The organism is Haloarcula litorea, from assembly GCF_029338195.1.
In the GTDB taxonomy this organism is placed as follows: domain Archaea; phylum Halobacteriota; class Halobacteria; order Halobacteriales; family Haloarculaceae; genus Haloarcula; species Haloarcula litorea.
Genome location: NZ_CP119779.1, coordinates 2965215 through 3184004 on the forward strand (window position 1 = coordinate 2965215; position 218790 = coordinate 3184004).

The window sequence follows — 218790 nt, forward strand, 5'->3', positions numbered from 1 at the left end:
TTCCACCACAGGCCGGTGTCGACGAGGGTCAGTCCGTCGCCCCCGTAGGCGGACTCGTCGACGAGGTAGGCGTTCGAGGCAAGCGGCGTCACGAGGCCCAGCTCCAGCAGCCACACCCCGTCGGCCAGTCGTCGCACCATACGCCTCGAAGGGGCCGAGGCAGCAAAACGTCGCCGGCCGACGGCGATCCTCAAGGCCTTTCGCAGCGGCGACCCAACTCCGGCTCGGTGAACCGTCCGAACCTCCTCGCCGGCGTGCTCTGCCTCGGCGGCGTCGGCCTGCTCGCGGCCGCCTTCGGCCCCGGCGTGCTGACCGCCGGCGTCGGGAGCGCGGCGTTCGCCGCCCTCCTCGGACTCGCCGGGGTGCTGTTCCTCGCCGCCGCCACCGGTGGGACCGTCGATGTGGGTGGCCGCACCGTCGACGTCCACGACTGCAGCGGCCTCGGCGACGTCACCGTCGGCCTCGCGCTGCTGGGCGGGCTGGCGAGTCCGCCGGCCGGCGTCGAAGGGGTGGTCTACGCGGCGCTGGTCGTCACCGGTGCGACGAGCGCGGTCCTGTTCGGCGTCGTCGGGCTCGCCGAGAAGTACGGGTGGCTCTGAGGAGGCTGCGTCCGACGCTTCTCAGGCCAGCCGCTTGGAGACGTACGGCCCGTCCTGCTCGTACCCGAGCTTCTCCCGGTAGTACTGCCGGACGCCGACCCCCGAGATGACCGCGAGCTTCGAGAAGCCGGCGTCGCGGGCCAGTTCCTCCGCCTTCGCGAGCAGGCGCTTCCCGTAGCCGCGGTGCTGGTGGTCGTCCTCGCCGGCGGCCTGGCCGACGCCGACGGAGCTCCCGTAGACGTGGAGCTCCCGGACCAGCGCGGCGTCGTCGAGTTCCGCCCGCACGGGGTCGTTCGGGAACCGGAGCCGGCAGAAGCCCACGAGCACGTCGTTGTCGAAGTCCTCGAAGGAGACGAAGTGTTCCGTGCCGCCGCAGGCCTCGTAGGTCAGCACGTCCAGTCCGACGTCCTCGGCGACCTCGTCGCTGTGGCCGGCCTCCCGACAGCGGATGCAGTCGCAGGTCCAGCCGTGTTTCTCCATCTCCTTCCAGGCGAGCTGGCGGAGGTTCGACTTCCAGACGCCGCCCTCGATGAAGTCCGCCGGGATGTCCCGCTGGACCCGCTGGAGCCGGGTGTACCGGGGGATCATGTCCTTGATCTCGGCGACGAGTTCGGCGGCCTCGTCGTTGTCCAGCGGCTCGAACTCGTCGCGCTCCCACCAGTCGTAGGTGACCGTGCCGGGGACCACGAGCGTCGGGTAGATCTTGAGGTAGTCGGGCTTCCACCGGGTCTCCGAGAAGATGCGCCGGAAGTCCTCCAGCACCATCTCCTTGGACATCCCGGGCTGGCCCGGCATCATGTGGAAGCCGACTTTGAACGCGGCGTCCCGGAGCCGCCGGTTGGCGTCGATGGAGGCCTGGACGCCGTGACCGCGGTGCATCTCGCGGTTGATGCGCTCGAAGGTGGTCTGGACGCCCACCTCGACCTTCGTCCCGCCGAGCCTGAGCATCCGGTCGATCTGCTCGGGGTCGCACCAGTCGGGCTTTGTCTCGAAGGTGGTGGCGACGTTGCGCACGTCGGCCGTCTCGTTCTCCGCGATCACGTCCTCCAGGTAGCGGAACTCGTACTCTTCCGGGGACTGGGCGAAGCTCTCGCCCTCCGCCGGGCTGGGGTCGGCCTCGGGGTCGAAGTCGTTCATCGCCTCCAAGCAGCGCTTGACGAACCACTCCTGGTAGTCGTGGCTGCGGGCGGTCATCGTCCCGCCCATCACGATGAGCTCGGCCTTGTCGACGGGGTGGCCGATCTCCCGCAGTTGGTTCAGCCGCAGCGTCACCTGCCCGTACGGGTCGTAGTCGTTCTGCTCGCCGCGGGCCGCGGCGGGCTCGTGGCCAGTGTAGGACTGGGCCGAGGAGAACTCCGAGTCCGGGCCGCCCGGGCAGTAGAGGCACTTCCCGTGGGGACAGCGGTGGGGCGAAGTCATCACGGCGATGGGCGAGACGCCCGAGGCCGTCCGGACGGGCTTGCGCTGGAGCACCTCCTCCAGGACCTCCCGGTGCTCCTGTGGCGCGTAGTCCAGCAGCTCGGAGTTCTTGGGCACCTTCGGAGCCGAGAACTCCCGGCAGACCTCCATCTTCGCCTGCTCGACGTCGTCGCGCTCGACCTCGCCGGCGAGGATGCGGTCGACCAGCTCCGCACACACCTGCTGGAAGGCCTCCGTCTCCTCGGGGTCGGGCGTCTCGGTGCTCATCGGGGTTGCTCGGGTGTCGTCGTCTCGCGCGAATAAGCGTGTCGCTCGCCGCGGGGATCAGTCGTCGCTCGCGCTGCCCTCGCCCAGCGACTGGACGTCCAGCCCGTACTCCTCGGCCCGGTTGCGCCAGAACTCCTCGTATCCCTCCTCGGTCTCCGAGACGGTGCGCTGTCCGTCCTGCACGCGGTCGATCTTGATGTCGACCTCCTCGATGAGCCGCTCCGCGACGTCGTTCGAGAGGACGCCGTTGCGCATCGCGTCCATCAGCACGCTCTTCTCCCGTTGCAGGACCTGGCGCTCGCCGGAGAGGATCTGCTCCTGGCGGAGCTCGGGGTTGTTCTCCATCAGCGTCGCGATGGCCTCGCTCAGCTGCTCTTTCTCCCGGCTGTACTCGGACTCGAACTCGTCGTAGACGCCCTGCGGGATCGCGCCGTCGGCGTGGAGTTCCTCCGCGGCCTCCAGCGCGGCGTCGACGGCCCGCGCCCGCCCGACCAGCAGCTCGAACAGCTCCTTGGAGTCGCTCCGGGTGACGATGTCCAGCCGGTCGAGGAGGTTCGACATCGTGAGCCCCTGGACGACCAGCGAGAACGCGGCGACGCCGAACACCATCGCGCGCAGTTCGGTCCGCAGCGGCGTCTCCGGCGGCAGGCCCAGCACCAGCGCGATCGGGATCGACGCGTGGAGGCCACCCCAGACCATCACGTGCTGGTACGTGAACGGGACCGCCGGCTCGGTGAGGCGGTTCGCGACGGCCGAGAGCGGGTAGACGACGGCGGCCCGACCGGCCAGCACCAGCGGGATCGCGACGGCGATGAGGTGGGCGTTCCCGACCAGCTGCGCCAGCGGCGTCGTCACGCCGATCATCAGGAAGATGAACGTGTTGACGATGAACGCGGCCGTCTCCCAGGTGTTGAACACCGCGATCTTCGTCTGCGGGCTCATCGCGTACTCCGCGCCCTGATTGCCGATGAACAGGCCCGCGACGACGCAGGCGATGACGCCCGAGAGGTGAAAGCCCAGCACGTCCGCGGCGTAGTGTTCCGCCAGCAGGAACGACCCGTACGCGAGGATGATCGTCAGCACGATCTCGGTCATCTGGTCGTCCAGTTCGTTCATCACCGAGTAGGTGAGGACGCCGAGGGCGAGGCCGACGAGCAGGCCGCCCCCCGAGACAAGCGCGATGTCGACGAGCAGGCCCCCGATGCCGGCGACGGTGAACAGCTCCTCGGTCCCGGACCCGCTGACGACGTAGCCCAGCAGCGCCGAGAACAGCACGACTCCGACCCCGTCGTTGACGAGGCTCTCGCCCTCGACCAGCACGGAGAGGCGGTCGGGCGCGCCCAGTTCCTCGAACAGCGCCAGCACGGAGACGGGGTCGGTCGGCAGGATCATCGCGGCGAACAGCAGCGCGAGCAGGAGCGAGAAGCCGGGGAACAGCTGCGCCCCGACGAAGCCGACCAGCGAGACCGAGGTCAGGAGGCCGACGATCGCCAGCAGCAGTATCGGCAGGAGGTTCCGGCGCAGTCGCTCCAGGTCCGTCGTCGCCGCGCCCTCGAACAGCAGCGGCGGGAGCAAGACGAGCAGGATGAGATCGTGAGAGAGCTGGATCTCGACGGTGACGCCGATCACGGAGGCGACGAACCCGGCGATGAGCAGGGCGATCGTGTAGGGGAACCGACCCACCTTCGCGACGAACACGCCGACCCCGGCCGCGATGATGAAGACGGCCAAGAGGTCGGCCAACAGATCGACTGGGATGCCTCCCTGTGCCATTGTCCGCGTTCCGGCGGTGAGTCAGTTAAGTCTGCTCACCGCGTGTGCAACCCCGCACTCTCGTGGGCGGGCGAGCCACGCGGTCAGCGACGAGCGATCGCGGTCCCGGGCGGACGGTAGCGTCGGACTACCGCGCTCGGCGGCGACGACCATCCGCGTTGCCGGCGGCTAACTTTGCGCACGTACCGTGAACCTCCGCGGGATGTACGAGCGACTGCTGCTGCCCTACGACGGGAGCAACGAGGGTCGACGCGGCGTCGAGCACGGGATCGAGCTGGCGGCGGCGCTGGGCGCGACGGTCCACGCGCTGTACGTCGCAAAACTGCCGGACGCGCCACGGGCGCTGTACTACGACGAGGACGAGGACGAACTGATCGAGCGGTTCCGTGACCACGGCGAGGAACTCACCGCCGAGGTCGCCGAGATGGCCGAGGCGGCCGGCGTCGACTGCGTCACCGCGGTGACGTTCGACAGTCCCGCGGCGGGTATCGTCGAGTACGCCGAGGAGGAGGGGATGGACGCAATCGTGATGGGGAGCGCATACACCGGGGCGCTCCGGGCGCTGCTGGGCAACACGACGGACAAGGTCGTCCGCAGCGCCACCGTCCCGGTCATCACCCACCGGATACGGCAACACGAGCCGGACGGCGACTGACCGGGGCGCGTCTCCCCCGCTACTCGTCCCAGTACTCCATCTCCGCGTCGCGGTCCAGATACGTCGACAGCGACCGCTCGGCGCTGTCGCCGCCCGGTGCGGCCCCGGCGTACAGCCCGACCATCCCCCGGTCCGGGTACACCGTGACGTCCGGCTCGTCCATCGTCGACACCATCAGCAAGGAGAGCCCGTCGTCGCCGGCGGCCAGTTCGTGGGCGCTCTCCTCGCCGGCCGGCAGCGCGACGTAGTCGCCCGGTTCGAGGGCGTGTTCCTCGGCGTCGGGACCGAGCCAGAGCGTGCCGCCGCCCTCGCGGACGAAGAGCGCCTCCTCGTTGCCCTCGTGGTAGTGCCGGAGCCAGAGCTTCTTGCCGGGCGGGACCTCGTAGAGGCTCGCGCCGAGTTCCTCGCCGCCGGCGGCGGCCCCGATCTGCTTGCGCTCGAACGTCCGGTCGCCGTGCTCGTAGTCGGTCGCCTCCAGATCGCCCTCGTTGACGGGGCCGTCGCTCATACCCGAACGCAGGGCTGGACCGCTGAAAAAGCCCGCTCCTCTACAGGTCCTCGCCCAGCGCCGACAGCGTCGCGTCGAGGACGGCGTCGCGCTCGCCCGCCAGGAAGCGGACGGAGCCGTTCCGGACGCTCCGGGTCGCGACGCCGCCCTCTGGGACGGCGTCGGCGACCGCCTCGGTCAGCTCGTGGAGGTCCACGTCCGCGTCGGTCCGGACGTACAGCGTGTCCGTCGCGACGCCGACTACGGCGTCGACCTCGTCGCGGATCGAGCGGTGGAGCTCGTCCAGCAGGAGCGCCTCCGGCGGGAACTCGTACTGGTGGGTGTAGGCGTCGGTGTCCAGCACGGCGATCTCGTGGTCAGCGACGGTCTCGTGGTCGAGGTTGGCCTCCGCCGTCGCCACCTCCGTGTCGGTCTTCTCTCGGAACTGCTCGGCGACGTGGCCGGCCAGCCCGCCCACGTCCTCCTCGTCGTCGCCGAACACGAGGTCGGTGATGAGCTCGCGCTTGTCCTCGTAGGACTGGTAGTGGGCCTCCAGCGCGACGGCCTCGCGCAGTTGCGTGACCGCCTCGTCGTCGTAGCCGGCCTCGCTCGCGGCCTCGCCGTAGGCCTCGGGCGTGTCCTCCCAGAAGCTCACCGCCGGCAGGTGGCCCAGGTCGGCGCGCACGTCGTCGTTGACGTGTGCGGCGACGTTGGCGGCCAGCGCCGTCGCGGTGGTGTCGGGGGCCTCGGCGACGCTCGGGGAGACGACGGCGTCGACCGCGTCGACGACCTCGTCGTCCACGTCCACGTCGTCGACGACGACCGTCGGCGCGCCGTAGACGTCCAGCAGGTCGAAGCCGTCGAGGCTCTCGCGAGTGCCGCCCGCGGCGACGAAGACGAACAGGGGGAGCTGTTCGTCGTGGCGCGCGCGGTTGTCCAGCATCGTCGTCGTGTCGTTGGTGGCGTCGTCCATGTCGTAGACGCCGCCCTCCAGGGGCCGCCGGTCGAAGTAGTGGTACTGCGCGTCCGAGCGGCGGTGCTGATCGGTCACGAGCGGGAGCGTCGCCCGCTCCAGCGCGGCCCCGGCGAGGTAGCCGTCGGCCGTGTTGGCGTGCCGGACGATGACGGGGCGGTCGGTGAGGACCGCCTTCCGGATCTGGGTGGCGGCCTCGACCAGTTCGTCGGAGAGCGCCTCGACGGCCGGGTCCTCGGCCAGCGGCTCGACGGCGTCGGGCCGGGCCTCGTCGTCGAGTGCGTCTGCGAGGCGCTGTTCGACCTCGTCGGCCTCCTCGTCGTCGAGGACGTCGAGGGCCTCCGTCTCGATCTGGAGTTCGCCGCGGCGGCGGCGCACCTCGCCGTCGAGGCGGACGAAGTCGCCCTCCTCGACGTCTGGGTAGGCGCGGACGCCCGCCTCGACGAACGCGGCACAGTCGACGCTCCCCGTCTCGTCTTTGAGTTCGAACACCGTCGGCCCGGAGGTCTGTCGGACGCCGACGACCTCGCCCTCGAGGCGGACGTCCGCCTCCTCGCGGTCGGCCAGCGAGGCGATCGTGACGCGCTCGGGGGCGTCCGTCTCCGCCTCTTCGGCCGCGTCCGCGTCGGGGGACGGCTCGTCGCTGGACTGCTCGACGACCGCCGCACCGCCGTCGGTCGTGGAGCCGGCCCCCGTCGTGGTGCCGACGCTCCCGCCCGCACCGTCGACCCGGTCCGCGTCGCCGGCCTGACTCACCGCGCCGGCGGTGGTCCCGCTCTCGTCGGTCGCGTCGGTGGCCTGCGCGTCGGGGTCGGCGGCCGTCCTGCTGGCGTCGTCGTCCGCGGCGGCTTCCTCGCGGCCGGCGGTGTCGTCCTGCTGGCCGGCGGCGCTGACCGCGCCCTCGTCGCCGCTCGGGTCCGCCGCGACCTCGGCGTCGGGGTCGGCGGCCGTCCTGCTCTCGGAGCCGGCGTCGGCCGCCGACTCGTCGGGGGACCCGGTGGACTCCCGGCCCCCGTCAGCGTTTCCCGAGGCGTCGGCCTCGGCGGCCGCCTCCTCGTCGTCCCGCAGCGTCGAGTGACCCACGTCGGGGTCGTCGATCAGGACGCCGCGGAACTCGTCTTCGGACTGGCGGATCGACCAGCCGAGGTCGATGTTGCCGTTGTCGCGGACGTTCTTCACCTGGACGTAGACGGTGTCGCCGGAGTCCCAGTCCAGGGAGTCGAGTCGCTGGTCCAGTTCGCTCCGGTGGAGGAGCCCCGTGACCGAGTCGCCGATGTCGACGAAGACGCCGAACTCGGCGAAGCCGTCGACGCTGCCCTCGTAGTAGCGGTCGACCGTCAGTTGATTCGGATTGTCGCCTCGGAACTCGAACACGGCGTCCTCCTCGTGGAGGTCACAGATCCGCCCCTCGACGGACGTGCCGCAGATGATACACGAACCCATTACGCGGCAAGAGCGGTTCGCGCCTAAAACTGTTGTCGAATTACGCGCGCCGGTCGGGACGTGTCCGACGCCCCTTCACTCGAACACGCCGCTCTCCGACTCCAGCGCTTCGAGGCCGCTCGCGACCGCCCGCGCCTGTTCGGGGAACAGCGCGACCTCCACCTCGCTGCCGTCCTCGTCCTCGAAGGCGAGTTTCACGCGCTTGTCGCCGTACTCGCGCACGTCGACGCCCTCGACGTCGTACAGCTTCACCGTCGCCGTCTTGTTCGAGGGGCCGACGTGTTTGAACGCGCCGTCTTTCAGTTCCAGCATCAGGTCGTCGATGTCGAGACTGAGCATACGGGCGAGTCGACGGGCCGAGGGGGCAAAAGCGTCGGCGGCCGTGTCAGCCGGCGAGGGTCAGCAGCGCGTCGACCCCGCGGAAGCCGTAGCCGAAGACGATCGCGACCGGGAGCGCGGCGACCGCGGCCGCGACGCCGAGCCTGAGTTCGTGTATCACGGCGGTCCCGACGACGTACAGCGCCGCGCCCCACGCGGTGACGACGACGCGCAGCTCTGGCGATGGCAGGCCCGCCAGCACGCAGGGAGCCATCGCGTAACAGAGGACCTGGACCGTCTCGCTGATGCCGCCGCGGTCGGGCGCGACGGGAATCAGCAGGACCGTCTGGAGCGCCGCCGAGAGGTGGACCGTCGCCGGCGTGACGAAGACGACGATGCCCAGGAGCGCGAGAGCGGCGATCCCCGGCGAGAACCCCCCGATGGCCGGGTAGGCGAACGGGCCCGTCGAGACCAGCCCCCGCTCTGCGAGTTCGACGACGGCGAACCGGCCCAGCTCCTCGACGAGGACGACCAGCGCCGCGAAGACGAGCCCGGGAGCCTGGTCGCCCGGCGCGACGCCGGTCCGGAAGAACCGCCGGGGTCGGACGAGCACCTCCGCCCACGCGCGGAGGACGGCGACCGGTCCCCTGTCGCGCCCGCCAGTCGGGTTCTCGACCCACTGAGTCACGGTGGGGTGTCGGGGCGCGGCAGGTAAGTCGGTTGCGAGTTCGGGTCCGGCGACGGGGCGGGACCGCTCCCGTCAGTCGTCGGCACCGACGTTCTGCGCGGCCTCGAAGCACTGCGGGTCGGGTTCGATGTTGGCGTACTTCACCGCCTCCTCGCCCAGCGTCGCCACGCGCTCCTCTGTGCCCTCGTCGACGAAGGCACCGTCCTCGATCTCGTTTCTGGCCTTCGGGATCGCGGCCTGGTGGGGGATGACCCAAGAGCCGAGCGCCCGACAGACCGCCCGGAGGTGGTCCAACGCGGTGATCGGGAAGCTCCCCCCGGCGACGGCAAGCAGCCCGACGGTCTTGTCCTCGAACTCGTCGAACCCGCAGTAGTCCAGCGCGTTCTTCAGCGGCGAGGCGTACGAACCGTGGTACATCGGCGTCCCCAGCAGGATCGAGTCGGCGTCCCGGACGGCCGCAGTGAACGCCGGTGCGTCGCCCGCGTCCCGGTGGTCCGCGTCGAAGACCGGCAGGTCGTACTCACGGAGGTCGAGCAGTTCGGAACTCGCGCCGTGGGATTCCGCCTCGTCGAGTGCCCGTCGGACGCCCACGCGGGTATAGCTCCCGTCCCGCAGACTCCCGACGATCCCGACGACGTGTGGTGGTGCCATACGCCCTCGAAGGCGTGCCGACCGTTTAGACCCGGCGGAACGGGCCGCACTCGGGGCCCGTCGGCTCTCGGGCCGCTACCGCGCCAGCGCGACCACCGTCTCCCCCTCGCGCTCCTCGACGGCGACCAGTCCGTCGTCTCGGAGATCGCCGACGAGGTCCCGGAGCCACTCGCGGCCGTGGTCGCCGTCGGGGGCGTAGTCGACGCGCACGCGCGGACCGAGGTCGTCGAGGGACAGCTCGTCGTACTCGCCGAGGACGTTGACGACGCGACCCCGCATCTGTCGTCGGCTCCCCTCGAAGTCGGGCTGTTCGGGCACGTCCGGCGCGGTGAAGTCGCCCGTCTCGTAGGCGTGACACCACTCCCGCCACGGGCACCCCGCGCCGTCACAGGCCGGCGTCTTCGTGCAGGCGACGCCGCCCAGTTCCATGACGGCGTTGTTCCAGACGCGGGACTCGCCGTCGGGCATAAGTCGCTGTGCGGCCGCCTCGAAGGCAGCGTCGTTGTCGGGCACGTCGAAGGCGCGGTGCAGCACCCGCTTGACGTTGGTGTCGACGACGGCGTCGCCGTTGTCGAACGCGAACGAGGCGACGGCGTTGGCGGTGTAGGGGCCGACCCCCATCAGCTCCGAGAGGCCGTCCGGGTCCCGGGGCCACTCGCCGTCGCGCTCGTGGACCACCTGGGTCGCGGCCTCGTGGAGGTACTTCGCGCGGTTGTTGTACCCCAGCGAGTGTGCGGTCCAGAACCCGACCACGTCGGCGCGGTCGGCGGCCGCGAGGTCCGCGGCGGTCGGCCAGCGGTCGAGGAAGTCCACCCAGGCGTCGACGACCCGTTCCAGCTGTGTCTGCTGGCTCATCACCTCGGAGACGAGGATCTCGTAGGGGTCCTCGGTCCGTCGCCACGGGAACTCCCGGTGGTCGCTCTCGTACCACTCGATCAGCGCCCGCTGGACCGCGCTCGGGTCCTCGGGGATCGCACCGTCGCCGTCGGTCGTACCCGCCTCGTCGCTCATCGGAACTGCGTTCGGCCCGGGTGCGCTTGTGGGTGGCGGTCCCGGTCAGGCGTCGTCGGCCCGTCCCCACTCGAACGCGTCCGTCTCCGTGTCCGCGTCCCCGGACTCGCTCACGTCCGCGAAGACGAACATCGCACCGCCCTCGTAGGTCGCGTCGAGGTAGCACCGCCAGCCGTGGGCCTCGGCGACGGAGTCGACGATAGAGAGCCCGAGGCCGGTCCCGTCGTCGCTGGTCGTGTGCCCGTAGTCGAAGACCTCGTCGATCTCCTCCGTCGGGACGCCGGGGCCGTCGTCGGCGACGTAGAAGCCGTCGGCCAGCGTCCCGACCTCGACGGTGACGCCGCCGGCGTGGTCGACGGCGTCGTCGGAGGCTGCCCGCTCCTCCGTGGAGCCGTGTTCGACGCTGTTGCGAAAGAGGTTCTCGAAGGCCCGGAGCAGGCGGGAGCGGTCGGCCTCGACGGTCCGGTCCCCCGTGACCGCGAGCGTGGCGTCGCCGCTGTCGACGTGGTCCCAGGCCTCGCGGGCGACGGACTCGACGGAGACCCGTTCGGTCTCCCGGGCGGCCTCGGCCTCCCGCGTCAGGGTGAGGACGTCGTCGATGATCGCCTCGATGCGGTCGTGAGCCCGTGCGAGTTTCTGGACGTGGTCCCGGAGATCGGCGTCGTCGTCGAGCCCGTCCAGACGGGCCGCGAGCAGTTCCGTGTGGCCGCGAGCGACCGCCAGGGGGTTCCTGATGTCGTGGGAGAGCGTCGACGCGAACTGGTCGAGCCGGCGGTTCTGTCGCTCCAGTTCCGCCTTGGACCGTTCGGCCACCTCGCGCGCCTCGTGTGCGCCCTCCACCTGTGCGCGCAGCGCGTCCCGCGTCTCGGCCAGCGCCGCCGCCAGCCGGCCGAACTCGTCTGTCCGGTCCGTCGAGAGGTCGGTCTCGAACGCCCCCGACCCCAGGTCGGTCACCCGGTCCCGGAGGTGAGCAGCGGGACGAACCGCGGCCCGATGGACGGCGACGCCGGCGACGGTCAGCGAACACAGCGTCACGGCGACGACGAGCCCGAGCGTCAGTCCGAAGACGCCGGCGGGCCGGGCGACGCCTCCGCGATCGGTGGCGGTGACGACGGTCCAGTCCGTTCCGTCGACCGGCGCGTACGCGACGCGTCGGCCGCCGTCGGTCCGGACCGTCCCGGGGCCGTCCGCGTCGAGGCGGTTCGCACCGACGAGTCGGCCGACGCCCCCGCGTGCCGGATCGAAGACCGGATCGCCCGACGATCCGACGACGGCCGTCGTCGTCCCCGGCCCGCCGAGCCGGGTCGGGTCGAACTGCCCGACCAGGACGACGACACCTCCGCCGTCCGGGACCGGACTGGCGAACACCAGCGTCTCGTTCCCGGCGTGGTCGTAGCCGCTCCGCGTGGTCACGACGGACTGTGCGGGGCCGTCGCTGGCGGCTCCGACGGCGCGCTGCCAGGCGGAACGAGCGGTCGCGAGCGACGACCCCCGAACGGGCTCGTCCGTGCTCGCCGCGACGGTCCCGCCGCCGTCGTCCGTCCGGACGTAGTAGACGCCGGCGACGCTGTCCGTCGCCCGCGTCGAGACGCCGGTCAGGTACCGCTGTGCGCTCGTGGCGTTGCCGTCGGCGATCGGTCCCGCGGCCGAGAGCAGTCGGGTCTGTGCGGCCAGGCCGGCGCGCCAGTCGCCGACGCTCTCGGCCCGGACGGACGCCGCGGTGTCGAGGGACCCGTCGGAGGCGACCGCGCCGACCCCGTAGACGTACCCGCCGGCCGCGGTGAGAACCGTCAACAGCGCGACCGCGGCCAGTGTGACGGCGACGGTCCGCGGGAAGTCGCGACTGATAACGCGGGGCAGCACCGATCGCGGACGACCGGGGGGCTCGCCGTCGGCGGACGACGCCCCCCGCGCGGCCCGACGGCTCGAACTACGGTCCTCGTCGCCCCGTTCGCTCATACGCCTCCCGTCACGGATCGACCACCTGTCGCGCGCTCCTGCGGTAGTGATTCGTTATCAATCTTAAAATTTGTCATACGAGTGTCCGGTGAACCGATCGACAGGTGTCGCGCGACCCCGCTGTGGGCCTCACCGACCCCGAGTCGGAACACGTTTCCCCGTCCTCGGCCTCGGGTCGGACATGAGTCTCGACGACCTCCAATCGGCTGTCGAGGAGGAGTACGCCGCGCTGGGCGACGAACAGGCGGTCGCGCTCGACCGCGAGACCCGCAACGAACTGGCGATGCTGTCGGTGGCCCTGGACCCGGAGGACACCGACGAACTCGTCCGTCGGGCCGTCCACGCGTTCTTCCAGTCGGTCGTCGACCGCGGGACGCTTGACTTCCACCTCCGGTCGGGGTACGACTGTACCTACGACGAGTACCTCTCAGGGATGACCTTCGACGAGATGACCGGTGGCGACCAGTTCCCCCAGCAGCAGGGCGACCCCGACGACCGCCGCTACCAGTTCTAGAGCAGGAGCGCGGCCGTGACGAGGGTCGCGCCGGCCAGCACCACGCCGCTCCACAGCGCCACCCGCGAGGCGAACCGTCGGTCCGGGCCGGGGGCGGTCAGGGCCGCCTTCACGAGGATGCTCGCGGCCGTCGCGACCAGCACCGCGACCGTCGCCGTCTCGCCGTCGATGGCTCCGCCCCGGTACAGCAGGACCGCCGAGGTGGTCGCGCCCGCGCTGGAGACCAGCCCGCTGAGTGCGGCCGTGACGTAGAGCCCCGCCGTCCCGAAGCGTCCGCTGGCGACGGCACCGAGGACGACCACCAGCAGGAACACGCCCCCGAAGGTCAGCGCGTTCCGCAGCGAGAACGGACTGTCGAGGTCCATCTCGACCTGTTCGTCCCAGTCGGCCGCGTACGCGGCGACCGCGATCGCCCCGACGATGACGACGCCGAGCGGCAGAACGGCCGTGGTCAGCGGGCCGGTCTCCAGCGTGAACACGAGCGTGATGAGCAGGTTCCGGAGTGCCATCGCGGCATCGGCGAGCAGGATCGCCGCCAGCGCGTACGACGACGCCGCGGGGCGCTGCCGGACGTGGTCGAGCATCGTCCCCACCACCGCCGTCGAGGACGCCAGGCCGCCGAAAAAGCCCGTGACTGCGACGCCGCGGCCGCCGTAGCTCTGGACGACGGCGTAGTTGACGATCCCGATCCCGGCCACGAACACGACCATCAGCCAGATGACGCGCAACTCGACGGTGACGGAGACGAAGTCGCCCGGGATCGCGACCGGCTCGGCCGGCAGGAGGGGGTAGACGACGAACGCGAGGATGGCGAACTCCGTCGCCGCACGGACCTCCTCGCGACTCAGCCCCCACGCGAAGCTGTGGAGTTCGCGCTTGAGCACGAGCAGCAGCGACGACAGCACTGCGACGGTGACCCCTTCGAGGACGAAGCCGCCGGCGACCAGCGCGCCGACCCCGTAGGCCACGAGCATCGAGACGGAGGTCGTCAGCGAGAGCCCCGACCGCTCGTCCGCGAGGAGCCCCTGGACCGCGAGCAGGACGCCCTGCACGATGACGAGCACCCCGCCGACGACCAGCAGCACCTCGCTCTCGACGACGGTGAACACCGCAGCCAACAGGCTGATGAGCGCGAACGTCCGGATCCCCGCGGCCTTCTCCGACCACTCTCGCTCCAGACCGAGGAACATCCCGAGCGCGCCGGCCAGCAGGATGCGTATCACCGTCGCGTCCGTCGCCGCCGCGCCGAGCTGGGCCGGGAACTGCATGGTGGCACGTCCCCGCGGCCGGACAAAAACGTGTGGCCCGCCGTCGCGGCTCTCCGCGAGTCGAGCCGGTTCGACGCCATAGCTTTTTGCGGACCGCTGTGGAAACGCTACGCATGGCCGTAGGCGACGACGTCGACTGGCCCCGGGCGTTCTGGGTGGGGTTCGGGGTGGTGCTGGCAGCGGTGTTGCTGTTCGTCCTCTACTCGTTCGTCGGGACGTTCGTCTTCGGGGTGTTCCTCTACTACGCCACCCGACCGCTGTACCGACGCCTGTACCGCCGGATCAGGCAGCGCACGCTGGCGGCGCTGGCCGCACTGGCGCTGCTGGCGCTCCCGGTGCTGGTGTTGCTGTACTACACCATCGCCATCGCCCTCCAGGAGTTCGAGCGGTTCTCACAGACGGCCGACCTCGGTCCCTACGCGAACGTGGTCGACCCGTACCTCAACGTCTCGGACGTCGTCCAGAACCCGCAGGCGCTGCTGTCGGACGCGGGCGGCACCAGCATTATCGTCGACTCGCTGTCGCAGTTCCTCGACTACCTCGGCCTGGTCGGGACGGGCCTGGTCCACGCCTTCGTGATGTTCGCCGTCGCCTTCTACCTCCTCCGTGACGGCCCCCGCCTGGCCGAGTGGGGGAAGGGGTTCCTCGACCACCGGGGGGCGCTCGACCACTACTTCCGCGAGGTGGACCGCAGTTTCCACAAGGTGTTCTACGGCAACATCCTCAACGCCATCGTCACGGGAGCCATCGGCGCGATCACGTTCAACCTCGTCGACTTCGTCGCACCGGCCGGGATCGGCGTTCCCTACCCCGCGCTGACGGGCCTGCTGGCCGGTGCCGCCAGCCTCATCCCCATCATCGGGATGAAGATCGTCTACGTGCCGATGGCGGGGTACCTGGCCGTGCAGACCGCGTTCGGCGGCGAGCAGTGGTGGTTCGTCGGCCTGTTCGTCGGCGTCGCGTTCGTCGTCGTCGACACGATCCCCGACCTGCTCGTCCGGCCGTACGTCTCCAGCGGCGGCGGGTTCTCGTTCGGCCCGTTCGGCAGGGCGACCGCGGGCGAGCCGGCCCGAAACGGCATCCACACCGGCACGCTGATGTTCGCGTACATCTTCGGGCCGTTCCTCTTCGGGTGGTACGGGATCTTCCTCGCGCCGATGATCCTCGTCCTGATCCTCCACTTCGGGCGGTTCGTCCTCCCGGAACTCGTCGAGGGTGCACAGATACGACCGCAGGCGGTGGACCCCACGAACCTCGTGGGCGAGGACGTCGGCGACCGGCCGGTCGACGGGGAACTCGACGGCGTCGACGAGGAGTCGACGGCCGTCCCACCGGGGCCGACCGGGTCCTCTGAGGAGGCGGGCGACGACTGAGGCCGGCTAGAGGTCGACGTACTGGTCTTCCCAGTCACGCCGGGCGTCGATCTCGCGACGGCCACGCCGTGTGAGCGTGTAGAAGTTCGTCCGTCGGTCGCGCTGGCCCTTCTCGACGAGGCCCTTGTCGACGAGGGTGTCGAGGTTCGGGTAGAGCCGGCCGTGGTGGATCTCCTTCTCGTAGTACTCCTCGAGTTCCTCCTTGATCGCGAGCCCGTGTGGCTCCTCCTGCCCGGCGATGACGTAGAGGAGGTCGCGCTGGAAGCCTGTGAGGTCGTGCATCGCTACGGTCTACGTTACAATTATTGTCTAAATCGTTTAAATATTTCGTACCGGAGGGGTTCCGATCTGTCTCCGTGTCTCCGTGGAAAATCAGACAGACATCGCTCTGCTACGTCGGAACGAATCATCTCCGGTTCGAGTCAACTTTCAATCATACCGACGGAGGTGACGGCGACGGTATTATCTAGTCGTATCACCAACAGGAGGTATGCCCGAAGAGACGCTCTTCGAGACCGAACAGCGAATGGATCGCACCGGCGTCGCCGACTACCTCCGCTCGCTCGCGGACTCGCTCGACGGCGACGGCCCGGTGACGCTGCGCGCCGGCGACTCGTCGATCTCGCTCGACCCGCCGGCGGAAGTCGAGTTCGAGGTCAAAGCCGAACGCGAGGGGCCGGCCGACGGCGACGGCGAACTCAGTATCGAGGTCGAACTCGAGTGGCCGGAGAACGCGCCGCGCGACGGTACCGACGACTCGCTCAGCATCGAGTGATAGACCGGCCGCCGTCGAGTCGTACCAAGCGAAGTAAGTGGAAGGCGGTCGCGGAAAAACGCGACCGCCTGCCGCCCTGAATTGGTCCCCGCTGACGCTTCGGCCCTCCAAGCGAAGCGTCACTTGGTCCGATGGGTGTGAGAAACTTAAATGTACCGGCACCCGCTCGTTGGTGTTAGTTTCCGAACCGAAACGGCGTGAAATCCCTCAGATGTGCTCTTCCTCCAGAACCCAGCCCAGCGCGCGCTTGTAGTGGGTGAACAGCATCCGGACGCGCTCGTGGTCCATCTCCTCGCTCTCCAGTTGCTCGGTCAGGAACTCGTACTGCTCTCTGATCTCGGCCTCGTCGCGCATACCGGCGGTTGGGTCCCCTCGCGGAACAAACTTCAGGCCGGACGGCCCACGATCACGTATGAAGATACGGGGCGACCGCGAGTGCCAGGACTGCGGGACCCGGTGGTCGTACTACGACACCGGCAGCATCGCCTGCCCGGACTGTGGGAGCGTCCACAGCGTGGGAGTCGACGACCGGACGGAACACACCGACGCGCCGGTCGAGTTCGATCTGACGGCCGTCCGGAACCGCGTCGACGCCGACCCGCTCGAAGACGTGGCCCGCGCGGCGGCCGAGGAGTGTCGCGAGTACACGCGCAAGCGCGGATTCATCGACGCCGGGACGCTCCAGCCGCTCGACGAGACGTTCGTGGCGGCGACCGAACTCCAGCACGTCGCCGACCACGTCGCTCGCGAGATGCGTCCCGACGACGCGATACAGCGCCACTTCTACGACCTGCTGGGGGGTGCCGACGACGGGGAGCGGCCGGCCGCCGACGAGGTGCCGACGGCGCTGCGGTCCCCGTACGGCCTCGCGATGGCGGCGGCCGTCGAGGCCTACCAGCGCGACGTGCGGACGTACCTCGACGCCCACCCGGACGAGCAGGCCCGGCAGCTCTCGGGCCGCGTCCGCGACCACCGCAAGCGAATCGAAGCGCTGGACGGCGACGTCGATCCGGGCGACGCGAACCGACTGCTGCACGCGGCCCGTGATCTGGGTCGGTTCGCCGCCGGCGAGGAGAGCGCATACGTCACCGCGGACAACTGGCTGAGCGGGCTGGAGTCGTCGGAGTGACTACCTGACACGCCGGAGCAGGTCGCCGTCGAGACAGTTCTCCGGGAGGTCCCGTTTCCACGCCACGCGCTCGATGTCCTCGTCGGCGAGCCCGGGGTTCGAGGCCAGGTCGGTGCTCTCCGGCGTCGCGCGGTAGGTGCCGAAGTGGAACTCCGTCTCGCGGGCACCGTCCACGAGGGTCACTTCGCTCACGGCGAGCAGCTCGTCGACGCCGACTTCGACGCCCGTCTCCTCGCGGACCTCTCGGACCAGCGCCGCCTCGCGCGTCTCGGCGGGCTCGACGCCGCCGCCCGGGAGCTTCCAGATGTCGTCCTCGTACACGAGCAGCGCCCGGCCGTCGTCGTCCTCCGCCAGCGCGCCGACGCCCCACTCCAGCCCCGCCTCGACGCGCGTCCGGACGGCGTCGAACGTGGTCGCGTCGACCGCCCTGGTGACCCGCCGGGTGTAGACTCCGTCCCCGAAGGCGTTCAGCGACGGCATCTCAGGGCAGGTCGACGTCGACACCGTGTTGCAGGCCCGCGGCCTTGACGGTGTTGTACAGCAGCATCGCGCGGGTCATCGGCCCGACGCCGCCGGGGACGGGCGTGATCGCGCCGGCCTTCTCCTTGGCGCTGTCGAACTCGACGTCGCCGACGAGTTCGTACCCCTTCTCGGTGTCCGCGTCCACGCGGTTGATGCCGACGTCGATCACGGTCGCGCCCTCCTTGATCATCCCGCCGTCGATCATCTCGGGGACGCCGGCGGCGGCCACGAGGATGTCCGCCTGACGGGTCTTGGCGGCCAGGTCCTTCGTCCGGGAGTGACACACCGTCGTCGTCGCGTTGCCGCCCGGGGCCTTCTGGACGAGGAGGTTCGCCATCGGCTTGCCGACGATGTCCGACCGGCCGACGACGACGGCGTCCGCGCCCTCCGTCTCGACGCCGGCGGCCTCGATGAGCTTCTGGACGCCGTGGGGCGTACAGGGCTTGTAGCGGGCGTTCCCGGCGACGAGGCGGCCGACGTTCTCCGGGTGGAAGCCGTCGACGTCCTTCACGGGGTCGACGGCCCGCAGGACCTCGCGGTCGGAGACGTGGTCGGGGACCGGCATCTGGACGAGGATCCCGTTCACGTTCTCGTCGCCGTTCAGGTCGTCGATGGCGTCGTACAGTTCGCTCGCGTCCGCGTCGGGGTCGATCTCGATGTCGATTGCCTCGATGCCCACCTCGGCGCAGTCGTCCTGCTTCATCGAGACGTACGTCTCGCTGGCGGGGTCGTCGCTCATCAGGACCGTCGCCAGCGACGGCTGGACGCCTTCCTCGGCCAGCTGGTCGATGGCTGTCGCGAGGTCGTCCCGGATCGACTGTGCGACGGCGTTCCCGTCGATGATCTCCGTCATCGGCTAGAGCGGGACCCGCGGGATAGAAAAGCGTCACCATAACACAGCAGCCACGGACTCCGGGGCCGCTTTCCCCCGCACCGCGGTCGCTCAGTCGTAGAGGGTGTACTCGTCGGTCAGTTCGTCGACGCGGTCGCTGACCTCGGCGACGACACTCTCCTCGCCCGGCGCGTCGACGACCTCGTAGATCAGGTCCGCCACCTCCCGGCAGGCCTCCTCGTCGAAGCCCCGCGTCGTCAGCCCGGGCGTCCCCGCTCGGATCCCCGACGGGTTGAACGCCGACCGCGTCTCCCCCGGTACCGTGTTCGCGTTCAGCACGATCCCCGCCTCCTCTAATGCCTCCTCGACTTCCTTGCCGGTGGTGTCGGGATGGGAGGGCCGCAGGTCGATCAGCACCAGGTGGTTGTCCGTCCCGCCCGAAACCAGGTCCAGGCCGTGCTCTTGCAGGCGATCGCCCAGCGCCTTCGCGTTTGCCACGGTCTGTTCGGCGTACTCGTCGAAGGCTGGGGTCAGCGCCTCGCCGAAGCCAACCGCCTTGCCCGCCACGTTGTGCATCAGCGGCCCGCCCTGTGCGCCCGGGAACACCGCCGCGTCGACGTCGTCGGCGTACTCCTCGTCGCACATGATGATCCCGCCCCGACCCGCCCGGATCGTCTTGTGCGTCGAGCCGGTCACGAAGTCCGCCACCCCGACCGGCGACTCGTGGACGCCCGCGGCGACCAGGCCCGTGATGTGGGCGATGTCCGCGAGGTGGTAGGCGTCGGCGGCGTCGGCCGCCTCTTGAATCCGCTCGAAGTCCACTTCCCGCGGATAGGCGGAGTACCCGGAGACGATGATGTCGGGTTCGAACTCCTCGGCGTGCTCGCGGAGCCCCTCGTAGTCGATGTAGCCGGTCTCGGGGTCGACCTCGTACTGCTCGACGTCGTAGACCTGGCCGGCGAAGTTCGCGGGATGGCCGTGTGAGAGGTGGCCGCCGTGGGTCAAGTCCAGCGAGAGGATCTTGTCGCCCGGCTCCAGCATCGCCAGGTAGACGCCCATGTTCGCCTGCGAGCCCGAGTGCGGCTGGACGTTGACGTGTTCGGCACCCCACAACTCCTTGGCGCGTTCGATGGCGAGGTTTTCGACCGCGTCGGCGTACTCACAGCCGCCGTAGTAGCGCTCGCCGGGATACCCCTCGGCGTACTTGTTGGTCAGTTCGGAGCGCTGGGCCTCCATCACCGCTTCGGAGACGTGGTTCTCGCTGGCGATCATCGCCAGGGTGTCGTTCTGGCGGGCCCGCTCGCCCTCGAGGGCGTCGGCGACGGCCGGATCGACCTCGCGAACCGTGTCGTAGGTCATGTCTCTCCCTCGGGAAGCAGCCGTCAATAAACTACCCTTTGGCCCCGCTGTGTGTGAATCGTTCGCAGCCGATCGGTCGTCCGACCCGAGGCGAAAAGAATTGACTCGGTTTCCAGTATATATTTATCCGATAGGGACAGAGAGCCGAGCGAATGGTTCGCACGGGGGTACCGGGCGTGGTGGCCGACGGGTGGGCCGCCGCGTCCGGCGGGTCGGCACACGCCGACTACCGCGATCGGGTGGTCGAACAGCTCACCGAGGTGCGTGACGACGGCGGTGACCGGGTCCCACGGCCGGTCTCGGAATGTGTCACCGGCGAGGCCGACCGGCTCGTACTGCCCGGAATGGACGTGACGGTGACGGCGCTGGACTGTGACGCGCAGTACCAGCTCGCCACCGCGTCCGAACTGCCGGCTGGTCCGTTTCTCCTCACCGGGACCGTCGAGACCGGCACGGGAGAGGACCCACTGTCGAGCGACCGCCTCGAGGTCGTCGTTCGGTTCGACGGGCCGGCGTCGTTGCGGCCGACCTGCGACGGGACCGTCCTGTCGATGTGGGAACCGACGCGGGTCACGGTCGGGTTCCGACCCGTCGCCAGCGGGCCACCGCGGGTGCAGGTACCCCGGTCGCCGGCGGGGCTCGCACGCGGCATCTCCGCGATGAGCGCCGCCCACCGCACTGCCGGCCCGTCCCGGTCACACCCCGACCGGCGGGACCACCCGCCGGTCCTCACACTCGGGGAGTCCGTGGCCGTCCCGGACGCGGTCGCCGACAGACGCCACGAGACCGGCATCGAACTCCGGCTCCCCCGGGACGTGGACGCGCTGTTCGTCGGCGCGCCGCTGGCGTACTACCTCGGCGCGACGGTCACCGTCGGGGACCGGGTGCGACCGCTGCTGACCGCCGGGGACGCCGACGTCCGCCACGAGTTCGACCCGCTCCCGCGGTTCCAGGAGCAGGCCGCCGACCTGCTCAGGCGGGTGTTCTACCTGGACTGCCTCGTCAGGTCGCTGAAGCCCGAGCGGGACCCCGACCTGCTGACGGCCTGTTCGCTGACCCCGGACGCGGTCCGCTCGCTCTCCCCCGGCGGTCGGCTGGCCCGCTACCTGCGGACGCCGGCGGAGACGGTCCGGGCGGCGCTCCCGGAGTGGCACCTCACGACGCACGCCCGGCCGTCGCTGGAGCGCGCTCGCTGTCTCCCCTTCCTGCTGGACAAGCTCAGCCTGGTCTACCGCTCCGACGGGGTCGAACTCGACCACGCCGACCTCCTCGACCGGACGCTGACCGACGCCTTCCCCACCCGGGGGAGCGCGCCGGCCTCGACGAGGGTGGAGCCCGAGGTCGGGAACGGCCGGGTCAGCGCGTGGCTGGCACCGGGCACTCCGGTCGACGCGTACAAGACGATGCCGACGGCCTACGAGAACCAGTACCGGTACGACGGCCGGGACGCCGAACACCTGCAGGTGTCTGTCGTCCTCAACGACTCGTCGATGAGCGACGAACACGGCGACGTGAGCGACATCTACCAGTCCGCGTCGCTCCCGCTCGACGTCGACGTCGCCGAGCGGCTGACGACGGCGGAACTGGCCGCCACGTTCGAGGCCGACACCGACTTCGTCCACTTCATCGGCCACTGTGACGACGACGGGCTCCGCTGTCCGGACGGCGGGCTCGCGGCAGCGCAGCTCTCGCGGTCCCGCACGCGGACGTTCTTCCTCAACGCCTGTGGCTCCTACGAGGTTGGGCTGGGCCTCGTCGAGCGGGGATCGGTCGCCGGTGCGGTGACGTTCGCCGACGTGCTGGACCGCCACGCCGCGACGGTGGGGACGGCCTTCGCCCGGCTGTTGAGCGCGGGGTTCAGCATCCAGCGCGCCCTCCAGCTCGCCCGGCGGCGAATCGTGATGGGGAAAGACTACGCCGTCGTCGGTGACGGGACCTACGCGTTGTTGCCCAGCCCGGCGGAGCCGACTGTCGTCTGGGTCCGGGAGACGGCCGACGGGTTCGACATCGCCTGCGAGGCGGTGACGCCGGAGGCCGGAGAGCGACACCGGCTCCCGTTCGAGGGCGAGGTCGCGCTGAACGGCCGCCGGCGGGAGCTGTCGGTCTCCCGCGAGGCGGCCGTCGAGGCCCTCGGCTCGGTCTCGGTCCCGGTCATCTACGACGGGGAGTTTCACTGGTCCGACGACCTCGTCTCCCGGCTCGACGGCCGGCCGTAACCCGCGGTCGGTCGACGGCGATCCGGTGGTCACTCGTATCGAGCTGCTTGCCACCTATTTTCCCGTCGTGTTCGAGTGGGTGTGACCGATCGGTTCAAGAATTCAACCCGAGACGGCCGATGAAAATAAATGTCTCAAGACACAACGGACGACATAGAACAATGAGTGCCACTCTGCTGCAGGACGACGTCGGGGGCGTCCTGTCGACGGTGTTCGAGACGGCCGACGACACGGTGTACGTCGTCAACCCGGCGCGGGCGACGATCGCCGAACTCGTCACGACGCTCGACGCCGAAGACGACCGACCCGACGTCCGGCTGCTCGCCGACGAACGCGCGCTGAAGGACGTGATGGACGACTTCCTCGTCGCGAGTACGGCGGCAGACCTCGTCGAGGGCGGCGTCCTCCAGATGCGGGTCCTCGGGGACGTGCCGAACCACTCGCTGGTCGTGACCGACGACTCGGTGTACTCGCTGGTCTCGGTCGGCGACGCCGTCGGGGGACTGAGCAGCGACGACGGGGACTTCGTCGACGACGCGAAGGCCTACTACGGGACGACGTGGGAGAGCGCGGACGCCTACAGCCTCCGCACGCCGGCCATCTCCCGGGTGCGGTCGACGCTTGCAGAGGACATCGGCGAGGAGACGGCCGAGGACTTCGACGACGTGCTCGGGTCGCTGGCGACCGCCCGCGGCGACGGCGACGGCCTCGACGAGGTGACGATCAGCCTGCTGGTGGCCGCGAAGAACGGCGAACTCCTCTACGACATCAGCAAGTGGGGCGAGGACGTCGGCCTCGCGAGCAAGGCGACGTTCTCCCGGACGAAGACGAAGCTCGAAGACATGGGTCTCATCGACACGGAGAAGGTGCCCATCGACGTGGGTCGCCCGCGGCTGCGGCTGAAGCTCGGCGACGAGCGCCTCGAAGGCGCGGAGACCGACGAACTGGCGACGGTCGCACAGAGCCTGCTGGCGGCGTAGCGAGGCCGACCGCGGGGGGTTTTTCACCGCGCCACGCGTCCGCCGACGTATGACGACAGTCGAACTCGTGGGGACCGGGCCGGCCGCCGACGCCGTGCGGGCCGCGCTCGCGGAGACGTCGGCAGAGACAGTCGAGCGGGGCGAGCCGCTGCCGGACGACCGGCCGGACCTGAGCGTCGTCGTCGACGGGACGGGGTCCGAGGTGTTCCGGAGAGCCGACCGCAGAGCGGCGGCGACGGCCACGCCGTGGGTCGCGGTCGAACTCGGCGGAGTCGGGGGCGTCCCGGTCACCGAGGCGGCCGTCGCGGGGTTCGCGCCGGGGACGGCCTGCTACGACTGTCTCCGAACGCGGGTCCGAGCGAACGTCGACGAGACGGCGAACCGACCCGAGACGCCCGACGCCGGGACACGGCGGTTCGCCGGTGCGGTCGCGGGCCGGCGGATCGAGCAGGCGCTCACGGGCGAGGGGGCGCTCGCCGGCAGCGTCGTCGAACTGCCCTACACCGAGCGCCGCGTCCTGCCGGTCCCGGGGTGTGACTGCGACGACGGCGGACGCGGCTGGCGACTCCAGGGACGGGCGGCCGATCACGAAGCGGACGCGCTGGCGCGTGCGGAGGGCGGCCTCGACGAGCGGGTCGGGGTCGTCGGCGAGGTCGGCGAGGCGGAGTCGTTCCCGGCTCCGTACTACCTCGCGTCGCTGTCGGACACCGGCGGGTTCAGCGACGCGACGGCGTCCCCGCAGGCTGCCGGCGTCGCCGTCGACTGGGACACCGCGTTTATGAAGGCGCTCGGGGAGAGCTACGAGCGGTACGCCGCCGGCGTCTACCGGACGGCCGACCTGCGGCGAGGGACGGCCGACGACGTCGACGGTGCGGTCTCACCCTCGGCGTTCGTCGCGCCGGACGGGGCCGCCGACGCGGGCGAGCCACTCCACTGGGCTCCGGCGGAACGACTGGAGAAGGGCGAGCAGCGGTGGCTCCCAGCCTCGGTGATCCTCTATCCGCCGCCCGAGCGAGCCGTCAGACCCCCTGTGACGACGGGGCTGGGGCTCGGGAGCACCGAACGCGAGGCCCTGCTGTCCGGGCTGACGGAGGTGATCGAGCGGGACGCCGCGATGCTGTCGTGGTACTCGACGGTCGATCCGCTCGGGATCGCCGTCGAGGACAGCGAGCGGTTCGACACGCTCCGGCGGCGCGCCCGGTCGGAGGACCTCGACGTGACGACGCTGTTACTGACACAGGACGTGGACGTGCCGGTCGTGGCCGTCGCCCTCGAACGCGACGAGTGGCCGCGGTTCGCGCTCGGGTCGGCGGCCGACCTCGACCCCGAGGCGGCGGCCGTCGGCGCGCTCGAAGAGGCCCTCCAGAACTGGATGGAACTGCGCGGGATGGGGCGGGAGGAGGCGGCCGAGGCCGACGGGGCGATCGGCCGCTACGCCCGGGAGCCCGGTCCGGCGACGGCCCTGACCGAGCCAGAGACCACGGTCCCGCTGTCGAGCGTCGGACCCGACTCGGTCCCCGAGGGGGCGGCAGCGCTGTCGGCGCTCGTCGACCGCGCCGTCGAGGCGGGGTTGTCACCGTACGCGACGCGGCTCACGACCCGTGACCTCGAACAGATGGGGTTCGAGGCGGTCCGGGTCTGCTGTCCGACCGCGCAGCCGCTGTTCTTCGGCGACGCCTACTTCGGGGAGCGAGCGCGGCGAGTGCCCGCGGACCTCGGGTACGAGGCGCGTCTCGACCGGCCTCACCACCCCTTCCCCTGAGTGCGGGCGGCTCAGATCCCGAACGTCGCCCGGAGCATATCGCGGGTCCCGGGACCGAGGCCGACCGCCGTGACCGCGACCAGCAGGAGCAACGCGTAGCGCGGACTCTCCTCGATGAACTTCCCGTTGAACAACCAGACGACCAGCGAGGCGACGACGAGCTTCACGAAGAGGAACGGCCAGGAGGTCCCGACAGCCGCGCTGATCCCCGCCGGTTGGAGGCTCTCCGTCACCGCGATGATGAAGGCGTTGGCTGGGTGTTTGGGGTAGTACTGGAGCGGGACGCCCAGCAGGTCGAGCCAGTCGGCGAGGACGACGTTGGCGACGCCGTCGATGGCGTGGCCCCAGATGACCAGCAGGCCGATGTAGCCGGTCCCGTCGTTGACCTCGGGGGCGTACGCCTCGAAGGCCCGGTAGAGCCCGTAGGAGAGCACGGACGCGAGAACCACAGTGGTGACGAGCACCGACGGGTACAGCGTCGAGTACGCCGTCGTCGTGGCGACGAACGTGAGGTACGCGAGCGTTCCGAGGACGAGCGCGCTCCCGATACCGGCCGTCGTCCGGTAGTAGCTGTCGACCACGCCCTCGCGGTCCAGGCGGAGGCAGGCGACGAGCGTCCCCAGCGTCAGGAGGAAGACGGTCCCGTAGATGACGGGGCTGATGATGAGCGAGCTCAGCGGGTACTCGACCAGCGGCGTCGTGCCGGCGTCGATAGCCCGGTCCGTCGCGTCCTCGACGACCCGGAGCGCGCCGCCGAGCAGCATGAACGGGACGAAGGCGTAGTAGAGCTCCGGATCGTCTGCGATCTCGAGTTCGTCCAGCAGGATGTAGACGCCCACCAGCATGTAGACCAGGATGAGCATATAGCCGACCTCCGAGACGATGGTGTAGCCGGGTTCGGCGACGATCGCGCCGCGCTCGACGGCCGCGGCACAGCCCTCGTAGAGCGGCTCGGGGCCGCTGTCCGTCATCACCGCGCAGCTCGCGGACTTCGCGTCGGCGAACACCGGTCCCCAGAAGTAGTGCCAGAGGAACCGATCCCAGGCGAGCCGGGGCACGGCCAGGACGGCCGCCCAGCCCGCGAGGAGGACCCCGACGAAGGAGGCGACCCAGAGCCGACCGGCTCCGTACTCGTCGACCGCCCGCTCGAACGCGTTCATAGCCGCAAGACCGGCGGGCGACGGTTTCAGCGTTCCGGTCGCGTGCGTGAGTGCGGCGGCGGCGGGCGAGCGCCCGCCTCACTCGGTCGCGTCGCGGTCGACCGCGTCGCGTGCGGCTGCCAGCAGCTCGTCGTGGGCCCCGCCGTTGGAGGCGACGAGACTGTCGTCGTCGTGGTGCCAGCGGTCGCCGTCGAGGGACGTGACGGTCCCGCCGGCGGCGCGGACGAGGTGGACGCCGGCGATCGTGTCCCACGGGTCCATCGGGTTCGTACAGATCCCCGCGTCGAGGCCGCCGTCGGCGATCAGCGCCAGCGTCAGCTGGAAGCTCCCGAAGCGGCGGACGTCGCCGAATCGCTCGGTGATGCGGTCGTTGAGGCGGCCGAACTCCGCGCTCTGGTCGCGGAACCACTTGCCGACGGGCGCGACGGCGAACGTCTCGGGGTCGGTCCGATCGCTGACCCGGAGTTCGCTCCCGTCGCGGGTCGCGCTCTCCGGGCCGGCGGCGTAGAGGTCGCCGGCGGCCGGGACGTACGTCGCCGAGCCGACCGGCTCGCCGTCCTGTAGCGCGGTGACGGCGGTCGCCCACGACCTGATGCCCCGGACGTAGTTCGAGGTGCCGTCGATGGGATCGACAACCCACGCGGGCCCGTGGTCCGGCACCGCGTCGACGACCGACGGGTCGCTGTCCCCCGTCTCCGGTCCTCGAAGGGTGTCGGCGTCCTCCTCGAGGACGAACGCGTCGTCGGGAAACTCCGCCCGGATCGTCGAGACGACCTGCCGCTGTGCGTCCCTGTCGGCCTCGGTCACGAGGTCGTTCTTGTCGGCCTTGGTCTCGACGTCGACGTCGCTGCGGAAGTGCTGTCGTGCGACTCCCCCGCCCGCTCTCGCGGCGCGCTCGGCGAGGGCGGCCCGGTGGTGTTCATCGGTCATACACCGGGTTCCTCGCCCCGCCCTCTTACCACCTCGGACTGCGGCGCAGAACTACGGTTGGTCGGTCGCCTCCTCGACGGCGTCGAGGATGGCGTCGGCGATGTCCCGTGCCTCTTCGGGGGTGTACAGTACCTGATTCCCCAGGGACTGCTCGATACGGACGTACTCGTCGTCCGACTCGATGGAGAAGAACGCGGTGTTCTCCAGCGGCGGCACACGGACCCCAGCACCCTCTGATTGCTCGGTCGCCATGTGTGTCATTATCTATCGCTCCGATATAAATGTACGCATAGGCCATAGAACCGCTGTTTCCTCCGAAATGTGAGGAAATTTCTACACGGCGACTGACGGCGGCGAGCGGCCGACCCGGTGACATCGGTGTCAGCACGGAGTGAAGTAGCTCCGGCGCGTAGTCGTCCGTGATGACCGACCACGAACCCACACCCGGTATCCACCACGTCACCTGCATCGCCGGCGACCCGCAGCAGAACCTCGACTTCTGGGTCGAGACCCTGGGCCTCCGGCTGGTCAAGCGCTCGGTCAATCAGGACGACCCCGGGACGTACCACTTCTTCTTCGCCGACGCGGAGGGGACACCCGGGACCAGTATGACCTTCTTCCCGTGGGAGGGAATGTCCCGCGGGAAGGTCGGCTCCGGGCAGGTCTCCCGGACGGCCTTCCGGGTCCCCGAGGGGAGCCTCGACTACTGGACGGACCGCTTCGACGACCACGGGGTCGACTACGACGACCGGATCGAGCGGTTCGGCGAGACCGTCCTGCCGTTCCGGGACCCCGACGGCCTCCCCGTCGAACTGGTCGAGAGCGAGATCCCCGACGACGACCCGACCGTCCCCTGGACGGAGTTCGTCCCCGCGGAACACGCCATCCGCGGGTTCCACTCCGTGACGCTGTGGCTCGCCGACCCCGAACCGACCGAGGACCTCCTGGAGACGATGGGCCTCGAACGAGTCGGTACCGAGCAGTCGCCGGGCGACACTCCCGGCGACGAGCGGACCCGGTTCGGGGCCCCGGGTCCCGTCGGCAAGTACGTCGACGTCCTCCCCACCGTCGAGGGCGGCCGACAGGGCCACGGCACGGTCCACCACGTCGCCTTCCAGACGCCGACCGACGAGGCCCAGGCGGCGATGCGACAGGCCGTCCAGTCGGCCGGCCTGCGCCCCACCCAGCAGATCGACCGCCACTGGTTCCGCTCGGTCTACTTCCGGGAGTTCGGCGGCGTCCTGTTCGAACTCGCCACCAACGGGCCGGGGTACGACAGCGACGAGCAGCTCGACGAACTCGGCGAGCGGCTGGTCCTCCCCGGCGAGTTCGAGGCCCGCCGCGAGGAGATCGAGGCACAGCTCACCGACGTGACCGTGCCCCGATCCGAGACGGCCGAGGCGGACGACTGAGCGCCGCGGCTGTTCGGCGTCCGTCGGTAGGAGTTTGCGAGGGAAGGCCGCTCCACGCACGGCGCTCGCGCGCCGTTCGTTTTCGAGGTCGATGGGCGTCGACCTCGCTATTCGCGGACTTCCGCACTGTTTACGAGGGACCGCTCGGGTCCACAGTGCGAGGGAGGGGATTCGAACCCCTGGACCACCGGAAGGCTCGCTCCGCTCGCCTTCCGAGCCCTCGTTCGCTTCGCTCACGAGGACCCTCCGGGAGCGGATCTTGAGTCCGCCGTCGAGAGATATCTGTCAGAACAATTCGTCGGTAGAAGTTTGCGAGGGAAGGCCGCTCCACGCGGACTTCCGCACTGTTGCGAGGGACCGCTCGGGTCCACAGTGCGAGGGAGGGGATTCGAACCCCTGGACCCCTACGGGAGCGGATCTTGAGTCCGCCGCCGTTTCCAGGCTTGGCTACCCTCGCACGCGTGCTCGCAGGCCGTACCGAGGAGGCTTCGGTACTTAGGTCGTACGGAACCGCCCGGGGGAACGCCTTTGCCGACGGGTGCCGACCTACGGCTATGTCCATCGTCGTTGCGGTCCTGCAGTTCGGGGGTGCGATGCCGCTCATCGCGGGACTGCTCGTGCTGTTCGCCGCCGCCATCGGCGTCTACGCCGTCCGTGACGGGGCCGAGTACCACGACACCGCGTCGCTCGGTGACGACGAGGTGGTGTGTCCGCGCTGCCGGCACGCGACGGACGCGACGGACGCCGTCTGTCCGGAGTGCGGAAAGGAGCTGTAGGGACCGGTGGATTGACCCCCCGGCGGGCCGAACGGTCCCTATGGACGAGCACACGCGGGACGCCTCCGTCGAGGCCCCACCGGGGGACCCGACCGGGTGGCGGGCAGACGGCCAGTGGGAGCACGCCACGCTGCGGCGGGCCGTCGTCCACGGCGTCCGACTGTACAACAGCGGGGCCTTCCACGAGTCACACGACTGCTTCGAGGACGAGTGGTACAACTACGGCCGCGGCTCCACCGAGAGCAAGTTCCTCCACGGGATGGTCCAGGTGGCCGCCGGCGCGTACAAGCACTTCGACTTCGAGGACGACGAGGGGATGCGGTCGCTGTTCCGGACCTCGCTGCAGTACTTCCAGGGCGTGCCCAACGACTACTACGGCGTGGACCTCCTGGACGTGCGCACGAGGGTCGACAACGCGCTGGAGGACCCGACGGCGCTGGAGGGGTGGCAGATCCGACTCGACGGCGGCTACCCGACCGCCGAGGAGGCGGACTTCGCGTTCGCCGAGGAGTTGGACTGACGACCGTCGCCGAATCAAAACCGTTCTTACCCACGAATACGCAAGCTCTGGTAGATGCGAGTCGAGCAACTGGGTGACGGAGAGCCGGAGGTGGCCGTCGTCGGCGCGATCCACGGCGACGAGCCGTGTGGCCGCGACGGTATCGAGGCCGTCCTCGCGGACCCGCCCGATGTCGGGCGGCCGGTCAAGTTCGTCGTCGCCAACGAGGCGGCACTGGCGGCCGGCGAGCGCTACGTCGACGCCGACCTCAACCGCGTGTTCCCCGGCGACGCGAACGGCGAGGCCCACGAGGAGCGGCTGGCGGCCGACCTCGCCGCCGAACTCGCTGGCTGTACCGTGCTGGCGCTGCACTCGACGCAGTCCTACGACGGGCTGTTCGCCCTCGTCGACGAGGTGACGCCGCTGGTCCGGGACGTCTGCCCGCACCTCTCCGTCGACGCCGTCGTGGTCACGAAGGGGGCCAACGAGGGGCGCATCTTCAGCGCCGTCCCGTCGACCGTCGAGGTCGAGTGTGGCTACCAGGGATCGCCGGAGGCGGCGGCGAACGCCGAGCGCGTGATCCGCGAGTTCCTCGCCGTCACCGGCGTCACCGACGACCCGCCGGCGGAGCGGTCGTCGTCGCTCCCGGTGTTCCGGCTCGGCGACCCCATCCCGAAGGCCGCGGCCGACGAGTACGAGGTGTACGCCCGGAACTTCCAGGCGCTGGAGGCGGGCGACCCCATCGCGGCGGCCGACGGGGAGCGGATCTTCGCCGAGACGGACTTCCACCCGATCCTGCTGTCGGCCGAGGGGTACGAGGACGTGTTCGGCTACACCGCCGACCGGATCGGCGTGCTGGAGTAGGGGCTGCCGTCGCGAGCGTGGTGGCGGCCGTCGTCGCGCTATCGGTACTCCGGGTAGTCGTTCCGGTAGCCGACGGCCCGGCCGAGGACGGCCGTCAGCCGGATGCCCGCCAGCTGGAGCCACAGGGGAAGGGACGCGAGGAGTAGCATGTCGTCGTACTCGTCGAGCAACACGGCCAGCCGGAGCGCGTTCAGCGGCATCCCCGAGGGCGTGACGGGGGCCCCGTCCCTGGCGAGCCCGTACGTGACGCGCATAAACTGTTCCGTTCGGAGCCCCGGCGTCACGGACCCCCGGAGGTGGAGAACCGACTCGCCGGCGTTCCAGAAGCGGTGTCGCTCACCGGGGGGAATCACGGCCTCCTCGCCGTCCGTGAGGGTCCGCCGGGTCCCCTCGTGGACCACACCCAGTACCCCCGACGCGACGGCGAGTCGTTCGGTCTGCTCCGGGTGGACGTGTAGCATCGGCCCGTGTGATCCCTCGGCGGCCAGCCACATCTCGAAGACGAGAGGGTCGGTCTCCGGATCGTCCGGTCGCTCGCGGAATCGGACGACCTTGCCGGCCGGCGGACTCGACACGGTGTCGGCGTCAGTCGGGTACGTGCGGCCGAACGGCGGTGCCGCGTCGCTCACGACTCGTCGGGGGCCTCGAACTCGACGAGCGTCAGGTCGCGGTCGAGGAAACAGTAGTCGTGTGGCGGGTCGCCGACGATGCGCTCGATGCGGTACTCCTCGCCGAACTCCGCGCCCTTGGGTTCGCAGTAGGGGTGGCTCGGGCACTCGGTGTGGGGACAGGGGCCGGCGAGCGACGTCTTGCTGCCCGCGTAGGCACCTTTCGTCGGGACGTTGGCGCGGACCGGGGCCGGTTCGACCTCGACAGCCCGGACCCCGCTGTCGTGCATCGCGCAGTCGAGGGTCTGCCCGCTCTCGCGGACGCTCGTGACGCGGTAGCGCCGGCCTTCGGTCAGGTTGAGACACTGGTCGCGGTAGGGGCAGCCGGCACAGCCGCTTGCCTCCCCGTTGTAGACGAACTCCTCGCCCACCTCCGCGAGGCGGGTGCCGACGAGGGTGACGGTGGTCATAGACGACCGTAGGGCGGGGCGGGATGAAAAGGCTCAGGCTCGCCCGGTCAGCCGGTCCAGTTCGTCGAGGTACGCCTCGCGGGGCACCTGGTACAGCGAGCGGTAGTCGACCTCGCCCGCGGCGAAGGCGTTGGCGAGGTCGACCGCACCCCGGACAGCGGCCGCACGGTCGCCGTAGGTCTCCGCGTCCCGCGTCACCTCGGGCTCGACGGACAGCGTCACGTACCAGTCCTCGCCGAGCCGCTCTGCGCCCGGTCGGCGCGTCCGCTTCCCCCGGGTGAGGTAGATCGTCGGGAGGCAGGGTGCCGGGAACTGCTCGCTGTCGAACACGTCGGGGCGGTAGACGAGGACGAGCTTGTCCTCGCTCTCCGACCACACGTCCCAGTCGTCGACGAGGCCGTCGAGCTCCATACCCGCCCGTCGGAACTCCCGGGCCAATACTCCACCGACACGCGCCGCGCTCGGCGGCCGTATATAAATGGACAGCAACTGCCGTGCCGCGTGCTGACACACCTACGCCTCGCCGTGTCCGTGTTCGCTCACCAGATCGGGGTGCGAAGAGCCGGTGGTATATGCCTGTCGGAACAAGATTCATATTGGTGAAGCACTCAACTAATAAATAGTATCGGAAACAGTCACGCACTGTCACCCGTTACCAACAGGGTGGGGGGAGTCCCCGTAGCACCCGCCCGAGAGACATGGTATGTGACGACGACCGGCCCGCTTCGGCGGGTCCCGCGGCCGCCCGCAGGCGTACACGGAGCGACTGTGACGGGAGCCGGCGGACTGGGTCCGACGCGCGGTTCGCGACACGTCGATCGCGTGGACAACTCACCGAGATAGCATGAGCAAGAACAAGGAGACACTCGAAGCGCTGAGCAAGGAGTACCAAGACACCATCCCCGCGGACCTCCGGACGACCCGGAGCTTCGACTGGTACCTCGACCGACTGTACGAGGAGCCACGCGTCGCCCGTAACGCCCACCAGCGGGTCGCGGACATGTTCGACTACTACGGGACGGAGTACGACGAGGACGCCGGCGTCGTCGAGTACAAGATCGCCAGCGAGGACCCGTTACAGGACGGGGAGAACACCTTCTACGGCCGGGAGGTCCACGAGGCGATCCACGAGTTCGTCAACAAGGTCAAGTCGGGCGCTCGCGGCCTCGGACCCGAGAAACGCATCAAGCTCCTGCTGGGGCCGGTCGGCTCGGGGAAGTCCGACTTCGACCGGCAGGTCCGGACCTACTTCGAGGACTACACCCGGCGGGACGAGGGGCGGATGTACACCTTCCGCTGGACGAACCTCTGTGACGTCATCGGCGACCAGGACCCCGCGGACGACGTGGTCCGGTCGCCGATGAACCAGGACCCGATCGTGTTGCTCCCCCAGGACCAGCGCGACCGGGTCATCGAGGACGTCAACGAGGAACTGGACGCCCCCTACACCATCCGCAACGAGCAGGACCTCGATCCGGCCAGCGAGTTCTACATGGACCAGCTGCTGGCCCACTACGACGACGACCTGCAGGCGGTGCTGGAGAACCACGTCGAGGTGATGCGGTTCGTCGCCGACGAGAACCAGCGCCAGGGGATCGAGACCTTCGAACCCAAGGACAAGAAGAACCAGGACGAGACCGAGCTGACGGGCGACGTCAACTACTCGAAGATCGCCGTCTACGGCGAGAGCGACCCGCGGGCGTTCGACTACTCCGGGGCGTTCTGTAACGCCAACCGCGGCATCTTCTCCGGCGAGGAGCTGCTGAAGCTCCAGCGGGAGTTCCTCTACGACTTCCTGCACGCCTCCCAGGAGCAGACGATCAAGCCCAAGAACAACCCCCGGATCGACATCGACCAGGTCATCGTCGGCCGGACGAACATGCCGGAGTACCGGGACAAGAAGGGCGACGAGAAGATGGAGGCGTTCAACGACCGGACCAAGCGCATCGACTTCCCGTACGTCCTCCAGTACGAGGAGGAGGCCCACATCTACGAGAAGATGCTGCGCAACGCCGACCTGCCGGACATCCACGTCGAGCCCCACACGCTGGAGATGGCCGGACTGTTCGGCGTCCTGACCCGCATCGAGGAGCCCGACGAGAAGTCGATCGACCTCGTCCAGAAGGCAAAGGCCTACAACGGCGAGATCGACGAGGCTGACGACGTAGACGTCAAGAAGCTCCGCGACGAGGCCGCGGAGACGGCCGAGATCGGCGAGGGGATGGAGGGGGTCTCCCCGCGGTTCATCGGCGACGAGATCGCCGAGACGATCATGGACTCGATGCACCGCGACCGGCAGTTCCTCTCGCCGCTGACGACGTTCAACCACCTGGAAGGCAATCTGGAGAACCACGGCTCCATCGACGCGGAGTCGTTCGACGAGTACTACCGCTTCCTCGAACTGGTCCGCGAGGAGTACAAGCAGCGGGCCATCGAGGACGTGCGCCACGCGCTGGCCTACGACATGGACGAGATCCAGCGCCAGGGCGAGAAGTACATGGACCACGTGATGGCCTACATCGACGACGACACCGTCGAAGACGAGCTCACCGGCCGCGAGCAGGAGCCCGACGAGCAGTTCCTCCGCTCGGTCGAGGAGAAGCTCGACCTCCCCGAGGACCGGAAAGACGACTTCCGCCAGGAGGTCTCGAACTGGGTCTCCCGGCGTGCCCGCGAGGGCGACACGTTCAACCCCCAGGACAACGACCGGCTGCGCCGGGCCCTGGAGCGGAAGCTCTGGGAGGACAAGAAACACAACATCAACTTCTCGGCGCTGGTGTCCTCGGGCGAGCTGGACGACGACGAGCGAAACCAGTGGATCGACGCCCTGATCGAGCAGGGCTACTCCGAGGAGGGGGCCAAGGAAGTGCTCGAGTTCGCCGGCGCGGAGGTCGCCAAGAGCGAGATGGAAGACTGATGACGGGCGAGGAGTACATCGACCGGGCGGACGAGTCGCTGGACGCGACCTACGAGGCCCCGATGAGCCTCGCGGAGTACGTCGACACGGTGCTGGAGACGCCCGAGATAGCCGCCCACGCCTCGAAGTACCTGCTGGCCGCCATCGAGACGGCGGGCACCCGGACCGTCATCGAGGAGGGCGAGGAGCGCCAGCGCTACCGCTTCTTCGACGACCCGCACAACGACGGCGAACACGCCATCCTCGGCAACACGGAGGTTCTGAACGCCTTCGTCGACGACCTCCGGTCGATCGCCGCCGGCCGCGGGAAAGACGAGAAGATCGTCTGGCTGGAGGGGCCGACGGCGACCGGCAAGTCCGAGCTCAAGCGCTGCCTCATCAACGGGCTCCGCGAGTACTCCAAGACGCCCGAGGGCCGCCGGTACACCGTCGAGTGGAACGTCGCGGGCGCTGGCGATGCCGACAGCGCGTTGACGTACGGCGACACGCCGATCGAGGACGAGGACGACTGGTACGCCAGCCCGGTCCAGGTCCATCCCCTGACGGTGTTCCCGCAGGACGTGCGCCGGGAGCTGCTGACCGAACTCAACGCACGGCTCGACGACCACGCCGAGATCCGGGTCGAGGGCGAGCTCGATCCGTTCTCCCGGGAGGCCTACGACTACCTGGAGGAGCAGTACCGCCGACAGGGCGTCGAGGACCTGTTCTCGGCGGTGACCGACCCCGGCCACCTCCGGGTGAAGAACTTCGTCGTCGACGTGGGCCAGGGCATCGGCGTCCTCCACTCCGAGGACGAGGGGACGCCGAAGGAGCGGCTGGTCGGCTCCTGGATGCACGGGATGCTCCGGGAACTGGACTCCCGGGGTCGGAAGAACCCGCAGGCGTTCTCTTACGACGGCGTCCTCTCGCAGGGCAACGGGCTGTTGACCGTCGTCGAGGACGCCGCCCAGCACGCCGACCTGCTCCAGAAGCTGCTGAACGTCCCCGACGAGGGACGCGTGAAGCTGGACAAGGGCATCGGGATGGACGTCGACACCCAGATGGTCATCATCTCGAACCCGGACCTGGAGGCCCAGCTCAATCAGCACGCCGACCGGGAGGGCCAGGACCCGCTGAAGGCGCTGAAGCGCCGGCTGGACAAACACGAGTTCACCTACCTGACGAACCTCTCGCTGGAGGCCCAGCTGTTGCGCCGGGAGCTGACCAACGAGACCACGGTCTGGGACCCCGACTCGTGGGAGGAGCTGGAGGAGCGGATCCAGGAGCCACTGACCGTCTCCGTCCGCGACGAACAGGCGTCCGTGACGGAGAAGGAACTCGCGCCCCACACGGTCGAGGCGGCGGCGCTGTACGCCGTCGTCTCGCGGCTGGACGCCGCCTCGCTGCCCAACGGGCTGGACCTCGTCGACAAGGCGCTGCTGTTCGACCGGGGCTACCTGATGGAGGGCGACGAGCGGGTCGACATCGAGGACTACGACCTCGAGACCACCGAACACGACGGCGACCACGGCATCCCCGTCACCTACGTCCGTGACGTGGTCGCCGACCTCCTCCACGAGGAGCGGGACCGCCACCACCCCGACCTGCCCGTCGAGCACGTCATCATGCCCCGCGACGTGCTCAACGCCGTCGCAGAGGGGATGATCGACGCGCCGGTCTTCTCGACGACGGAGGCCAGCGAGTACGAGGAGCGGGTCGTCCCGGTCAAGAACCACGTCTTCGGCGAGCAGGAGCAGGACGTGCTCGACGCGATGATGCGGGACAAGCGCGTCGACGAGGACACCGTCGAGGAGTACATCGAGCACGTCTACGCGTGGGCCGCCGACGAGCAGATCGAGAACCCCCGCGGCGAACTGGTCGACCCGGACCCGCTGAAGATGAAGGTGTTCGAGATCGAGCACCTCGGCCGCTTCGACGAGAGCAACTACGCGGGCGACGACCCGGACGACGCCGTCGAGGAGTTCCGCACCGACAAGATCATCACGGCGCTGAACCGCCACGCGTGGCAGCGCCGCGACGAGGAGTTCCGGGTCGGCGACGTCGCGCCCAAGGAGATCCCGGTGATCAAGACCGTGCTGGGCAGCCACGACTGGGACGACGTCGAACGGACCTACGAGGACTTCGACCCCCGGCAGTGGGACGAACCGCCGTCGAACACGGAGACGGCCCGGCTGAAGGAGAAGACGATCGAGAACATGGTCGAGATGCACGGTTACAGCGAGGCCGCGGCGGAACTGACCAGCCGCCACGTCATGAGCCAGGTGAGTTACCGATGGGACTGAGAGACGACCTCGAACGGTACCGCGAAGTTGGCGAGGAGCGCCGGCAGGACCTCGCCGAGTTCATCCAGTACGGCGATCTGGGTCAGTCCCGGGACGACGAGGTCCGGGTCCCGATCAAGATCGTCGACCTCCCGGAGTTCGCCTACGACCAGCGCGACCAGGGCGGCGTCGGACAGGGGGAAGGAGCCGAGCCCGGCGATCCGGTCGGCCAGCCTCAGCCCCAGCCCGGCGACGGTGACGGCGACGAGGACGGCGAGCCCGGCGAGGAGGGCGGCGAACACGAGTACTACGAGATGGACCCCGAGGAGTTCGCCGAGGAACTCGACGAGCAGCTCGGGCTGGACCTCGATCCGAAGGGCAAGAAGGTCGTCGAGGAGACCGAGGGGGACTTCACCGACATCACCCGGACGGGGCCGTCCTCGACGCTGGACTTCGAGCGCCTGTTCAAGAAGGGGCTGAAGCGCAAGCTCGCGATGGACTTCGACGAGGACTACGTCCGCGAGGCCCTGAAGATCGACGGCTGGGGACCGGCGACGGTCTTCGAGTGGGCCCGCGAGCAGAACATCCCCGTCTCGAAATCGTGGATCGCCGACGCCTACGAGGACGTCCCGGACGAGGAGAAGACGACGTGGGCGAGCGTCGAGGAGATGGAGGCCAACGTCGAGCAGGTCGACACGCCCACGCGCATCCGCCGGGACGGCGTCGACGAGATCCCCTTCCGTCGGGAGGACGAGCGCTACCGCTACCCGGAGATCGTCGAGGAGCGCGAGAAGAACGTCGTCGTCGTGAACATCCGCGACGTCTCGGGGTCGATGCGACAGAAGAAGCGGGAACTCGTCGAGCGGACGTTCACGCCGCTGGACTGGTACCTCCAGGGCAAGTACGACAACGCGGAGTTCGTCTACATCGCCCACGACGCCGACGCCTGGGAGGTCGACCGCGACGAGTTCTTCGGCATCCGCTCGGGCGGCGGGACCCGCATCTCCAGCGCGTACGAACTCGCCGCCGCCGTGTTAGAGGAGGATTACCCCTGGAGCGAGTGGAACCGCTACGTGTTCGCGGCCGGCGACTCGGAGAACTCCAGCAACGACACCGAGGAGAAGGTCGTCCCGCTGATGGAGCAGATCCCGGCGAACCTCCACGCCTACGTGGAGACCCAGCCCAGCGGCAACGCCATCAACGCGACCCACGCCGAGGAGGTCGAGCGGGCGTTCCGCGACAGCGACGACGTGGCGGTGGCGTACGTCTCCTCGCCGGAGGACGTCGTCGACGCCATCTACGAGATACTCAGCACGGAGGAAGAGGGATGACCACTCACGACAGATTCGCCAAGCAACGGATCGCCGACGACCTGGCGGAACCGGTCACCGAGGCCGGCAACCTCGCCCGCAAACTCGGGCTGACGCCCTACCCGGTCAACTACTGGATCGTCGACTACGACGAGATGAACGAGCTCATCGCCTACGGCGGGTTCCAGAAGCGCTACCCGCACTGGCGGTGGGGGATGCAGTACGACCGCCAGCAGAAGCAGGGGCAGTTCCTCGGCGGGAAGGCCTTCGAGATCGTCAACAACGACGACCCCGCCCACGCGTTCCTCCAGGAGTCCAACACCCTGGCCGACCAGAAGGCGGTCATCACCCACGTCGAGGCCCACGCCGACTTCTTCGCCAACAACGAGTGGTTCGGGCTGTTCACCGACGGGACGCCGCTGGCCGCCGAGAGCGGCGACGAGAGCGGCCGTTCACGGGGTCCCGACGCCGCCGGGATGCTCGCGCGCCACAGCGACGTCGTCAGGGAGTACATGCAAGACCCGGACATCGAGCGCGAGGACGTCGAGCGGTTCATCGACCACGTCCTCTGTCTGGAGGACAACATCGACCAGCACGAGCCGTACAGCCCGGTGGAGACGGTCGAGGACCACCTCGACGACATCGAGGGCGCGGACGTCGCCGAACAGCTGGACGAACTGGAGCTCTCGGACGAGGTCAAGCGGCAGGTGTTCGACGACGAGTGGCTCGACGCCCAGGCCGACGACGAGGACGGCGTCTCCTTCCCCGCCGACCCGGAGAAGGACGTGCTGGGGTTCCTCCGGAAACACGGGATGGCCTACGACGAGGACGCCGGGAAGGCCGTCGAGATGACCGACTGGCAGAAGGACGTGCTCGAACTGCTGCGCCGGGAGGCGTACTACTTCGCCCCCCAGAAGATGACGAAGGTGATGAACGAGGGGTGGGCCGCCTACTGGGAGTCGCTGATGATGACCCGCGAGAACTTCGCGGGCGACGACGAGTTCGTCCTCTACGCCGACCACATGGCCCGCGTCCTCGGTGCGCCCGGCCTCAATCCGTACAAGCTCGGCCTCGAGCTCTGGGAGTACGTCGAGAACACGGAGAACCGCCGGGAGGTCGTCGAGCGCCTGCTGCGCGTCGAGGGGGTCTCGTGGCGGAACTTCCACGAGGTGGTCGACTTCGAGGCCGTGCAGGAGCACCTCGAACCGCCGGCGTGGCTCGCCGACGTGGCCGGTTACCTCGACGAACTCGATCCCGAGGACTCGCGGGTCGACGCCGACGCGCTCGCGGCCGCCCGGGACGGCGAGTTCGACGCCGGCACGTACCCCTGGAAGGTCCTGACCTACGAGGGGCTCTGTGAGCGCCACTACTCGCTGGTCCAGCCACAGAACCGCGGGTTCGTCTCACGGATCAGCCAGTCGGAACTCGAGCGCGTGTCGCGGTACATGTTCGACCACGACCGCTACGACAGCGTGGCCGAGGCGCTGGCGGACGTCGACCACACCCGCGGCTGGGATCGGATGCGCGAGATCCGCGAGAGCCACAACGACGTCACCTTCCTCGACGAGTTCCTCACCCAGGAGTTCGTCGACGACAACGACTACTTCACCTACGAGTACACCCACGCCTCCGGCGACTACCGCGTGACCTCGACGGACCACGAAGACGTCAAGAAGAAGCTGATGTTGCAGTTCACGAACTTCGGCAAACCCACCGTCGTCGTCGAGGACGGGAACTACGACAACCGCAACGAACTGCTGCTGGCCCACCAGTACAACGGCGTGATGCTGGACGTCGAGCAGGCCGCCGACGTGCTGGAGCGGGTGTTCGAGCTCTGGGGCCGGCCGGTGAATCTGCTGACCATCGTCAAGGAGTTCGACGACCACGACGTCGAGGTCGCGAAGCGCCGCGACAGCGAGCCCGAACCCGAGGAGGTGGGCAAGCGCCTGCGCTACGACGGCGAGGAGATCACTGTCGAGGACGTCCCCTGGAGCGAGGTCGAACACCTCGCGGCGACGGACGTCGACTACAACACCAAGCCAGACGAGTGGCTGGCCTGACGGCGACCGCCGGGCACTCGGCCGGGTGACCGGTCGCTCAAACCGCCGTCGAACCCTCCAGAAGGTATGTGTCCGAGCGAGTGCCACGTCTCGCTATGCCCTCCAGACGCGCGTTCCTCGCGGCCGCGGCGACGGCGGCGGTCGCGGGCTGTACCGAGTCCGGTGACGGGGGTGGCGGGACGGCCACTCCCGACGGAGCCACGCCACCGACGGAGCGGACCGACTCTTCGACGCCCGCGACAGACACGGACACCGGCGGTAGAGCGGACGCCGAACACCTCGCGTGGGCGCGGTCGCTGTCGGGGCCGGTGACCGACCGGCCGACGGTCGCCGACGGGAGCGTCTACGCCGGCACGGAGGCCGGTACCCTCGTCGGCGTCGACGCGGCGACGGGCGACCGACGGTGGCAGTACGACACCGGGGAAGCGGTCCGCGGGTCGCCGACGGTCGCGGACGGCGCGGTCGTCGCCGTCGCCGGGAGCCAGGAACTCCACGCCAGCCAGTCCGTCCACGCGGTCGAGGCCGACAGCGGCCGGCGGCGCTGGCGGTTCGCACCGCAGTCCTGGTGGCTCGATATTCTGGGCGTCCACGACGGGACCGCCTACGTCGCCACGACGGACGACCACCTCCAGGCGTCCGGACAGACGCTGTACGCGGTCGCGCTGGCCGACGGATCGACGGAGTGGTCCGTCGAGATCGGCGACAACAGCGGGGGGCTGGTCACCGACGACCGGGTCTACGTCCCGACCCACGGTGCCGTCGACGCGGTCGGCCACGACGGCACCCGCGACTGGCGCTACGAGGTCCCGGAGTACCAGTTCCGCACGCTGTCTGTCCTCGGCGACACCGTCGCGCTCGTGAGCGCGAGCGACCCGCGGGAGCCCGTCGTCCACGGCCTGGACCGGACCACCGGCGAGCAGCGCTGGACCTTCGACGACTGGCGTGCGCTGACGACCCAGGCCGTCGGCGACCAGTTGCTGGTCGGCGGGGAGCGGATCGCCAGCCTCGACCCCGCGACAGGCGAGCCCCGCTGGACCGCCGACGTGCAGGCGACGCTGTACGACGCGCCGGTCGCCGACGGGACGCTGTACGTCGGCAGTCGGACTGCCGCTGCGATCTCGCTCTCGGACGGCGGCGTCGAGTGGACGACGCCCGTCGACGCCTACGTCGCCCGCCCGACCGGCCTCCTCGACGACCAGGTCGTGTTCCGGCGCTCGGAGAGCCAGGAGGACCGGAACCGCCACGTCCTCGCGCTCGACGCCGCCTCCGGAGAGCGGGCGTGGTCCTACGCCGGCGAGGCCGAACTGACGCGGTTCGCGATGGGGGCCGAGCGCGTCTACGCGGGCGAGGCGTCGACCCTGCTCTCGGTGACGCCCTGACGCTCCCGAAGGGAAACCCGTTTCTCCGCCGGTCACGAACGGCGCGTATGAACGTCCGCACTGTCGCCGACCTCGGCCCCGACGAGCGCGCGGCCCTGTTCGACCGCGACGCGGGTGTCGAGGCGGTCCGCGAGGACGCCCGCGACATCGTCGCACAGGTCCGCGACGAGGGCGACGCCGCGCTCCGCCGGTTCGCCAGCGAGTTCGACGACGTCGAGGTGGGCAACGTCGAGATCACCGACGCGGCCGAACGCGCGTACGAGGAGATCGACGACGACGTCCGGACGGCGATCGAGGACGCCGCCGAGAACGTCCGCGCGTTCCACGAGCGCCAGGTCCCCGAGGACTGGCGCGCTGACTTCGAGGGCCGGGAGCTGGGGCGGCGCTACCGACCGCTCTCCAGCGCCGGCGTCTACGCGCCCGGCGGCACGGCCGCCTACCCCTCCAGCGCGCTGATGGGCGTGCTCCCGGCGAAGGTGGCCGGCGTCGACCACGTCGCCGTCGCCACGCCGCCCGCCGAAGAGGTCAACCCCGTGACGCTGGCGGCGATCCACGTCGCCGGGGCCGACGCCGTCTACCAGGTCGGCGGCGCACAGGCCGTCGCCGCGCTGGCGTACGGCACCGAGACGGTGACGGCGACGGACATCGTCGTCGGGCCGGGGAACCGGTGGGTCACGGCGGCGAAGGCCGAGGTCCGGGGCGACGTGGCGATCGACTTCCTCGCCGGCCCGTCTGAGGTGCTGGTCGTCGCCGACGGCGCGGCCGACCCCGACCTCGTCGCGGCCGACCTCGTCGCACAGGCCGAACACGACGAGAACGCCTCCGTCGTGGCCGTGACCGACGACGAGGCGACGGCCGAGGCCGTCGCGGCGGCGGTCGAGGAGCAGGCAGAGGGCCGCGAGCGCGAGGCGATCGTCCGCGCGGCGCTGGACAACGACGCCTCCGGCGTCTTCCACGCCCGGTCGATGAGCGAGGCGGTGCTGTTCGCCGAGGAGTACGCCGCCGAACACCTCTCGATCCAGGCCGCGGACGACGAGGCCCTGCTGGACCGCATCGACTCCGCGGGTTCGGTGTTCCTCGGTCCGTACAGTCCCGTCGCGGCCGGCGACTACGCCGCGGGGCCGAACCACGTCCTCCCCACCGGCGGGAGCGCCCGCGTCACCGGCGGCCTGTCGGTGGACACGTTCCTCCGCTCGACGACGGTCCAGCGGCTCTCCGAGGAGTCCCTGGCGGACATCGGGGAGACGATCACGACGCTCGCCGAGGCCGAGGGCCTGGAGGCCCACGCGGAGAGCGTGCGCAAGCGGTTCGACTAGAGGGGCGACGAGCGAACGGAGTGAGCGGGTCGCCCCGCGAAAGCGACGCGGCGACCGAGTGACACCGCCCGCCAGCGTAGCTTTATGGCCGAGGCATTCTCAGGGAGAGGTATGCCATCTGTCACTGTCTCGCCGGCGACCGCCCTCCACGCCGACCGCTACCGATGACGGACCGCGCGGTCGTCCAGGGGACGCTGCTGGCGCTGTTGGCCGGCGGCCTCCTGGTGCTGTGGCTCCGCTCCCGGCGGGCCGTCCGGGCGGAGAGCGACGGCGGGTACACCACTCGCGAGGAGATCGCCTTCGAGGTCGACAGACTCCAGTCACAGCTCTATCGGTGGCTGACGACCACGAACCACCGTGACATCGGCGTCCTCTACATCGTCTTCGGGACCGCGGCCGGGCTGTGGGGCGGCACGGACGCGATGATGCTGCGGACGGAGCTGCTGACGCCGCCGGCCGACATCTGGACGCCGGAGACGTACAACGCCCTGTTCACGACCCACGGGCTGACGATGCTCATCTTCTTCGTGCTGCCGGTCTTCTTCGGCATCGGGAACTACTTCGTCCCGCTGCTGATCGGAGCCGACGACATGGCCTTCCCGCGGGTCAACGCCATCGGCTTCTGGCTGCTGCCGCCGGCGCTCCTGTTGGCCCGGATGGGACTCCTCGTCCAGGTGGGCGGCCAGGTGCTGAGCCTGTTCCTGCCCGAGGACGCCATCCGGTTCTTCCTGACCGTCCGCGAGGTCAGCGTCGGGTGGACGCTGTACGCGCCCCTGTCGGTCCAGCAGCCCAACCCACAGATCGACCTGCTCCTGCTGGGACTGCACCTCAGCGGCATCGCGACCACCGTCGGCGCGATCAACTTCATCGTCACCATCGCCTACGAGCGGGCCGACGCCGTCTCCTGGGGCGACCTCGACATCTTCTCGTGGAACATGCTGGTGACGAGCGGGCTGGCGCTGTTCGCGTTCCCGCTGCTCGGGAGCGCGCTGGTGATGCTGCTGCTCGACCGGAACCTCGGCACCGCGTTCTTCGCGACGGGCGGGGGCGGTCCCATCCTCTGGCAGCACCTGTTCTGGTTCTGGGGCCACCCGGAGGTGTACATCCTGTTCCTGCCGGCGACGGGACTGATGAGCACCGTGCTGCCGAAGTTCGTCGGCCGCAAGCTGTTCGGCTACAAGTTCATCGTCTACTCGACGCTGGGACTGGGGGTCCTCTCCTTTGGCGTCTGGGCACACCACATGTTCACGAGCGGCGTCGACCCGCGCCTGAAGGCGTCGTTCATGGCGATCTCCATCGCCATCGCGGTGCCGAGCGCGATCAAGGTGTTCAACTGGCTGACGACGATGTGGGACGGCGAGATCGACACCTCCGCGCCCTTCATCCTCTGTGCTGGCAGCATCGGGACGTTCATCGTCGGCGGCGTCACCGGCGTCTTCCTCGCGGTCGTCCCCATCGACATCCTCTACCACGGTACCTACTACGTCGTCGGCCACTTCCACCTCATCGTCGTCGGCATCATCCCGTTTATGATGATGGCCGCCGGGTACTACTGGTACCCGCTGATGACCGGCCGGTGGTACGACCGGCGGCTGGCGAAGTTCCAGTCGGGACTCGTCATCTTCGGCTCGACGGTGACCTTTATGACGCTGCTCGTCATCGGCGGCCTCGGGCTCCCGCGGCGGCAGGCTATCTACCCGCCGGAGTACCAGGTCGCGAACCAGATCGCCACCGTCGGGGCCTACGTCATCGGTCTGAGCGCGCTGCTGTGGCTCTACAACATGGTCGCGTCGTACTGGCGCGGCGACGTGGTCCGGACGACCGATCCCTGGGACCTCAAGGCGACGAACCAGTTCACCCGCGAGTGGCAGTGGTTCGAGGAGCGGATGATCGAGAAGTACGACCTCGAACCGGCGACGCCGGAGTCGACCCGACGGGCCTACGCGCCGGAACTGGAGCCCATCGGGATGCTGGGCGGCGTCGGCAGCGTCGTCGAGAACGTCTACCGGAACGCCGGCCGTGCGGCCGTCGGCGGCTTCGTCGGGACGGTGCTGATGGCCGGCGGGCTCGGCACCGCGGTCGTCGTCGACGTCCTCGATCCCGCCTCCTTCGGCGAGATCGCGGAGCTGGTCGGTCTCGGCCCGGACCCGCTGCTCGGCACGCTGCTGTTCCTCGTCGGCGGCACCGTGACCTGGCCGCTGCTGTTCCTCGCGTTCTCGGACTACCTCCCCGGGCAGCTGATGTTCGAGACGGGGCTGGTGTTCGCGACGCTCATCTCGACGGGGTTCGCCGTCGCCTTCTACACCGGGCAGGCCGGTCTCGCGCTGGTGGGCTACCTCGGGTTCGTCCTCGTGGCTCACTGGGCGTACGGGCTCGGACTGACGGTGACGTTCCAGTACCTCCGCTCGCGGGGACCACGGGAGGGGCGGCGCTGACCGATGGCGGCCGACAGCGCCGTCTTCACGTACGTCGCGCCGTTCGTCGGCGTCCTGCTGGTCGCGGTCGGCATCGGCGCGGCCGTCCCCGGCGGCTACGCCATCATCCAGCAGGACATCTCCGAGTGTGGCGACCCGACGATCGCCGTCGAGGACCCGGCAGCGACCGAGCGGCGGTTCGGACAGGCCGCGCCGACTCTCGCGCGGTTCCAGTTCGAGGCACTCTCCGAGGCCGAACGAGCGGCGTTCACCGAAGCCCTCGACGACCCGGTAGGCGAGGCCCACGTGGAGGGCGCGTTCCCCAACGCGGCGGCGTTTCGCAACGGCTCGATCGTCGTCTACGAGGGACAGCGCCACTACGTCACCGTCGTCTCGGAGAACCCCTGCTTCGACGCCGCGCCGCTGCAGTTCCCGCTGGGCGTGTTCGCGATCGCCTTCGGCGGGCTGGCCATCCTGACGCCGCCGATCTACCGGAAACTGGTCGCACTGGAGGAGCGTGCACGGGGTTAGCTCGCGCCCAGCGTCGCGCCGACGTACAGCACCACGACGAGGAAGAGCCAGACCCCGTCGACGAAGTGCCAGTACAGCGACGCCGTCCGGATGCCGGTGTCGCGCTCCGGAGCGTACTCGCCCCGCAGCGCCCGCCCGAACGCGAGCCCGAGCAGGACGACGCCCAGCGCGACGTGCAGGCCGTGCAGTCCCGTCAGCCCGAAGAAGGCGCTCCCGTACACGCCGCTTGCGAGGGTGAACTCCTCGGCGACCAGCAGTTCGTAGTACTCGAACATCTGGCCGCCGAGGAAGACGACGCCGAGCGCGACCGTCGCGCCGAGGAGGCCGAGGAAGCGCCGGCGGTTCCCCGCCTCCAGCGCCTCGTGACCGTAGTGCAGCGTGATGCTGCTGGCGACCAGCAGGGCGGTGTTGACGACGACGAGCGAGCCCAGCACCGGCGGCAGGTGCTCGGGCGGCCACGCGCCGACGCGGACGAACGCGTAGTAGACGAACCCCGCGGAGAACGTCGCCACGTCGGAGACGAGAAAGAGGACCATCCCGGCGGCGTAGACGTCGTCGCGCGCGGTCCCGCGGGATTCGAGGGCGTCGGCGACGAACGCCTCGTAGGTCCAGCCGGCCAGCCCGCCGACGAGTCCGAAGACGCCGACGCCGACGAGCACGGCCGGGAGCAGCGCGGGGACGAGGTCCAGCCCGACGAAGTAGAGCCCCGCGCCGAGGTACAGCGCTCCGGCCCCGAGCGCGGCGGGCAGCGGCCAGCGACTCTCGTGCGCGTGCTCCTCGCCGCCGTGGTCGGCCGCCTCCGGGGGCGTGTCCGTCTCCGTCACCTCTGCCATAGGCGTGGTGTCCGGCCGCCTGCGTTAAATAACTGCGCCGAGGGGGATCGACACCGAAAGAATTAGCTGTGGTACTGTGTAACATACGTCTAATGACCCGGCCGCCGGTTCTCGCCGTCACCGAAGACAGTCCCGAGGAGCTGGGGACCGCCGACCGTCCCGACCTGGTCGTCGACGATTCCCCGGGCCACGCCCTCCTCCGCCTCTGTCGGGACCCGTTCGCGGGACTGCTGGTCGACGACGAGATCCGCGACGGGCGCGGTGTCGACATCGCCCGGGCGGCGCGACAGCTGTTTCCGGAGCTCCCGGTCGTCGTCCGCGACCGGACGACCGAGCCGGCCTCGCTGTCGGAGCCGCTCGCCGTCGCGCCGTCGGACGAGACGCTCGCGGAGCGGCTGAGCGCCGTCCTCGGCGACGGCGAGACGGACGCCGCCCGGAGCGCGACGCCGGTCGAGTCGGTCTTCCTCTCGCTGTTCGAGCAGTTCCCCGTCCACCTGTTCGTCAAGGACGACGAGGCCAGGCACGTCCTCACCAATCACCAGCACATCGACCCGACGCCGGTGCTGGGCCGGCGCGACGACCGCGTCGAGGACGACGAGTCGGACGTGTTCCGACAGGCCATCGCGGAGGACGACGAACGCGTCGTCGAGTCGGGCGAGCCGCTGACCGGCATCGAGGAGTACTCCCGGAAACTCGACAGCCACCTCGTCTCGGCGAAGGTACCGTGGTTCGGTCCCGACGGCGAGATCGCCGGCCTCGTCGGAATGACCAGAGACGTCACCGAGTGGCGGCACCAGGAACAGCGACTCCGGCGGTCCAACGAACGGCTGCGGAAGGTCGCGCTGAAGGCCGCCCACGAGATGCGAAACGAACTGCAGGTCGCGACGGGTCGGCTGGACTGTCTCGACGCCGAGCACCCCTACCTGGACGACGTCGCAGCGTCGCACGACCGTCTCAGTGCCATCGTCGACGACGTGGTCGACCTGACCACCGGCGTGACCGACGAGTGTGACGCGTCGGAACTGCGCCTGTCCGCGATCGCCCGGGACGCCTGGCGGACGACGGCGACGAGCGCGGCCTCGCTGACGATCGCGGGCGACGCCGTGCTCGTCGGCGATCCCGACAGCACGCGGCTGCTGTTCGAGACGCTGTACGAGAACGCGCTCGAACACGGCGGCCCGACCGTCGGCGTCACCGTCGGTGACACGGCCGACGGGTTCTACGTCGCCGACGACGGTTCGGGGATCGACGCCGATCCGGTCTCCCAGGTCGTGGAGGCGGGGTTCACGACGGTCCCGGAGAACGCGGGGCTCGGGCTGTACGTCGCGCGGAGCATCGCCGACGACCACGGCTGGACGCTGTCCGTCGGTGACGGAGAGGCCGGCGGCGCTCGGGTCGAACTGACCGGCGTCGAGGTCGTCCTCAACTGAGTTGGGGACGGTGCGGCCGCAGTGAAGCACACCGCGCCGAAGGCGCGGTCTCACTTCGCGCGAGCGGCGAGGTCGCAGAGCGTTCTCGCGAGCGAGCGTGGCGGAGTTTTTAACGTAGACTTTTGCGACCCCGTTCCCGGCAACGCGCTCGGAGAGCGCACGAGGAGAACGGGGGACGTAAAAAGGTACTACTGGAACGTCCGACCGAACTTGTCGTCCTCGTCGCTCACGCCGGGTTCGGCGGTGTCGAACCGCTCCTCGATCTCGTCGTAGCGTTCCCGGGTCTTCTCCGTGACGCTGGGGCCGACCTCGTCGAGTGCCGTCTCGAAGTGGTCCATCGTCACCCGGACGTTACTGACGGAGTCGCCGATCTCCTCGGGGTCCACGCTGTTGATGAACTCCCGGGTCGCGGCCATCGACGCCTCGCGCGCCACGGCCTCGATGTCGGCACCGACGTACCCCTCGGTCCGCCGGGCGAGACTGTCGAGGTCCACGTCGTCGGCCAGGGGCTTGTCGCGGGTGTGGACGTCGAAGATGGCGCGCCGTGCGTCCTCGTCGGGGACGGGGACGTGGACGTGCCGGTCGAGCCGCCCCGGACGCAGGAGCGCGCTGTCGATGAGGTCCGGGCGGTTGGTGGTCGCGACCACGACGACGTCCTCCATCTCCTCGATGCCGTCCAGTTCCGTCAGCAGTTGCGAGACGACGCGCTCGCCGACGCCGGAGTCGGTCTGCCCGCCGCCGCGTTCGGTCGCGATGGAGTCGATCTCGTCGAAGAACACCACCGTCGGGGCGTTCTCCCGGGCCTTGCTGAACACCTCGCGGACGCCCTTCTCGGACTCGCCGACGAACTTGTTCAGCAGTTCCGGCCCCTTCACCGAGATGAAGTTCGACTGGGCCTCGTTGGCGACGGCCTTCGCCAGCAGCGTCTTCCCGGTGCCGGGCGGGCCGTACAGCAGGACCCCCTTGGCGGCTTCGAGGTCCATCGACTCGAAGACGTCGGGGTACTCCAGGGGCCACTGGATGGTCTCGCGGAGCCGCTCTTTGGTGTCGCCGAGTCCGCCGACGGAGTCCCAAGTCACGTCGGGGACCTCGACGAACACCTCCCGGAGCGCCGAGGGCTCGATGCCCTTCTTGGCCTCGCGGACGTCGTCGTCGGTGATCTCCAGCTTCTCCAGGACCTCGGCGTCGATCTCGTCGGACTCGAGGTCCAGTTCCGGCCGGATGCGCCGGAGCGCGTTCATCGCCGACTCCTTGGTCAGGGAGGCGAGGTCCGCGCCGACGAAGCCGTGGGTGTTCTCGGCGTACTCGTCGAGATCGATGTCCTCGGCCAGGGGCATCCCGCGGGTGTGGACCTGCAGGATCTCCTTGCGGCCCTCCTTGTCGGGGACGCCGATCTCGATCTCTCGGTCGAACCGGCCGCCGCGGCGCAGCGCGGGGTCGATGGCGTCGACGCGGTTGGTCGCGCCGATGACGATGACCTGCCCGCGCTCCTCCAGTCCGTCCATCAGCGAGAGGAGCTGGGCGACGACGCGGCGTTCCACGTCGCCCTGGGTCTCGCCGCGCTTGGGCGCGATGGAGTCGATCTCGTCGATGAAGACGATGGCCGGCGACTGCTCGGAGGCCTCCTCGAAGACCTCGCGGAGCTGCTCCTCGCTCTCGCCGTAGTACTTCGACATAATCTCCGGCCCGGAGATGGTCGTGAAGTGGGCGTCGATCTCGTTGGCGACGGCCTTCGCCATCAGGGTCTTGCCGGTGCCCGGCGGGCCGTGCAGCAGGACGCCCTTCGGCGGCTCGATGCCGAGCTGCTGGAACAGCTCGGGGTGGCGCATCGGCAGCTCGATCATCTCACGGACCTGTTCGAGCTCGTCGTCGAGGCCGCCGATGTCCTCGTAGGTCACGTCCGGCGAGCCGGTCTCACCCTCCGTGTCCTCGCCGCCACGGATCTGCTCGGCCGGCTTCTCGCTGACCTGGATCTCCGTCTGGTCGGTGACGACGACGGTCCCGGCGGGGTCGGTCTCGGCGATCTTGAGCGGGATCTTCTGACCCGACATCGACGACAGCGGGCCGAGGCCGAAGCTCACGGGGACGGTCTGTCCCTGCGTGACGGCCTGGCCGCTGAGGTTGTTGCGGATCATCGGGCCGACGTTGCCACGGACCCGGAGGTTCTGGGGGAGCGCGACCGTGACGGCGGTGGCCGGCTTCACGTCGGCCTTCTCGACGGTGACGCCGTCGTCGATGCCGACGCCGGCCTCCTGTCGGAGCTGGCCGTCGATCCGGACGATCCCCTTGCCCTCGTCCTCGGGGTAGCCCGGCCAGACGCGCGCGACGGCACGGCTCCCGCCGTCGAGAACGATGTAGTCGCCGTTCTCGAGGTCCATCTCGTCCATCGCCGCGCGGTCGATGGCCGCGAGCCCGCGCCCCGCGTCCTTCTGCTTGAGGGGTTTGACAGTGAGTTTCATTAGATGTCCTCCTCGTCCGACAGTTCGATAGTGAGGACGCCGTTGTTGATAAACGCTCGTGCGCCCTCGGGGACGTCCTGTTCGCGTTGCTCGTCGTCCGCCACGACGATGACCGTCCCGTCGACGACGTCCACGCTGGCGTCCGTCTCGGGACCCACGTCCGCCGCGAGCACGACGCTGTCGTCGTACTCGAACCGGCGGAGCGGCGTCTCGTCGAACAGCTGCTGTTCTGTATTCATCCTAACTACAAGTAACCGCCATAAGTATATAAATCTATCGCTCAAAACCGCAATACGGCGTCGTTTGCCGGTTAGTTGCTTGATTGCGGTTCACACCGATCGGACGACGGCGGTCCGGCTCGACCGTCGTTTTATCGGGGCCGCGAGCGTCTCCCGCGGTATGGAGACCGTCACACACGACGGACGGGCGACCGCGTATCGGGTCGTCGAGGGCGACGGGACGGGTCCCACGGCCCTGTACGTCCACGGCAGCGGCGCGACACACCGAGCGTGGGTGCGACAGTACGGACCGGACGGACCGTCCCACCCTGCCGTCGCGCTCGACCTCAGCGGCCACGGGGACTCAGAGGACGTGGCGACGGCGGCGGGGCCGGCCACGCTGGACGCGTACGTCGAGGACACCGTCGCCGTCGCGGCGGCCACCGACGCGGACGTGCTCGTCGGGAACTCCCTGGGCGGTGCGGTCGCACAGCGGGTCGCCATCGAGAGTGACTGGTCGCCCGAAGCGCTCGTCCTCGTCGGCACCGGCCCGTCGCTGCCGGTGTACGACGGTCTGCGAGAGTGGCTGACCGACGACTTCGAGCGCGCCGTCGAGTTCCTCCACGGCCGGGACCGCCTGTTCCACGACGCGGACGAGGCGCTGCTTGACCGGTCCCGCAGCGAGATGCGCGAGACGGGTCAGGCGGTGACCCGCCGCGACTTCCTCACCTGCCATCGGTTCGACGTGACGGACCGGCTCTCGGCGATCGACGTCCCGACGCTGGCCGTCTGTGGCGAACACGACCAGCTCACCCCCCGGGCGTACCACGAGCGGCTGGCCCGGGAGATCCCCGACGGGGAGTTCGCGTTCGTCCCCGACGCCGCCCACCTGACGATGCTGGAGGCTCCCGACGCGTTCAACGACGTCGTCGCGGAGTTCCTCGCGGCGCGCGCCGACGGGTGAGCGGCACCGTCAGTCAGGCCAGTAGTACCGCGGCCCGAGCGCGAAAAAGAGGAGGGCGACGACGAGCATAATCCGGGGGGCCACACGGCCCAGCGCCCTCGGGGCGACGACGGACCCGAACAGCACGACCCCCATCGGACCGACCGCCTTCACCCCGGGCTTGGGGTAGTCGAACGGCGCGATCTGCGCCACGGCGAGGACGGTCATCCCGCCCGCGACGACGAACGGGGTCTGGACGCCGGCGAGGTAGGCGGTCGCGAGGACAATCGCACCCAGGGCGTTCGGCATCCCCGGTCGCTCGTCGGCCCCGTCGACGTACGTCGAGTAGAACGCGGTCCGGACGACCGAGAGGACGGCGTACAGCGACGCGACGAGGAGAGTCCCGGTGAGGGCGAGGACGCCGACGGAGCCCGCGCCGCCGACGGCGTCGGTCAGCAGGACGTAGACGAACAGGCTGGGCGTCACGCCGAACGAGACGACGTCGGTGATGGAGTCCAGCAGCGGCCCGACCTCGGAACTGTCGCTCGTCCGGGCGACGATCCCGTCCAGCGCGTCGACGATGACGGCCACGAGGAGGAGGCGAGCGGCGAGGTGGAGGTCGGCGAACGCCACCGCGCCGGCCGCGAACCCGACGACGGCGTTGACCAGCGTGACCGCGTCGGCGACACTGAGTCTGCGAGTGACCTCGAAGCCCATGCCGGTCCGGTGGGGGACCGCCCATATCAAACGGTCGGAACGCGGCCTACTCCTCGGACAGGTCGTGGCCGACGACGAGCCGGGCCGCCGTCGCGAGCGTCCCCGTGACGAGCAGGTACAGCTGCCAGCCGCCGCGGACGACGGGGAAGATCCGGTCGACGTTCTCCGGCTCCGCCTGCCCGGGGTTGGGGTCGACGCCGGTGTCCATCTGGACGGTGCTCGTGTTGCCGATGGACTTCAGGGAGGGGCCGCCACCGCCGCCACCGCTCCCTGATCCGCCGCCCCCGGTGTTCCACTCGACGAACGTCTGGACGATGCCCCGCTGGCTGGACAGCTCCAGTCTCCCCCGGAAGACGTAGAACTCGTCGTGGATGGGCCACAGCAGGTTCGCGCCGCCGGTCACCGCGTCGAAGAGGACGTGGCCGACCGCGTAGGTGAACACACAGAACCACGCCACACGCACGCCGTAGGCACCCCAGCGCGACCGAACGTACGACTCCTCGCGGCCGTACAGGTCGACCGCGAGGACGACGGCGAGGACGGCGGGGATGACGAGGTTCGTCGTCGCCGTGCGGTGGCCGGCCTGCGAGACGAGGCCGATGAACGCGTCCACGTCGGGGAACGTGACGACGGCCAGCGAGAGCAACAGCGAGCGGCGGTCGAACGCAGCACCGAGCAGCGTCGCCGCCAGCAGACCCACCAGCGCGTAGTGGACGACCAGCGATGGCATACTCCGTCAATTCGACAGGAGGAGAATGAGTGTTGTGGTGGGGTACCACACCATCGCCCGGCCGCGGACGGCGACACCGACCGCGCTACGCCTCGTGCTCGGCGATCAGGTCCCGCAGTGTCGCCTCGTCCTGGACGCCGACGAGCCGCTCGACGACCTCGCCGTCGACGTAGAGGAAAAGCGCCGGGATCCCGCGGACGCCGTGTCGCTGTGCGACGTCCTGGTGTTCGTCCACGTCGACCTTCGCGACGACGGCGGCGGTCTCTGCGGCGATTGCCTCGACGGTCGGCGCGAGCATCTTGCAGGGGCCACACCAGTCGGCGTAACAGTCCACGAGCACGAGGCGGTTGTCGCTCACGAGTTCCTCGAAGTGGGCCGTGCTCTCGACGTGGACCGGTTCGTCCGGGCTCGTCGCCCGATCGCGGAGCCGCTCTCGCTTTGCCTCTCGGATCGCCTCCCGCTCTGTATCGTCGGCAGCGTCGCTCATACGCCATCGTACGTGCCGACTCCGTTTAACCGCTCCGAGCGTGTGCCGGCCACGCACAGCCTCAGGCGAGTTCCGTCGCGCGCCGCCGGAGCCCGACGTTCATCTGCTCGAACCCGCGACGGAGCCGGCGGTCCAGCCGGCCGACGACCCGGCCGGCCAGCGGGCCGTCGACGGTCTCGGTCTGGACGAACCGGGTCCCCCCGTCGTCGGTCGGTTCGAGGCGAAAGACGTGTTCGGCGTCGAACCCCAGCAGAGACGACTCCCAGCGCAGTTCCCGTTCCGGCTCGACGGCCGTGATCGTCGGCGAGAACGAGACCGTCGGCAGACCGGGGACCGACAGCCGTGCGGCGACCGTCTCGCCGGCCTCGAGGTCCCCGCTGACCGTCAGCAGGGTGTTCCACCGAGGGTAGGCGTCGGTGTCCGTCAGGACCTCCCAGACGACCGCTGGCGGCGCGGGCACCTCGACGCTCGCCGATATCTCCGGCATCGGCCGGGCGTTGGGAGTCGCCCGGCAAAAATCCTCGTCTGCGGCGGGCGCTCGTGCCGGACTTATGCGGCTACGGCACGTACGGTCCCGTATGGCCCGCTTCGGGAGCGTCCTGATCTACGACGGCGAGTGTCCGTACTGCTCCGTGGCCGCCCGCGCGCTGCGGGAACTCGACGAGGTGGGGGCGATCTCGTGGTACGACGACCGCGCGCAGTCGTTCCTCGACGCCCAGTTCGGCGACACGCCGTTCGCGATGGTCCTCGTCGACGCCGACGAGGGGCGCGTCCACGCCGGCCGCGCCGCGGCCGAGGAACTGGCCGGTCGCGCGGGGATGCCCGGCATCGTCGGGTCGCTCGTCCGGGACAACTACGAGCGCATCGCGACGGCCGTCGGGCTGGCCAGCGGGCGGGGCCGGGACCCCGACGACTACCACGAGACGTATCCGCTCTCCGAGGGCGGACGCGACGCCTTCGACGCGCTCGCCGGGGCCGCCGAACGCCGGGACGGCTCGTCGGGGACCATCGCCTGAGACGCCCGCTCCCGGTCCGACTGCCGACGCCCGGGCGACGACGCTCCGTTCGGTTAGCTCACGCTGCAGCGGTCCGTCTGACGCCTGCCCGACGGCACTGAAAGTTTAAGACCCGCCCGACCCAGCAGTTCGGTATGGACAAGGAGCGCGTCCCACAGGAGATCACGACGCTGGTCGGCCGCGAGGTGTACTCCAACAACGGGGTCTTCGTCGGCGAGGTGGAGGACCTCCGGCTGAACCTCGACCGCGAGTCGGTGACCGGGCTGGCGCTACACCAGCTCAACAACGAACTGTTCAGCGCGGAGACACGGAGCTCCCGGGGCGTCATCCTCCCGTACCGGTGGGTCCAGGCCGTCGGCGACGTCGTCATCGTCAACGACATCGTCGAGCGGCTCGGGCAACCGGAGTCCGACGACGACGAGGAAGAGGTCCCCGCCTAGTTCCCGTTCGGGCTCTCGCCGCCCGAACTGTCGACGCCCATCGCCTCGAACAGTTTCCGCTTGACGGCTTCTTCGGTCAGTTCCAGCAGCGTGTCCCGGTTGTCGTCGCTGGTGTCCAGCCCGGTGAAGATCCCCAGCGGGATCTCCACGCTGGCGTCGGTGGAGTGGCCCGCCGTCTCGCCCATATCGCCGAAGGCGTCCGAGAGCACCTTCCCGATGTTCATCCGGATGTCCTTCGAGCGGGCCGCGAGATAGATGGTGTCGTCGGCGATGGCGAACACGGCCGTCGTCGTGATCCCCTCCAGGTTCAGGAGGTGCTGTGCGGCCTGTGAGAGCGCGTCACGGTCGCGGATGAAGCCGGCGTTCGAGACGAGGTGGCTCCCCTGGACCTCGCGGTTGCGGATGGCCTCGGCGAGCACGTCCAGCGTCTCCGGGCTCATCGACGGCGACTCGACCTGTTCCAGCGTGTCGTGGTCGGCGAAGGGATAGAGGTAGGCCGCGGCCGTCAGGTCCGCCGGCGTGGTGTCGCGCTTGAAGTCCAGCGTCTCCGCCCGGATGCCGTACAGCAGCGCGGTGGCGACGGTCTGGTCCAGCGAGAGGTCAAGCTCCTGGATGTACTTCGTCAGGATGGTCGAGGTGGCCGAGACGTTCGGCCGGATGTCCGAGAACGCCACGTCGTGGTCGTGATCGTGCTCGTAGTGGTCGACGATGATGTCGATGTCGTCGATGTCGGGTTCGCCGCCCTTGGCCACGTCGACCAGGGCGAAGGTGTCGTAGTCGGCGAGGTCGACGGCCTCGCGAGCGGACAGTTCGATCCCGAGCAGATTGACGAACGCGCGGTTCTCCTGGTGCCCGATCTCCCCCTCGTAGATGATGTCGGCCGCCACGTCGCGACTCTCGGCGATGGCTCGGAGCGCCGCGGCCGACGCGATCGAGTCGGGGTCCGGCGAGCGGTGGATGAGAATCGCCATCCGCTCGCCCGTCCCGTCGATGACGTCAGCCAGCTGCGTGGCGCGGTACTCCAGTTCGCCGGTCTCCAGCGCCCGGAGCGCCGAGTCCGCGATGACCGACGAGGGGTTGATGACGACGTCGGCACCCAGGTCCGTCAGTTCGTCGGCGGAGACCGGGTCGTCGGCCCGGGCGACGATGAACTGCTCGCCGTCACCCGCCCGGATGGCACGGACCGCCTCGGCGTTGGCGTTGACGTCGGAGGACATGATGAGGATCACGTCGCGGTCCGCGACGGTGTCGACGATGTCGTCCTCGGCGATGTCGGCCTGCTTGGCGTTCAGGTCCTGATCCCGCAGCGCTTCCACTCGCCCCTCGTCGGCGTCGAGGATGAGCACGTCCTTCCCCTCGTTGACGAGCTCCTCCGCCACGGCGTGGCCTACGCTCCCACACCCCAGGATCGCGTACGTGGACATCGAGGCCATCGTGATGCCGCTGGCTGCACTCATTAGGCTCTCGTGGGGTCGGGACCCACTTATATCACAGTGTCTCCCGGTCAGTCCGGCGGTGGGGGTCGGTCGGCGGCCGTCACCGCCGTTGGGACCACATCGCCCACGTCGGGCGGTTCGAAAGGAAACGTATTTACAAACCCCTGCGTAACACTGGGACGCAGGGCCGATAGCTCAGTCTGGCAGAGCGACGGCCTCTTAAGCCGTCGGTCGAGGGTTCAAATCCCTTTCGGCCCGCTTCTGCGACGAACGGACGTGAGGAGCGAGGCGTTTATAAAGGGATTCGAATCAGGGAGGAGCTTTGCTCCGACCGTGGTTCAAATCCCTTTCGGCCCGCTTCTGCGACCCGACCGCCGGCCAGCCACGGGACGATCCAGTGACGCAGGCGGCAACCGATCCGACGAGCAGAGCGACTAGCCGAGCCGTTTCTCCATCGCGACGTGGGGGATGCCCGCCTCCTCGAACTCCTCGCCGTGTGCCTCGTAGCCGAGTTGTTCGTAGAACCCGCGCACGTGGGTCTGGGCGTGCAGCTGTGCCTCGACCGCACCGGCGTCGGCCGCGACCCGCTCGGCGACGCGCATCACTCCCTGTCCGAGGCCCTCGCCGCGGTAGTCGTCGAGGACCGCCACGCGCTCGACCTTGACCGTCGCGTCGTCGACGAACCGGAGCCGGGTCGTCGCGACGGGGCTCCCGTCGACAGCTCCGAGCACGTGGGTCGCGTCAGTGTCCTTGCCGTCCATCTCCTCGGCCTCGCTGACGCCCTGCTCCTCGATGAAGACGGCGCGACGGACCGTCTTCGCGCGGTCGACGAGGGCGGGGTCGTCACCGACGAACCACTCCGGGGACGTCATATCGGCACCTCGCGTCCCCGGGGGGAGTAGCTTGCGTTCTCGAACGTGACACCGATCGTAAACGACTCCAGGGGAGAGGTCCAACGACGCACGTATGGCTCCCGAGTACGCCTCCGACCACGAGCACGATCTGTCGGCCGAGTACCTCTACCCCGCCGACGCCGACGTTCTGGACATCGAGACGGAGATGGGTCGCATCTACGTCGAGGTGGCGGTCGACTGCCCGGAGTGTAGCGAGACGCTCGCGCTCCGTTCGCCCGTCGAGTCCGTCACCGAAGTCGACGTCGACCTCCCCCTCGACGACGACTACTACGACTGACCGACCGGGCCGCGTGGGAAACGCATTTTTGTGAGCCGGCTGTACGGCCGGCCGCTATGTCCGACTTCGAGACCATCGAGTGTACGAACTGCGGTGACAGCTTCGTCGTGCACCCGAGCGCCAACGCAGCCGAAAACGGGTTCTGCAGCCCCGCCTGCCAGACCGCCGACAGTTAGCTGTCTGGGCTGTAGTTGGGCGCTTCGTCGGTGATCATCACGTCGTGCGGGTGGCTCTCCTGCTGGCCGGCCGCGGAGACCCGCACGAACTCCGAGCGGTCCTTGAACTCCGGGATGGTCTCCGCGCCGACGTACCCCATCCCGGACTGCATCCCGCCGACGAGCTGGTGCAGTTCCGACTCCAGCGAGCCCTTGTACGGCGTGGCGGCCTCGACGCCCTCGGGGACGTACTCCTCGTTCTCTTCCTCCTCCTTGAGGTAGCGCTCGCCGCCGCCCTCGTTCATCGCGCCGACGCTGCCCATCCCGCGGTACTGTTTGTACTTCTTGCCGTTCATCGTGATGACCCGGCCCGGTGCCTCGTCGGTGCCGGCGAAGTACGAGCCCAGCATCACGGCGTCGGCACCCGCGGCGATGGCCTTGATGGCGTCGCCGGAGTAGCGGATGCCGCCGTCGGCGATGACGGGCACGTCGTGCCGGCTCGCCACGTCGGCGACCTGCGCCACGGCGGTGATCTGGGGCATCCCGGCCCCGGTGACGACCCGCGTGGTGCAGATCGAGCCCGGCCCGATACCGACCTTCACGCCGTCGGCGAAGTCGACGACGGCCTCCGCGGCCTCTCGGGTACCGATGTTGCCGACGACGACGTCCGCGTCGACCTCGCCCTTGATCTCGCGGGCGCTCTCGATGACGTTCGCGTTGTGCGCGTGGGCGCAGTCGATGAACAACACGTCCGCGCCGGCGTCGTCGGCCGTCCGGGCGCGGTCGAGTTCGAACGGCCCGACCGCAGCGCCGACCCGGAGCCCGCCGTCCGCGTCTCTGGCGGCGTCGTCGTACTCGCGGCGCTGGAGGACGCCCTTCATCGTCACGAGACCGACGAGGCGGTTCTCGCCGTCGACGATGGGGACCCGCTCGATCTTGTGGTCGTACATCAGCTCCAGCGCCTCGCGGGGCGTCACGTCCTCCGGGGCCGTGATGACCTCGTCGGTCATCGCCTCGGTGACGGCGTCGGAATCGCCGACCTCGAGGTAGGGGCGGATGTCCGTCCCGGAGATGACCCCCAGCACTTCGCCGGTGTCGTCGTCGACGACCGGCGCGCCGGAGACGCCCTCCCGCTCCATCATCTCGTCGACCTCCCGGACCGTCTGGCCGGGGCTGGCGGTCACGACGTCCCGGATGATGAGCTCGTCGGCACGCTTGACCCGCTCGATCTCGGCGGCCATCTCGTCGTCGTCCATATTACGGTGGAGGACGCCCAGACCGCCCTCGCGAGCCATCGCGATGGCCATATCGCTCTCGGTGACGGTGTCCATCGCGGCCGTCAGGACCGGCACGTTCAGCTCGACGGAGCGGGAGACGCGCGTACTCACGTCGGCCTCGTCGGGCTCGACGCGGGACTCCTTGGGTCGGAGCAGTACGTCGTCGAAGGTCAACGCCTCTGGAACCCGGAGTTTCTCGGAGAACCGCTCGGAATCCTTCGCCATGTAAGCCGTCCACGACGCCCCGGCAAAAGCGTTGCGAGACTCGCCGGTCCGCGGTGGTCCGTCACACGGAGTGTTCGTCACAGTCACTCACAACTGGACGCGTGTCCCGTGGTGTGGCGTCGTTTCACACGTTTCGTGAGGTGTGCGGCCGTTACTCACACAACGTTTATACTCCGGTGAAAGATAGTTACAGATATGCGCCTGACCGAACCCAGGGTTGTCGACGCGGACCGACGAGCGACGTCCTCGACGGAGTCGACGCTGACATTCTGGAAGGGGTTCGGTAAGCACGCGTGGTGGTCGCAGTGCGTCCGCGCCGGCGCGGAAACCACCCGTCGGGTACCGGGGTATCCCCGTCCGTAGCCCGTATGAGTAGCTCCAGACACCCGGTCGCACTCGACTTCGAGCGGCAGTTCGGTCGCGGTGGCCGCCTGCTCGCGACCGTGATGGGCCTCCCGCTGGTCGACGGCATCTTCCCGGTGCTCGTCCTGGCCGGCGCGCTGTCGACCTGGACCGGGATGCTCGAGGTCGGCCTGCTGGTCTTCGGCGGGTCGGCGATGGTCGCGGTCGTCCTCGCGGAGCTCGACGGCGGCCCCCGCGAGCAGGCCACGACGGTCCTGCTCATCGGCGCGATACTGATCCCCGTCGCCGTCCTGGAGGCGGCGCTGGCCCCGACCATCGAGGCGCTGGTCCGGCCGGACGTCCTCAAACGGTTCGCGGGCATCGTCATCGTCACCATCGCCGCCCAGACTGCCAGTGCCCGCATCGGGGAGATCCTCCCCAGGCCGGCGATCGTCGTCGCGCTGGGCCTGCTGGCGAGCCTCGACCCGGCGGGCGCGACGCTGGTGTTCGAAGCCAACGTCGCGACGCTGCTCCGCGCGGCGGCCACGGCCGGCATCGGCGTCGCGTTCGCGCTCGCGGTGGCGCTGGCCAGTCCGTGGCTCCGCAACGCCGTCGACATCGACCGGTTCCGGTTCGGCAGCGCCGTCGCGCTGGGGATCCTCGCGTTCTCCGTCCTCGGCCTGATGCCGACCGACGCCCCCGTCGCGCTGGTGGCCCTGATCGTGACGGCGCTGCTGTCGTTCGACCCCGACGAGGCCCGCGAGCGCCACACGGAGTACCACCCCGACGCCGTCGACCTCACCGCCGCCTTCGCCGACGGCGGGGCCTCACAGGGCGTCGCCGCCGACGAGGAGACCGACGACGGGGCAGCCGTGGAGTACGACCCCGATCAGGAACGGGCCCCGTGGCTCTGATGGGGAAGGTTTAGGCCGCTGACGCTCCGGTCTCCGGTATGGCCGAGAACCGCGTCGTACAGGGTCGGATGCAGACCCCCGAGAGCCTCGCCGAACTCATCGAGGGCGAGAGCGTGATGGACGCCGAACAGATCGAGGACGCCGACCGGGAGTGTCCGGAGTGTGGCGGCAACGTCGTCACGGTCGGGTACATGCCCTCCGCGCTGGAGTTCGTCACCGGCTACAAGTGTCAGGACTGCGACTGGGCGGAGACCGACCGGGACTGACAGTGATCGTCGTGACGAGTCACGGCTCCGAGCGCCAGTCGTCGGACGGTCGGTGCGGGACAGACGTCCGACGATCACTCCGACCCGTCCGGGTATCGAAATCCATTTAATGGGAATCGGCGTACGACGGAGTGCGGGGTCGTGGCCTAGTCCGGGAAGGCGGCTGACTCCAGAGGCCACGCGCCTGGGACGAGACTTCGAGGGCTGATATACTGAGCGGGCGGCTGATCACCGCCGGCGACGATGACCCTCTGGAGTTCCGAGGCGCAGGACGGAGATATCAGCCGATCGGGGGTTCAAATCCCTCCGACCCCATTCACTACAAAAGTAAAGCGGTGTTTTTCTCCGCTTTCGTTTCGGGGCCCAGAACTGGCTGTCGCGGTCGCGGGAGGTGGCCGCTGTGAGCCTCAACCGGTCCTCCACAGAGGAACTTCCCCTCATCTGTGAGTTCTGTGGGAGCCAATCAGGGAGGCCGACCGGCGCTGTCCAGCGACTGACGACGGTCGGAGGTGTCGCGCGTGACGATCACGCTGGCGACGCCGTGCAACTCCACCGTGGCAGACTACCCCGACCGACTCTGATCGCGCCCAGCGATGGGACCTCTGCGGGCAGTGTCTCCCCGACGGCCGCGAGAGTGTCGTCGAGTTCGCGGTCGCGACGAACCCCGAGATGCGGTGCGACGGCGGCCGGTCAAAGGGTGGTGCCGGCTTTGCAATCCCGGAGACCCAGTCGACGCTCCGGCGACCGACTGCAATCAGTCCTACGAGAGCCAGTACACCAACCGAAATTTCGGGGGCGTAGTTGAATCCGAATGCGAGCAGTAGCAGAAAGTTCGCTCCCAAGAGGAGGAGAGCAACGTCGAGACGCTGCTGGAGGGCATCCTCGTCCACAAGCGCTCAAACTAAGGCGGCTATCATACGTTTGCTGGTCGGATTCCCTCAGCACCGCAGACAGGCCACCGGCGCTAATCCGGAGGGGTCGCAGTGACGGATACCTTCGAGTGCGACGAGTGTGGCGACGAGATGCCCACCGCGAAGCGCTGGCGGGACCTCCTGCCGAATCAGCCCGAGGACGCCGACGAGGTCGCGGTCGACGATCTCTGCCCGCGCTGTTCGACCCGGAAGGACGGCTCGCGGCTGTTCCGTGCCGGCGACGATCTGCCCGGAGGTGAGTCGGATGCGTAGCTACGTCGCCCGCGAGCACCTGCTGGGGCGACCGTCCGGGCCTACGGCGACGGTGGGCCCACGTCCGGCCCTAGAATCCGACCGAGAAGATCAGCCGTCTCAGGAGGGTTGGGGCGTGAGCCGCACGCTCGCTCAGCCGAAGGCGATCGGGACCGACGTGGAGACGCTGGTCGTCGACGCCGTCGCGACCGGGCCGTTGGACCCGTCGACGCTGACTGCCAGCGTGCCCGTCCGGTGGGCGACCCCGCTGGTCGAGGCCGGCGACGAGCTGGAGGTCAACGCCTGCGTCCGCGAGCGGTCGAAAGGGTCCCGAGACGCCCACGGCTCCTGGTGTTTCAAATGCCGCGACGGCTGCCAGCACGGGTCTGGTCGACAACGCCGCGACGTACCTGCTGGCCGTCTACGACGAGAGCGCGGCGAAGGAACTCGTCGGGCTGGTCGTCGTCCCGGCGAGTATCGTCGACGAGCATCTGCGTGGCTCGTGGTACGAGGTAGACCGTCGCGAGGGCGAGTGTGCCCAACTGCGGTGGTCTCGGGTGCTGGACCCGGCCGTCGTCGGGGGTAGGCGATCGATACTCGCCCCCGAGCGACTTGTTCCAGAAGTCGGAGGCGCGGTCGAGAGAGGCTGTTGCCTCAATCCGTCTTCACAGACTCGCCGCAGGCGGGGCAGACAGGCGGAGAGTTTGCGTTGTTCAGATCGGACTGTTCACCCGTCCATCCACAGATTGCACACTGGACTGGATTGGAGTCGGACACAGAACACCAGCACCGTCAGTCGCCGGATGGAAAAACGTGGTGCAGCGGGCCGGAAGGACGATATCGGCGAACGCCACGAACGGGCTGACGACCAGCCCGATAAAGGACGCCGAGAGAATCGTCCCGGCGCTGCCACCGCCCTGGAGGTAGCTGGTGATGCCGGTCAGCGTGTCCGTCCCGCTGCCGCTTCCGAGGTCCAGATCAGCGGATGAGGACATCCGCTATCATCCCGTTATCTTCCGTTTGACCGGGTCGAACGCTCCCAGCAGGAACAGCACACCGATCAGGGCGTTCATCGGCGTCAGGATGTTCCCGCCGCCGCCGAAGATCGCCCCGCCACCGTCAGCAGACTGCTCGACGACGACGGCGAGCCCCAGGACGCGCACCTCACGGTCGACCGGCTCGGCGAGCGGGTGTGGGCCGTGCGGGTGTGCGACGGCGATGTACCCGAGCTGCACGAGTGCGAGGTGATCCAGCGTATCGCCGCCGAGCGGACGCTCGACGAGAACGTGTTCGGACGGCGGCAGGGTGAGTACGCTTTCTACGAACAGACAACGAAATCAGTCACTTATTTTGGCATACTGGCGTCTGGCCTTACGATTCGAATCGCGAACTGAATTGACAAAGAGATACACTGCTATCCAGAATCCGAGTGCATAGGCTATATGAGATAAGACGAACGTCGTCAGTTCCAGCTCTAACTGTAAATTGAATATTTCCGCTCCAGTGATGAGGAAAATCCCTCCGAACATTATTTGCGGAGGGAATCCACTCTGCATAAACCAAAAGCGTGTGGATAGTCCCACAACACTAATGATAACGGTAGCGACGGTCCAGTATAGTCGCACAGTATCCTGTATACCGAGGTCCAAGCCACCCCAGATTGTGAGATAAATGACCCCCCACAGTGACACAAGTAACAGGAACAGTATCAGGAGCTGACCAGCGATCTTCCGCTTGAATCCACCGCCTGAAGGGAGCGAGCCGTTCGTAACGAAATTATAGACTTTCCGGTAGAAATTGACCGCGACCGCTCCCTGCATAAACGAACCCAAGAGGATGATTCCCACGACGACAGTGTTGAATGAGGCTGTCCCTCGTGCGCCCCAGATCGTAAGTCCAGTTCCAATACCGAGTACAAGCGCACCGAAAACACCTTTCGGAGCCTCTACGGCGAACTCACTATCGGGGTCGACGAACGGCAGACCCCAGGTAACAAGGACAGATCCGACAGTTACGAGAACTATCGCCAGCCACGGGGGGAAGTAATCAAAGAACCAGGAGACGACCATCACGCGACCTCCTGAAACCGGTCCTGTAGCGATTGAACGAGGATGTAGGCGACCGGCAACATCAACACTATTGGTAGTGCAACAGTGCTATCTGCGAGTGAATATCCGAGGATGATCTCACGGGTCATGTCCATATTGTTTATTTGCCAGACCAATACCGGTGGGTAGATGACAGTCATCACCAACCAGAGTCCGACAAAATTGTCCAGATCGTCGGCAGCTATCAGATACGCACCTGTTGCCGCGAGATAGGTTCCCAACAGCACGAGTGGTGGATAGATCTCGAAAACTGATTCTAGCGTACCGAGATCTCCAACGACGATCACGGCACCGTCCAGTAGCTCACCTATTAGCATACTTTTCATTCGTGGACATACCAGTCAATAAACTTTGATTACTGGATTAGACATCACCACCTCAATCGCTCCATCGCATAGCGATACAATCGTGAGGGGATCGTTTCAACGGCCGTCGAGATGAATCACGCTCTCAGTAGGTGTGCATATCTATCAGCCACGACTGGGCGATGTGGATCAGTGTCAGTTCTGTCGATGCACGTGACAAGCCGACCCAGTGCCCAATCCTATCCTCCGAGCCCTATACCTGCCATTTATTGTGCGTTATTTGGTATCAATACACATGTACGACACGATTCTGCTCCCAACGGATGGAAGCGATGGGATGGATACCGTGACCGAGCACGGATTGACACTGGCGGATCGGTTCGATGCTGAGATCCACGTTCTCCACGTCGTCGATGACCGAGCCTACGCATCTGTGCCTGATGACGCCCGAGATCGCATCCGTGAGACGCTCGAAGCGGACGCAGAGGACGCAACGAAAGCGGTCGCGGAACGCAGCCTCGAAGCCGAGATCCCTGTCGTCCGAGAGATTCGCTGGGGTAATCCACCCGCGAGTATCATCGCTTACACACGGGAAAACGAGGTGGATCTCATCGTTATGGGAACGCACGGTCGGTCAGGCTATGAACGCTACCTTCTCGGGAGTGTTGCAGAAAAAGTCGTTCGTGCGGCCTCTGTCCCAGTCCTTACCGTCAATATCTTCGATCAACCAGCCGAGACTGGCGAGGAGTCCGGAGTAGCCGCCCCTGAAACCGACCTCCGATAAGTGGGATATGCGCGCTCTGTACTGACCGGCTCACGGCTTGTGGAACAAGTCGTTAGTGAAGAACAGTTCGTTCCAGCGTGATCTGGGTGAATGCATCACTCGGTACAGAAAGCTATGTGGTACGTTATGCGCCATCCGACTTCGTGAATTTTACAAATCGTCCTCAGTTCGCACCCGCTGAGAGGGAGGCTGCTATGACTGACAGCTCCAGCTTCAGCGTTGATGGCCCAGACACGCTTCGCGGTGCTTTGATACTCCTTATCTTGGGTCTCGGGATAACCGGGTACGGTGCGTACGACTATGTTCAGCAGTCGGATGCAATACGGAATGCCGTTGAAGTTGATGCCACCATCACCGAGGTCGATGTTGTAACTGAAAGCTCCGTGAGCGGGCAATCGGGAGGGAAGAGTAGTTATGAACCCCGGGTCGAGTTCACCTACGAATATCAAGACACGACATACACCGGAACAAACGTCTTCCCCGCCCATATCGCTCCCGAATACGACCAGCGGTCGAACGCCGAATCGATCATCGACGAGTACGAAGAAGGGGAATCCGTCACCGCGTATGTCGACTCGACAGACCCGAATCACGCGTTCTTGAAGAACAAAACGTCGAAGACGCCACTGATAATGGCCGGAATCGGTGCTGTGGCTTCACTATTCGGAGCGGTATCGTCCCTGAAGAAGTACCAGAATAACTGAATTCGCTACGACCTCATTCGAGCCCTCGACTTCTGAATATGCGTGCATACCAACGGGCGTATACTCGATCCTGTAAATATATCAATACAAATAAACACTCATACGGGATTGGTGGGACACACTCAGACGTCGCAAATAGACAAGAGAGCGTATGAATAAGAGAATTCCTTCGATCGAGCCGGATTGTGCCAAACACTTATTATATTCTTTGAAAATTGTACAGCTACCTAATTAGCTATGACACCACCGGGCGAATCGATCCGCGTTCTGCACGTCGATGATGAACCCGATTTTGCAGAGATGTCTGCGACGTTTATGGAACGTGAGAATGATCGAATCGATGTCGACACCACGACGAGCCCAGAGAAGGGGCTTGACTACATTCGCAGCGATGACATCGATTGTGTGGTGTCAGACTACGATATGCCGGGTCTGAACGGCATCGAGTTTCTCAAGCAGGTTCGCACACACCATCCCGACCTTCCATTTATTCTATTCACTGGCAAGGGAAGTGAACAAGTCGCCAGCGAGGCGATCTCAGCTGGTGTCACTGACTACCTTCAGAAAGGAGCAGGGACCGAACAGTACCAACTCCTCACCAATCGCGTTCTGAACGCCGTCGAACAGTACCGCTCGAAACAGCGCGCTGCTGCACTTGACCGTATCCAAACCCTGGCCAGGAACATCACTCAGGCGCTCGTACGTGCTGAATCGCGCGCCGAGGCCGAATCCCGCGTCTGTGAGATTATCAGCGACGCTGAGCCCTATCTGTTCGCTTGGATTGGCGATGTCGATCAGGAGACGAATCGTATCGAGCCCCGGGCTTGGGCCGGCATCGATGACAGCTATTTGGACAACATTACCATCACAGTTGATTCGTCACCGACTGGGCAGGGTCCAGGTGGTACAGCGATCCGCGAACGGCGCGTCGCCGTCTCCCAGAACGTCGCCGAAGATTCTGAGTTCGAACCGTGGCGTGAGGACGCACTCGAACGGGGATATCAGGCTGCAGCTGCCGTGCCACTGACGTACGAAAACACGCTTTACGGCGAACTCGTCGTCTACGCCGAGCGTCCGGACGCCTTTGACGAGAACGAACGAAAACTGCTCGCTGAATTAGGTACCGATATCGCCCGTACCTTCCACTCGCTGGAGCTCCGGGATGATCTGCGTGTGGAACGTTGTTTTGTTGACCAAGCACTCGATACGCTTCCGGAAATCTTCTACGTGATCGGGACCGACGGTAGATTCCGGCGGTGGAACGACCGACTCCTAGAAGTCACCGGGTACACGGATCAAGAGATTGCCGATATACAAGTAATCGATCTCTTCCCAGAAGACGAACACGAGCAGATAGCTGAAGCGATCGAAGGGGCTCTGTCAACGGGACGTAACACTGTTAAGACGCGTTTGCTCACGGCATCTGGTGACCAGATCCCGTACGCAATAACTGGTGCACGTCTCACCGATCCCGAGAACGATCCGGTCGGTATCGTCGGTATTGGCCGAGAAATCGCCGAGAGTTAGGGACGGGTCAGCCAGATCGATACCTACCCTGTACGGGCCGATTCGCGACTTGATGTAGAAGTCGAAATAGTTCCTGTTGACGATCTAAAGCGCGGGATTACGGCTAAGTGGATAAGATTAGAGGTCGAAGCTGAAACGGGTCAGTTGTAGACAGAGGGCTGATAGACGATCCCAGCAATTTCGAATCTGGCACCACCGTCGTCACTTTCGGTGACTGTGATATCCCAACCGTGACCGATAATGATCTCCCTCACGATATTCAAGCCGAACCCGGTCTTCTCGGGATCGGTCGTGTAGCCGGATTCGAAGATTTCGTCCCGCTCGTCTTCGGGAATCCCCGGACCAGTATCTTCGAAATACAATCCTTCGTCGGTCGTCCCAACTCTGACAACCGTCGATTCGTCGCAGTGCTCGACGGCATTTCGAATCAGGTTCTCGAAAACTCGCTTCAGCCGGCTGGCGTCTGCTTCAAACTCTTTCGAACTCTCGATATGCAGTTCTGCGTTTGGTGTCTCGACTGTTTTCCAGGCTGAACTGACGATATCTCGGAGTTCAACCGTCTCAGTATCGGTAATATCGGTCTCACCCACTGGATGGTCCGATACCTGGTCCAGGAGTTCGTCGATCCGATCGACTGCGTTCTCCACTTTTTCCAGCCACCGCTCGTTACCAGTGTCTTGGTAGAGAACCAGCGAATCGGCCGCTACGCTTACGGGATTTTGGAGATCGTGAGACATCATCTGCCGCATATTACGGAGTTGTTCGTTTTGCTGTTTTAGTTCCTGTTCCCGCTCTTTTTGCTCGGTGATGTCACGGGCATTAACGACGAAGCCGTTGATGTATTCGTCGTCAAAGAGGTTCTTCCCACGTGCTTCGACGAGCGTCCACCCGCCCTCAGGGTCTTCGAATCGGAATTCGATGGTGGGTTCCTTATCTGGATATTCGATCGCTGTAAAGAATTCGTCCATCGCTTCCTGCCGATCTTCCGGTGGCATATAGTCGAATGCACATTCCCCAATCAGCTCCTCCTGTTCGTACCCCAACTCGCTCTCACAGGCCGGTGAGATATACTTGAAATGTCCATTCTTGTCGACAATCCCGAGGACATCGGTCGAGTTCTTTACCACCTTGCTGAACTTCGCCTCAGAGCGCTTGAGCGCTTCCGAGGCTCGGTACTGCTCGACGGCGTTACAGATACGATTCGCGAGGAGCGAGTACTGCTCCGGGCCGGTCCGTTTCTCCAGATAGTCTGTGACACCCTTTGATATCGCCTCGCTGGCGATCTCCTCGCTCCCTTTGCCGGTGAACAGGATGAACGGGATGTCCTCATAGTCCTCGCGGACAGCTTCGAGGAATTCGAGCCCATCCAGTGTCGGCATTTCGTAGTCGCATACGATCGCATCGCAATTTACCTCGGCAACGGTATCGATAGCTTCGGTCGGGTCTGACTCTGTATGCGTCTCGAAGCCTTCCTGCTCGCGTTCCAAGAATGTAGCAGTAAGATCTAGGAGGTCGGGATCGTCATCGACGACGAGGACGGTAATCTCCGAGTCGTCGTCAGGGAGAGCGAAGACCGCTGATTCGGCCTCACCGCTGGTCTGGATTGCCATATCAGTCACCTCCGTCATCGTGGTGGGCGAGTATCTTCAGGAAATACGGTGTCATCACGCGAACACCCTGTAACCAGTGCCGTTCGGTGTGCATATCGTGGAGTTCGAAAGCGAGAGCATAGCGCATCGCTTCAGGACCCGGTCCGGATTGACCGGCACGTGGCTTGTGTGGGTAGTCAGGGTCGTTCAGTGCGGCCCGGAGTTCGTATACCTGCGATTGCTGGAACGGTGTCCAGTAATCGCCACCCAGTTTGTGCTGTTTCCAGGCTTCGGTCTTTTTAATAGCGTACTTCTGATCGGCGTCGATGATCGTCGCTCGCTGTCGGAGTTTCTGAATAACGGGTGAGTAATCTGCCTCTCGCAGGCCGTCGTGATCGACAGACCCGTTCCTGAGATGCTGGAACTCGATCCGATCTTTCTCCCAGAGCGCGTCGACGAACGCCTCCGAAGCCAATTTGATAGCGGTAGCATCCACATCTGGAAACTGATGCTTGTCGACTTCGTACAGAGATTCGATGGCTGTCTCTCGGTTTGAGTTGTCGTGTGCTCTGAACACTTTGGCGAGTTCTTCAGCCATCTCTCTAGCCTTCATTCGAAGCTCTGATCCCCTACCATCCGACTGATCCACCCCTACATGAATCATTTTGGCAACTAGTCTGACATTCTACTTCCACTTATAATTTGTTCCAATCTTGGTTACAAGCTTGGTTAGAACCGACAATACGGCGGGACTGAGAGGGGTTTGAAGAAGCTATTGATACTCGGAATACGTAACTGTATAATTGTATTATGAGACCGTGTAGTGTTATTAAGTGGAATGTTGGCGAATCACTTCCGCTGCGGACGAGGTCGTCTTTCAAGCGGGTATCTGGTAATCGTCTGGAACGCGATGATAACAGACGCCCGAAGTGGTCGACGCAGTCGAGGAAGATGCCCAGAAAGCCGTGATAAAGGAGACGATTCATTCGCTGGGGACTCACCAGCGTCACCTGTTCCGCATCATCCGCGAGGCCGGGGAGATCGACTTGGCGCGCTCCGGTCGCTCGATGTCGAGGACTACCAGCCCGACGACCAGCTTGTGTGGTTCCGGCACCACCCCGAGTCGACACCGCTGAAGAAGAAGGTCGACGGCGAGCGTCCGGTCGGCCTACCGCCAGAAGCCTGCGAAGTTCTGGACGTCTGGATTGAGTCTGTCCGGCCTGAGAAGCGCGATGACGACGGGCGGCGGCCGCTGTTGACCGGACGACGGGTCGGCCTGCGACATCGACGCTTCAGGACTTGATCTATCAGGCGACGATTCCCTGCGTGGCTGGCTCCTGTCCACACTCCACCCCCGCGGGGAGCGCCGACTGGACCGCTCCGATCCTGGATCGGAGCAACCGTCGGAGGCAGGCGGCCCCACTAACTGTTAGATGGGCCGAACGAACGAGTGTAGCTTTATCTCGAATCATCGAGACCGGCACGGAGGGACGGCCGACGACCGATCCCACCGCAGGCCGTGGCGATCGGCGACCGAGGTCGCCCTGTCGACAGGCGTTACGCGAGGACCGATCCACCGGCGTCACCGGCTGACCGGCCGCCCGATCGCCGCCCCGGCTCCTCGACACCGCTCGTCACTTGTATCCCAGCGCCGCCAGCTTCTCGTCGAGACTGACGTCGTCTTCGCCACCGACTCCGCGGGGAAGTCCGGTGTGTAGGTGTCGTCGTCCGTCGCGGAGGTCACACACCACGGGACCCTGGCCAGGACGTCGATGTACGTGCCGCCCGGGTGACGCCAGACCCCCTGTTCGCCGAACGCCTGTCCGTGGTCGGCCGAGATCACGACCCGGTCCGCGTCGACGTTGGAGAGCAGGAGTTCGACGTCGTCGAGGACGTACCGGAGATTGTCGACGGACGCCTCCCACAGCTCGTCGGTCGAGTACCCTTCCTCCTTGTGGAGGGCTTCGAGCCCCGGGCCGGAGCCGGTGGTTCCGTGGGGCGTCACGGCCCGGGAATCGATCTCGCTGTCGACGAACGGGAGGTGTGGCTGCATGTAGTGAGCGATGATGCGGTCGGTGTCGTGCTGGCGTGCGAAGTGGATCACCCGGTCGGTCACCGCACGGGCGGGGATGGTCTCCAACTCCGTGTCCCACCCGTCGCGCCAGACCTCCTCCAGGTGGTAGAACTGCTCCTCGCTCAGGAACTGGTCCGACGAGGTGTTGGAAGTCACGTGGAGCGTCTCCGCCATCTCGTCGCTGTAGTCGCCGGTGAACGTTCGGAACATCCACTCGCTCGACGTCGTCCCGGGGCTGACGTGCTCGCCGACCTCGTCGATGAAGTCGTACTCGTCGGCCACCTCGTTCATCATATCCACCCGCGCGGAGTCGAGGAGGACGAGGAGGTCCCAGTCCCGCTCGTAGACGTTCGTCGCCTCGTCCCGATGGAAGGCCCGATAGCGGGCTTCCCGCGATGCGAACTCCGCGGTCGCCGTCGCGGTCTTCGCCAGTCCACGAACCCCGTGTTCGTCGACGTTCTCCTTCGTCATCCGGACGAACCTGTCGAGTAAACCCATATCCGAGCGGTCGGCGGAGATCGTAATAGGTGTTTGGCAAGTCCTCCGGGGGCGCGACGGCACGTACGCGGGCCGACCCGCTGGGAGCGATACGCTGCGGGTCGTCCACGTGGTCGGTTCGTCGATCGCGGCCCGGCCGAGCCGTGTGTCGCCCTGTTCCCGTGGTGTGGACCACAAGATTGATTTCGACAGTCGAGAGTGAGGGGAATGGGGCTGGTTGTGGCATAGTACACTTCGGCCGGCCCCGTTCTCTCGTCGGTGTCGGAGCCAAACTGGTAAGGACAGCCGTCGGTGTGGGTCGACGAGGGACCGGTAGTGTGAACGAGATCGAGGCCAACCACGCCGTCTGGGCCGACCGGCGGACGAGCACGCTGTACGTGGTCCGCTGGGGCCGACAGACCGAAGAGGTTCGCATCAGGGTGGCGGCGGCGGTAGTCACCTCGGCGCGGTCGCTCTCGGCCGGGTTTTCGATCGTCGACGACAGCGCGCGGACGACCGGGCCCGCACCGGACCCGGAGTGTCCGGTCCAGCAGGCGTACGACGGATCAACCGGGACGCGTTCGGGAATCCACGTGAGCGAGCGGACGGACCACGGAGCGATGAGAGACGCCGAGGACTCGCTGCCGGACCGGCCACTGTCCGCGACGGAGGTCACGACCCTCGAAGCAGAACACGGGGAGTACGGCGTCGCGCCAGTCGGGTTCCCCCGGAAATCGGCGTCGTGCTCCGTCCACGGTCATCGGCGACGACTGGACGGACGCCGACGGGAGGCTGTTCCGAGAGTCGTATCACTGGAGCTACAAAACCTTGAAGTGTGTCAACCCGTAACGTGGTAACGGAGCCACCGAGCTCCCGGCGGGAACCACCGTCGCAGATCTCGGGATTGGCATCGGCGGCCAACCAGTCGCCGGCGGGACGTGGCCGACCCGCCGGCCGCTGTTCGTTCTGTGCGGTAGTTTCACACCGGAGCGGCGTCTCTGTGTAGTCGTGAGTTCACTCGCCGCGGTCCTCCGCGTCGGCGAGCGGCCGACGGTCGGTCTCGGGTTACGGCCCCGGGTGGAGGCACACCTCTACACCGGTGGCGTCCCGCGCCTCGTCGCGTTCCGCGTGACCGACGGGCCGGAGCTGACCCGGGTCCCGGGGGCGTACGCGCCGGACTTCGGCGCGGAGCCGCCGTCCCCGGTGACGGACCTGCTGCTCGCGGTCCCCGAACTCAGGGAGCCGTCCGCCGTCGCTCAGCGACTGGACACGCTCTCGACGAAGGCCGAGGCGAACTACGGGCGGGACTTCGCGGGGATGGTGTTCACCTCCGACGTCGAGTGGGGCAGCGACGGCTACGGGCGGCTGTTCGAGGCCAGGAGCCAGCTTGAGGCCCACGAGTACGCGGGGGTCGTCACCGCGACCCTGACGCCGGCGGCCGCCGGCGAACAGGCGAGCGCGATCCGGACTAACCTCGATCGGCTCGACGCGGCCACCCGCGTCTACACGCCCGAACGGGACTGACTCGCCGTCGGCCGGAGACGTTTTGCCGCTGGCCGCGGAGGCTCGGGTATGGACGCGGGCCGGCTCCCGGGCGCGAGCAGGCGCGAGCAGGTGGTGGCACACGTCGACATGGACTGCTTCTACGCCGCCTGCGAGCGACGCCGCGATCCCGAACTGGTCGGCGAACCGCTCGTCGTCGGGATGGGCTACGAGGGCGGCGAGACACACGGAGCCGTCGCCACCGCCAGCTACGAGGCCCGCGAGTTCGGCGTCGAGTCGGCGATGGCGATCTCGGAGGCGCTGGAGCGGCTCCCACGGCGGGCCGACCACGACGAGGACTCGGATCGAGAGCTCGCGGAGACCGGCTACTACCGGCCGGTCGATATGGACCACTACGAGCGCGTCGGCGACGAGGTCAAGTCGGTCCTGCACGACGCCGCCGAGACGGTCCGGGAGGTGAGCATCGACGAGGCGTACCTGGACGTGACCGACCGCGTCGACTGGGACGACGCCCAGCGGTGGGCCGCCGATCTGAAGGACCGCATCCGGTCCGAGGTCGGCGTCGTCGCCAGCGTCGGCGTCGCACCGACGATGAGCGCCGCGAAGGTGGCCAGCGACCGCGACAAGCCGGACGGCCTGGTCGTCGTCCGCCCGGGCGAGGTCCGCGAGTTCTTCGCCGACCTCCCGGTCGAGGAGGTCCACGGCGTCGGGCCGGTGACGGCCCGACAGCTCCGGGAGATGAGCGTCGAGACGGCGGGCGACCTCGCGGCGGCGGACCCGGAGGCGCTCGCACGGCGGTTCGGCGAGCGCGGCCGCGAGATCAGGCGGTACGCCCGCGGCGAGGACGAGCGGGCCGTCACGCCGAAGGGCGACCCCAAGAGCCTCTCGCGGGAGTCGGCGTTCACCGAACCCGTGGAGGAGCCCGCCGAGAAGCGCCGGAAGGTCGAGACCCTGGCGGCGGCGGTCGCCGACCGAGCACACCGGAAGGACGCCCGCTACCGCACCATCGGCATCAAGGTGGTCGAGCCGCCCTTCGAGGTCAACACGCGCGCCCGCTCGCTGCCGGGTCCCGTCGCCGACGCCGACCTCGTCGAGTCGACGGCGCTGGACCTCCTCGAGGAGTTCGCGGACGCCCCGGTCAGGAAGGTCGGCGTCCGCGTCTCGAACCTCGACTTCACCGCGGGCGAGCAGGCGAGCCTCGGCGGGTTCGACGGTGCCGGCGACGCGGCGGCAGGGACACCGGCGGACGACGACGGGGACCCTACCCGCGACCCCGAGGCCGACGACGGGCAGGCGGAACTGACGGCGTTCGTCGAGGACGGTGCGGACCGCGCGGACGGGGCGGCTGCCGACGACGATCCCGACGGACAGGCGTCGCTCGGCCGGTTCGACTAGTCGACGCCGTGTTCGAGGTTCTCCAGCAGCTTCCCGACGAACAGGCCCGCCCGCGGCGAGATGGTGTCCTCCTCGGGGACCGTCGCGGGCTGGGCGGCCAGCGCCTCGACGAACTGCTCGCTGTGGGTCATCGCGTTGCAGATGTCGACCACGTCGACGACCAGCCCCTCGTCGTCGGTCCGCATCTCCGGGTACCGCTCCTTCTCGGCGGCCGTGTAGGTGATCGTCCAGGCCGGGCCGCCGACGGCGTCGAGGACGTCCGAGAGCGGCGCGACCTCCACCCGTCCGTCGTCGCTCGCGACGGCGACGGTGCCGTCCTCGACGATGGTCTCGTAGCGGGCCATACGGAGTGCCTGGGAGGACACACGACGCCGACGACAATAGCCCTTGCTCACGTCTCGGCGTCCCGAGTGGTCCGCCGAGTGACAGTCGTCTGACGGAGAGTTATGGGGCGTGGCCCGCTCTGTGTGGGCAAGAACGTATGGCAGAGACCGAACAGATCACCGTCGCAGACACGAGCGCGGGACCCGGCGGGAGCGAGGAGGCCGGTCGGTCCGTCGACATCCCCGTCGTCGAGCTGCTGACCGGCCGCGGCTTCATCACGGGCAAGAGCGGGAGCGGGAAGTCCAACACCGCCAGCGTCGTCGCCGAGAAACTGCTGGACAACGGGTTCGGCCTGCTGATCGTCGACATCGACGGCGAGTACTACGGGCTGAAAGAGGAGTACGAGATCCTCCACGTCGGCGGCGACGAGGAGTGCGACATCCAGGTGACCGAGGAGCACGCCGGCAAGATCGCCTCGCTGGCGCTGGAGCAGAACGTCCCCATCATCCTCGACGTCTCCTCGTTCCTCGACGAGGAGGAGGCCGAGGCGCTGCTGACCGCCGTCGCCAGACAGCTGTTCGCGAAGGCCAAGAAGCAGAAACAGCCCTTCCTGATGCTCGTCGAGGAGTGCCACGAGTGGATCCCCGAGAAGGGGTCGATGGGTGAGGTGGGCAAGATGCTCATCAAGATCGGCAAACGGGGCCGCAAGCACGGCCTCGGCATCGTCGGCATCAGCCAGCGCCCCGCCGACGTCAAGAAGGACTACATCACCCAGTGCGACTGGCTCGTCTGGCACCGGCTGACCTGGAACAACGACACGAAGGTGGTCGGGCGCATCCTCGACAGCGAGTACGAGAACGCCGTGGAGGACTTAGACGACGGCGAGGCGTTCATGATGACCGACTGGTCGGAGTCGGTCCGGCGGGTCCAGTTCCACCGCAAGCAGACCTTCGACGCCGGCGCGACGCCGGGCCTGGACGACTTCGAGCGCCCGGAGCTGAAGTCGGTCAGCGACGACCTCGTCTCGGAACTGGAGACCATCAGCGAGGAGGAACAGGCCCGCGAGGACCGCATCGCCGAACTCCGGGAGGAACTGGACAGGAAGAACTCCCGCATCGCGGAACTGGAGAAGGAGCTCCAGGACGCCCGCGACCTCGAACGGATGGCCGAGCAGTTCACGGACGCCCTCGTCGGCCACGTCGAGGGGTACAACCCCGGTCGGACGGCCAAGGAGGAGATGCGCCGGGACCGCTTCGCCGAGCCCGAAGACGACGGGTCGAGCGGGAACGGGTCGGGAGACGACGCGGCGGAGCGCGAGTCTGCCGACGGCGGTGACGAGGGAGAACCGGCCGACGCCACCTCCGGCGGCGGGTTCGGCGACGCCTTCAGCGCGTTCGAGTCGGCCGGCGCAGCGATGAACGGGGGCAGCCCGGACGACGCGACCACCGACGGCGGTGCCGCGACTGCGAGCGCCGGCTCGGGGCCGTCGGCGAGCGGTGAGACCCCGGACGACGCGAGCGCCGACGACGCGCTGGCGGCAGCCGTCGCAGCCGTCGACGGTGAGACGGGCGACGACAACGGGACGACCGCCGAGGGCGACGCCGACGAGGGGACCGCCGGGACGGCCGACGACGGCCCGCCGGAACAGCCACCCGTCGTCAGGGAGATCGTCGCCGACGTGGCGGCGATGGACGACAAGACCCGGCGGATGCTCCACTACTACCGCGAGCAGGGACCGGGGACGCCGCTGAACGCCCACTTCTCGGCGGGCGGGTCCGGCGACCGGACGGCGGCGTACGCCCGCAACCGGACGCTCCGGCTGCGCGGCCTCGTCGAGCACGTCGGCCGCGGCCAGTACGACTACCGGCTCCGGGACCTGCTCCGCGAGGAGAGCGACGAGACGCTCGACGACGAGACCGTCGAGACGTACGCCGCGCGCGTCGAGGCGGCCGTCGTCGACGGGCAGTCGCCGGACTAGGTGGCGAGGTCGGCCAGGCTCGCCGCCAGCACCTCCGTCGCCGCCGCGCAGTCCGCCCAGTCGGTCCACTCTCGGGGGGTGTGCGAGACGCCGCCCTCGGAGGGGGCGAACAGCATTCCGGCGTCTGTCTCCCGGGCGACGTGGGTGGTGTCGTGGAACGCGCCGGAGTGGCAGTCGATCGCCGTCACCCCCACTCGGTCCGCCGCGTCGCTGGCGGCCCGGCGGACCCGGTCGCTCGTCGGCATCGGAGCCACGTCGAACGGCCGCTCGATGTGGGTGGACACGCCACGCTCCGATTCGAGTCGGTCGAGCGTCTCGCGGGCGTGCCCGACCAGTTCCTCGATCCGGTCCTGTGTCACGTCCCGGACGTCCAGCCCCAGCGTCGCCGATCCCGGCACGACGTTGGTCGCGTTCGGCGAGACGCCGAGGCTGCCGACGGTGCCGACGGGCGTCTCGTGCTCGTCGGCCAGCCGCTTTGCCGCCCGCTCGACGGCGAGGACGAACTCGCTCGCGGCGGCGAGGGCGTCGGTCCGTGCGTCCATCGGCGTCGACCCGGCGTGGTTCGCCTCGCCGACGATCTCGACCTCGCAGTGAGTGATGCCGGTCACGTCCGTCACGACGCCGACGGCCGCGCCGGCGTCGGTCAGGCGGGTCGACTGCTCGATATGGAGCTCCAGCCAGGCGTCCCAGTCGGCGGCGTCGAGGCGACCGTCGCCGCGGAAACCGATCTCGTCGAGGGCTGCGCCGAGGGTCGTTCCGTCGTCGGCTTCGAGCGCCAGCGCGTCCGCGACCGGCCGGACGCCCGCGGCGACTGACGATCCCAGCACCCCCGAGGCGAACCGCTGGCCCTCCTCCTCGGTGAACGAGACCACCTCGATCGGGCGCGCCGGCTCGACGCCGCCGTCCTGCATCGCCCGGACCGCTTCGAGCGCGCCGTAGACCCCCAGCGGGCCGTCGAAGATGCCGCCCTCGGGTACCGAGTCGAGGTGACTCCCCGAGGCGACCGGGGCGGCGTCCGGGTCGGCGCTGGGCGGCGTCCACCGGCCGACGACGTTCCCGACGGCGTCGACCCGCACGTCCAGCCCGGCGTCGTCGAGCCGCTCGACGAGGTACTCGCGGGCCGCGCGGTTCGGCTCCGTCCCTGTCAGGACGGTCCGACCGCGGCCCTCCTCGGCGTCGACCGCGCCGAACTCGGCCGTCCGCTCGATGTCCGTGCGAAGCCGCGCCTCGCTGACGGAGACGTTCATACGCCCTCTCGGCGCGAGCCCGCAAAGAAGGTTCGCGTGCCCCCGTCCGCGTTCCGCGCACCGGACGCCGCTCGCCGTCAGCGACCGGAGAGCAACCCCTCGACGCGACCGACGAGCGGCGAGAGTTCCGCCGCCAGCGCACGGCGCTTGAGGAGGGCGAACCCGACGAAGATGACGAGAAAGCCGGCGACGTCGAGCGGTGCGAGCGTCTCGTCCCGGACGAGCCAGCCCGCGGCCGCCGCGAACACCGGGGCCGCGTAGGAGACGAGGTTGATCTCGATGGCACCCAGTCGGGCCAGCAGGTCGAAGTAGACGACGTACCCGACGGCGCTCGCGAACACCGCGAGGTAGACGACGGCGACGATCCCCTCGAGGGTGACGGTCACGTCGGCGAGTGACTCGCCGGGGAGCGCGAGGCTGATGCCGTGCAGCAGGACCGCCCCGAGCGCGGTCGCCCAGGCGACCATCCCCTCGGAGGAGATCCCGGCGTCGAACCGCTGGACGAGGACGCTCCCAAGCGCCACCGAGGCGGCCGCGAGCAGCACCAGCGCCGGTGCGGCGGCCGACTCGGCGAGACTCGTCAGGTCCGGCCGGGCGACGAGACCGACGCCGGCGAAGCCAAGCAGGAGGCCGACGGTGCCCACGACGGTCAGTCGCTCGTCGGGCAGGAACACCCTGGAGAACACCGTCGAGAGGACCGGGCTCATCCCGACGAGGATGGCCGCGACCCCGCCGGAGACGCCCTGCTCGCCGACGAACAGGAAGGCGTTGTACAGCGCGATGATCAGCGTCGTCTCGACGGCGACGGTGAGCCAGTCGGCGCGGTCCCGGGGGACCCAGTAGTCGCTGGTCGCCGCCGCGTACGTGACCATCAGGACGCCAGCGAGGTCGTACCGGATTGCCGCGAACAGCACCGGCGGGAAGGCGTCAAGCCCCGCCTTGATGGCGGCGAAAGAGGTCCCCCACAGCGCGGCCAGGAGAACGAACAGCAGTGCGGACCGGCGGTCTGCCATACGCGCCGCTCGGTCGGGGACACTCAAAAACGGTCGCTATTCCGCTCGGCCCCGAGGAGTCAATCCAGCGCGTGCCAGACCGTCGTCGAGAGGTACAGCGACGCGGCCCCGCCGACGGCGACGATCAGCCAGTAGGTCGCCAGCCGGTAGACGACGACGCCGGCGGCCGCGAGTTCCGGCGACGCCGCGCTGGCGAGGGTCACGACGGCGGTGAGGCCCAGCTCCGTCGTGCCCAGTCCGCCGGGCGTCGGGACCAGCGTCGCGACCCCCGCGGCCGGGACGAGAAACAGCGCGAGTCCCGTCGCGAGCGGGACGTCGACGGCACCCAGCGAGGCGACCAGCGACAGCGAGAAGGCGACCCAGCCGACCACCGAGAGCGCCGCGGCGACCGCGAGCCGTCGGGTGTCACCCGTCGCCGCCCCGAACCCGTCGAAGAACGTCTCGACGGCGGCCGAGACTCGGTCCGGGCGCAGCGACCGGGCGACCCGCACCGAGACGCGGCCGACCGTCGCCCGGACGAGGCCAGCGGCCAGTTCGACGACCCGACGCAGGGCGGTCCGGCGGTACGCCAGCGCCGCGCCGCCGGCCACCAGCGCCGCGACGACGAGCGCCAGGACGCCGAGGACGGCAGCCCCGTCCAGTCCCGGCAGCGGGTCGACGACCAGCGACGCCATCCCCAGCGCCGCCACGCCGAGCGAGCCCGCGAACACGAGCAGTTCGCTGGCGGTCACGGCCCCGAAGACGTCGGTGAACCGGCGGTCGAGATCGTCGGCCAGGACGTAGGCGATGATCGCCGAGCCGCCGGCGGCCCCCAGCGGGAGGACCTGCTTGCCGAACGTCCCAGCGAAGTAACACAGCGAGACGCGGCCACGGGGCGCGGTCCGGTCGACGCCGCCGACGATGGTCACCATCGTCAGGCTCCAACAGCCCTGTGCGAACAGCCCCAGGCCGACGGCGAGCGCGACCGCCCCGGGTTCTGCGGCTCGGAGCGTCGCCAGCGTCACCTCGACGTCGAGCGACAGCGCGAGGACGGCGAGCAGGAGGGCGGCGACCAGCCCGCCGAGGAGGAGCCTGACAGTCCCGCGCCGTTCGTCGGTGGCCGTCGCCATTACCGTACCGTCGGCCGCCGGGGAGCATCAAACCTACTCCTCGACGGGGTAGGTCTCGGCGAGCGCGTCGAGGGCTTCGTGGTGTTCCGTCGTGTGCGGAGCGGTCAGCGGCGAGACGCTGACCTTCCCGTCGACGACGGCACGCCGGTCGGTCCCCGCCGGGTCCGGGATGGTCCCGTCGGCCATGTGTTCCCAGATGCGGTCGTGCAGCGTCACCGCCTCGCCGTCCCGGACGGCGTCCATCTCGTAGACCTCCGAGGGGCGGGTGATCGCCAGCGGAGCCTCGCCCCACTCCGCGACCGGGGCGTTGACGTTCAGGTAGTCACACTGCTCGAAGACGCCGGCCCCCAGCGCGTGGTCCGCGAGGTACCGGGTCGCCCGCACCGCCTCGTCGTAGCTCTCGCCGTTGGCCTCGATCTCCGAGAACGCGGCGTCCTCGCGGACGGGGATGTACATCGAGACGGCGATCGCCGGCACGTCGAAGAACGTCGCCTCGACGGCGGCGCTGACGGTGCCCGAGCGGCCCAGGACGTAGGTCCCGAGGTTCGCGCCGCGGTTACAGCCCGCGACGACGAGGTCCGCGTCGGTCACCAGCGCCTCCAGCCCCGCGACGACGCAGTCCGTCGGCGTCCCCTCGACGACGTAGCCGAGTTCGTGATCGCGGACCTCGACCTCGCCCGAGATGGCGCGGCCGACGGCGCTCTGGTCCTCGGCGGGCGCGACGGCGACGACGTCGCCGACCTCGGCCAGCCCGTCGTACACAGCCCGGAGGCCGGCGCTGTCGATCCCGTCGTCGTTCGTCAGCAGGATGGTCGGCTCGTCCATACGCCGTGTCGGGACGACGGCGACAAAAGCCTACGCGTTACGGCGACAGCGCCCACGCCCTCACACCCGCGTCCTCACCGCGCGCGGTCGACCGTGGTCTCCCCGTCGACGACGACGTTGTAGGCCGCCTCGTCGTCGTTCCAGAGGACCAGCGCGTTCCGCAGCGACAGCAGGTCGCCGTAGTCGGCCTCGCGCAGGTCCTCGTTCAGCAGCGACGACTCGGTGACGACGGCGAAGACGTCCGTCGACTGGCTCCCGTCGCCGAGCAGGTAGAGCGGGTTCGCGTCCCCCTCCGAGAGGTCGTGGCTGAGTTTCACGGCGAGGAGGTTCACCCGGTCGGTGACGAACGACTCGGCGTCGCCCAGCGGCGCGTGGTTCCCCCGGTCGGGCGTGATGTCGATCGCTCGCCGCCCGTCGGTCCGGAGGACGGTGTATGCGTACTGGACGTCGACGTTGACGAACTCGCCGGTGCCGCCGCCGGCGTCGTCGAGTCGGCGCTGGGTCTCCGGCACCGCCAGATCGGGCTTGCGGTCGAACGACCACGACTCGCTCTCGGGGGCACGGTGGGGCCAGAGCCGCACCGTCGGCGCGTACACCGTCGCGGGGCCGCCGTCGGCGACGGCCCGCTCGATCTCGCGCAGCCCCGTCGCCGTGTTTCGGTCGGCCGGTTCGAGCGCGACGACGCTGCCGTCGTCGGCCAGCGCGCCGAGCGCCCGTTCGAGGACCGCTTCGGGGTCCGCGAGTTCGTTCAGGACGCTCCCGAACAGGATCAGGTCGAACTGACCGTCGTCGGCGACCGCCGCGTCGAGGTCGAACGCCTCGATCCGCTCGCGGTGGACGGTCGGGTGGACGTTCGGCCCGGCGTCATCGACGAGGCGTTCGAGCACGTCGGCGGCGGCGCTGGGCTCGACGGCGTGGTAGTCCACCAGCGCGTCGTCGGGCACGAGGTCGAACAGGCCAAGCGCCGGCCCGCCGACGCCCGCACCGACGTCCAAGACGCGGAGGCGCGAGGGGAGCAGGCCGGCGGCCGCGAGGTCCGCGAGGACGTACTGGGCGGCGGCGTAGTAGTCCGGCAGGTGGTAGACGGCGTAGCCGTGGGCGGTCAGCTCGTCGTAGGTCACGTCCTCGCGCTGGAGGTAGCGCTCCTTCACGTCCCGGACCCGCTCGCGGAGGCGGTCGCCGCTGTCGCCCCGCGCCCACTGGTGGCCGTAGGCGTCGACCAGCAGGTCCTCGACGCGCTCCTCGTGTTCCTCGGGGAACCGCTCGACGCCGTGGAAGGGGGTCGAGACGGGGGACTCCGGCGCGGGGACGAACGTCCCGTCGTCCCGCTCGACGAGGCCCAGGTCCAGCGCCTCCTCGCGGAGGACCTGCCGGACGACCGCCGGATGGGGGTCGCCCGCGACGTACTCGTGGATCTCCTCGGGGTCGATCGGGCGGACGTGCTGGAGGTACTGGGCGTTCTCTCGGACGCCCTGTCGTGTCTCGTCGTTCATAGCGAGTCGTAGAGGTCGGTGAACTCCGCGCGGTCGGCGTCGGCGATGCGGGCGGCGGCGTCGGCGACCCGGTCGGCCCCGTCGAAGGTCGCCTGGATGTCGGCGTACACGCGGGCGTCGCCGCCCCGGACCTGCTCGACGAGATCTGCCAGTGCCCCGGAGACCGGCGTGTGGAACCGCTCGGACACGTCGGCGGCCGCGAGGCCGTAGGCCAGGACCGCGGCGTGGGCGGCCGCCTGGACCGTCTCCATCGCCGCGTCGTGTTCCTGGGCGGTCGTCTCGAAGGTCCGGTTGCCGGCCGCCGCCAGCGCGCCAAGCAGGGTCTCGACCACCTGCCCGTCGGCGTCGGTCACGACCGCGACGTTCCCCGGGGCGTTGTCTGGGGCGAAGAGCGGGTGGAGGCTCGCACGCTGGCTGTCGGGGGCGTGCTCCCGCATCGCCGCGAGCGGTTCGGTCATCACTCCGGTCACGTCGAGGAGCGCCGTCGCGCGGTCGGCGTACGACTCGATGGCCGCCTCGGCGACCGGCATCGGGACGGCGACGCAGACGGCGTCGAACCGCTCTTCGGTCGCCGTCGAGACGGCCCGGCCCCCCACCGCCTCGGCGGCGGCGGTAGCGGCCTCGGCGTCGGTGTCGGCGAACGCGACCGACACCTCGGCGTGGTCCCGTACCGTCCGCGCGAACCACTGTCCCATCGACCCGGCACCGACGACGAGGACGTTCATGCGCCGAGCGTAGCCCGGCACCGCTCAAAAGCCGTTCGGTCAGCCGCGTCCGCCCCGAGTTCAACGGACGACGAAGCGTCGATAGCTCTCCGTCGTATCCCGGAGAGGAGAACGTCTCGGCCCGTCCTAAACGCTTATCCGTCGTCCCCGAGTCGTCCGGGGTATGAAGCGCGTTCGATTCCGGGACACCGCCGGGAACGTCCGTGGCGGCCGCTGGACCGTCGAGGACGGCGAACCGGTCGTCACTGCCGCCGCCGGCCCGTACGGCCGCATCGCGTTCGGCGACGAGACGTACGACCCGGACGAGGTGGACATCCTCCCGCCGTGTGAGCCGACCAAGATCGTCTGCATCGGGCGGAACTACGCCGAACACGCCGAGGAGATGGACGAGGAGCTCCCGGACCGGCCGATGCTGTTCCTGAAGGCACCGAACGCCGTCGCCTCCCACGGCAAGCGGCTCACCCTGCCCGCGGGCAAGGAGCGCATCGACTTCGAGGCGGAACTGGGCGTCGTCATCGGCGAGCAGTGCCGCAACGTCAGCGAGTCCGGGGCGATGGACGTCGTCGCCGGCTACACCTGCGTCAACGACATCTCCAACCGCGACGACCAGAACGTCGAGCAGAACTGGGTCCGGGGCAAGGCCTTCGACAACGCCTGTCCCATCGGGCCGCTGGTCGCGACGCCGGAACACGTCCCGGACGACGCCCACATCGAGTCCCGCGTCAACGGCGAGGTCAGGCAGTCCTCGTCCATCGAGCACCTCATCTTCTCCGTCGAGGAGCTCATCGCGGAGATCACCGAGTACATGACTCTCGAACCGGGCGACGTCATCGCCACCGGGACGCCGGAGGGCGTCGGCCCGCTCGAGGACGGCGACGAGGTCGAGATCGAGGTCGAGGGCGTCGGCACGCTGAAACACTCCGTCAAGATCCCCTGAGATCGGCCGTTCGTTCCTTTCCGCCTCTCCGTTCTCGCCGACCACCGGCGGGACCGTCTCGCGACGGATGACAACCCATAAGTTTAGGCTTGCCAAAACACCGGCGAGATGGACCGAACGCCGAGCGAGCGGGCCGACGTCTGCGTCGTCGGCGCGGGGCCGGCGGGGGCGCTCGTCGCCAGTCGCCTCGCCGGCGACGGCCGCGACGTCGTGGTTCTGGAGGCGGGGCCGCGGTTCGACTTCGAGAGCCGGCAGCGGCGGATGGAGGAGTCCATCCGGCCGGCCCACGAGGGCTCGGTCTGGGGGATGGGCGGGCCGCGCGACGCCTACAGCGCCAGCGGCGACCGGTACTATCCGCTGAACGTCGCCCGCGTGAAAGGCGTCGGGGGGACGACGCTGCACTGGCAGGGGATGGTGATGCGGTACCACCCGTCGGACTTCGACGGGGGCCACGACAACGACGATCCGGCCTGGCCCATCGGCTACGACGACCTCCGGCCGTACTACGCCGAGGCCGAGCGCGCCCTCGGAGTGGCCGGCGACGACGACAACCCCTTCGCCCCGGCGCGCGAGGAGCCGTTCCCGATGCCTGGGTTCCCGCCGTCCTACAGCGACTCGCTGTTCGCCGACGCCTGTGAGGAACTCGGCATCACGATGCACTCGGTCCCCAACGCCCGCAACTCGGAGGGGTACGACGACCGCAGCGCCTGTGTCGGCTACGGCACCTGTCAGCCGGTCTGCCCGTCGGGCGCGAAGTACGACGCCAGCGCGACGATCGAGGACGCCGAGGCGGCGGGCGCTCGCGTGATCGACCGGGTCCCGGTCCAGCGGGTCGAGACCGACGGCCAGGGGCGGGCGACCGCGGCCGTGTACGCGACCCCCGACGGCGAGGAACACCGACAGACCGCTCGGGAGTTCGTCCTCGCCGCCGGCGGCGTCGAGATCCCGCGGCTCCTCCTGCTGTCGCGCTCAGAGGCCCACCCCGACGGGCTCGCGAACTCTTCTGGGCTGGTGGGACACTACTTCATGGACCACCTGTTCGCCGGCGCAGGCGGGAGCCTCGGCCGGCGCACGCGGCAGAACCACGTCGGCTTCATCACCAGCGAGTGCCACCAGTTCTACGACGACCCCGGACAGGCCGTCGAGCGGGTCGACGACGGCGAGACGGTCGTGCCGGCCAGCGACGCCGCGCTCTCCCCGATCAAGCTGGAGTTCCTGAACTACGCCGGCCCCTCGCCCGTCGAACTGGCGCTGTCCGCCGAGCGGTGGGGCGACGACCTGCTCGGCGACCTGCGCGAGGCCTACGGTAACCGGATCGCGATGGGCGGTCTGGTCGGCCAGCCGCCGCGAAAGGAGAACCGAGTGACGCTGGACACCTCGACGACCGACGACCACGGCAACCCCGTACCCGACATCAAGTGGTCGTGGGGCGAACGCCTCGGTCGTACGATGTCCCGCGCCAACGAGATCCAACACGCCGTGCTGGCGGAACTGGGCGCGGACGTCGACTGGACCGTCGGCCCCGAGAACACTGGCCCCGCCTACCACCACATGGGGACGACGCGGATGGGGACCGACCCCGACGAGAGCGTCGTCGATCCAGAGCTGCGGACCCACGACGTGGGGAACCTCTCGATCGCCTCCTCGTCGGTGTTCGTCACTGCGGGGTCGCTGAACCCGACCCTGACGATCGCCGCACTGGCGTTGAAGTGCGCCGACCACGTCGACGAGCGCCTCTGAGGGTCACTCGGACCGCCCGCCGTCCGCGAGGTGCTGCCGGTCGGCCCCCGCCGTGCCGGCACCGCCCGCCGCGCCGGTGTCGAACTTCTCGATCATCGCTTCGAGGCGGCCGACCTGTTCGTCCAGTTGCTCCGCGTTGCGGCTGATCTGCGAGACCGAGGCCGCCTGCTCCTCGGCGGCGGCGGACGCGCGTTCGGTCTCCTCGGCGGTGGAGCGACTGATGTCGGCCGCCTCCTCGATCATCGACACCGTCTCCTCCGTGCTGGCGGCCTGGTCGTCCGTCGCGTCGCGGATCTCCTGGATGCCGGCGTCGGTCTCCTCGGCGTTCGTCCTGACCTCGCCGAAGGCCGACACGACCTCCTCGACGCCGTCGACGCTCTCCTCGATGTACCCCTCGGCGTCGCGGACCTCGGCGACGGTCGCCTCCGTCTGCGCTTGGGTCTCGGCGATCAGCTCCTCGATCTCAGAGGCGGAGTCGCGGGTCTCCTCGGCCAGTTGCTTGACCTCGTCGGCGACGACGGCGAACCCCTCGCCGCCACCGCCGTCGCCCGCCCGGGCCGCCTCGATGTTGGCGTTCAGCGCCAGCATATTCGTCTGCTCGGCGATCTCGCCGATGAGGCCGACGATCTCGCCGATCTCCGCCATCTGGTCGTCGAGGGCCTCGACGTGGTCGACGGTGGCGTCGATGGCCTGCTGGACGTCGCGGGCGTCCTCGATGGCCGCCTCGGCGGTCGCCTCGCCGTCGGCGGCGATCTCGGTCGTCTCGTGGGACCGCTGAGCGACGGTCTCGGCGGAGGCTGCCACCTCCTCGACCGTCGCCGACAGGTCCGTCATCTCACCGGAGACCCGTTCGAGCATCTCCCGCTGTTCGTCCGCGCCGGCGGCGATCTCCTGGATGGCCTCGCTGACCTCGGTGCTGGCCTGTTTGGCCTCCGCAGTCCCCGCGTTGGCCTCCTCGCTCGCCGTGGCGACGGTCTCGGCGAAGTCGTCGATCGCCCCCATCGCCTCGGCGGTCTCGTCCAGCATCTCGTTGCACGACTCGGCGATCTGTGTCATCGCTTCGCTCTCGCTGTCGGGGTCGAGCCTGACCGTGAAGTCCCCGTCCGCGGCGCGGGCCATCGCCGCGCTGTAGTCGTCCGCCTTCTCCTCCAGGTGCGCGACCAGCTCTTCGACCTCCGCCTTCTCGGCTTCGGCCTCGGCCTTGAGCTGCTGGGCCTCGGCCTTCTCCCGTTCGATCTCCTCGCGGCGCGCCTCGAGGTTCTCGATCTCCTCCGTCTGTGACTGGACCTGTTCGAGCCGCTGCCGGACCTCCTCGCGGGAGCGCTCGGTCGAGTACCAGTGTGCCATCAGCGCCGACGCGAGGCCGGTGACGAACAGGCCGTGGATGAGCCCCCAGACCCAGGGGTTGTTGATCGCCGCCGCGTGGTTGTACACCCGCTCGGGGTTTATCATCCCGAAGACGCCGTGGGTGAACACGACGTAGCCGATCCCCAGGGCGAACGGAGCCCAGTCCTCGTAGACGGCGACGACCGCCATCGCGACGAAGAAGTGGAAGTGGGCCTCGATGTACCCGCCCGAGAACTGGACCAGGACGACGGAGGAGGCCAGCAGGCCGGTCGAGGCCAGCGCCGTCCGCACACGACGCGAGAGCTGTGGGACGCTCGCCGCGGCCGAGAACGCCAGCAGGACCCCCAGTTCGAGCCCGATCAGCCACAGCGGCGTCTCGGGGATCGTCGCGCCCGTCACCAGCGTCTCCGTCCCGTCGTAGAGGCCAAGCACGAGCAGGAACGGGACGTGAGCCAGGACGCTCCCGATGATGATCCGGTGACGGCTCCGCCACGTCTCCTCGGGGATCGTATCGCCCGCGGGGATGTACCGGACGAACTCCCGGAGCTTGCTGTTCAGAATCTCGACAAGACCAGACCCGGTCCGACTGGTCGTTGCTTGGCCCATACACGAGAAGCGCAGTAACTCCTAAAAACGGTTCTCCCCCGAGTATCACATCCTGTAACCGAAGTTCGCTATCTCTAACAGTTGCCCGTGTTCCCGCCGTTCAAGCCGTGTAGAAGAGTCCCAGAATCGCGCCGGCGTCGAGCAGCAACAGGCCGGCGACGACGGCCGCACCGAGCAGGAACGGGCGAGCCTCACGCGCGGGTTCGCGGACCTTCTGCTGGGCGAAGCCGTCGGAGAGCTTCGAGGCTCCGACCTCGACCAGCCCCGCGAGCAGGAACCAGAGGACGACCATCGCGACGACGAGGTAGCCCCGCGTCGTCCCGAACAGCGACCCGGCCGTGTACTTCGTCGCCGCGAGGTGGCCGCCGGTCAGCAACAGGAGGAGGGCGCTGGCCCGCGAGACGGTGGTGAGCTTCCCCGTCACCGTCGACAGCGGGGCGGCGTTGGCGTCCCCGTCCATCGCCGTCGGGAGGACGGCGTAGGCGACGAACATCACACTGCCCGACCAGAGGCCGGCGAACAGGAGGTGGATCCCGTAGATCGCGGCGTCGACTGCGCTCATGGTCGGGCCTTAGCCGGCAGCGTCTTGAACGTCGCGGAGTCGGCAGGCGCGTCGCCTACCCGTCCCCGAACGCGTCCTCGAAGGTCTCGACCTCGCCGGACATATCGAGTTCCCGGACCTCGCCCGCTCGGTCCCGCGTCGGCTCGCCCGTCTCGACGTCGCGGTCCAGCTGGTCGATGAGGTGGACGAACGAACCGGGGTCCGGAACGAGGAAGATGCGCAGGGAGAACGCCGCGTCGGTGTCTTCCACGTCGACCAGCGAGTCGAGGACGATGGTCAGGGAGTCCCGCCGGACGTGCGAGAGGGCGTCGTCGGCGACGTCCGTCGCCGCCGCCTGCTCGACGGTGGGCGTCGCCATGTCGATCGTCGTCTCCAGCGTGTCGGCGATACCGTCGATGAACCCCGAGGTGAGGATGTTACACATCTCCTGGACGGCCGACTCCTGTAGCTGCGTGAACTCGCCGTCGACGGCGGACCCCGTCATCAGCGCCGCGATCTCGGCGGCGGTCGCGGGCGAGAATGTCATCAGGAAGACGCCGTACGGCGGCTCGGTGAGGCGGACGCGGGCGCTGTAGACCTCCCCGCCGCCCATCTCGGTCGGGATGTCGCCGGGCTGGACGAACGAGAGGCTCTTGATGTCGACGGTGGCCTCGACGCCCGCCAGCGTCGTCAGCGACCCCGCCACCGCTTCGGCCCCCTCCTCGATGAGCTCCGTGATGAGGGAGAGCTTCCGGACGTCGATGAGAAGCGGCATACGCCGGCTGGTCGCGTCGTCGGCTGTTATCCCTTTCGGTGTGTGGGACCAGCACACGACGGCTGTCCGGAGGTGAGCACGCTTAAGCCGCCCGCCCCGCTTGGCACGCCTATGAACCCACGGGACCTCTCCGCGCACACGGTCTATCGAGCGGGACGAGGTATCGAGGAGGTCGCCCGAGAGGTCGGGCTGGACCCCGACGAGATGGTGAAACTGGCGTCGAACGAGAACATGTACGGTCCCAGTCCGGCGGCGGTCGACGCGATCCGGGCGTCGGCCGAGCGGATGCACTCCTACCCCAAGGCCTCCCACGCCGATCTCGCGGACCGGCTCGCCGAGGAGTGGGACGTGTCGTCCGAGCAGGTGTGGCTCGGCAACGGCGGCGACGGCGCGCTCGACTGCCTGGCGCGGGCGATGCTCGAACCGGGCGACCGGGTGCTCGTCCCCACGCCGGGGTTCGCCTACTACGCGATGAGCGCGCGCTACCACCACGGCGAGGTCGCGGAGTTCACGCTCTCGAAGGCCGACGATTTCGCCCAGACCGCCGACACCGTGCTGGCGGACTACGACGGCGAGCGGATCGTCTACCTCACCAGTCCGAACAACCCCACCGGCAAGGAGTTCTCGACCGACGCGGTCCGCGAGATCGCCGCGGAGACCGACGAGGAGACGCTCGTCCTGGTCGACGAGGCCTACGAGGAGTTCACGGACACGCCCAGCAAGCGCCCGCTGCTCTCCGAGCGCGACGACGTGGCGCTCCTCCGGACGTTCTCGAAGGCATACGGCCTGGCCGGCGTCCGCCTGGGGTACGCGCTGGTCCCCGAGGCGTGGGCCGACGCCTACGCCCGCGTGAACACGCCCTTCTCGGCGAGCGAACTGGCCTGCCGGGCCGGACTGGCCGCCCTGGACGACGACGAGCACGTCGAGAAGTCCGTCGAGACGGCCGCGTGGGCGCGCGACTACATCGCCGACGAACTCGCCGCGCCGACCTGGGAGAGCGCCGGCAACTTCGTGCTGGCCGAGGTCGGCGACGCCGCGGCCGTCGCGAACGCGGCACGGGAGCGCGGCGTCATCGTCCGCGACTGCTCCTCGTTCGGTCTCCCGGAGTGTATCCGGATCACCTGCGGGACCCGCGAGGACACCCGCCACGCGATCTCGGTCCTGAACGACGTCCTGGAGGTGGCCGAAGCGTGAGGGTCGCCGTCACGGGCACACCGGGGACGGGCAAGACGACGGCGACCGACCTGCTGGAGGGCGACCTCGACGTGCTCCACCTGAACGACGTGATCGCGGCCGAGGACCTGTCGACCGGCGTCGACGAGGAGCGCGGGAGCGTCGTCGCCGACCTCGACGCCGTGGCGGAGTGGCTCGACGGCCGCGACGACGTGGTCTTCGAGTCCCACCTCGCACACCACTTCGACGCCGACCGCGTGGCGGTCCTGCGAGCCCACCCCGACGCCGTCGTCGAGCGACTGCGCGAGCGGGGCGACGAGGACGCGAAGGCCTACGAAAATGCGGAGTCCGAGGCGCTGGACGTGGTCCTCTCGGAGGCCGTCGACCGACACGGGACGGACAGCGTCTACGAGGTCGACACGACCGACCGCTCCCCCGACGAGGTCGCGGCGGCGATCGACGCCGTCGTCGCCGGCGAGCGGGACCCGTCGGCCGGGACCGTCGACTACATCGACTGGCTATGACGCTGGACCGCTACCGCTCGCTGGCCGACCGGGCGCTGGAGCCGTTCGTCGCCGCGGCCAAGGCCGTCGGCCTCTCGCCCAACGGCGTCAGCGTGCTGGCCTTCCTGCTGGCCGTGGCCGCCGGCGGCGTCTACGCCGTCGCCGCGCGGGACCCGCTGTTGTACCTGCTCGGTGCCGTGCTCGTCTTCCTGAACGGCTGGCTCGACGTCGTCGACGGGGCGCTCGCCCGCGAACTCGACGTGGCCTCCGAGGCCGGCGACCTGCTCGACCACGTGCTGGACCGCTACGCCGACATCGCCATCATCGTCGGCCTGGCGGCGGGCGTCGGCCAGTTCGCGCTCGGCATCGCCGCGGTCACCGGCGTCCTGATGACCTCCTACCTGGGGACCCAGGCCCAGGCGGTCGGTCTCGACCGGGTCTACGGCGGCCTGCTGGGCCGGGCCGACCGTCTCGCACTGGTCGGGCTGACCACCGGCGTCGCGGCGTTCGTCCGTCCGACCCTGCTGAGTCTGTCGCCTGTCGGCTGGCTGCTGGTCGTCTTCGCCGCCGTCGGCCACCTCACCGCCGCACAGCGGTTCTACCACTCGATGCGGGCGCTGTGACCACCAGCGCACCATTTATACCGCGGCCTCTCCAATCGCCGCGTATGGTTCAGTGCGAAATGTGCGGGAAGGACGTCTCCTCGCCCAACCGCGTGAAGGTCGAGGGCGCGGAACTCGACGTCTGCGACGACTGCACCGACTTCGGGACCGAAGTCAAGACCGAGGAGTCCTCTTCGACGTCGACGAAGTACTCGACCTCCAGCGGTTCGAGCGGGTCGTCCTCCTCGTCGTCCTCGTCCTCGTCGTCCGGGGGGTCGGGTCGCCGCCGGGACATGTTCGACGAGATGGACGAGATCGCACAGGACTACGACGACCGGATCCGGCAGGCCCGCGAGTCGAAGGGGCTGAGCCAGGAGGACCTGGCGAACCAGCTCAACGAGAAGGCCAGCCTCATCCGAAAGCTCGAACGCGGGAACTCGCTGCCCAGCGACGACGTGCGCGAGAAGCTCGAACGCGCGCTCGGTATCGACCTGAGCGCGGGCGGCAGCACGGACGAGACCGAGTGGTCCGGCGGCAGTTCCAGCGGCGAGTACACGCTGGGCGACGTCGTCGAGCGGAAAGACTAGAGCCGGAGGTCCCGTTCGTCGACGTCGAGTTCGGCGGCGAGGGCGTCGACACGTTGCTCGATCTCCTCGATCTCGCGCTGGAGTTCCCGGTAGCGCTCGCTGTCCTGGAGTTCCGACCGGGGCTTCTCGACCTGGAGGACGTTGCGCTTCAGCTTCCGGGTGGTGAGCCGCTGGAGCTGTTCGTTGTACGTCGTGATCTGCCGGAGCCGGTCGACGACGTCGAGCAGCTCCGCTCGGGTGACCGGCTTGACGAGGTAGTCGTCGACGCCCATGTCGAGGATGTCGAAGTCGGGATCGACCGCGGTCACCATCGCGACTCGGCAGGAGAGGCCGCGGTCCTCGATCTCGGCCAGCACCTCGTTGCCGGAGACGACCGGCATCCGACGGTCCAACAGCACCACGTCCACGTCCTCGGCGAGGGACTCGACGCCGTCCGCGCCGCCGTAGGCGGTCCGGACCTCGTAGTCGTCCGCGAGGTAGTCCGCGTAGAGGTCCGCGAGGTGCTGTTCGTCCTCGACGACGAGTACGGTGGCTTGGTCCGCGCCTGGTGTCACGGGTCGGTCTATCGTCCGTATCCCACCCACCGTCTTAACAGTCACTCTCTCCGGGACTGTCAACTGTTGGCGCGCAACCTATTTGACCGTGCCCGCCGCCGTGACGTGTATGTTCGTTCTGGTCAACCTCAAGGCGTACCCGTGTGATCCCGTCGAAGTCGCGACCGCCGCCGCGGACGTGGCAGACGACGCGGACGTCCGCGTCGCCGTCGCACCGCAGGCAGCACACCTCTCGGCCGTCGCCGAGACCGGCGTCGAGACGTGGGCCCAGCACGTCAGCCCCGTCAAGCACGGCAGCCACACCGGCAGCACGCTCGCCGAGGCCGCCGCCGACGCCGGGGCGGAGGGGACGCTGCTCAACCACTCCGAGAACCGCCTGAAACTGGCCGACATCGACGCGTCACTAGACGCCGCCGACCGTGCCGACCTGGAGACGATCGTCTGTGCGAACAACCCCGACCAGATCGGGGCCGCAGCGGCGCTGGGCCCGGACGCGGTGGCCGTCGAACCGCCGGAACTCATCGGGACCGGCACGCCGGTCAGCCAGGCCGACCCCGACGTGGTGACGGGGGCCGTCGACGCCGCCGCCCGCGTCAGCGGCGACGTGGACGTGCTCTGTGGGGCCGGCATCTCGACCGGCGACGACATCGTGGCCGCCAGCGATCTCGGCGCGAGCGGCGTCCTGCTCGCCAGCGGCGTGGCGAAGGCCGACGATCCGCGGGCGGCCCTGGAGGACCTCGTCGAACCGCTCGCGTAGGTGACGCTCGCGGCGGGCCCCGGTCGGCGGTGGTGCGGAACGGCCGCGACACCGACGGCCACGACTCACGAACGGGCCACCGCCGGGCCGGCCCCGAAGAACTTTGCTGACGGGTCGTGTCACTCCTGGTATGGACGCCGTCCGGATCGCCCGCCTCGTCGCGTCGTTCCTGATCGCCGGCGCGCTCCTCGGCGGTGGGGTGTTGGCCTACTGGCAGTTGGGACTGGTCGTCGGGCTCGCCGGTGTCGCCGTGAGCGTGATCGTGGCCGCCGTGGCCGGCTACGACACCTACCGGTTCGCCAGTGCGGCGTAGTCCGACGGCTCCGACGGGAAGCCCCGTCGTCCCACGACCGGCGTGGTTCCGAGACCGAACCGTGGCGAATCGAGAACGAATATGGTAGTTGCGTCCGCCTGAGCAGACATGAACGAAACACTCATCGATCTACTGGGGGGAAACAGGACCCACGCCGACGCGTTCGACGGGCGGTTCGACGAGGTCCAGGACGGGCAGGCACCCGACGCCGTCACCGTCTGCTGTTCGGACTCGCGGGTCCTGCAGGATCACGCCTTCGACAACGACGAGCCGGGCCACGTCTTCACCTGTGGCAACATCGGGAACCGCGTCGTCCAGCGCGCCGACGGGGAGGTGTTCGTCTCCGGCGACGTGCTGTACCCGCTCGTCCACACCGGCACCGAGACGGCCGTCGTGATGGGACACACCGGGTGTGGGGCAGTGACCGCCACCTACGACGCCCTCACGGGCGGGCTCTCGGACCGCCGGGGGATCGAACACTGTATCGACCTCCTGAAGCCGCTCCTCGAGGAGGGCGTCGAGGCGCTGCCCGACGACCTCGACCGGGCCGGCGCGATCAACCGACTGGTCGAGTGCAACGTAGACGGACAGGTCCGGCACCTCCGAGAGAGCCCCGACGTGCCCACCGGCGTCGACGTCGTCGGCGTCGTCTACGACTTCCAGGACGTCTACGGCGGGCGGCGCGGCGAGGTCCACGTCGTCAACGTCGACGGCGAGACGAGCGTCGAGACGCTCCGCGACGAGTACCCCGACATCGCGGACCGCGTCCATCGGCTCTGGGAGTACTGACGGCGGTCCTCAGGCGTCCTCTCGGTTCGCCCTGACCGCGAGGACGGGGACCTCCGAGCGGCGGATCAGCCGCTCCGTCGTGCTCCCGAGGAGCACGCGGCGGAGCCCGGTCCTTCCCTGTGTCCCCATCGCGACCAGATCCACCTCGTTGTCCTCGGCGTACTCGAGGAGGTCCCGGGTCGGGTAGCCCTGTCTGACCTCGGCGACCGCGTCGGCTCCGGCCTCGCGCGCCCGATCGACGATCTCCCCGGTCGCCTCCTCGGCCTCCGACTGGAGCTGGTCGAGGAGTCCCGTCGGCATCGTGTAGTCGGGGCTCGCGACGACGTCGTCCAGATTGATCACGCTGACCGCGTGGAGGCGCGCCCCGGCGGCCGCCGCGACGGCGACGGCGTGGTCGACGGCCGCGTCGGCCGCCTCGCTCCCGTCGGTCGGGAGCAACACCTCGTCGTAGCCGTCGTCCAGGACGCTCGCGTCCGTGACGCGTCCCGTCAAGACCGGTACGTCTGCGTGTCTGACGACGTGTTCGGCGACGCTTCCGGCCACGTACCGGCGGACGCCGGTCCGTCCGTGGGTCCCCATCGCCACGAGGTCGACGCCGTGGTCGTCGACGTAGTCCAGGATCGCCTCGCCCGGCGAGCCACGGACCGTCGCCGTCTCCGTGACGACGTCTCCCAAGAGATCCTCGACTGCCTCGATGGCTTCCAGACCGGCCGATTCCAGGCGCTCGACGAACGCCTCGTCGACGCCGCCGGCGCTGAACGGTCCGGCGGCGTCGCTGACGGCGACGACGCTGACGACGTGGACCGTCGCGTCGAACAGGTCCGCGAGGTACGCGCCGTGTTCGGCGGCCCGGACCGCGTGCTCGCTGCCGTCGGTCGGGACGAGTATCGTGTCGTACATACGGGACGCTTCACCGACGAGTGACATAAATCGCGTCACCGTTCCCGGCGAGGGATTATATACAGCCTGTTTGAAATGTCTGTATGAACCGACGCGACGCGATCCGTACCGGCCTCGCACTGGGGACGGCCGCCGTCTGTGGGTGTCTCGGCGACGGCGGCGACCCGGCGTTCCGCGAGGGGTTCGAGGACGGGATGGGCGACTGGGCGACCGACGCCGCCATCGGGCCGGAGGTAGACCTCGCCGAGTTCGAGTGGGAGGTGGGGGTCTCCGGCGAGCAGGCCGCCGCCGGCGATCGGTCGCTCCGCATCTGGAACGAGGGGGACTACGACGACGGTGTCTCGTGGGCCGTCCATCCAGTGTCGGTCGAGGCCGGGCAGCCCTACACCGCCACCGTGTCCGCACAGCTCTGGAGCGAGTCGGAGTCGTTCAACACGCTCCGGGACGCCGTGATGCGTCTGGGTCCCGAGCGGCCCGAGACGGAAGAGGAGTTCCCGCAGCCGGGTGTGAACACGACCGCGCTGGGACAGACGCCCTACGGCGGACTTCGCGAGCCGCTGTGGCTCGCCGACGGGTGGCGCGAGTACACGTTCGAGTGGACGACACCCGAACTCTCCTCGGAGACGCTGTACGTCGCGGTGGGGACAGCCGTCATCTGGGAGGGCGACGCGACCCACTACGTCGACGAACTGTCGGTCGAACTCGAACCGCGATGACGACGCTCGTCAACGGTCTGCTCGGCGGGCTGGCCGCGGGGCTGCTCGCCAGTGCGGTCGCGGTGTGGGTCGGGCCGGCGAGCCGGTCGTCCCGGGCCCGGACCGTCGCGGGCGCGGGCGGGTACGGCGCGGTCGCGGGCGCGGTGCTGGTGGCGCTGGAACTGTTCGTCCTCGGCCTCCTCGGAGTCCCGCCCACGCGGGGCGAGGCGCTGGCGGTCGCCGTCGGTTGGAGCGCGCTGCTCCTCGCACTGACCGCAGCCGTTCGGGCGACACGGTCCGACGGATCGGGCTGGCCGCCCCTCCGCGCACTGGTCGCTTTCCACGTCGTCTACGGACTGCTGCTCGGGGCCTGGATACGCCTGACGTGGATCACCTGACCTACGGCGCGACCGAGTAGCCGGCGTCCTCGATGGCCGTGTGGAGGTCCGTGTCGTCCGTACCCTCCGCTGTCACCTCGACGCTGTCGGTCTCGTGGTCGGCCTCGACCCGACTCACCCCGTCGATGGCGCGTAATGCGTCCTCGACCTTCTCCTCGCAGCCGGTGCAGGACATCCCGGTGACGGTGAACGATCGCTGGGACATACTCGGTTGTGAGGGGCTCGGCCGAAAAACGGTTTGGGGGCGTCGGTCGGTCACCGACTCTCGCGCTGCTCGACCTTGTTCAAGTCGATAAAATCCATTTGCAGTCTCGCTAAAATGACGCCCGGTAACAATCTCACCCTGTCGAATACGGGCGACAGCACCCTTCAGTAAATAACATTAATAAACAAACCTGCTGGCCTCCAATCGGTCTCTCGGTCGATTAGCGTGTGTCGAACGAGTCAACCACGTCGGTCGTCGAATAGGTCTCGACGACGGCTTGTTCACGGAAGTCGCTGTCGTCGCTCCAGATACCCGCATCATTGGCAAGGGCACACGCGACGTACAGCACGTCACCGGGATCAGTCTCGCCGATGGCCGCCTCGGCCTCCTCGATATATGGATGAAACTTGCCGGCTGGGACGACCTCGATATACTGGAACAGAAGGTCGATGAACTGTCCGACTCGCTCTGGACTCATCCCGGACTTCTCGACGATTAACTCCGTGTAGTTCTCTATGTCGTCGTGGACGAACTCGGGTGTCAGGAGATCCGGTTCGAGCGTCACGATGAGTTCGCGGGTCTTCGAGTCGGCGATGAGCGCGGAGATGACGACGTTGGCGTCGACGACCAGCTTCATACAAGCACTACTCCGACTGCTTCTCGACGCGTCCGCGTCCGGCTTCGTTGATTCTGTCGGCGATATCGGCGACGTCGCTCTCGGTGAGTTCGCTACCGGACGTGAGTTCGTCCATGACCTCGAGGGTCTCGACTTTCTCCTGGATGGCCTGTCGGGTGACCTCGCTCCAGTTGATCTCCGGGTGTTCCTCCATCCGGTCTTTGAGGTCGTCGTCGACGTTGACGGTGATACTGGGCATACAGGAAACTACGTGTACACAGAATACTGTGTCTTTCGGTGCGATGGGTGTTCGAGAAGTGCTGCGGACTCCAGGGCGGTCGGGTACCAGCGTCGCCGATCAGCGACTCTCGCTGCCCCACCGGTGAGAGATAGCGCAGCTAACTGAAGAGGATTGTCGGAATCGTTCCGACCGAAACGCCCTGAGATGGCCGATTTCGGCTACCGGTTCTCGCGCTGTTCGACCTTGTTCAGTTCGATGAGCAGCCGGAACGTGGCCTTCACGAGGTTTGCGTCGACGTCGAACCGCTCGGCGTTCTCGCCGGCCCGCTCCATCACGGCCTGCTCCTGCTCCTCGTCGGTCGTCGGCAGGCCCCGCTCCGCCTTGACCTGGGCGATGGTGTCGGCCACGTACGTCCGCTGGGCGATCTTCTCGACGATCTCGCGGTCGATGGTGCGTATCTCGTCGCGCAGTTCGTCCAGCGACATCTCCTCGGGGTTGGGTTCCTGACTCATGGTGTGTGTGTGCCCTCCGTCTGTGTCGTGGTCAGCAGCGTCTCGCCGGGCCGGTCGTCCCAGCGCTCGCGGACCCGCTCTAGGGCGTCGCGGTCCCCGACGGCGGTGAAGGAGGGGCCGGTGCCCGACAGGGAGACGCCGCCGACCTCCGGCATCGTCTCGACGATGGGGTCGCTGTCGAAGCCCAGCGCCGCACAGAACGCCAGTCCGTTGACCGTCATCGCGCGCTGGTAGTCGCCGTCGAGCGCGAGGTCCTCGACGAGGCGGGCCATCGGCGCGACCTGCCGGCACCGCTCGACGTCGGCGTCGGCCGAGAACGACTGCTCGGGCGGCGTCCACACCAGCACGTCCCAGTCCACCTCGTCGCGGGCCAACAGGTCGTCGCTGTCGTTGTCGGTGACGGTGACGCCGCCCAGCATCGAGGCCGAGGCGTCGTCGAACGCACCGGTGACGGTGACGCCCACGTCGCGGGCGGCCATCACGCCCAACCGGGCCATGTCCTCGCGGGTCATCCGCTCGGTGGCGTCCAGCGCGTCCAGCGTGGCCATCACCGTCGCGTTCGCGGCGGCGCTGGAGCTCTTGAGCCCGGAGGCCATCGGCACCTCGCTCTCGGTCCGGACGTGCCCGCCGACGACCGGGGGCTGGCCGACCACCTCGGGGCCGCCGTGTGCGTCGACGACGTACTCGACGCAGCGCTCGACGAGCCGGGTGTCGGCGTCCTCGGCCTCCGCGACCTCGCCGGTGAACCCTGCCTCGTCGGTCGAGAGCGTCACCGTGGCGGTCGTGTACTCGTCGATGGCGAACGCCGACCCGCGGCCGGTCGCGAGCGCGTTCAGGACCGTCCCGGCGGCGGGTGCTACTGCCTGACCTTCCATCGCTCGTGTCTCCCGGCCGTGACTATTTACCATCTGCGGTCGCGGGCACTCGCGGCCCGACAGCGGGGCGCTTTTGGCCCGCCGGGCGGAACCGGGGGGTATGAGCAGCAACCGTTCGGACATCGCCCCGGACACGCTCTCGGTCGAACTGACCGAGGACGGCGTCGCCGTCGAGTACCTCGACGGCCGGACCGCGTTCTACCGCGGCGTCCCCCGGAAGGCCGAGGGGAGCGTCACGACGGCCCCCGGCAAGGACACGCACGTCCTCATCACCGACGGGACCGAGACCTCCGGCATCCTGGTCTACGTCAACGACCTGCGGACCCACGACGACATCATCGAGTCCTCCGGGGTCGGGCGGGTCGTCCTCGACGACGGCGAGGAGGACGAACTGTTCCCCGGCGTGACGGTCCGGGACCACGCGATGCGGGTCGAGGTCGAGGTCGACTTCGACGTGACCGACGGCCGCGTGTTCGTCTTCGAGGAGGACGAGATGGGCGAGCGGAGCCACGAGATCGTCCCGGAAGGGGAGTCGGACGCGAACGAGCGGAGCGAGTGAGCGGTTTTCGCCCACGTTTTTCGAGTCGGGTCGCGCAGCGGCCCGACGCTGAAAAAGGTGGTCGGCAGATGGGCGAGCGGAGCCACGAGATCGTCCCGTCGACGGAGTAGTCCCTCTCCTCGGATCACTCCCCGGAGTCGCACACGTTCTCGTTGGTGGTGTGGAGGACGGCGAGGTGCCCGCTTGGGTCCACGTTCACCTGAACGCCGAGACAGGCGGGGTAGTCGAGCTCGGCGGGATCGACCGTCCGCCAGTCGCCCCCCGACAGTCGGGCGCTGACGGTGAACTGCCCCGGCGTGTCGGGCCACGTCCGCTCCGGTTCGACACCGGGGGCGGTGTCGTCGTCCGGGTCGTCCGGGGCGACCTCGTAGGCCCGCTCGTGGACGGTCTCGCCGTCCCAGCGGACCCGGAACTCGACCGTGTGGCGCTCGTCGTCCCGGTTCACGATCCCCACGTCGCCGAGGCGGGTCGTCCCGTCCTCGGTGACGGCGGAGAGGCAGCCGGCGGTGCCGGCGAGGAGGGCGGTCGTGGAGAGCAATCGGCGGCGGCGCATCCGTCTGCGGGCCTGCGCGCGCTGCCGGCAAGTGCTTTGTCCGTGCGAGTGACCCGGCGGTTCCGTCGTCGGGCTACCGGCCTCGGAAACGCGGGGTCACTGGATGTACGACGGGTCCTCGTCGTCGCAGTTGGACTCGTGCTGCCGTGCGTCGCTCTCGTCGTCGAACATGAGGCCACAGGTCTCGCACTTGTACCAGGTCATCTCGTCGCGCTCTGTGGTGACCACCATACGTGACGGTCGGACGGCCGAGCCTATATTGTTTTCCCGCGACAGGACGGGAACCCTCAAGAGGGCCGGACGGCTAGCGGGCGGTATGAGCGGGGCCAGCGACGACGGGATCGAACTGACGGTCGAGGGCGCGCACAAGCGCGACGCGGGGCGGGGCATCGCGCGCCTGCCCGAGTCCGCCCGCAGCGAGCTGGGGGTGCTCTCGGGCTCGCCGGTCATCGTCGAGGGCGACCGGATGACCGTGGTGAAGGTCTGGCCGGGCGACGACGATCCCGGCGTCGTCCGCATCGACTCGGACACGCGGGCCAACGCGGGCGTCAACATCGGCGACACGGTGCGGGTGCGAGCGGGCTCGGTCGACGGGGCGGCGTCGGTGACGCTCCGGCCGGCGGAGCAACTGCCCGGCACCGAGGACTACGAGCACCTGGTCCGGACCCGGCTGGTCGACCAGCTCGTCCAGCCCGGCGAGCGGACCCACATCGACGGGCTGGGGACGTTCCTCGTGGAGGCGACCGACCCCGACGGCCCGGTCCGGATCTCGAGCGACACCGACGTGACCGTCCGGCCGCGGCGTGAGGGCGGGTCGGGAACGGGGTCGGAGAGCGCTGCCGGCGGCGGCAGCGTTTCGACGAACCCACAGACCGGCGAGACCGAAACCGGCGTCAGCTACGAGGACATCGGCGGGCTGGACGAGGAACTGGACCGCATCCGCGAGATGATCGAGCTGCCGCTGGCCGAGCCCGAGGAGTTCCGCCGGCTGGGGATCGACCCGCCCAGCGGCGTCCTCCTCTTCGGCCCGCCGGGCACCGGCAAGACGCTCATCGCCCGCGCCGTCGCCAACGAGGTCGACGCCCACTTCGACACCATCTCCGGGCCGGAGATCATGTCGAAGTACAAGGGCGAGAGCGAGGAGCGCCTGCGGGAGGCGTTCGACGAGGCCGAGCGGAACGCCCCGGCGATCCTGTTCGTCGACGAGATCGACTCCATCGCCGGGTCCCGCGACGAGGACGCCGACATGGAGAACCGCGTCGTCGCCCAGCTCCTGACGCTGATGGACGGCCTCGAGGACAGGGGCCGGGTGGTCGTCATCGGCGCGACCAACCGCGTCGACGCCGTCGACCCCGCGTTGCGCCGGGGCGGTCGCTTCGATCGCGAGATCGAGATCGGGGTCCCCGACGAGGGCGGCCGGCGGGAGATCCTCGACGTCCACACGCGGGACATGCCGATCGCCGACGACGTGGACCTGGACCGGCTCGCCGCACAGACCCACGGCTTCGTCGGGGCGGACCTGGCGTCGCTGACGACGGAGGCGGCGATGTCGGCGCTCCGGGCCGACCGCGAGGACGCCGAGGTCGCCGGGTCGGACTTCGACACGGCGCTGGCGACGGTCGAACCCAGCGCGATGCGGGAGTACGTCGCCGAGTCGCCGACGGTCACGTTCGACGACGTGGGCGGGCTCGGCGAGGTCAAGCAGACGCTGACCGAGAGCATCGAGTGGCCGCTGGCCTACGGCGACCTGTTCGCGGCGACGAACACCGACCCACCCAGCGGCATCCTGCTGTACGGTCCCCCGGGGACCGGGAAGACGCTGCTGGCGCGGGCCGTCGCCGGCGAGAGCGACGTGAACTTCATCCACGTCGCCGGCCCCGAGATCATGGACCGCTACGTCGGCGAGAGCGAGGAGGCCGTCAGGGAGCTGTTCGAGCGCGCCCGACAGACCGCGCCGAGCATCATCTTCCTCGACGAGATCGACGCCATCGCCGGCCAGCGCGGCGCGGGCGGCAACGAGGTGACAGAGCGGGTCGTCTCCCAGCTGCTCGCGGAGCTGGACGGGATCACGGAGAACCCGAACGTGATCGTGCTGGCGGCGACGAACCGCCGTGGTGCCATCGACGACGCCTTGTTGCGCCCGGGCCGCCTCGAACAGCATGTCGAGGTGCCGGACCCCGACGAGGACGCTCGCGCGGAGATCATCGCGGTCCACAGCGAGGGCAAGCCCCTCGACGACGACGTCGACCTCGACGCGCTCGCGGCGGAGACGGAGGGCCTCTCGGGGGCGGAGATCGAGGCCGTGGTCCGCGAGGCGTCGATGCTGGCCATCCGCGAGGCCGCCGACGAGATGGGTCCCGAGGAGGCCAGCGAGCGGGCCGACGAAGTGACCATCGGAGCCGAGCAGTTCGAGCGCGCACTCCGCCGGGAGCGCGAGCGCTGACGGTCGGTGGGCGCGGGGGGTCCTCTGGTACCGAGTGACGCACGACTTTTGTCCGTGGATGGCGAACGTCGACTATGGCGCTCCAACAGCCCGACGTGTTCGGACACTACATCGGCGGCGAGTGGACCGACGGCGACGGGACGGCGACGTTCGAGTCGGTCGACCCCGCGACCGGCGAGACCCTCGCCACGGTCAGTCGCGGCACACCCGAGGACGTACAGCGGGCGGTCTCGGCCGCCGAGGCGGCACAGGAGGAGTGGCAGGCCCTCTCGTACATCGACCGCGCGGAGTACCTCTGGGACGTCTACCACGAGCTCCGCGATCGGACCGACGAGCTCGGCGAGGTCGTCACCCGCGAGTGCGGCAAGGAGATCTCCGAGGGGCGGGCCGACGTGGTCGAGGCCTACCACATGGTCGAACTCGCGGCGAGCAACGCCCGCCGGCCACACGGCGACGTGGTCCCCTCCGAGGTGGCAAGCAAGGACGCCTACATGCGGCGCAGCCCCAGCGGCGTCGTCGGCTGTATCACGCCCTGGAACTTCCCGGTGGCCATCCCCTACTGGCACATGGCGATCTCGCTGGTCGAGGGCAACACCGTCGTCTGGAAGCCCGCCGAGCAGACGCCGTGGTGCGGGCAGATCGTCGCGGAGATGTTCGCGGACGCCGGGATCCCCGACGGCGTGTTCAACCTCGTGCAGGGGTACGGCGACGCCGGCAACGCCGTCGTCGAGGACGACCGAGTCGACACGGTGCTGTTCACCGGCAGCGCCGAGGTCGGCCACCGCGTCGACGAGAAGATCGGCGGCCGCCCCGGCCGGAACGCCTGCTGTGAGATGGGCGGGAAGAACAGCGTCGTCGTCACGGGCGAGGCCGATATGGATATTGCCCTCCACTCGGCGGTGATGTCGAGCTTCAAGACGACCGGCCAGCGGTGCGTCTCCTCCGAGCGGCTGATCGTCCACACGGACGTCTACGAGGAGTTCAAGTCGGAGTTCGTCGACCTCGCCGAACGCGTCGCGGTCGGGGACCCGCTCTCCGAGGAGACGTTTATGGGGCCGCTGGCCGACGCCGACCAGGTCGAGAAGTTCGGCCGCTACAACGAGATGGTCCGGGGGTCCGACGACGCGACGGTCCTGGTCGACCGGGAGGACCTCGACGCCGAGGAGATCCCCGACGGGGCCGACGACGGCTACTGGGTCGGCCCGTTCGTCTACGAGGTCGACGCCGACACCGACCTCGCGCCGTTCTACGAGGAGGTGTTCGGGCCACACGTCGCGCTGGTCGAGTACGAGGGCGACGTCGAGCGCGCCGTCGAGATCCAGAACGACACGGACTACGGCCTCGCGGGCGCGATCGTCTCCGACGACTACCGGGAGCTGAACTACTACCGCGACCACGCCGAACTGGGCCTGGCCTACGCGAACCTCCCGTGTATCGGGGCCGAGGTCCAACTGCCGTTCGGCGGCGTCAAGCAGTCCGGCAGCGGCCCGCCCCACGCCCGCGAGGTCATCGAGGCGGTGACGGAGCGGACAGCGTGGACGCTCAACAACAGTCGCGACATCGAGATGGCCCAGGGGCTCTCTGCGGACATCAAGACCGGCGACGACTGAGTCGCCGAAAGGCGAGAGGCGGGCCGAGGTGGTGGGAGGCTGTCCGGACAGCCTCCGGCGGACGAGCGACGCCGTGTGGCCGAGCAGCGAGACGGGCTGTGTCACCGGCGTCGACGTGAAAAGCGTCTCTGCCGGTAGTCACCAGTGAGTGTTCCACGAACAAAAAAGACCCGGTCAGGTGTCGCCGTCGACCGGCTCGTCGTCCACCTCGGCGTCCTCGCTCTCCGCGTCGGCGTCGGTCGCCGCCTCCGCCTGTGCGTCGTTCACCTCGGCGTCGCCGTCGCTACCGACCAGCGGAAGCGAGCGACCCGAGAGGAGTCGCCGGAGCCCGTAGGCCGGGACGGCGAGCACGCCGAGCCACGGCGCGGCGGCGACCAGCGTCACCAGCGCCGACCGCCCGAAGATGTACACGTCGGTGACCGAGCCCAGGAACACCGCCGTCAGCGACTGCTCGTGGTACTGGGTGCGGATCTGATCGGGTCCGGGGTCCGGTTCCCGAAGCTCCACGCGCAGCGTCGAGTACGCCACCTTCCGTTCGAGCGAGCGTTTCTGGGCCTGCAGTCGCTCGATCTGTCCCTGGACCTCCGAGAGCTCCTCCTCGATCCGGAGCAGTTCCTCGGTCCCGTTGGCCTCCTCGTAGAAGGTCCGGAGCCTGCTCCGGCGCTCCCGGAGGTTCTCCAGGCGGGCCTCCAGGTCGACGAGTTGGTCGGTCACGTCCTCGGTCTCGGTCTCCTCGCTCAGGACGGTGCCCTCGTCGGCCACGTCGTCCTGGAGTTCGCCGTAGTCCTCGCTGGGCACCCGGAGGACGACGTAGCCGGTGGTCCAGGTCGTGTTCCCGGTGCGGTGGAGCCGCTGGCTCGACCCGGCGACGAAGCCGCCGTACTGCCGCGTCTGCCCCGCCAGCGCGGCCCGGCTGTCCGAGAAGTTCTCGACTTCGACGACCATGTGACCCCGCTTGATGATCGACCGCTGCTGTGCGGCGACGTCGGCCTGGGCCGTGCCGCCCCCGTCCCCGCCGTCACCCGCCTGATCGGCCGACTGCTGTCGCGCCCCGCCGCCGTCGGCCGCGCCGGCCGACAACTGTGCGCCGTCGCCGCCACCGCCCGCGTTGCTTCCCATCCCGGCACACCCAGCCAGCAACAGCAACGTCGCGACCGCCAGGACTCTGGTCGTGGTGGACATGAACACCAGTCGATTTCGGACGCGATGGTATAGCCGCGACGGACGCTCAAAACGATTTTTGTGTGAAAGAGCGGCTGAACTTATCGGGTTCGACGGTCCTCCAGCGCGGGGAACTCCTCGCGGACCGAGGCGACCCGGGCGGGGTCGACTTCGGCCGTCACCAGCGCCGGTTCGTCGCCCGAGCTGGCCAGCGCCGTCCCCCAGGGATCGTACACCGTCGACCGGCCCAGCAGTTCGTCGTCCTCGAACGTCCCGACGCCGTTGGCCGCGGCGACGTAGAGGAGGTTCTCGACCGCCCGCGTCCGCGGGAACAGCCGCCAGTGCTCGACGCGGGGGTAGGGCCACGCGCTGGGCACGAGCGCCAGCGTCACCCCGCGGTCGACCAGACCGCGGTACAGCTCCGGGAAGCGAAGGTCGTAGCAGGTGGTGATCCCGATCGTGAACCCTTCGAACTCGACGGTGGGGACGCGCTCGCCCGGCACGAGGAGCTCGGACTCGGCGGAGCCGTAGCCGAACAGGTGGTGTTTGCGGTAGACCGCCCGGCGCTCGCCGTCGCGGTCGAAGAACACCGCGGTGTTGGCCAGGCCGTCCTCGGCCGGGACCGGCTCGCCCGCGTCGGCGCTGGCGGCCAGGTCCTCGACGATACTGCCGGCGAGCACGCCCACGCCCTCGGCGGCGGCCGTCTCCCGCAGACCGGTCAGCGACTCGCCGTCCAGCGGCTCGGCGTTGCGCGCGTAGCTCTCGAACGCGAAGTAGCCGACGGTGAACAGCTCCGGGAGGACGACGAGGTCCGCCCCGTCGGCGCTCGCCCGCTCGACGGCGTCGACGGCCCGGTCGACGTTGCCCGCCACGTCGGCGGGCCGGACCTCGATCTGTGCGAGCGAGAGCCTCATGCTTCGACTTCGAGGTGATCCCGGAGAGCTGCTTCGAGGTTGTCCATCTCGTCGTCGAGGTTCCGCTTGAAGAACCGCTCGACGCCGGGGAGCTTCCCGTCGACGACGAAGCGGTTGACCAGTCGAGTCCCGCCGCCATCGGTCGGTTCGAGTTCGTGTTCCCCCTGGACCTGCATCACCTTCGACCGGCCGACGAACCGGACGTACTCCGGCTCCCGGCGCTCGACGTCTCTGGTCTCGACGGTGATGGTCCGGTCGACGATGGGGATGGGCAGCGAGAGCTGCCAGGTCCCCTCGTGGTCGTCGTTCGTCTCCCAGTCCTCGACGACGCTGATGGGACGGGCGCGGTTGTCGGGGTCGGCGATGAACTCCCAGACTCGCTCGGGCGGTGCCGACACGGTCATCGTCCGCTCGACCCGTACAGTCATACCAGTGGTTGGGGTCCCCGCTCGAATGAATCCACCGACTAGCTGGTGGTCACGCGCCAGGTCGTCGACCGAGCGCGGCCCCACTTCTCGATCTCCACCTCGTCGGCCTCCTCGGCGAGTCGGGGGAGTCGGGCACCGACCTGCTTCGACGAGAGGCCGATCTGGGAGGCGATGTTCTTCGCGCGGAAGTAGCTCTCCCCACGGGACACCTGGTCGCGGAGGAACTCCAGGATGCGCCGGTCCTCCTCACTGAACTCGCCCATATCCGAGCTACGTGTTCTGTGTTATTAACGGTTCGTCTTGCGCGCGCCTCAGGCGTCGTAGGCGTGGACGGCGACGATCGCGAGACACGCGCCGAAGACGGCGACGCCGAACGCGATCCCGCTGTTGGCGAGCAGGCCCGTCGTCTCCAGTTCCTGTGCGTGCCGTATCGCGTAGGTGTAGCTCGTGATCCCGGTCACGGCGGCACCGGCGACGGCGACGAGCCCGAACAGCAGTCCCAGTCCGAGCCCCATATCGGTGTGCGACTCCGTAGCCATACCCCGATCTATCGGAGTCGCGCACTTAGTTCATTCGGGCTGGCTCGCCGCCCTCGGCCGAGCCACAGGGCATTTACCACATACTGAGAAACGGGCAACCGATGCTAGGACTCGGCCGGCTGAAGATCGTCGGCGTCGTCGTTCTGGTCCTCGGGCTGGCCGCCGGCGGGGCGTTCGCCCTCGGCGTGCTCGGCGTCCCGAGCGTCGAAGGCGTCCAGAACCACTTCGCCGGCGTCTCCGACGAGACGACGACGGTCCACACGAACCTCACGGTCAACAACCCCAATCCCGTCGGGGTCTCGCTGGGCGGGACGGCGGTCAACTACACGGTGTCGATGAACGACGTCCCCATCGCCAGCGGCGACAAGCAGGGACTCAGTCTCTCGACGGGCAACACCACCATCCCGTTCTCGACGCGGATGCGCAACGAACAGATCCCGGCGTGGTGGCACACCCACATCGAGAACGGCGAGACGACGCGGGTCCTGATCGACGCGCAAGTGACCTCGTCGCTGGCCGGCGGCCGGTCCGTGTCGCTGACGCAGGACGAGACCATCGAGACGGACATCGTCGGTCAGTTCAACTCCTCGGAGACGCGACCGGTCGACGCGAACCAGCCGCTGATCTCCGACCCGGTGCTGTACATCAACGAGACCAGCGGGTCGTGGGACCGGGCGAACCTCACCGAGTCCGAGACGCCGATGGACCTCGACTTCACGGTGTACAACCCCAAGTCCTACCCCTACACGGTCTCGAAGATCGGCTACACGGTCTCGATGAACGACGTCACCGTCGGCGACGGCGAGACTGAGAAAGGGTACACGATCGGACCGGGCGAGACCGAGACCATCGAAGCCGACACCGTCATCCGGAACGACCGCCTCGACGAGTGGTGGGTCACCCACCTGGAGCGCAATCAGGTAACCGACCTCTACATCGACTTCTACTTCGTGCTGGAGGGCGGCGGCGAGTCGTTCCGGATCGACTCCGACGCCATCGACTATCAGAAGACCATCGAGACGGACATCTTCGGCAACAAGGCCGAGTACCCGACCGGGACGAACGGCAGTGACGGGTCCGGGAGCGGGGACGACGCCGAGGACGGGTCCGGGAGCGAGTCGACAGCGACGGAGACGGAGACGGCGACCGAGACCGACGACGGTGGCCTCCTCGGTGGCGACGACGGGACGGCGACCGACGGCGACGGGTCGGCCGAGACGGCCACGGCGACGAGCACCGAGACCGCGACGGCCACGGAGACCGCGACCCCGACGGACGACGGCGGATCGACGGCGACCGAGACCGACGACGGGATCCTCTCGCTGGCGGTCTGACCGGCTCCGCTACTCGACCCGGATCGCGACCAGCGACATCCCGCCTCCGATCGCGTCGTCGAGCGCCGTCCGGAGTTCGCCGGCGGTCGTCGGCTCGTACCCCTCGATCCCGAAGCTCTCGGCGAAGGTCACGAGGTCCGGGTTCGTGAGCGCGGTGCCGGTCGACTCGCCGCGGTGGGACTCCTGTTTCTCGGAGATGAGCCCGTAGTCGTCGTCGACGAAGACGACGACCGTGAACGCACAGTCCAGCCGCGTGGCGGTCTCGATCTCCGCGGCGTTCATCAGGAACCCGCCGTCGCCGGTCGCCACGACGACCTCGCCGTCGACGGCGAGGTCCGCCGCCAGGCCGCCGGGAACGGCGATGCCCATCGACGCCAGCCCGTTCGAGACGATGCAGGTGTTGGGCTCGTAGGTCGGGAAGTTCTGGGCGATGGCCATCTTGTGGCTGCCCACGTCGGAGACGAGGACGTCCGCGGGGGCCATCAGCTCCCGGAGCACCGGCACCACGTCGCGGACCGTGAACGGGGCCTCGCCGGACGGTTCGCGGTCCACGTCCGCGACGATGTGGTCCCGGAGGTCCGCGTACCAGTCAGTGTCGAACGAGGGGCGCGTGTCCTCGTACCAGTCGGTCAGCGCGGCCAGCGTCTCCCCGATGTCGGCGACGACCTCCACCTCGGGGTTGTACGCCTCGTAGACCTCCGCCGGCTGGCTGTCGACGTGGACGATGGCGGCGTCGCCGTGGCCCCAGTCGGCGGGGTCGTGCTCGGCGATGTCGTAGCCGACGGTCACCACGAGGTCGGCCTCGTCGATGGCGTCGGCGGCCTCGCCGTGGGCCCCGGAGTCCAGCGTCATCAGGGAGTGCTCGTCGGCGTCGGAGACCGCGCCCTTGCCCATGTACGTCGAGGCGACCGGGAGGTCCGTCGCCGAGACGAACGCCCGGAGTTGCTCGGCGGCGTCGGTCCGGACGGCCCCGTTGCCGGCGATGACTAGCGGCCGCTCGGCGGCGGCCAGCAGGGACTGCACCCGCTCCAGGGTCTCGTCGTCGGGCGCGCCCACCCGGACCCGCTCGCGGGTCGGGAGCGGTTCGACCTCGGTCTCCTCGGCGGCCACGTCCTCGGGGAGCTCGAGGTGGGTCGCGCCGGGCTTCTCGAGTTCGGCCAGCTTGAACGCCTTGCGGACGGACTCGTGGACGATGTCCGGGTCGTTGAGCTGGGTGTTCCACTTCGTGATGGGCTCGAAGAGGCCGATGACGTCGATCGCCTGGTGGCTCTCCTTGTGGAGCCGTTCGAGCCCGCCCTGGGCGGTGATGGCGACCAGCGGGCTCTTGTCGAGGTGGGCGTCGGCGATGCCGGTCAGGAGGTTCGTCGCGCCGGGGCCGAGCGTCGAGAGACAGACCCCCGCGTCGCCGGTCAGGCGGCCGTGGACGTCGGCCATGAACGCCGCGCCCTGTTCGTGGCGGACCGGGACGAACGTCACGTCCGAGTCCCGCATCGAGAACAGGACGTCCTCCGTCTCCTCGCCGGGGAGCCCGAAGACGTGGTCGACCCCCTCGCGTTCGAGGCAGGCCACCAGCAGGTCCGACGCCCGCATCTACTCCACCCACACCGTCTTCCGGTTGACGAACTCGCGGATGCCCGCCCCCGACAGCTCGCGGCCGTAGCCGGAGTCCTTGACGCCGCCGAAGGGGACCCGCGGGTCGGACTTGACGAGCTGATTGACGTACGTGCAGCCGGCGTCGATCCGTCTCGCCACGCGCTCCCCGCGGTCCCGGTCCTCGGTCCAGACGCTCGCGCCGAGGCCGAACTCCGTGTCGTTGGCCTTCTCGATCGCGGCGGCCTCGTCGTCGACCTCGTAGACGGCCGCGGCGGGGCCGAACACCTCCTCGCTGTCGGCCGGACAGCCTTCCGGCACGTCCACCAGTACCGTCGGCGGGTAGAACGCGCCCTCGCGGTCCATCGGCTCGCCGCCGGTCAGGACCTCCGCACCGGCGTCGACGCTCTCGCTGACCTGCTCGTGGAGGTCCTCGAGCAGTCCCTCGCGGGCCTGCGGGCCGACGTCGGTGTCCTCGTCCATCGGGTCGCCGACGGTCAGGGACTCCACCTCCTCGACGAACCGGTCGAGGAACTCGTCGTAGACGTCGGTGTGGACGACGAACCGCTTGGCGGCGATACAGGACTGGCCGCTGTTGAGGTTGCGCGCCCACGCACCGGTCTCCGCGGCGGCCGCGACGTCGGCGTCGTCGAGCACCACGAACGGGTCGCTGCCGCCGAGTTCCAGCACCGTCTTCTTCAGTTGCTCGCCGGCGGTCGAGGCCACCGACCGGCCGGCCGGGCCGCTGCCGGTCAGCGTCGCCGCCCGCACCCGGTCGTCCTCGAGAATCCCGTCGACGAGGTCCGAACCGACGAGCAGCGACTGGAACACGTCGTCCGGGTAGCCCGCCTCCTCGAACACCTCCTCGATGGCTATCGCACACTCGGGGACGTTCGAGGCGTGTTTCAGCAGGCCGACGTTGCCGGCGGTGAGGTAGGGCGCGGCGAAGCGGAACACCTGCCAGAACGGGAAGTTCCAGGGCATCACCGCCAGTACCGGGCCGAGCGGCTCGTAGACCGTCCGGACCTCGGCCTCGGGGGGACTGGGGTGGCCCTCCGGAGCGAGGTACTCGCTGGCGTGTTCGGCGTAGTGGTCACACGCCCACGCGCACTTCTCGACCTCGTCGCGGGCCTGGGAGATGGGCTTGCCCATCTCCCTCGTCATCGTCTCCGCGTAGTCGTCCCGGTTCTCCCGGAGGACCTCTGCGGCGTCGGCGAGCAACCCCGTCCGCTCCCGGAGCGGTCGGTCCCGCCAGTCCTCGAAGGCGTCGGCGGCCCCGTCGAGCGCGTCGTCGACGTCGCTCGCCGAGTGCTCCTCGTAGCTTTCGATCTGCTCGCCCGTGGCCGGGTTCGTCGCGTCCATAGTGACCGGTTCGACTGCGATCGGGATAAGCGCGGGCCTGGCAGTCACCGCGGGTCGAGAACGGGCCCCGTCGAGACTACTGGATCGTCGTGTGCTCGGACTCCTCGTCCAGGGCGAGGTTGGTCGCGATCTCGGCGTTCCGCACCGCGTACTCGGCGGTCTGCTGGAGACTGACCAGCACCTCGCGGACTTCGAGCAGGCTCTGGTTGTCCATCTCCGGGAGGTCGTCGAGGATGTCGTGTTCCTTGTCGCCGATGTCGTCGTACCGCTCCTTGACCGTGATGGCGGTGTCGTAGTCCCGGTCGACGGCGGCCTGGACCGCCAGCGCGGTGATCTCGTTGACCTCGTCGGTGAAGTCCCGGATGCGACGCATCGTCGAGCTGTCGACGTCCAGCGAGTGGTCGGTCGCCTCCAGCGCGATCTCCGCGATGTCCTCGGCGTTGTCGGCGGTGAGTTCGAGGTTCTTGGCGATGGAGCGGTAGCCGATGAGCGGGAACCCGTCCTGGAGGCCGACGGCGCGTGCGAGGTTGGGGTTCTGGTAGGCCGTGAAGATGAGGCGAAGCAGGAGCACGAAGATCTTGTTGGCCTGGCGCTCACGGTTCAGCGCCCGCTGTGCGAGGTCGGGGTTGCCGTGGGCCAGTGCCTTCACGGCCTCGTTTCGCATCGTCGACCCGGTCGACTCCAGCCGTTCCAGGAGATTGTCGAGCGTGAAGTCCTCCGGGTCGACGGAACACCGGATTGTGATGGTGTCGGGCGTCTCCTCGATGACGCCCAGCCCCATCAGCTGGGTCTCGGCGTTGTAGACCGCGTTGATGTGGTCGGACTCGAGGGTGCCGCCCTCCGGGGCTTCCACGTGGATGATCCGCCGGCCGAGGACGTACTGTGCGACGATGGCCCGCTCGACGGCGTCGGCGCTGAGGTCTTCGGCGTGGATGATTGCCTCGGACTCCTCGGTCTGGACGGACTCGGGCATCACCGTCAGCGTCCCCTTGCTCCCCATCCGCAGGGACACCTCGTCGCCCTTCTCGACGTCGTGTTCGCTGGCCCACTCCGCCGGCAGCGTCATCGCCAGCGTCGACGGCCCCAGTCGCTGGACTTTCCGCGTTTCCATACACCCTTTGTCGGACGGGACCGACCTTAATCTTGACTATACACCAATTATTACTCGAACGCGAATACAATCACGCGATCGGTCGGACGGTCCCTCGACGGGCGGTCACGCGACCACCTCGACCAGGCGGCGCTCGTAGCGGCCCACGCGGACCTTCGTCCAGCCCGCGAGTTCGGCGTCGAGGTCGGGATCGCCGGTGTCGACCCGCAGCGTTCCGACGTCGTCCAGTTTCGAGCGGGAGGCGACCACCTCGACCGTCGACCGGCGGATGACCGCCGGCGAGATCTGCTGATTGCCGCGGCCGAAGACGAACCCCTGGCCGCCGATCGGCGAGACGACGACGACGTTCTCCTCGCCCAGCGCGTCGAGGATCTCGGACTCGCCCGCGTCCCGGACCAACGGCTCGCCGTCGCGCCACACGTCGACGCCCAGCGCGGTGCCGTCGAACCCCAGTCGTTCTTTCACCGCTCCGACGGTGCTGCCCGGCCCGAGGACGTAGGTGACGCCCTCCCGGACGCTCTCGGCGACCCCCTCGGCGAGCGTCTCGACGGTGCCGCCGCCGAGCTGCTTCGCGGACTGGCGCTGGTCGGCGACGGGGACCGTGGCGACGGCCCGGAGTTCGGTGACGACCTCCCCGCCGCGGAAGGCGTCCTCGTCGACGTCGTTGACCTCCGCGGGCTCCGTCTCGGAGAACGTCGCGACGATGCGGCCGGCGGCCCGCGGCGAGACGCCGAACACGGAGGAGTACACCTTGACGCCCGCGGGGACGCCCAGCATCGGCGTCTCCGCGTCGAGGTCGTCCAGCGTCTCGGCCACGTCCGCGGCGGTGCCGTCGCCGCCGACGAACAGCACGACGTCGACGCCCCGGTCCACGAACGCGCGCACGGCCTCGCGGGTGTCCGCGCTCGTCGTCGCGTCGCGGTCCCCCGGCGCTCCCACCACCTCGGGGTCGAAGCCGGCGTCCCGGGCGACCGACTCGCCCATCGGATCGCCGTAGGTGACGATCGACACGTCCTCTCCGCTGTCGGCGACGGCACGGAGGGCCTCCCCGGCCCGGTCCGGTGCGCGCGGCTCCGCGCCCCGCTCGCGCGCCTCCGCGACCTTCCCGTCGGTCCCCTTCAGCCCCACGCGACCCCCCATCCCGGCGATGGGGTTGACGACGACACCGATCCGGCGCATAGCCGCCGTTGGACGGCCGGCGGCAAAAGCCACCCGGGAACGTGCCTTTCAAGCCACCGGCCACAGAAGCCCGGGGTATGTACCAACTACTCCAGGCCGGCGTCCAGACCGGGATCATCAACCTCGCCGGCGCGGTCCTGACCGTCGGAGGACTCGCGCTGACCGCGGCGTGGCTGCTCTACCTCTACCGCTGAGCGCCCGACGGCGGCCCGCGCCTCCGCTCACTCCTCGTCCGGCTGTTCGACCCGCTCGCGGAGCCACGCGGCCGCGTCCTCGGCCACCGTCTCGTCGGGGCTCTCGAACCGGACGGTGACGTGGTCGCCGGGGTAGCTCCCCACCTTCACCGGGAACCGCTCCTGGACGTCCGCGAGCCGGTCCAGCAGTGCGCTCTCCGGTTCGTCGGCGTCGACGGTGACGACGTGGGTCTGTTCGCCGCTGAACTCCTCGGCCACCGCCGCGAACATCCGCTTCATCTCCGCGGGGACGCCCGGTAGGACGTAGCAGTTCTCGACGACACAGCCGGGGGCGACCCCCTCGTGGTTCGGCAGGACGCGGCTCCCCTCGGGCACGTCGCCGGTGCCGTCGGTCAGGTCCTCGCGGGCGTAGCCGCCCTCCTCTTCGAGCCACGCCAGCGCCTCCTCGCTCTCGACGACCTCGCGCCCGAACGCCGCGGCCACGCCGTCGACGGTCACGTCGTCGTGAGTCGGACCGAGGCCGCCGGTGACGATCACGGCGTCGTAGTCGGCGTGGTACTCGTTGACGACCCGAGCGATGTCGGCGATCCGGTCGGGGACGACGGTGACCCGCTCGACGGTGACGCCGCGCTCGGCCAACTGGTCGCCCAGCCAGGCGGCGTTGGTGTTGACCGTCTCGCCGGCGAGCAGTTCGTCCCCGACCGTGACCACCGCGACACGCATAGCGCGGGCTACGGGGGCGGAACTGAAATACTGTCGGTCCGGAGTGGGTTCGAGCGCGCCCCCGCTACCGCATCCCCGGCGGCGGGCCGTCGTCGCCGAAGTCGTCGTCATAGTCCTCCTCCTCCAGGTCGACGCCGGCCTCCTTCCGACGCCGTTTGACCGCCTGGAGCTGTCGGTAGTAGTACAGCGTCCCGACGGTGCCGACGACGACGGCGACGGCGGCCAGCCCGCCGAAGATGAGCAGGTCCCGTTCGAGGTAGTACCGGACCTGGAGGCCGCGGCTGTCGATCCCCTCCGGCCAGCGGACGGTCATCCGGTCGGTCGCCTCGTCGACGTCGGTCTCGTACCCGCCGGGACTGACCTGCGAGAGCAGCGGGATGCCGACCCGGGCCCCGGGCGGCAGCGTCACGGCGTAGGTCGCGCCGTCGAGGTGGGTCGGCGTCGCGAACGTCTTGCCGTTGCGCGGCGCGCTGTAGGCGATCTGCCCGGAGACGTTGCCGTCGCCGGGGAGCCGGATCGTCGTCCGCTGGCGCGTCCGGTTGGCACCCAGCGAGGAGTTGCTCGGGCCGACGACGGTGCCGTTCTCGAAGCGGAACCGGAGCGCGCTGATCGGGACGGACCGCTCCCGGCCGAGGCCGTCACGGTCGTACACCTCGAGTGTCGCGTTGCTGTCGACTGCGTAGATCGCCTGGTACGACGAGCGGTTGACGAGGACGGTCACGTCCGCGTCGGTGTCCCAGTCGTACGTGGCCGACTGATTGAGCTGCTCCTGGTCGACGGGATCGGGGCCGGTGATGGCGCTGCAGCCCCCGAGCGCGACGAGAGCGAGGACGGCGACGAGAGCGAGGTGGCGGCGGTGCATACTAGGGAACGACGGCGAGCAGTTCCGCGGGCATGTACTGACCGATGTCGGACAGCAGGCCCGGCGCGTCGGTGTCGGGGTTGCAGACGATGCTCTGTTCGAGGAGCCCCAGCCGCTCGACGGTGACGATGTCCTGGGCGTGGCCGGCGCGGTTGACCGTCGCGCGGGCCTCCGAGCGGGTGACGCTGTTGGCGTTCACGCGGCCGTTGCCGCGCGACCAGTCGTAGAGGCGGTCGACCTCCTCGTCGGCCAGGCGCGGGTCGTCGCCGGCGACGAACCGCAGCGGGAGGTGCTGGACCAGGCCGAACCGGGTCCGGATCTGCGCGGGCGTCCCCTGCCCGAGGTCCAGGTTCTCGGCGGGGACGCGGACCGTCTCGCCGTGGCCGACGTCGAGCTCGAACCCGTCGTCGTCCCAGTGTTCGAGCGTGCCGACGTACACCTCGCCGTCTTCGCGGTGGGGCGTGATCTCGCCGAACTCCTCCCGGAGGAGGTTCCGAGCCACCGTCGCGTCGGGGCCGTCGACGGTCACGCTGGGGAACTCGTCGTCGCGGACGCCGACGTCGAAGGTGACGTCGAGGTCGCCGAGTCGGTCGGTGACCAGGCCGCGGAGGCCGTCGAGTGTTCGCTCCCGGGCGTCGCCCGAGACGTACACTTTGGATGCGAGGACGACCATCAGGCCTCGGCGTCCACGTCGACGTTCAGTTCGTCGCGCAGCGCCTCGATGCGGTCCTCCATCGCGGTGACGAGGCGGGTGTTCTCCATCGCTTCGACCTGGTTGCCACACTCGGGGCACTCGAAACCGTACTCCATCGCCTCGCCGAACTCGAAGCGGATGCCACAGTGCTCACAGAGGTAGAACTCGTGGTTGCGCTCGTACTCGCGGCGCTCTTCGAGGCCGTCGAGCAGGCGCTGCATCTCGCCTTCGAGCTGCTCGGGGATCTCGTCGTACTCGAAGGTCCAGAGGTAGGTGAGCCAGCCCGAGTCCTCGTCCCGCAACCGGCGGTAGGAGGCCAGGTCGTTCTCGTAGAGGATAAAGAGCGCACGGCGGACGTCGTTGAGTTCCAGGCCCAACTCCTCGGCGAGTTCCTCGTCGGTCACTTCGCCGTCCGGCGGCGCGGCGGCGACCGGCATCCCCTTCGGTCCGACCAGCTCGTGGAGGTACTTCTGTATCACGGGGTCCTCCAGGAGTTCCTCGAAAGCCATTAGCGGGCACTCGGGGGGTGACGCGGTTAAAACCATCGGGTCGTTCGCTGACGCTCACGACCCGTGGATCGCAGACGCGGGGCGTTCGCTCACCCCCGGCTCACTCGCCGACGTCCTCGTCGTCCGGATCGACGACGCGCTTGCCGGTCTCCATCGGGACCACGACGCGGTCGGGGTCCTCCCACTCCCGGTCGAGCTCTCGGCCCTCGAACAGGCGGTCCAGCGTGACCGCCAGCGAGGCCACCTCGGAGTGGGGCTGGTTCGTGACGCCGACGTTGTAGTCGGCCCGCTCGTACACCTCGAAGGGCACCTTCTCCGCGCCGACGACGAGCAGGAGCGGCCCCGCCTCGTGGGCCGCTCGCAGGTCGTCCTCCACGTCCTGGATCGGCTCGCCGTACATCGTCAGGTGGGCGACGGTGCCCTCGAAGTTCCGGATGAACCCCTTCGGTTCGTCGGTGGTCTCGACGGCGAAGGGGCCGCCGAACCGCTCGGTGATGTCGACGATGGTGTCGGTCCGGTCCCGTGCCGACCCGGCCATCACGACGCGGTCGGCACCCAGTGCACGCGCCGTCAGCCCGACGTGAGTGGTCATCCGCTCGTCGCGGCCGGGCCGGTGCCCGAGGCGCAACACCACGACCGCCTCGCCGTCTCTCATCCGTCCCTCGCGGCTTCGATAGCGTCCCGGACCGGTGGGTACGCGACCTCGCTCCACTCGACGCTCTCGCCGTCGACGAGCACCGTCGGAGTCGCCTGGATACCGCGGTCCATCGCTGCCTGTCGATCCGCCTCGATGGTCGGGTCGTAGATGCGACCCGTCGCGGCCCGCCGGACCTCGTCGCCCTCGGCGTCCAGACCGTCGGTCAGGTCGGCGTAGGCGTCCGGCCCGAGGCCGTCCTGGTTCTCGAACAGCCGCTTGGAGTAGGTGAAGTAGGCCTCGTCGCCGGCCTGGGCCTGGACCGACCGGGCGGCGTTGGCGGCCTGCCAGGAGGCGGTGGCGTCGACGGGGATCGGGAGGTCGTGGAACTCGTAGCGGACGAGTCCGTCCGCGAGGAAGTCCGCCGCCACCTCCGGGTAGACCTGCAGCGAGTACGTTGCACAGTGGGGACAGGCGTAGTCCTCGAAGACGGCGACGGTCACGTCGGCGTCGGGGTCGCCGGCGACGGGCGCGGGGAGGGGTTGTCCCTCCGCCGTCGGCACCGCGCTCCCGCCGGCGTCGGAGGACGGCCCGCCGAGACAGCCGGCGGTGGCCGCGACGGCGGCCAGTCCGCTCGTCAGAAACGCACGACGGCTGTGACTGCTCATAGCCGTACCGTGGCCACGGGAGCTATAAAACCCCGTTGGCATCCCGGGACCGGAACCATATTGCCGCCGCGTCCGACAGTCCGGATATGCACCTCGAAGGGAAACGGATCGTCGTCGCCGGTGGCGCGGGGTTCATCGGCTCGCACCTCGTCGAGGAACTGGTCGCCGACAACGACGTCGTGGTCGTCGACGACTTCTCGAACGGCCGCGCGGAGTGGGTCCACGACGACGCCGAGCTCCGCGACGGCGACCTGACCGACGAGGCCGTCGTCGCGGACGCGGTCACGGAGTCGGTCGACCTCGTGGTCCACCTCGCGGCCTCGAAGCTCGTCGACACCGACACGCCGCGCCGGCAGTTCGAGGCCAACAGCGACATCACCTACAACCTCCTCGAACGGATGGACGCGGTCGGGGTCGACAACGTCGTGTTTACGTCGTCATCGACCGTATACGGCGAGGCCCCCCGGCCGACCCCCGAGGACTACGCGCCGCTGGAACCCATCAGCGTGTACGGGGCCACGAAACTGGCCGAGGAGTCGCTGCTCTCGACGTACGCCCACAGCCACGACGTCCAGTCGTGGGTGTTCCGGTTCGCCAACATCGTCGGGCCGCGCCTCCGCGGGGCCGTGATCCCGGACTTCGTCGAGAAGCTCCGGGACGATCCGACGTCGCTGACCATCCTCGGCGACGGCCGCCAGCAGAAGTCGTACATGCACGTCTCCGAGTGCGTCGCGGCGATGCAGTACGCCGTGGAACACGCCGACGGTGCACACAACGTCTTCAACCTCGGGACGCGGACGACCACCTCGGTCGACCGCATCGCCGACATCGTCGCCGACGAGCTCGGCGTCGACCCCGAGTACGAGTACACGGGCGGGGACCGCGGCTGGACCGGCGACGTCCCCCGGATGCGGCTCTCGATCGACAAGCTGGCGGCGCTGGGCTGGGAGCCCGAACAGTCCAGCGACGACGCGGTCCGACAGTCCGCCCGGGAACTGATCGCCGAACTCTAGGGCGCGAACGTCCCGGTCAGTTTCGCCTTGCCGAGGAGGTGGCCCTCCGCGGCGTCGTAGAGGTCGTCCTTGGTCGCGCTCGGGTCCAGACCGAGCGTCGTGTCCAGCGCGTACAGCAGGAACCGGTAGGTGTGTTCGCTGTCCGGTGGGTTCGGGCCGCCCCACCCCGTCTCGCCGAAGTCGTTCTGCCCCTCGACAGCGCCCTCGGGGGTCGTCCCCGCGGAGAGCTCCCCCACGTCCGGCGGGATGTTCCAGAGCAGCCAGTGGTCCCAGACCTTCCCGGCCGGCTCCCTCGCGTCGGGGTCGTCGACGATGAGGAGGAGAGACGCCGTCCCGTCGGGGACGTTCTCGACGGTCAGCGGCGGGCTGACGTTGGCGTCGGCGTAGCCGTGTTCCTCGGGGATCCGGCCGCCCGCTTCGAACGCCGGACTTGTGAGTTCGAGTCCGCCCATAGCCAACGGTTCACGCCCCACGGACAAAAACGTCGTCCCGGCATCCATTTGGTCGTCCGCCGCCAACCGCGTCGCGTGCAGGTCGTCGGGTACCGCCCACGCGTCGAGGACCACGCCGCGCTCCTGCTGGCCAGCGACGGCGCGGTCACGGTCGAGCGACTGACCCCGGGGACCGCCCTCTCGTACGGACTGGGCGACCGGCGCTGCGCCGGGGCCGTCGACGGCGACCGCCACTACGGCTGTGACGACCCCGACGCGCCGTACTGTCCGGAACACACCTCCCGGTGGCCCTGTGCCAGGTGTACCGGCGACTGCGACAAACCGATCGACGCCTGCGACGAGGAACACGCCGTCTACCTCGCCGCCTTCGCCCCCGACACGGTGAAGGTCGGCGTCACCCGATCCTGGCGGCTGGAGACGCGGCTGCGCGAGCAGGGAGCCGACCGGGCCGCCCACCTGCGGACCGTCGCCGACGGCCGCATCGCCCGGCAGGTCGAGGCCGACATCGCGACCGAACTGGGCGACCGGGTGCGCGTCCCGACGAAGATCGCTGGCCTCGACGAGCGGGTCGACGACGCGTTCTGGTCGGACCTCTGTGCGGAGTACGATCCGTTGTCGACCCGCGAGTTCGACTACGGGCTCGCCCTCCCCGAGCGGCCGATAGCCGAGACGCTGGCGACCGGGACGGTCCGGGGGACCAAGGGACGGGTCGCCGTCCTCGACAACAACGGCAGCACCTACGCCGTCGACCTCCGGGACCTCGTCGGCTACGAACTGACCGACGGCGACACCGACCGCGACCTCCAGTCGAGTCTCGGCGCGTTCGGCTGACCCCCCGTCGTCGCCGCCCGGCCCACACAAGACATATACTGCCGGCCCGTGGGCGTTCGCTCGTGCGACGCGAAGCCCTCCTCGCCGGCGGCATCGCCCTGCTCGCCCTGACGATGGCCGTCGCCGCGGCGGCGGTCCCCGGCGTCCTCTCGGAACCCACCGAGGACGTGCGCCCGAGCCACCTCGACGTGGGCGAACAGTACCTCGACGCCCACGACGTGTCGGGACAGACGGTGACGCTCTCGCTGTCGTCGCGGCTGACTCACCGCGGCGGCCCCGCGGAGAACGTCACGGTCGTCACGCGCGCGATCGACGCGCAGTCGGGCCTCGTCGAGACGACGGCGACACGGTCGCTGGGGACCGTCGAGGGGTCCCGCGACGTGCCGTTCACCACCAACGTCACCGTCGAGCGGGAGGGCGACTACGACATCGAGACCGTCGTCTACGCCGACGGCCGGCGCGTCACGCAGCGCGTGCGGAGCGTCCGGAACGTCGGCGCGCTGACGCCGGCCTACGCCCGGTCCAGCGTCACCTTCCACCGGTTCGAGAACACCGCGACGCCCCTGCGTGCGATCTCGTACCGCATCGACACGGTGGCGAACAACCGGACGACGCTGAACGTGACGGCCTACCTGACCAACACCGGCGACGATCCCGAGGGCGGCCTGACGCTCCGCCTGCGCGCCCGGCAGGCGGACTCGAACGTGATCGCCGACAGCGCGGCGCTGTCCGTCGGGCAGATCCGGCCGGGCCGGACGCGGACCGTCTCGACGACGCTGACGGTGCCCGACGGCTACAACTACTGGCTCGACGGCATCCTCCAGTCCGACGGCGTCATCGTCGGAACGGAGAGCGCGCCGGCGAACCTCGACCCGACCGAGACTTTGACGGCCAACGAGACCCGCCGCGACGTCGGATTCCAGTCGGGCGACTTCGCGGAGCGCGAGACGGAGATCGAGCGCGACCGGCCAGAGGCGACGACCGCCGGCGGCAGCGGCCCGGGCTTCACCGTCCTCGCGGCCCTCGTCGCCGTGCTCGTCGCCGTCGCGGCCCTCACACGGAGAGACCTATGAGCACCGACCAGTCCCCCGACACGACGGAACAGCACGGCGAACAGGCTCCCGACCCGCCGGACCCGGACGACGGGGCCGCCGAAGACGACGCGACCGGTGGGGCGGACGACGACCGCTCTGTCGCCGAGTACGTCCAGTGGGTCGCGCTGGGCGTCCTCGTCCTCGTCGCCGTGGTGGCGACGTTCCAGCTCTACTTCGCGGCGTCGGCAGCGATCGAGACGTTCGTGACGCGCCGCTACCGGCCGCTGTTCGTGGCGGGGTTCAACCTCGCGGTCCTGCTGGCCTGCGGGATCGGCGTCTCGGCGCTCGTGCGCCGGCTGACCTGACACGACAATCCTTTTCCCCGGGCCAGTCGAACCCCGGGGTATGGCAGACGACGAACCCGAGAACGCCGACGAGGCGGCCGAATCGAACGGCGACGACGGCGAGGAGAAGTCCTTCCGAGAGCGGGTCGAGGAGATCCGTCAGCAGCGCGCCGAGGAGCGCGAGGAGGGCGAAGAGGGCGAGATGAGCCGCGAGGAGCGGATGGAAGAGATGATGGGCGGCGGTGGCGGCCCCGGCGGGATGGGCGGCGGCAACCCCTTCGCGCAGATGATGGGCGGGATGATGGGCGGCGGCGGTCCCGGCGGCCCCGGCGGGATGGGCGGCGGGCCGCCCGGCCGCGGCCAGGAAGAAGCCGAGAGCGGGAGCGACAACGAGGAGCTCACCCGCGAGATCCGCAAGCTCCGCGACGAGGTCCACGACGTGCGGCGGTCGCTGGACCGCATCGCCGACGCGCTCGAGGACTGAGCCGGCGGCTGCTTCTCCGTCGCTTCGTCGACGACCGCGAGTTCGAACAGCCGCGGGTGCGGTACCGCCGGCGGTCGCCCAGTCCGTACCGTCGCGAGTGCCTCGGGGTCGGGACGGTGCCAGTCGGGGCCAGCGGGTGCTGTCACCCGGGCGAGAACGGGAGCGCGTCAGTCCTGGTACGCGAGGTTCATGATCCACTGCGAGAAGGTGTCGTCGTGGGGGTCGACCTCCTCGTCGCCGATGAACGGCGAGAGCTGGTCGCCCGCCATCAGCAGCGAGAAGTCCAGGTCACGCGGCGCGGGCGTGAGGTAGTAGGTGTTGTGACCGTCGTAGACGGTCTCCTCGCGCTGGATGAGTCCCTTCTCGAACAGCGACTCGACGATGCGACTCCCCTTCCGGGAGGTGACGTCCAGTTCCTTCCAGAAGTCGCTCTGGTGGACGCCGCCGGACTCTCGGATCAGCTCCAACCCCGCACGCTCGTCCTCGGTGAGGTCGGCCTCCGACGCTGCAGAACTCATATATCACCAACACGGACGGTCGGCCGCTTAAATCTGACCTTCGACCGGTCGGTAGGCCGTCTCGCAGGGCGGGCCGTCGGCGAACTCGTAGCGGCGCTCGTCGCCGAGCGCGATCACCGACGAGGAGCGGGTCCCGAAGCCGTCGCCGTGGACGCAGACGCCGTAGTCGTGGTCGGCGATGGTCTCGGCCGCCCGGTCCAGCCACGCGTCGGCCGACTCCCCGGGCTCGACCTGCATCGCCTCGCGCAGCCGGTCGGCGTTGTGGGCCTGCTGTTCCCCGACGTCGGGTCGGTGACTCGGGACCCGGTAGTCGCCGTCGGCACCGACGTTGACCACGACGTGGACGCCGGGGTCGAGGTTCCGGGCCGCGAACAGGCCGTCCCACTCCAGCAGGACGGCGGCGTCCGCGTCGGCCAGCAGGAGGTTGAACCCCTCGTACTCGGCCTCGCGGACGGCCTGCTCGACGGCGCGGGCCGCGTCCTCGGCGGACTCGTGGCCCAGGCAGTCCCGGACGAGCAGACCCCGCGAGCGCTCGCCGGCGAGGTCGGCGTCGACCCAGCGGTTCGTGACGGCGGCGAGGACGCCGTGTTCGTTGTAGCCGACCCAGGTCCCGTGGGCCTCCTCGTCGGAGGGGGCGACGACGTCTGCCCCCCAGTGGCGGACGGCCGGGGGCTGGGACGGGCGGTCGACTCGTTCGTCACGGTTGGCCGCGAAGGCGACGGGCGCGTCCGGGAACACCTGCCACGCGAGGACGATGGTACACACGGGTCGCGGTACGCGACAGGGGGAGAAAACGGCTACGGCGGGGCGACGATGCCGGCGCGGTCACGCCCGCAGTCGCTCGCGGACCGCCTCGCGGTCGACGGTCCCCGACGGCGTCCGGGGGAGCGCGTCGACCACCCGGAGCGTCTTCGGGACCTCGTAGGCGGCCAGCTCCCGGCGTGCGTGGGCGAGGACGGCCTCGTCGGTCGCGTCGCCGGCGACCAGTGCGGCGACGCGCTCGCCCCACTCCTCGTCGGGGAGGCCGACCACGGCCGCGTCCTCGACGCCGTCGCAGGCCCGAAGCGTCGCGGCCACGTCGCCCGCTCTGACCGTCTCGCCCCCGGTGACGACGCGGTCGTCCGCGCGTCCGACGACCCAGAGCCGCCCGTCCTCGTCCCGGTAGCCGAGGTCGCCGGTGTGGAAGCCGTGCGGGCCGAACGCCTCGTCCGTCGCCGCCTCGTCGAGGTAGCCCGGCGTCACCGTCGGCCCGTCGACGACGAGGTCGCCCTGCTCGCCCGGGCCGACGGGGTCCCCGGCGGCGTCCGTGACCGTGACCTCGGTGAACAGCAGCGGCTGTCCGACGGTCCCCTCGTGGTCGAGAGCCGTCGCCGGCAGCGCCGTCGCGATCTGTGAGGCCGTCTCGGTCATCCCGTAGGTCGGACAGACCGGCACGTCACGCTCGCGACACCGCTCCAGCAGGTCGGCCGTCGCGGGCCCACCGCCGAGCAGGACGAACCGCAGGTCCTCGCCGGGCTCCCACCCGCCGTCGAGCAGGCGCGACAGCATCGTCGGGACGAGCGAGACCCCGGTGATCCCCCGGGCGTTCAGCACGTCGGCGGTCCGCTCCGGCTCGAACTCGCGCTGGACGACCACCGTCGCGCCGTACAGCACGCACCTGACGAACGGCGCGAGCCCGCCCATGTGGTAGGTCGGCAGGCAGGCCAGCCAGCGGTCGCCCGGCGAGACGCCCAGCCGGAACGCCGACGCCGTCGCGCTGGCGACGAGGTTCCCCACCGTGAGTCGGACTCCCTTCGGGTCGCCGGTCGTCCCGGAGGTGAACAGGACGAGCGCGGTGTCCTCGCGGGTCAACGGGACGGGCTCGACCCGCTCGCCGTCCGCCTCGGCGGCGACGCCCTCGGCCGTCGGCTCGTCCACGGAGACCACCGGACAGTCGGCGACGGTCGTCGCGAGGCCCTCCGTGTCACGCTCGCAGACGAGGAGGGAGGGGTCGAGTCGGTCGAGCTGTGCACCGATCGCGTCTGCCCCGAGGTCCACGTTCAGCGGCGCGAGCGTCACGCCACGGCGCATCCCCCCGAACAGTAGCGTCGCCACCGCCATTCGGGTGTCGACGAGCGCGGCGACGGTCCCGCCGTCGGCCGGGGCGTGCGCGTCGAACAGGGCGGCCGCCTCGTCGACCCTGTCGTCGAGGTCGCGGTAGCTCCAGCGACGCTGGCCGTCGGCCGACTCCACGGCCGTCCGCTCGGGCGTCGCCGCGGCCCGGTGGGCGACGAGGTCCCGCGTGGGCCAGTCGACCGGCTCACGCATCCGGGCTCACCTCCGCCGCGTCGACGCCGAGCCCGGGCGTCTCCGGGACCGACATCCGCCCGTCCGCGACCGGCGCGGGGTCCTCGGCGAGGTCGCCGGCGAGGCGGTCGCCGGTCGCGAGCCCGCAGGCCCGCACGTCGGGGATCGCCGCCGCGACGTGGAGCGCGGCGAGCCGAGCGACGACGGCGTCGACCGTCGTCGTCACCACCGGTTCGACGCCGCGCTCGCGGGCACGGATCGCCAGCGTGTGGGCGTTCCCGGGGCCGCCCAGTACCATCGGCTTGAGGACCAGCACGTCCGCGGCGTCGGCAGCGAGCACCGCGTCGACGCGGCGCTCGGCGAGGGACTCGTCGAGCGCGATCCCGACCGGACCGCCCCGGAGCGCGGCGTGACCCGCGACATCGTCGGCCGGAAGCGGCTGTTCGACGTAGTCGACGCCGAGGGCGGCCAGGCCGTCGAGTGCACGCTCGGCGTCGGTGCGCGACCACGCGCCGTTGGCGTCGGCCCGCAGCGTCAGGTCGTCGCCGACCCGCTCTCTGACGGCCCGGAGACGGTCGAGGTCCGCCTCGACCGAGCGCGCGCCGACCTTCAGCTTGCAGCAGTCGAAGCCCGCGCCGACCGCCTCGGCGACGGCGTCGGCCGTCTCCGCCGGGGGCGCGTCGCCGACCGTGGCGTTGACCGGGACCGACTCGCAGGTCCGGTCGGCGTCGAACCACCGGTACAGCGGGACGCCGTCGGCGCGGGCGTCGGCGTCCAGCAGCGCCGTCGCGAACCCGTGCCGGGCGGCCGGCACCGCCGCGGCGTCGAGTTCGAGCATCGCGGCGGTGTGGCCGCCCTCGGGGTCGGCCGCCGCCGCGGCCGCCAGTCCGGCCTCGCAGTCGGTAAGCGACTCGGTCCAGCCGGGGAGTGGCGTGGCCTCGCCGACGCCGACCTCGCCGCGGTGGTCGTAGCGGACGACGAACCCCTCGCGGGCTTCGATGGTGCCGGCGGCCGTCGACAGCGGCGTGGCAAGCGGCAGCGAGAAGGGCGTGGTCCGCAGCGTCATAGCAGCCCCGGGAGCGCGAGGCCGATCGCGAACAGGACGGAGTGGGCGAACAGCGTCTGTCCGACCCGCTCCAGCGCGGGGTTCAGCGCCTCGCCCTCGGTGTTTTCCAGCACCGTCCGCGCCACCGACGCCGCCAGCGGCAGCGTCAGCAGCGGCGCGAGCGCCGGGGGTCCGTACGCCGGGTCCAGCGCGAAGACGACGGGGACGACGTAGGCCATCCCCGTCAGCGCCAGGAACTCGACGCGGCTCCAGCGGTAGCCCAGGTAGACCGCCAGCGTCTTCTTGCCCGCGGCGCGGTCCGTCTCCCGGTCGCGGATGTTGTTGACGACCAGGATCGCCGTCGACAGGCCGGCGGCGGGGAGGCTGGCGACGACGGCGGAGAGCGGGAGCGAGCCGGCCGGTAGCGCCGTCGGGAACGTCCCCACGGCGGGGTCGCTGGCCACCGCCTGCACGTAGTAGGTCCCGGTGACGGCGACGAGCCCGAAGTAGACGAAGACGAACAGGTCACCCAGCCCGCGGTAGCCGTACGGGAAGGGGCCGCCGGTGTAGAGGACGCCCGCGGCGATCCCCGAGAGGCCGACCACGACGATGGGGAGCCCGCCGACGGCGACGAGGTAGATCCCGACGACGACGGCCAGTCCGTACGTGGCGATCATCGCCCGCTTGACCGACTCGGGTTCGATGAGACCGCCGGCCGTGACGCGGGTGAACCCCTCGCGCTCGTCGGTGTCCGCGCCCTTGACGGCGTCGTAGTAGTCGTTCGCGAAGTTGGTCCCCACCTGGATGAGGAGCGCGCCGACGAGCGCCGCGAGCGCCGTGACCGGCGCGAACACGTCCGCGTGGACGGCGAGGCCGGCCCCGACGACGACCGGCGCGGCACCGGCCGGCAACGTCTGCGGGCGGGCGGCCATCACCCAGGCCTTCCGCTTCGACACGTCCGCCGTCGCCGTACTCATTACTCCGGTGTCGGGGTGGCAGGCCCAAAGCGACTGTGGTTCCGTCGGTGCGGCGGGAAGTGACAAAAGTATTTTATCACCTTTATTCGAACGGGAAAGTGATGCAGAAACCACTGCTCGTGACGGACTTCCTGGACAGGGCACGGCGGTACTACGGCGACCACGAGGCCGTCGTCGCGACCACCGGTGAGCGGTTCACCTACGACGAGTTCGGTGAGCGGGCCGACGGGTTCGCGGCCGCGCTGGCCGAACGCGGGATCGAGAAGGGCGACCGCGTCGGCGTGCTGGACCCGAACACGCACTACCACCTCGAGGCCGCCTACGGCGCGATGCAGCTGGGGGCGGTCCACACGCCGCTGAACTACCGGCTCACCCCCGACGACTTCGAGTACATCCTCTCGGACGCCGGCGTCGACGCCGTCTTCGCCGACTACGAGTACGCCGAGAAGATCGAGGCCGTCCGCGACGACGTGCCGACCGAGGTGTTCGTCACCAACGACGCCGACGCGGTCGAGGGCGACTGGGAGTCCTTCGACGAGGCCATCGAGACCGACGCCGGCTTCGAGCGCCCCGAGATGGCCGAGGACGACGTCATCACCATCAACTACACGTCGGGGACGACCGGCGACCCGAAGGGCGTCTGCCGGACCCACCGGACCGAGACGCTCCACGCCTACCTGGTGGCGCTCCACCTGGACATCTCCGACGACGACGTCTACCTCTGGACGCTGCCGATGTTCCACGTCAACGGCTGGGGCCACATCTACGCGGTGACCGGGATGGGCGCGAAACACGTCTGTACCCGCGGGATCGACGCCGGCGGGATCTTCGAGGCCGTCGCGGCGGAGGACGTCTCCTACCTCTGTGGCGCGCCGACGGTGCTGAACCTGCTGGTCGACTACTACGGGGACCACGGCGACGTGCCGACGACCGGCGACAACGACGTCCGGGTCGCGACCGCCGGCAGCGCCCCGCCCGAGGCGGTCATCCGCGCCGTCGAGGACGACTTCGGCTGGTACCTGTCGCACGTCTACGGGGCGACGGAGACGGGGCCGCTCATCACCACCTCCGACGCCCGGCGGTTCTTCGACGACGGGAGCAGCGCCCGGTTCGGGGTGAAGAAGCGACAGGGCATCGGCTTCCTCGGGACCGAGGTCCGGGTCGTCGACGAGGACGGCAACGACGTGCCACAGGACGACGCGACGCTCGGGGAGATCGTCGTCCGCGGGAACCAGGTGATGGACCGCTACTGGAACAAGCCCGAGGAGACCGAGATCGCCTTCTCCGACCGCATCGAGGGGTACTACCACACCGGCGACCTCGCGACGGTCGACTCCGACGGGATGATCGCCATCCGGGACCGCAAGAAGGACATCATCATCTCCGGGGGCGAGAACATCTCCACCATCGAACTGGAGGACACGCTGTACGAACACGACGCCGTCGCCGACGCGGCCGTCATCCCCGCGCCCAGCGACGAGTGGGGCGAGACGCCGAAGGCGTTCATCGTCCCCGCGTCCGGCGACCCGGAGGCCCCGGGGACGACCGAGGAAGAGATCGTGGATTTCACCCGCGAGCACCTCGCCAGCTACAAGGTCGTCCGCCGGGTCGAGTTCGTCGAGTCCCTGCCCACCACGGCGACCGGGAAGGTCCAGAAGTACGAACTCCGGCAGGAGGAGTGGGACGACGAGGACCGGATGGTCGGCGAGGGGTAGGCCGCGAGGGACCGGGCTCGCTCGGGTCGACCCTCCAGTCTCAGAACTGATACCGGATCACAAACAATTATCAGTTGATAGGTCCTCGTGACGACAGATGCGCGGAGACGAGGAATCGACGCTCCGGGCGCTCCACGAGGTGGCCACCGACATCCGCGACCTCGACAGTCGAGCGGCCGTCTGTCGGCGCGCCGTCGAGGCCGCCGAGCAGGTCCTGGCGTTCGACCACTGCGCGGTCTCGCTCGAACGCGACGGGCGACTGCCCATCGTCGCGTCGTCGAGCGGCTTCGACACGGACACCGTGGCGACGCTCTCGGCCGACGAGGGGTTGGCGGGGCGTGCCTACCAGACCGGCGAGTCGCTGCTGATGAACGACGCCGCCGCCTCGGACATCGTCGAGGAGGACGACCGATTCGACGTCGCGCTGACGGTCCCGCTCGGGGACCACGGCGTCTTTCAGGCGGTCAGGGCGTCCGCCGACCCCTTCGAGGAAGCGGACCGCGACCTCGGGGAGCTGCTCTGCAGCCACGTCGCCCAGGCGCTCGACCGCCTGGATCGGGAGCGGCGGCTCGAAGCGCGAAACGAGACCCTCGCCGACAGCGAACGCCGGACCCGAAAGGTCCAGTCAGTGACGGAGGACCTCATCGACGCCGACAATCGCCGCGGCGTGGCCACCCGCATCGTCGATGCGGCCCGCGACGTGTTCACGCTCCCGCTGAGCGGCGTCCACCTGTACGACGAGTCCAGGGACGTTCTGGCGGGCGTCGCGGCCACCAGCGCGGTCGCACGGGAACTCGGAGAGGTCCCGGACTACGCGTGCGACGGCGGGACCACACAGCAGACCGTCTGGGACATCTACGAGTCGGGCGAGCCGCTAGTCGTCGCCGACGTCCGGTCGGACGACCGCGTCCGCGCCGAGGGGTCCCCGGTGCGGAGCCTCATCGTCCACCCGCTGGGCGACCACGGCGTGTACATCCTCTCTTCGACCGACCCGAAGGACTTCGACCGGACGGACGTGGCCCTGGCGGACCTGCTGGCCTCCACGGCGACGGCGGCGATGGACCAGATCGCGCACCGTCGGGACCTCGAACGGTACCGGACGGTCGTCGAGACGGTCCCGGACGGCGTGTTCCTCCTCGACGAGGCGGGAACGATGCGCCAGGTCAACGACGCCTGGGCGGACATCGTCGGCTACGACCACGACGACCTCGCCGGCGAGCCGTTCCAGCTGCTCGTCGAGGACGGCGTCATCGACGAGCACATCGTCGAGACGTACCTGGACACGATCCGGCAGTTGCTCTCCTCCGAGACGGACCGACGGAGCGCGGCGTTCGTCACGGAACTGCGGCCAGCCGACGGCACGGGTGCCCACACCTACGAGGTCCATCTCCGACTGCTGCCCTACGACGACTCGTTCCAGGGCGTCGCGGGCGTCGTTCGGGACGTGACCGAGCGCGTCGAACAGCAACGCGAGCTCGAACGCGAGAACGAACGCCTCGACGAGTTCGCCTCCATCGTCAGCCACGACCTCCGGAACCCCCTCGGGGTCGCAAGGGGGTCGCTCGAACTCGCCGCGGAGACCGGCGAGCAGGCTCACTTCGACCGGTGTGAGCGATCGCTCGACAGGATGGAGACGCTCATCGACGACCTGCTCACGCTCTCGCGGGCCGGCGAGACGGTCGGGTCGGTGGGAACGGTCGCTCTCGACGAGATCGCGTTCCGGGGCTGGGCGGTCGTCGAGACGGACGGAGCCGACCTCGCGGTCGAGACGGCGGCCTCGCTGCGTGCCGACGAGGGGCGGCTCCGGCAACTCCTGGAGAACCTGTTCCGGAACGCTGTGGAACACGGTTCCACAGGCAGTCGGACGGGGTCCGACGACGCCGTCGAGCACGGCTCGACGGACCCTCTGTCGCAGGCTGCCGAGGACGCCGCGGAACACGGCGGGGGGACTGTTCAGGTGACCGTCGGAGCGCTCGACGACGGCTTCTACGTGGCCGACGACGGTCCCGGGATCCCCGAAGACGAGCGAGAGAACCTGTTCGAGAGCGGGTACACGACCAGCGATTCCGGGACCGGGTTCGGGCTCGCGATCGTCCAGCAGATCGCCGACGCCCACGGCTGGTCGGTCCGCGCCACGGAGAGCGCGGCCGGCGGTGCGCGGTTCGAGGTGAGCGGCGTCGAGTTCGCCGACGACGCTCAGTAGTGCCAGGGCACGTCGTCGAAGTCGGGGTCCCGCTTCTCGTTGAACGCGTCCCGGCCCTCCTGGGCCTCGTCGGTCATATACGCCAGCCTGGTCGCTTCCCCGGCGAAGACCTGCTGGCCGACCATCCCGTCGGAGTCGAGGTTGAACGCGTACTTCAGCATCCGCATCGCCGTCGGTGACTTGGCGTTGATCTCCTCGGCCCACTCGATCGCCGTCGCCTCCAGCTCCTCGTGGGGGACGGCCTCGTTGACCATCCCCATCTCGGCGGCCTCCTCGGCGTCGTAGGTCTTCCCGAGGAAGAACACCTCGCGGGCCTTCTTCTGCCCGACCTGCCGGGCGAGGTACGCCGACCCGAACCCGCCGTCGAAACTGCCCACGTCGGGGTCGGTCTGGAGGAACTTCGCGTGATCCGCGCTTGCCAGCGTGAGGTCACAGACCACGTGCAGCGAGTGGCCGCCGCCGACTGCCCACCCGGGGACGACGGCGACGACGACCTTCGGGATGTGACGGATCTGCCGCTGGACCTCCAGGATGTGGAGGCGGCCGACGTTGTCGGGGGCGTCCTCGCTCCCCACATCGTCTTCGGCCCGATACTCGTACCCGCTCTCGCCCCGGATCGACTGGTCGCCGCCGGCACAGAACGCCCACCCGCCGTCCGTCTCGGAGGGGCCGTTGCCGGTGATGAGGACACAGCCGACGTCAGTCAACCGTTTCGCGTGGTCCAGCGCCGCCGAGAGCTCGTCGACCGTCTCCGGCCGGAAGGCGTTTCGCTTCTCCGGCCGGTCGAAGGCGATGCGGACCGCGCCCGTCTCCGTCGAGCGGTGGTACGTGATGTCGGTGAAGTCGAACCGCTCGACCGGTTCCCAGCGGCTGTCGTCGAACAACGCAGAGACCATACCGGACACGCAGGGGAGCGGCGGGCAAAAAGCCTTAGCGAACGCCGAAACGCTTTCGGGACGGTCGGACGACTGTCCACACGTATGCCCTCCAGTCGCAGTCGACAAGTGGAGATCGCGCTCGGCGTCGTCTCCACCCTCGTCGTCCTGTACAGCCTCGTCATCGTCCAGCAGATACTCCTCGGGTTCGTCGTCGTCGCACTGCTGTGGGCCGTCTACCTGTTCTACCTGTTCGTGACGGTGTTGGCCCGCATCGCCGGGTCCCTGGAGACCATCGCCCACGAGCGGGCCGCGGAGGTCACCGACGGCGGCGAGTCGGCGTCCGAGGACGTGCCGACCGGCGAGAACAGCGAGTGAGAACCGGGCGGAAGGATTTATATCACGGTACGTCCGACTGTCCGTAACCGCCGCCCTCCTATGACACGGACCTTCTACGACGTGCTCGGCGTCTCGGAGGACGCGACGACCGAGGAGATCGAGGCGGCCTACCGGGAGCGACTGAAGGAGTCCCACCCGGACGTCAGCGACGCGGCGGACGCACGGGAGTCGACCAAGCGGATCGTGGCGGCCCGCGACGTCCTCGTCGACGAGGCCGAACGCGAGCGGTACGACCGCATCGGCCACGCGGCTTACGTCGGCGACACGTCCGCGGGCGCTCGTGACGGCGAGACGAACAGCAACCCGGCCGAGGCCGCGCGCCGGGCCGGCTACGGCCGCGAGAGCGACGAGCGGACCGGCGGCGAGAACGGCGGCACGCGGGAGCGTGACGGGCGAGGGCGCGCCCGGGAGCGCCGCCGGCGGGAGCGCCGCGCCAGCGAGCGCGTTCGCGACGCGGACACCGGCGGCGAGGGGACGAGCGAGCCGACGGGACCGGACTCCACCGGGGAGGCTGCGACCGACGCCGGTGCCGCGGCGACGAGCGGCCCGCGCGGCGACACGTCGACGGTCGGCGGCTACGCGTCCGGCGGGGAGTCACCGGCCTGGGCCGCCTCCGCGACGTACTCGGTCCGCGACTCCGCCGGCCCCGACCGGGACATCCGTCGTCTCGTCCCGACGGGGCGCGAACTGACGCTGCTCGGCATCACGTTCGCGCTGTACCCCGTGTTGTTGCTCTCCGCCGTGTTGCCCGCGTTCCCGGTCGTCGTCAACGCGATCGTCGCCGGGTGTGCCCTGCTCGTCGTCGGCTACCTCCAGTCGATGCCGCGCATCGCCATCCTCGCGTTCGGCGGGTGGAGCGTGCTGACGCCGCTCGTCTTGCTGTGGCTGAACGTCGGGCTGCTGTCGCTGGTCGGCGTGATCGCGCTGTGTGGCACGTGGCTCCCGTTCGGGTTCTCCCTGCTGACCGCCGCCGTCCTCGCCCGGTAGCGGGACCGCCCACTCAGCGGTCGCCGACGGCGTCCCTGCTGTCGGCGGTCACGGCGTCGCGCCGGTCGTGGCTCGCGCCGGCGTCGAACGGCACCTCGACGACCTGGGTGCCCTCGCCGCTCACAGACGCCGTGAACGCCTCGGTGAACGCCTCGCGGTCCGTCGCGCGCCGGAACGCGAGGTCGTAGATGTCGCCCGTCGGCGCGAAGTCGAGGCCGTGTGGCGTCCGGAACTGCTCCTCGAAGGTCGGGTGGTCCTCGATGGGGAGGCGGTGGAAGATGCCGCCGCCGTCGTTGTTCACCAGCACCACCGTCGCGTCGACGCCGCACCGCTCCAGCGCCAGCAGGCCGTTCATGTCGTGGTAGTACGCCAGGTCGCCGGTCACGAGGACGAGCGGGTCGTCCGTCGCGCTGCCGGCCCCCAGCGCCGTCGAGGTGATGCCGTCGATGCCGCTGGCCCCGCGGTTCCCGAGCACCGTCAGGTCGGCCGTGCGCGGCCGCCCGAAGCGGTCGAGGTCGCGGACCGCCATACTGTTGGCGACGAACGCCGTCGCCGGGTCGGGCGCGAGCGCGGCCACGTCCGCGAGGACGCCGCCCTCCCAGTACGGGCCGTCGAGCGCCGATTCGACGGTCGACCAGTGTGCTCGCTCGGCGGCCTCGAACCGCTCTCGCCAGGCGGTCGAGCCGGGAGCCGTGACGCGCTCGGCGACCGCCCGCGCGGTGGCGTCCTCGTCGGCGACCAGCAGGTCCGTCGCCGTGAACTCCGCCTCCGGCCAGCCGCCGCGAGGGTCGACGACGAACTGCCGGCCGGCGGCGTCACGCAGGTAGTGTCGGAGCGGCTTCGAGGTGGGCGACGCGCCGAACCGGAGCACGACCTCGGGGTCCGGCCAGGGTTCGGTCGCCGAACTCCCGAGGTACGCGTCGTAGCCGCCACACACCGGCGGGTCGACAGCCTCGACGTGGCGGCCGAACCGCAGGTCCGAGAGCGGGTCCGCCAGCACCGGGAAGCCGGTGGCGTCGGCGAGCGTCGCGAGCGCGTCGGCCGAGAGACCGTCGTGTGCGGGGCCGGCGACGACGAGGCCCCGGTCGGCGCGCTCGACGGCGCGGGCCACCCGCGCCACGTCGCCGGCAGCGAGTTCGCTCCGCCCCCGTGCCGTCCGGACGAACGGCCCGTCCCGGCCCTCGGCGGCCGGCGCGTCGCCGTCGGCCCAGTCGTCGGGGACCCCCTCCGGTTCGTCGCCGTCCACCTCGACCGTCGGCTCCAGCGGCTTGCGGAACCGGCAGTTGAGGTGGACCGGTCCGGGGTCGGCCCCGGTGGCGGCGGCGAGCCCGCGCGCCGCCGTCGTCCGGAGCATCCGCACCTTCCGCGGCTCTGCCTCCGGTTCCGGCAGGTCGCGGTACCACCGGACGGCGTCGCCGTACAGCTTCTCCTGGTCGACGGTCTGGTTCGCACCGCTGTCGGTCAGCTCCGGCGGTCGGTCGGCCGTCAGCAGGAGCATCGGCACGCCCGCCTGGCTCGCCTCGATCACGGCGGGGTGGAAGTTCGCCGCCGCCGTCCCGGAGGTACAGATCAGCGGCGTCGGCTCGCCGGTCCGGCGCGCCCGGCCCAGCGCGAAGAAGGCCGACGAGCGCTCGTCGAGGTGGGAGTAGACCGTCACGGCCGGGTGTTCGGCGACGGCGACGGTCAGCGGCGTCGACCGACTCCCGGGCGAGACGCAGACGGCGTCGACGCCGCCGGCGACCAGCTCCGCGACGAGCGTCTCGGCCCAGAGCGTGTTCGCGTTCGGGTACCCCATCTATTCGAGCTCGTCGAGCATCGGCCGGTACTTGAGCTGGATCTCGTCCCACTCGCGGTCGGGGTCGCTGTCGGCGACGATGCCCGCCCCGGCGAACAGCGTCGCGGTCGCACCGCGGGCCAACGCCGAGCGGATGCCGACGGCGAACGTGCCGTTGCCGGCGGCGTCGACCCACCCGACGGGGGCGGCGTACCAGCCGCGGTCGAACGCCTCGGTCTCGCGGATCGTCCGCAGCGCCTCGTCCGGCGGGAGCCCGCCCACGGCCGGCGTCGGGTGGAGCGCCTCGACGAGGTTCAGGACGTGTTCGTCGCGGTCGAGCTCCGCGGTGATCGAGGTCCGGATGTGCTGGACCGTCGCCAGCCGGCGGACCGACCGGTCGCCGATGCGCACCGACGACGCGAACGGCTCCAGCTGGTCGCGGATCGTCTCCGCGACGAGTTCGTGTTCGTGGGCGTCCTTCTCGCTGTCCAGCAGGTCGGCGGCGAGCCACTCGTCCTCGGCGGGAGTGTCGCCCCGACCGGTCGATCCGGCCAGCGCCTCGGTCCTGACGGTCCGGCCCCGCAGCGAGACCAGCCGCTCGGGCGTCGCGCCGAAGAACGTCCCGCCGTCCTCGGGCGAGAACAGGAAGCGATAGCAGTCGGGATACGTCTCCGCGAGGCGCGCGAGCGCGTCGGGCACGGACAGCTCCGAGCGCAGGTGGGTGCGCAGCGCCTGCGCGAGCACGACCTTCCGAAGGCGGCCGCTGTCGACCTGCTCCAGTGCGCTCCCGACCTGTTCGTGCCAGACGGCCTTCGAGGGCGTCCGTTCCCGACGCTCGACCCCGGGTGGGGCGGCCGTCGACTGCGGGTCGGCGTCTTCGAGGCGAGCGTACCACTCGTCGAGCAGTTCCTCGGCCTCCTCGGCGGCCGACGGACCGACCCCAGTCGTCGTGAGCCAGGCTCCGCCCTCCGCCGCGGCGACCTGTACCGACGGCAGGAAGAACATCGCGCTCGGGAAGCCGTCCCACGTCGCGTCGCCGTCCTCGCCGTCGTGGAAGGCGAAGCCGCCGAACAGGCGGGGCCGAGCCACGTTCGGGAGCGTGGTCGGGAGCTCGAAGGCGTCGAACAGGGCCGTCGCGGCCTCGCGGACGTCGTCGAACCGAGTCGGACCGGCGGCGGTGATCGTCGTGGCCGCGCCGCTGGCCGCCATCGACTCGGACGGCGTCGCCCACGCGAACCGCGGCCGGGTCTCGGCGTCGAGGACGGGCCGGAGCGACCCGGCGTCCAGCCGCCGGCCCCGCGCGACGACCGTCGTCTCGGAGACAGCCGACACACCGTCACCCAGAGGTTCCATCACTCCGACGTTAGGATTCCGCCCCTTTGAGCCTGACTATCGCCGCGACCGACGGCGTTCGGCCGCGCTGTCGACAGCCGGTAGTTTTCGAAACCGAAAACGGACGTTCGTGAGCCACAACTTCAGGTCGTAGTGAGAGAATAACGTTTGTGGAATCGTGTGAACACCCCCGCCACATTTAAATAGGCCTTGGGCAAAGACCCCTACGTTGCGATGCCAAAGGTAGAGATCAACATCCCTGAACACTTGGAGATGCAGATCGCCCAGATGGTCGAGAAGGGTGAGTTCCTCAACCGCGAGGAAGCCATCGAAGACCTCCTCTCGACGGGACTGAAGGCCTACAAGACCTCCGGTCCGCAGGACGAAGACGACGAGCCCGGTTTCGAGGAAGACGGTATGATGGGTCACGACGACGAGTACGTCTTCTGATGGCGACGGATCGTCTGGTAGCTCTTCTCAAGTAATTCTTATACGAATTGCGGCGCATAGAGCAGACAACAATGCACAAGGACGAACTTCTGGAGCTACACGAGCAGATGGTGACCATCATGGAGTTCTTCCGGGACGAGATGGACAGCACTGACCCGGAGCTGTTCGATCCGTACCAGGAACTCGACGTGCGCCCCTCCGACGTCCACAAGTCCAAGAGCGAGCACAAACACGCCGTCTTCGTGCTGGGGAACGCGCTGGCGACGGCGATGAGCGAGGACGAGTTCTCCGACGCGGGCCGGGTCGGCAAGCGGATGGCCGAACTCGCCGAGGACGCCGAGAACAAGCTGTAAGCGGTCGCTACTCGTCGTGCAGGTCGGTGAACATCTCCGGGTCCGTCCGGAACTTCAGGACGTTGTGGACCACGGAGTTGCGCACGTTCTGGACCAGCTCGCCGTGTTCCTTGTAGAACTCGTGAATCCAGCGTGACTCGGCCTGCCGCGTCGGGAACATCATCACGGACTTCCACTGGTACTCCCCGTCCGAGAGGAAGTAAAAGAGCGTGTGCCGGTCGTCGCGGATCTCGACCATCGCGTCGTGCCACGCGTCCGCGAAGTGCTCGGGGTTGAACTTGAACTCGAACAGCGCGAAGTTGAACAGCGCCTCGTTCGGGACGATCGCCTCCCGGAAGACGTTCTCCTCGCGCATCTTCCGGAGGGAGTCGTTGACCGTGACGTGGGAGACGTCGATGTCGTACTTCTCCGCGAGGATGTCCGCCAGCTCCCGGGAAGACCGGTGCGGGTCGGCGGCCAGCTCTCGGAGGAGGTAGACGTCGCGGGCGCGGAACTCCCAGTCCGGTCCGTCGCGTACCATACCGACACTCCCGTTGCAGCCCGTATGACAGTTTCGGGGATCAGTGACCCTCGAACTCGGGGTCGCGCTGCTCCATGAACGCCCGCGCGCCCTCCTCGTGGTCCGCCGTGGTGAACGCCAGTCCCTGGGCGGTGGCCTCGCGGTCCAGCGCCTGTTCCAGGGAGGACTCGCTCCCGCGGTTCAGCAGGCGCTTGGCCTGCGTGAGCGCGACTGTCGGCCCCTCGGCGATGGTCGAGACGACGTTCTCGACGCCGTCCTCGAACTCGTCGGCTTCGAACAGGCGGGTGAACACGCCCAGGTCGCGGGCCGCGTCGGCGTCGAGCAGTTCGCCGGTGAACACCAGTTCCTTCGCCTTGTTCGGGCCGACGATGCGGGGCAGGAAGTACGAGACGCCGGAGTCCATCGCCAGCCCGACCTGCCGGAAGCCGAACCCGATCTTCGCCTCGGGGCTGGCCAACTGCACGTCACAGGCCAGCGCCAGGCCAGCGCCGGCCCCGAACGTCGCGCCGTCGATCTTCGCGACGACGGGGAGCCGGCAGTCGTGGACGACCCTGACGACCTCGTTGATCGAGGAGACCACCAGTTCGACCCGCTCGGCCGGCGGCGTGTCCTCTGCGACCCCGGTCAGCATCGCGTCGATGTCGCCGCCCGCACAGAACGCCGGCCCGTTGCCCTCCAGGACGACCGCGCGGGCGTCGCTGTCGGCGATGGTCTCGAAGTGCTCGGCCAGTCGATCCGCGGTCTCGGCCGCGAGCGCGTTGCGCGCGTCGGGTCGGTTCAGCGTCACCGTCGCCACGCCGTCGTCGATGTCGAGCAGGACGTCGTCGGCTGCCATACCCCCCACCTCCGACGCCAGCGAGAAAAGCGTGCCGTCGGCCACCCCAACCCTGTTGGGTGCGCCTTTTTGCGGGCCGGGACCGACGGAACCGGTATGCGTCTCCACTGGCACCGGCGGGACCTGCGGGCGACGGACAACGCGGGGCTGGCCCCCGCGAGCGCGGACGACCCGGTCGTCCCGCTCTTCGTCTTCGACCGCGACGTGCTCGACCACGCCGGCCCCCCGCGGATCGCGTTTCTGCTCGACGCGCTGGACAGTCTCCGGTCGTGGTACCGCGAGCGGGACGGCGACCTCGTCGTCGCCCACGGCGACCCCCGCGAGGTGGTTCCCGAGGTGGCTCGGGAGTACGACGCGGACGTGGTGACGTGGGGCAAGGACTACTCGGGACTGGCCCGCGAACGGGACGCCGCCGTCCGGCAGGCGCTGGACGCCGTCGACGTGGCCCGCGAGGCCGTCCAGAACGCCGTCTGTCACGAGCCCGGCGAGATCACGACCAACGGCGGCGACCCCTACAGCGTGTTCACCTACTTCGGGAACAAGTGGCTCGACCGGGAGAAAGACGACCCCTACGACCCGCCGGCGGCCGACGCGCTCGCGGCCGTGGACGGCGACCCGCTCCCGACCGTCTCGGAGTTGGGGTTCGACGAGCCCGAGGCCGACGTGCCCGAGGCCGGTACCGAGCGGGCACGACAGCTGCTCGCCGACTTCCTCGAGGAGGACGTCTACCGCTACGACGAGCGCCGCGACTACCCCGCCGACGGGTGTACCTCGCGGCTCTCGCCCCATCTGAAGTTCGGGACCATCGGGATCCGCGAGGTCTACGAGGGGACCGAGGACGCCCGGAGCCGCGTCGAACCCGGCAGCGACCGCGAGGCGTCCGTCGAGGAGTTCCAGTCCCAGCTGGCCTGGCGGGAGTTCTACACGCAGGTCCTGTTCGCCAACCCCAACGTCGTCACGGAGAACTACAAGGAGTACGAACACGAGATCGAGTGGGACTACGACGAGGCCCACCTCCAGGCCTGGAAGGACGGCGAGACGGGCTACCCCATCGTCGACGCCGGGATGCGCCAGCTCCGCGCGGAGGCGTACATGCACAACCGCGTGCGGATGATCGTCGCCTCCTTCCTGACCAAGGACCTGCTCATCGACTGGCGGCACGGCTACGACTGGTTCCGGGAGAAACTGGTCGACCACGACACCGCCAACGACAACGGCGGCTGGCAGTGGGCCGCCTCGACGGGGACCGACGCGCAACCCTACTTCCGGGTGTTCAACCCGATGACGCAGGGCGAGCGCTACGACCCCGACGCCGAGTACATCACGGAGTACGTGCCGGAACTCCGGGGGACCGACCCGGAGATCATCCACGGGTGGCACGAGGCGTCCCTGACCCAGCGGCGCAACGCCGCGCCGGACTACCCCGACCCGATCGTCGACCACAGCGAGCGCCGGGAGGAGGCGATCTCGATGTTCGAGCGGGCGAGGGGCGATGACTGAGCGGTAGCGAGAGGCGCGAACGAGATGACGTTCCCCCGGGCGGACGCGCAGTGACCGGCCTCCGTGACCGGCGAAGCGGTTCTCGTCCGCCGGTCTGTGTGTCACGGTAGCATACGGCTCCTAAACGTTTAACAGGCCGCCCCACGTCGGAATATGTGGAGGCGATTTCATATGTCCGAGCATTCCGAACCCGAGCTGCCACCGCTGCCGTACGACTACGACGCGCTGGAGCCACACATCTCCGAGCAGGTCCTCACGTGGCACCACGACACCCACCATCAGGGCTACGTGAACGGCCTCGAATCCGCCGAGGAGACCCTCGCCGAGAACCGCGAGTCCGGCGACCACTCCTCGACGGCCGGTGCGCTCGGCAACGTGACCCACAACGGCTGTGGGCACTACCTCCACACGCTGTTCTGGGACAACATGTCCCCGAACGGCGGCGGCGAGCCCGACGGTGAGCTCGCCGACCGCATCGCGGAGGACTTCGGGTCCTACGAGGGCTGGAAGGCCGAGTTCGAGGCCGCCGCGTCGGCCGCCGGTGGCTGGGCGCTCCTGGTCTACGACCCCGTCGCGAAGCAGCTTCGCAACGTAGCGGTCGACAAGCACGACCAGGGCGCGCTCTGGGGCGCTCACCCCATCATGGCCCTCGACGTCTGGGAGCACTCGTACTACTACGACTACGGTCCGGATCGCGGCTCGTTCATCGACGCCTTCTTCGAGGTCGTCGACTGGGACGAGGTCGCAGACCAGTACCAGACCGCAGTCGGTCACTTCGAGTAACGCTCCCCGCCAGCGATTTTTTCGCGCGCCACCCCCGAGCAGTCACGGCTCCGCCGGTCGCTCGACGGGCTCCCCGGTGACGCCGGTCACGGTCAGTCTGAACCCGCCCTGTTCGCTCTCGCCGACCGCGAGGTCCCAGCCGTGACTGGAGACGACGTGTTCCACGATGGCGAGGCCGAGCCCCGTCCCGTGCTCGGAGGTCGTGTAGCCGTGGTCGAACAGCGCGTCGCGCTCGTCCTCCGGGACACCCGGGCCGTCGTCGGCGACGGCGAACCCCCCGTCGGTGGCCGTGACGATCACCGTCACGTCCCGGCCGCCGTGTTCGACGCTGTTGCGAAAGAGGTTCTCGAACAGGCGGAGCAGCTGGTCCCGGTCCCCGACGACCGTCCGGTCCTCGGGTACCGACAGCGTCGCGTCGGCCGTGTCGACGTGGCCCCAGGCTGCGTTCGCGACGTCCGACAGCCGGAGCGACTGCTCGTCGAGACTGGACTGGTCGCGGGCCAGCGCCAGCACCTCGTCGATGAGCGCCCCCATCCGATCGTGAGCGTCCTCGACGCGGTCGAAGTGCTCTTCGTCGCCGGTCCGGCGGGCCAGCGCGAGGCTCCCGCCGGCGACGCTGAGCGGGTTCCGGAGGTCGTGTGTGACGACGCTGGCGAACTGGTCGAGCTGTCGGTTGCGTCGCTCGAGTTCGCGCTGGCGCTCCTTCTGCTCGGTGATGTCGTGGGCGAGGAACACCCGGCCGATGAGTCCGCCGAAGTCGTCGTACAGTGGCGAGACCTGCACGTCGAAGAACCGACCGTCCCGCTCGGCCTCGACGGTGACGGTCTCGTCGGTGCCGACGTCGTCGCAGTCCGCTTCGAGGTCCGCCATACCCCGCAGCACTCGCTCGACGGGTGCGCCGACCAGCGGCGTCACGTCGAACAGCTCCCGGCAGGCGTCGTTGACCTCGACGATCCGGCCGTCGGTGTCGACGACGAAGACGGCGCTGCTGAGCGAGTCGACCACTTCCCGTCGGGCCGCCGGCGAGATATCGAGAAAGCCGGCCTGTAGGACCGCCCACGTGAGCAGGATCCCGGTCAGGGAGAACGCGAGCGGCGTCAGGTCCACGGGGACGCCGCCGAACAGGTAGAGCGCGTTGCCGAACCACGGGGCGACGATGGCACCGAGGATAGCGTAGAGCTGCTTCCGCCGCAGTGCGTCCGTCGAGAGGGCGTACCTGACCAGCAGCGCGCTCCCGGCCGCCAGCAGCAGGTACGAGTAGCCGGCGTGGAGCCAGAACGCGACGCCGCTGTCGACGTGGTAGCCGAGCATCGCCGTCTCCGCCGGGCCGACGACGGTGTAGAGGAACGGGACCGGTTCGAGGGCGGTGACACCGAGGAGGAGCAGTGGCTCGACGGACAGCGCCGCGTACAGCTTGGGACCGAGATACTCGTCGTAGCCGGTGTAGGCCAGTGCGAACACGAACAGCCCGGCGACGGTCAGGACGACGCCGACGTACCACGCACGCGACCACAACAACGCCCACGGCGTCCCGCGGCCGGCGATAGCGGCGAACGCACAGAGACACCACACCGTCTGCCCGATGAGGACGACCAGCAGCGGCTTGGCCCCGGTTCGGTCCCGCCGATCCCAGGCGTACACGCCGAGCGCGCCGACGACGACGGCGGTCGCCAGCAGAACGAGCGCGTACACGGCGAAAAACGAGACCATCCGTGCGTCACCATTCTGTCGACGGACAAAACGATTCCGGCTATGTCGAGGGGTTTACACAGACCCTCGTCGTACCCGCGCCCATGCCTGTCGACAAGGCCGAATTCGACGACGTCCGCTCGTTCGAACTCCACGAGCCGGCGGACGTGCTCGATACGGACAAGCTGTACACCATCCCGGAACTGGCCCGCCTCCTACAGGGCCTGCCGGTGGACGCCGAACTGAGCGACTTCAACGAGTCGGTGTTCATCGACTGGGCCATCCCGTGGATGATCTACTACCAGGACGACCTGGTGTTCGCCGAACCGGACGCGGAGGACGTGGTCGGGCTGTACGGTCTCGACGGATGAACCTCCTCGTCGCGGGCAGCGACCGGGTCGACGCCGGCAAGACGACCTTCACCGTGGGGCTGCTCGCTCACACCGGCGCGCGCGGGTTCAAGCCCCGCGCCGGCAACAACTACTGGTTCGACCACGACGACTACCTGAGAGCCACGGAGGAGGGGCGACTGTACGGCAAGGACGCCGAGCGGCTGGCGGCGGCGTCGCCGGGCGACGTCCGGCCGGAGGAGATCAACCCCATCCACCGGCTCTGGCACCCGTCGCCGGGGCCGAGCACGGGCCTGCTCGGCCGCGAGGACCAGCAGTTCGTCGTCGACCGCGTCGGTCGGGACGGTGCCGGCGAGTTCGTCGTCAACGGCACCGTCGACGTCCCCGACGGCGTCGCGGAGCGGCTCCCGGTCGAGGCAGCGCCGCGTGTCACCTCCGTCCCCGACTTCAACGACCTGATGAGCGCGATGCACGCCGAGGCCCTGTCGGACCTGGCCGCGGACGTCGCCGCCGCGGACCGCGCCGTCGTCGAGTCCTACGGGGACGTGGCACGGCCGCTCTCGGGGCTCGAACCGGACGCCGTCGCGGTCGTGGAACCGGGTCGTGCCCGGTTCTACGACGGTCGTCGCTACGCGAAGGCCTGCGAGATCGCGACTGGGAGCCCCGGCGACGGCCAACTGGAGGAGCGCGTCGACAACGTCGTCGACCTCATCGACCGGACGGGGGCCGTCCGACTGCCGGCGCTTGACGGCGAGACGCGAGCCGACCCCGAGGCCGTCGCCGAGGCCTACGACCACGCCTACGACGCCCTGCTCGCGACCGCGTTCGACTAGAGGTTCGCGAACGCCTCGTCGACCATCTCGCCGGTCGTCGCCACGATGTCTGCCATCTCCTCGTCGGCCGGAGCCATCCCGACGAGCCGGGCGATCCGCATAATGCTGACGTGGTAGACGGCCTGCTGTCCGGGCTCTTCCTGCCAGACGACGACGTTACACGGGAACAGCGCACCGATGCGGTTCTCCGAGGCGTCGAGCGCGCGGTCCGCCATCGCCGGATTGCACGCGCCCAGTACGTAGTAGGGGTCCCGGTCGGCGTCGACCTTCTCGTTGAGCATCTCCGACGGGGAGAACTCCGCCGGGAAGCCGAAGCCGGCGTCGGCGAACGTCTCGCGGACGTGGTCGACGGCCGCCTCGTGATCCATCGCCAGCGTGGCTCGCTTCTCGCCGATGTCGCCCGATTCGACGGCCTCGGGATCGATTGGGAGCGTCATACTCGACCGGACGGGGCGGGCGTGCAAAGACCTTGTTCCCGGTCAGGCCCGCCGGAGTTCGACCACGAACACGGCCCCGGTCGGCTCGTTGTCCTCGATCCACACGTCCCCCCCGTACTGGTCGACGAGGGTCTGTACGAGATAGAGCCCGATCCCGGTCCCGTGGCTCTCGAGGCCGCGCTCGCCCCGGCCGAACACCTCCCTCTTGCGGTCGTCCGGGACGCCCGGCCCGTCGTCGGCGACCCGAACGGTCGCCGTCTCGTCGTCGGCGCTCGCGCTGACGACGACCGAGGGATCGTCGTTCTTGTTGTGTTCGACCGCGTTCTTCAGGAGGTTTCGGAAGACCGAGTCGAGCAGGTCGTCGGCCGCGACGGTCACCCGCGGCAGCGTCCCCTCGACCGTGGCTCGCACGTCGTGCGTGTGCTGGAGTTCCTCGATCTGTCGTTCCAGAGCGTCGGCGAGCCCGACGGGTTCTGTCTCGCGCTCCGGCCGGCGCATCGTCTCCGCGAGGTCCCGTGCGGAGTTGGTCAGTTCGACGGCACTGGCCGCGTTCGTGTGGATCTTCCGGACGTACTCCGCGTGTTCGTCGTCGACGGCGTCGGCGAGCAGCTCCGTGACGGCGGTCACCACCTGGAGGTCGTTCCTGATGTCGTGGCTCATCATCTGGGTGAGCAGTTCCAGGCTGTCCCGCTGGTGTGCCAGCTGGATCTCGGTGTCGAGCTGTTTCAGGGCCGTCGTCGCGTTGGCTCCCAGCAGCCGGGCGAACGCCACGTCCGTCTCGGAGAACGCCGCCGGCTCCGAGGAGGCGACGATGAAGACGCCGAACTCGCCCAGGGGGACGAACAGTTCGCTCCGCATCGGCGTCTCGGGGTTCATCACGCCCCGGGCACTGCTCACGTCGTCGTAGATCAGCACCTCGTCGTTCTGGAAGGCCCTCCAGGCGATCCCCTCGTCGATGGCCGGCGCGTCGCCGATGATCTCCTTGCTCCCGTCGGACTGCGCTACCGGTTCGAGCGCGTCGGTCTCCTCGTCGTAGAAGTGGACCCCGTTGACCCGAAGGCCCAGGATGTCGATCGCTGCCTCGCTGACCAGACGAGCCACCTCCACCGGTGACTCGACCGACAGCATCTCCCTGGTCGCCTCGTGGAGGCGGGTCAGGCTCTCCTCGCGTCGCTTCTCCGCGGACACGTCGGCGAAAAACACCGTCAGTCCGCCCTCGCCGGGGTAGACCCTGACCCGGAACCACTCGTCGAGGGACTCGCTGTAGCGCGTGTACGACGTCTGCGAGCCCGTGTCCCGTGCCCGCTGGAACGCCTTTGGTGCCGGCCCGTCCGCCGCACCCGGGAACACGTCCCAGACACACTCACCGAGCAGTTCCTCCCGTGATCGACCGAGCAGCGTCGTGGCCGCGTCGTTGACGTACGTGTACCGGTCCTCGTCGTCGACCGCGATCACTCCGTCGGAGATCCTGTCGAGCGCGGCAAGCTCGGCCCGCTCGTCGCCCTGCTCGGCACCCATCGTGTCGACTGACGCAGCGAGCGGCCAAAGAAGCTTCGTCGGAGAGTCAGAGCCGCGCGGCCTGCCAGGCCAGTTCGATGTCGCGGTACGCCCCGTCGGTCACGCTCGGTCCGTGGCCGGTGTGCATCGCGGCGAGGTCCTCGTCGACGGTGTCGAGGACGCGGTCGATGCTGTCGACCAGCAGGTCCCGGTCCCCCTCTTCGAGGTCGGTCCGGCCGAACCCCCCGTTCGCGAACACCAGATCGCCCGCGAACAGGACGTTGGCGGCGGCCGAGTAGAAGCAGAGGTGGTCGTCCTTGTGACCGGGCGTGTGTAGCGCCGTGTAGTCGTGGTCGCCGAGCCGGACCGTCTCGCCGTCCGCGATCCCGTGAGTGACGCCGTCCTGGTCCGTGTCGAACCCCCAGACGTCGACGCCGAACGCGTCGACCACCTGGGCGAGGTTGCCGACGTGGTCGTAGTGAGTGTGGGTCAACACGAGCGCGTCGAGTCCCCCGGCGTGTTCGCGGACGGCCCCGGCGGCGTCGAACTCGTTGCCGGCGTCGACCAGCACGGTTCGGTCACCGTCGACGAGGAACGCGTTGCTCGTGAACGAGGTCACGTCCCGAGCGAGGTTTCGGATCACACGCGCCGGTTCGAACGGGGTGAACATGTGGGTGTCGTTCCGGGTCGAATCCGGGGAAGCCGGGACCCACAGGGCTATGTAGTTGGATCCGAAAACGGGGGCCAAGAACAGTATGACAGACTCGCCCGTCGTGTTGATCGTCGAAGACGAACCGGACGTCGCCGAGACGTACAAGCTCTGGTTGCAGGGCGACTACGAGGTCCGGATGGCCCAGAACGGGGACGAGGGGCTGGAACTGCTCGACGAGTCCGTCGACGTGGTCCTCCTCGACCGGATGATGCCCGGGCTGTCGGGGGACGAGGTGCTCGATCGCATCCGCGAGCGGGAACTCGGCTGTCGAGTGGCGATGGTCACCGCCGTCGAACCCGACTTCGACATCCTGGAGATGGGGTTCGACGCCTACCTCTCGAAGCCCATCCGGAGCGAGCAGCTCCACGAGACGGTGTCGAACCTGCTAGAGCGGTCCGAGTACGACTCGATGCTCCAGCAGTACTACGCGCTGGTCGAGAAGCAGGCGACGCTGGAGGCGACCAAGTCGAGCGCCGAACTCGCCGAGAGCGACCAGTACGAGGAGCTCACCGAGGAGATCACCGAGATGCGCGACGGTCTGTCGAACACGCTGGGGGGTATCGAGGACGACGACGACTTCATCGCGACACTCCGGGAACTGGGCGATGACGAAGACAACTGAGGGGGTCAACGATATGTACGATCTCTCGACGACGCTCGATTTCGACGCCCTCGAATCCGTCCGGCCCGGGTCGAGTATCCTCATCTCCGGTCCGGCGATGACGGGCAAGGAACAGCTCGCGTACGACATCCTCTCGGAGGGGGCCCGGAACGGCGACGGCGCGGTCGTCGTCACCACCGGCGACAGCGCCGGCGACGTGGTGGCGGACTTCCGGGACCGGGTCCCCGAGCTCGCCGAGTCACAGCTCGGGATCGTGGACTGCCGCGGCGAGGGCGGGGCCGACTCGGGTGCCGTCGACGGCATCTACGTCCACCAGGTATCCTCGCCCGGCGATCTGACCGGGATCGGGATCGGGATCACGAAGGCCCTGGAGGGACTGCACAACTCCGGCCGAGAGCGGGGACGACTGGCACTGGTGTCGCTGTCGACGATGCTCACCTACACGGACAAGAAGACCGTGTTCAAGTTCTGCCACGTCCTCTCCTCGCGACTGGACGCCGCCGACTACATCGGCGTGTTCACGATCGACTCCGGTGCCCACGACGAACAGACCATCCAGGTCATCAAGCAGGCCTTCGACGGCCTCATCGAGGTCCGGGAGGCCGACGGCGGCGGCCGCGAGTCCCGCGTCCTCGGGCTGTCCGGCGAGCCGACCGACTGGCAGCGGATCTAGTCCTCGAGTTCCTCGACGCGTCGCTCCAGTTCGTCGATCCGGCGCTCCCGGTCTGTCTTCCGGCGCAGCAGGACCAGAACGCCCAGTGCGACCGGGACCGCGAGGACCACGACGGCCAGCAAGAGCAGCCAGAGGATGGGGCTCGCACCGACGGAGACCTGCAGCATAGCTGCCGGTTTCCGGTCCCGCCTACTGAGCGTTACGCCTCGCGTGGAGCAAGACCTTTGCCCCTCGGGGTGTCCCACCCGGTATGGAAGTCACGGTACTCGAAGCGACCGAGGACCCGGAGGAAGTCGTCTGTAAGGCGGCCCGGAACGACTACAGCGAGGAGTTCGTCGGCGACCAGTCGTTCGAGACGACGATGGAGACGATCGAGGGCGACTCCCTCACGGAGAAGAAGGAGACGCTCATCGGTCACCTGCTGGATCACGGTCACTTCGGTCCGTTCGAACACCCGCAGATCACCTTCGCCGTCGAGGGCGTCTCGCGGTCCTGTATGGCACAGATCACGCGCCACCGCCACGTCTCCTTCGACGTCCAGTCGATGCGGTACGTCTCCTTCGACGACGTGGACCCCGACGACGTCCGCGAGGGGGAGCTGGTCGTGGTCCCGCCCTCCGCCACCGACCCGGACTGGGTGGGTCGCAATCAGCGGACCGACGCCGTCGACGAGGACGCCGTCGAACGTCGCGAGGAGATCTTCCGCGACACGGTCGCCGACGCCGTCGAGTCCTACCAGGAACTGCTCGACCTCGGGATGCCGCCGGAGGACGCCCGGTTCGTCCTCCCAATCGGGACGGAGGTCAACATGGTGATGTCGATGAACGCCCGGATGCTGATGCACGTCGCGGACATGCGGGCGGCGGCCGACGCCCAGTGGGAGATCCGGAACATGACGGAAGCGATGCTGGACCACGCGGCCGACTGGTGTCCGCTGACCTTCGACCACTACGAGCGCGAGATGAAGAACCGGAAGAACCGCCTCGCGCCCTGAAACCGGCCGAAATCGGCCCGCTTCGGCGTCTCACCACGGCAACATATTTCTACGTCGGGGATGTACACCGAGTGACCATGAGTCGTGATACCAGCAGGCGAACGTTCCTGAAGCGGACAGGTGCATTAAGTACCGTCAGTCTCGTCGGCCTCGCCGGCTGCTCGACCGAACCGAGCGACGGCGGCGGCGGTGATGGAGGCGACGGTGGTGACGGTGGCGACGGCGGTGACGGCGGCGGATCGACCCCCGACGTGCTGATGGTCGTCGGATACCCGCAGTCCGGCGTCCAGCTGTTCAAGGACTACTACTCGGACTACGGCGACGACACGGTCGACATCCTCGTCACCGACGGCCTGCAGGACGGTTCGTTGCCGGGTGACGTGGGCAACGATATGTCGAACGTCCAGGGGACGGCACCGACCTCCTCCGGGCCCGGCGTCGAGACGTTCCAGGAGCTGTTCACCAGCGAGTTCGACTACGACAGCGCCGGAGTGTTCACCTCGCAGGCATACGACGCCTCGGCCGCGCTCATCCTCGCGAACCTGATGGCCGGTGCGAACGACGGGTCCGGCGTCCGGGACAACCTCCGGGCCGTCGCGAACCCCGGCGGGACCCAGTACACGCCCTCGGAACTGCCGGAGGCAGCCGAGGCCGCCGCCGCCGGCGAGAACATCGAATACGCCGGCGCGTCGAGCAACGTCAACTTCGACGAGAACGGCGACATCACCTCGGCCCGGTATCAGGTGTTCGGCTTCGCCGAGGACAGCGTCGAGACGCGTCAGACGATCGACTTCGGCGGGTCCGGGGACATCCCACAGCCCGAGCCGTCGGGCAGCGGCAGCGGTGCCGACCGGACCGTGCGACTGGGTGTCCTCCAGCCCGAGACCGGCGACCTCGGCCCGCTCGGGCAACCGATCCGGGACGCCGCGCTCCTGCCGGCGATCCAGCTCCGTGACAGCATCGACCAGTCGATCGACACGCAGGTCGGCGACACCCAGTCGACGGCACAGGCGGCCGTCAACGCGGCGAACTCCCTCGTCAGCGCCGGCTACCCGATGATCACCGGTGCGGCCGGTTCGGAGGCGACCATCCAGGTGACGAACAACGTCCTCGTCGACAACGGCGTCACCGCGTGTTCGCCGGCCTCGACCTCGCCGGCGATCACCACGCTGGAGGACGACGACTACCTGTTCCGGACGCCCCCCAGCGACGCCCTGCAGGGCGAGGTGCTCGCACAGGTGGCGACCGAGCAACTGGGGGCGTCGACGGCCTCCACGCTGTACCTCAACAACAGCTACGGCCAGGCGCTCCAGGAGAGCTTCGCGACGGCCTTCGAGAACCGCGACGGGACCATCGTCCAGCAGGTGGGCTTCGAATCCCAGCAGTCCTCGTACACCTCACAGCTCAACAGCGCACTGAACCAGTAGCTACCCGCCGAGGAAGTCCCGGCGGACCTGCTGGTCGTTCAACAGGGTCTCGCCGGCGTCCTGGTAGCGGTTCTTCCCCTGGACGAGCACGTAGCCCCGATCACAGCGCCGCAGCGCCTCTTTCGCGTTCTGCTCGACCATCAGCACCGCCGTCCCGTCGTCGTTGATGCCGTCGATGCGGTCGAACATCTCCGCGACGAGGTCGGGTGCCAGCCCGGCCGAGGGCTCGTCCAGCAGGAGCAGGTCCGGGTCGAGCATCAGCGCCCGGCCCATCGCGAGCATCTGTCGCTGGCCGCCCGAGAGGGTGCCGGCCTTCTGTGCGGACCGCTCCCCGAGGACGGGAAAGCGGTCGTAGACGGCCTCGATCCGGCCTTCGGGGACCTCGTCGAGGATGTACGCCCCCATCTCGAGGTTCTCGCGGACGCTGAGGCTCTCGAAGACGTTGTCGCTCTGTGGGACGTAGCCGATCCCCTCGTGGATGATCTGGTCGGGCCGGCGCTGGCTGATGTCGGCCCCGTCGAAGACGATCTCTCCGCCCATATAGGTCGTCAGTCCGAAGACGGACTTCATCACGGTCGACTTGCCGGCCCCGTTCGGACCGACGACGACCACGTACTCCCCGTCTGCCACGTCCATATCGACGCCGTCTAAGACCTGGAGATCGCCGTAGCCGGCGTCGAGGTCACGCACCGCGAGCAGGCTCTCGGAGGGGTCGGGCAGAGCCGCCTGCTCGGACCGCTGGGCCGTCGGGCTCATACGTCACCCCCGAGATACGCGTCGAGGACGCGTTCGTCGTTCCTGATCGTCTCGGCGTCGCCCTCCGCGAGGACGCTGCCCTGGTGCATCACGATGATGTGCTCGCAGTGTTCCATGATGACGTCCATATCGTGCTCGACCAGCAGGAAGGTCAGGCCCTCCCGCCGGAGTTCGTCGATGCGGTCCAGCAGCTTCTCCTCCAGCGTGGGGTTGACGCCGGCCAGCGGCTCGTCCAGCAGCACCATCTCCGGATCGGTCATCAGGACGCGGGCCATCTCCAGCAGCTTCCGCTGGCCCCCCGAGAGGGTGCCGGCGTTCTCGTGAGCGAGGTGGTCGATCTCGAAGAACTCCAGGGTCTCCCAGGCGTCCTCGAGGACGGCCCGCTCGTCGCGCTGGACCCGGTCGCGCAGGCCCGGCAGGACCGCCCGGACCGCCGACTCGCCGACCTGGCCGGGCGGCGCGAGCATCACGTTCTCGAGGACGGTCATCTCGGAGAGCTCGCGGGCGATCTGGAAGGTCCGGACGAGGCCCCGCTCGGCCAGCGTGTACGGCGGGAGCCCCGTCACGTCTCCCCCGTCGAACCGGACCGTCCCCGCCGTCGGCTCGTGGATCCCGGTGATGCAGTTGAACGTCGTCGACTTGCCGGCCCCGTTCGGGCCGATGAGGCCGGTGAACGACCCCTTCGCGACGCGGAAGTCAGCGCCGTCGACGGCGGTGACGCCGCCGAACTCCTTTCGCAGCCCCTCGACCTCCAACAGGGGCGCGTCGATGGCCGCGCTCGTCGTCGGCGTCTCGGTGTCGGGCGCGGCCGCCGGGTCGACGCGCTCGGCGTCACTCATCGGCCTCACCTCCGGACTCGTGCTCCGGCGACGACGGCCTGTCGAGCGGGACGCTCGCCGCGGGATCGTTCCGGTGGCCCAGGATGCCCTCGGGCTGGTTCTGGATGATCCAGATGAGGACGACGCCGATGAGGACGAACCGGAGCGTGCTGACGTTGGCGAGGACGAACGCCAGCAGCGGCGTCACGTCCAGCGAGCCGAGGGCGGCGACGGCGTCGACGATGTTGCCCGGCGAACTCGTCCCGAAGGTCGGGAAGAACTCCCCGAGCCTGGCCGGGAGGTAGAAGAGGAGCGCCGCGAAGGTCGCCGCCCCCAGGATGCTCCCGGTGTTGGACCCGGCACCGCCGATGATGAGGGCGGCGAAGACGTAGAACGTGATCGCCGGGCGGAACTGCGCCGGCGAGATGTACCCCGCCGACCCCCGGAACAGGGCTCCGGCCAGTCCCATCAGCGCACAGCCGATCATAAAGGCCTTGATCTTGAACAGGCGCGTGTCCTTGCCCAGCGACTGTGTGACGGTCTCGTCCTCCCGGATGGCCTTCAGCACCCGGCCGAAGGGGGAGTCGGCGAGTCGCGACAGCACCCAGTAGCTCCCGACGACCACGACCAGCAGGACCAGCCCGTAGACGATGTTGACGACGTTCGGCCCCGAGACGCCGGCGGCCGACGCGGCGTCGACGAGCGGTGCCCCGATCCCGGTGACGAGGTCGGCGACCACCTCGTCGGGAGCGGGGAAGGAGATGCCCGTCGCGCCGCCGGTCCCGAACCGCTTGCCAAGCACCCGCACCTCGGCGACGCCGCCCCAGTTGACGAACAGGCGGATGATCTCGGAGAGGGCCACGGTGACGATGGCGAGGTAGTCGGCCCGCAGGCGCAGCGCCGGGAGCGCGGCCAGGCCGCCGACCAGCGCGGCCATCAGCATCCCCCCGAGCAGGCCCAGCCAGAGCGGGAGTCCGAACCCCGGCACTCCGCCGGCACCCGGATCGGCCGGTGCGGTCAGGATGGCGGTCGTGTACGCGCCGACGGCCATAAAGCCCGCGACCCCGATGTTGAACAGCCCGGTGTACCCCCACTGGAGGTTCAGCGCCAGCGTCAGAATCGCGTAGGCACCCACGAGCACGGTGACGCTGCCGACGAAGCCGGCCGCCAGGTTCGCCGCGGCGGCACCGTCCCGGACCGAGACCGCGAGCAGCGTCAGGAGGAGCCAGATGCCGACGAGGAACAGCGCCACGAGCGCCGCGTCCGGCAGGTCGTCCAGTCGCGCGCGGAGGTCGGCGGTACTCACGCGGTGGTCACCCCCCCGAAGATGCCGGACGGACGGATGAGCAGGACGACGATGAGGACGGCGAAGGCGGCCGCCCGCGTGAGGCCCGACGGCAGCCAGATGAGCGCGAGGCTGTCGACCAGCCCGATGAGGACGCCGCCGGCCATCGCGCCGTAGATGGAGCCGATCCCGCCGACGATGACGGCGGCGAAGATCAGCAGCAGGAGGATCCACCCGAAGTTGAAGGCGATGGTCCCGCGTTCGAGGACGAGCAGGTAGCCGCTCGTACCCGCGAGCGCTCCCCCCAGGATCCAGGTCAGGCGGACGACCCGTTCGGTCGGGATGCCGGTCACGCGGGCGAGGTCTTCGTTGTCGGCCATCGCGCGCATCGCCTTCCCGAGTTTCGTCCGCTGGAGGAGGACGTGGACGGCGATCATCAGCACGACGGCGACGACCAACAGCGCGAGTTCGTTGTCGGTCACCGCGAGCCCGGTGACGAGCCGGAGCTGGAACCCCACGGTGGCGACGCCGCTGGTCTGTGCGCCGAAGACGAAGGCGATGAGGTACCGCAGCGCCAGCGCCACGCCGATGGAGGCGATGAGCAGGGAGATGTTGTCCGAGTCACGCATCGGGCGGTAGACGAGTCGGTCGACGAGGAGGGTGACTGCTACGGTGCCCACCGCCGCGACCACCAGCCCGAGCAGGACCAGCGCCCACCCCGCCGAGACGCTCAGTTGGTTGCCGTCGTTGAGGAGGAACAGCGAGGAGAAGGGGACGCTCGTCGCGAGGTTCGCGGCGACGTAGGCCGTGACCCAGCCCAGGAACGCGCCGACGGTGACGGTGTCGCCGTGGGCGAAGTTCGCGAAGTCGAGGATACTGTAGGTCATCGACAGCCCGATCCCGGCGAGGCCGACGGCCAGACCGACCAGCAGGCCGTCCAGCAGCATCGTGAACAACGACCCAACGGTGAGCGACCCGCCGAACAGGCGGACCCCGAGGAAGAACACCGTCGTCCCGACCAGCTTCGCGGCGAGGTCGGCGAGCAGGTACGCGACGACGACTGCGACGACGGCGGTCCCCGGCCGCTCGACGGCGATCCGTCGGCCGCCAGTGACTGTGTCTGCGATTCCCATACGTTGGACGCTCTTGGACGCTCGAAGGTAAATAACGCTCCGGTGACGAACCGGGGGCGACCGTGCGTCAGGTTAACGTCGCCCCGGCCGAAGCCACCCCTATGGGCGCAACCGACAGCGGACCCGGGGAGGACCCGGCCACCGACGCCCGCGCGGAGTACGACTACCGCGGGGACGGCGTCGCGCGGCCGGCCCTCGTCGCGGACCTCGAGGACAGAGTCGACGGCGACGTCCGGTTCGACGAGTACTCGCGGCAGCTGTACGCCACCGACGCCAGCGCCTACGAAGTGACGCCGGTGGGGGTCGTCTACCCCGAGTCGACGGCGGACGTCGCGACCGTCGTGGGCTACTGTGCCGACCGCGAGATCCCGGTGCTCCCGCGGGGCGGCGGGACGAGCCTCGCCGGTCAGTCCGTCAACGAGGCCGTCGTCCTCGACTTCACGCGTCACATGGACGACCTGCTGTCCGTCGACCCCGACGCGGAAACCGCGCGGGCACAGCCGGGGGCGCGACTGGGAGACCTGAACGCCGAACTCGCCCCCCACGACCTGAAGTTCGCGCCCGACCCCGCGTGGGGCGACAAGTCGGCGCTCGGGGGCGCGATCGGCAACAACTCGACCGGCGCACACTCCCTGCAGTACGGCAAGACCGACCACTACGTCGAGTCCTGCGAGGTCGTCCTCGCGGACGGCACCGTCACCACCTTCGGCGAGGTGCGCGTCGACGAACTCCGCGAGGCCGGCGACCCCGATGGGGACCTCGAGGCGCGCATCTACGCCGAGGTGGCCCGGCTCCTCGACGAGGAGGTCGACGCCGTCGAGACGGCGTTCCCGCAGCTCAAGCGCAACGTCTCGGGCTACAACCTCGACCGCCTCGTCGCGGAGTACGAGGGCGAGTACGGCGAGGCCGGCACGGTGAACCTCGCGCGCCTGCTGGCCGGCAGCGAGGGGACGCTGGCCGTCGTCACCGAGGCGACCGTCGCCCTCGAACCGGTGCCCGAGACGAAGGCGCTGGCGCTGCTGACCTACGAGGACCTCGTGACCGCGATGGCGGACGTGACGCCCATCCTCGACCACGACCCGGCGGCCGTCGAGGTGCTGGACGACGTCCTGTTGGACCTCGCGGCCGGTACGGAGGAGTTCGGCGACCTCGTCGACAGCATCGTCCCCGAGGGGACCGGCGCGGTCCTGCTCGTGGAGTTCTACGCCGACAGCGACGCCGCGGGCAAGCAGAAGGTCGCGGACCTGCTGGCCGACCGGGTCGGCGACGCGCGGACGCTCGGCGTCCCACAGAGCGGCGCGGAGTCGCTGACCGACGACCCAGTGCGGGCCTTCGACGGCCAGGAGGCCCACGACGAGGCCGAGCGCGAGCGGTTCTGGAAGCTCCGGAAGTCGGGCCTCCCGATCCTGCTGGGCCGGACGAGCGACGCGAAACACATCTCGTTCATCGAGGACACCGCCGTCCCGCCGGCGAACCTCCCGGAGTACGTCGCGGACTTCCAGGAGGTCCTGGACGAGGCGGGGACATTCGCCTCCTTCTACGCCCACGCCGGGCCGGGCTGTCTGCACATCCGGCCGCTGATCGACACCAAGACCCTCGAGGGGATCGAACAGATGGAGACCATCGCCGAGGGCGCGACCGACCTCGTCGTCGAGTACGGCGGCAGCGTCTCCGGCGAGCACGGGGACGGCCGCGCACGCACGCAGTGGAACCACAAGCTGTACGGTGACGAGGTGTGGGGCGTCTTCCGAGACCTCAAGGAGAGCTTCGACCCCGACTGGCTGTTGAACCCCGGGCAGGTCGTCGGCGTCGACGCGGCCGCCGTCGAGGCCGGCGAGGCTCCGCCGCGGGCCGAGACGGTCGACATGACCGAGAACCTGCGGTTCGATCCGGACTACGAGTTCGACTACGACTTCGAGCCGGCGCTCTCCTGGCCCAACGAGAACGGGATGCAGGGGATGGTCGAGCTCTGTCACGGCTGTGGCGGCTGTCGCGGCCCCCAGGAGACGACGGGGGGCGTGATGTGTCCGACATACCGGGCGGCCGACGAGGAGGTCACTGCCACTCGGGGCCGGGCGAACATGCTCCGGCAGGCGATGAGCGGCGACCTGCCCGACGACCCCACCGACGAGGCGTTCGCGACGGAGGTACTGGACCTCTGTATCGGCTGCAAGGGGTGTGCCCGGGACTGCCCGAGCGAGGTGGATATGGCGAAACTGAAGGTCGAGGTCGAACACGCCCGCCACGAGGAACACGGCGCGAGCCTCCGGGAGAAGGTGTTCGCCAACGTCGACACGCTGAGCCGGGTCGGGAGCGCGCTCGCGCCGCTCTCGAACTGGGCGCAGTCGCTGCCGGGCAGCGACTACCTCGCGGAGAAGGCCCTCGGGATCGCCCGCGAGCGCGACCTCCCGACCTTCCACCGGGAGTCCTTCGAGGACTGGTGGGCCGACCGCGGACCGACGGTCCCCGAGGAGGAGGCCGAGCGCCGGGCGCTGCTGTTCCCGGACACGTACAACAACTACAGCCACCCGGCCACGCTGAAAGACGCCGTCGTGGTGCTCGAGGCCGCCGGCGTCCACGTCCGGGTACCCGACGACGTGACCGCCTCGGGCCGGGCCGCCCACTCGAAGGGGTTCGTCGACACCGCCCGCGAGCGGGCGGCGACCAACGTCGAGGCGCTCGCCCCCCGGGTCGACGACGGCTGGGACGTGGTGGTGGTCGAACCGTCCGACGCCGTGATGTTCCAGTCCGACTACCTCGACCTGCTGGGTCACGACCACGACGGCGCGACGACGGTCGCCGGCAACGCCTTCGGCGTCTGCGAGTACCTCGACCGCTTCGCGCTGGACGGCCGCGTCGACTGGACGGCCGACGACGCCGCGCTCACCTACCACGGCCACTGCCACCAGAAGGCCGTCGGCAAGGACCACCACGCCGTGGGCGTCCTCCGGCGGGCCGGCTACGACGTGGACCCGCTGGACTCCGGGTGCTGTGGGATGGCCGGCAGCTTCGGCTACGAGGCCGAACACTACTCGATGAGCAAGGCCATCGCAAAGATCCTCTACGATCAGGTCGACGCCAGCGACGGCGACGAGGTGGTCGCGCCCGGGGCCTCCTGCCGGACGCAACTGTCCGACCGACCGCTCACCGACGACCCGCCCCATCCGGTGACCAAACTCGCAGACGCCGTCGGGACGTAGGGGGTCTTCTCCCCCGCATTCACAGCGCTTTTATGCTGTCCTCGGGACTATCAGCTATATGTTCCGCGGGGCGTCCGTCGTCGTCGCCGCTCTACTGGTCTGTAGCCTCGCGAGCGGGCCAGCGGTCGGCGACGCGGCGACGGGCAGCCTCCAGACGCCGGACCGGTTCGACTCGACGACGTTTCAGGTGACCGTCTACGAGAACGGGTCGGCCCGGTGGGCCATCGTCCACGAGACGCCGCTGACCAACGAGAGCCAGCGTGAGAACTTCGAGGCGTACGCCAGCGAGTTCGAGCGGAACCGGACGGACCTGTACGCGAGCTTCGTGCGCAACGCCGGCGCGCTCACCAGGTTCGGGACCAACGCGACGGACCGGGAGATGAACGCGACTGACTTCCGGCGGTCGGCGTCGGTCCGTGCGCGGCCCGGTGGGAGTATCGGACAGGTACGGATGTCGTTCCGCTGGACGAACTTCGCACGCGTCGACGGCGACAGGGTCGTCGTCGCCGACGTGTTCGAGGGCGGGTTCTACGTCGGTCCCGACCAGGCGCTCGTCGTCGAGCGCGGCCCCGGCCTCGCGTTCGCACAGGTGTTGCCGCAGCCGGACTCACAGAGCAACCCCGACGCCCTGGCCGGCAGCGAGAGCGTGACCTGGAACGGGGAGCGATCGTTCGTGGACCAGCGGCCATACGTCGAACTCCGGCCCCGGTCGGCGGTCGAGACGCAGTCGGGAGGTGACGGGGAGGCCGGCCAGCAGAGCGACGGGACGAGCGCCGAGCCGACCCCCGGGGAGTCCGGCGACGGCTCGGCGTGGCCGCTGATGGCCGCCGCGCTGCTGATCGCGCTCGGCGTCGTCGCCGCCGCGGCCTGGCGCTCCAGCGGTGCGCCGTCGCTGTCCGGGTTACTCGGGAGCGACGACGGGGCAACGGCGGCCACGGACGGGACTGCCGAGCCGGCCTCGGAGGCCGGAGCCGAGCAGGCGACCGACGAGCCCGCGGTCCCCGACGAAGAGCTGCTGAGCGACAGCGACCGCGTGCTGTCGCTGCTCGAAGAGAACGGGGGACGGATGAAACAGGTCGACATCGTCGAGCGCACCGACTGGTCGAAGTCCAAGGTCAGTATGCTCCTGTCGGACATGGAGGACGACGGCGAGATCAGCAAGCTGCGAGTCGGCCGCGAGAACATCATCAGCATCGCCGGCGAGGAGCCGGACGCCGCCGGCTCGCCCTTCGACGAGGAGTGAGAAACCCACCCAGGGCGGCCCCGAAACACAATCATTATACGTTCCAGCGCCGTCCGAACAAGTGGACGCTCCGTTGGTGTAGTCCGGCCAATCATATCACCCTCTCACGGTGATGACCAGGGTTCGAATCCCTGACGGAGCACTCTTTCGGTCGGAACGTGTCGAGCGACAGCGAGACCGTTCGACGCCGATGCGACGAGGGGATTCGAATCACGGCGGGCCGAGGGGAGCGAGGTCTGGCATCGGGTTCGAATCCCTGACGGAGCACTCTTTCGGTCGGAACGTGTCGAGCGACACGCCCGGGGCTTCTTTGGTGAGACAGCCGACGTTGGCGTATGGCACCGCCGCTGCTTCCGACGCTCGGTCTGGTCGTCGTCCTGCTCGCCTGTAGTGCCTTCTTCTCCAGCAGCGAGACGGCGCTGTTCTCGCTGTCGCGGGAGGCCCTCGCGGAGGCGGCCCGGACCGACCCGCGTGCGGCCGCCGTCGAGGACGTGCTGGCCGACCCCCACCGGCTCCTCGTGACGCTGCTGGTGGGGAACAACGTCGTCAACGTCGCGCTGTCGAGCCTGCTGACGGCGCTGCTGGCCGAGCGGCTCGACCCGGGACTGGCCGTCGTCGCGACGACGGTCGTCGCCAGCACCGTCGTCCTCGTCGGGGGCGAGATCGTCCCGAAGTCCTACGGCCTCGGGCACGCGCAGTCGTACGCGGTGCGGGTGATCCGCCCGCTCCGGTACGTCGAACTCCTGCTGTACCCCGTCGTCACGGTGTTCGACGCACTCACGCGGGTGCTGTCGGCGAAGATCGGCGGCCAACAGGCCATCGAGCGACCGTACGAGGACGACTAGCCGAGGCGACCGCGGAGGGCACCGGTCACGCGCCGCCAGCCGCCACGGAGGGACCGCTCCGACCAGTGGAACTCGACGCCGGCCCAGACCACGGCGGTGACGAGACCGAGCGCGGCGAACGCGAGGTCGGTGAACCGGACCCAGGAGGGGGCGACGTACAGCAGGCCGTTGGCGACCAGACTCGGGGTGAGCGCCTTCAGCCCGATCCAGAACCGGTCGACGAGGGGGAGCGTCTGTCCGCCGACGCCGCCGGCCGTCGCGTTCGTCCGGTTCCGTACGTCCGCGACGACGGCCGCGGTGTCCCCGGGCCGCTCGGCGACTGCCTCGCGGTACTGGGCGGCCGGCCCGCCGGTGCTCTCGTCACCGGTCCCCAGCCGCTCCACGTCGTAGGGCATCCCGACGTCGAGTCGCCAGACGACCTCGCCGTCGGGACCGACCTCGGCCACGCGGTCGCCGTGGGAGTCGACGACGAGCGTGTTCCCGTCGGGGAGCCGGTCGGCGTCGCGGGGCCACTGGAGGCGCGCGTCCCGCCAGATCCAGGCGTGGGTCCAGCCGTCGTCCGTCCGGCTGTACTCGACGATGCGACCGTTCTCGGAGTCGGCGACGAGGACGGCGGGGCCGCCGTGCTCCGCCGGGATGTAGTCGGGGTTGTGCTGCTCGTAGAGGCGGTCGTGGTTCCCGTCCGAGCCGAGCGTCCGGCTCTCGTCGACCGCCCAGCCGTCCGGGCCGCGTTCGAGGAAGATCACCGAGTCCATGTTCCGCGGGCTGACCATCACGCTCCCGTCGGCCAGCAGTTCCACGTCGTTGATGTGGGTCCAGTCACCGTCGGAGCCGCCGGCCGAGCGGTCGTAGTGGGCCGATGCGTTCCAGCGCCACTCGATCTCGTCGTCCCGGGTGTCGACCGCGTAGACGCCGTCGTTCACGATGTCCGCGACGAGGAGGTGCGTGTCGTTGATGCGGTCCACGTCGTGCCACCGCGCGGAGTAGATCCGCGGCGTGACGTCCGCGTACACTCGCTCGCGGTCGCCGGTCGTCAGGTTCGCGCGGACGACGACGTTCCGGGTGCACTCCTCGCTGGAGACGTTCGCACAGGCCGCGCCGTCGAGGTGTTCGGCCGCGACGTACTCGACGGTGTAGCGCTCGCCCTCGACGGGGTCCACGTCGAAGTAGACGCGGTAGCGGTCCTCGTAGTAGACGACGGTCCCGTTCGGCGTGACGGCGGCCAGTTCGGCCGTCTCGTCGCTGACGTAGAACCCCTGCGTCGCGACGACGGTGAGGTTCCGGTCGGTGCGTGAGACGACCCGGGAGACCCGTTCCGTCGACCAGTTCTCGCCGCGGGTCGGTCGCTCGGACGCCCGCTCGAACCGGGGAGCGAGGTCGATCGCCGCCCCGTCCGTCGAGACCGCGGCGCGCGTCGCGGTGTCGTCGGCGTCGCTCCCGTTCGACGCCGCCGTGGCCCGCGTGTCACCGGCAGCGGTGAGGCCGCTGGCCGTGGCGTATGAGCCCCCGACCGCGAGGAGCGAGACGAGTACGAGCGTGAGAAAGACGAGACGAACTGCCGATTCACGACGACCTGTCACGGGCGAGTCGTCGCCGTCGGACGGGAAGGGCCTTCTGGACGGTCAGATCGGATTTTGAGCGTTCACTCCCCGTGCCACTCCGCCTCACACCCCTCGTCGCAGAAGTGGACGGTGTGGACGCTGCCGTCCTCGATCCGCGTGGAGACGCGGTGTGTCACCTCGTTGGCGATCGGTTCGCCACACACCGCACAGTCCGGGGCCTCCTCCTCGTCGATGTCCTCGTGGTGATCCGAAGTGGGGTCGACCATGGTATCGGAGGTGCGTGGTCACCCTACTTAATCCCACATACTCGCCGCTGTGACCTCCGTGGCCCTACCTGTCCCGCGTGACGCTCTCCCCGGGGGTCGTCGTCGCGCCGGCCGAGAGGACGACCCCCGGATTCAGGCTCGTGTTGATCGCCGTCCGGACGCCGTCGCCGGCGACGACGCCGTACTTCCGGCGACCGGTCGGGACCCGGTCGCCCTTCACGGTCTGTCGTACCTTCTCGCCGTCGTGTCGGAGGTTCGCCACCTGCGTCCCCGCGCCGAAGTTCACGTCCTCCCCGAGGAGGCTGTCGCCGACGTAGGAGACGTGCGGGACGTTCGAGTCGGCCATCACGACGCTGTTCTTGACCTCGACGCCGTGCCCGACGTGGACGTTCTCGCCCAGCAGCGTCGCCCCGCGGACGTAGGCGTTCGGTCCCACCGTCGCGCCCGAACGGATCAGTGCCGGCCCTTCGACGACGACGCCGGGTTCGACGACCGCCCCCGATTCGACCACGACGGTCCCCCGGAGGTCGGCGTCGCCGCGTACCTCGCCGTCGATACGGCGCTCCTGCTCGCCGAGCTTCCACTCGTTCGCCGCGAGCAGTTCCCAGGGCCGCCCGACGTCGAGCCAGCGGTCCACTTCGACGGCCGTCACCGACCGCTCGTCGACGACGCGGGCCAGCACGTCCGTGATCTCCCGCTCGCCGCGCTCGCTCGGGTCCACGTCGAGCCACTCGCGGGCCTCGGCGGGGAAGACGTACGCGCCGGCGTTTGCCAGCTCCGTCGGCGGGTCGCTCGGTTTCTCGACGACGCCGGTGACCGTGTCGCCGTCCGTCGAGAGGACGCCGTAGTTCGAGGGGTCGCCGACGCGGTAGGCCGCGACCGACGGAGCGGCGTCGAACAGCGCCGCCAGCCCCGCGTGGTCGTAGAGGTTGTCGCCGTTCAGGACGGCGAAGGGCCCGTCGAGGTGGTCGCGGGCGGCCGCGACGGCGTCGGCGGTGCCGCGCTGTTCCGCCTGGACGGCGAACCTGACCGGGACGCCCCGGTAGCTGTCGCCGAAGTACGAGCGCACCGCGTCGGCCTCGTAGCCGACGACGAAGATCAGTTCCTCGGCACCCGCCTCGACCGCGCCGTCGGCCGTGTGGGCCACGAGCGGGCGGTCGGCGACGGGCAGCATCGGCTTCAGCGTGTTCGCGGTCAGCGGTCGCATCCGGGTCCCTTCGCCGGCCGCGAGGACGACTGCTTGCATAGCCGCCCCCTCGCCCGGCCGGGAAAAATAGCTACCGCAGTCCGACGGTCGGCGGGGACCCGATCCAGCGCTCAGTCCGCTCGCGGCTCGACGAAGGCGTTGGCAACTGCGGCGCGCCCGAGCGTCCGGACCCGCGACTCGATGTCCGGGTCGCGGAACTCGCCGTCCCCGTCGAACTCGCTGGCGGCCCCGCGGATGCCGACCTCCTGAGGGAGCGTCCACCCGCGGACGTGACGGACACCGGTCCGGAGGTGCTCGAACGTCTGTCCGTACTCTCCGCCGCCGGCCGTCGCGAGCAGGCCGAACGTGACGTTCTCGCAGTCGTCCCGGCCGAGGTAGTCCAGCGCGTTCTTCAGCGCCGAGGAGACCATCCCGTGGTAGACCGGCGTCCCGAGCAGGACCGCGTCGGCGTCCCGAACGGTCCGTTTCAGCACCGCGGCGTCGCCGCGGTCACGGTCGTCCGGGTCGAACAGCGGCAGATCGAACTCCCGGAGATCGAGCAGTTCGGTCTCGGCTCCCGCCGCCGCGGCGGCGTCGAGCGCGTGTCGGAGGGCGAGTCGCGTCGTGCTCTCGTCGCGGAGACTCCCGCTGACGGCGACGACGGTGGGCGTCTCGGTCATCGGCGACAGTTGGCCGTCAGCGCGGTTAAGGCCTTCAGTCGGCGACAGGGCTGTCGCTCGGAGAACAGATACGACGGAGATGTGCTCGGTATGGGATTTGAACCCATGTCCTCGGCTCGAAAGGCCAAGATGATTGGCCGGACTACACCAACCGAGCGCATCCTGGCGTTCCGGGTGGAGTGATTTAATCCCATCGAAAGGCGACCCCACCTGCGGGACCGTCACACGGCCGGACGGCGAACGACTGTCGCGGGACCGGAGTCAGGTCGGCCCTCGTCGACGGGCCGACGTCGCCTCACTTGCCCTCGAACTCCGGCTCGCCGTCGCCCATGAAGGCCGTGATGCCCTCCATCACGTCCTCGGTGCCGATGAGGTGGCCGAACGCCTGGGACTCGACCTCGAGGCCGGCCTCGGTGTCGTCGCGGCCGGCGTGCATCGCGCGCTTGGTGAACCGCTGGGCGACCGGCGGGCCGGCCGCGAGGTCCGCGGCCAGTTCGAACGCCCGGTCCTCGAGTTCGTCGTTGCCGACGACCTCGTTGACGAAGCCGTAGTCGGCCATCTCTTCGGCGTCGTAGCGCTCGGCGGTGAAGATGATCTCCTTGGCGCGGCCCTCGCCGACGATGTTGGCGAGCCGCTGCGTGCCGCCCCAGCCGGGGAGCAGACCGAGGTTGTGTTCGGGCTGGCCGAGCTCGGAGCGCTCGGAGGCCACGCGCAGGTCGGCACAGGTCGCCAGCTCCATCCCGCCGCCGAGGGCGTACCCGTCGATGCCGGCGACGACCGGCATGTCGACGTCCTCGAGCTTGCCGAACGTCTCCTGGCCCTTCTTCGAGAGTTCCACGGCCTCGAGCGGCGTCGCGTTCGACGCCATCGACTGGACGTCCGCGCCCGCGGAGAACGCCTTGTCGCCCGCGCCGGTCAGGAGGATCGACCGCACCTCGTCGTCGGCCTCCAGCAGGTCGACGGCCTCGGCGAGCTCGTCCATCAGGTCCGGGCTGACCGTGTTCATCCGGTGGGGCCGGTCGAGCTCGATGTGGCCGACCATCTCGCCGGGGTACTCGACGGTGACGTTCTCGAACTCGGTCTCGCCCTCGTCGTCGTCGCCGTAGAAGCCGCCCACCTCTGCGGCGGCCAGCAGGCCGTCCGAGACGTCGTAGCGCCGTTCGCCGGTCTCCTCGACGAGGTCCTCCAGGGTCTCGACGAGCGTGTCGAGCCCGGCGTCGTCGCCCAGTCGTGCCGGTCCCTCGGGGAAGCCGCCGCCGAGCATCACGGCCTCGTCGATGTCCGCGACGGGTGCCACGTCGTTCTGGACGAGCTTGCCGACCTCGTTGGCCATCACGGCCAGCAGCCGCTTCTCGACGTCCTCGCGACCGGCGTCGGTCGGGATGTCGACGCCGCCGTCCTCGTAGTCGTAGAAGCCCTCGCCGGACTTCTTGCCGAGCTCGTCGTTCTCGACCTTCTGTTCGAGCAGGGGACAGGGCTCGTAGGCGTCACCCAGCACCTGGTGCATGTACTCCAGGACGTGCAGCCCGACGTCGTTGCCCACCTGGTCGGAGAGCTCGAACGAGCCCATCGGCAGGCCCATGTCGAACTTCGTCGTCGAGTCGACCTCGGCGATGGTCGCCACGTCGTCGTGGACCAGCCAGCAGGCCTCGTTCATCAGCGGGACGAGGATGCGGTTGACGATGAACCCCGGCGAGTCCTTGCGCACGCGGACCGGCGTCTTGTCGAAGTCCTCCGCGAGGGCCTCGATGGCCGACAGCGTCTCCTCGCTGGTGTGAGCGCCGGAGATGACCTCGACCAGCTGCATCCGCACCGGCGGGTTGAAGAAGTGCATCCCGCAGAACTGCTCGGGCCGATCGGTCACCTCCGAGAGCTCCGTGATCGAGAGGCTGGAGGTGTTCGTCGCGAAGATGGCATCGTCGGGGGCGTGTGCCTCAACGTCGGTGTAGACGTCTTTCTTGATCTCCATCTTCTCGGGGACGGCCTCGATGACCACGTCCGCGTCGCCGACGGCCTCCGCGACGTCGACGAGCGGTGTGACACGCCCCAGTGCCGCCTCGGCCTCGTCGTCGGTGAGCTGGTCCTTCTCGGCGAGCTTCTCCAGCGACCACTCGATGTTGTCGTAGCCGTCCTGGACGAACTCCTCTTTGATGTCGCGCATCCGCACCTCGTAGCCGGCGAGCGCGGCGACCTCGGCGATGCCGTGGCCCATGTTCCCCGCGCCCAGCACCGCGATCGTCTCGATGTCCTCGAAATCCATGACGTGTACTCCCACTGTCGGCCGACGTTTCAACGTTTCTCTCGGGGAGAAACATCTCTGCCGTTTATTTCGGATTACAAACCATTATTTGGGTCGTGTGTGAACACGCCCCGTATGGACTTCGAACTCAGCGACGAGCAACGACAGATTCGCGACGAGGTCCGCCGGTTCGCGGAGAACGAGATCCGGCCGGCCGCGACGGAGTACGACCGCGCCGAGAAGTTCCCCCACGAGATCGTCGAGAGGGCCGCCGAGATGGGGCTGACGGGGGCGAACATCCCGCTGGAGTACGGCGGGGCCGGCTACGACACGCTGACCAACGCCATCATCGCCGAGGAGCTGTTCGCGGCCGATCCCGGCATCGGCCTGTGCATCCAGTCGGCCGCGTTCGGGGCCGACGCCCTCGTCGGGTTCGGGACGGAGGCCCAGAAGGAGGAGTACCTCGAACCGGTCGCCCGCGGGGACGCGCTGATGGGGACGGCGATCTCCGAACCCGACACCGGCTCGGACGTCTCCTCGGTGTCGACCCAGGCCCGCAAGGAGGGCGACGAGTGGGTCGTCGACGGCAACAAGATGTGGATCACCAACGGCTCTGTCGGGGACTACTTCGTCGTCCTCTGTGAGACCGACCCCGACGCCGAGGGGCGCTACAACGGCTTCTCGCAGATCCTCGTCGAGTCCGACCGCGACGGCTTCGAGGCCGAGAAGATCACGGGCAAACTGGGCATCCGGGCCTCGGACACCGCCGAGCTCGTTCTGAACGACGTGCGCGTTCCCGAGGAGAACCTCGTCGGGACCCGCGGGGCCGGCTTCCTCCAGATCATGCAGTTCTTCGACGAGACCCGGACCGGCGTCGCCGCCCAGGGGGTGGGGATCGCCCGCGGTGCGGCCGAACGCGCCCTCGACTACGCCCAGGACCGCGAGCAGTTCGGCCAGCCCATCTCGGAGTTCCAGGCCATCCAGCACAAGCTCGCGGAGATGTACACCGAGATCGAGGCGGCCCGCCAGCTCACCTACAAGTCCGCCTGGAGCGTCGACAACGCCGACGACCAGCTCACCCAGCTGGCGTCGATGGCAAAGGAGAAGGCCTCCCGCGTGGCCGTCGAGACGGCCGACGAGGCGGTCCAGATCCACGGCGGAGCCGGCTACGTCGACGACTTCGACGTCGAACGGTTCTACCGCGACGCGAAGATCACCCAGATCTACGAGGGGACCACCGAGATCCAGAAGAACATCATCGCCCGCGAACTGCTCGGCAAGGGGATGGTCTGAGACGGCGGTCGCAGCCGTTCGACCCGCCGGTCCGACACCCACCGACTTATACCGTTCTGGCAGCAACGGCCGCGTACGGCAGACGGGCACTCCGCGGCCGTCGCGACGGTGCATCCGAGCGCCGCCGCTGTCCGTCACTCTCGCGGTCGCCGAGTGCTCGTACTCACTGCCGCTGTACCGCCGAGCGCCCGGAGTCTCGCCCGATCCCACCATGTTCGACAGACTCAGAGACGACGTCCGCACCGCCCTCGCGAAAGACCCAGCGGCCACGAGCGCGACCGAGGTGGTCCTCACCTACCCCGGACTCCACGCCGTCTGGCTGTACCGGCTCGCCCACGCGCTGTGGGTCCGGGACCACCGGCTCGGCGCGCGGCTGCTCTCCCATCTCGGACGCCTGCTCACCGGCGTGGAGATCCACCCCGGCGCGACGGTCGGCGACCGCCTGTTCGTCGACCACGGGATGGGCACCGTCGTCGGCGAGACGGCCGACGTCGGCGACGACGTGTTGATGTACCACGGGGTGACCCTCGGCGGTGCGTCGATGCGCCGCGAGAAGCGCCACCCCACCCTCGAAGACGGGGTGACGGTGGGAGCGGACGCCACGATCATCGGCCCCGTCACCGTCGGCGAGAACGCGACCGTCGGGGCCGGTGCCGTCGTCGTCGACGACGTCCCGCCGGGGACGACGGTTGTCGGAAATCCCGCGCGTCCGGTCTCGGAGGCCGACGGGGACATCGAGGAGTCGGCAGCGGCGGACCGCGGCCCGTCGCCGGGCGACGACTGAAGCCTTCTTGTCCGCGTGGCCGCTACGACGGAGCGATGCCCGACTCGCCACACGACGCGCTCCGCGAGGACCCCGACCTCGGCCCGCTGGTCGCCCACCACGGCGAACTGACGCTCGATCCCGCGGACGACATGTTCGAGCGCCTCGTCGTCTCGATCCTGCGCCAGCAGGTGTCGATGGCCTCGGCGGCCGCCACCCGCGAGCGCCTGTTCGAGGCCGTCGAGGTGACCCCGGAGGGAGTCCTCGCGGCCGACGACGACGTGTTGCGCGACGCCGGCCTCTCCCGGCAGAAGACCCGCTACGTCAACGAGGTCGCCGAGGCGTTCCGCGAGGCGGGGTACGGGATCGACTACTTCGCGGGGATGCCCGACGACGCGGTCCGCGCGGAGTTGACGAGCATCACCGGCGTCGGCGACTGGACCGCGAACATGCAACTGCTGTTCTCGCTCGGCCGCGAAGACGTGTTCCCGGTCGGGGACCTCGGCGTGCGCAAGGGCTTCCGCAACGTCGTCGGCGAGGACTACGACCGGCCCGAGATGGTCGAGTACGCCGAACGGTGGGCACCCTACCGGAGCTACGCGACGCTGTACCTCTGGCGTGCCGAGGAGGACGTCGCCGACAGCGTCGCCGAGGTGCGCGAGGACTGACTACTCCAGCGTCGACTCCTCTTCCTCGGTGTCGGGTTCGCGCTCGTCGTCGGCACGGCGGTTGACGTCGACCTGGTAGTGCTTGAGGATGTCCCGGCCCAGCAGGAGCGGATAGTCCATGTGCGAGCGGTCCTCGACGCTCGCGGTGACGGTGTGTTGGGTGCCCCCGATGCCGACCACGAGGTCGACGACCGGCCGCGAGCGACCGGACTTCACGCTGCCGGACTTGATCTTCACGATGTCGAGGATGGGACCGGTGCCGATCTCGGCGGCCAGTTCGGCGTCGATGCTGGTCCGGGTCGCGCCGGTGTCGGACTTCGCGAGGACAGTCTTGTTCCCGCGGGTTCCGGTGGCGACCACCTCCTCGATGTAGCCGATGGTGACGTTCTCCGGGGCCGTGGCCTTGGGTTTGGCCGGCATCGCGGCCGGCCGGGAGTCGTCGAGGCGGTCGGAGAGCCGTTCGACCTCGCTGTCGGGGACCGAGCCGCCGACCCGCTCGACGGCCGCCCGGACGATGTACGGCGCGGGGCTGACGCCGCTGGCCCGGAACAGCCCCCGGAAGCCGGCGGTGGGGTTGACCTCCAGCACGTAGTAGCCGTCCTCGCCCTGGACGATGTCGACCCCGGCGTAGTCCAGCCCGACCGCGTCGGTCGCGGCGAGTGCCATCTGCCGTACGTCGGCGGGGAGCGCCCCGGTGACGTCCTCCACCTCGCCGCCCAGCGCCACGTTGGTCCGCCACTCACCCTCGGGGGCGTAACGGTTCATCGCCGCCACGACCTGCCCGTCGACGACGTACACCCGGAGATCGTGGTGGCGGTCGCCGTCGTGGTCCAGGTACTCCTGGAGGAACGCGTGCCGGTCGCCGACCTGGGCGTTCAGCGGGTCGTCGAGTTCGACCATCCACGTCCCGCCCCCGTGGGTCCCGATGGCGGTCTTGTAGACGGCGCGCTCCCCGAACCGCTCGCGCCCCGCGTTGAGGCGGTCGTTCGAGAGCGCGAGCAGGGCGTCCGGCACCGCCACGCCGCCCTCGGCGAGCGCGGCGGCGCTGGCGAACTTGTGGAGCGCCCGCGTCGCCGGCAGCGGTTCGTTCAGCATCGGCACCAGTTCGTTCAGCGTCAGCGCGAGGCCGATCCCCTCGACCGGGTGTTCGTCGCTCGACAGCAGCAGGCGGTTCGCGATCACGTCGACGTCCGGTTCGATCGTCATCCCGCCGTCGGTCGCGGAGACGGTGAGGTTCTCCTCGCGGAGCCACTCGGTGCCGTACCCCAGTTCGTCGGCGGCGTTGAGGATCGCCTTCGACTCCTTGCTGGAGTGGAGGCTCAGCACGCCGACGGTGATGTCTTCGGTCATAGATCCGGTTTCAGACGGCCACGGCAAAGGCTTAGCGGGTCGCGGTCGCGGACTGTGTCAGGACACGCTTATACCGCCGCTCCCGCTTGTGGGGCTATGGACGAAGCCGAGCCGTTCACGTACGACGGTGGCCGGGTCGATCCCGGCGAGGTCCAGAACGTCCGCTACACCGTCAGCGAGACGTATATGGGCGACCCCGTCCGGATGCCCGTGACGGTCGTGAACGGCGAGCGCCCGGGGCCGACGGCGTTCCTGTCGGCGGCCGCCCACGGCGACGAACTCAACGGCATCGAGGTGGTCCGGGAGGTGGCCCACGAGTGGCCCCACGACGAACTGGCGGGGACGCTGGTCTGTCTCCCTGTGTTGAACGTCCCCGCCTTCCTGGCCCAGGAGCGGTACCTCCCCATCTACGATCGGGACCTGAACCGCTCGTTCCCCGGCGACCCCGGCTCGACGAGCGCCAAGCGGATGGCCCACCGGATCTTCCGGAACTTCCTCGCGCCCTGTGACTTCGGCCTCGATTTCCACACCTCTACCCGAGGCCGGACGAATATGCTGCACGTCCGGGCGGACACGACCGACCCGGCCGTCGAGCGGGTCGCCAACGCGTTCGCGTCGAACGTCATCATCTCCTCGGAGGGGCCGTCCGGATCGCTCCGCCGGGAGACGAGCGACGCCGGGACGCCGACCATCACCGTCGAGATGGGCGAGGCCCACCGCTTCCAGCGGTCGCTCATCGACGCGGCTCTGGACAGCGTCCGGTCGGTCCTCGCGGAGTTCGGGATGCTGGAGACGGAGGTGGTCCGCTGGCCGGGCTGGCGGACGGTCATCGAGAACGGCGACGAGAAGACGTGGATCCGGGCCGACGCCGGCGGGCTCGTCGATATGCACTACCAGCGTGGCGACCTCGTCTACGACGGCGACACCATCTGCACCATCGCGAATCCGTTCAAGACCGAGAGCACGGACGTCAGCGCCCCCTTCACCGGACTGCTCGTCGGCGTCCTGGAGAACCCGCTGGTCTACCCCGGGAACCCGCTCTGTCACCTCGTTCGGCTCGACGCGGACACGCGGCGCGCGCTCGAACGGACGCGAACGGCCGACGTCGCGACGTAGTCCCGGGCCCCGCACGTCTCGGTTCCGGGACCGGTCTCACGAGCGAGACTCCCACGCTCCGGGCCGAAACAGGGTAGTAACTACTATCTGTCCCCGGACTAAGCCAACAGTGTATGAGTCAGTCTTACAATCGCGGCACCGTCGAGGACTTCGGACGGTGGCGGGAGTTCTCCGCCGGTATGTGGGCCTGGATCTTCCACAAGTTCACCGGCTGGGTGCTCGTGGGCTACCTGTTCACCCACATCGCGGTCCTGAGCACCTCGCTGGGCGGTGCGGAGCTCTACACGAGCACGCTGCAGGGACTGGAGGCCCTGCTCGTGGTCCGCTTCCTCGAAATCGGCCTGCTGGCCGTCGCCGTCTTCCACATCCTCAACGGCGTCCGCCTGCTGATGGTCGACCTCGGCGTCGGACTGGAATCGCAGGACAAGAGCTTCTACGCGTCGATGCTGCTGACCGGGGCCATCGTGGTCGCCAGCATCCCGACGTTCCTGGGAGGGCCACTGACCGCATAATGGCCGAACACTACTCCTCCTTCGAGCGGGGCGGCCGCCGGTGGCTCCTCCAGCGCCTGACGGCGGTGTTCCTCATCGGCGTCCTGGCGTTTCACTTCCTGCTGTTGCACTTCGCCAACCACGCCGCCGACATCACGTTCGCGGGCACGCAGGCCCGGATGAGTCAGATCGGCTACTTCGCGACGATGTGGCTGTTCCTCGTGACTGCGACGTTCCACGGCGTCAACGGCGTCTACAACGCCCTCGTCAATCAGGGCATCAGCGGCACCCAGAAGCGAGCAGTCAAGTACGTCCTCGTGGTGGCGGGCCTACTGCTCGTCGCACAGGGGACGCGGGTCGCACTGGCGATGAACGGCTTCCTCTGAACCCATGAGCACGCAAATCGAACAACGAGAGACCGAGACCGAAGACGAAGAGACGGAGGCGGAGGTCCAGTCGCCGGGCGACCGGCGACGGGCCGAGAAGCGCCAGCGGCAGGCCGAGCGGGACCTGCAACGCGAGACCGAGGAGGCGTCGCTGGACGACGAGGAGACGATCTCGCTGAAGGTGTTCCGCTACGACCCCGAGGTCGAGGGCAAGCAGGAGCCCCGCTTCGACGACTTCACCGTCCCCTTCCACAAAGGGATGACCGTCCTGGACGCGCTGATGTACGCGCGGGACCACTACGACTCGTCGCTGACGTTCCGACACTCCTGTCGGCAGGCGGTCTGTGGCTCCGACGCGCTGTTCGTCAACGGCAGGCAGCGGCTGGGCTGTAAGACGCAGGTCGCCGATCTCGACGACCCGATCCGCATCGAACCGCTCCCCCACCAGGAGGTCGTCAAGGACCTCGTCGTGGACATGGAGCACTTCTACGACCAGATGGAGGCCGTCGAGCCGTACTTCGACGCCGACGAGACGCCCGACGACGAACTCGAGGAGCAACGACAGAGCCGCGAGAACCGCGAGAAGGTGAAGATGTCCACCCGGTGTATCTGGTGTGGGGCCTGTATGTCCTCCTGTAACATCGCGGCCGGCGACAACGAGTATCTCGGTCCCGCGGCCATCAACAAGGCCTACCGGTTCGCGATGGACGAACGCGAGGGCGAACAGCGCAAGCAGGAGCGCCTCCGCATCATCGAGCAGGAGCACGGCGTCTGGCGCTGTCAGACGCAGTTCTCCTGTACCGAGGTCTGCCCGAAGGACATCCCGCTGACGGAGCACATCCAGGAACTCAAGCGGGAAGCGGTGAAGAACAACCTCAAGTTCTGGTAGCTACCTCGACGGGCCGCCCTCGGTGACGAACTCGAAGCGCGCACCGCCCTCCGACGACTCGGTCGGGATGAACGACCAGCCGTGGGCATCGGCGATGGTGTCGACGATGCTCAGACCGAACCCGGTGCCGTCCTCGGACGTCGTGTACCCCGGTTCCAGGGCCGCCTCCGGGTCGCCGTCGAACCCCGTGCCGTCGTCCTCGACGACGAACCCCCAGTTCGTCCGCGCGACCGTGACCTCGGTCGTCGAGCCGCCGTGTTCGACGCTGTTCCGGAAGAGGTTCTCGAACACCTCGCGGAGCATGTCCGGATCGGCCGGGACGGGGTGGTCACCCCGGACCGTCAGCGAGATCTCGCCGGTCTCGACCATCCGCCACGCGCTCGGAGCGGCCTCGTCCAGTTCGACGGCGGTCGTCTCGGGGTCGACCTCGCCCTGACGGGCCATCGTCAGCAGGTCGTCGACCAGCGTGTCCATCCGATCGACGCACTTCTCGGCCCGTTCGAGGTGGTCTTCGTCCCCCGTCTCACGGGCCAGTTCCAGCGAGCCACGCAGGACGCTGATGGGGTTGCGCAGGTCGTGGCTGACGACGCTCGTGAACTGGTCCAGTTGCTCGTTTTTCGCCCGGAGGTCCCGCTCCCGCTCCTTGCGCTCGGTGATGTCCCGACTGGTGAGGAGGATGTCGCCGTCGAACGGCAGGTCGGCGGTGGTGCGACGACCCCGCGCTTCCAGCCACCGCCACTCGTCGTCGGCCGTCCGACAGCGGAACTCGACCGTCGCCTCGTCGCCGGGCTCCGAGAGCGAGTCACGAACCGTGCGCACGAGGCCGGCCACGTCGTCGGGGTGGACGTGTTCCCCGACGTGGGTGCCGATGACCGTTCCGGCCTCGCAACCGAGCATCTCCTCGACCGGCGGCGAGACGAACCGGACGACCGCCGCGTCGTCGAGGACCGTCAGCATCGTCGGCGTCTGCGCGACGAGTTCCTCGAACGCCGCGGCGACTCGGCGCTCCCGCTCGACCGGTCGTGCGTTCAGGACGAATCCATCGACGCCCGCCTCCCGACACTCGGTGACGGTCAGCGACAGCGGCAGCCACCGACCGTCGGCTCGCTGGACCCGGACGCTCACCCGGTCACGGTCCGGTCCCGCCCGTCCCACGACGTCGTCCAGCGTCGCCTCCAGGTCGGGCACGTCCTCGGAGTGGACGTGTGCGGCGAGCGACCCGCCGACGAGCGTCGAGGCGTCGTGGCCCAGCACCCGCTCCGTCGACGGCGTGACGTACTGGATCGCCATCCCCCGATCGGTGAGGAGGATCGCGTCGCCCGTGTTCGACACAACCGCCCGTGCTAACTCCGGTCGTCCGGCGTTCGATTCGCTCATACTCGTGCCAGTGGCCACACCGGGCACGTACCGCGACCACCCCCGGCTGTAACCTGTTAGTAAATGGATAGTCATCGCACTAAAGTATTGATGTATCGATACGTGTCTGACGCCCCTTCGGGGCCGGATTGGTCGCGACGTTCGGACGGAGCCGCGGCAGCGAACACGCCCAACAGGGAGGCTTAAGTTCGGCTAATACTAAGCCGCGGACAGGTCAGTATTCTATGTACGAACACGACGTCATCGTGGTCGGCGCGGGTGGTGCAGGCCTCAGAGCGGCGATCGCGGCACACGAGGAGGGTGCGGACGTGGCCCTCGTGACGAAACTCCACCCGGTCCGGAGCCACACGGGCGCGGCCGAGGGCGGGATCAACGCCGCCCTCCAGGAGGGCGACTCCTGGGACCTCCACGCGTACGACACGATGAAGGGGTCGGACTACCTCGGGGACGCCCCGGCGATCGACACCTTCGCGAAGGACGCTCCCGAGGAGGTCATCCAGCTCGAACACTGGGGGATGCCCTTCTCCCGCGAGGACGACGGGCGCGTCTCCCAGCGACCGTTCGGCGGCCTCTCGTACCCGCGGACGACGTACGCGGGCGCGGAGACCGGCCACCACCTGCTGCACACGATGTACGAGCAGGTCGTCAAGCGCGGCATCGAGGTGTACGACGAGTGGTACGTCACGAACCTCGCCGTCACCGACCACGACGACCCCGAGGAACGGGTCTGTCACGGCTGCGTGGCCTACGACATCAAGTCCGGGAAGATCGAGGGGTTCCGGGCCAAGAACGGCGTCATCCTCGCGACCGGCGGACTGGGACAGGCGTTCGACCACACGACCAACGCGGTCGCCAACACCGGCGACGGCGTCGCGATGGCCTACCGCGCCGGCGTCCCCATCGAGGACATGGAGATGATCCAGTTCCACCCGACGACGCTGCCGTCGACGGGCGTGCTCATCTCCGAGGGTGTCCGCGGTGAGGGCGGCATCCTCTACAACGAGGACGAAGAGCGGTTCATGTTCGAGTACGGCTACGCCAACAACGAGGGCGAACTCGCCTCCCGTGACGTGGTCGCCCGCGCCGAACTCACCGAGGTCAACGAGGGCCGGGGCGTCGAGGACGAGTGGGTCGACCTCGACATGCGCCACCTCGGCGAGGAGCGCATCATCGACCGCCTGGAGAACATCCTCCACCTCGCGGAGGACTTCGAGGGCGTCGACGGCCTCGACGAGCCGATGCCGGTCAAGCCCGGCCAGCACTACGCGATGGGCGGCATCGAGTGCGACGAGAACGGCGAGACCTGCATCGACGGGCTGTACGCCGCCGGCGAGACGGCCTGCGTCTCGCTCCACGGCGCGAACCGCCTGGGCGGGAACGCCCTGCCGGAACTGCTCGTGTTCGGTGCCCGCGCCGGCCACCACGCCGCCGGCAAGGACATGAAGGTCGCCGAGATCGAGACCGGCCCCTCCGCCAAGAGCGAGGACGGGCAGGTGGACACCCCGGTCTCGCCCGGTGCCATCGACGCCGGCGACGACGAGGTGGCCGCGGACGGTGCCGCCGTCGAACCGACGGGCGTCATCGAGAACACCGTCGAGCAGGAACGGACCCGCGTCGAGACGCTGCTGGCGGAGGACGGCATCAACCACGCCGAGGTCCGGGCGGACGTCCAGGAGACGATGACCCAGCACGTCAACGTCTTCCGGGAGGAAGACGGCCTGAAGCAGGCCCTGCGTGACATCCGTCGGGCCCGCCAGGAGTACAAGGACGTCGCCGTCGAGGACCCCTCGCGGACGTTCAACACCGACCTCATCCACACCATCGAGACCCGCAACATCCTCGACGTGGCCGAGGCGATCACGCTCGGCGCGCTCGCACGCGAGGAGTTCCGCGGCGCTCACTGGCGCGCCGAACACCAGGAGCGCAAGGACGACGAGTGGATCAAGCACACGATGCTGGCCTGGAACGACGGCACCCCCGAGCTCTACTACAAGCCGGTCATCCTCGAGGGCGACGAGGAGACCTACGAACCGAAAGAGCGGTCGTACTAGCTCGCACCCACCAGCACGAACTGGCTCTCCGTCTCGCCGTTCCGTATCTGTCGGGTCGACGCGGAGTCGATCCGTAGCGCGTCGCCGGCCGTCATCTCCACCGCCTCGCCGCCGACCGTGACCGTCGCCGCGCCGTCGACGAGCACGTAGACCTCCTCCTGTCCGTTGTCCCCGTGATCGTGGGGTTTGCCCGTCCAGCCCGGTTCACAGTCGACGATCGTGACGCCGACGTTCTCGCAGTCCAGCGGGTCACGGAGGAAGTGCATCGCCCCCGCCACCGGATCGGTGTCCGCGTACGTACACTTCGTGTAGCTCACGAACGGAGTCGTGTCCCCGCCGGAAAGTGGCCGCTGCCGGCACGTGCCAGCCCGGGCGAGTGTGGTGCTATCCCGTCACATATTTGGTCGCCGGGGTCCAACGGACGACCGTCTGGAAGGGTGGCTCAGTGGTAGAGCGCTGCCGGGCGATATGCCAGAATCCTGTTCGGCAGTTTCCCTCGCAGGGCTCCGCGTGGTTCGAATCCCGCCCCTTCCACTCTTGCGGCGAACAACTCGTGAGCCGCAGGTGGTGGCCGGGATTCGAGCACGCGAGACGAGCGGAGCGAGTCTCGCACCTGTTCGAGTCCCGCCCGGTCCATTTTTCCGAGGAGTCGACCGGTCCGGTCGGACAGCAGCGACGCGTCGGATCGCCGTCGCTGGAGAGCGACACTGAAAGAGAGTGGGGGTGGGGGTGGAAAGTAGGTGGCACCGTTTGGTGCCTACCAGTACTTTGGCCGGTGGTAGTATATGAAAGTTGTGTCTAAATTATCAGAAGTGAATATCGGACGGTGCGTTCGTCTCTCGGCGACCACCTCGAACCGGAGGGAGACGCACTACGGTCGACTGCCGGGGTTCGAATCGGCGACGATTCCGTCACTCGCGAGTTGTTCGTGACGAAAATCGTGGGACCGGATTCGAACCGCCTGAACTTCGCTCACTCCGTTCGCTCGTTCCGTGCTCAGAATCCGTCCGTCGATATCTCTCCTCGCTATCGTTCGGAGAAGATATGCGTGGGACCGGATTCGAACCGGCGGACCCCTACGGGACAGCGCCCTCAACGCTGCGCCGTTGGCCTGGCTTGGCTACCCACGCGCACTGCCTTGCTGCACTCGTTCGTATCCCGTGGGCCAATAAAAGCGCTTTCGTTTGCGACCGCTCGCGGGAGTACCTGTCACTCCGTCGAACCGGACGTTTCAAATACGACGAACCGGCTACGAGGTGGTATGGCGAAGTACTCGACCGGCAGCGGGGGGTCGGACGCCGGCGGGAGCTGCGAGCTCTGTGGTGCCGACGGCGACCTCCGGACGGCCGACGTCGCCGGGGCGACCCTGCAGGTGTGTTCGGACTGCGCCCGCGACCACGGTGAGGCCGCGAGTTCGGGCAGCGACGACGGGAGTCGCGACGACCAAGACCGCAAGCGCAAGGCCGCACAGAACGCGGCGAAGCTCCACGACGCACAACAGGGCGACGCCGCTCACTGGGAGAGCGGTGCCGACTACGACGACGACCAGCTCCCCTATCTGGTCCCCGACTACGGCAGCCGCGTCACCGAGGCACGCCAGGAGCGGGGCCTCCAGACCGGTGAGCTCGCCGAGAAACTGGACCTCGACGAGGACACCGTGCTCGCCGTCGAACAGGGCCGGGCTACCCAGGCCAACGTCGGCGGTTCGACCATCACGCTCCTCGAAGACTTCCTCGACGTCGAACTCGCCGACGCCCGCTGACGCCAGTAGGGATTTGTCGCGGCCGTCCGTACGCGCGGTATGGAGCTCTCCCCCGAGCAGCGTGCGATCCGCGAGACGGTCCGCGAGTTCGCGGCCGAGGAGGTCCGCCCGACGGCCGCGGCGGCCGACCGCGAGGAGTCGTTCCCCGAGGGCGTCTGGGACGCGCTGGCGGAGATCGACCTGACCGGCCTGACGACGCCGGCCGAGTACGGCGGCTTCGACGCGGACCGGCGGACCTACGCCATCGTCAACGAGGAGCTGGCCCACGGATCGCTGGCCGTCGCGACGGCGCTGTCGGTCCACTGTCTCGCCACGTCCTGTATCGCCGAGTTCGGCAGCGAGGCCGTCCGCGAGGAGTGGCTCCCGGAGATGGTCGACGGCCGCCCGGTCGGTGCGTTCGCCCTCTCGGAGCCACAGGCCGGGTCGAACCCGCGGGGGATGTCGACCGTCGCGCGCCGCGAGGGCGACGGCTACGTCCTAAACGGGGAGAAGATGTGGATCACTAACGGTCGCCGCTCGGGCGTGGTCGTCGTCTTCGCCAAGACCGACCCCGACGACCCGGACTCGATCACGCAGTTCCTCGTCCCGAAAGACAGCGACGGGCTCGCCGTCGGCGAACCGGAGGAGAAGCTCGGCCTGCGGGCCAGCGACACCACGTCGCTGACGTTCGACGGGGTGGAGATCCCGGAGCGCTACCGGCTGACCGAGGTCGGCGAGGGGCTGGCGGCCGCCCTGTCGATCCTCAACGGCGGTCGGGTCGCCATCGCCGCACAGTCGGTCGGGCTCGCACAGGCCGCGCTGGACGAGGCGCTCGACTACGCGCGGGAGCGCGAGCAGTTCGACCGCCCCATCGCGGAGTTCCAGGCGATCCGGCACAAGCTCGCCGAGATGGCGACCACGGTCCGGGCCGGGCGGCTGCTGACCTGGGACGCCGCTTCGCGGATGGACCGGGGCGAGGACGCCAGGCAGGCCGCGAGTATGGCGAAGTACTTCGCGAGCGAGGGCGCGCTGGAGGTGACCAACGAGGCCGTCCAGATCCACGGCGGCTACGGGTACACGACGGACTACCCCGTCGAGCGGTTCTACCGCGACGCGAAGGTGACGACCATCTACGAGGGGACCACCGAGATCCAGAAGAACGTCGTCGCCCGCGAACTGCTCGGCGACTGACCGGCTTCGGGAAGGGTTTTGCGCGCCGGGAGTCAAGAGGAGCCGTGACCTACGACGCTGTCGTCTACGACCTCGACGGGACGCTGGTTCGCCTGGCAGTCGACTGGGACGCCGTCGCCCGCGACGTGGCCGCCGTCCTCGAAGAGCGGGGCGTCGACCCCGGGTCGAGGGGGCTCTGGGAGATGCTCGGGCTGTCGGACGAGACCGGCCACCGCGAAGCGGTCGAGGAGACGATCACGCGACACGAGCGCGAGGGGGCCGAGCGCGGGCAGGCGCTCGCCCTCGCCGAGGGGCTGCCCCACGACGTGCCGGTCGGCGTCTGTTCGCTGAACGCGGAGTCGGCGGTCAGACTCGCGCTCTCGACTCACGGACTCGACGAGTTCGTCGGGCCAGTCGTCGGCCGCGACACGGTGGCCGACCCGAAGCCGGACCCGTCGGGGTTGTTGCGGGCCGTCGACGAACTGGGCGTCTCCCCGGAGCGAACGGTCTTCGTCGGCGACTCCGAGCGCGACGCGGAGACGGCGAGGCGAGCGGGGACCGGCTTCGCGTGGGCCTCGGAGTTCGATCAGCGCCGGTACCGGGCGTAGAGGTAGGTCCCGGCGGCAGTCAGGAACCAGACGACGGCACCGACTCGGACCGCGAACAGCGCCCGACTGGTCCAGGTCGGGAGCGGCTGTCCGACGGAGGCGAGCACGACGACGGGCGACCCCACGAGGATCGTCGCGACGAAGGTGACCTGCATCACCCAGCCGAAGTCGACGCCGTCGGGGTCTGTCTCTTCGACGGCGGGCACGCCCGTCGGTAGCGACCCGGTCGGCAAGCCGTTTCCGGTTCGCCGGCAACCGGACGATATTTGCGCCCCGATTCCGAACCCCGGTCTATGACGACCGACGACGACCAGCCGGCGATTCCGGTGGTCTGCTCGGACTGCGGGACGCGCACGCAGGTCCCGTTCGAGGACGTCGAGGGGGCCGTCGAGCGACACAACGAGCAACTCCACGACGGGGAATCGGTAGCGCAGGTGGACCCGGAGGTACTGGACGAACTGGTCGACCGGCTCGGACGCGACCTGGGCTTGCTCGACTGAATGATCCGGCCCTTCGAGCCCGACGACGAGGACGCCCTCTGGGACTGCAAGCGGGCGTTCGAGCTGGAACTCGGGAGCGGCACCGGGAGCGAGGAGAAGGCGGCGGCCTACCGGGCGAAACTGGACGCGGAGTACCGGGCGTCGTACTTCGAGTGGGTCGACCGCTGTGTCGGGGCGAACGAGCGGACCGTCCAGGTGGCCGAACGCGAGGGCGACGTGGTCGGGTACGCCTTCGTCCTGCCGGAGTCGATGGCCCACGTCTGGGACGCCGCGGTGTTGAACGAGCTGTACGTCGACCCCGACGCCCGCGGGACCGGCGTCGCCGACGACCTGCTGGCGGCCGCGCTCTCGGTCGCCCGGGACCAGTCGCTCCCGCTCGACCGCCTGGTCCTCGACGTCGACCCCGACAACGAACGGGCGACGGCGTTCTACGACCGCTGGGGGTTCGAACCGTGGGGCGAGATGGTCGCCCGACCGCTCTGATCGCCCTCCCAAACACGTAAGAGGGCGGCGCGCCCGGCGAGAACTATGCCCACGGTACGCGATCTGCAGGCGATGGCGGGCGACGAGCGGATCACGATGCTGACGGCCTACGACGCGGTGACGGCCGGCATCGTCGAGTCGGCCGGCGTCGACGTCGTCCTCGTCGGGGACAGTATGGGTAACGCCGTCCTCGGCCACGACGACACGCTCCCGGTCACGGTCGACGAGATGGCCTCGCGGGTCGGGGCCGTCGCTCGCGGCACCGACGAGGCCCTGGTCGTCGCCGATATGCCGTTCCTCTCGTTCGGCGCGGACGAGGGCGAGAGCGTCAGGAACTGCGGGCGGATGCTCAAAGAGGAGGGAGCGAACGCCGTCAAGCTGGAGTCGGGACCGCACACGCTCGATCTCACGGAACGGCTGTCGGACCTGGGGATCCCGGTGATGGCACACCTCGGCCTGACGCCACAGAGCGTCAACCAGACGGGGTACACACAGCAGGCCAGCGACCGCGATGAGGCCGCCGAGATCCTCGACCTCGCACAGGCCCACGAGGAGGCGGGAGCGTTCGCGCTCGTCCTCGAGCACGTCCCGGCGAACCTCGCGGCACAGGTCACGGCGGCCATCGACATCCCGACCATCGGGATCGGTGCCGGCGGGGGGTGTGACGGGCAAGTGCTCGTGTTCACGGACGTCGTGGGACTCGCCGACTCCAGTCCGCCGTTCGCCGAGCAGTTCGGCGACGCGCGGGCGGAGATCGCCACCGCCGTCGAGGAGTACGTCGACGCCGTCGAGTCGGGGACCTTCCCGAGCGAGGAGCACGCGACCACGAGCGAGGAACTCGACGACCTCTACTGAGATCGGCCCTGCCGGTGCAGCCCGGCCGCTTTCCCCGCCGGAGACCGGACCGGGCGATATGGGAGACGACATCGACGAAGCACGTGTACACGGCGTCGAACTGGGCGACCTGGACAGCCGGCTCTCGGAGCACGACTACCCCGCGAGCGCCGAGGAGATCGTCGAGCGGTACGGCGACGCGGAGCTCGATCTCACCGACGAGACGACGACGCTGGAGTCGGTGCTCGGCCCCCACGAGTCGACCGGGCAGACCTACGACTCGGCGGAGGCGGTCCGTACGGCGATCTACAACCTGGTGGAGGAAGACGCCGTGGGCGAGAGCGGGTACAGCGACCGCGGCGGCACCGCACGTCCCGACGACGGCACCGAGTCGCTGTAGCCGGCGTTCCCGCGGGGTGTCCGGCGGCGACGGCCGGTCGGCGATAACCCCGGCCTATCGAGCATAGGGACGGTATTACCATTCGGCTCTCGCCGCGTCCGGTGACCATGGTTGCACTACCAACTCTCGGCGGAGCGGGGCGGTCACTCGCTGCCGGAATCGCACCGCTCCAGCTCGGTGGCGGGCTGATCGAACTCGCGGTCCTCTTTTTCGTCCTCGCGATCGTGGCGGCCGTGGTCGGTGCGCGCGGCGTCGCTGGCCTCAGTATGCGAATCGCCAAGTGGCTGGTGCTGGTCTTCCTCGTGCTCGCGGTCGTCTCGCTGCTCCTGTGAACCGGGCCGCCGGTCTCGGCCGTCGGGCCAGCGGCGACCGCGCCGTGAGCGGAGCGGCCCGGTTCCGAGTCGTCGCCGGTCGAACGGACGCCAGCGTTATCACGCTCGGGCGATCAATCACGTGTATGAGCAGCACGACGAGCGATCCGGATCCGGGCGGCACCGGTCTCGAAGTGACGGAGGCCGCGGCGTCGGAGGCACTGGACCTGCTGACCGGCGAGGGGATGGACACCGACGTGGCCGGCCTGCGACTGTTCGTCCAGCAGGGCGGCTGTGCCGGCCTCTCGTACGGGATGCGGTTCGAGCACGAGCCGGAAGAGGAAGACAACGTCTTCGAGCGGCACGATCTCCGGGTGTTCGTCGACGGGGCCAGCATCGACTACGTCGAGGGGTCGGTCCTCGACTACGAGGGCGGCTTGCAGGGGGCGGGGTTCCACGTCGAGAACCCCAACGTCGTCAGCGAGTGTGGCTGTGGCGAGTCGTTCCGGACCTGATGGGCGACCGGCCGACGCGGCGATCGGTGCTTCTGGGACTCGCGACGGTCAGCGCCGGCTGTGGCGGGTTCGGACGGGGGCCGTCCGCCACGACGACGCCGGCTCCGGTCCCGACGCCCGCGACGGCACGCTCGGAGACCGAGACGGGCGACCGCCGGGGCTTCGACGTCGCGGTCCGCAACGAGTCGTCGTACCGACGGACGGTCGTGGTGACCGCCGAGCGCGGCGACGGCGACGTGTTCGCGCGCGAGGCGACGATCCTGGCCGGTCGCGGCGTCCGGTTCGAGGACGTCGTGGCCGGTCGCCCGCCGACGAGCGACGCGGCCGACCGCGTGACGGTCGGAGTCGAGCGGCCCACCGGCGCGGAACTGGGCCGGCGGAGGGTCCAGACGACGGACACCGCACTCGTCGTCGCGACGCTGTTGCCGGACGCAGTCGAGTGGACGGCCGGCCCCTGAGAGCCGCGAGGGGCTACTCTTCGAGCTCGAACGCGACGGTCACTTCCGCCTGGTACTCCCGGCCCTCGACGCTCGCGATCTCGACGCCGAGTTCGTCGACTTCGACCCACTTGAGGTTGTCCAGCGTCCGCTCGGCGCGCTCGATGGCGTCGTCGGCGGCGGCGTCGAAGCTCTCCGAACTCGTTCCGATTAGGGTGATCTTCTTGAAGACCATCTCACCGTGAGACGACGCGCGGCCGACACATAAATCCACACCCGGGACGGCGGCGGGGCCGCCAGCGGCGGCTCACTGCGGCGGTTCGTCGACGCCGGCCGCCGGGACGACGTGGTCGGCGACGACCAAGATCGCGATCGCGAACAGGATGATTGCCGCCTCGAACAGGCTCGTGAGCAGCCCCAGACCGACGATGAGCGTGGTCGCGCAGGCGGGCGCGTGTCGGAGGTCGGTCCGGAGCATCGCGGCTGTGGTCAGGCCGACGGAGACGAACCCGGCACCGACCAGTCGCAACCCCGGAAGCGACAGGGCCGGCGGGATGTCGGTGACCGCCAGCCCCGGTGCCAGGGCGTGGTAGGCGAGCAAGCCGGCGAGGACGCCGAACAGGTGGCCCCCGACGGTTCGCTGCCACTTGCTCGTCGCCGCCGAGGGCGTCACCGCCAGGGCGTAGGCGGAGGGACCGAGGCTCGGGAACAGGAACGGTTCGCCGGTCGCCCAGGCCAGCACCACGAGCAGCGCGAGGAGGCTCAGCGTCCGACCGGTCGAGAGGGCGGCCTCGCTCGTCGTGGGCCGGCCTTCGAGCGGTTCGAAGAGGTTCATAACCCGGGTTGATCGGCCTGCGGGAAATGCACGGTGACTCGGGGGAGAGCCGAGGACACCCACAGTGGCCATCCACGGACGGACTTCGCTTGCAAGCATCAGTTTTATTCAGCGAATGAGGTACGTATCCGGTGTGCGACTCGTTCAGACGCGCGTAGCCGAGGAAGCGCGCGAGTCGGTCCTCGAGGAACTCGACGACGAGGACGTGGAGTACATCGTCGCGGACGAGGGCGGGGACAGCGACGCGATGATCGTCTACTTCCCGCTTCCCGACGGCGCGGTCGAGAAGGTGCTCGACCGCCGCGGCGGCGGTGATCCGGTGGGGGTACCTGGTCCCGCCGCGGCTGGCGATCGAGAACATCACGCAGGTGAACGCGTTCTCGATCCCGATCGTCCTCACGTTCGTCATCGCCGTCTTCGCCGGAGCGGCCGGGGCGCTGGCCCTCGCGACCGACCTCTCGGTCTCGCTTGCGGGGGTCGCGGTCGCCGCCGCCATCGTTCCCGCCGCGGCGGCCATCGGGCTCGGCATCGTCTGGGCGAAACCGGCGCTTGCCCTCGGCGCGATGGTCCTGCTCCTGATGAACGTGTTGCTGATCAACGTCTCGGCGTTCCTCGCGCTGACCGCCTTCGGCTACCGCTCGGAGTCGTCGACCCGGGTTCGGGACTCCCTCCGAGTGGACGGCCGGACGGTCGGCTACGGGGCACTCGCCGCCGTCGTCGCGGTCCTGCTCGTCGCGTCCGTCGCGAGCACGGTCCAGTACCTGTTCCTCGTCGAGACGGTGAACCACAACGCGAACGAGGTCTTCGACCGGGAGGAGTACCGGGACCTCGAACTCATCGACATCCAGACCGACTACAGCGGCCCGAGCGTGCTGGCGGGGCAGCGGGAACGAAGCGGTTCCGTCACGGTCGTCGTCGGGCGGCGGACGACCGCGGAGTACCCGCGACTCGCGCCGGTGCTCCGGGACCGGATCGCCGCGGACGTGGCGAGGGCGGTGACCGTCCGCGTCCGGTTCGTGGAGTACCAGGTGGCGACGCCGAACTCGCTCGGCGGTGCCGGTGTCGCTTCGACGGTCGGGACGGCGCGAGCGTGAGCGCAGTGGCGGGCGAGTCAGTGGCTTCGGTCGTCGAGCCAGCCTTCGAGGTGGCCGACGACGTCCGAGAGGTGAGCGGTGCCCCACACCGCGACGACGACGGCACCGACCGTGTCGAACACCAGATCCATCATCGTGTCCTCGAGGCCGTACTGCGTGAGGACGGCCTCGCCGCCGAAGCTGTCGGCCGCCAGTCCGATGGCGAACTCGATGACCTCCCAGAGCACGCCGAAGGCGAGCACGAACAGGAGGATGAACACGAAGACGAACCGCGACGGGAAGTGGACCGCGTCCGAGTGCCGATCCAGCGCCCGGACGGTCGTGTACCCGACCGCGGCGACGAGCGACGACGAGAGCGCGTGCGTGACGCTGTCCCACCACGGGATGCCGGCGTAGAAGTTGGCTTCGGCCCCGGGGAGTCCGAGGACGCCGAGCGCGTGGAGGAAGACGGCCGTCGTGATCCACAGCGTCAGCGCGGGATCGAGCGCGATCCCGTAGTCGCGTTCGAGCAGGGGCGGGAGCTGCGTGACCGCGAGCCCGACGGCGGTGTTGACGATCACACCGGTGTCGCCGGTCCAGACGCCGATTGCGAATATCCCGACCATCGTCAGCGTCATCGCGCGGGTGGCCTGGCGCTGCCGTCGGTGGCCGATCCCGAGGTAGTCACGGACTCTCACTGCTGGGCGTCACCTCCCGCGGGATCCGCTCGGGGCCGATCTGTCGACGCACGTAGACGGCGAAGACGACGCCGGCTCCGACGCCGGCGATCGTCGAGGCGACGAACTCCCACATCACCGCCTCCTCGATGGCGTGTTCCGTGAGCGCGGGGTCGAGCAGGAACGTCGTCCCGAGCGTCAGGTCCGCTACCCAGCGGACGACCGCCCAGACGCCCGCGGTCGCCATCGTCGTGACGGCGACGAACACGACCGCGAACCGGGACGACATCCGAACGGGGGTGAAGACGTGGAGTTCGACGGCGACGATGAGCGCGATGGCCGCCACCGAGAGATACGTCGCGAGGTTCCCGGTGACCGGGACCGTGGACAGCAGGCGGCCGACGACCGGGAGCGCCGCGAGCAACAGCATCTCCCAGGGGAGCATCGCGTATCGGTTCCGAAGCAGTACTGGCGGGAGCAGGGCCAGCGCGGCGACCGTCGCAGCGAACGCGGCCCACAACAACTGCCCGTCGAGGACAGCTCCCGCGACGACCGACAGGAGGAGTGCGACCAGCCCCCACCCAAGCGTCGCGTTCGTCCGCTTCTCGCGGAGCAACGCAGTCACATCCCGACTCATATCCCCGTGGAACGGGGCGAAGTGGAAAACAGTATCGGCGGATCAGAGCAGGCCGTACGCCACCGCGTAGGCGACTGCCGCCAGCGTGACGGCGGTCAGGCCGGTGACCAGCGCACGGAGGCGCGTGTCGTCGCCGGAGAGCGGCCGAACCGGTGCGCCGACGACCCCGACCGCGAGGACGCTGAACACGAAGTGCGCCGAGTCCGCGAGCGTCGGGGCCGGGAGCGCGAGCGCGGCCGCGGCGTAGCCGGCTCCCAGCGACGCCCGCGGCGAGACCAGCTCGCGGAGTCGGTGGCCCGACAGCCGGACGTAGGCTCTGACGGCCAGCCAGACGACGCCGAGTTCGAGCGCGAACGCCGCCAGCAGGTGGCCGGTCGGGTCGGGGTACAGCAGGACCCGCTCGGTCACCAGCGCCACGTCCAGCGGGTACAGCAGCGGCGGCGGCGACCCGGTGAACAGGTCCCCGAACGGGTGCGAGAGCAGTCCGACGAGCGCGACCCCGAACGTCGCGGCCGCTCCGACGTCGCACCGTCTCGCGACGGCGGCCACGGCCAGTCCGGCGAGGGCGTACACGAGGACGACGACGCCACCGACGGCACCGCTGCCGACCGCGCCGACGGCGACGAGCGCGGCCACGAGCGCTGCCGAGGCCGCCCGTGCCGACCGCCGTTCGGTGGCCCAGAGGCCGACGGCGACGGCGAGGACGGTCCCCATCGCGAGCGAGTGGGTCGGGCCGCGGTGGATGACGTTGGCCGTCGCCCAGAACGCGTCCGGCCCCAGCGTCTGGACCGAGCGCAACGCGAGGCCGACCGGCGCGTACACCACGTCCACGTCGGGGACGGCGGCGAACAGGCCGGCGACGGCACCGAGCCGGAGCGACCGCTCGGGGGACCGGCCGAGCCGCCGTGCCGCCGTCGCGACGACGGCGAACGCAAGCAGTGCGTGCCCGACGAACATACCGGTCGTTCGGCGGCAGACGACATAAGTTCCGCGTGGCAACGGGTGACGGTCCCGCGGGGCGGCGTCACTCGCTCGAATCGACCTTCGTCCAGCGTTTCTCGATGTCGGCGTTGGCCCGGACCACCGTGTCGCCGTCGACGTCGAAACGGGTCTTGCGGAGTTCGATGGCAGCCACCTCGCCGGTCGTGTCGCCGGCGGTGATCGTGTCTCCGGGGTTGAAATCCGGATCTCGGAGGAGGTAGACGCCCGCGACGGCGTCGGCGATCATCCCCGAGAGCGCGTAGGAGACCCCCAGCGCCAGGAACCCGGTCGCGGTGCCGAGCGACGCGGCGACGAGCGTCAGACCGACGATGGAGAGAAAGGAGAGGCCGACGGCGAACCAGAGGAAGACGAGCACGAGCGCGGCGACGAACTGCCGGTAGACGGGGGCCTCCCCCGGGAAGAGGCGGCGAAGCGCGAACCGGACGACCACCATCACGAGTCTGATGGCGATCGCGGCGATGATCAGGAAGACGAGTCCCGAGAGCAGGTCCGGGAGGACCGCGCTCGCGTCTCGCAGCAGTTCGTCGAGCGCGTCCGTGACGGCGTTCTGGAGCACGGACGGCAACTCACACGGGGTCGGTGTAAGTGTTTGGCGCGGCTACCCCGTCGAATCCGGTCGGACCACGTCGTAGCCGCCGTCCTCGCGGACCCCGAGGACGGCCCAGTCGTAGCTCGGGTCCCGGCGGCCGAGTCGGCGGCCGAGGTCCGCAGCGGTCGCCGCCGGTGTGACGAAACAGTGGATCTCCCCGGACTCCGGGAGCGGGTCGTCGTCGTCCAGGACGGTCACCGTGACGGTCCGCCACTTGTGTTCGGCTCTGAGTCCGCCCTCGGTGCGCGACACGCTGTAGCCGATGTCGTCGAAGAACGACCGGGCCTGCTCGTCGAGTGATGTGGTAGCGACACCCATCTGTCACGGTCTACCACGCCCCCTCGTATAAACGTTCCTCCCAGATGACTAGACGACACTCCCCGTCTCGTTCACTCGTGGGCGGCGTCCCACTCCTCGGCCTTGCGGAGGTTGCTACAGTCGTTACAGCGGATGCGTCCCATCGCGTCCATCGCGTTGTTGAACGTCTCGCAGTTGCCACAGAAGTAGCCCCAGCGGCGCTCCCGGTCGGCGTCGAGGTAGACGACGAAGAACGGTCCTTTCGTGCCCGTGTCGCCCTCGCTCCGGTCAACGTACAGCCGCTCGCCGTCGGGCCCCTCGCGTTCGTCCATAGCCCGACCTGTCGGGCCAGCGGCTAAACCACTGCGATCCGGGGCTACCGTCCGAGGTACGCCTCGAAGCAGGTGGGACAGTAGTCGATCCCGGCGGCCATCGGGAGGACGCTCACGAGTCTGAACGCCTCGTTGCACTTCGCACAGATGGTCGGTTCGCCGTCGCCCCGGGGGTTCGCTCCGGCCATAGCACCCCTAAGAACGGTCCCCGGATATATACCTGGCGGGTGGTGTAATATCTACGTCCAGAGCAGACGAAACTTTCGTCTGACACGACGCGGGCGGAGACGGAAGGGATTTGCCAGTCGGTGGCGTTACGCCGACGATGGGTCCCCGACTCGTCCACTACTCGGACGTGGAGAACGCCTACGACACCCCCGACCGAATCGGGCGACTGGCCGACACGCTCGTCGACCTCGACGGGCCCGACGCCGTGCTGGTCGGGACCGGCGACAACACCGGGCCGGGCGTCCTCTCGCTTGTCACGAACGGCCGACAGTCACTCGACCTCTTCGGGGCCGTCGACCCCGAGTTCGACACCTTCGGGAACCACGACTTCGATCACGGCCTCGACGCGACCCGGAGCGTCGTCGAACGGTCCCCACAGACCTGGCTCACCGCGAACGTCGAACACGGCGGCGAGCGGTTCCTGTCCGGGGAGACGGCCCCCTGGGCGCTCCGGGAGGTCGACGGGACACGCGTCGGGTTCACCGGCGTCACGACGGCGGACGGTGCCAACCCCTCGGCGGACCCGCTGACGTTCACCGACCCCTTCGCCGCCGTCGGCGACGCCGCGGGCGCGCTCCGGGAACGCGGGGCCGAACTGGTCGTCGTCCTCTCGCACCTCGGCGACGAGGACGACCGCCTGGCCCGCCGCTGTGACGTCGACGTGGTGCTCGGCGGCCACGTCCACGAGCGCCGGGTCGCACGCGTCGAGGGGGCGCTGCTGGCCCGGCCCGGGTCGAACGGCCACACCGTCGTCGAGGTCGACCTCGGCGGGGCGGAACCGACCGCCGCGTTCCGTGACACGACGGACGCGACACCACACGAGGGCGTCGCCGCAGCGATCGAGGGTCGCCTCGCGGAAGCGGGCCTCGACGACGTAGTGGGTCACGTCGCCGACCCCATCGACCGTGAGCGGATAGACACGTACGGCGGGGAGAGCCGGATCGGGAACTTCGTCGCCGACGCCTACCGCTGGGCGACCGGGGCCGACGTCGGCCTCCAGAACGGCGGCGGTGTCCGCTCCGACGAGGAACCGCTCGCCGGCGACGTCACCGTCGCCGACCTGATCTCGGTCGTCCCCTTCGAGGAGCCGGTCGTCGTGGCTCGGATCACCGGCGCGGAGCTCCGGCAGCTCTGCCGCGAGGGGAGCGGGCTCGTCTCCGACTTCGGCCGCGAGTCCTGGTGGAACGCCCACCTCAGCGGCCTCTCGGTCGTCTGGGACCGGGAGTCCCGGACCGTCGAGTCGCTGACGGTCGGCGGCGAGCCCGTGGCCGACGGCGAGACCTACACGGTCGCGACGACGGACTACCTGTTACACACCTCGCGGGAGTTCCCGGTCCTGACCGAGTCCCACCGGGTCGACGCCCACGACACGCAGTACGAGGTGCTGGCCGACTACGCGCGAGCCGAGGGGATCGACCCCGAGGTGACCGGGCGCGTGACTCGTCGCTAGGGTTTTACCCCCACCTGCCGAACTGTCGGTCGATGCCGCAGGTCGTCGTTCCGGTCAGGTACCCCCTCTCGGAGAACTCCCGCGCGACGCTGGCGAAGGCCGTCCAGCTGGCCGACGAACGGGAGGCGGACCTGACCGTCCTCCACGTCAATCTCTACCAGAACAACCACCGCGTCTCCCGCGCGCAACTGAAGACGGCGGTCGAAGACGCGTTCGGGCACGTCCCCCGGACCCGCTACGTCGTCCGCTCGGGGATGCTCGTCGAGGAGACGATCCTCGACGAGGTGGCCGCACAGGACGCCGACGTCGTCGTCATCGGCGAGAAACAGGTCGGTCGCTGGCGGTCGATGATCCGCCGGCTCGTCGACGACCCCGACATCGAGCGGTTCCTGCGGGAGGAACTCGACTGCGACGTCGTCACCGTCGCCCCCGACGATCAGCCCCCGGAGTCGGTCCCCTCGGGCTCGTCGGAGCCCTGACCGGCCGGTCTCAGGCGGTCCCGCTCGGCGACCGACACCTGCATCTCGCCGCTGGTCTCGTCGAAGTACAGGTGCGAGTGTGGGTAGGCGATCTCCACGTCCGCGTCCTCGAGGGCCTCCCAGACGTTGGTCTGGACCTTCGAGCGGGACGCCAGGAGCTTGTACGGCTCGGTCACCCAGTACCGCAGCGTCAGCAGGACGCCGTGGTCGGCGAACTCGTTGATGTAGACCGTCGGGGCGGCGGGGTATCGCGCGGCACCGACGCGGATGTCCGGGCCGCCCTCGATGACGTTGTCCACCTTTCTGGCCGCCCGCTCGATGAGCTTCCGGGCCTCGGGGATGTCGCTCTCGTAGGTGACCTGGACGTCCAGCGTCAGCCGCGTCCGCGGGTCCTCGGCGGAGTAGTTGATCACGTCCCGGTCCCGCATCATCCCGTTCGGGAGGACGAGGAAGGTGTTGTCGAGGGTGAACACCTTGGTGTGCCGGAGCGTGATGTCCTCGACGAACCCCCGCTGGTTCCGGTCGGCGAGTTCGATCATGTCGCCGATCTCGTAGGGCTGGTCGGCCAGCAGGAACACGCCCGAAATGAAGCTCCCGACGATGGGCGCGAGGATGACACCGATGACGGCCGAGAAGACGGCCACCGAGAGCCCGATGTCGCCGATGCCCAGCCCGTAGATGTTCAGGACCGCGAAGACGGCGAGGACGTAGACCCCGGCACGGATGCTCCGCAGCACCGTCCGGGTGACGCTGGGGCGTCGGAACCGCTGTGCGACTCGCCGCCCGAGCAACTGCACGAGGAGCCGCGAGACGACGAGTGCCAGGACGACGACGATGACGGCCGAGAGCGCCCGCGCGGCCCACGGCGGGACGTCCACCGGGAGCCAGTCGTACAGCCCCGCGATAGGCTGGTCGGTCGGGGTCGCCTGCAGCAGCCGAGCGGGGCCTGAACGCATAGCCACCAGTCGACGGCGGCGCGAAAAAAGCGTTCCCCTCCCGAAATCATTAGACGGCGGCCGACGTGACGCCGGTATGGGTGCTGCCGACTCACCACGGTTCGAACTGACCGGCGACCCGCCGGCCGTCGACACGCTCGTCGTCGGGTTCACCGAGTACGGGCTCGCCGGCCTGACCGCCGTCGACTACCTCACCGACCGACTCCCGATGGAGGAGGTCGGCTACCTCGCCGGTGCCGGCCCGCCCTCGATCACCCCGTTCGAGGCGGGCCAACCCCGTCACCACACGCGGGTCTGCGTCGACGACGAGTCGTCGCTGGGGGTCGTCGTCGGCGAGCGACTGGTCCCGCCGACCGAGGCCGCCGCCTTCGCCGACGCCGTCGACGGCCTGTGGCGCGCCCTCGAACCGGCGAGCCTGACGGTCCTGTCCGGCGTCCCGGTCGCACACGGGCCGGAGGACCACGTCCCGTTCTACATCGCGACCGAGGACTACCGCGAGCGCTACCTCGCCGACACCGACGTCCGACCGATGGGGACGGGCTTCCTCGACGGCGTCGCCGCCGAACTCGTCGCTCGCGGGATCTCCGACGACGACCGGCCGGTGGGCGTGTTCACGACGCCGGCCCATCCGCAGGCCCCCGACGCCGCCGCGGCCATCCGCCTGGTCGACGCGGTGTCGACCGCCCACGACCTCGCCGTCGACACCGGGCCGCTCGAATCGTTCGCGGCCGACGTGGAGGCCCAGTACCGGGCGCTGGCCGAACGCGTCGAGGCCGCTCGCGAGGAGCGCCAGCCCGACGACCGGATGTACATGTAGGACCGTGGGCCGTCGTGTCACGGGATTGTTAATGGTCGTATGTGGAAGACGGCACGGTCCCTGGTGAACGATGAAACAGATTGCCAACAGGTATTTCCCGTCCCAGCACCTCCCATCCAGTGATGACTACCACGACTTCCCGCCCGGCCGACGCGGCCGACACGGAGCGGCCGAACCGTCACCGACGGAAGGCCGTCCTGTTCTGCCCAGTGTGTGGGCACGAGAGCGGGGTGACCGGCGACTGGCGCGTCGAGTACCGGCCCCGGTCACGCCTCCGCCGCTGTCCCGAGTGCGACGCCGTCGTCAGCGACCAGTAGCTCAGTACTCCTCGACGCCCTCGTCCGTGACGACCGAGTCGAGCAACCGCGTCGGCGTCGCGTCGTAGGCCGGGTTCGCGACCGCGAATCCCTCCGCCGGTTCGCGCATCACCTCGGCGGGCGAGCGGAACTCGTTCTCGAAGGCGAACGCGCCGTCGACGAACTTCGCCGCGGAGCCGACGACCGTGACCGGGACGCCGTGGTCCGCCGCGGTCGCCGCGATCGGATAGGTGCCGACGCGGTTGTACAGCGTGTCTTCGACGATACAGTCCATCCCGACGAGGACGCGGTCACACTCCGAGAGGTAGTGGCCGGCGGCGCTGTCGACGATCAGCGTCACGTCGACCTCGTCTCGCTCGGACAGTCGGCGTGCCGTCTTGCGGCCGAGGAACCGCGGGCGGGACTCCGTGACGTACACCTCGAAACTGCTGCCCGCCGCCACGGCGTCGTCGATGGCCGTCGCGACCGTCGTCGAGAAGTCGTGTGTCAGCAGCGTGTCGTCGTCGGCGATGAGGTCGGCCGCCCGCGCGGCCGCCCGATCCTTCGCCGCCTCCACCTCCTCGACGACGGTGTCGACCGCCTCGACGGTGAGTCGCTTGGCGGTGGTCACGTCGGTCGGATCGGCCTCTGTCACCGCCGTGACGATCTCACGCTGTGTCGTGTGCAGCGACGCGTGAGAGGGGTTGGCCCGGGTGAGTGCGCGGCTGTTGCGCTCCAGCGTGCGGACGTACTCCTCGACCGTCGGGAACTCCCGGTCGGTCAGCGACCGGAGCGCCTCCGCGGCCTTCACCGCGACAACCGAGGAACTGCTCGTCTGCATCTCCTCGATCTCCTCGACCGTCTCGTCGATCATACCGACCGCTGGAACCCGGACCGTGATGTGTCTTCCCCTCCGTGGGCCGAACAGCATTTAACGCGGGCTATCCATTCAGCGGACGACGATGACACGGTCTCTCGGCGACGCCAGGGCGATGTCCGAGTCCATCGGCGTCGCGGTCCTCGTCGGGATGACGGTCGTCGTGACGGCGATGGTCGGCGTGAACGTCCTCGTCGCCGACACCGACAGCGGCGGGGTAGAGGGGAGCTTCAGCTACGACTACGTCGAGGACAGCGAACTCCTCGTCGTGACCTACGCCGACGGCGACCCGCTCGCCGCCGGCAACGTCCGGTTCGAGGGACCCCGGGACGCCGGCGCGAGCTGGGCCGCGCTGTCGGGGCGGAACAACTCCTCGACGGTCGAACCGGGCGACATCGCACAGCTGAGCAGCGGCAACGCCTACGGGCAGCGGGTCAGCGCCGGCGACACAATCGTGATCTACTACAACACCAGCGCCAACAGCACGAAGCTGGACGAGTGGAGCGGGAACTGACCGCGACACCGCAGAGTGCCCTCAGTCCGCGGCCGGGGCGACCGGGGCCTCGCCGAGCGCCGGGCGGCCGAAGCGCTCGTCGAGCGACAGCGGGCCGGCACCCATCGTGAACACGGCCGAGGCGATCCCGAACAGGGCGACGTGGGCCAGGACCGGATCGTCCGGGAGCCCGAACAGCGTCACGGTGAACAGGAGGAAGGAGACGGCGGCCGCTCCGCGCGTGAACGCGCCGGCGATCAGCGCGAGCCCGACGACGGCCTCCGTGACGCCCGCACCGACGACCCACAGCCCCGGGTCGACGGGTACGACGGCCGTGAGATCGTACCTCTCGACGACCAGCAGGGCGCTGCCCGGCTGGCCGAGTTTCTGGACCACGCCGAGGTAGACGAAGCTGACGCCCATCCCGACCCGCAGGATCGTCGGGACGTACCGTCGGTAGGGTTCGGCCGCGTCGTCGAGGAACTCCTTCAGGTGGTGGACCGGGTCGACGCGGCCGTAGTAGGTGCCCTCGGTGCTGGCGACGGCCTGGAGCATATCGTCGGCACTGGGTCTGCCGCCGCCGAGGATCAGCAGGGCGAGGAAGACCGGGACGTACTCCAGGGCGAGGACGACGGCGGGGTCGACGGTCAGCGCCCACCCGTAGGCGAGCAGCCCGACCGTCGAGACGATCCGGGTGGCGAGTCCGAACAGCGTGCAGAAGCCGAGCGAGATGAACAGGAGGCGGACGCCGGGGTTCGCCGCCGGGTCGAAGGCGACGGTGGGCGCGAACAGGTACCCCTGGAAGCCGGCACCGACCAGCGGAAGGCCGATAGCCAGCCGGAGCATCCACGGGACGAGGTCGGTGTAGCCGGCCAGCGTCTCCCGCAGGACGACGACGTCCTCGATGGTGGGTCTGACCCGGAGGTAGGCGGCGAGCGCGACGGCCGCCACCAGCCCCGAGACCGCGAACAGTGCGGCGTTCAGCGGGTCCGAGAGGACGTCCGCCAGGAACGCGATCGCGTCCATCACCTCGCCCGGCCCGTCGGTGACGTAGTCGACGTGGGCGGGACCACGGCCGCTCGGTAGTGAGCGCGGGAGGGCCACGCGGGACTGCTGCATACCGGGAACTGGGCTCGAACGGTCTAATTCCCTTCGTCTTCGTCCGTCCGGAGGTCCGAGGGGCGCGTCTCCTCCCGGCCGATCGTCCCGTCGCCCTTCTCCACGTCGGCCGGGTGGCGCTCGTCCCGACCGATGGTGCCCTCGCCGCTCTCCACGTCGTCGGGCTGGGAGTCGTCGCGCGGTTCGTCGCGGCCCCGACGCTGTCGGCGCGCGACGGCGTCGGGCGTCTCGGCGTGTTCCGGGGCGACGTCGTCGCTGTAGGCCTCCTCGCGGTCGCGTTCGCGCTCCATCGTCCGGGGCGTCGGCTCGCGCATCGCCCCCTCGTGACCGTACTGGGCCTGGATCGGGTGACCAGCGCCGGCCGAGGACGGCTGCTGCCCGATCGGCAGACTGACGCTCCCCTCGCCGATGGCGACGCCGCTCGTGACGATCGAGCGGACGCCCTCCTCGACGGTCATGTCAACGTCGAAGACTCGGTCGCTGTCGACGTGGATGACGTACCCACCCATCACGGGGTTGGGGGCCATCGGCATGAACAGCGTCACCATATCGTCGTTCGCGGTCGCCGCCTCGATGCTCTCGGGCGTGTTCGCCGTGACGAAGGCGACGGCGTAGGACCCCTCGGTCGGGTACTCGACGAGGACCACCTCCTTGAAGCTCTGAGTGTCGCTGTCGAGTAGCATCTCGCTCATCTCGTCGAAGCTGGTGTACAGCGAGCCGACCCCCGGGATGCGCTCCATCATCGCGTCGAAGACGTTCTCGATGCGCCCCTCGCCCTCCCGGCGCTCGGCGACGAGGCCGATGGCGAAGATGCTCACGACGAACACCAGGACGGCGAGCACCTTCACCAGGGCCTCGGGCGTCTCGGAGGGCTGGAGCTCCGAGCCGGTCGCCCGGTAGAGGAACAGCACCACCGGATCGAGGACGTTCGAGAGGGAGTTGACGACGAAGGCGATGATGAGTACGGTCACCAGCAGCGGCACCGTCAGGGCGAACCCGGTCAGCATCGCCTGCCGAGCGGTGGTCCGAACGCCGACCGAGGAGACGCTGGGGCCCCGGGAGTCACTCATAGGGGTTCGAACGACGCCCTCCTGCAAAAAGCCACAGCACACGCCTCGGGCGGTGGAATTATGTTCGTGCCACCTCTACACGTGATTCAGTGAGCGTCAACGTCGAAACACGGGTCGTCGAACGCGGCAGCGACGAGTACGTCGACGCCGCCTGGCGACTCAAGGAGGACATCCGCGAGGCCGACGGCGTCCTCAGGCAGCGACGTGGCTTCTTCCGCAGCGCGTACCGCCGCTCGACGGTCTACCTCTACCTCGACCGGACCGAGGACCGCCTCGTCGGGTTCGCGGCGGTCCGCCGGGACGGTTACATCCTCTTTCTCGCCGTCGACGAGGCGTACCGCGGCCACGGCTTCGGGAAGCGCCTCGTCGCCCGCGTGGCCGAGGACCACGGGAGCGTCACCTGTCACGCCCGGGCCACCAACGAGGACGCGCTGGCGTTCTACAGGCACATCGGCTTCGAGGTCCGTCGGCGCATCGACAACTACTACGAGGACGGCGGCGACGCGTTCTACCTGAAGCTCGGCGAGGACAGCATCACCGACAAGCTCTCCCGGCTCCTGCGCGGATAGCGAACCCGTACGCTTTTTCCCCGGGTCTACCCAACGGAGAGACCGATGGACGACCGGACCCGCGAGTACCTCCGTGGCCGCTTCGGCGACTACTACCGCCGGGCCTCGATAACGCCGCCCCCGGCCGCCAACGAGCGCGAGTGGGGGTTCATTCCCTGGACCGAAGGCCCCGGCGAGACGATGGTCCGGCACCGGTCGCTGCTCGATCTCGGCGACGTCGAGTCGTTCCTCGGTCGGAAGAAGCCCCGACACGTCTACTTCTCGGCGGGCCGCTACGACGACCCCAGCGCGTCGGCGATGAGCGACAAGGGGTGGCGCTCCTCGGACCTCGTCTTCGACCTGGACGCCGATCACCTGCCGTCGGTGGTGCTGGGCGAGGACAGCTACGGCGAGATGCTGGCGAAGTGCAAGGACGCCCTGCTTCGGCTGCTGGACTTCCTGGAGGACGACTTCGGCTTCGACGACCTCACCGTCGTGTTCTCCGGTGGCCGCGGCTACCACGTCCACGTCCGCGACGAGAGCGTGCGCGGCCTCGAACGCGACGCGCGCCGCGAGGTCGTCGACTACGTCCGCGGCATCGGACTGGAGTTCGAGGAACTGGTCGAGATCGAGACCGTCGCGGGCACCGCGGGCCGCTCCAGCCCCGCCGAGAAGCGGACGCTGCCGACCGACGGCGGGTGGAGCGCCCGCGCACACGGGCGGCTGATGGACGAGGTCGACGACCTGCTGGCGATGGACGAGGCCGAGGCGCTCGACCGCCTCCAGTCGTTCGACGGCATCGGCGAGGGGAAGGCCACGGCGGCGCTCAACGCCGCCCGGGAGAACTACGACCAACTGGCCGCCGGCAACATCGACGTCCACTCCGCCGTCTACCAGATCTCGCGAGTGCTCGCCCACGAGGCCGTCGCGGAACAGAACGCGCCCATCGACGAGCCGGTGACCACGGACACGAACCGCCTCATCCGGCTCCCGGGGTCGCTCCACGGCGGCAGCGGGCTGGCGGTGCGGCGGATCGACCGGGACGCCGTCGACGCGTTCGACCCGCTGGTCGACGCCGTCCCGGAGACGTTCCGCGGCCACGAGATCACCGTCGACGTGACCGACCCGGGGCTGGTCGAGGTCGGCGGGGATAGCTTTACGGTCGAGGGGGGCGTCCAGTCCGTTCCGGAGTACGCGGGCGTGTTCCTGATGGCCCGCGGCCGCGCCGAGAAGGGTGAAGAATGAACCTCGACGAACTGCAATCGGTCCAGTCACGCGAGCGCCAGACCGACCAGCTCCAGCAGCTGCGCGCGACGTTCTACGAGGAGGCCGGCCAGTTCGTCCAGCAACTGCGCGACGAGCGCGACCGCGCGGCCGAGCGCGCCGAGGACCCGTTCGACTCGCCCGAGGTGAACCGACTGACCGACGACATCAAGACCGCCGAGCAGACGGTCGAGGCCATCTACGAGCGCCGGGTCGGCAAGATCGTCAAGATGGCGTCGCTCGCGGCCGCCGACATGCCCACCGAGGACGACGGCCTGACACAGGAGGAGCGGCACCTCTTCGAGACGATGGTGACGGCCATCGAGGAGAACCGCGACCACGTCCTGGACGTCATCGCGGGCGAGGCCCCCGCCGGCGCGGTCGGCGACGGGGCCGACTCGACGGCACCCGCGTCCGCGAGCGGATCCGCGGAGCGTGACCGGACCGACGGACCGCCCGCCGGACGCGACGCTCCCGCCGGCGCGGACGCGTCCGACGAGTCGCCGACGGGCGTCGACGCCGCCGACCTGATGGGCGGGGACGGCCCGTCGGGCGGCGGTCGGGACGACGCTCCCGAGGCGTCCGACCCCGGCGACGCCGCCGGCACGGATCCGGAGGCGAGCGCCGGGTCGACCGGCCGGGACGGCGGGACGACCGACGCCGCCGACCGGCCCGCCGAGGCGGAGGCCGCGGCGGCCGTCGGCGACGTCTCGGAGACGGAGACGCCGACCGAGACTGGCGGGGACGGGACCGACGACGCGGCGACCCCCGGCGGCGTCGACCGGACGACGGTGCGCATCACCGACGACGTCGGTGAGATCTTCGGCGTCGACCAGCGGGAGTACGACCTCTCGGCGGACGACGTGGTGACGCTCCCGGCCGACAACGCCGAACCGCTCGTCGAGCGCGACGCCGCCGAACGGCTGGAGTAGCTCAGTTCTCGACGCGTTCGAGCACCTCGACACGGACGCGGGCGTACTCGTCGTCGCCGTCGCTGTCCCGCCGGACGTAGAAGGTCGCCTCCTCGGCACCCGCCTCGAGCCCGACGACATCGGGGCTCTCGACGGTGCGTTCCCTCGTCGCGGTCCCGTTCACGCTCGCGGCCCGCAGGACCGCCCGATGAACGGGCGTCGCGACCTCGAAGCTACCGTGTCGGCGCACATCGGCGTCGCTCGGTGGCGCGTCGACCGGCGTCGCCGTCACTTCGACCCGCAGGTCGGGGTCGTTCGTCACGGCCGGTCCGCCGCCGCTCGTCACGACGACGAACACGCCGACCAACAGGAGGGCTCCGAGGGCGACGGCGGCGACCGGACGGAGGCCGTCACCACCGTTCGCGTCGGGGATGTCGCGCACGTCCGGGACGTGAACCGCCGGCCGAGAAGTGTCTTGTGACGGCCGGGGCGGTGATTGCGGAGCTATTTGTCTCTCGCCGGCGACGCTAGCGTATGAACGTGACACGGACTCGTCGACGGGCCGACGCCCTCCGCCTGGTCGCGGCGGTCCTGCTCGTCAACCTCGTCGGGGCCGCTCCGGCGGCGCTGGGCGGGCCGAACTCCGCGTGGTTCCAGAGCCTCACCGAGCCCGCCATCTACCCGCCGCCGTGGCTGTTCGGCGTGGTCTGGACCCTCCTGTTCACGCTCCTGGGGGGTGCGCTGTTCCTCGTCTGGCGGGCGGAACGGACGCGCCGGCGGCGGCTGGCGCTGGCGCTGTTCGTCGGACAGATGGCGCTCAACGTCGCCTGGACGCCGGTGTTCTTCCGGGCACAGGACCTCGGGGCGGCGCTGGCCGTCGTCCTGGCGCTGCTGGTGGTGTTGCTCCCCACGGTGTGGGCGTTCGATCGCGTGGACCGCCGCGCGGCCCTGCTGCTCGTGCCCTACGTCGGTTGGGTGGCCTTCGCCAGCGTCCTGAACTACCGGTTTCTCGTGGTGAACTGACCGGTCACCCGGGCGCGGGCCGCTCGCCCAGCGTCAGATCGACCGTCCTGGTCTCGCCGTCCCGAACGAGCTCCGCGGCGATCGTGTCCCCGGGGCTGGTCTCCAGCGCGAGGAACGTCGAGAACTCCTGCCGGGTCGGGGTCGGCGTGCCGTCGAGTCGGCGGACCACGTCCCCGCCGACGGGGACCTCCGTGCCGGTCAGCGTCTCCGTCCCGGTCGACCCCCGGAGGACGCCGTCGGACGGGCCGCCGTCCAGTACCCTGTCGATGTAGACGCCGGACGCCGGGTCGATCCCGTTGGCCGTGGCGACCAGCGGCGTCAGGCTCTGGAGGGCGACGCCCATATACGAGTGCTCGTAGTCGCCGGTCCGCAGGAGCGACGGGACCACGCGCCGTGCCAGCGCCGCGGAGATGGCGAACCCGACGTTGTCGCCGCCCCCCGAGTTGATGACGCCCAGCACGTCGCCGTCGAGGCTCACCAGCGGGCCGCCGCTGTTGCCGGGGTTGACCGCCGCGTCGGTCTGGATCGCGTCGGCGATGGAGAAGTTGTTGGCCGCGGGCAGGGTCCTGTCGACGCCGCTGACGATCCCCTCCGAGACCGAGCCGGACAGGCCGAAGGGGTTCCCGATGGCGACGACGCGGGTCCCGACCGGCGGGTCCCGGGTGGCGAACGACAGCGGATCGACCCCGTCCGGTGGATCACCGACTCGCAGGACCGCGAGGTCGCTGTACACGTCCGTTCCGACGACGGAGACCGGCCGCCACCCGGTGTCGGCGAAGCGGGCGTACACCTCGTCCGCACCGGCGACGACGTGCTCGTTCGTGACGAGGTGGTCGCCGTCGACGAGGAAGCCGCTGCCGCCGGCTCCGCGTCCGTCGCGGTCGTAGACGCGGATCGACGCGACGGCGTCGGCCACCGCCCGGTAGACCGCCGTGTACTCGGTCCCCGACCGGGTCTCGCCCCCGGCGCTCGACGTGGTGCCGTCGTCGGTCGCCGACGCCCCGCCGTGTTCGCTCCCCGGCGACCCGGGGGACTGACAGCCGGCGGTCCCCGCCGCGACCCCGAGTGCCGCGAGGAAGCGCCGCCGGGAGAGCTGCTCGGAAGCCATACGGGCCGGTTAGGACAGCGGTCGAATAAACCCGGCGGGGCGGACACAAACTACTATACGGACCACCGGTATGTGCCTGTATGCCAGAGGATTCGACGCCGACGCCGGGGTTCGTCCTGCCGGGTCTGCGGTGTGCCGCGGAGATGGCACTGGTGGGAATCGTCGTCGCACTGCTGGGCCTGCCGGCCGAGGAACCGCTCGTGCTCGGTCTCGTCCTGCTGTCTGCGCTGTTCGGGATGATCGTGGTCCTGTTCTGGGGGCTGAACAGACACATGCGCCGCTGGATCAGGTACGCACAGGGCAAGCCGACGCGGACCACGATCTTCGACTGACCTGCCCCTTGCTGTACGGTTAAGTGTCAGCCGCGACTATCATCGTCCGGCTATGGAAGTTACCTGGTACGGACACTCGACGTGGCACGTCACCGTAGGCGAGACGGACCTCCTCATCGACCCGTTCTTCGACAACCCCAAGACGGACACGGACCCGGAGGAACTCGACCCCGACTGGGTCCTGCTGACACACGGTCACGCCGACCACATCGGCGACGTGGACCGCTACGAGGGAAGCGGCCTCGTCGCGACGCCGGAGCTGGTGGGTTACTGCGAGGACACCTTCGGCGACTTCGACGCCGTCGGCGGGATGGGGATGAACCTCGGCGGCACCGTCGAGATCGGCGACGCCTTCGTGACGATGCACCGCGCCGACCACACCAACGGGATCGACACCGGCTACGGTACCAGTGCGGGGATGCCCGCCGGCTTCGTCATCTCCGACACCAAGCCGACGCAGGTCAGCGACGCGGAGTCGACGACGTTCTACCACGCGGGCGACACCGGCCTGATGACCGAGATGCGGGAGGTCATCGGCCCGTACCTCGAACCCGACGCCGCCGCGCTGCCGGTCGGCGACCACTTCACGATGGGACCGATGCAGGCCGCCGTCGCCACCGACTGGCTGGACGTCGACACCGTGTTCCCGATGCACTACGATACGTTCCCGCCCATCGAGATCGACACCGACGACTTCGTCAAGGAGGTCAAGGGCGTCGGCAGCGACACCGAGGTCGTCGTGCTCGACGGCGACGAGTCCTACGAGCTCTGACCGTCCCCAGGAGCCGGCAGGCCTCGACCGAGACGTTCGTCACACACTCCCGAACAACGGTTATGTGGCCGGCGCGTGACCCATCACCTGCTATGGCAGACATCGAAGTCACCAGCACGTGTGAGTCCGGGTTCACGACCGAGAGCGTCATCAACGGCGAGTGGGAGCTCGTCGTCGACGCCCTGAGCGAGGACGGCCCCTCGCCCAACGAGGTGCTGGCCGCGGACTACGCCTCGTGTTACATCCCCGCGCTGCGCGTGGCCGCCGACGAGAACGGCTACGACGACGTCGGTGTCGTCGAGGTCGAGGTCTCCGCCGACCTCGACGAGGACGACGACCTCGAGGCGATCGCCTTCGACATCGAGGTCGAGGCAGACCTCGGCGACGACGAGCAGGAGATCGTCGAACGCGGCGAGGAGATCTGTCACGTCCACTCCGCGCTGCGCGAGGAGCTCCACGCGGACATCGCCATCGAGTCCGGCGTCTGAGGCCGCGTTCGGGAAACGCTCATACGCTCGGCTCCCGAACGGGCGGCTATGAGCGACAACGACTGGACGGACCGGATCGCCGGCGAGCGGATGCAGGTCGATCAGCAGTTCAACGACCGGGTACAGGCGTCCTCGTTCTCTAGCCAGCAGTGGGGGCTCGTGATGACGGCGACGGAGTTCCGCATCGAGAACCCCGGCGACCCCGAGCAGGCACGGATCGTCGCCGACACGTCCAAGCTCGGGAGCGTGATGCCCGAGATGGACCGGATCGAGAACCAGTCACCGATGGGCGGCGGTGGCGGGTCCGGCGGCTCCGGTGGTGGCGGCCTCTTCTCGGGCGTCAAGGACGCGCTCGGCCTCGGCGGGGGCGGTGGATCCGACGAGCGGACCGACGAGGCCGAACAGCTCGCCCAGGAGTACGCACAGCAGCTACAGGAGAAACTGGAGTCGAACGGGCGGTGGGACGCGATCCGCAAGCAGGCCCAGGGTTAGTACTCGTCGCCGCCGTGGAAGAGCGTCAGCTCCTCGGCCTCGTAGATGTTGATGAGTTCGGTCACGAGCTCGTCGTATGACTCGTCCTCGACACGGAGATCGTCGAGGCGCTGGATCGTCTCCTCGTCGAGTTCGACGGACGGCATACTCTCCCCTACCCCGCCCTCCCACTTAACACCTCTCCGACCAAGAACGTACACGAACGGTAGTAAATGACCAAAATCGAAAACTGTTAATGGTCGTTCCGGGTAAGTGTCGGTATGCGACCAGTTGGCGACTCCCCGCTCGTTCGCAACGACAAGACGCTCGTGCTGGCTCACGACCACGGGCTGGAACACGGCCCCAAGCAGTTCAGCGGCGTCGAGGAGCGGCTGGACCCACGCGAGGTGTTCGAGATGGCGACCCACGACGCCGTCACCGCGCTCGCGGTGGGGAAGGGGCTCGCCGAGACGTACTACCCCAGCTACGAGGACGACGTGAACCTACTGGCGAAGCTCAACGGCGGCTCGGACCTCTGGATGGGCGACCCCTACTCGCCCCAGAACTGGTCGGTCGAGTACGCGGCCGAACTGGGTGCCGACGCCGTCGGCTACACCGTGTACCCCGGCGTCAACCGGGAGCCCGACATGTTCGAGGACTTCCGTCCCGTCCAGGAGGCGGCCCGCGACCACGACCTCCCCATCGCGCTGTGGTCGTACCCGCGCGGCCAGGCGGTCAAGGCCCACCGGAAGCCCGACATCATCTCCTACGCGGCCCGGATCGGGCTGGAACTGGGCTCGGACTTCACGAAGATCAAGTACCCCCGCGACAAGGAGGCGATGGCCCACGCCGTCCAGTCGGCCGCCGACAACCGCGTCCTGCTCTCGGGCGGCTCGAAGACCTCCGACCGGGATTTCCTCGAACTCGTCGAGGACTGTATGGACGTCGGCGTCGCCGGCCTCGCGGTCGGGCGCAACGTCTGGCAGCGCGAGGACCCCTACGACATCCTCGACAAGCTCGAACCGGTCGTCTTCGAGGGCGAGAGCGCCGACAGCGTGCTGTAGGGGATGGACGAGTCCACACGTAGCGCGGTCGCCGCCGCACGCGAGGAGTTTCCCGCCGGGAGCGCGCTCCCGGAGGCCGTCGATCGTGCGTCCGTCGTCTTCGGCTTCGACGGCTACCTCGACCGGGTCCGCGAACTCGTCGCCGACCGCCAGGGGCCGGACAGCTACGACCGGGTCCCCACGCTGGCGTCGCTCAGCGACCGCGTGACCGCCTCCGTCGACGCCGACAGCTCGCTGACATTCGAGTGGCGACAGGACGGCAACCGCACCGGCGGCCACACCTGCCACCTCGCCCGGGCGTTCGGGACGTGGGCCTTCGAGCCGACGCTGATCGGGATGTACGGCGACCCGATCCACGAGGCGTTCGCGGCGGAGTTCGACGGGTTCGAACTGCACTCGCTCGGCTCTCCCGGCGTCACCGACGCCGTCGAGTTCGACGACGGGAAGCTGATGTTGACCGAGATCGGCGACACGATGGCGCTGGACTGGACGGAGCTCGACGAGCGGTTCGGCCACGACCGCTTCCTGGACCGGGTCGACGGGGCGGCCCTCCTCGGGATGGGGTACTGGTCGGAGACGCCGGACCTCCCCGACCTCATAGACGGACTCCGCGGACGCTGGGCCGACCTCGACGACCCGCCCGGAGCGGTGCTGGTGGACCCCGGGGACATCCGGAAACTCGACGCCGAACGGCTCCGGGAGGGGCGGGGTGCCATCGGCAGACTGACCGACGTGACCGACGTCGTCGTCTCCTCGAACCGGGCGGAGACGGCCGTCCTCGCCGACGCGTTCGCGGGGGAGGCCGACCGGGAGTTCGAGGCGGCCGCGGAGACGGTCCGCGCGGCCCTCGGGTCGACCTGGTTCGTCGGTCACGGGGTCGACCGCTCGGTCGTCGTCTCGGAGGAGGGGACCACCAGCGTCGCCGTCCCCGGTGTCGACGACCCCGCGCTCACGACCAGTTCCGGCGACCACTTCAACGCCGGCCTGGGGTTGGGCCTCGTGACCGGACTGTCGCCCGCCGCCGCCGTCGTCGTCGGCAACGCCGTCGCCGGCCACTTCGTCCGGACCGCCGACCAGCCCTCGTTGCGCGAGGTCCGGGCGTTCGTCGACGGCTACGACGAGAAGTTTTGAGTCAGTCGATCCGTCGGACGCGAACGCGGTCACGGAGCGCTCCGACGTCGTCGAAGTCCGGGACGGCGGTGCCGGCCTGCTCGACCAGCCGCGAGGAGACGGCGACCCCGTTCTGCAGCGCCGTCGCGTCGTCGGTCCCGCGTTCCCACGCCGCCAGGACGCCCGACAGCAGGGCGTCGCCGGCACCGACGGTCCCGACCACGTCGACGTCCAGCGCCTCCGCGAACAGCAGTTCGTCGGCCGTCGCCAGCACCGCCCCGTCGCCGCCCAGCGACGCCAGCACGCGGTCGAACCCCTGGCTCCGGAAGTCGGCGGCGGCACGGGCACAGCCCTCGACCGTCGACACGTCCGCACCCGTCGCCTCGGCCAGTTCTTCGCGGTTCGGTTTGCACAGCGCGTACTGCTCGTCGAGCGCTCGGAGCGCGTCGCCCTCCATATCGACGACGGTCGCCCAGTCCCCGGCGGCGGCGACGGCGTCGACGTCGGCGGTCGAGAGCCCCGGCGGGAGACTCCCACCGATCAGGACGCGGTCGGGGTCCCGCTCCCGGACCCGCTCGACGACCGCGTCGGCCGTCGAACCGTCGACGATCGGTCCGTCGTGGTTCAGCTTGTACTCCGTCCCCTCGGCCAGCGCAGTAGTGTTGAGTCGCGTGACACCGGCCACCTCGACGAAGGCCGTCTCGACGCCGTCGGCGGCCATATCGTCGCGGACGAACTGGCCGGTGAACCCGCCGACGATACCCGTGGCGACGCAGGGCGTCTCCAGCGCCGTCAGGAACTGCGCGACGTTGATGCCCTTGCCGCCCGCGTCGAACCGCGCGTCGCTGGCCCGCAGCACGTGATCGGCCGCCATCGGCTCGTCGAACTGGAGCGTCTGGTCGACAGCCGGATTGTACGTGACCGTGACGATCATGGGTCGACTCGCTCCACGACGACGTCGGCAGCCGCGAGCGCCTCCGCCAGTCCGTCGGACGGGTCGCCGTCCGTGACGAGGACGTCCACGTCGCTCAGGTCGGCGAAGGTGACGAAGCTCCGCTCGTCGAACTTCGAGGCGTCGGCGACGAGGACGACCCGCGACGCCGCCTCGACCATCGCGCGCTTGATCGCGGCCTCCTCCTCGTTGGGGGTCGACAGGCCCGCCTCGGCGTCGAGCCCGTTGGTCCCGAGGAACAGGCGGTCGAAGTTCGTCCGGTCGAGGAACGTCTCTGCCGTCGGACCGACGAGCGCGCGGGTCCTGGCTCGGAGGGTCCCGCCGGTGAGTTTCACGTCCACCTCTCTGTCGGCCAGTTCCGTCGCCAGCGTCGGCATGTTCGTCACCGCCGCGTAGCCGCCCTCGGCCGCCCGAGCGACCTCGATCGTCGTCGTCCCGGCGTCGAAGAAGACGACCTCGCCGTCCCGGATCTCCTCGCTCGCGCGCTCGGCGATCGCCCGCTTCGCGTCGAAGTGTTCCACCTCGCGCTGGTCGTAGGACTGTTCGTTCCCGACCGACGACGCCGGTACGGCCCCGCCGTGGGACCGCTCGATGCGACCCGCCTCCGCCAGGTCCCGCAGGTCACGGCGGATGGTCGCCTTCGAGAAGTCGAGTTCCTCGGCCAGCGCCGCGACGGAACAGCCGTCCCGCTCGGTCACCAGCTCGACGATTGTCCGCTTTCGCTCGGCCGGGAGCATACCCCGTGATCGTTTCGCTTCGGTTTTACAACTTTCTATCGGCCGATGCGCGTTCCTGTGCGCTACAGCCCGTCGACGACGGCGGCGGTGACCTCGTCGGTCCCGGCGTCGCCGCCGAGGTCGGGCGTCCGCGGGCCGTCCGCCAGGACCGCCTCGACGGCCGCGCGAACCCGGTCGCCCTCCTCGTCGTATCCGAGGTGGTCAAGCAGCATCGCCGCCGAGAGGATCATCGCCGAGGGGTTCGCGATCCCCTCGCCCGCGATGTCGGGCGCAGAGCCGTGGACCGGCTCGAACAGGGCGTTCTCCTCGCCGATGTTCGCGGAGGGCAGCAGGCCGAGGCCGCCGACCAGCCCCGCGGCGAGGTCCGAGAGCATATCGCCGGCGAGGTTCGGACAGACGACGACGCCGTACTCCTCGGGCGTCATCACGAGGTGCATCGCCAGCGCGTCCATCAGCGCGGTGTCGTACTCGGCACCCCGTTCGTCCGCGACGGCCTCTGCGGTGTCGAGGAACAGCCCGTCGGTCTCGCGCATCACGTTGGCCTTGTGTGCGATGGTGACGTCGTCGTAGCCGTTCTGCTTCGCGTAGCGGAAGCCGTACTCGGCGATCTCCCGGGAGGCGTCCTCGGTGACGACGCGGGTCAGCGTCCGGACGCCGTCGACGATCTCGTCCTCGATACCCGAGTAGACCCCCTCCGTGTTCTCGCGGATGAACACGATGTCGGTGTCGGGCTGGACGGCGTCGAGACCGGGGTACGACCGGGCCGGCCGGACGTTGGCGAACGAGCCGACGACCTCCCGCAGCGGGAGGATGACGTCGGCGGCCGTCTCGCCGGCCGCGCCGAACAGCGTCGCGTCTGCCTCGGCCGCCACCTCCCGCGTCTCTCGCGGCAGCGCCTCGCCGGTCTCGGCCTCCACCGCGTCGCCGGCGTCGGCCTCGACGAACTCGAAGTCGACCGTCTCCAGGGCCGCCAGTACCTCGACGGCGGCGGGCGTGACCTCCTGCCCGATGCCGTCGCCAGGGATGACCGCGATCTCGTGTGTCATACCCGGCGAGAGACGGCCGGCCGGTGAAAGTGGTTCGGTTCCGCGCCGTCGAGCGAGCGAGTAGAAGGGCCACCGCGATCAGTCGACGGCGTCCGCGATCCGGCGCTCCCGTCGGAGAACGGAGCGTCCAGTCGTCAGTCGTCCGCCTCGACGTCCGACCGGGTCCGGTCGAGGTACGGTAGCTGCGCCGCGGTCTCCTCGATGGCGTTCCGGTTGGCCTTCATCAGGGCCGTCGTGTCCCAGATGCCCTCGACGAGCGCCTGGCGCTGTGCGTCGTCGACGGAGACGGATATCTCGTTCCCGCCGTACCGGACTGTCTCGGCGGCCACGTCGACCTCGATGTTCCCGTCGGGGTTGTCGTCGACCCACTGCTGGAGCGCGTTGATGCTCTCGTGGTCGGCGGTCACCGTCGGGATGCCCAGGGCGAGGCAGTTGCCGGCGAAGATCTCGGCGAACCCCTCGCCGATGAGCGCGTCGATGCCCCAGCGCATCAGCGCCTGCGGGGCGTGCTCGCGGGAGGAGCCACAGCCGAAGTTGTCGTTGACCACCATCACGTTGGCGTCCTGGAACCGCTCCTCGTTCATCGGGTGGTCCTTCTGGTTGTCCTCGTCGTCGAACCGGAGGTCGAAGAAGGCGAACTCGCCCAGTCCGTCGAAGGTGACGACCTTCATGAACCGGGCCGGGATGATCTGGTCCGTGTCGATGTCGTTCCCGCGGATGGGGATGCCGGTCCCCTCGACGTAGTCGACCTCGGGGATCTCCTCGGTGGCGTCGCTCACGCCAAGGTCACCTCCTTCAGGTCGCGCACGTCGGAGACCTCGCCGGTGACGGCCGCGGCGGCCACCATCCGGGGGTTCATCAGGACGGTGCGGCCGTCCTTCGAGCCCTGCCGCCCGACGAAGTTCCGGTTCGAGGACGAGGCACAGGCCTCGTCGCCCTCCAGCTGGTCCTCGTTCATCCCCAGACACATCGAACAGCCGGCGTTGCGCCACTCGAAGCCGGCCTCCTCGAAGACGTCCTTGAGCCCTTCCTCCTCGGCGGCGCGCTGGACGCGCTGGCTGCCGGGGACGACGAACGCGCGCACGTCGTCGTCGACCTGCCGGCCCTTCACGATGCGGGCCGCGCGGCGCAGGTCGGGCAGGCGGGCGTTGGTACAGGACCCGAGGAAGGCGACGTCGATGTCGTAGCCCTCCATCGTCTCGCCGGGTTCGACGCGCATGTGCTCCTGTGCGCGTCGGGCGGTGTCCTGCTTGCCCTCCGGGAGGTCCTCCGGGGCCGGGATCGGGTCGTCGATGCCGATGCCCTGGCCGGGCGTGGTCCCCCACGTGACGACGGGATCGAGTTCGCTCGCGTCGATCTCGACGACGTCGTCGTACTCGGCGTCCTCGTCGCTCCGGATGGACTCCCAGTACGGCTTCAGTTCCTCGAACTTCTCGGGGTGCTCACGGAAGTAGTCGGTGTCCTGCAGCCACTCGAAGGTGGTCTCGTCGGGGTTGACGTAGCCCGCGCGAGCGCCGCCCTCGATGGACATGTTGCAGATCGACATCCGGCCCTCCATACCCAGGTTCTCGATGGCCTCGCCGGCGTACTCGTAGACGTAGCCGACGCCGCCCTCGGTGCCCAGGCGGCGGATGATCTCGAGGATGACGTCTTTGGCCTCGACGCCCTCGCCGAGTTCGCCGTCGACCTGGATCTTCCGGACCTTCTGTTTCTCCATCGCGATGGTCTGGGTCGCCAGCACGTCCCGGATCTGGGAGGTCCCGATCCCGAACGCGAGCGCGCCGAACGCGCCGTGGGTCGAGGTGTGGCTGTCGCCACAGACGATGGTCTTGCCGGGCTGGGTGATCCCCTGCTCCGGGCCGATGACGTGGACGATGCCCTGGTCGCCCGTCGTCGGGTCGGAGAACTGGATGCCCGCGTCGCGGACGTTCTCCTCGAGCTCCGACATCATCCGCTCGGCGGCGTCGTCGGCGTAGGGCCGGTCCTGGTTCGCCGTCGGGACGATGTGGTCGACCGTGGCGTGGGTCAGGTCCGGCCGCGCGACCTCGAGGCCGCGCTCCTCGAGCATCCCGAACGCCTGCGGACTGGTGACCTCGTGGATGAGGTGCAGGCCGACGAACAGCTGGTCCTGCCCGTTGGGCAGCGTGGTGACTTTGTGCCGGTCCCACACCTTGTCGTACAGGGTGCCCTGACTCATACTGTCTCGTCCCGTCCCTCGGTACCGCGCTCGTAGGCGCGGTCGACGCCCTCGCCGGGCGACTCGTGGTCGACGTCCTCCATCGTCTCGTCGGTCGGTTCCTCGGCCTCTCCGCCGTCGGCGGCCACGGCGGGGCCGCGCTGGAAGGGGTTGCCGAAGGTGTCGTTCGTGTGGGGGTGGGTGTGGTCGACCTCACCCATCGTCTCGCGGGTCTCGTTCGTGTCGTCGTCAGTCATCTGCGGGTGCTTCCTGTTCCTGTTGGTCGGCGTCCTCGCCCCACGCGAACAGCTCGCGCAGGCCCCCGCCGACCGCCTCGATCTGGTGGTTCTGTTCCGCGTCGCGGTACTGCTTGTACGCGGGCCGGTTCGCCTGGTTCTCGTTGATCCACTCGCGGGCGAACTCGCCGTTCTGGACCTCCTCGAGAATCCGCTCCATCCCCTCGCGGTCGATGACCTCCTCACCGCGGGTCAGACCGCCGTACTCCGCGGTGTCGGAGACGGAGTTCCACATCTCCATGTGCCCGCCCTCGTACATCAGGTCGACGATGAGCTTCAGCTCGTTCAGACACTCGAAGTAGGCCATCTCCGGCGCGTAGCCGGCGTCGACCAGCGTCTCGAAGCCGGCCTTGACCATCTCGGTGACCCCGCCACAGAGGACGGCCTGCTCGCCGAAGAGGTCGGTCTCGACCTCCTCCTTGAACGTGGTCTCGATGACGCCGGCGCGGGTGCAGCCGATGCCTTTCGCGTAGGCCAGCGACTCCTCGAAGGCGTCGCCGGTGGCGTCCTGGTAGACGGCCACGAGGCCGGGCGTCCCCTCGCCGCGCTCGTAGGTCCGGCGCACGAGGTGGCCCGGGGACTTCGGCGCGACCATCGTCACGTCGACGTCCTCGGGCGGTTCGATCTGCCCGTAGTGGATGTTGAACCCGTGGGCGAACTGCAGCGTGTCGCCGGCGTCGAGTTCGTCTTCGATGGCCTCGTAGACGGCCGGCTGGACGGTGTCGGGCACGAGCACGACCACGCGGTCGGCCTCGCTCGCGGCGTCGTCGGGCGTCGCGACGCGCAGGCCGGCCTCCTCGGCGGCGTCCCGCGAGGACGACCCCTCGCGGAGGCCCACGACCACGTCCACGCCGGAGTCGTGGAGGTTCAGCGCGTGGGCGTGGCCCTGGGACCCGTAGCCGAGCACGGCTACGGTCTCGTCGTCGAGTGTCGATACGTCGGCGTCGTCGTCGTAGTAGACCTCTGTGGTCAGTTCGTCAGTCATCGTTGTCCAGTGTGGTGGGGCCTCGTTCCAGCGCGGCGGCCCCGGTCCGCACGACCTCCCGCACGTCGAACTGCTGGAACGCGTCGACGGCGGCGTCGATCTTCTGCTTGCTGCCCGTGATCTCGACGGTCACGGAGTCGGTCGAGGCGTCGACGGCCTGTCCGCCGTACATCTCGGCGACGGCGTTGACGTCGTCGGGCTTCTCGCCGTCCACCTTGATGAGCGCGAGCTCCCGCCGGACCGCCGCCGGCTCCAGCTCCGTGACCTCGACGACGGGCACCAGCTTCCGCAGTTGCTTCTTCGCCTGTTCGATCCCGGGTTCCGGCTCCTCGATGAGGATCGTCATCCGGGCGGTGTCTTCGTCGTCCGTCGGTCCCACGGTGAGGCTTTCGATGTTGAACTGCCGGCGGCTGAACAGCCCCGACACCTCCGCGAGCACGCCGGGGCGGTGCTTGACCAGCGCCGACAGGACCGCCTGCCGCGGCTCGTGGGTCACTTCGGCCTCGGGGTCGACGCGGATCCCCTGGGAGTTGCGTCGGCCCTCGGGACGCATCCGTTCGTCGGGCGCGGGTCCGGGCATTCCTCCGGTCATGGTCAGAGCATCTCCAGGTGGTCTTCCTCCAGTGCGAACAGGCCGTTGTCGCCGCCGCTCGGGACCATCGGGAAGACGTTCTCCCCGGGGTCGATGTGGGCGTCGATGACAGACGGCCCGTCGTAGTCGCGGGCCGCCTGGATGGTCTCCTCGACCTCGCCGTAGTCCTCCAGCCGGAAGCCGCGAGCGCCGAACGCCTCCGCGAGCTTGTCGAACTGGGGGATCCACGGGTACTCCGAGGCCATCCGACGGCCCTCGTAGAAGCCGTCCTGCCACTGGCGGACCATCCCGACGGCCTCGTTGTTCAGGATGACGTAGGTGATGTCGAGGTTCTCCCGGACCGCGACCGAGAGGCCCTGGACCGTCATCAGGAACGAGCCGTCGCCGTCGAAGCAGACGACCTCCTGGTCGGGGGCCGCCAGCTTCGCGCCGATGGCCGCGGGGACGCCGTACCCCATCGTCCCCAGGCCGTGGGAGGAGACCCACGTCCGTGGCTCGGTGTACTCCCAGAACTGGGAGGCCCACATCTGGTGCTGGCCAACGCCGGTACAGACGATGGTGTCGTCCGGCGTCACCTCGGAGAACCGCTCGACGACGTACTGCGGTTTCAGCGGCTCGTCGTCGGGCGTGTCGTACTCCATCGGGTACTCCTCTTTCCAGTCCTGGCACTGCTCGCGCCACTCGTCGGCCGCGGGCGCTCGCGGCATCGCGTCGAACAGCTGCCGCAGGACCTTCCGGGCGTCGCCGATCAGCGGGTAGTCCGCGTAGACGTTCTTGCTGATCTCGGCGGGGTCGATGTCGACGTGGACGATGTCGGCGTCCGGCGCGAACGAGTCGACGCCGCCGGTCAGGCGGTCGTCGAACCGCGTGCCGATGGCCAGCATACAGTCCGTGTTCGTGATGGCCATGTTGGCGTAGCCGGTGCCGTGCATCCCGGCCCACTCCAGCGAGAGCTCGTGGTCCTCGGGGAAGCTCCCGATGCCCGGCATCGTCGTGATGACCGGGATCTCGTACTCCTTCGCGAACTCCCGGAGCGCCGAGGAGGCCTCCGCCTTGATGACGCCGCCGCCCGACAGGATGACCGGACGGTCCGCGTCGGCGAGCGCCTCGGCGGCCTCCTGGACGGCCGCGTCGTCGGCCTCCTCCTGGACCTCGTAGGTGTCGGGCGTCTCCGGGGCCTTCGGTTCAACCTCGGTCTCGCCCTGCGTGACGTCTTTCGGGAGGTCGACCAGCGTCGGCCCCTGCCGGCCCGAATCGGCCAGCGCGAACGCCTCGCTGACGTCGTCGCCGACCGTGTCGGAGTGGCTCGCGAAGTAGCTCTCCTTCGTGATGGGCTGGGTGATGCCGACGGTGTCGGTCTCCTGGAACGCGTCGTTGCCGACGAAGTCAGTCGGGACCTGCCCCGTCAGCGCGATCACCGGGTCCGAGTCCATCGAGGCGTCGGCGATGCCGGTCACGAGGTTCGTCGCGCCCGGCCCCGAGGTGGCGAAACAGACGCCCGGGTCGCCGGTGACGATGCCGTAGGCGTCGGCGGCGTGGGAGGCCCCCTGCTCGTGGGCCATCGTCACGTGCGTGATGTCGGAGTCGTACAGCGCGTCGTAGACGGGCATGATGGCCCCGCCCTGGACGCCGAAGACGAACTCCGTGCCGGCGTTCTCCAGCGCCCGGACGACGGACTGTGCGCCGGTGCTGACCGGTTCCGCCTCGTCCGCGTGTTCCTCGTCGGGCTGTTCCTCTGCTCGTGGGACCGATGCGCGCTCGCTCATGCTGTCCCTCCGGTTCGTGGTCGATAGCGTGCGTGTGGTGTGTGCATAGCTGGCGTCTCTGCTGGGTGGTAGATGGTCGGTACGGGTAGCGAGGAAAGAGGTGTGTGAGGGGCTATACCGCCCCTACAATACGCTCGTCGCGAAGGAGGAGCGCGCCGCTGGTCGCGGGTCGGACCCGGTCGCCAGCGCGCGCCGTCATCACGTCGATTCTCTGTCCGCCAGCCATAATAAACGTTCCGTGAGAGGGGCTGGCGAACCCGGGACGGCGTCGGCACTGCGCGCCGCTGCTGCCCGTTCGTCGCGACCGGAGGCGCGGACATAGGACCTACGCCCGGACCTCCTCGCTTTCCCGCTCGACGCCGACCTCCTCGGCGAACCGCTCCAGTTCGCTCATCGTGACCTGCTGTTTCTCCGCGCCGAACTCCTTGACGCGGCGGGTCACTTCCCGGACCTCGGCGTCGCTGGGGTCGTAGCCCGCGTCGACGAGCCGCTCCCGGACCGAGTGGGCACCGGTGTGCTTGCCCAGCACCAGCTCGCGCTCGGCCCCCACCATCTCCGGGGTCATGACCCCCGGCTCGAAGGTGTCGGAGTTCTCGATGACGCCGGCGGCGTGGATGCCGCTCTCGTGGGAGAAGGCGTTGCGGCCCACGACCGGCTTGTTCGCCGGCACCGGGATGTCGGACTTCTCCTCGACGATGCGTGACAGCTCCGTGATGCGCGTGGTGTCGACGCCGGTGTCGACGTCGTACAGCGACTCCAGCGACATCACGACCTCCTCGTAGGCCGCGTTACCGGCCCGCTCGCCGATGCCGTTGACCGACACCTGCGACTGGGCCGCGCCGGCCTCGTAGCCGGAGATGGCGTTGGCGGAGGCCAGCCCGAAGTCGTCGTGCGTGTGCACGTCGATGCCGGCCTCGGTCACCGAGTCGACCTTCGCGATCAGGTCGGCGAAGCGGCTCGGCGTCGCCACCCCGCAGGTGTCGGGGATGTTGATCCAGTCGGCCCCGGCCGCGGACGTGGCCTCGATGACCTCGACGAGGAAGTCCTCGTCCGTCCGGGTGGCGTCCATCGGCGAGAACATACACTCGGCCCCGGCCTCGACGATGCGCTCGACGGACTCGACCGCCGAGTCCAGCGCCTCCTGCCGGGTCGCGTGCATGGAATCCTGCAACTGTACGTCCGACGTCGAGACGAACGTGTGGACCATATCCACACCCGACTCCAGCGCCGCCTCGATGTCCTTCTCGACCACGCGTGCCAGCCCGCAGGTCGTCACCCGTGTGGACTCCGCGATGTCCCGCACCGCCTCGAACTCCGCGTCGGAGTTGACGGGGAAGCCGGCCTCGATGACGTGGGTCCCCATCTCGTCCAGCAGCGCGGCTATCTCGCGTTTGTCCTCGTAGTTGAACGACGTGCGCGGTGACTGCTCACCGTCTCGCAGCGTGGTGTCGAAAATGCGTGCGTCTGAGATCTCAGACGTGGAATCCAGTGTGCCCTGGAAGAACTCGATCCGCCGGGGTTCCCGACGTGCCCTCGTTGTTGGACATAAGCACCCGTATCTGGTCCCTTCCGGTACTTATAGTTGTCCATCGGACAGAACATCACGAATGTTCGGGACGGACCGCCGGACGGACGACGCGCGTCAGACGGGAGGCCGAGGATTTTTGCCGTCGTGGCGTCTCTCCTGGCGTATGAGCGACTTCGAGGGGCTCGACCTACAGGCCGTCGAGGACCAGATGGACCTCGACGACGACGGCGACGGGGGGAGCGACCGCGTGGTCCTGGGCGTGCTCGACGGCACCACCGACGACGACGAGTGGCTCTCGATCGTCGACGACGGGGGGGCGCTGGTCCTGAACGTCGACGGCGACCTGAACGAACTCGCCGCCGGGTTCGCCCGGCCGGTCAAGGAGGCCGGCGGCGAACTGATGCACTTCCGTGGCTTTCTCGTCGTGACGCCGCCGGGCGTCGACATCGACACCGACCGGCTCTGAGCGGCTGCACGCGGTCAGGGCGACGGAGGGCGTGACGCCGACCGTCGCCCGACGAGTGTTCCGGCGACCGCCTACCGCCGGGTCCGCGCGGCGAGCGCGGTCGCGAGGACCGCGAGCAGGGCCGCGACGACGCCGAACCCGGGTCCGCTCCCGGTCGTCGGGGTCGGGGAGTCCGCCGCCGTCGACGGAGCCGCCGTCTCCGTCGAGGTCGGGGTCTCCGGGGTCGCCGTCTCCGTCTCAGTCTCCGTCGGGCTCTCGGTCTCGGTCGGAGCCGCCGGGTTCGTCTCGGTGGACTGCTGGGTCGACTGAGGCCCGCCGACGGCGAACGTCGAGAATCCGGGTGACTCGGCCCGGTACTCGCCGTCGCCGACGTGGGTCGTGTTCAGCGCCTGCCAGCCGTCGTGGTAGCGGTACACCGTGACGTTCTCGCGGCTGACGCCGAGCGCCTCGCGCTCGCTCTCGTTCAGCGCGACGGTGATCGTCGCCGAGGAGACGTTCGCGGCCGCGGCGCTCGTGTCGATCTCGACGTACTCGACCGCCGCGGCCTCGCGTGCCGCCGAGAGTTCGGGCACGTCGGCCACCGTCTCGGACGGCCGGCCGGCGCTCACCGACAGCGACTCGACGTCGGTGGCGGCGGTGACGTTGACCCTGGCGACGGTGAACGGCTCCGAGGCCACCTCCCGGTCGGCGTCTTCGAACGCGACCGAGACGGTCTGGTTCGCTGTGACGGTCGCAACCGCCGCCGTCGCCAGTCCGGTGCTCCCGTTCCGGACCGCAGAGACCGCGACGACCGGGTCGGTCGCGTTGTCGACGGTGTCGTCGGCCGCGGTCTCGTTGAGCGCGGTCTCGTTGGAGGCGGTCGTGTTGGTCGTCTCGTCGTCGGTCGGGTCCGTCGTCGTGTCACCACCGCCGCCGCCGCTGCCGATCGCCGTCTCGTTGGGCGAGATCGCGGCGTATCCCGCGGAGTAGCTGATGTTCTCGATGAGGATGCGAGCGCCGTCGGCGGTCTCGGTGACGGTGAACGTCCGGGGCTGGTCCTTGAACGAGACGTCGAGTTCGGTCTCGGGGTCGTCGACGCCCCACTCGTTCAGCTGGGAGTCCGGGATCGTCGCCTGGTAGAACCCGGTGTGTTTGCCGCCGGTCTCGTTCTTGCTCGGGGCGGCCATCCACACCTGGAGCGACCCGTTGTCGTAGGTCGGCGGCGCGAACCGCTGTGCGTTGGTCGTCGTACTGATCCCGTTGAGGTTGTTCTGGGCGGGGCCGGGCACCGTCGAGAGGTCGAACAGGCCGAAGTAGACCGTCCGGGTGAAGCCCATATCGGCGGCCGCGTTCCGACCGTTCGGCCAGGAGATCGTCGACGGGCTCTGGAACAACAGCGGCCCGACGCCCTTCGACGACACCGCCTGGAGGTCGACCGTCGACCCCGTGATGGTGATGTCGGTCCCGTCCGCGACGCTCGCGTTGGGCGAGGTCTCCCAGCTGGCGTTGCGGAGCCCCCAGATCAGCGAGTTGGGATCGAAGTTCTTCACCGTGAGGGTGATGCGGAACTCGGTCTGTCTGGTCACGCCGAGGCTCGTGAGGTTGTCCGGTTTCCCGACCCCCTGGCCCGAGTACGAGGACTCGTCGACCAGCTGTAGCTGCACGAGTCCCGACTGCAGGTCCGTCCGGAGGCCGAGGTTCGACCCGTCGCCCGGGCCGGACGTGATGGTGACGTTCGAGGCTTCGATCGACGCCTTCTCCAGGGTGAAGTCGCTCGTGTTCGTCTCCCCGGCCGTGGCGTTCACCGCGGCCGTCGGGGCGCTCTTGCCCCGGGCGAACACCGAGACGGTGTAGTCGCCCGGCGGGACGGTCTTGCTGTAACTCCCTCGGGTCACCTGCACCGGGTAGAAGCTCTCGCCGTCGCTGATCAGGACCATCGTCCCCTTCGGCACCGATCCGGTCTCGGCGGAGACGGTCCCCGAGATGGTCGCCGGCTTCCGGAAGGTGACGCTCACGTCGGCGGTCCCGCTCTCGTTGAGAGCGACGCCCCGGACGACCCTGGTCCCGTAGGCCGAGGTCGTGATGCGCACGAGGTAGGTCCCGGCGGGGGTGCTGATGCTTGCGTCACCGTTCAGATCGGTCTTCGTCCGACTGCCGAACCGGTAGTCCGAACTCCGGTAGCTGACCGTCGCACCGGTGATCGGGGTTCCGTCGGGACCCGTCGCCGAGACGCTGATGGTCCCGTCGTCGGGGATCTCGGGCGTCGTCAGGTTCACCGTGGTCGTCGCGCCGTCCGTGACGCCGACACCCTCACGGAAGCCCGTGTCGTAGTCGTCCGAGTCGGTCAGCGACGCGAGGACGACGTAGGTGCCGTCCGGGTCAAGCGCGAGCGAGTACGACCCGTCGCCGGCCGTCGTCGTCGACGCGGCGACGGTGTTCGTCGAGGTCCGTACCGCTTCGACGGTGATCCCCCGTAGCGGCGTCCCGGACCCGTCTGTCACGGTCCCGTTGAGCCAACCGCCGTGGTCCATCGTCACGTCCTGCGTGACCGACCCGCCGTTCGCGACGCTGACCGTCCGCACCTGCCGTGCGTAGCCGTCAGACGTCACCTCGACGTCGTACGTTCCGCCGGGGACGGTGGCGGTGTAGCGACCCGTGGACGCGCTGTAACTCGCACGCTCGACCGTCTTGCCCGTGTCAGGGTCGATGATGTCGACGTCCGTACTGTCGTCCGTGACGGCGGAGCCGTCGGGGTGTTCGACCGTCCCCGCGATGTCACCGCCCTCGATGATGGACACCTGGTCGTCGGCCCGCTGGACGGTCGTCCCGCTCGACCGAGCGTCGACGGTCACGTCGTAGTCTCCCGCAGTCCCCGGATTGAAGACGTTCTCGAGGGTGAACGAGACCGTGGGCGAGCTGCCGCGCTTCAGGCTCTCGGCGAGGGTGATGTCCACCGCCGCACCGTTCTCAACGACCTGTCTGGAACTGACGACGACCTCCCGCTGTTGCCCGCCAGCCGAGACCGTGACGGTCCCGTCCCGGACGGTGGCGTAGGTCATCTTCGCGCCGGTTCCGGTGAAGTTGACGCGGACGGTCTCGGCGTCCTGGCTCAGCCGGTCGTAGCTGGCACTGACCGAGTAGTCCGCGGCCTTCCCGGCCACGGTCTGGGAGGTGGTCACCTCGGCGTTGCCGGCCGCGTTCGACGCGACGTTGCCGGAGACCGCACCGCCGGGTACGGTCCCGACACCGAACGCGAGCAGTGAGAGGACGAGCAGCGCCGATAGCCACACCGCTCGCAGCTTCAGAGTGGTGTCCAGCATAACTTGCCAACTGCTACTATCCTATAAATATCTGTGTGCCACGTTATCACGGATG

At 69.1% G+C, this 218790-nt stretch carries 239 protein-coding genes, 7 tRNA genes and 1 pseudogene (1 of these 247 cut by a window edge); 114 read left to right on the forward strand and 133 right to left on the reverse strand.

Translation table 11 applies throughout. The features are described from left to right. Positions 1–140 carry the start of an MBL fold metallo-hydrolase gene (locus P0592_RS15835; protein WP_276271877.1) on the reverse strand. The gene continues 565 nt to the left of window position 1, outside the view, so the window shows 140 of its 705 coding nt (coding positions 1–140); its start codon is at positions 138–140; its stop codon lies beyond the left edge, outside the window. An 87-nt stretch (positions 141–227) separates the two neighbouring features. On the opposite strand from P0592_RS15835, the gene P0592_RS15840 reads away from it, so the two are divergent. Continuing rightward, on the forward strand, positions 228–599 hold the full coding sequence (locus tag P0592_RS15840; protein ID WP_276271878.1) for a DUF7994 family protein: 372 nt from the start codon (positions 228–230) through the stop codon (positions 597–599). 21 nt (positions 600–620) lie between these two features. Here the strand turns inward: P0592_RS15840 and P0592_RS15845 are convergent, their stop codons facing one another. Both P0592_RS15845 and P0592_RS15850 read right to left on the reverse strand, forming a co-directional pair. Next, a complete protein-coding gene (locus tag P0592_RS15845) occupies positions 621–2285 on the reverse strand; it encodes a tRNA uridine(34) 5-carboxymethylaminomethyl modification radical SAM/GNAT enzyme Elp3 (RefSeq protein ID WP_276271879.1) in 1665 nt (554 codons plus the stop codon). A 57-nt stretch (positions 2286–2342) separates the two neighbouring features. Next, positions 2343–4058 carry a cation:proton antiporter gene (locus P0592_RS15850; RefSeq protein ID WP_276271880.1) on the reverse strand — a complete coding sequence of 572 codons (1716 nt, stop codon included), beginning with the start codon at positions 4056–4058 and terminating at the stop codon, positions 2343–2345. Between the two features lie 202 nt (positions 4059–4260). Here P0592_RS15850 and P0592_RS15855 point away from each other — a divergent pair, with 202 nt between their 5' ends. Beyond that, positions 4261–4713, forward strand: a complete 453-nt coding sequence (locus tag P0592_RS15855) for a universal stress protein (RefSeq protein ID WP_276271881.1) — start codon at positions 4261–4263, stop codon at positions 4711–4713. Positions 4714–4732: 19 nt separating this feature from the next. Here the strand turns inward: P0592_RS15855 and P0592_RS15860 are convergent, their stop codons facing one another. The 7 genes from P0592_RS15860 to P0592_RS15890 form a co-directional block, all read right to left on the reverse strand. Next, positions 4733–5221 carry a cupin domain-containing protein gene (locus P0592_RS15860; RefSeq protein ID WP_276271882.1) on the reverse strand — a complete coding sequence of 163 codons (489 nt, stop codon included), beginning with the start codon at positions 5219–5221 and terminating at the stop codon, positions 4733–4735. Between the two features lie 40 nt (positions 5222–5261). After that, on the reverse strand, positions 5262–7616 hold the full coding sequence (locus tag P0592_RS15865) for an OB-fold nucleic acid binding domain-containing protein (RefSeq protein ID WP_276271883.1): 2355 nt from the start codon (positions 7614–7616) through the stop codon (positions 5262–5264). A gap of 75 nt (positions 7617–7691) precedes the next feature. Further along, complete coding sequence (locus tag P0592_RS15870; RefSeq protein WP_276271884.1) at positions 7692–7955, reverse strand: hypothetical protein; 264 nt, start codon at positions 7953–7955, stop codon at positions 7692–7694. 46 nt (positions 7956–8001) lie between these two features. After that, positions 8002–8622, reverse strand: coding sequence for a YIP1 family protein (locus P0592_RS15875; protein WP_276271885.1), 621 nt, complete (start codon positions 8620–8622; stop codon positions 8002–8004). Between the two features lie 72 nt (positions 8623–8694). Further along, complete coding sequence (locus P0592_RS15880) at positions 8695–9273, reverse strand: NADPH-dependent FMN reductase (RefSeq protein WP_276271886.1); 579 nt, start codon at positions 9271–9273, stop codon at positions 8695–8697. A 75-nt stretch (positions 9274–9348) separates the two neighbouring features. Further along, on the reverse strand, positions 9349–10284 hold the full coding sequence (locus P0592_RS15885) for an HhH-GPD family protein (RefSeq protein ID WP_276271887.1): 936 nt from the start codon (positions 10282–10284) through the stop codon (positions 9349–9351). Positions 10285–10329: 45 nt separating this feature from the next. Next, positions 10330–12147, reverse strand: coding sequence for a sensor histidine kinase (locus tag P0592_RS15890; protein WP_276271888.1), 1818 nt, complete (start codon positions 12145–12147; stop codon positions 10330–10332). A gap of 277 nt (positions 12148–12424) precedes the next feature. Between P0592_RS15890 and P0592_RS15895 the strand changes: the two genes are divergently transcribed. Beyond that, complete coding sequence (locus tag P0592_RS15895; RefSeq protein ID WP_276271889.1) at positions 12425–12757, forward strand: ribbon-helix-helix protein; 333 nt, start codon at positions 12425–12427, stop codon at positions 12755–12757. Here P0592_RS15895 and P0592_RS15900 read toward each other — a convergent pair. Continuing rightward, positions 12754–14025: an MgtC/SapB family protein gene (locus tag P0592_RS15900; RefSeq protein WP_276271890.1), complete on the reverse strand. Its 1272-nt coding sequence runs from the start codon at positions 14023–14025 to the stop codon at positions 12754–12756. The genes P0592_RS15895 and P0592_RS15900 overlap by 4 nt on opposite strands. 113 nt (positions 14026–14138) lie before the next feature. Between P0592_RS15900 and P0592_RS15905 the strand changes: the two genes are divergently transcribed. Next, positions 14139–15398 (forward strand): AI-2E family transporter, encoded by a 1260-nt coding sequence (locus P0592_RS15905; protein ID WP_276271891.1) that lies wholly within the window; start codon positions 14139–14141, stop codon positions 15396–15398. 6 nt (positions 15399–15404) lie between these two features. Here the strand turns inward: P0592_RS15905 and P0592_RS15910 are convergent, their stop codons facing one another. Then, positions 15405–15680: a PadR family transcriptional regulator gene (locus P0592_RS15910; RefSeq protein WP_276271892.1), complete on the reverse strand. Its 276-nt coding sequence runs from the start codon at positions 15678–15680 to the stop codon at positions 15405–15407. Between the two features lie 208 nt (positions 15681–15888). Here P0592_RS15910 and P0592_RS15915 point away from each other — a divergent pair, with 208 nt between their 5' ends. Further along, entirely contained in the window at positions 15889–16173 is a 285-nt protein-coding gene (locus P0592_RS15915) for an amphi-Trp domain-containing protein (RefSeq protein WP_276271893.1), read from the forward strand. Positions 16174–16380: 207 nt separating this feature from the next. Here the strand turns inward: P0592_RS15915 and P0592_RS15920 are convergent, their stop codons facing one another. Beyond that, positions 16381–16527 (reverse strand): hypothetical protein, encoded by a 147-nt coding sequence (locus tag P0592_RS15920; protein ID WP_276271894.1) that lies wholly within the window; start codon positions 16525–16527, stop codon positions 16381–16383. 58 nt (positions 16528–16585) lie between these two features. On the opposite strand from P0592_RS15920, the gene P0592_RS15925 reads away from it, so the two are divergent. Further along, entirely contained in the window at positions 16586–17302 is a 717-nt protein-coding gene (locus P0592_RS15925) for a DUF7117 family protein (RefSeq protein WP_276271895.1), read from the forward strand. Here the strand turns inward: P0592_RS15925 and P0592_RS15930 are convergent, their stop codons facing one another. The 3 genes from P0592_RS15930 to glyA all read right to left on the reverse strand — a co-directional run bounded on the left by P0592_RS15930 (position 17303) and on the right by glyA (position 20015). Then, a complete protein-coding gene (locus P0592_RS15930; protein WP_276271896.1) occupies positions 17303–17782 on the reverse strand; it encodes an NUDIX hydrolase in 480 nt (159 codons plus the stop codon). It lies immediately after the preceding gene. Between the two features lies 1 nt (position 17783). Beyond that, complete coding sequence (locus P0592_RS15935) at positions 17784–18677, reverse strand: bifunctional methylenetetrahydrofolate dehydrogenase/methenyltetrahydrofolate cyclohydrolase (protein ID WP_276271897.1); 894 nt, start codon at positions 18675–18677, stop codon at positions 17784–17786. A 90-nt stretch (positions 18678–18767) separates the two neighbouring features. After that, complete coding sequence (gene glyA, locus P0592_RS15940; RefSeq protein WP_276271898.1) at positions 18768–20015, reverse strand: serine hydroxymethyltransferase; 1248 nt, start codon at positions 20013–20015, stop codon at positions 18768–18770. A gap of 152 nt (positions 20016–20167) precedes the next feature. Between glyA and P0592_RS15945 the strand changes: the two genes are divergently transcribed. The 3 genes from P0592_RS15945 to P0592_RS15955 all read left to right on the forward strand — a co-directional run bounded on the left by P0592_RS15945 (position 20168) and on the right by P0592_RS15955 (position 24973). Beyond that, on the forward strand, positions 20168–22231 hold the full coding sequence (locus P0592_RS15945) for a hypothetical protein (protein ID WP_276271899.1): 2064 nt from the start codon (positions 20168–20170) through the stop codon (positions 22229–22231). A gap of 161 nt (positions 22232–22392) precedes the next feature. After that, a complete protein-coding gene (gene tbsP, locus P0592_RS15950; protein ID WP_276271900.1) occupies positions 22393–23211 on the forward strand; it encodes a transcriptional regulator TbsP in 819 nt (272 codons plus the stop codon). A 49-nt stretch (positions 23212–23260) separates the two neighbouring features. Next, the gene (locus P0592_RS15955; protein ID WP_276271901.1) at positions 23261–24973 is read left to right on the forward strand and encodes a YcaO-like family protein; all 1713 of its coding nucleotides are present in this window, start codon (positions 23261–23263) and stop codon (positions 24971–24973) included. Between the two features lie 11 nt (positions 24974–24984). Here P0592_RS15955 and P0592_RS15960 read toward each other — a convergent pair whose 3' ends face one another. The 3 genes from P0592_RS15960 to P0592_RS15970 form a co-directional block, all read right to left on the reverse strand. After that, positions 24985–26133 carry a DUF63 family protein gene (locus P0592_RS15960; RefSeq protein WP_276271902.1) on the reverse strand — a complete coding sequence of 383 codons (1149 nt, stop codon included), beginning with the start codon at positions 26131–26133 and terminating at the stop codon, positions 24985–24987. A 78-nt stretch (positions 26134–26211) separates the two neighbouring features. Beyond that, positions 26212–27063 carry an inositol monophosphatase family protein gene (locus P0592_RS15965; RefSeq protein WP_276271903.1) on the reverse strand — a complete coding sequence of 284 codons (852 nt, stop codon included), beginning with the start codon at positions 27061–27063 and terminating at the stop codon, positions 26212–26214. A 51-nt stretch (positions 27064–27114) separates the two neighbouring features. After that, the gene (locus P0592_RS15970) at positions 27115–27315 is read right to left on the reverse strand and encodes a hypothetical protein (protein ID WP_276271904.1); all 201 of its coding nucleotides are present in this window, start codon (positions 27313–27315) and stop codon (positions 27115–27117) included. A 170-nt stretch (positions 27316–27485) separates the two neighbouring features. Between P0592_RS15970 and P0592_RS15975 the strand changes: the two genes are divergently transcribed. After that, positions 27486–28475 carry a VOC family protein gene (locus tag P0592_RS15975; RefSeq protein WP_276271905.1) on the forward strand — a complete coding sequence of 330 codons (990 nt, stop codon included), beginning with the start codon at positions 27486–27488 and terminating at the stop codon, positions 28473–28475. A 373-nt stretch (positions 28476–28848) separates the two neighbouring features. On the opposite strand, the gene P0592_RS15980 is transcribed toward P0592_RS15975, so the two are convergent. Next, a tRNA-Leu gene (locus P0592_RS15980) sits at positions 28849–28932 on the reverse strand. A 97-nt stretch (positions 28933–29029) separates the two neighbouring features. Between P0592_RS15980 and P0592_RS15985 the strand changes: the two genes are divergently transcribed. From P0592_RS15985 to P0592_RS15995, 3 genes are read left to right on the forward strand one after another with little or no spacing between them, the layout of a single operon-like run. Next, positions 29030–29251 carry a hypothetical protein gene (locus P0592_RS15985; protein WP_276271906.1) on the forward strand — a complete coding sequence of 74 codons (222 nt, stop codon included), beginning with the start codon at positions 29030–29032 and terminating at the stop codon, positions 29249–29251. A 40-nt stretch (positions 29252–29291) separates the two neighbouring features. Continuing rightward, positions 29292–29771 (forward strand): DUF309 domain-containing protein, encoded by a 480-nt coding sequence (locus P0592_RS15990; protein WP_276271907.1) that lies wholly within the window; start codon positions 29292–29294, stop codon positions 29769–29771. Between the two features lie 54 nt (positions 29772–29825). After that, on the forward strand, positions 29826–30614 hold the full coding sequence (locus P0592_RS15995) for a M14 family metallopeptidase (RefSeq protein WP_276271908.1): 789 nt from the start codon (positions 29826–29828) through the stop codon (positions 30612–30614). A gap of 38 nt (positions 30615–30652) precedes the next feature. Here P0592_RS15995 and P0592_RS16000 read toward each other — a convergent pair whose 3' ends face one another. Genes P0592_RS16000 through P0592_RS16010 form a run of 3 tightly spaced genes read right to left on the reverse strand, consistent with a single transcriptional unit; the run spans position 30653 to position 32103 of the window. Next, positions 30653–31243: a cupin domain-containing protein gene (locus tag P0592_RS16000; RefSeq protein WP_276271909.1), complete on the reverse strand. Its 591-nt coding sequence runs from the start codon at positions 31241–31243 to the stop codon at positions 30653–30655. Beyond that, a complete protein-coding gene (locus P0592_RS16005; protein WP_276271910.1) occupies positions 31240–31692 on the reverse strand; it encodes a UPF0179 family protein in 453 nt (150 codons plus the stop codon). Before P0592_RS16005 ends, P0592_RS16000 begins: the two co-directional genes overlap by 4 nt. A 33-nt stretch (positions 31693–31725) precedes the next feature. Next, positions 31726–32103, reverse strand: coding sequence for a DUF5820 family protein (locus tag P0592_RS16010; protein ID WP_276271911.1), 378 nt, complete (start codon positions 32101–32103; stop codon positions 31726–31728). Between the two features lie 433 nt (positions 32104–32536). On the opposite strand from P0592_RS16010, the gene P0592_RS16015 reads away from it, so the two are divergent. The 8 genes from P0592_RS16015 to P0592_RS16050 all read left to right on the forward strand — a co-directional run bounded on the left by P0592_RS16015 (position 32537) and on the right by P0592_RS16050 (position 45880). Continuing rightward, positions 32537–34609, forward strand: coding sequence for a PrkA family serine protein kinase (locus P0592_RS16015; protein WP_276271912.1), 2073 nt, complete (start codon positions 32537–32539; stop codon positions 34607–34609). After that, the gene (locus P0592_RS16020) at positions 34609–36891 is read left to right on the forward strand and encodes a PrkA family serine protein kinase (RefSeq protein WP_276271913.1); all 2283 of its coding nucleotides are present in this window, start codon (positions 34609–34611) and stop codon (positions 36889–36891) included. Before P0592_RS16015 ends, P0592_RS16020 begins: the two co-directional genes overlap by 1 nt. Further along, complete coding sequence (locus tag P0592_RS16025; protein ID WP_276271914.1) at positions 36882–38201, forward strand: YeaH/YhbH family protein; 1320 nt, start codon at positions 36882–36884, stop codon at positions 38199–38201. Before P0592_RS16020 ends, P0592_RS16025 begins: the two co-directional genes overlap by 10 nt. After that, on the forward strand, positions 38198–40240 hold the full coding sequence (locus P0592_RS16030) for a SpoVR family protein (RefSeq protein ID WP_276271915.1): 2043 nt from the start codon (positions 38198–38200) through the stop codon (positions 40238–40240). The genes P0592_RS16025 and P0592_RS16030 overlap by 4 nt, the downstream gene beginning before the upstream one ends. A gap of 95 nt (positions 40241–40335) precedes the next feature. Next, positions 40336–41619: an outer membrane protein assembly factor BamB family protein gene (locus P0592_RS16035; protein WP_276271916.1), complete on the forward strand. Its 1284-nt coding sequence runs from the start codon at positions 40336–40338 to the stop codon at positions 41617–41619. Between the two features lie 47 nt (positions 41620–41666). Further along, entirely contained in the window at positions 41667–42935 is a 1269-nt protein-coding gene (hisD, locus tag P0592_RS16040; protein WP_276271917.1) for a histidinol dehydrogenase, read from the forward strand. A 164-nt stretch (positions 42936–43099) separates the two neighbouring features. Next, positions 43100–45370 carry a DUF6789 family protein gene (locus P0592_RS16045; RefSeq protein WP_276271918.1) on the forward strand — a complete coding sequence of 757 codons (2271 nt, stop codon included), beginning with the start codon at positions 43100–43102 and terminating at the stop codon, positions 45368–45370. 3 nt (positions 45371–45373) lie between these two features. Next, positions 45374–45880: a DUF7979 domain-containing protein gene (locus P0592_RS16050; RefSeq protein WP_276271919.1), complete on the forward strand. Its 507-nt coding sequence runs from the start codon at positions 45374–45376 to the stop codon at positions 45878–45880. On the opposite strand, the gene P0592_RS16055 is transcribed toward P0592_RS16050, so the two are convergent. Next, complete coding sequence (locus P0592_RS16055) at positions 45877–46713, reverse strand: cytochrome c oxidase subunit 3 (protein WP_276271920.1); 837 nt, start codon at positions 46711–46713, stop codon at positions 45877–45879. The genes P0592_RS16050 and P0592_RS16055 overlap by 4 nt on opposite strands. A 92-nt stretch (positions 46714–46805) precedes the next feature. Between P0592_RS16055 and P0592_RS16060 the strand changes: the two genes are divergently transcribed. Then, positions 46806–48143: a sensor histidine kinase gene (locus P0592_RS16060; protein ID WP_276271921.1), complete on the forward strand. Its 1338-nt coding sequence runs from the start codon at positions 46806–46808 to the stop codon at positions 48141–48143. 188 nt (positions 48144–48331) lie between these two features. Here P0592_RS16060 and P0592_RS16065 read toward each other — a convergent pair whose 3' ends face one another. Both P0592_RS16065 and P0592_RS16070 read right to left on the reverse strand, forming a co-directional pair. Then, positions 48332–50602 (reverse strand): CDC48 family AAA ATPase, encoded by a 2271-nt coding sequence (locus P0592_RS16065; RefSeq protein ID WP_276271922.1) that lies wholly within the window; start codon positions 50600–50602, stop codon positions 48332–48334. Next, positions 50602–50841, reverse strand: coding sequence for a DUF7127 family protein (locus P0592_RS16070; protein ID WP_276271923.1), 240 nt, complete (start codon positions 50839–50841; stop codon positions 50602–50604). The genes P0592_RS16065 and P0592_RS16070 overlap by 1 nt, the downstream gene beginning before the upstream one ends. A gap of 160 nt (positions 50842–51001) precedes the next feature. Between P0592_RS16070 and P0592_RS16075 the strand changes: the two genes are divergently transcribed. Continuing rightward, positions 51002–51784: an alpha/beta fold hydrolase gene (locus tag P0592_RS16075; RefSeq protein ID WP_276271924.1), complete on the forward strand. Its 783-nt coding sequence runs from the start codon at positions 51002–51004 to the stop codon at positions 51782–51784. A 9-nt stretch (positions 51785–51793) separates the two neighbouring features. On the opposite strand, the gene P0592_RS16080 is transcribed toward P0592_RS16075, so the two are convergent. The 4 genes from P0592_RS16080 to P0592_RS16095 form a co-directional block, all read right to left on the reverse strand. Further along, a complete protein-coding gene (locus P0592_RS16080; RefSeq protein WP_276271925.1) occupies positions 51794–52480 on the reverse strand; it encodes a protein sorting system archaetidylserine synthase in 687 nt (228 codons plus the stop codon). A 46-nt stretch (positions 52481–52526) separates the two neighbouring features. Further along, a complete protein-coding gene (locus tag P0592_RS16085; protein ID WP_276271926.1) occupies positions 52527–53210 on the reverse strand; it encodes a metal-dependent hydrolase in 684 nt (227 codons plus the stop codon). 85 nt (positions 53211–53295) lie between these two features. Next, on the reverse strand, positions 53296–53697 hold the full coding sequence (gene trxA, locus P0592_RS16090) for a thioredoxin (protein WP_276271927.1): 402 nt from the start codon (positions 53695–53697) through the stop codon (positions 53296–53298). 61 nt (positions 53698–53758) lie between these two features. Next, positions 53759–54184, reverse strand: coding sequence for an SRPBCC domain-containing protein (locus P0592_RS16095; protein WP_276271928.1), 426 nt, complete (start codon positions 54182–54184; stop codon positions 53759–53761). Between the two features lie 91 nt (positions 54185–54275). Here P0592_RS16095 and P0592_RS16100 point away from each other — a divergent pair, with 91 nt between their 5' ends. Both P0592_RS16100 and P0592_RS16105 read left to right on the forward strand, forming a co-directional pair. Further along, positions 54276–54713, forward strand: a complete 438-nt coding sequence (locus P0592_RS16100; RefSeq protein ID WP_276271929.1) for a DCC1-like thiol-disulfide oxidoreductase family protein — start codon at positions 54276–54278, stop codon at positions 54711–54713. A gap of 134 nt (positions 54714–54847) precedes the next feature. After that, complete coding sequence (locus tag P0592_RS16105) at positions 54848–55153, forward strand: PRC-barrel domain-containing protein (protein WP_276271930.1); 306 nt, start codon at positions 54848–54850, stop codon at positions 55151–55153. Here P0592_RS16105 and P0592_RS16110 read toward each other — a convergent pair. Beyond that, positions 55150–56610 (reverse strand): DHH family phosphoesterase, encoded by a 1461-nt coding sequence (locus tag P0592_RS16110; protein ID WP_276271931.1) that lies wholly within the window; start codon positions 56608–56610, stop codon positions 55150–55152. The genes P0592_RS16105 and P0592_RS16110 overlap by 4 nt on opposite strands. 163 nt (positions 56611–56773) lie before the next feature. Here P0592_RS16110 and P0592_RS16115 point away from each other — a divergent pair. Further along, positions 56774–56847 (forward strand) — tRNA-Lys (locus P0592_RS16115). Between the two features lie 176 nt (positions 56848–57023). On the opposite strand, the gene P0592_RS16120 is transcribed toward P0592_RS16115, so the two are convergent. Next, positions 57024–57461 (reverse strand): GNAT family N-acetyltransferase, encoded by a 438-nt coding sequence (locus P0592_RS16120; protein ID WP_276271932.1) that lies wholly within the window; start codon positions 57459–57461, stop codon positions 57024–57026. Between the two features lie 94 nt (positions 57462–57555). On the opposite strand from P0592_RS16120, the gene P0592_RS16125 reads away from it, so the two are divergent. Next, positions 57556–57780, forward strand: coding sequence for a hypothetical protein (locus tag P0592_RS16125; RefSeq protein WP_276271933.1), 225 nt, complete (start codon positions 57556–57558; stop codon positions 57778–57780). A 172-nt stretch (positions 57781–57952) separates the two neighbouring features. On the opposite strand, the gene guaB is transcribed toward P0592_RS16125, so the two are convergent. Next, the gene (guaB, locus tag P0592_RS16130) at positions 57953–59437 is read right to left on the reverse strand and encodes an IMP dehydrogenase (protein WP_276271934.1); all 1485 of its coding nucleotides are present in this window, start codon (positions 59435–59437) and stop codon (positions 57953–57955) included. A gap of 195 nt (positions 59438–59632) precedes the next feature. On the opposite strand from guaB, the gene P0592_RS16135 reads away from it, so the two are divergent. From P0592_RS16135 to P0592_RS16155, 5 genes are all read left to right on the forward strand, one after another. Beyond that, on the forward strand, positions 59633–59800 hold the full coding sequence (locus tag P0592_RS16135; protein WP_276271935.1) for a hypothetical protein: 168 nt from the start codon (positions 59633–59635) through the stop codon (positions 59798–59800). 5 nt (positions 59801–59805) lie between these two features. Then, complete coding sequence (locus P0592_RS16140) at positions 59806–60693, forward strand: DUF5794 domain-containing protein (protein WP_276271936.1); 888 nt, start codon at positions 59806–59808, stop codon at positions 60691–60693. 38 nt (positions 60694–60731) lie between these two features. Further along, complete coding sequence (locus P0592_RS16145) at positions 60732–60959, forward strand: DUF5795 family protein (RefSeq protein WP_276271937.1); 228 nt, start codon at positions 60732–60734, stop codon at positions 60957–60959. 135 nt (positions 60960–61094) lie between these two features. Beyond that, positions 61095–61274, forward strand: a tRNA-Trp gene (locus tag P0592_RS16150). A gap of 668 nt (positions 61275–61942) precedes the next feature. Next, positions 61943–62143 carry a hypothetical protein gene (locus tag P0592_RS16155; RefSeq protein WP_276271938.1) on the forward strand — a complete coding sequence of 67 codons (201 nt, stop codon included), beginning with the start codon at positions 61943–61945 and terminating at the stop codon, positions 62141–62143. 132 nt (positions 62144–62275) lie between these two features. Here P0592_RS16155 and P0592_RS16160 read toward each other — a convergent pair whose 3' ends face one another. After that, entirely contained in the window at positions 62276–62422 is a 147-nt protein-coding gene (locus P0592_RS16160) for a hypothetical protein (protein ID WP_276271939.1), read from the reverse strand. Between the two features lie 113 nt (positions 62423–62535). Here P0592_RS16160 and P0592_RS20290 point away from each other — a divergent pair. Continuing rightward, a pseudogene (locus P0592_RS20290) lies at positions 62536–62628 on the forward strand (hypothetical protein); the annotation flags it as partial. A 207-nt stretch (positions 62629–62835) separates the two neighbouring features. Here the strand turns inward: P0592_RS20290 and P0592_RS16170 are convergent. The 4 genes from P0592_RS16170 to P0592_RS16185 form a co-directional block, all read right to left on the reverse strand. After that, positions 62836–63117 (reverse strand): hypothetical protein, encoded by a 282-nt coding sequence (locus P0592_RS16170; RefSeq protein ID WP_276271941.1) that lies wholly within the window; start codon positions 63115–63117, stop codon positions 62836–62838. Positions 63118–63123: 6 nt separating this feature from the next. Continuing rightward, complete coding sequence (locus P0592_RS16175; protein WP_276271942.1) at positions 63124–63357, reverse strand: hypothetical protein; 234 nt, start codon at positions 63355–63357, stop codon at positions 63124–63126. Between the two features lie 102 nt (positions 63358–63459). Next, complete coding sequence (locus P0592_RS16180) at positions 63460–64191, reverse strand: hypothetical protein (RefSeq protein ID WP_276271943.1); 732 nt, start codon at positions 64189–64191, stop codon at positions 63460–63462. Next, positions 64191–64547, reverse strand: a complete 357-nt coding sequence (locus P0592_RS16185) for a hypothetical protein (RefSeq protein ID WP_276271944.1) — start codon at positions 64545–64547, stop codon at positions 64191–64193. The genes P0592_RS16180 and P0592_RS16185 overlap by 1 nt, the downstream gene beginning before the upstream one ends. Before the next feature lie 283 nt (positions 64548–64830). On the opposite strand from P0592_RS16185, the gene P0592_RS16190 reads away from it, so the two are divergent. From P0592_RS16190 to P0592_RS16200, 3 genes are all read left to right on the forward strand, one after another. Beyond that, on the forward strand, positions 64831–65319 hold the full coding sequence (locus P0592_RS16190) for a universal stress protein (protein WP_276271945.1): 489 nt from the start codon (positions 64831–64833) through the stop codon (positions 65317–65319). 194 nt (positions 65320–65513) lie between these two features. Continuing rightward, positions 65514–66023 (forward strand): DUF3592 domain-containing protein, encoded by a 510-nt coding sequence (locus P0592_RS16195; RefSeq protein WP_276271946.1) that lies wholly within the window; start codon positions 65514–65516, stop codon positions 66021–66023. 237 nt (positions 66024–66260) lie between these two features. Beyond that, entirely contained in the window at positions 66261–67550 is a 1290-nt protein-coding gene (locus P0592_RS16200; protein WP_276271947.1) for a response regulator, read from the forward strand. Between the two features lie 140 nt (positions 67551–67690). Here the strand turns inward: P0592_RS16200 and P0592_RS16205 are convergent, their stop codons facing one another. The 3 genes from P0592_RS16205 to P0592_RS16215 form a co-directional block, all read right to left on the reverse strand. After that, entirely contained in the window at positions 67691–69160 is a 1470-nt protein-coding gene (locus tag P0592_RS16205; protein ID WP_276271948.1) for a response regulator, read from the reverse strand. Position 69161: 1 nt separating this feature from the next. After that, a complete protein-coding gene (locus P0592_RS16210; RefSeq protein WP_276271949.1) occupies positions 69162–69737 on the reverse strand; it encodes a hypothetical protein in 576 nt (191 codons plus the stop codon). 984 nt (positions 69738–70721) lie between these two features. Continuing rightward, positions 70722–71711 (reverse strand): alkaline phosphatase family protein, encoded by a 990-nt coding sequence (locus tag P0592_RS16215; RefSeq protein ID WP_276271950.1) that lies wholly within the window; start codon positions 71709–71711, stop codon positions 70722–70724. Positions 71712–72028: 317 nt separating this feature from the next. On the opposite strand from P0592_RS16215, the gene P0592_RS16220 reads away from it, so the two are divergent. The 3 genes from P0592_RS16220 to dinB all read left to right on the forward strand — a co-directional run bounded on the left by P0592_RS16220 (position 72029) and on the right by dinB (position 74588). Continuing rightward, a complete protein-coding gene (locus tag P0592_RS16220; RefSeq protein WP_276271951.1) occupies positions 72029–72547 on the forward strand; it encodes a hypothetical protein in 519 nt (172 codons plus the stop codon). A 151-nt stretch (positions 72548–72698) separates the two neighbouring features. Continuing rightward, on the forward strand, positions 72699–73214 hold the full coding sequence (locus P0592_RS16225; RefSeq protein WP_276271952.1) for a hypothetical protein: 516 nt from the start codon (positions 72699–72701) through the stop codon (positions 73212–73214). Positions 73215–73262: 48 nt separating this feature from the next. Continuing rightward, complete coding sequence (dinB, locus tag P0592_RS16230; RefSeq protein WP_276271953.1) at positions 73263–74588, forward strand: DNA polymerase IV; 1326 nt, start codon at positions 73263–73265, stop codon at positions 74586–74588. Here the strand turns inward: dinB and P0592_RS16235 are convergent. Continuing rightward, positions 74585–74932, reverse strand: a complete 348-nt coding sequence (locus P0592_RS16235) for a hypothetical protein (protein WP_336406677.1) — start codon at positions 74930–74932, stop codon at positions 74585–74587. The two genes, dinB and P0592_RS16235, sit on opposite strands and share 4 nt — an antisense overlap. A gap of 137 nt (positions 74933–75069) precedes the next feature. Here P0592_RS16235 and P0592_RS16240 point away from each other — a divergent pair, with 137 nt between their 5' ends. Then, complete coding sequence (locus tag P0592_RS16240) at positions 75070–76890, forward strand: helicase HerA domain-containing protein (RefSeq protein ID WP_276271955.1); 1821 nt, start codon at positions 75070–75072, stop codon at positions 76888–76890. Here P0592_RS16240 and P0592_RS16245 read toward each other — a convergent pair. The 6 genes from P0592_RS16245 to P0592_RS16270 form a co-directional block, all read right to left on the reverse strand. Continuing rightward, the gene (locus P0592_RS16245; RefSeq protein WP_276271956.1) at positions 76887–78137 is read right to left on the reverse strand and encodes a M20 family metallo-hydrolase; all 1251 of its coding nucleotides are present in this window, start codon (positions 78135–78137) and stop codon (positions 76887–76889) included. The two genes, P0592_RS16240 and P0592_RS16245, sit on opposite strands and share 4 nt — an antisense overlap. 77 nt (positions 78138–78214) lie before the next feature. After that, positions 78215–79150 (reverse strand): DMT family transporter, encoded by a 936-nt coding sequence (locus P0592_RS16250; RefSeq protein WP_276271957.1) that lies wholly within the window; start codon positions 79148–79150, stop codon positions 78215–78217. Positions 79151–79209: 59 nt separating this feature from the next. Further along, complete coding sequence (locus P0592_RS16255; RefSeq protein ID WP_276271958.1) at positions 79210–80259, reverse strand: lysylphosphatidylglycerol synthase transmembrane domain-containing protein; 1050 nt, start codon at positions 80257–80259, stop codon at positions 79210–79212. 33 nt (positions 80260–80292) lie between these two features. Further along, on the reverse strand, positions 80293–81084 hold the full coding sequence (surE, locus tag P0592_RS16260; RefSeq protein ID WP_276271959.1) for a 5'/3'-nucleotidase SurE: 792 nt from the start codon (positions 81082–81084) through the stop codon (positions 80293–80295). 74 nt (positions 81085–81158) lie between these two features. Next, complete coding sequence (locus tag P0592_RS16265; protein ID WP_276271960.1) at positions 81159–82577, reverse strand: small ribosomal subunit Rsm22 family protein; 1419 nt, start codon at positions 82575–82577, stop codon at positions 81159–81161. Then, positions 82574–83302, reverse strand: coding sequence for a prephenate dehydrogenase/arogenate dehydrogenase family protein (locus tag P0592_RS16270; RefSeq protein ID WP_276271961.1), 729 nt, complete (start codon positions 83300–83302; stop codon positions 82574–82576). Before P0592_RS16270 ends, P0592_RS16265 begins: the two co-directional genes overlap by 4 nt. Positions 83303–83465: 163 nt before the next feature. Here P0592_RS16270 and P0592_RS16275 point away from each other — a divergent pair, with 163 nt between their 5' ends. Next, on the forward strand, positions 83466–84239 hold the full coding sequence (locus P0592_RS16275) for a fumarylacetoacetate hydrolase family protein (RefSeq protein WP_276271962.1): 774 nt from the start codon (positions 83466–83468) through the stop codon (positions 84237–84239). 108 nt (positions 84240–84347) lie between these two features. After that, positions 84348–85979, forward strand: a complete 1632-nt coding sequence (locus P0592_RS16280) for a GMC family oxidoreductase (protein ID WP_276271963.1) — start codon at positions 84348–84350, stop codon at positions 85977–85979. A gap of 3 nt (positions 85980–85982) precedes the next feature. Here P0592_RS16280 and P0592_RS16285 read toward each other — a convergent pair whose 3' ends face one another. The 3 genes from P0592_RS16285 to P0592_RS16295 all read right to left on the reverse strand — a co-directional run bounded on the left by P0592_RS16285 (position 85983) and on the right by P0592_RS16295 (position 89248). After that, positions 85983–87932 (reverse strand): methyl-accepting chemotaxis protein, encoded by a 1950-nt coding sequence (locus tag P0592_RS16285; RefSeq protein WP_276271964.1) that lies wholly within the window; start codon positions 87930–87932, stop codon positions 85983–85985. A 100-nt stretch (positions 87933–88032) separates the two neighbouring features. Further along, positions 88033–88494: a transporter gene (locus tag P0592_RS16290; RefSeq protein ID WP_276271965.1), complete on the reverse strand. Its 462-nt coding sequence runs from the start codon at positions 88492–88494 to the stop codon at positions 88033–88035. Between the two features lie 55 nt (positions 88495–88549). Further along, positions 88550–89248: a chemotaxis protein CheC gene (locus P0592_RS16295; RefSeq protein ID WP_276271966.1), complete on the reverse strand. Its 699-nt coding sequence runs from the start codon at positions 89246–89248 to the stop codon at positions 88550–88552. Between the two features lie 111 nt (positions 89249–89359). Here P0592_RS16295 and hisC point away from each other — a divergent pair, with 111 nt between their 5' ends. The 4 genes from hisC to P0592_RS16315 are packed head-to-tail and all read left to right on the forward strand — an operon-like array spanning position 89360 to position 92113. Beyond that, positions 89360–90442 (forward strand): histidinol-phosphate transaminase, encoded by a 1083-nt coding sequence (hisC, locus tag P0592_RS16300; RefSeq protein WP_276271967.1) that lies wholly within the window; start codon positions 89360–89362, stop codon positions 90440–90442. Then, complete coding sequence (locus P0592_RS16305; protein ID WP_276271968.1) at positions 90439–90945, forward strand: adenylate kinase family protein; 507 nt, start codon at positions 90439–90441, stop codon at positions 90943–90945. The genes hisC and P0592_RS16305 overlap by 4 nt, the downstream gene beginning before the upstream one ends. Further along, on the forward strand, positions 90942–91547 hold the full coding sequence (locus P0592_RS16310) for a CDP-alcohol phosphatidyltransferase family protein (protein ID WP_276271969.1): 606 nt from the start codon (positions 90942–90944) through the stop codon (positions 91545–91547). Before P0592_RS16305 ends, P0592_RS16310 begins: the two co-directional genes overlap by 4 nt. 44 nt (positions 91548–91591) lie before the next feature. Then, complete coding sequence (locus tag P0592_RS16315; RefSeq protein WP_276271970.1) at positions 91592–92113, forward strand: multiprotein bridging factor aMBF1; 522 nt, start codon at positions 91592–91594, stop codon at positions 92111–92113. On the opposite strand, the gene P0592_RS16320 is transcribed toward P0592_RS16315, so the two are convergent. Continuing rightward, positions 92110–92667 carry a response regulator gene (locus P0592_RS16320; RefSeq protein WP_276271971.1) on the reverse strand — a complete coding sequence of 186 codons (558 nt, stop codon included), beginning with the start codon at positions 92665–92667 and terminating at the stop codon, positions 92110–92112. The genes P0592_RS16315 and P0592_RS16320 overlap by 4 nt on opposite strands. Before the next feature lie 109 nt (positions 92668–92776). Between P0592_RS16320 and tpiA the strand changes: the two genes are divergently transcribed. From tpiA to P0592_RS16335, 3 genes are all read left to right on the forward strand, one after another. Beyond that, a complete protein-coding gene (gene tpiA / locus P0592_RS16325; RefSeq protein ID WP_276271972.1) occupies positions 92777–93424 on the forward strand; it encodes a triose-phosphate isomerase in 648 nt (215 codons plus the stop codon). Positions 93425–93554: 130 nt separating this feature from the next. After that, entirely contained in the window at positions 93555–93737 is a 183-nt protein-coding gene (locus P0592_RS16330; RefSeq protein ID WP_276271973.1) for a hypothetical protein, read from the forward strand. Between the two features lie 108 nt (positions 93738–93845). Continuing rightward, positions 93846–94526: a carbonic anhydrase gene (locus P0592_RS16335; protein ID WP_276271974.1), complete on the forward strand. Its 681-nt coding sequence runs from the start codon at positions 93846–93848 to the stop codon at positions 94524–94526. A 9-nt stretch (positions 94527–94535) separates the two neighbouring features. On the opposite strand, the gene P0592_RS16340 is transcribed toward P0592_RS16335, so the two are convergent. Beyond that, positions 94536–95426 carry a universal stress protein gene (locus P0592_RS16340; RefSeq protein WP_276271975.1) on the reverse strand — a complete coding sequence of 297 codons (891 nt, stop codon included), beginning with the start codon at positions 95424–95426 and terminating at the stop codon, positions 94536–94538. An 83-nt stretch (positions 95427–95509) separates the two neighbouring features. Between P0592_RS16340 and P0592_RS16345 the strand changes: the two genes are divergently transcribed. Both P0592_RS16345 and P0592_RS16350 read left to right on the forward strand, forming a co-directional pair. Beyond that, the gene (locus tag P0592_RS16345; RefSeq protein WP_276271976.1) at positions 95510–96142 is read left to right on the forward strand and encodes a hypothetical protein; all 633 of its coding nucleotides are present in this window, start codon (positions 95510–95512) and stop codon (positions 96140–96142) included. Continuing rightward, the gene (locus tag P0592_RS16350) at positions 96139–96519 is read left to right on the forward strand and encodes a hypothetical protein (protein WP_276271977.1); all 381 of its coding nucleotides are present in this window, start codon (positions 96139–96141) and stop codon (positions 96517–96519) included. Before P0592_RS16345 ends, P0592_RS16350 begins: the two co-directional genes overlap by 4 nt. A 1-nt stretch (position 96520) precedes the next feature. Here P0592_RS16350 and P0592_RS16355 read toward each other — a convergent pair whose 3' ends face one another. The 5 genes from P0592_RS16355 to P0592_RS16375 all read right to left on the reverse strand — a co-directional run bounded on the left by P0592_RS16355 (position 96521) and on the right by P0592_RS16375 (position 98968). After that, positions 96521–96724, reverse strand: coding sequence for a heavy-metal-associated domain-containing protein (locus P0592_RS16355; protein ID WP_276271978.1), 204 nt, complete (start codon positions 96722–96724; stop codon positions 96521–96523). A gap of 220 nt (positions 96725–96944) precedes the next feature. Continuing rightward, a complete protein-coding gene (locus P0592_RS16360; RefSeq protein WP_276271979.1) occupies positions 96945–97361 on the reverse strand; it encodes a PIN domain-containing protein in 417 nt (138 codons plus the stop codon). Between the two features lie 7 nt (positions 97362–97368). After that, complete coding sequence (locus P0592_RS16365; protein ID WP_276271980.1) at positions 97369–97599, reverse strand: hypothetical protein; 231 nt, start codon at positions 97597–97599, stop codon at positions 97369–97371. A gap of 200 nt (positions 97600–97799) precedes the next feature. Next, positions 97800–98093, reverse strand: a complete 294-nt coding sequence (locus tag P0592_RS16370) for a chorismate mutase (protein ID WP_276271981.1) — start codon at positions 98091–98093, stop codon at positions 97800–97802. Next, on the reverse strand, positions 98090–98968 hold the full coding sequence (locus P0592_RS16375; RefSeq protein ID WP_276271982.1) for a shikimate kinase: 879 nt from the start codon (positions 98966–98968) through the stop codon (positions 98090–98092). The genes P0592_RS16370 and P0592_RS16375 overlap by 4 nt, the downstream gene beginning before the upstream one ends. 100 nt (positions 98969–99068) lie before the next feature. Between P0592_RS16375 and P0592_RS16380 the strand changes: the two genes are divergently transcribed. Further along, entirely contained in the window at positions 99069–99527 is a 459-nt protein-coding gene (locus P0592_RS16380) for a DUF5796 family protein (protein WP_276271983.1), read from the forward strand. A 124-nt stretch (positions 99528–99651) separates the two neighbouring features. Here the strand turns inward: P0592_RS16380 and P0592_RS16385 are convergent, their stop codons facing one another. Together P0592_RS16385 and P0592_RS16390 are read right to left on the reverse strand one after the other, a co-directional pair. Next, a complete protein-coding gene (locus tag P0592_RS16385; RefSeq protein ID WP_276271984.1) occupies positions 99652–100080 on the reverse strand; it encodes a hypothetical protein in 429 nt (142 codons plus the stop codon). Positions 100081–100176: 96 nt separating this feature from the next. Further along, the gene (locus tag P0592_RS16390; RefSeq protein ID WP_276271985.1) at positions 100177–100311 is read right to left on the reverse strand and encodes a DUF7128 family protein; all 135 of its coding nucleotides are present in this window, start codon (positions 100309–100311) and stop codon (positions 100177–100179) included. A gap of 85 nt (positions 100312–100396) precedes the next feature. Here P0592_RS16390 and P0592_RS16395 point away from each other — a divergent pair, with 85 nt between their 5' ends. Continuing rightward, a complete protein-coding gene (locus P0592_RS16395) occupies positions 100397–102523 on the forward strand; it encodes a CDC48 family AAA ATPase (protein ID WP_276271986.1) in 2127 nt (708 codons plus the stop codon). 74 nt (positions 102524–102597) lie between these two features. Further along, positions 102598–104133 (forward strand): aldehyde dehydrogenase family protein, encoded by a 1536-nt coding sequence (locus P0592_RS16400; protein ID WP_276271987.1) that lies wholly within the window; start codon positions 102598–102600, stop codon positions 104131–104133. Between the two features lie 174 nt (positions 104134–104307). Here P0592_RS16400 and P0592_RS16405 read toward each other — a convergent pair whose 3' ends face one another. The 5 genes from P0592_RS16405 to P0592_RS16425 form a co-directional block, all read right to left on the reverse strand. Next, the gene (locus P0592_RS16405; protein ID WP_276271988.1) at positions 104308–105315 is read right to left on the reverse strand and encodes a DUF4349 domain-containing protein; all 1008 of its coding nucleotides are present in this window, start codon (positions 105313–105315) and stop codon (positions 104308–104310) included. Between the two features lie 80 nt (positions 105316–105395). Further along, the gene (locus tag P0592_RS16410; protein ID WP_276271989.1) at positions 105396–106208 is read right to left on the reverse strand and encodes a carbon-nitrogen family hydrolase; all 813 of its coding nucleotides are present in this window, start codon (positions 106206–106208) and stop codon (positions 105396–105398) included. Then, positions 106205–106636, reverse strand: coding sequence for an SRPBCC family protein (locus tag P0592_RS16415; RefSeq protein WP_276271990.1), 432 nt, complete (start codon positions 106634–106636; stop codon positions 106205–106207). The genes P0592_RS16410 and P0592_RS16415 overlap by 4 nt, the downstream gene beginning before the upstream one ends. A 38-nt stretch (positions 106637–106674) precedes the next feature. After that, positions 106675–106899, reverse strand: coding sequence for a DUF7123 family protein (locus tag P0592_RS16420; protein ID WP_276271991.1), 225 nt, complete (start codon positions 106897–106899; stop codon positions 106675–106677). 48 nt (positions 106900–106947) lie between these two features. Next, on the reverse strand, positions 106948–107175 hold the full coding sequence (locus P0592_RS16425; protein ID WP_276271992.1) for a DUF7525 family protein: 228 nt from the start codon (positions 107173–107175) through the stop codon (positions 106948–106950). Between the two features lie 101 nt (positions 107176–107276). Between P0592_RS16425 and P0592_RS16430 the strand changes: the two genes are divergently transcribed. Then, complete coding sequence (locus tag P0592_RS16430) at positions 107277–108509, forward strand: LEA/WHy family protein (RefSeq protein WP_276271993.1); 1233 nt, start codon at positions 107277–107279, stop codon at positions 108507–108509. Positions 108510–108518: 9 nt separating this feature from the next. On the opposite strand, the gene P0592_RS16435 is transcribed toward P0592_RS16430, so the two are convergent. The 10 genes from P0592_RS16435 to P0592_RS16480 form a co-directional block, all read right to left on the reverse strand. Then, entirely contained in the window at positions 108519–110099 is a 1581-nt protein-coding gene (locus P0592_RS16435) for an acetolactate synthase large subunit (protein WP_276271994.1), read from the reverse strand. Beyond that, the gene (locus P0592_RS16440) at positions 110100–111461 is read right to left on the reverse strand and encodes an NAD-dependent succinate-semialdehyde dehydrogenase (protein ID WP_276271995.1); all 1362 of its coding nucleotides are present in this window, start codon (positions 111459–111461) and stop codon (positions 110100–110102) included. A gap of 76 nt (positions 111462–111537) precedes the next feature. Beyond that, entirely contained in the window at positions 111538–112572 is a 1035-nt protein-coding gene (locus P0592_RS16445; RefSeq protein ID WP_276271996.1) for a phosphate signaling complex PhoU family protein, read from the reverse strand. A gap of 105 nt (positions 112573–112677) precedes the next feature. Beyond that, a complete protein-coding gene (locus P0592_RS16450) occupies positions 112678–113751 on the reverse strand; it encodes an ATP-NAD kinase family protein (protein ID WP_276271997.1) in 1074 nt (357 codons plus the stop codon). 221 nt (positions 113752–113972) lie between these two features. Then, the gene (locus tag P0592_RS16455) at positions 113973–114668 is read right to left on the reverse strand and encodes a competence/damage-inducible protein A (protein ID WP_276271998.1); all 696 of its coding nucleotides are present in this window, start codon (positions 114666–114668) and stop codon (positions 113973–113975) included. A gap of 64 nt (positions 114669–114732) precedes the next feature. Beyond that, a complete protein-coding gene (locus P0592_RS16460; RefSeq protein WP_276271999.1) occupies positions 114733–115530 on the reverse strand; it encodes a DUF5803 family protein in 798 nt (265 codons plus the stop codon). Position 115531: 1 nt separating this feature from the next. Then, on the reverse strand, positions 115532–116203 hold the full coding sequence (locus P0592_RS16465) for a DUF2110 family protein (RefSeq protein ID WP_276272000.1): 672 nt from the start codon (positions 116201–116203) through the stop codon (positions 115532–115534). Further along, positions 116203–116733, reverse strand: a complete 531-nt coding sequence (gene tfe / locus P0592_RS16470) for a transcription factor E (RefSeq protein WP_276272001.1) — start codon at positions 116731–116733, stop codon at positions 116203–116205. Before tfe ends, P0592_RS16465 begins: the two co-directional genes overlap by 1 nt. Positions 116734–116833: 100 nt before the next feature. Continuing rightward, the gene (locus P0592_RS16475) at positions 116834–117388 is read right to left on the reverse strand and encodes a tRNA (cytidine(56)-2'-O)-methyltransferase (protein WP_276272002.1); all 555 of its coding nucleotides are present in this window, start codon (positions 117386–117388) and stop codon (positions 116834–116836) included. After that, positions 117385–118035, reverse strand: a complete 651-nt coding sequence (locus P0592_RS16480) for a DsbA family protein (protein WP_276272003.1) — start codon at positions 118033–118035, stop codon at positions 117385–117387. Before P0592_RS16480 ends, P0592_RS16475 begins: the two co-directional genes overlap by 4 nt. 86 nt (positions 118036–118121) lie before the next feature. Here P0592_RS16480 and P0592_RS16485 point away from each other — a divergent pair, with 86 nt between their 5' ends. After that, entirely contained in the window at positions 118122–119048 is a 927-nt protein-coding gene (locus P0592_RS16485; RefSeq protein WP_276272004.1) for an NAD-dependent epimerase/dehydratase family protein, read from the forward strand. Here the strand turns inward: P0592_RS16485 and P0592_RS16490 are convergent. Beyond that, a complete protein-coding gene (locus P0592_RS16490) occupies positions 119045–119500 on the reverse strand; it encodes a YbhB/YbcL family Raf kinase inhibitor-like protein (RefSeq protein WP_276272005.1) in 456 nt (151 codons plus the stop codon). The two genes, P0592_RS16485 and P0592_RS16490, sit on opposite strands and share 4 nt — an antisense overlap. A gap of 75 nt (positions 119501–119575) precedes the next feature. Between P0592_RS16490 and P0592_RS16495 the strand changes: the two genes are divergently transcribed. The 4 genes from P0592_RS16495 (at position 119576) to P0592_RS16510 (ending at position 122193) form a co-directional block, all read left to right on the forward strand. Next, positions 119576–120331 carry a DUF2797 domain-containing protein gene (locus tag P0592_RS16495; protein ID WP_419181106.1) on the forward strand — a complete coding sequence of 252 codons (756 nt, stop codon included), beginning with the start codon at positions 119576–119578 and terminating at the stop codon, positions 120329–120331. 62 nt (positions 120332–120393) lie between these two features. Beyond that, the gene (locus tag P0592_RS16500; RefSeq protein ID WP_276272007.1) at positions 120394–121404 is read left to right on the forward strand and encodes a DUF7490 domain-containing protein; all 1011 of its coding nucleotides are present in this window, start codon (positions 120394–120396) and stop codon (positions 121402–121404) included. Further along, entirely contained in the window at positions 121401–121730 is a 330-nt protein-coding gene (locus tag P0592_RS16505; protein WP_276272008.1) for a DUF8060 family membrane protein, read from the forward strand. The genes P0592_RS16500 and P0592_RS16505 overlap by 4 nt, the downstream gene beginning before the upstream one ends. Positions 121731–121770: 40 nt before the next feature. After that, positions 121771–122193 carry a hypothetical protein gene (locus P0592_RS16510; protein WP_276272009.1) on the forward strand — a complete coding sequence of 141 codons (423 nt, stop codon included), beginning with the start codon at positions 121771–121773 and terminating at the stop codon, positions 122191–122193. A 167-nt stretch (positions 122194–122360) separates the two neighbouring features. On the opposite strand, the gene P0592_RS16515 is transcribed toward P0592_RS16510, so the two are convergent. From P0592_RS16515 to P0592_RS16535, 5 genes are read right to left on the reverse strand one after another with little or no spacing between them, the layout of a single operon-like run. Further along, complete coding sequence (locus P0592_RS16515; RefSeq protein ID WP_276272010.1) at positions 122361–122711, reverse strand: helix-turn-helix transcriptional regulator; 351 nt, start codon at positions 122709–122711, stop codon at positions 122361–122363. A gap of 27 nt (positions 122712–122738) precedes the next feature. Continuing rightward, complete coding sequence (locus P0592_RS16520; protein WP_276272011.1) at positions 122739–123476, reverse strand: NRDE family protein; 738 nt, start codon at positions 123474–123476, stop codon at positions 122739–122741. Positions 123477–123536: 60 nt separating this feature from the next. Beyond that, on the reverse strand, positions 123537–125018 hold the full coding sequence (locus P0592_RS16525; RefSeq protein WP_276272012.1) for a class I adenylate-forming enzyme family protein: 1482 nt from the start codon (positions 125016–125018) through the stop codon (positions 123537–123539). Further along, positions 125011–126063 (reverse strand): mandelate racemase/muconate lactonizing enzyme family protein, encoded by a 1053-nt coding sequence (locus P0592_RS16530; protein ID WP_419181107.1) that lies wholly within the window; start codon positions 126061–126063, stop codon positions 125011–125013. Before P0592_RS16530 ends, P0592_RS16525 begins: the two co-directional genes overlap by 8 nt. Further along, positions 126060–127019: a 1,4-dihydroxy-2-naphthoate polyprenyltransferase gene (locus P0592_RS16535; protein ID WP_276272013.1), complete on the reverse strand. Its 960-nt coding sequence runs from the start codon at positions 127017–127019 to the stop codon at positions 126060–126062. The genes P0592_RS16530 and P0592_RS16535 overlap by 4 nt, the downstream gene beginning before the upstream one ends. Before the next feature lie 101 nt (positions 127020–127120). Between P0592_RS16535 and P0592_RS16540 the strand changes: the two genes are divergently transcribed. Together P0592_RS16540 and P0592_RS16545 are read left to right on the forward strand one after the other, a co-directional pair. Next, complete coding sequence (locus P0592_RS16540) at positions 127121–128734, forward strand: class I adenylate-forming enzyme family protein (RefSeq protein WP_276272014.1); 1614 nt, start codon at positions 127121–127123, stop codon at positions 128732–128734. A gap of 97 nt (positions 128735–128831) precedes the next feature. Further along, positions 128832–130937 carry a GAF domain-containing protein gene (locus tag P0592_RS16545; protein ID WP_276272015.1) on the forward strand — a complete coding sequence of 702 codons (2106 nt, stop codon included), beginning with the start codon at positions 128832–128834 and terminating at the stop codon, positions 130935–130937. Here P0592_RS16545 and P0592_RS16550 read toward each other — a convergent pair. Next, the gene (locus P0592_RS16550) at positions 130931–131833 is read right to left on the reverse strand and encodes a 1,4-dihydroxy-2-naphthoyl-CoA synthase (protein WP_276272016.1); all 903 of its coding nucleotides are present in this window, start codon (positions 131831–131833) and stop codon (positions 130931–130933) included. The two genes, P0592_RS16545 and P0592_RS16550, sit on opposite strands and share 7 nt — an antisense overlap. A gap of 84 nt (positions 131834–131917) precedes the next feature. Between P0592_RS16550 and P0592_RS16555 the strand changes: the two genes are divergently transcribed. Then, on the forward strand, positions 131918–132190 hold the full coding sequence (locus tag P0592_RS16555; RefSeq protein WP_276272017.1) for a DUF8066 domain-containing protein: 273 nt from the start codon (positions 131918–131920) through the stop codon (positions 132188–132190). 60 nt (positions 132191–132250) lie between these two features. Next, entirely contained in the window at positions 132251–133198 is a 948-nt protein-coding gene (locus P0592_RS16560; RefSeq protein WP_276272018.1) for a DnaJ domain-containing protein, read from the forward strand. Positions 133199–133211: 13 nt separating this feature from the next. On the opposite strand, the gene menD is transcribed toward P0592_RS16560, so the two are convergent. Next, positions 133212–134993 (reverse strand): 2-succinyl-5-enolpyruvyl-6-hydroxy-3-cyclohexene-1-carboxylic-acid synthase, encoded by a 1782-nt coding sequence (gene menD, locus P0592_RS16565; RefSeq protein ID WP_276272019.1) that lies wholly within the window; start codon positions 134991–134993, stop codon positions 133212–133214. Further along, positions 134994–136325: an isochorismate synthase gene (locus P0592_RS16570; RefSeq protein WP_276272020.1), complete on the reverse strand. Its 1332-nt coding sequence runs from the start codon at positions 136323–136325 to the stop codon at positions 134994–134996. A gap of 213 nt (positions 136326–136538) precedes the next feature. Between P0592_RS16570 and P0592_RS16575 the strand changes: the two genes are divergently transcribed. Together P0592_RS16575 and P0592_RS16580 are read left to right on the forward strand one after the other, a co-directional pair. Further along, positions 136539–136754 (forward strand): DUF7120 family protein, encoded by a 216-nt coding sequence (locus P0592_RS16575; protein ID WP_276272021.1) that lies wholly within the window; start codon positions 136539–136541, stop codon positions 136752–136754. A 71-nt stretch (positions 136755–136825) separates the two neighbouring features. Next, positions 136826–137107: a UPF0058 family protein gene (locus tag P0592_RS16580; protein ID WP_276272022.1), complete on the forward strand. Its 282-nt coding sequence runs from the start codon at positions 136826–136828 to the stop codon at positions 137105–137107. A 7-nt stretch (positions 137108–137114) separates the two neighbouring features. On the opposite strand, the gene P0592_RS16585 is transcribed toward P0592_RS16580, so the two are convergent. Continuing rightward, positions 137115–137627: a winged helix-turn-helix domain-containing protein gene (locus P0592_RS16585; RefSeq protein WP_276272023.1), complete on the reverse strand. Its 513-nt coding sequence runs from the start codon at positions 137625–137627 to the stop codon at positions 137115–137117. A gap of 40 nt (positions 137628–137667) precedes the next feature. Continuing rightward, positions 137668–138462: an enoyl-CoA hydratase/isomerase family protein gene (locus P0592_RS16590; protein WP_276272024.1), complete on the reverse strand. Its 795-nt coding sequence runs from the start codon at positions 138460–138462 to the stop codon at positions 137668–137670. A 96-nt stretch (positions 138463–138558) separates the two neighbouring features. Here P0592_RS16590 and P0592_RS16595 point away from each other — a divergent pair, with 96 nt between their 5' ends. Together P0592_RS16595 and sod are read left to right on the forward strand one after the other, a co-directional pair. Then, positions 138559–139962, forward strand: a complete 1404-nt coding sequence (locus tag P0592_RS16595) for a cryptochrome/photolyase family protein (RefSeq protein WP_276272025.1) — start codon at positions 138559–138561, stop codon at positions 139960–139962. A 171-nt stretch (positions 139963–140133) separates the two neighbouring features. After that, positions 140134–140745, forward strand: coding sequence for a superoxide dismutase (gene sod, locus P0592_RS16600; protein WP_276272026.1), 612 nt, complete (start codon positions 140134–140136; stop codon positions 140743–140745). A 42-nt stretch (positions 140746–140787) separates the two neighbouring features. On the opposite strand, the gene P0592_RS16605 is transcribed toward sod, so the two are convergent. Then, positions 140788–142455, reverse strand: a complete 1668-nt coding sequence (locus tag P0592_RS16605) for a histidine kinase N-terminal 7TM domain-containing protein (protein WP_276272027.1) — start codon at positions 142453–142455, stop codon at positions 140788–140790. A gap of 83 nt (positions 142456–142538) precedes the next feature. Here P0592_RS16605 and P0592_RS16610 point away from each other — a divergent pair, with 83 nt between their 5' ends. Next, positions 142539–142805 (forward strand): DUF5827 family protein, encoded by a 267-nt coding sequence (locus tag P0592_RS16610; protein ID WP_276272028.1) that lies wholly within the window; start codon positions 142539–142541, stop codon positions 142803–142805. Then, on the forward strand, positions 142802–143617 hold the full coding sequence (locus tag P0592_RS16615; protein WP_276272029.1) for an ATPase: 816 nt from the start codon (positions 142802–142804) through the stop codon (positions 143615–143617). The genes P0592_RS16610 and P0592_RS16615 overlap by 4 nt, the downstream gene beginning before the upstream one ends. Here the strand turns inward: P0592_RS16615 and P0592_RS16620 are convergent. From P0592_RS16620 to P0592_RS16630, 3 genes are read right to left on the reverse strand one after another with little or no spacing between them, the layout of a single operon-like run. Beyond that, complete coding sequence (locus tag P0592_RS16620) at positions 143614–144054, reverse strand: DUF302 domain-containing protein (RefSeq protein ID WP_276272030.1); 441 nt, start codon at positions 144052–144054, stop codon at positions 143614–143616. The genes P0592_RS16615 and P0592_RS16620 overlap by 4 nt on opposite strands. Positions 144055–144096: 42 nt before the next feature. Then, the gene (locus P0592_RS16625) at positions 144097–145572 is read right to left on the reverse strand and encodes a sensor histidine kinase (protein WP_276272031.1); all 1476 of its coding nucleotides are present in this window, start codon (positions 145570–145572) and stop codon (positions 144097–144099) included. A 46-nt stretch (positions 145573–145618) separates the two neighbouring features. Continuing rightward, positions 145619–146194, reverse strand: a complete 576-nt coding sequence (locus P0592_RS16630) for an MBL fold metallo-hydrolase (RefSeq protein WP_276272032.1) — start codon at positions 146192–146194, stop codon at positions 145619–145621. Positions 146195–146306: 112 nt separating this feature from the next. Between P0592_RS16630 and P0592_RS16635 the strand changes: the two genes are divergently transcribed. Next, positions 146307–146885: a response regulator transcription factor gene (locus P0592_RS16635; protein ID WP_276272033.1), complete on the forward strand. Its 579-nt coding sequence runs from the start codon at positions 146307–146309 to the stop codon at positions 146883–146885. Next, a complete protein-coding gene (locus tag P0592_RS16640) occupies positions 146869–147558 on the forward strand; it encodes an RAD55 family ATPase (RefSeq protein ID WP_419181108.1) in 690 nt (229 codons plus the stop codon). Before P0592_RS16635 ends, P0592_RS16640 begins: the two co-directional genes overlap by 17 nt. On the opposite strand, the gene P0592_RS16645 is transcribed toward P0592_RS16640, so the two are convergent. Further along, a complete protein-coding gene (locus P0592_RS16645) occupies positions 147555–147725 on the reverse strand; it encodes a hypothetical protein (RefSeq protein ID WP_276272034.1) in 171 nt (56 codons plus the stop codon). The genes P0592_RS16640 and P0592_RS16645 overlap by 4 nt on opposite strands. 83 nt (positions 147726–147808) lie before the next feature. Here P0592_RS16645 and thyX point away from each other — a divergent pair, with 83 nt between their 5' ends. Both thyX and P0592_RS16655 read left to right on the forward strand, forming a co-directional pair. Further along, on the forward strand, positions 147809–148552 hold the full coding sequence (thyX, locus tag P0592_RS16650) for an FAD-dependent thymidylate synthase (RefSeq protein ID WP_276272035.1): 744 nt from the start codon (positions 147809–147811) through the stop codon (positions 148550–148552). A 77-nt stretch (positions 148553–148629) separates the two neighbouring features. Continuing rightward, a complete protein-coding gene (locus P0592_RS16655) occupies positions 148630–149979 on the forward strand; it encodes an ABC transporter substrate-binding protein (RefSeq protein ID WP_276272036.1) in 1350 nt (449 codons plus the stop codon). On the opposite strand, the gene P0592_RS16660 is transcribed toward P0592_RS16655, so the two are convergent. The 4 genes from P0592_RS16660 to P0592_RS16675 are packed head-to-tail and all read right to left on the reverse strand — an operon-like array spanning position 149980 to position 153971. After that, positions 149980–150735: an ABC transporter ATP-binding protein gene (locus tag P0592_RS16660; protein ID WP_276272037.1), complete on the reverse strand. Its 756-nt coding sequence runs from the start codon at positions 150733–150735 to the stop codon at positions 149980–149982. Beyond that, positions 150732–151574, reverse strand: coding sequence for an ABC transporter ATP-binding protein (locus tag P0592_RS16665; protein ID WP_276272038.1), 843 nt, complete (start codon positions 151572–151574; stop codon positions 150732–150734). Before P0592_RS16665 ends, P0592_RS16660 begins: the two co-directional genes overlap by 4 nt. Then, entirely contained in the window at positions 151567–152859 is a 1293-nt protein-coding gene (locus P0592_RS16670) for a branched-chain amino acid ABC transporter permease (RefSeq protein ID WP_276272039.1), read from the reverse strand. The genes P0592_RS16665 and P0592_RS16670 overlap by 8 nt, the downstream gene beginning before the upstream one ends. Then, positions 152856–153971: a branched-chain amino acid ABC transporter permease gene (locus tag P0592_RS16675; RefSeq protein WP_276272040.1), complete on the reverse strand. Its 1116-nt coding sequence runs from the start codon at positions 153969–153971 to the stop codon at positions 152856–152858. The genes P0592_RS16670 and P0592_RS16675 overlap by 4 nt, the downstream gene beginning before the upstream one ends. 101 nt (positions 153972–154072) lie before the next feature. Between P0592_RS16675 and P0592_RS16680 the strand changes: the two genes are divergently transcribed. From P0592_RS16680 to P0592_RS16695, 4 genes are all read left to right on the forward strand, one after another. Then, positions 154073–157171 carry an FAD-binding and (Fe-S)-binding domain-containing protein gene (locus P0592_RS16680; RefSeq protein WP_276272041.1) on the forward strand — a complete coding sequence of 1033 codons (3099 nt, stop codon included), beginning with the start codon at positions 154073–154075 and terminating at the stop codon, positions 157169–157171. A 58-nt stretch (positions 157172–157229) separates the two neighbouring features. Further along, a complete protein-coding gene (locus P0592_RS16685) occupies positions 157230–158414 on the forward strand; it encodes a helix-turn-helix transcriptional regulator (protein ID WP_276272042.1) in 1185 nt (394 codons plus the stop codon). A 67-nt stretch (positions 158415–158481) separates the two neighbouring features. Continuing rightward, positions 158482–158556, forward strand: a tRNA-Glu gene (locus P0592_RS16690). Between the two features lie 193 nt (positions 158557–158749). Further along, complete coding sequence (locus P0592_RS16695; protein ID WP_276272043.1) at positions 158750–159259, forward strand: DUF21 domain-containing protein; 510 nt, start codon at positions 158750–158752, stop codon at positions 159257–159259. Here the strand turns inward: P0592_RS16695 and P0592_RS16700 are convergent. The 6 genes from P0592_RS16700 to P0592_RS16725 form a co-directional block, all read right to left on the reverse strand. Then, complete coding sequence (locus P0592_RS16700; RefSeq protein WP_276272044.1) at positions 159256–160839, reverse strand: hypothetical protein; 1584 nt, start codon at positions 160837–160839, stop codon at positions 159256–159258. The two genes, P0592_RS16695 and P0592_RS16700, sit on opposite strands and share 4 nt — an antisense overlap. Before the next feature lie 62 nt (positions 160840–160901). Next, positions 160902–161087: a DUF7576 family protein gene (locus P0592_RS16705; RefSeq protein ID WP_276272045.1), complete on the reverse strand. Its 186-nt coding sequence runs from the start codon at positions 161085–161087 to the stop codon at positions 160902–160904. A gap of 64 nt (positions 161088–161151) precedes the next feature. Continuing rightward, positions 161152–162333 (reverse strand): bifunctional sugar-1-phosphate nucleotidylyltransferase/acetyltransferase, encoded by a 1182-nt coding sequence (gene glmU / locus P0592_RS16710; protein WP_276272046.1) that lies wholly within the window; start codon positions 162331–162333, stop codon positions 161152–161154. A gap of 71 nt (positions 162334–162404) precedes the next feature. Beyond that, complete coding sequence (locus tag P0592_RS16715) at positions 162405–162953, reverse strand: NADPH-dependent FMN reductase (RefSeq protein WP_276272047.1); 549 nt, start codon at positions 162951–162953, stop codon at positions 162405–162407. An 82-nt stretch (positions 162954–163035) separates the two neighbouring features. Next, positions 163036–163110 (reverse strand) — tRNA-Glu (locus tag P0592_RS16720). Positions 163111–163248: 138 nt separating this feature from the next. Then, entirely contained in the window at positions 163249–165213 is a 1965-nt protein-coding gene (locus P0592_RS16725; RefSeq protein WP_276272048.1) for a 3-hydroxyacyl-CoA dehydrogenase/enoyl-CoA hydratase family protein, read from the reverse strand. Positions 165214–165327: 114 nt separating this feature from the next. Between P0592_RS16725 and P0592_RS16730 the strand changes: the two genes are divergently transcribed. The 3 genes from P0592_RS16730 (at position 165328) to P0592_RS16740 (ending at position 167916) form a co-directional block, all read left to right on the forward strand. Then, complete coding sequence (locus tag P0592_RS16730) at positions 165328–166485, forward strand: acyl-CoA dehydrogenase family protein (RefSeq protein WP_276272049.1); 1158 nt, start codon at positions 165328–165330, stop codon at positions 166483–166485. 211 nt (positions 166486–166696) lie between these two features. Continuing rightward, positions 166697–167269, forward strand: coding sequence for a serine O-acetyltransferase (gene cysE / locus P0592_RS16735; protein WP_276272050.1), 573 nt, complete (start codon positions 166697–166699; stop codon positions 167267–167269). A gap of 35 nt (positions 167270–167304) precedes the next feature. After that, a complete protein-coding gene (locus tag P0592_RS16740) occupies positions 167305–167916 on the forward strand; it encodes a DNA-3-methyladenine glycosylase family protein (RefSeq protein ID WP_276272051.1) in 612 nt (203 codons plus the stop codon). Here P0592_RS16740 and P0592_RS16745 read toward each other — a convergent pair whose 3' ends face one another. After that, positions 167917–169266, reverse strand: coding sequence for a putative ATP-dependent zinc protease (locus P0592_RS16745; RefSeq protein ID WP_276272052.1), 1350 nt, complete (start codon positions 169264–169266; stop codon positions 167917–167919). A 96-nt stretch (positions 169267–169362) separates the two neighbouring features. Here P0592_RS16745 and P0592_RS16750 point away from each other — a divergent pair, with 96 nt between their 5' ends. The 4 genes from P0592_RS16750 (at position 169363) to P0592_RS16765 (ending at position 172148) form a co-directional block, all read left to right on the forward strand. Further along, positions 169363–170382, forward strand: a complete 1020-nt coding sequence (locus P0592_RS16750; protein WP_276272053.1) for a succinylglutamate desuccinylase/aspartoacylase family protein — start codon at positions 169363–169365, stop codon at positions 170380–170382. A gap of 113 nt (positions 170383–170495) precedes the next feature. Beyond that, on the forward strand, positions 170496–170894 hold the full coding sequence (gene sdhC, locus P0592_RS16755; protein WP_276272054.1) for a succinate dehydrogenase, cytochrome b556 subunit: 399 nt from the start codon (positions 170496–170498) through the stop codon (positions 170892–170894). After that, the gene (locus P0592_RS16760; RefSeq protein WP_276272055.1) at positions 170894–171259 is read left to right on the forward strand and encodes a succinate dehydrogenase hydrophobic membrane anchor subunit; all 366 of its coding nucleotides are present in this window, start codon (positions 170894–170896) and stop codon (positions 171257–171259) included. Before sdhC ends, P0592_RS16760 begins: the two co-directional genes overlap by 1 nt. Before the next feature lie 4 nt (positions 171260–171263). After that, positions 171264–172148, forward strand: a complete 885-nt coding sequence (locus P0592_RS16765; protein WP_276272056.1) for a succinate dehydrogenase/fumarate reductase iron-sulfur subunit — start codon at positions 171264–171266, stop codon at positions 172146–172148. On the opposite strand, the gene P0592_RS16770 is transcribed toward P0592_RS16765, so the two are convergent. Beyond that, on the reverse strand, positions 172149–173600 hold the full coding sequence (locus P0592_RS16770; protein ID WP_336406662.1) for a PAS domain S-box protein: 1452 nt from the start codon (positions 173598–173600) through the stop codon (positions 172149–172151). Positions 173601–173749: 149 nt separating this feature from the next. Here P0592_RS16770 and P0592_RS16775 point away from each other — a divergent pair, with 149 nt between their 5' ends. Then, positions 173750–175576 carry an FAD-binding protein gene (locus P0592_RS16775; RefSeq protein WP_276272058.1) on the forward strand — a complete coding sequence of 609 codons (1827 nt, stop codon included), beginning with the start codon at positions 173750–173752 and terminating at the stop codon, positions 175574–175576. On the opposite strand, the gene P0592_RS16780 is transcribed toward P0592_RS16775, so the two are convergent. Further along, positions 175573–175893 carry a cupin domain-containing protein gene (locus P0592_RS16780; RefSeq protein WP_276272059.1) on the reverse strand — a complete coding sequence of 107 codons (321 nt, stop codon included), beginning with the start codon at positions 175891–175893 and terminating at the stop codon, positions 175573–175575. The genes P0592_RS16775 and P0592_RS16780 overlap by 4 nt on opposite strands. 114 nt (positions 175894–176007) lie before the next feature. On the opposite strand from P0592_RS16780, the gene P0592_RS16785 reads away from it, so the two are divergent. After that, positions 176008–176110 (forward strand) — tRNA-OTHER (locus P0592_RS16785). Between the two features lie 511 nt (positions 176111–176621). Here the strand turns inward: P0592_RS16785 and P0592_RS16790 are convergent. Then, positions 176622–176706: transfer RNA gene (locus P0592_RS16790), tRNA-Leu, on the reverse strand. A gap of 131 nt (positions 176707–176837) precedes the next feature. Here P0592_RS16790 and P0592_RS16795 point away from each other — a divergent pair. Genes P0592_RS16795 through P0592_RS16805 form a run of 3 tightly spaced genes read left to right on the forward strand, consistent with a single transcriptional unit; the run spans position 176838 to position 179095 of the window. After that, entirely contained in the window at positions 176838–177338 is a 501-nt protein-coding gene (locus tag P0592_RS16795; RefSeq protein ID WP_276272060.1) for a helix-turn-helix domain-containing protein, read from the forward strand. A gap of 39 nt (positions 177339–177377) precedes the next feature. Beyond that, a complete protein-coding gene (locus P0592_RS16800) occupies positions 177378–178508 on the forward strand; it encodes an acyl-CoA dehydrogenase family protein (RefSeq protein WP_276272061.1) in 1131 nt (376 codons plus the stop codon). Positions 178509–178552: 44 nt separating this feature from the next. After that, a complete protein-coding gene (locus P0592_RS16805) occupies positions 178553–179095 on the forward strand; it encodes an HAD family hydrolase (protein ID WP_276272062.1) in 543 nt (180 codons plus the stop codon). Here P0592_RS16805 and P0592_RS16810 read toward each other — a convergent pair. After that, entirely contained in the window at positions 179074–179301 is a 228-nt protein-coding gene (locus P0592_RS16810) for a DUF5822 domain-containing protein (protein WP_276272063.1), read from the reverse strand. The genes P0592_RS16805 and P0592_RS16810 overlap by 22 nt on opposite strands. An 87-nt stretch (positions 179302–179388) precedes the next feature. Between P0592_RS16810 and P0592_RS16815 the strand changes: the two genes are divergently transcribed. From P0592_RS16815 to P0592_RS16845, 7 genes are all read left to right on the forward strand, one after another. Next, entirely contained in the window at positions 179389–179595 is a 207-nt protein-coding gene (locus P0592_RS16815; protein ID WP_276272064.1) for a DUF8149 family protein, read from the forward strand. Next, positions 179596–180078 carry a GNAT family N-acetyltransferase gene (locus P0592_RS16820; RefSeq protein ID WP_276272065.1) on the forward strand — a complete coding sequence of 161 codons (483 nt, stop codon included), beginning with the start codon at positions 179596–179598 and terminating at the stop codon, positions 180076–180078. 45 nt (positions 180079–180123) lie between these two features. Then, positions 180124–180933, forward strand: a complete 810-nt coding sequence (panB, locus tag P0592_RS16825) for a 3-methyl-2-oxobutanoate hydroxymethyltransferase (protein WP_276272066.1) — start codon at positions 180124–180126, stop codon at positions 180931–180933. A gap of 58 nt (positions 180934–180991) precedes the next feature. Then, positions 180992–181312 carry a DUF5789 family protein gene (locus P0592_RS16830; RefSeq protein WP_276272067.1) on the forward strand — a complete coding sequence of 107 codons (321 nt, stop codon included), beginning with the start codon at positions 180992–180994 and terminating at the stop codon, positions 181310–181312. Between the two features lie 107 nt (positions 181313–181419). Further along, on the forward strand, positions 181420–181644 hold the full coding sequence (locus P0592_RS16835) for a DUF1328 family protein (protein ID WP_276272068.1): 225 nt from the start codon (positions 181420–181422) through the stop codon (positions 181642–181644). A 125-nt stretch (positions 181645–181769) separates the two neighbouring features. Beyond that, on the forward strand, positions 181770–182138 hold the full coding sequence (locus tag P0592_RS16840; protein ID WP_276272069.1) for a HesB/IscA family protein: 369 nt from the start codon (positions 181770–181772) through the stop codon (positions 182136–182138). Further along, positions 182138–182596, forward strand: a complete 459-nt coding sequence (locus tag P0592_RS16845; RefSeq protein ID WP_276272070.1) for a hypothetical protein — start codon at positions 182138–182140, stop codon at positions 182594–182596. Before P0592_RS16840 ends, P0592_RS16845 begins: the two co-directional genes overlap by 1 nt. A 13-nt stretch (positions 182597–182609) precedes the next feature. Here P0592_RS16845 and P0592_RS16850 read toward each other — a convergent pair whose 3' ends face one another. Both P0592_RS16850 and P0592_RS16855 read right to left on the reverse strand, forming a co-directional pair. Continuing rightward, on the reverse strand, positions 182610–182810 hold the full coding sequence (locus P0592_RS16850; RefSeq protein WP_276272071.1) for a dodecin: 201 nt from the start codon (positions 182808–182810) through the stop codon (positions 182610–182612). A gap of 72 nt (positions 182811–182882) precedes the next feature. Next, positions 182883–183410, reverse strand: coding sequence for an HPP family protein (locus P0592_RS16855; RefSeq protein ID WP_276272072.1), 528 nt, complete (start codon positions 183408–183410; stop codon positions 182883–182885). Positions 183411–183721: 311 nt separating this feature from the next. Between P0592_RS16855 and P0592_RS16860 the strand changes: the two genes are divergently transcribed. After that, entirely contained in the window at positions 183722–184504 is a 783-nt protein-coding gene (locus tag P0592_RS16860; protein ID WP_276272073.1) for a DUF389 domain-containing protein, read from the forward strand. Between the two features lie 17 nt (positions 184505–184521). Here the strand turns inward: P0592_RS16860 and P0592_RS16865 are convergent, their stop codons facing one another. The 7 genes from P0592_RS16865 to P0592_RS16895 all read right to left on the reverse strand — a co-directional run bounded on the left by P0592_RS16865 (position 184522) and on the right by P0592_RS16895 (position 188205). After that, positions 184522–185181, reverse strand: a complete 660-nt coding sequence (locus P0592_RS16865; protein WP_276272074.1) for a DUF2238 domain-containing protein — start codon at positions 185179–185181, stop codon at positions 184522–184524. After that, positions 185168–185797 carry a hypothetical protein gene (locus tag P0592_RS16870; RefSeq protein WP_276272075.1) on the reverse strand — a complete coding sequence of 210 codons (630 nt, stop codon included), beginning with the start codon at positions 185795–185797 and terminating at the stop codon, positions 185168–185170. Before P0592_RS16870 ends, P0592_RS16865 begins: the two co-directional genes overlap by 14 nt. Before the next feature lie 42 nt (positions 185798–185839). Further along, positions 185840–186754, reverse strand: coding sequence for a metal-dependent hydrolase (locus P0592_RS16875; RefSeq protein WP_276272076.1), 915 nt, complete (start codon positions 186752–186754; stop codon positions 185840–185842). Between the two features lie 67 nt (positions 186755–186821). After that, on the reverse strand, positions 186822–187355 hold the full coding sequence (locus P0592_RS16880) for a mechanosensitive ion channel domain-containing protein (protein ID WP_276272077.1): 534 nt from the start codon (positions 187353–187355) through the stop codon (positions 186822–186824). A 42-nt stretch (positions 187356–187397) separates the two neighbouring features. Continuing rightward, positions 187398–187706 carry a DUF7116 family protein gene (locus P0592_RS16885; protein WP_276272078.1) on the reverse strand — a complete coding sequence of 103 codons (309 nt, stop codon included), beginning with the start codon at positions 187704–187706 and terminating at the stop codon, positions 187398–187400. A gap of 71 nt (positions 187707–187777) precedes the next feature. Continuing rightward, positions 187778–188017: a DUF5816 domain-containing protein gene (locus P0592_RS16890; RefSeq protein WP_276272079.1), complete on the reverse strand. Its 240-nt coding sequence runs from the start codon at positions 188015–188017 to the stop codon at positions 187778–187780. 44 nt (positions 188018–188061) lie between these two features. Then, positions 188062–188205, reverse strand: coding sequence for a hypothetical protein (locus P0592_RS16895; RefSeq protein WP_276272080.1), 144 nt, complete (start codon positions 188203–188205; stop codon positions 188062–188064). Between the two features lie 137 nt (positions 188206–188342). Between P0592_RS16895 and P0592_RS16900 the strand changes: the two genes are divergently transcribed. Both P0592_RS16900 and P0592_RS16905 read left to right on the forward strand, forming a co-directional pair. Then, complete coding sequence (locus tag P0592_RS16900; protein ID WP_276272081.1) at positions 188343–189695, forward strand: bifunctional metallophosphatase/5'-nucleotidase; 1353 nt, start codon at positions 188343–188345, stop codon at positions 189693–189695. 32 nt (positions 189696–189727) lie between these two features. Beyond that, a complete protein-coding gene (locus P0592_RS16905; protein ID WP_276272082.1) occupies positions 189728–190174 on the forward strand; it encodes a universal stress protein in 447 nt (148 codons plus the stop codon). Here the strand turns inward: P0592_RS16905 and P0592_RS16910 are convergent. Further along, positions 190132–191130, reverse strand: coding sequence for a mechanosensitive ion channel family protein (locus tag P0592_RS16910; RefSeq protein WP_276272083.1), 999 nt, complete (start codon positions 191128–191130; stop codon positions 190132–190134). The genes P0592_RS16905 and P0592_RS16910 overlap by 43 nt on opposite strands. 76 nt (positions 191131–191206) lie before the next feature. On the opposite strand from P0592_RS16910, the gene P0592_RS16915 reads away from it, so the two are divergent. Further along, positions 191207–191947 (forward strand): proteasome assembly chaperone family protein, encoded by a 741-nt coding sequence (locus tag P0592_RS16915; RefSeq protein WP_276272084.1) that lies wholly within the window; start codon positions 191207–191209, stop codon positions 191945–191947. A 122-nt stretch (positions 191948–192069) separates the two neighbouring features. Beyond that, positions 192070–192264 carry a DUF8106 domain-containing protein gene (locus tag P0592_RS16920; RefSeq protein WP_276272085.1) on the forward strand — a complete coding sequence of 65 codons (195 nt, stop codon included), beginning with the start codon at positions 192070–192072 and terminating at the stop codon, positions 192262–192264. A gap of 1 nt (position 192265) precedes the next feature. Here P0592_RS16920 and P0592_RS16925 read toward each other — a convergent pair whose 3' ends face one another. Next, positions 192266–193117: an eIF2B alpha/beta/delta subunit family protein gene (locus P0592_RS16925; protein ID WP_276272086.1), complete on the reverse strand. Its 852-nt coding sequence runs from the start codon at positions 193115–193117 to the stop codon at positions 192266–192268. An 88-nt stretch (positions 193118–193205) separates the two neighbouring features. On the opposite strand from P0592_RS16925, the gene P0592_RS16930 reads away from it, so the two are divergent. Then, complete coding sequence (locus P0592_RS16930; RefSeq protein ID WP_276272087.1) at positions 193206–193634, forward strand: type IV pilin; 429 nt, start codon at positions 193206–193208, stop codon at positions 193632–193634. Positions 193635–193655: 21 nt separating this feature from the next. Here P0592_RS16930 and P0592_RS16935 read toward each other — a convergent pair whose 3' ends face one another. Together P0592_RS16935 and P0592_RS16940 are read right to left on the reverse strand one after the other, a co-directional pair. Further along, the gene (locus P0592_RS16935; RefSeq protein WP_276272088.1) at positions 193656–194732 is read right to left on the reverse strand and encodes a DoxX family protein; all 1077 of its coding nucleotides are present in this window, start codon (positions 194730–194732) and stop codon (positions 193656–193658) included. Positions 194733–194755: 23 nt separating this feature from the next. Beyond that, positions 194756–195802 carry a DUF502 domain-containing protein gene (locus tag P0592_RS16940; protein ID WP_276272089.1) on the reverse strand — a complete coding sequence of 349 codons (1047 nt, stop codon included), beginning with the start codon at positions 195800–195802 and terminating at the stop codon, positions 194756–194758. 89 nt (positions 195803–195891) lie between these two features. On the opposite strand from P0592_RS16940, the gene P0592_RS16945 reads away from it, so the two are divergent. Genes P0592_RS16945 through P0592_RS16955 form a run of 3 tightly spaced genes read left to right on the forward strand, consistent with a single transcriptional unit; the run spans position 195892 to position 198545 of the window. Beyond that, positions 195892–196371 (forward strand): GNAT family N-acetyltransferase, encoded by a 480-nt coding sequence (locus P0592_RS16945; protein WP_276272090.1) that lies wholly within the window; start codon positions 195892–195894, stop codon positions 196369–196371. A 45-nt stretch (positions 196372–196416) separates the two neighbouring features. Further along, the gene (gene priS / locus P0592_RS16950) at positions 196417–197595 is read left to right on the forward strand and encodes a DNA primase small subunit PriS (RefSeq protein ID WP_276272091.1); all 1179 of its coding nucleotides are present in this window, start codon (positions 196417–196419) and stop codon (positions 197593–197595) included. Further along, a complete protein-coding gene (locus P0592_RS16955; protein ID WP_276272092.1) occupies positions 197592–198545 on the forward strand; it encodes a DNA replication complex subunit Gins51 in 954 nt (317 codons plus the stop codon). The genes priS and P0592_RS16955 overlap by 4 nt, the downstream gene beginning before the upstream one ends. 1 nt (position 198546) lies before the next feature. Here P0592_RS16955 and P0592_RS16960 read toward each other — a convergent pair whose 3' ends face one another. After that, positions 198547–198966: a hypothetical protein gene (locus P0592_RS16960; protein ID WP_276272093.1), complete on the reverse strand. Its 420-nt coding sequence runs from the start codon at positions 198964–198966 to the stop codon at positions 198547–198549. Between the two features lie 92 nt (positions 198967–199058). On the opposite strand from P0592_RS16960, the gene P0592_RS16965 reads away from it, so the two are divergent. Beyond that, positions 199059–199547: a TspO/MBR family protein gene (locus tag P0592_RS16965; protein WP_276272094.1), complete on the forward strand. Its 489-nt coding sequence runs from the start codon at positions 199059–199061 to the stop codon at positions 199545–199547. 4 nt (positions 199548–199551) lie between these two features. Here P0592_RS16965 and P0592_RS16970 read toward each other — a convergent pair whose 3' ends face one another. Continuing rightward, a complete protein-coding gene (locus P0592_RS16970; RefSeq protein WP_276272095.1) occupies positions 199552–200655 on the reverse strand; it encodes a S1C family serine protease in 1104 nt (367 codons plus the stop codon). An 80-nt stretch (positions 200656–200735) separates the two neighbouring features. Here P0592_RS16970 and P0592_RS16975 point away from each other — a divergent pair, with 80 nt between their 5' ends. The 4 genes from P0592_RS16975 (at position 200736) to P0592_RS16990 (ending at position 202739) form a co-directional block, all read left to right on the forward strand. Next, complete coding sequence (locus tag P0592_RS16975) at positions 200736–200987, forward strand: hypothetical protein (RefSeq protein ID WP_276272096.1); 252 nt, start codon at positions 200736–200738, stop codon at positions 200985–200987. A 52-nt stretch (positions 200988–201039) separates the two neighbouring features. Next, entirely contained in the window at positions 201040–201759 is a 720-nt protein-coding gene (locus tag P0592_RS16980) for a metal-dependent hydrolase (RefSeq protein WP_276272097.1), read from the forward strand. Positions 201760–201851: 92 nt separating this feature from the next. Then, positions 201852–202247: an OsmC family protein gene (locus P0592_RS16985; protein WP_276272098.1), complete on the forward strand. Its 396-nt coding sequence runs from the start codon at positions 201852–201854 to the stop codon at positions 202245–202247. A 48-nt stretch (positions 202248–202295) separates the two neighbouring features. After that, a complete protein-coding gene (locus tag P0592_RS16990) occupies positions 202296–202739 on the forward strand; it encodes a DUF5799 family protein (protein WP_276272099.1) in 444 nt (147 codons plus the stop codon). Here P0592_RS16990 and P0592_RS16995 read toward each other — a convergent pair. Further along, entirely contained in the window at positions 202736–202885 is a 150-nt protein-coding gene (locus P0592_RS16995) for a DUF7557 family protein (RefSeq protein ID WP_276272100.1), read from the reverse strand. The two genes, P0592_RS16990 and P0592_RS16995, sit on opposite strands and share 4 nt — an antisense overlap. Before the next feature lie 114 nt (positions 202886–202999). On the opposite strand from P0592_RS16995, the gene P0592_RS17000 reads away from it, so the two are divergent. Next, on the forward strand, positions 203000–203782 hold the full coding sequence (locus P0592_RS17000) for a class I fructose-bisphosphate aldolase (RefSeq protein ID WP_276272101.1): 783 nt from the start codon (positions 203000–203002) through the stop codon (positions 203780–203782). Between the two features lie 3 nt (positions 203783–203785). Continuing rightward, entirely contained in the window at positions 203786–204913 is a 1128-nt protein-coding gene (locus tag P0592_RS17005) for a hypothetical protein (protein WP_276272102.1), read from the forward strand. Position 204914: 1 nt separating this feature from the next. Here the strand turns inward: P0592_RS17005 and pfkB are convergent, their stop codons facing one another. The 10 genes from pfkB to P0592_RS17055 form a co-directional block, all read right to left on the reverse strand. Continuing rightward, positions 204915–205826, reverse strand: coding sequence for a 1-phosphofructokinase (gene pfkB / locus P0592_RS17010; protein ID WP_276272103.1), 912 nt, complete (start codon positions 205824–205826; stop codon positions 204915–204917). Next, positions 205823–206581, reverse strand: coding sequence for an HTH-type transcriptional regulator GlpR (glpR, locus tag P0592_RS17015; protein ID WP_276272104.1), 759 nt, complete (start codon positions 206579–206581; stop codon positions 205823–205825). The genes pfkB and glpR overlap by 4 nt, the downstream gene beginning before the upstream one ends. A 62-nt stretch (positions 206582–206643) precedes the next feature. Further along, positions 206644–207627 carry an isocitrate/isopropylmalate dehydrogenase family protein gene (locus P0592_RS17020; protein WP_276272105.1) on the reverse strand — a complete coding sequence of 328 codons (984 nt, stop codon included), beginning with the start codon at positions 207625–207627 and terminating at the stop codon, positions 206644–206646. Between the two features lie 134 nt (positions 207628–207761). Continuing rightward, on the reverse strand, positions 207762–208406 hold the full coding sequence (leuD, locus tag P0592_RS17025; RefSeq protein ID WP_276272106.1) for a 3-isopropylmalate dehydratase small subunit: 645 nt from the start codon (positions 208404–208406) through the stop codon (positions 207762–207764). Next, complete coding sequence (gene leuC / locus P0592_RS17030; RefSeq protein WP_276272107.1) at positions 208403–209824, reverse strand: 3-isopropylmalate dehydratase large subunit; 1422 nt, start codon at positions 209822–209824, stop codon at positions 208403–208405. Before leuC ends, leuD begins: the two co-directional genes overlap by 4 nt. Beyond that, positions 209821–210060 carry a DUF7989 family protein gene (locus P0592_RS17035; protein WP_276272108.1) on the reverse strand — a complete coding sequence of 80 codons (240 nt, stop codon included), beginning with the start codon at positions 210058–210060 and terminating at the stop codon, positions 209821–209823. The genes leuC and P0592_RS17035 overlap by 4 nt, the downstream gene beginning before the upstream one ends. Beyond that, positions 210053–211084: a ketol-acid reductoisomerase gene (ilvC, locus tag P0592_RS17040; protein ID WP_276272109.1), complete on the reverse strand. Its 1032-nt coding sequence runs from the start codon at positions 211082–211084 to the stop codon at positions 210053–210055. Before ilvC ends, P0592_RS17035 begins: the two co-directional genes overlap by 8 nt. Next, the gene (gene ilvN / locus P0592_RS17045) at positions 211077–211664 is read right to left on the reverse strand and encodes an acetolactate synthase small subunit (RefSeq protein WP_276272110.1); all 588 of its coding nucleotides are present in this window, start codon (positions 211662–211664) and stop codon (positions 211077–211079) included. Before ilvN ends, ilvC begins: the two co-directional genes overlap by 8 nt. A 14-nt stretch (positions 211665–211678) precedes the next feature. Further along, positions 211679–213442, reverse strand: a complete 1764-nt coding sequence (gene ilvB / locus P0592_RS17050) for a biosynthetic-type acetolactate synthase large subunit (protein ID WP_276272111.1) — start codon at positions 213440–213442, stop codon at positions 211679–211681. Between the two features lie 325 nt (positions 213443–213767). Further along, on the reverse strand, positions 213768–214952 hold the full coding sequence (locus P0592_RS17055) for a LeuA family protein (RefSeq protein ID WP_276273951.1): 1185 nt from the start codon (positions 214950–214952) through the stop codon (positions 213768–213770). 181 nt (positions 214953–215133) lie between these two features. Here P0592_RS17055 and P0592_RS17060 point away from each other — a divergent pair, with 181 nt between their 5' ends. Continuing rightward, positions 215134–215436: a DUF5779 family protein gene (locus P0592_RS17060; RefSeq protein ID WP_276272112.1), complete on the forward strand. Its 303-nt coding sequence runs from the start codon at positions 215134–215136 to the stop codon at positions 215434–215436. Positions 215437–215507: 71 nt separating this feature from the next. Here P0592_RS17060 and P0592_RS17065 read toward each other — a convergent pair whose 3' ends face one another. After that, positions 215508–218735, reverse strand: a complete 3228-nt coding sequence (locus tag P0592_RS17065) for a carboxypeptidase regulatory-like domain-containing protein (RefSeq protein WP_276272113.1) — start codon at positions 218733–218735, stop codon at positions 215508–215510. Positions 218736–218790: the final 55 nt, after the last annotated feature.

Coding starts and splice junctions, on each gene's coding strand:
- P0592_RS16005 (WP_276271910.1), bottom strand. CDS start 31,692: ATGACCACCGTCACCCTCGTCGGCACCCGCCTCGCGGAGGTGGGCGAG.
- P0592_RS16665 (WP_276272038.1), bottom strand. CDS start 151,574: ATGAGTGACGCCGAGCGCGTCGACCCGGCGGCCGCGCCCGACACCGAG.
- P0592_RS16705 (WP_276272045.1), bottom strand. CDS start 161,087: ATGGTCGACCCCACTTCGGATCACCACGAGGACATCGACGAGGAGGAG.
- P0592_RS16295 (WP_276271966.1), bottom strand. CDS start 89,248: ATGCCGCTTCTCATCGACGTCCGGAAGCTCTCCCTCATCACGGAGCTC.
- P0592_RS15995 (WP_276271908.1), top strand. CDS start 29,826: ATGCGAGTCGAGCAACTGGGTGACGGAGAGCCGGAGGTGGCCGTCGTC.
- P0592_RS16180 (WP_276271943.1), bottom strand. CDS start 64,191: ATGGTCGTCTCCTGGTTCTTTGATTACTTCCCCCCGTGGCTGGCGATA.
- P0592_RS16455 (WP_276271998.1), bottom strand. CDS start 114,668: ATGCGTGTCGCGGTGGTCACGGTCGGGGACGAACTGCTCGCCGGCGAG.
- P0592_RS15910 (WP_276271892.1), bottom strand. CDS start 15,680: ATGCACGACCTCACAGGCTTCCAGCGCGACCTCCTCTACGTCATCGCC.
- P0592_RS16975 (WP_276272096.1), top strand. CDS start 200,736: ATGCCAGAGGATTCGACGCCGACGCCGGGGTTCGTCCTGCCGGGTCTG.
- menD (WP_276272019.1), bottom strand. CDS start 134,993: ATGGGGTACCCGAACGCGAACACGCTCTGGGCCGAGACGCTCGTCGCG.
- P0592_RS16795 (WP_276272060.1), top strand. CDS start 176,838: ATGGCGAAGTACTCGACCGGCAGCGGGGGGTCGGACGCCGGCGGGAGC.
- P0592_RS16110 (WP_276271931.1), bottom strand. CDS start 56,610: ATGAGTGCAGCCAGCGGCATCACGATGGCCTCGATGTCCACGTACGCG.
- P0592_RS16570 (WP_276272020.1), bottom strand. CDS start 136,325: ATGGAACCTCTGGGTGACGGTGTGTCGGCTGTCTCCGAGACGACGGTC.
- P0592_RS16840 (WP_276272069.1), top strand. CDS start 181,770: ATGAGCAGCACGACGAGCGATCCGGATCCGGGCGGCACCGGTCTCGAA.
- P0592_RS16390 (WP_276271985.1), bottom strand. CDS start 100,311: ATGGTGGTCACCACAGAGCGCGACGAGATGACCTGGTACAAGTGCGAG.
- P0592_RS15970 (WP_276271904.1), bottom strand. CDS start 27,315: ATGGCGACCGAGCAATCAGAGGGTGCTGGGGTCCGTGTGCCGCCGCTG.
- P0592_RS16255 (WP_276271958.1), bottom strand. CDS start 80,259: ATGGCGACGGCCACCGACGAACGGCGCGGGACTGTCAGGCTCCTCCTC.
- P0592_RS16350 (WP_276271977.1), top strand. CDS start 96,139: ATGACGACGCTCGTCAACGGTCTGCTCGGCGGGCTGGCCGCGGGGCTG.
- P0592_RS16830 (WP_276272067.1), top strand. CDS start 180,992: ATGGGAGACGACATCGACGAAGCACGTGTACACGGCGTCGAACTGGGC.
- P0592_RS16405 (WP_276271988.1), bottom strand. CDS start 105,315: ATGTCCACCACGACCAGAGTCCTGGCGGTCGCGACGTTGCTGTTGCTG.
- P0592_RS16425 (WP_276271992.1), bottom strand. CDS start 107,175: ATGGCTACGGAGTCGCACACCGATATGGGGCTCGGACTGGGACTGCTG.
- P0592_RS16480 (WP_276272003.1), bottom strand. CDS start 118,035: ATGAGCAGTCACAGCCGTCGTGCGTTTCTGACGAGCGGACTGGCCGCC.
- P0592_RS15850 (WP_276271880.1), bottom strand. CDS start 4,058: ATGGCACAGGGAGGCATCCCAGTCGATCTGTTGGCCGACCTCTTGGCC.
- P0592_RS16845 (WP_276272070.1), top strand. CDS start 182,138: ATGGGCGACCGGCCGACGCGGCGATCGGTGCTTCTGGGACTCGCGACG.
- P0592_RS16100 (WP_276271929.1), top strand. CDS start 54,276: ATGGCCCGCTTCGGGAGCGTCCTGATCTACGACGGCGAGTGTCCGTAC.
- P0592_RS16725 (WP_276272048.1), bottom strand. CDS start 165,213: ATGGATTTCGAGGACATCGAGACGATCGCGGTGCTGGGCGCGGGGAAC.
- P0592_RS17060 (WP_276272112.1), top strand. CDS start 215,134: ATGAGCGACTTCGAGGGGCTCGACCTACAGGCCGTCGAGGACCAGATG.
- P0592_RS15855 (WP_276271881.1), top strand. CDS start 4,261: ATGTACGAGCGACTGCTGCTGCCCTACGACGGGAGCAACGAGGGTCGA.
- tfe (WP_276272001.1), bottom strand. CDS start 116,733: ATGGCTTTCGAGGAACTCCTGGAGGACCCCGTGATACAGAAGTACCTC.
- P0592_RS16120 (WP_276271932.1), bottom strand. CDS start 57,461: ATGACGTCCCCGGAGTGGTTCGTCGGTGACGACCCCGCCCTCGTCGAC.
- P0592_RS16315 (WP_276271970.1), top strand. CDS start 91,592: ATGGTTCAGTGCGAAATGTGCGGGAAGGACGTCTCCTCGCCCAACCGC.
- P0592_RS16285 (WP_276271964.1), bottom strand. CDS start 87,932: ATGGGCCAAGCAACGACCAGTCGGACCGGGTCTGGTCTTGTCGAGATT.
- priS (WP_276272091.1), top strand. CDS start 196,417: ATGGACGACCGGACCCGCGAGTACCTCCGTGGCCGCTTCGGCGACTAC.
- P0592_RS16715 (WP_276272047.1), bottom strand. CDS start 162,953: ATGACCGAGACGCCCACCGTCGTCGCCGTCAGCGGGAGTCTCCGCGAC.
- P0592_RS16365 (WP_276271980.1), bottom strand. CDS start 97,599: ATGCCCAGTATCACCGTCAACGTCGACGACGACCTCAAAGACCGGATG.
- sod (WP_276272026.1), top strand. CDS start 140,134: ATGTCCGAGCATTCCGAACCCGAGCTGCCACCGCTGCCGTACGACTAC.
- P0592_RS16910 (WP_276272083.1), bottom strand. CDS start 191,130: ATGCGTTCAGGCCCCGCTCGGCTGCTGCAGGCGACCCCGACCGACCAG.
- P0592_RS16215 (WP_276271950.1), bottom strand. CDS start 71,711: ATGGGTTTACTCGACAGGTTCGTCCGGATGACGAAGGAGAACGTCGAC.
- P0592_RS16530 (WP_419181107.1), bottom strand. CDS start 126,063: ATGACGCTGCGGACCACGCCCTTCTCGCTGCCGCTTGCCACGCCGCTG.
- ilvB (WP_276272111.1), bottom strand. CDS start 213,442: ATGAGCGAGCGCGCATCGGTCCCACGAGCAGAGGAACAGCCCGACGAG.
- P0592_RS16280 (WP_276271963.1), top strand. CDS start 84,348: ATGGACCGAACGCCGAGCGAGCGGGCCGACGTCTGCGTCGTCGGCGCG.
- P0592_RS16855 (WP_276272072.1), bottom strand. CDS start 183,410: ATGAACCTCTTCGAACCGCTCGAAGGCCGGCCCACGACGAGCGAGGCC.
- P0592_RS16430 (WP_276271993.1), top strand. CDS start 107,277: ATGCTAGGACTCGGCCGGCTGAAGATCGTCGGCGTCGTCGTTCTGGTC.
- P0592_RS16645 (WP_276272034.1), bottom strand. CDS start 147,725: ATGCTGCAGGTCTCCGTCGGTGCGAGCCCCATCCTCTGGCTGCTCTTG.
- P0592_RS16055 (WP_276271920.1), bottom strand. CDS start 46,713: ATGGCAGAGGTGACGGAGACGGACACGCCCCCGGAGGCGGCCGACCAC.
- P0592_RS16655 (WP_276272036.1), top strand. CDS start 148,630: ATGAGTCGTGATACCAGCAGGCGAACGTTCCTGAAGCGGACAGGTGCA.
- P0592_RS16270 (WP_276271961.1), bottom strand. CDS start 83,302: ATGAACGTCCTCGTCGTCGGTGCCGGGTCGATGGGACAGTGGTTCGCG.
- P0592_RS16400 (WP_276271987.1), top strand. CDS start 102,598: ATGGCGCTCCAACAGCCCGACGTGTTCGGACACTACATCGGCGGCGAG.
- P0592_RS16605 (WP_276272027.1), bottom strand. CDS start 142,455: ATGGTCTCGTTTTTCGCCGTGTACGCGCTCGTTCTGCTGGCGACCGCC.
- pfkB (WP_276272103.1), bottom strand. CDS start 205,826: ATGATCGTCACGGTCACGTACAATCCGGCTGTCGACCAGACGCTCCAG.
- P0592_RS16750 (WP_276272053.1), top strand. CDS start 169,363: ATGGACGAAGCCGAGCCGTTCACGTACGACGGTGGCCGGGTCGATCCC.
- P0592_RS16815 (WP_276272064.1), top strand. CDS start 179,389: ATGACGACCGACGACGACCAGCCGGCGATTCCGGTGGTCTGCTCGGAC.
- P0592_RS17020 (WP_276272105.1), bottom strand. CDS start 207,627: ATGACACACGAGATCGCGGTCATCCCTGGCGACGGCATCGGGCAGGAG.
- hisC (WP_276271967.1), top strand. CDS start 89,360: ATGAACCCACGGGACCTCTCCGCGCACACGGTCTATCGAGCGGGACGA.
- P0592_RS16485 (WP_276272004.1), top strand. CDS start 118,122: ATGCACCTCGAAGGGAAACGGATCGTCGTCGCCGGTGGCGCGGGGTTC.
- P0592_RS16610 (WP_276272028.1), top strand. CDS start 142,539: ATGCCTGTCGACAAGGCCGAATTCGACGACGTCCGCTCGTTCGAACTC.
- P0592_RS17000 (WP_276272101.1), top strand. CDS start 203,000: ATGCGACCAGTTGGCGACTCCCCGCTCGTTCGCAACGACAAGACGCTC.
- P0592_RS16420 (WP_276271991.1), bottom strand. CDS start 106,899: ATGGGCGAGTTCAGTGAGGAGGACCGGCGCATCCTGGAGTTCCTCCGC.
- P0592_RS16060 (WP_276271921.1), top strand. CDS start 46,806: ATGACCCGGCCGCCGGTTCTCGCCGTCACCGAAGACAGTCCCGAGGAG.
- P0592_RS16445 (WP_276271996.1), bottom strand. CDS start 112,572: ATGGAAACGCGGAAAGTCCAGCGACTGGGGCCGTCGACGCTGGCGATG.
- P0592_RS16105 (WP_276271930.1), top strand. CDS start 54,848: ATGGACAAGGAGCGCGTCCCACAGGAGATCACGACGCTGGTCGGCCGC.
- guaB (WP_276271934.1), bottom strand. CDS start 59,437: ATGGCGAAGGATTCCGAGCGGTTCTCCGAGAAACTCCGGGTTCCAGAG.
- ilvC (WP_276272109.1), bottom strand. CDS start 211,084: ATGACTGACGAACTGACCACAGAGGTCTACTACGACGACGACGCCGAC.
- P0592_RS16330 (WP_276271973.1), top strand. CDS start 93,555: ATGGACGCCGTCCGGATCGCCCGCCTCGTCGCGTCGTTCCTGATCGCC.
- hisD (WP_276271917.1), top strand. CDS start 41,667: ATGAACGTCCGCACTGTCGCCGACCTCGGCCCCGACGAGCGCGCGGCC.
- P0592_RS16615 (WP_276272029.1), top strand. CDS start 142,802: ATGAACCTCCTCGTCGCGGGCAGCGACCGGGTCGACGCCGGCAAGACG.
- P0592_RS15955 (WP_276271901.1), top strand. CDS start 23,261: ATGACGACAGTCGAACTCGTGGGGACCGGGCCGGCCGCCGACGCCGTG.
- P0592_RS16995 (WP_276272100.1), bottom strand. CDS start 202,885: ATGCCGTCCGTCGAACTCGACGAGGAGACGATCCAGCGCCTCGACGAT.
- cysE (WP_276272050.1), top strand. CDS start 166,697: ATGTTCGACAGACTCAGAGACGACGTCCGCACCGCCCTCGCGAAAGAC.
- P0592_RS16525 (WP_276272012.1), bottom strand. CDS start 125,018: ATGCGTGAGCCGGTCGACTGGCCCACGCGGGACCTCGTCGCCCACCGG.
- P0592_RS15895 (WP_276271889.1), top strand. CDS start 12,425: ATGAGTCTCGACGACCTCCAATCGGCTGTCGAGGAGGAGTACGCCGCG.
- P0592_RS16380 (WP_276271983.1), top strand. CDS start 99,069: ATGAGCAGCAACCGTTCGGACATCGCCCCGGACACGCTCTCGGTCGAA.
- P0592_RS16080 (WP_276271925.1), bottom strand. CDS start 52,480: ATGGGCTTCGAGGTCACTCGCAGACTCAGTGTCGCCGACGCGGTCACG.
- P0592_RS16680 (WP_276272041.1), top strand. CDS start 154,073: ATGGGCGCAACCGACAGCGGACCCGGGGAGGACCCGGCCACCGACGCC.
- P0592_RS16625 (WP_276272031.1), bottom strand. CDS start 145,572: ATGGGTGCCGAGCAGGGCGACGAGCGGGCCGAGCTTGCCGCGCTCGAC.
- P0592_RS15945 (WP_276271899.1), top strand. CDS start 20,168: ATGGTTCGCACGGGGGTACCGGGCGTGGTGGCCGACGGGTGGGCCGCC.
- P0592_RS16905 (WP_276272082.1), top strand. CDS start 189,728: ATGCCGCAGGTCGTCGTTCCGGTCAGGTACCCCCTCTCGGAGAACTCC.
- P0592_RS15870 (WP_276271884.1), bottom strand. CDS start 7,955: ATGCTCAGTCTCGACATCGACGACCTGATGCTGGAACTGAAAGACGGC.
- P0592_RS16170 (WP_276271941.1), bottom strand. CDS start 63,117: ATGTCCTCATCCGCTGATCTGGACCTCGGAAGCGGCAGCGGGACGGAC.
- leuC (WP_276272107.1), bottom strand. CDS start 209,824: ATGAGTCAGGGCACCCTGTACGACAAGGTGTGGGACCGGCACAAAGTC.
- P0592_RS16085 (WP_276271926.1), bottom strand. CDS start 53,210: ATGCCATCGCTGGTCGTCCACTACGCGCTGGTGGGTCTGCTGGCGGCG.
- panB (WP_276272066.1), top strand. CDS start 180,124: ATGCCCACGGTACGCGATCTGCAGGCGATGGCGGGCGACGAGCGGATC.
- P0592_RS16210 (WP_276271949.1), bottom strand. CDS start 69,737: ATGGCTGAAGAACTCGCCAAAGTGTTCAGAGCACACGACAACTCAAAC.
- P0592_RS16640 (WP_419181108.1), top strand. CDS start 146,869: ATGACGAAGACAACTGAGGGGGTCAACGATATGTACGATCTCTCGACG.
- P0592_RS16030 (WP_276271915.1), top strand. CDS start 38,198: ATGACCACTCACGACAGATTCGCCAAGCAACGGATCGCCGACGACCTG.
- glmU (WP_276272046.1), bottom strand. CDS start 162,333: ATGCAAGCAGTCGTCCTCGCGGCCGGCGAAGGGACCCGGATGCGACCG.
- P0592_RS16545 (WP_276272015.1), top strand. CDS start 128,832: ATGCGCGGAGACGAGGAATCGACGCTCCGGGCGCTCCACGAGGTGGCC.
- tbsP (WP_276271900.1), top strand. CDS start 22,393: ATGAGTGCCACTCTGCTGCAGGACGACGTCGGGGGCGTCCTGTCGACG.
- P0592_RS16510 (WP_276272009.1), top strand. CDS start 121,771: ATGGCAGACGACGAACCCGAGAACGCCGACGAGGCGGCCGAATCGAAC.
- P0592_RS16025 (WP_276271914.1), top strand. CDS start 36,882: ATGGGACTGAGAGACGACCTCGAACGGTACCGCGAAGTTGGCGAGGAG.
- P0592_RS15860 (WP_276271882.1), bottom strand. CDS start 5,221: ATGAGCGACGGCCCCGTCAACGAGGGCGATCTGGAGGCGACCGACTAC.
- P0592_RS15845 (WP_276271879.1), bottom strand. CDS start 2,285: ATGAGCACCGAGACGCCCGACCCCGAGGAGACGGAGGCCTTCCAGCAG.
- dinB (WP_276271953.1), top strand. CDS start 73,263: ATGGACGCGGGCCGGCTCCCGGGCGCGAGCAGGCGCGAGCAGGTGGTG.
- P0592_RS16010 (WP_276271911.1), bottom strand. CDS start 32,103: ATGGAGCTCGACGGCCTCGTCGACGACTGGGACGTGTGGTCGGAGAGC.
- P0592_RS16695 (WP_276272043.1), top strand. CDS start 158,750: ATGGCACCGCCGCTGCTTCCGACGCTCGGTCTGGTCGTCGTCCTGCTC.
- P0592_RS16675 (WP_276272040.1), bottom strand. CDS start 153,971: ATGGGAATCGCAGACACAGTCACTGGCGGCCGACGGATCGCCGTCGAG.
- P0592_RS16870 (WP_276272075.1), bottom strand. CDS start 185,797: ATGAGTCGGGATGTGACTGCGTTGCTCCGCGAGAAGCGGACGAACGCG.
- P0592_RS16045 (WP_276271918.1), top strand. CDS start 43,100: ATGACGGACCGCGCGGTCGTCCAGGGGACGCTGCTGGCGCTGTTGGCC.
- P0592_RS16560 (WP_276272018.1), top strand. CDS start 132,251: ATGACACGGACCTTCTACGACGTGCTCGGCGTCTCGGAGGACGCGACG.
- P0592_RS16890 (WP_276272079.1), bottom strand. CDS start 188,017: ATGGACGAACGCGAGGGGCCCGACGGCGAGCGGCTGTACGTTGACCGG.
- P0592_RS16015 (WP_276271912.1), top strand. CDS start 32,537: ATGAGCAAGAACAAGGAGACACTCGAAGCGCTGAGCAAGGAGTACCAA.
- P0592_RS15930 (WP_276271896.1), bottom strand. CDS start 17,782: ATGCCGTCGCTGAACGCCTTCGGGGACGGAGTCTACACCCGGCGGGTC.
- P0592_RS15935 (WP_276271897.1), bottom strand. CDS start 18,677: ATGACGGAGATCATCGACGGGAACGCCGTCGCACAGTCGATCCGGGAC.
- P0592_RS16575 (WP_276272021.1), top strand. CDS start 136,539: ATGCCAAAGGTAGAGATCAACATCCCTGAACACTTGGAGATGCAGATC.
- P0592_RS16035 (WP_276271916.1), top strand. CDS start 40,336: ATGCCCTCCAGACGCGCGTTCCTCGCGGCCGCGGCGACGGCGGCGGTC.
- P0592_RS16415 (WP_276271990.1), bottom strand. CDS start 106,636: ATGACTGTACGGGTCGAGCGGACGATGACCGTGTCGGCACCGCCCGAG.
- P0592_RS16770 (WP_336406662.1), bottom strand. CDS start 173,600: ATGACTATCCATTTACTAACAGGTTACAGCCGGGGGTGGTCGCGGTAC.
- P0592_RS16515 (WP_276272010.1), bottom strand. CDS start 122,711: ATGAGTTCTGCAGCGTCGGAGGCCGACCTCACCGAGGACGAGCGTGCG.
- glpR (WP_276272104.1), bottom strand. CDS start 206,581: ATGCTCCCGGCCGAGCGAAAGCGGACAATCGTCGAGCTGGTGACCGAG.
- P0592_RS16370 (WP_276271981.1), bottom strand. CDS start 98,093: ATGAGTCAGGAACCCAACCCCGAGGAGATGTCGCTGGACGAACTGCGC.
- P0592_RS16955 (WP_276272092.1), top strand. CDS start 197,592: ATGAACCTCGACGAACTGCAATCGGTCCAGTCACGCGAGCGCCAGACC.
- P0592_RS16540 (WP_276272014.1), top strand. CDS start 127,121: ATGCAGAAACCACTGCTCGTGACGGACTTCCTGGACAGGGCACGGCGG.
- P0592_RS16355 (WP_276271978.1), bottom strand. CDS start 96,724: ATGTCCCAGCGATCGTTCACCGTCACCGGGATGTCCTGCACCGGCTGC.
- P0592_RS16205 (WP_276271948.1), bottom strand. CDS start 69,160: ATGGCAATCCAGACCAGCGGTGAGGCCGAATCAGCGGTCTTCGCTCTC.
- P0592_RS16145 (WP_276271937.1), top strand. CDS start 60,732: ATGGCCGAGAACCGCGTCGTACAGGGTCGGATGCAGACCCCCGAGAGC.
- P0592_RS16990 (WP_276272099.1), top strand. CDS start 202,296: ATGAGCGACAACGACTGGACGGACCGGATCGCCGGCGAGCGGATGCAG.
- P0592_RS16820 (WP_276272065.1), top strand. CDS start 179,596: ATGATCCGGCCCTTCGAGCCCGACGACGAGGACGCCCTCTGGGACTGC.
- P0592_RS16835 (WP_276272068.1), top strand. CDS start 181,420: ATGGTTGCACTACCAACTCTCGGCGGAGCGGGGCGGTCACTCGCTGCC.
- P0592_RS16915 (WP_276272084.1), top strand. CDS start 191,207: ATGGGTGCTGCCGACTCACCACGGTTCGAACTGACCGGCGACCCGCCG.
- P0592_RS15885 (WP_276271887.1), bottom strand. CDS start 10,284: ATGAGCGACGAGGCGGGTACGACCGACGGCGACGGTGCGATCCCCGAG.
- P0592_RS16190 (WP_276271945.1), top strand. CDS start 64,831: ATGTACGACACGATTCTGCTCCCAACGGATGGAAGCGATGGGATGGAT.
- P0592_RS16095 (WP_276271928.1), bottom strand. CDS start 54,184: ATGCCGGAGATATCGGCGAGCGTCGAGGTGCCCGCGCCGCCAGCGGTC.
- P0592_RS16345 (WP_276271976.1), top strand. CDS start 95,510: ATGAACCGACGCGACGCGATCCGTACCGGCCTCGCACTGGGGACGGCC.
- P0592_RS16245 (WP_276271956.1), bottom strand. CDS start 78,137: ATGAACGTCTCCGTCAGCGAGGCGCGGCTTCGCACGGACATCGAGCGG.
- P0592_RS15975 (WP_276271905.1), top strand. CDS start 27,486: ATGACCGACCACGAACCCACACCCGGTATCCACCACGTCACCTGCATC.
- P0592_RS16765 (WP_276272056.1), top strand. CDS start 171,264: ATGAGCACGCAAATCGAACAACGAGAGACCGAGACCGAAGACGAAGAG.
- P0592_RS16985 (WP_276272098.1), top strand. CDS start 201,852: ATGGCAGACATCGAAGTCACCAGCACGTGTGAGTCCGGGTTCACGACC.
- P0592_RS16730 (WP_276272049.1), top strand. CDS start 165,328: ATGGACTTCGAACTCAGCGACGAGCAACGACAGATTCGCGACGAGGTC.
- P0592_RS15960 (WP_276271902.1), bottom strand. CDS start 26,133: ATGAACGCGTTCGAGCGGGCGGTCGACGAGTACGGAGCCGGTCGGCTC.
- P0592_RS16965 (WP_276272094.1), top strand. CDS start 199,059: ATGAACGTGACACGGACTCGTCGACGGGCCGACGCCCTCCGCCTGGTC.
- P0592_RS16125 (WP_276271933.1), top strand. CDS start 57,556: ATGGCTCCCGAGTACGCCTCCGACCACGAGCACGATCTGTCGGCCGAG.
- P0592_RS16290 (WP_276271965.1), bottom strand. CDS start 88,494: ATGAGCGCAGTCGACGCCGCGATCTACGGGATCCACCTCCTGTTCGCC.
- P0592_RS16800 (WP_276272061.1), top strand. CDS start 177,378: ATGGAGCTCTCCCCCGAGCAGCGTGCGATCCGCGAGACGGTCCGCGAG.
- P0592_RS16440 (WP_276271995.1), bottom strand. CDS start 111,461: ATGGACGCGACGAACCCGGCCACGGGCGAGCAGATCGAAAGCTACGAG.
- P0592_RS15880 (WP_276271886.1), bottom strand. CDS start 9,273: ATGGCACCACCACACGTCGTCGGGATCGTCGGGAGTCTGCGGGACGGG.
- tpiA (WP_276271972.1), top strand. CDS start 92,777: ATGTTCGTTCTGGTCAACCTCAAGGCGTACCCGTGTGATCCCGTCGAA.
- sdhC (WP_276272054.1), top strand. CDS start 170,496: ATGAGTCAGTCTTACAATCGCGGCACCGTCGAGGACTTCGGACGGTGG.
- P0592_RS16375 (WP_276271982.1), bottom strand. CDS start 98,968: ATGGAAGGTCAGGCAGTAGCACCCGCCGCCGGGACGGTCCTGAACGCG.
- P0592_RS15990 (WP_276271907.1), top strand. CDS start 29,292: ATGGACGAGCACACGCGGGACGCCTCCGTCGAGGCCCCACCGGGGGAC.
- P0592_RS15900 (WP_276271890.1), bottom strand. CDS start 14,025: ATGCAGTTCCCGGCCCAGCTCGGCGCGGCGGCGACGGACGCGACGGTG.
- P0592_RS16585 (WP_276272023.1), bottom strand. CDS start 137,627: ATGGTACGCGACGGACCGGACTGGGAGTTCCGCGCCCGCGACGTCTAC.
- P0592_RS16490 (WP_276272005.1), bottom strand. CDS start 119,500: ATGGGCGGACTCGAACTCACAAGTCCGGCGTTCGAAGCGGGCGGCCGG.
- P0592_RS16930 (WP_276272087.1), top strand. CDS start 193,206: ATGACACGGTCTCTCGGCGACGCCAGGGCGATGTCCGAGTCCATCGGC.
- P0592_RS16580 (WP_276272022.1), top strand. CDS start 136,826: ATGCACAAGGACGAACTTCTGGAGCTACACGAGCAGATGGTGACCATC.
- P0592_RS16140 (WP_276271936.1), top strand. CDS start 59,806: ATGAGTAGCTCCAGACACCCGGTCGCACTCGACTTCGAGCGGCAGTTC.
- P0592_RS16595 (WP_276272025.1), top strand. CDS start 138,559: ATGCGTCTCCACTGGCACCGGCGGGACCTGCGGGCGACGGACAACGCG.
- P0592_RS17065 (WP_276272113.1), bottom strand. CDS start 218,735: ATGCTGGACACCACTCTGAAGCTGCGAGCGGTGTGGCTATCGGCGCTG.
- P0592_RS16065 (WP_276271922.1), bottom strand. CDS start 50,602: ATGAAACTCACTGTCAAACCCCTCAAGCAGAAGGACGCGGGGCGCGGG.
- P0592_RS16075 (WP_276271924.1), top strand. CDS start 51,002: ATGGAGACCGTCACACACGACGGACGGGCGACCGCGTATCGGGTCGTC.
- P0592_RS16395 (WP_276271986.1), top strand. CDS start 100,397: ATGAGCGGGGCCAGCGACGACGGGATCGAACTGACGGTCGAGGGCGCG.
- P0592_RS16970 (WP_276272095.1), bottom strand. CDS start 200,655: ATGGCTTCCGAGCAGCTCTCCCGGCGGCGCTTCCTCGCGGCACTCGGG.
- thyX (WP_276272035.1), top strand. CDS start 147,809: ATGGAAGTCACGGTACTCGAAGCGACCGAGGACCCGGAGGAAGTCGTC.
- P0592_RS16760 (WP_276272055.1), top strand. CDS start 170,894: ATGGCCGAACACTACTCCTCCTTCGAGCGGGGCGGCCGCCGGTGGCTC.
- P0592_RS15865 (WP_276271883.1), bottom strand. CDS start 7,616: ATGGGTTCGTGTATCATCTGCGGCACGTCCGTCGAGGGGCGGATCTGT.
- P0592_RS16135 (WP_276271935.1), top strand. CDS start 59,633: ATGCGCCTGACCGAACCCAGGGTTGTCGACGCGGACCGACGAGCGACG.
- P0592_RS15965 (WP_276271903.1), bottom strand. CDS start 27,063: ATGACCGATGAACACCACCGGGCCGCCCTCGCCGAGCGCGCCGCGAGA.
- P0592_RS16265 (WP_276271960.1), bottom strand. CDS start 82,577: ATGAACGACGAGACACGACAGGGCGTCCGAGAGAACGCCCAGTACCTC.
- P0592_RS15985 (WP_276271906.1), top strand. CDS start 29,030: ATGTCCATCGTCGTTGCGGTCCTGCAGTTCGGGGGTGCGATGCCGCTC.
- P0592_RS16775 (WP_276272058.1), top strand. CDS start 173,750: ATGTACGAACACGACGTCATCGTGGTCGGCGCGGGTGGTGCAGGCCTC.
- P0592_RS16550 (WP_276272016.1), bottom strand. CDS start 131,833: ATGGTCTCTGCGTTGTTCGACGACAGCCGCTGGGAACCGGTCGAGCGG.
- P0592_RS16410 (WP_276271989.1), bottom strand. CDS start 106,208: ATGAGGCTCTCGCTCGCACAGATCGAGGTCCGGCCCGCCGACGTGGCG.
- P0592_RS16875 (WP_276272076.1), bottom strand. CDS start 186,754: ATGTTCGTCGGGCACGCACTGCTTGCGTTCGCCGTCGTCGCGACGGCG.
- P0592_RS16885 (WP_276272078.1), bottom strand. CDS start 187,706: ATGGGTGTCGCTACCACATCACTCGACGAGCAGGCCCGGTCGTTCTTC.
- P0592_RS16590 (WP_276272024.1), bottom strand. CDS start 138,462: ATGGCAGCCGACGACGTCCTGCTCGACATCGACGACGGCGTGGCGACG.
- P0592_RS16240 (WP_276271955.1), top strand. CDS start 75,070: ATGGCAGAGACCGAACAGATCACCGTCGCAGACACGAGCGCGGGACCC.
- ilvN (WP_276272110.1), bottom strand. CDS start 211,664: ATGCCCGGACCCGCGCCCGACGAACGGATGCGTCCCGAGGGCCGACGC.
- P0592_RS15915 (WP_276271893.1), top strand. CDS start 15,889: ATGCCCGAAGAGACGCTCTTCGAGACCGAACAGCGAATGGATCGCACC.
- P0592_RS16920 (WP_276272085.1), top strand. CDS start 192,070: ATGACTACCACGACTTCCCGCCCGGCCGACGCGGCCGACACGGAGCGG.
- P0592_RS16200 (WP_276271947.1), top strand. CDS start 66,261: ATGACACCACCGGGCGAATCGATCCGCGTTCTGCACGTCGATGATGAA.
- P0592_RS16185 (WP_276271944.1), bottom strand. CDS start 64,547: ATGCTAATAGGTGAGCTACTGGACGGTGCCGTGATCGTCGTTGGAGAT.
- P0592_RS16740 (WP_276272051.1), top strand. CDS start 167,305: ATGCCCGACTCGCCACACGACGCGCTCCGCGAGGACCCCGACCTCGGC.
- P0592_RS16340 (WP_276271975.1), bottom strand. CDS start 95,426: ATGTACGACACGATACTCGTCCCGACCGACGGCAGCGAGCACGCGGTC.
- P0592_RS15920 (WP_276271894.1), bottom strand. CDS start 16,527: ATGCGCGACGAGGCCGAGATCAGAGAGCAGTACGAGTTCCTGACCGAG.
- trxA (WP_276271927.1), bottom strand. CDS start 53,697: ATGAGCGACGCTGCCGACGATACAGAGCGGGAGGCGATCCGAGAGGCA.
- P0592_RS16535 (WP_276272013.1), bottom strand. CDS start 127,019: ATGAGTACGGCGACGGCGGACGTGTCGAAGCGGAAGGCCTGGGTGATG.
- P0592_RS16505 (WP_276272008.1), top strand. CDS start 121,401: ATGAGCACCGACCAGTCCCCCGACACGACGGAACAGCACGGCGAACAG.
- P0592_RS16850 (WP_276272071.1), bottom strand. CDS start 182,810: ATGGTCTTCAAGAAGATCACCCTAATCGGAACGAGTTCGGAGAGCTTC.
- P0592_RS16195 (WP_276271946.1), top strand. CDS start 65,514: ATGACTGACAGCTCCAGCTTCAGCGTTGATGGCCCAGACACGCTTCGC.
- P0592_RS16360 (WP_276271979.1), bottom strand. CDS start 97,361: ATGAAGCTGGTCGTCGACGCCAACGTCGTCATCTCCGCGCTCATCGCC.
- P0592_RS16620 (WP_276272030.1), bottom strand. CDS start 144,054: ATGACGCTCCCAATCGATCCCGAGGCCGTCGAATCGGGCGACATCGGC.
- P0592_RS16465 (WP_276272000.1), bottom strand. CDS start 116,203: ATGGTCGTCCTCGCATCCAAAGTGTACGTCTCGGGCGACGCCCGGGAG.
- P0592_RS16435 (WP_276271994.1), bottom strand. CDS start 110,099: ATGCGGGCGTCGGACCTGCTGGTGGCCTGCCTCGAACGCGAGGGGGTC.
- P0592_RS16980 (WP_276272097.1), top strand. CDS start 201,040: ATGGAAGTTACCTGGTACGGACACTCGACGTGGCACGTCACCGTAGGC.
- P0592_RS16895 (WP_276272080.1), bottom strand. CDS start 188,205: ATGGCCGGAGCGAACCCCCGGGGCGACGGCGAACCGACCATCTGTGCG.
- P0592_RS16385 (WP_276271984.1), bottom strand. CDS start 100,080: ATGCGCCGCCGCCGATTGCTCTCCACGACCGCCCTCCTCGCCGGCACC.
- P0592_RS16635 (WP_276272033.1), top strand. CDS start 146,307: ATGACAGACTCGCCCGTCGTGTTGATCGTCGAAGACGAACCGGACGTC.
- P0592_RS16475 (WP_276272002.1), bottom strand. CDS start 117,388: ATGAGAGACGGCGAGGCGGTCGTGGTGTTGCGCCTCGGGCACCGGCCC.
- P0592_RS16070 (WP_276271923.1), bottom strand. CDS start 50,841: ATGAATACAGAACAGCAGCTGTTCGACGAGACGCCGCTCCGCCGGTTC.
- P0592_RS16310 (WP_276271969.1), top strand. CDS start 90,942: ATGACGCTGGACCGCTACCGCTCGCTGGCCGACCGGGCGCTGGAGCCG.
- P0592_RS17035 (WP_276272108.1), bottom strand. CDS start 210,060: ATGACTGACGACGACACGAACGAGACCCGCGAGACGATGGGTGAGGTC.
- P0592_RS16275 (WP_276271962.1), top strand. CDS start 83,466: ATGAAGCGCGTTCGATTCCGGGACACCGCCGGGAACGTCCGTGGCGGC.
- P0592_RS16335 (WP_276271974.1), top strand. CDS start 93,846: ATGAACGAAACACTCATCGATCTACTGGGGGGAAACAGGACCCACGCC.
- P0592_RS16900 (WP_276272081.1), top strand. CDS start 188,343: ATGGGTCCCCGACTCGTCCACTACTCGGACGTGGAGAACGCCTACGAC.
- P0592_RS16235 (WP_336406677.1), bottom strand. CDS start 74,932: ATGGCCCGCTACGAGACCATCGTCGAGGACGGCACCGTCGCCGTCGCG.
- P0592_RS16745 (WP_276272052.1), bottom strand. CDS start 169,266: ATGACCGAAGACATCACCGTCGGCGTGCTGAGCCTCCACTCCAGCAAG.
- P0592_RS16940 (WP_276272089.1), bottom strand. CDS start 195,802: ATGAGTGACTCCCGGGGCCCCAGCGTCTCCTCGGTCGGCGTTCGGACC.
- glyA (WP_276271898.1), bottom strand. CDS start 20,015: ATGACCTACGACACGGTTCGCGAGGTCGATCCGGCCGTCGCCGACGCC.
- P0592_RS16460 (WP_276271999.1), bottom strand. CDS start 115,530: ATGCACCGCCGCCACCTCGCTCTCGTCGCCGTCCTCGCTCTCGTCGCG.
- P0592_RS16660 (WP_276272037.1), bottom strand. CDS start 150,735: ATGAGCCCGACGGCCCAGCGGTCCGAGCAGGCGGCTCTGCCCGACCCC.
- P0592_RS16935 (WP_276272088.1), bottom strand. CDS start 194,732: ATGCAGCAGTCCCGCGTGGCCCTCCCGCGCTCACTACCGAGCGGCCGT.
- surE (WP_276271959.1), bottom strand. CDS start 81,084: ATGGACGAGCCGACCATCCTGCTGACGAACGACGACGGGATCGACAGC.
- P0592_RS15905 (WP_276271891.1), top strand. CDS start 14,139: ATGGCCGTAGGCGACGACGTCGACTGGCCCCGGGCGTTCTGGGTGGGG.
- P0592_RS16050 (WP_276271919.1), top strand. CDS start 45,374: ATGGCGGCCGACAGCGCCGTCTTCACGTACGTCGCGCCGTTCGTCGGC.
- P0592_RS17005 (WP_276272102.1), top strand. CDS start 203,786: ATGGACGAGTCCACACGTAGCGCGGTCGCCGCCGCACGCGAGGAGTTT.
- P0592_RS15925 (WP_276271895.1), top strand. CDS start 16,586: ATGAAGATACGGGGCGACCGCGAGTGCCAGGACTGCGGGACCCGGTGG.
- P0592_RS16685 (WP_276272042.1), top strand. CDS start 157,230: ATGTTCCGCGGGGCGTCCGTCGTCGTCGCCGCTCTACTGGTCTGTAGC.
- P0592_RS16555 (WP_276272017.1), top strand. CDS start 131,918: ATGCCCTCCAGTCGCAGTCGACAAGTGGAGATCGCGCTCGGCGTCGTC.
- P0592_RS16450 (WP_276271997.1), bottom strand. CDS start 113,751: ATGCGCCGGATCGGTGTCGTCGTCAACCCCATCGCCGGGATGGGGGGT.
- P0592_RS16250 (WP_276271957.1), bottom strand. CDS start 79,150: ATGGCAGACCGCCGGTCCGCACTGCTGTTCGTTCTCCTGGCCGCGCTG.
- P0592_RS16020 (WP_276271913.1), top strand. CDS start 34,609: ATGACGGGCGAGGAGTACATCGACCGGGCGGACGAGTCGCTGGACGCG.
- P0592_RS16925 (WP_276272086.1), bottom strand. CDS start 193,117: ATGATCGACGAGACGGTCGAGGAGATCGAGGAGATGCAGACGAGCAGT.